Source organism: Cryomorphaceae bacterium 1068, from assembly GCA_027214385.1.
Taxonomy (GTDB): domain Bacteria; phylum Bacteroidota; class Bacteroidia; order Flavobacteriales_D; family Cryomorphaceae; genus JAKVAV01.
The window spans coordinates 230,085-460,770 of sequence record JAPVXR010000002.1 but is presented as its reverse complement, the minus strand read 5'-3'; the positions used below and the strand labels follow the sequence as shown (position 1 = coordinate 460,770).

Sequence of the window (230,686 nt, the reverse complement as noted above, 5' to 3'; positions counted from 1 at the left end):
TAATTCCAGAAGTACTCTGTAGCTCCTTCAGTATAATTAGCAAATTCAAAATCTGCCGGGAAACAACCTTCAACACCGTTAAGCGCGATACTAACATTTGGTAGAGGGAATACTTTGATATTACCACTAGTCGTATCGGTACATCCAAATCCCGACTGAGCTACCAAGGTCACGGTGAAATCGCGAACGGTATCCATCATATTCACAAATGTGTTTGAAGGATTTGTGATGAACGCCTCATTTCCATCTCCAAAGGACCAGTTGTAGGTGGCTCCTCCAAAAGAGGTATTGATAAAACTCACAGCCAATGGAGAACAACCCTCCGTTTCAGGCGCAAACTGAGCAATTACTTCGGGATATACGGTAATCTCGATAAGCGATGTATCAGCACAGCCAAAATCGGTTGAAGCAATCATAGACACTTGGAAATCTTGAGGGGCATTGGAAGTCGAAACGAAGACATGCTGGTGTACTAAATCCAACGTATCAGAAATATTTCCGTCTCCATAATTCCATTGATAATTGGTCGCTATGGAGCTATTGTTTTGAAAATTGACCGGATAAGGCGAACATCCCGCCACACCACTTGGAATCACCGAAGCATTGGGCTTAGGGTGCAAAATAAGTTGACTTCTTGCGGTATCCTCACAACCAAACATAGAAGTGGCTACCAATTGAATATCGAACGTATCAGGCTCAATCCCTATGGTTTGATAACCGCCAAGTGGCTCATCTGCTACACTAACAGTTCCATTGCCCAGATCCCACTGATAGAAGGACGCGTTAACACTTTCGTTTTCAAAAACAAAGGATAGGGGCGAGCATTCCTCTATAGGGTGAGAAAAGGCCGCATCGACGAGAGGATGTACTTCAATATTTCTTATAAACGAGTCCGAACACCCATTTTCGGTATAAGCGATCAGCTCGATTGTATAAGTAATGGTTTGATCTGTTGTATTCTCAAAGGTATATTCATGAATAAAGGCTGATGTATCAGAGGTTACACCATCACCATAACTCCAAATAAGTGAGTCGGCGAGTATACTTTGATTCGTAATACTAATGGTCAGCGGACCACATCCTGACGTTCGATCAACTGAAAATTGAGCGACGGGATCGGGATTTACCGTAACGGTAGCCGATGATGTATCATTACAACCAAATGCGGAAGTGGCAACCAACTCGACATCATAAGTGACAGGAGCTAAGGTTGAATTTCCATAAGTATGTTCCGGATTTGGGGATGTACTGATTGTACCATCACCAAAAGTCCACTGGTTACTAATGGCTCCCGTTATGACCGGAAACTGAACCGAGAAAGGATTACACCCGGTATCTACCGGCAATGTAAAATCGAAATCGGGCTGGGGAAACACTGAAATTACAGTCGAAGTAGTGTCATCACACCCATTTGGTGTGTAAGCGATTAACTGAACTTCAAATTGCTGTATCGAAGCAGTGTTGTTCACAAACTGATGACTGGGGTTCTCAACTACCGTAGTCGTTCCGTCACCAAAATCCCACGCGACAAAATCTGCATTGATAGATGTGTTTATGAAGTTAGCAGGATCAGGGTCACAACCCGGAATATAAAATGCCTGAAATTGGGCTACAGCATTGGCATTGACCTCAACTGTGCTCGTGGCCGTATCTCGACATCCAAAAGCATTTTGGGCGATTAATGTGACTGTATAAAGGGAGTCTTCATCTCCGAAATTATTAAAAGTATGAGTAGGACTTTCGTCACCACTTCCTCCTCCGCCACCGAAGATCCAAGAGTAAGAATCTCCTCCGACAGTGGTATTGATAAAATCAACCTCAAGGGGTGCGCAGCCTTCGGTCACAACATGGGTAAAAGAAGCGTTTGGAGCCGGTTCAACATTTACAACTTGTGTAGTTGAATTCGAACAAGTTGCGGTGGAAACTGTAAGTTCTACAGTAAACGTTCCTGTACCGGAATAAGAATGTGTGGGATTCTGATCTTGTGAGTCATTTCCATCGCCAAAATCCCAATCCCAAGAAACAATCGGATCTCCTGCCTGTGAAGTAGATAAATCCACAAAGCTTCCTTCAGAACCTATACATACATTCTGAACCAAAAAGTTGGAGACGGGTGATTCATAAACTTCTACAATATGCGTGTCGCTATTGGCGCAGCCATTGGGCGAAGTCACTGTTAGGACAACATTGTAGGACCCGGGTGAGTTGTACTCCTGTACCGGTGGCGACTGACCTAAAAAAGTATTTCCATTTCCAAAACTCCAATCCCAATCATTTATAGTACCGGTGGATCCATCGCTAAAATTGACTTGGAGATTGTCGCAAGCCTCATCGTTATCAAAGTTGATTTGAGCAACCGGGGCCGGCAATACTGTGATTTCCACAAATGCTGTATCTGCACACCCGCTTCCCGGTGCCCCGACTGCGGCAATAAGTTGTACATCGAATGTTCCAGTGGAGTTGAAAACATGATCTACCGTGGGAGCACCCGAAATAACCGGAGGCGTTCCATCGTCGAAGTTCCACTGAAACCCTGTCGCATTCGCTGATGAATTGTTTGTAAAAGTTACAGTCTCACCTTGACAAATCGTGGTTGGATTCGCAGAAATAGCAGCGGTAGGTGGGGCCACAATTTCTACTTGAATGGTCACCGCATCAACCCCACATAGGTTACTATCAAGTAAAAGAACATCGTAAGTACCGATTGCCGGATATTCTATAGTTTGTGGAAAAGTAGGAGGCCATGGAGTCCAATCTATAATAGAGTCATATCCCAATCCCCAGTAGTCACCGAAATTCCAATATTCGTAACGCTGGTATATATTCCCTTGAAAAAGGCAATTTCGTTCTGTCGTATTATTAAAAGTAAACTCGTTATCGGGCCAACATAAAACAGTAGCAGACGGTGTAATTCCGGCATCATCGATATCCCAAATTCGGATCGGGTTAAAGGTCGCCGTACTTGGACCACCCTGAACTGAGTTACAATAGTTTTCAGCGGTTAATGTGACAACAGTCTCACAATCGACCGTTCCCACCTCGTAAGTATGTGATACGACTTGGCCCAGATTTGTATAATCATAAGTTTCAATAGGAGAGCCATCACCAAAGTCCCAGGTAAACACAGTCGTTTCTGAGGTATTCGTGCTGGAATTGATGAAATCCATTGTCTGAGGCGCACAAGCTTGAGTCAAACCACCCACAGGCACCTGAATGGATGCGTTACTGGCTTCCTCCATTACTACCACACCGTTCACAGTGCAGCCTGTTGAGGTTTCAGTAAACGTCAATAAGAAAGTATCAACAGTCGCGGTATATGTGTGCGTAATGAAATCCGGAGGAACGAGACTTCCGCCGGTCTGGATAGGCGATCCATCTCCCCAGTTTACTTGCCAAGCCCCGATATTATTCGGCGACTGCAAATTCAAACTGAAGTTATTTCCGTTACAGCTATACCAATAGGGCGTGTCAGTAGGGTTGCCGAAAAAGTCAAACAACTCACACTGGGCCTTAAGCTCGGCTCCTGCAAACAGAAGTAAGGGGAGAATGACTAAAACTACTTTTTTTGCAATCCTCATATCCCGCATTTACGTAATAACCCAAGAAAGGTTAGCGGGTGGGCTTCAGGAAGAAAAATAAAAAAGGAAAAGGACCTCGTTAAACCTGTTAATGAGGGTCCTGAAAATCAGGGTTATTAACGAATTCATCATCCGTTAGGGTTTCCAAGAAAGCGACTAAATCATCAATATCTTGTTCGGACAGACCTAGACCTACCCCTTGAAATTTCATCAATGGGTCGATGGTCATAGATGGGTGTCCCCCTGAATTGTAATGCTCTATAACGTCGTGTAGCGTTTCAAATCGCCCATCGTGCATGTAGGGAGCAGTCAGCGCAATATTTCTTAAAGTGGGTGTCTTGAATTGTGCTTCTGAAAAGGGACTTCCATTAACCTCAGCACGACCCAGATCGGTAAAGACCGAATCAAGACCATTATTGTGAAACTGTTGATCAGTAAATAGTACCAAGGCTCCTCCGTGACAATGAAAACAATCACCACCGTTTTGACCGCCGGGATAAATATTGGGATCACCGCCTTCTGCCAAAAAAAGAAACAATCCGTTTTGCTCACTAATGCTCAACTGACCAGGGCCATATTGAGCTTGATCAAATTCACTATTTGCCGAAACCATAGTGCGAATGAACTGCGCCATAGCATAAGTAATTCTGACAGAGTCAACGCACGGCGTACCAAATGCAGCCGTGAACATATCTTGATAAATTGAGTCGCTTCCGATTCTCTCAACTGCCTCTCTCCAAGTAAGGTCCATTTCGACGGGGTTCTCAACAGGCTCTAAAAGTTGCTCTTCGAGTGTTCGTGATCTACCGTCCCAAAAAAAGCTTGTATTCCATGCCATATTGACCAAAGCCATGCTATTTCGACGAGTCAGATCACCATACAAACCAACACTCTTAGGGACATTATCTGAAAAAGAAGCTGTTGGAAAATGACATGACCCACAGCTAATTGTGTTGTTTCTGGATAGTTTCTTTTCCCAAAAGAGATGTCTACCTAACTCAATTCCCTCTTCTGTAAAAGGATTATCCGATGGAATGATCGGATCAGGAAAAAAGAAAGGTTTTTGAAACTCGTATGGCGTCCCTATACCTGAAACGATTTCGCACAAAAGATTGTCCGCCTCTGAATCAGGCTCGTCTTTTTTGCATGAAGCCAATAATGCCACCAAAGCCAAAAAGATGCTTGTGGCATATAATGAGCGCAAAAACTCGTATGGCTTCAAGAGTCTGATCATTTCAAAACAAACGCTTTGGACATGTTGTTCGCCAATTTAATCCCTGTCTCTATTTGTGCAGGTGATCCGTGAAAAGAAGTCACCTGAGCCAAATCGATAGTGTCTGCGGCTGTTGCAAAAATACTGTCTACATCAACTGCAAAAGAAAGGAGCATAGTCTCTCCAGGGCTAATATCCATCGATTTTTCAAAAAGGCCGAGCTCTCTGAAAAGCGTATCGGTCCCTGTGTGAAATGAAAAAGGCATGGGCAGGAATTCGTCAGTATTAGGTTCAAGATCAAATCGACCATCGAATGAGAAGAAACGGTACCCAGAGGACCATTGCCAATACATTCCCGCAGATGTCACCTCGCTTAGCGGATGTCCCGGAGGATATTGAGATATGGAGAAATCAGGATCATTCGTACCATTCATCATGTAAGGCACTCCTAAGTCGTAACTCACGCCGATGTAGTCACCCGTTGGAACCACATACTCAACGCTTCTTCTATTCTCTTGCATTGCGATTAACTCAATATCTGAAAGCTCTACAAAATCGCCTTCCGACTTGTGTAATCTGATATTTGAGACGTAAAACTTTATCTCCGAAACATTGAATGGATAATCATGAACATTTGTATTTGTCACCCCCATCTGTAAATCTTCTCCCTCAAATCGAGGATCGAAAGTTAGAAAGAGCTTGGAATCAGGATTCGATTCGTCATCGTCACAAGAAACTGCCATAAAAACAATCAAGGTAAATAGTAATAATCTCTTCATTGATGAGGATCTTTTCGTTTTCACACAGTATCTATACAAAAATAGCCTATTTTTCCCTGCCTAAAGGCAACTTCAATCACATTGTACGATATAGACACACCACGCTTTCACATTTATAAGTCCTCAGCGGGATCGGGTAAAACCACGGCACTGATCGGCGTATTTTTAAGGCTGAGCCTCTCGTCATCAAACCCTGACAAGTTTAAAAGTATTCTGGCGATTACGTTCACCAATAAAGCCGCCAACGAACTTAAAGAAAGGTTCGTTTCTTCTTTGAAAAAACTCAAATCCATCCATCCCGAAAAGGACTCAGATTTGGAAGATTTTGAGGTGAAACAGCTACTGGATGAAACCCACTTGAAACCAGAGGAGCTAAAGGAGCGGGCGAGTAAAGTATTTGATATTGCCCTCAGGGATTATGATGAGATTGGTATCGGGACCATAGATGGGTTCAATCATAAGTTGATCCGATCATTCAGTCGTGACTTAAGAATCAAGTCAGACTTTGAGGTAGAGCTGGATGAAACCAATCTTTTTGCAGATGCAGTAGATCTGTTGTTGCAAAAAGTAGGAATTGACAACCATATCACCCACCACCTTCTTAACTACCTCAGGCAATCTATTGATGATGATAAAAAAGCCAATATCACCAAGAGAGTTAATGATCTGAGAAATCTCATTTCTTCGGAAGATTCGGAGAAACCGGTTGCCTCACTCTACGAAATCGATCCTCAGAAATTTGAAGAAACCAAGAGGAAGCTTCAACCCTTGGTCTCGGCTTTTGAAAAAGTGTGCCATAGCATAGGAAACGAAGTGTTTAAGATTTTCGAAGCAGAGGGAATTCAGGTCGACGATCTCAGCTATAAAAATTCAGGGTACTACAGCTATTTTGAAAAGCTGAAGGAGTTCAGTGGTAAATTCGTAAAACTTCACTCTAGCCTCTTGAAAAACCCTGAAAAACAATGGACTAGCGGGTCGGCATCAGCGCAAGCGAAAGAAGCCATAAAGAGGCGACAGTCGGAACTACTAGATTACTACTACGCGGCGGAAAGCCATTTTCAGAAAAACTACAGCGACTATTCCATCGCGAAAGAACTTCAAAAACAAATCGACCTACTGGCTGTGCTCGCAGATTTATCACGCGAGTTAAAAGACTTGGCCGAAGAAAGAAACGTGGTGCCCATTTCGACCTTCAACGGAATTATTTCCAATTCGATGCGAGATGAGCCTGTGGCATTTATCTATGAGAAATTCGGCAATCGCTACAAGCACATTCTGATTGATGAATTTCAAGATACCAGCGAATTGCAATGGAACAATATCACGCCTTTTGTCGCAGAATCACTGGCCTCCGGAAAATTCAATATGGTAGTAGGCGATGCCAAGCAAAGCATCTATCGCTGGCGAGGTGGAAAGGCGGAGCAACTCATTCGACTACCAGAACTGAATCCCGACGACCAAAGCATTGCCTTGGAAATGCGAACGAGCTTTGAACAAAACGCGAAGATCGTTCCGCTGGGAGTGAATTACCGCAGCCTTCCTGAAATAGTCGAGTTCAACAATTCCTTCATTAAGGAGCTCACACCTTTGCTCACTGAATCTGATACACTTTTCCGCAAAGAATACGAAGGCGAAAGCGCGAGTCAGACCTTTCCTAAATCAAAAAAGGGAGGTTATGTAGAGTGGAAACAAATCGAAAAAAATCCTGAGCCCGAATTGATTGCTGATCTGGTTCTAAGATCTGTGCGAGAAGCCCAAATAGATGGCTATTCTTTTGGCGATATCGCTGTATTGGTGCGAAAAAAAGGAAAGGAGGTCAACGAGATCATCAGAAAATTCAGCGAAGAAGTTATCCCCTTCACCACACGCGACAGCTTTGGACTAGACATGAACTCTACCGTAGTCATGTTGACGGAATTCTTGCGTCTCTCCATGGATCAAAACTTGGCGACGGCGCAGATTAAAGTCATGCGTGAAGTATGCCGTTTGCACCATGTGCCATTCGAGCCACATAAGTTTTGGACTAAACCGGGCCATAGAGGCTCTATAGACTTTAAGGCTTTTGTAAAAGGATTTTCACCGGGCTTCTCACTTCATCTCCTTTCAGGCATGAGCGCTTGGGAAATCAGCAAAGAGGTCATAAACAGGTTCGTCCCATTAGAAAAGCGTAGAGACGTTTTTGTGGAATCTTTCCTTAACTGCATTCTCGAAAAAGGTGGACGCTCGGTATCTGCTCAAGAGTTTCTCGAGTGGTGGGATAGTTTGAAAAATAAGCCGGAAGCCAAGGTGGGTGAATCAGGAAATCAAGTGCAATTGATGACCATTCACAAATCAAAGGGCTTGCAGTTTCCCGTTGTGATTCTCCCGAACTTAAACTGGGATTTTTCAAAGAACGGAGAGATCAAATGGCTCCGCGTCAATGAAAAATTAGATATCCCATTTGACTACGTTCCTCTCAAGCTATCTGATTCGCTCGAAAAAATGGGATACCAGGCAGATTTCGATCAATACAAACAAGAGAGTAGGTTTGATAACTTAAACATGATTTACGTAGCGGTAACCCGACCATCTGAAAGGCTCTACATCAATTATGCTGAAGGCACCAAGAATCAAACAGGACCATCTATCAGCATTGCTTTCGAAAATTTAAAGTCTCAATTTAGGCAGGTCTCCAAACTTGAAGAAGGAGTAGAGTCGAGCGTAGTCGTTGGCGAGAAGCAAAAAGCAAAGTCTTCTGAGAAAACGAAAGATTCAGAGAATGTCATGGAACTACTAAACCCAGTGGATATCTCCGTAGAAGACAGATTTACCATTAGCAGCGAGGGCATCTCTCCCAATCGAGAAGCGGGAATTCTCCTTCACGAAATGGCCGCAAAAAGCCAAAGCTATGAGGAAGCTGTCACCAAACTCAACACATGGAGTAAGAACGGCAGAATACCAGTAGAGCAAGAAAAAGAGCTTGGCATGTGGATTGAAAAACTCTATTCGGATAAAAAATACCATGAGTTGATTACCAAAGCCGAACGGCTCGCAGAGAGGACCCTCACGAAAGAAGGTCAAGTTTTTCGACCCGATATGGTTTTCAAAGAATCTGCATCATTTACCGTGATTGATTTTAAAACAGGAGAAGAAAAAGATACGCACTTATCGCAAGTAAGAGAATATTTAAATGCAATCACCAGTGCCGAAAACCAACCGGGAAAAGGCTACGTGGTTTACCTTCCCGAAATGAAATGGGTGGAAGTTAGAATCAAGCGTGCCGAGCAAGGAACGCTATTTTAAGTTGCGACCGCGTGCACGCGAAAATCCCATTCCTTCTAAAACCAAATTTTGCTCAACGACTAGTTTACTTTCAGAAGCCACACTTGGCCCCACGGGCTTTAGTAAGTCTCTGTTGTTGTTTCTCGGATTTTTGATATCCGTACTGATTGGATAAGCATTCATAAAGCCTTGATAGGGCTCCAATAGTTTTGTGATATCCATCAGATGCGCATCAGGATTGATCCATTTGGCTTCATCCTTTCGAGGAAGAATGACAGGTGAACGATGGTGAGGTAACAGTTGCAGCAATGGAGTTGGAGTGGTGGTAATAACAGCATATGACTTTACGATTTCACCAGTTTTTTCATCAACCCATTCATCCCAAATCCCCGCGAAAGCAAATGGCCTTCGGTCTTTTTCCAGATGAACCACATATGGCCTGTCTAGTTTCTCTTTGGTCGTTCCCTCGATAAAACAATCGGCGATTACCAAGCACCTCTTGCTCCTGATCGATTTGCGAAAGGCGGGTTTGGAAATGATCCCCTTTGCTCCATGATAGTTTGGATCATTCTCTTTATTCTGATCTCCCTCGGCTCGCGCATTGAAAAAGTACATTTTCTTCTTTGCCCAGAAGGGCGTCATGCCAAATTGAAAAAACTGAAGGGACTTCGGCTTATCGTCCGTTATCACAGGGCCTAAACTACCCGGACCAAGATTGAAAGTCGGTACAAAAGTTCCATCTGCCGCCACACCGAATCTTTCTTCGATCTCGCTTATCTTTGAAACAATAACGTAACGACCACACATAATTTGGAACCTTTAGCCGAAAATACGGAGAATGAGCGACGATAAAAAACCCGATATCGTTTGGGAAACTAAAGCATTCGATGAATTGACTCTCCTCGAGCTTCACGACCTTTTGAGGGTTCGATTGGACATTTTTGTCGTTGAGCAAAACTGTCCCTATTCAGAAATTGACGGAATGGATCCATTGTGCACTCATGTGATTGGAAAAACGGATGAGGGAAAATTAATTGCGACTGCTAGGATAGCTCCTGCGGGTACCATCTACGATGAATGCAGCATAGGCAGAGTGGTCGTAAAAGAAGAGTACCGCCAATTCAAGATCGGCAAAGAATTGATGGATGTATCGATCCTTTATTGCAAAGAACAAAAGGGAGTAAAGACTATAAAGATCGCGGCACAACTCTACTTGAGGAAATTTTATTCGAGTTTTGGGTTTGAGCAAATCAGCGATGTCTATCCTTGGGATGGAATCGACCACATCGATATGCGGCTTACTTTTCCTGGGTCGAAGTAAAAAAGTCTTTTGCCAAGTCAAAATCCTCAGGAGAACGTCCAACTTTAAGGTTTCCAATTGGAATCTCCAGCGGCCCCATTTTATGGCTAGTTGAGATCATCGCCCCTTCCTTTTCCACCCAATCTTCCCAAGAAGCTTCTACACCACCGACAGGGATAATCGACACCCACATTTTATAAGAAGTAGGAAGATAGTTCTCATCCAGCTTCCACAAGTACGCATCACCTGGTGTCACTCCTCCCGACTCGTATTGAACCAAAAGTTGTTGGCTTCCGTCTTCAACAATTACTATTTTACGGGTAGTTCCTGAGTCTTTGATTTTAGCAGGAGCATTCAGCCAAAAGCTGTCGTTACAAAAATACGCCCAAGCTGTTTGAACGGCCTCATCCAGCTCAGCTCCTTCCAGTGCAACACCTGCTTTTGATGCCCTTCCGGAAATAGTATTCAAATCGATTGCTGCTTCGTAGTCATCCCATTTTACTCGGGCGACATGTTTTTCTTTATCCCAAACGTAATGGTGAGCATCGCGGAAGCTCCAAGCGACAAAGGGTATTTTCTCCCACGCCTCATAGCCAACGGCATCTAGTACTTTTTCTGAAAGAGCCTCAGCGTCGGGACCAGCGTTGCCTTCAGGCAAAGCTTCATCCGCAACAAAAAAGGAAATCGCCCCAACAGCGATTAAGACCAAAACGACAATCAAAAATTTCTTCATGTTCTTAGCGTATCAGACGTACAGAACCGAGATACTCGAAATTTGTTTTACCGTAATCGGTAATGATCACTTTGTAACTGTATGATTGATTCTGGAGGTAGTAGTCTTCTCTGGTTCCCTGACCATTCCACCCTTTAGGGTCTTCGGTAAAAAAGATCTCACTTCCCCACCGATCAAAAATCCACATTTTGAAATCAACTACGCCCAACATTTCAGGGCGGAAAAAATCGTTTATTCCATCGCCATCAGGCGTAAAGGCGTTGGGAATGTAGATCAAGTGATCGGTTAAAAATATTTCAGCTTCTTCCGAATCAGAGCATCCAAATTCATTTTCGACGACCAGCCTGATCGTCTGCGGAACAATACTTTCGAGCGTATGATCAAAGTTGCAATCTTCGAAAATTTGATCATCGAAGTAATACGTACAAGTAATATTTCCTTCGCTTAAATCAATCACCTCCATTTGCGGGTCTAAGACAGAAATGGTGGTCGGCTCAATATCAAAAGAGGCCTGTGGTGATGGCGTAACGGTGATCAGGTCGGTTTGAATGATCTCATCCGTCCCTAAACAGCCGTTTAAGTTTTCCAATCGCAGAGAAACCGAATAGGTACCCGGTACGGTGTACTCATGTGATGCATTAGCAGTATTGGTTGATGATCCATCTCCAAAATTCCAGTCAAATGCTCGCGAGGAACTCTCAGTAATCGACTCATTTAAAAATGAGACAGTCAATGGAACGCATCCCCCTGTAGGAAATGCTTCGAATAAAGCCAAAGGATTTGGATGTAAATCTATGGTAGACTCCGTTGAGCGCTCGCATCCATTTTCAGAAATGGTCAGTAATACCTGTTGTTCGCCTGGTTCGGCGAATGTAATACCCGAAGGAAATTCTTGAGAAGAAGTTGAAGGCGTACCCTCGGGAAAGCTCCATTGAAAAACAGCACTATTTGAATAGCTCCCTCCTGCAGAAAAGCTGATGCTATGGTTGTCAAAGCAAAATACATCTTGTTCCGGAATCTCAGGCGCCAGCAAGGTCTGGAGATCAAAAACCTCGGTTACGGTTATAGGGCAGTTATCAGTAGTGGATGCCGTGAGGGAAACCGTGTACAACCCCGGACTAGGAAAAGTATAAGTGGCAGTAGGTCCTTCTGCAAAATCCCCATCCGTATTCGGATCTCCGAAATCCCAAACGAATTGAGTAGCATTCTCACTTGTTTGGGTAAAGCCGCCGCTCAATCCTTGACAAAATTCCTCTTGAGGGGTAATGACGGCCGTGGGCGGGTCTGCTACCACAAAGTTGATAGTATTCTGCGCTTCGCAAATATTATTTGATGCAAATACTTCAATCGTCTTTGGGCCAGGGCTATCAAACAGGACCCCTGTCACCTCTACACCTTCTAAAAATTGGGGTGTTGCTCCAGGACCAAAATCCCATTCCACTGTCGAAGCTGCTTGATCAAAACTACCTCCCGCGATAAAGGAATAAACAGGATCGCCATCTATGCATTCAAATGAAAAGGACTCAATCTCCACTGTTGTTTCATTGTAAACGGGAAGGATAATTTCAGTTGTATCGGAACAAAATACCCCCGGATTTGAAATCAACGTCACAATATATGTTCCTGTATCGGGATAGGTGTAAAAACCGTTGTAACCTATCGTAATATCGTTTTCCGTGGTTGGGTCTCCATAAGTCCAGACATACTCGAAAGTGGGATCTCCCAAGTTGGTAAAACTGAAACTTAAATCATCGCAAAGCTCAGCCTCTGTGACTTCCTGTATTAGTGCCTCCGAAATAGGATCACAAGGAGCTACATTGAATTGAAAATCTCGCTTATTCGTTCCGATCAAAACACCATCCCTGTATTCTTCCACGCATACCCCCACCACGTATTGACCTTGAACCGTAGGCTCTCCCGTGAGCAAACCGGTTACAGGGTCGATGGAAAGAATCGGATCGGCATCCAAAGGATCTACCGCCGTATATCCCGCGCTCCATAGCACCACATCATAGGGTGGATTGCTGGGAGGTACCGGAGCAGGATCTGCCTGGCTTCCGCCAATATATGGGTCACAAAGCGAGTACACCAACTCATCGCCATCAGGGTCGGTAGCGCTATGATCAAATACCAACGCTTCAAAAGTGCACAGCACAGGTGGCGGAAAACTATTGAATGATGGACTGGAGTTGCACTCAGCAACATTCGTTTGGGGCACCTCGCTGACAATTGTCAATCCTTGCGCTCCCGGATTTTCAAGATTCTGTATGGTTTGATTTCGACAGCACCGCTGATAGACGACTTGATAAGAAGATATATCGGTATCCAGTGAGAGGGTGAATTCGTAAGTCCCTTCTTCCACGCAGATATTGGGAGGAAAATTAAGACAAGGAGAATCAAAGTCGGGATCAATCTCGTCAATAGACTGGACTGACGATGTAATCTGATTGACCAACTGATTGGCATCGTTAAAAACCGCAAAACTGGCAGGATTATCAAATGGGGCCCCGGAGCTATTGCAGTCTCGATAGAGCTTCATGGTAAATGTGTAAGTGCCGTTGGCATTGCAAACGTAGTACATTTCCCCACCTATAATGTGCTCTCCTTTGGCTGTTAAAGCCAAAAAAAGTGGGGCGAATAATCCCAAGTGCAACATTACTTTCAATAAACGGGTCATATGAAACAAACGCTTAAACGTCTCGGTGGTTGTACAATATCAGCATTTCACGCTGAATTTACTGTCATTATTAAACCTCTCCAAATTTGACTTGAACAATAATTGGTTTCTAAAGGTCAACCTGTAGCAGAACATTCGCATATTCTGACTCCTCAATTTTGACCCAACTGGCGGAAGCTGCTATCATATCAGCTATGAAATGACGGTCAGGAAGTATTTTTGCATCTACCTTCGTCAAAAAGTACTTTTTGCCTATGACATGAATCTCTTCGAATGATTCATTTGACAACACTTTGAAGTATGACTTGTTATTAGGGTACTTGCGATATTGCGGAAATGTAGTATTCATCTAAACGGAATATGTCGACCAAATATAAATTTGAAAAGAAAGCCATCGACGCTTACACTGGTAAAGATTTCGAGAATGCCGTGTATTGGTACTCGCGAGCTATCAGCGTAAGCCCTGACGATGCTGAGTTGTATAGCGAGAGAGCAGTTGCCTATTTCCATAGAAAGATGCTGAAAGAATCGTTGGCAGATATGGACAAAGCCCAAGAAATTGAGCCAAAAAAACCCTATCGCTACAGTAGTCGCGCATACATCAAGGATGCAATGGGAGATACGCAAGGTGCTGTTGAAGACTATCGGGTGGCTATCGAACTAGATCCTGAAGATGCAGTGGCACACAATAATTTGGGCTTGCTTGAAGAAAAATTGGGACATATGGCTCAGGCCAAAGCGATGTTTGATTTAGCTGATGCATTGGCAAAAAATGAAAGTGGCTCAGACGATCCGGCCGATTACCGCCCCAAGAATATTCAAAGAGAAATAAATCAAGAGAAGTCTCAAAAATCGATGAGCGCTGAAGTGCTTAATATATTTCGATCCAAGGAGGGCTTTAAGGAATTTCTTAGCTTTATCCGAAACGGATTTAAGTAGATGCAACCTTTTCTTGGATCGCTCGCAGAATGCATCCTGCAGAACGATTTTACTCTTGAAAATCAAGTGATTATTTTGCCGACAAAACGCTCGGCAAATTTTTTAACCCAAATTCTGGCAGATAGAACTGACGGCGCAATATGGCTGCCCGAAATGCTCACGTTTAATGAGTGGGCTTCACAGATATCGGGTCTCGAACCAGCTGAAAACCTTCTTACCTCCTTCGCCCTTTACGAAGCTTACGCTCAAACTATGGGCGCTGAAGCTCAATCGTTGTCAGAGTTTTTATCATGGTCATCCGTCATTCTGTCCGACTTCAACGATATCGATGCTTACCTCATCGACCCCAATGTGCTTTTCAAAGAACTGATAGACTACACAGAGATCGATCAATTCAGCTTTCTTAAATCCCCCCTCTCGGAAAAGCAGGAATCCTACCGCCGATTTTGGCGAACGCTGCCAAATATTTTTAACAAATTCAAAAAGAGACTACTCGAAAATAAAATCGGGACATCGGGTATGATCATGAGAGCGGCCGCTGAGATGGCTGCTACTCACTTTAGTGAAAACCAGTCCCGATTCATCACTGTCGCGGGATTCAATGCCTTGACCAATGCAGAGGTTAAACTCTTGAAAGCTATGGAAGAGGCAGGAATCGGCAAGGTATATTTCGACGCTGATGACTACCTGATGAGTGATCATAAAAATGCGGGGAGATTCATTAAAAAGAATCTCAAGTCAGGATTGGGTGAAATCTTAAAGCCCAAAACCCCTTTTACCGAAAGCAGCACAAAAATTCAGGCCATTTCTGCTGCCTACAAACTTGATCAAGCCAATGCCATTGCAGCGATTTTGGAAAAAACTCCTGAGGAAGATCTGAAAAAAACAGGCTTAATTTTAGCCGATGAGTCAATGCTGATGCCTGTCATTGAGAGACTTCCGGAATCCATTAAAGCAGTGAATGTCACAATGGGTTTAAGCTTGGGGACTTCAAGTTTCCGAAATTGGGTGGAGGCGTGGATGGATGTTCATATCACCGCAAAAAAGACAGACAAGGGATATCAACTAAACACCCGGCGGCTACTTCAATTGCTCAATCACCCTTTCAGTTCGCTCATTGGATTGCCAAGTGGAAAGAACTTTTCCGACTCTTCCATTGAGCTTGATGATTTCGAAGATAAAATCGGTGAAGCCACCTTGCTCTCATCGCTTCAGAGCAATCAAAAGATGTCCTTCGACAATTTAAAGATGGTCTTTCAATGGACCTTGTCGCGAATTAAAGGTTCAGATCTTTCTAAACCTGAAGTAAGGATGGGTCTGCTAGGTTGTGAAAAGGTGCTGGAAACCATTGATCGGCTCATTCATTTTGAAAGATCCGCTGAACTTGATTTGAGTAGCCTGCGACAAATATTTGTTCGGGTGCTATCCTCCACCAAACTTTCCCTTTTAGGTGAACCCATGCAGGGGCTACAAATCATGGGGGTTTTGGAGACTCGAGCCCTCGGGTTCGAAAACCTCATCCTTTGCTCGGTGGATGAAGGAAACTTTCCAAAGAACAATCATACGGAGAGCTTTATTCCATTTGAAGTTCGTCTCTTTCACAAACTTCCCGCTCGCCGTGAAAAAGAGGCGGTTTTTGCCTATCAATTTTATCGCCTGCTGAGTCATTCCAAGTCTTTCTCCGCCATCTATCACACAGACTCGGGAACTTTTAGCGGTGGAGAAATGAGTCGCTACCTCATGCAGGTTCGAGAAGATTTCGAAAACGAAAACAGATTCTCCCACATTAACTTGAAGCCTTCAGAGCTTTTTCATGAGACAGAACCGAAGTCTATTGAAAAGACAGAGGAGGTGATAGAAATCATAAAGAACTCACTTGTGACCGGTGGATTGTCGGCTTCTTCAATCAATCGCTTTTTTGAATCATCACTGGAATGGTACTATTCCAATATCCTTTCATTGGCTGAACCGGAGACCAATGAAATTGACCATTCAACTTTCGGAATCATAGTTCATGATTGTTTGGAGAAGCTCTTCCAACCTTACGAGAAAGAGATTATTTCTAAGGAAATTATTGAACAGATATCAAAAAGGGTAAGGCAACAACTCAGCGACTCATTCCATGAAGGTGCAGGAAGTAAGGATTACAGCTATGGTGTAAATCGGCTACATTTCGAAACCGCCTTGAAAATGATTCAATCTTACCTGAATTACGAAAAAGATGATTTGACCAAGGGTGATGTTGTAGAGTATTTGGAAAGCGAACGCCGAGTAGAAAAAATACTCAAGGTTGAATATCAGGGTGAAATTTTACCTGTGCGCATTAAAGGGTACATAGATAGAATCGAAAGGCGCAACGACATGCTTCACATAATCGACTTCAAAACGGGAAATGTTGAAGCTTCTGATCTCAATCTAAGTCCGGCCAAGAATCAACCAACCACCTATAATTTTCTGGAAGATAAGCTCAAGACCAAAGGGAAAGCCCTACAATTATTGCTTTACGACTGGTTGCTTTACGATGAAAACAAAGATGTAGAAGTGGTGAATCAGATTATCTCGTTGGCCGCTCCCGGAAAAAGAGATCTATACCTGAACGTAGGAGACAGAAGCGAAGTAATGGATCTTTTCGAAGAGTTCTTGAGAAAAACCGTCTTGAAAATGCTCGATAGCTCAGAGCCCATAGAAGCTTCAGAGAAATTCCAGTACGCAGTATTCGAATAAAAAAAGCGCTCCGAAAAGCGCTTTTAAACCTGCAAGGAAAATTTTGAAACCATACAATCTTGCGATTGTGTCATAAAGACGTAGGGATTTTAAAAGGTTGTCGATTAAATCAAAAAAAGCTGAGAACAGTATTAGAAGTGTGTCTCCAATGTCCCAACATGAGGTGCTAAAAAAAGAAAAAGCGTCCCGAAGAACGCTTTTAAAACCTGCAAGAATAATTTGAAACCATGAGCAATCACTGAGATTGCACATTGAAGACGAAAGAAAATAAGGTGGTTGCCTTAATCGGGTCAATTTGTAAACTTATACCCCACACCTCTTACAGAATGGAAGTAGATCGGATTCTTCGAATCAGGTTCAAAATGCTTTCGAAAAGAGAGAATGTAATTGTCAATCGTTCTCGTGGTGGGATAGACGTCATACCCCCAAACAGTGTCCAAGATTTCTTCTCGGGAAACGACCCTTCCCTCATTTTCGATCAAATATTTCAGGAGATGTGTTTCCTTTTTTGAGAGACTTTTTATTTCACCCTCAGCATTTTTAATCTCGAAGTTTTTAAAATCTACTGAGTTACCTCCGAATTCATAGCTGTCAATTTTGGCCTGAACCTCTTGAACAGGAGTGGTCAACCGAAGCAGATTCTTCACCCGCAGGAGTAACTCCTCTAAATTAAATGGCTTGGTGAGGTAGTCGTCTCCTCCTGCTTTGAGTCCCTCTACCCGATCATTTCCTGTAGATTTTGCACTGAGAAAAAGAATGGGAATGCGCTGATTGCGAATCCTTAGTGTCTTGCACACGGTGATTCCATCAACCTTTGGAAGCATGATATCGAGAATACACAGATCAAAGCGAGCCTTATCGGCGATATCCAAAGCTTGTTTACCATCCATAGCTCGTGTCACATTGTAGTCTTCCATCTCCAAATTGAAGCTGATCATCTCAATGAGACTCTCTTCATCTTCAACCAATAGTATTCGCTTCTTTTTCGATTCGTCAATCATGACTGGTTTGTGTAAACTTTCGCAGCTAGCAGCTTGTTCAAAGGACCGATTATATTTGGACAAAAATAAGCTTGTGGATAAGACAGCAATACTAAAGAAGGCCAACGAAATCAACAAAGATACGCTGATGGAAACGCTGGGCATTGTATTTACCGATTTTGGAGAAGATTTCGTAGAAGCTACAATGCCGGTGAACTCGAGGGTACATCAACCTGCAGGCCTGCTACATGGTGGAGCTACGGCAGCTCTTGCCGAATCTTTGGGAAGCTTGGGAAGTTTTATCATGGTTGGCAATTCAGCCGGGGGCGTAGTGGGGATTGAAATCAATGCCAACCACATTCGCAGCATCAAATCCGGTTTAGTAACAGCGAGAGGCACATTGCTCCACAAGGGCAGAAAGACGCATGTATGGGATATAAAAGTCACCGATCAAGATAACAGGTTGATATCGGTGTGCCGCCTCACTAATATGATTTTACCAAAGTGACAAAGACCGAAAGCATTCATACTTCATTTGAGAAAGCAGTCTCGGAAGAAAGGCCATTTATGGTATACCGCATTCCCGGGAAAGAAATTGAACTGGCCGATCTAAATGGTCAAACTAACTTTATTATCAAGCCTTGGCAGGGCGGAGCTTTTTCGCTTCAATCATCAAACTCTTCACAAAAGAGTCGATTTCAGAGACAAACTTCGAAGGAAGGCTACCGAGTGTCATTCGCCAAGTACATGGAAGCATTTCAATCAGGAAATATTCAAAAAGCCATTTTATCCAGTATTATTCAGGAAGAAAAACCAAAGGATTTTGACCCTATTGATTATTTCTTTCGTTTGTGTGAATCCTATCCAAATGCCTTTGCTTACTTACTCTACCACCCCAGTCTAGGAACTTGGTGTGGAGCAAGTCCCGAAATATTACTGGAAGGAAGCGGAGATGAATATTCCACGGTAGCTTTGGCCGGCACCCAACCCACAAACCCTTCACAGGAATATGATTGGGGAGAAAAAGAAGTGGAAGAACATGAGTTGGTGAATGAACATATTCGAGCAATTCTCGAAAAGGGAGGAGCAACGGAGATAAGAGAGACCGCACCCTATACCATTCAAGCGGCCAATGTCGTTCATCTCAAAACAGATTTTCGTTTTAAATACGGCAAAAGTGTCCGATCACTGCTTGACCAATTGCACCCTACTCCTGCGGTAGCAGGCCTTCCAACTGCTGCTTCCATTGAACTAATTCAAGCTGCTGAAAAACACGACCGTGGTCTTTACACTGGTTATCTCGGCATTCTCAGCGAAAGCGAAACACGCGTTTTTGTCAACTTAAGATGCATGCAAATTGGAGAGAGGGATCTAGCGCTTTATGCAGGCGGAGGAATTACAGCGAAAAGCGATATGGAAGCAGAATGGATGGAAACCAGGCTGAAAGCCAAAACACTCTTAAATTTGCTAAAAAGCACGACTTGATACTCTCAGATAAAAAAGGTGTTCAAACTCTTGTAATGGCCGCAAGAGATTTCGGTGTAAAACACGTTGTAATCTCTCCGGGTTCGCGTAATGCGCCCATCACCATTTCATTCAATCGGTCAGAGTTTTTTACCTGCCATAGCATTCCTGATGAACGCTCAGCAGGTTTTTACGGCCTTGGGCTGGCACTGAAAACGGGAGACCCTGTTGCTCTTATTTGCACCAGTGGTTCGGCTGCAGCCAACTACTTACCTGCGATTACCGAAGCTTTTTTTAATCGTGTTCCCTTGGTGGCCATCACAGCTGATCGTCCTCTTAGCTGGACTGACCAGGGAAATGGTCAAACCATCAGACAAGAAGGCATCTATTCTAACCACATTAAAAATTGGTTTTCGCTTATCACTGAGCCAAGAAACGAGGAAGAGGAATGGCAAAACAGGCGTTTGCTCTCAAAAGCGTTTAATACTGCTCTGACCCTCGACCCTGGCCCCATTCATATCAATGTTCCACTTTTTGAACCGCTTTACCAAACGGTAAAGCTCGATGCGCTCACGTCATCGCGCTTTTACAAAAGTGAATTGATCGATGCGCCGATAGAGATGGAGGCGGCAAAAGAACTTGCGGAATCGGTCAGATCAAATCAAAGGGTGATGATCTTGGTGGGACAGCATCGGCACGATAAAGCTTTGCTAAACTTGTTGGAGCAATGGTCTGATTTACCAAACGTGGTTATTCTGACTGAAACCACGGGAAATATCGGTATCCCAAAAGCCATTGATACAATAGATCGAATAGTGATGCCTCTGGAAAAAGCTGGCAAACCTGAAGAATTTATGCCCCAAATTTTGATCACTCTGGGTGGATATGTCATTTCCAAGAAGCTAAAAAATCTCTTGCGCCAATATAAGCCATCCACACACTGGCACATTCATCCGCATGAATCTGGGTTGGATACGTACATGAGTCTAACTCATGAAATTCACGCCGATCCGACCCATTTTCTGTCAGAAGCTTTTGTCTCCATCAATACTCGAGTTGCCAGCGACTATGCTCAAAGATGGATGGAATTGAAAAGCCTCGCCGCCGAGGGTCATCGCCATTATTTAGACGAAGCTCCCTATTCTGATTTTAAAGTTTTTGAAATCATAAATGATGAGCTCACTCAATCGAAAAACCTTACTCTTCACCTCTCAAACAGCACTCCCGTTAGGTACATCCAGCTCCTGGGGCTGAACGAAAATCTGACCTACCATTGCAACCGCGGAACCAGCGGAATAGATGGGTGCACCAGCACTGCCGCAGGATGGGCCAAAGCCGCCCCTGACGAAGATGTTCTACTTATCACGGGTGACATGTCTTTCGTTTATGATTCAAACGGACTTTGGAACAATCGTCTTCCCGAAAATTTTAAGATTATCGTTATCAATAATCAAGGTGGTGGGATTTTCAGAATTATTGAAGGGTCAGATTCGAATGAAGAGCGAGAGAGATTCTTCGAAGCACATCATCCTGTGAATATTGAAAGACTCGCCTCAGCCTTTGATTTGACGCATTTCAAAGCTCACGATGAGGCTAGCCTCAAAAATGTTTTAGGCCGTTTCCTAAATCAAAAAGGTGCAGGAATTTTAGAAGTTGTGACACCTGCTAAAGTGAATGATCAGATTCTAAAAAACTATTTCAAGAAAATCGCTGAACGATTTAAATTGCTTGAAAATCAAGAAGCGCGATAAGGCTATTTTTGCTTTTCCATCCAAGCAAGGGCGTCAAAAACATCGTTGAACACCCTTGTCGCGCGCTGTGGTTTGTAATGTCTTAAATAGAATGTCGTTGAAATTTTATGAGCAAAGGTGCTGATCAGTATAGCGTCAGCCGTCGAAAAACGATTTTTATTATGGGCCATAAACTCATAAACTCCCTCAGCAAGAGAAGATCCGTAACCCAATTCGATCAAAACCGGCTGCCTTTCACCTTCGTTTTTGTCCTTAATAAACAGGACTACCTGAGAAATATCTTCGAGCGAAACTTGCTCCCCTTCTTTTAGCTTCATATAGTAGAAGCCGCGCTGATCGGGATAAAAAGTGAAAGAAGGAGTATGCAGCTTTTCGATCTTGGCCATGGACTAAAGTTAGGATTTCCTTTTCTCTGGTTTCAGAAAGAAATTGGCCAATACTCACATTGCACTCTTCATATCAACATCAAGGGGAAATAAGTGTTGATAATTCTGATGAACAATAAGAAGCAAAAGTCTGCGCGATTCTTACGAACTTTACCAGCTATGACCAAAACAGAAGCGTGGTTTAGGGCATTTAGACTAAGGACGCTACCTCTTTCATTTTCCAGCGTGATTCTGGGAAGCTTGATGGCGCTCTACAAGAACTCCTTTGATGGAGCAATTCTAGTAGGAGCGCTGCTGACTACGCTGTTTTTGCAAATCCTCAGCAATCTTGCCAATGACTATGGCGACTTTGTAAATGGCGTTGACAATTCGGAGCGAACGGGACCCGAAAGGAGCGTTCAAAGCGGAGTCATTTCTGCCAAAGAGATGAAGGCGGCCATTATTATCTTCTCCATTTTGTCCTTCTCATCGGGTATTTGGCTATTGCTAAATGCAGCCGACAATATCGAGTTCGGGGCGATCACGGCATTCTTCGTTGTGGGCTTATTGGCAATCGGGGCAGCCATCAAGTACACTGTTGGAAAAAACCCTTATGGCTATCAAGGCCTTGGTGACGTAGCAGTGTTTCTATTCTTCGGAATCACAGGAGTAGCGGGAACATTTTACCTGCATACGGCAGCACTTTCTTGGATTGACTTACTTCCTGCCGTCTCCATTGGAGCTTTGTCTACAGGGGTTCTCAATCTCAACAATATGCGTGATATTGAAAACGATAAAGCATCTGGAAAAAGGTCGCTGGTTGTTATGATGGGATTTGAATCGGCTCGAATCTATCACGTCATTCTTTTATGTATCGCTCTTGTTTCAGCGCTTACTTATACGCTGATCAACTTTACATCAGGATACCAATTTGTATTCTTGATTACAGTGCCTCTGATTTTTCAAAATGCGAAAGTCGTCTTGACCACTAATCGCTCTTCCGACCTCGATCAAGAACTTCGAAAACTCGCTTTCACCACATTGCTTTTTGCCCTCACCTTTGGGCTTGGACTGGTTTACTAATGAGGAAAGCAGAATTTCTAAAGCATACCTTAAACTTCAAGTCTCCGGGTGGAACAAGCCGTGGTGTTTTGCGCGCAAAGCCCGCTTGGATTGTAAAACTTGAAGAAAATGGTAAGGTTGGATATGGTGAAGTGAGTTTGCTGCCTAAGCTCTCAATTGATGACCGTCCAGACCTGGAAGACTTTTTAACAAAAGTATTGGAGGATTGGGCTCTAGGAAAAGAAATCCGCAGTCTTAAAGACTGGCCATCTATCCGATTTGCCATGGAAATTGCGGAACGTTCAATTCGATCAGAAAACCCTTTCCTATTATTTCCATCCCGCTTTTCTCAGAACGAGGAGGGTGTAGAAATAAATGGCTTGGTATGGATGGGTACTAAGGCTGAAATGAAGACTCGCATCAGAGAAAAACTCGATGAAGGATTTCGATGCATCAAGCTAAAAATAGGCGCGATTAATTTCGACGATGAGATTGAGCTGTTGCGCGCGATCAGAAACGAATATTCACCTGACGAAATTGAGTTAAGAGTAGATGCCAACGGAGCATTTTCACCCGAAGAAGCTTTGGAAAAATTGAAGCGCCTTTCAGATTTTAACCTCCATAGCATTGAACAGCCAATCAGGCAAAAACAATGGGAGGAAATGGCAAGGCTCTGCGAAAGCACACCATTGGATATTGCCCTTGATGAAGAACTTATCGGAGTAACATCGATGACCGAGATGGGCCGCATGCTCGAAACCATTCGACCCCAAGCCATCGTGATTAAACCAGGTCTTGTAGGAGGACTGCAAATGACCGAGAAGTGGATCAAATCAGCGAGTAAGATCGGAGCATATTGGTGGATTACGTCAGCTTTGGAATCGAATATCGGGCTCAATGCCATCGCTCAATTTACTGCCATGTATCAGTCTGAATTACCGCAAGGCCTAGGAACGGGACAACTTTATACAAACAATATTCCATCGCCACTATCTATTCGCGGGCAGTATCTTCACTACCTCCAAAATGAAGAATGGAAGCTTCCACCAAACCTTTGACCCCCTTTTCAAAATATCAAGGAGTTCGTCTCAACGGACGATTCATAGAGAGCAATGAGCTCAATCAGATCGAGGGCCAAGATCAATTCGAGATGGAGATTATTTCTTACTGCATCGACCTCTTTGATGAATCAGAAACCATTTTCATTCAAACATCGGGTTCGACGGGCAATCCTAAGAGTTTGGAATTTCCGAAATCGGCATTGATTCAAAGTGCCTCGGTTACAAATGAATATTTTGGCTTAAATCCTAAAAGTAAGTCGTTACTCTCTCTCCCGCTCAATTATGTAGCTGCAAAACTAATGGTGGTGAGAGCCATTATCGGCGGCTATAATCTCTCAACAGTCGCGCCAAAAGCCAATCCTCTAAAAGACTTAAATGAATTGATTTCATTCGTTCCGATGACTCCCCACCAAGTGAAATCAATTTTGGGAGAATCTCCCGAAGCCTTTGACAAGGTCGAGACAGTCTTGCTTGGTGGTGGAGAAGTTTTAAGTGAGCTTAGGGCTCAACTTCTACAACTGAACCCACATTTTTACGTAGGCTTTGGTATGGCTGAAACATTAACCCATTTTGCCTTGAGCAAAATAAATAGTGAAGACACGACAATCTATAAAGTGCTGCCGGATGCAAGAATTAGCACTGATGAAAGAGGTTGTCTCATCATTAATCGATCAGGAATTACAAAAAACGATCTGGTTACCAATGACTTGATAGAGTTGACCGAAGAAGGGTTCAAATGGCTTGGGCGGATTGACAATCTCATCAACTCCGGTGGCGTAAAAGTCATTCCCGAAGAGGTGGAAAAACTTTTGAGCCCAAAAATCGATTCTCGCTTCTTCGTGAGTGGGATACCCAATTCATTACTAGGTCAAAAAGTAGCCCTATTCATAGAAGGCAAAAAAGAAATCAAGCTGGATGATATTGCCTTTTCGAGTGTTTACCAAAAGCCCAAGGAAATCATCCATTTAGAAAAATTTCTCTATACAGAATCGGGAAAGGTGAGAAGAGCTGAAACGGTAAAAAGCTGGCTCGAATCTAACGGTGACTAATATAGTTTCTCCATCGTTCTAGCACTGCTGATAAGTCTGCAGGAATATCTGATTCGAAGTTCATTCGCTCACCCGTATGAGGATGCGTGAGCTCTAGCTTTCGCGCGTGCAAGGCCTGCCTTGGAAGCAGGTCGAAGTTGTTCATTACAAATTGCTTGTACTTACTGAACTGCGTTCCTTTCAGAATCTTATTTCCGCCATATTCGGGGTCATTGAAGAGAGGATGATTGATGTGCTGGAAATGCGCTCGAATTTGGTGAGTTCGCCCTGTTTCTAGTTTGCACTCTACCAGGGTAACGTAAGTCAATCGCTCCAGTACTTTGTATCTCGTCCTAGCTTCTTTCCCATATTCTCCTTCAGGAAATACGGTCATCACCTTTCGGTTTTTGAGTGAGCGACCAATATGACCTTCTATCATCCCGTCTTCTTCGATGTCACCCCAAGCTAGTGCCACGTAGCGGCGATCGATAGTACGCTCAAAAAACTGAAGCGACAAGTTGGTCAGCGCTCTTTCAGTCTTCGCAATCACCATGACACCGGTCGTATTCTTATCGAGTCTATGCACCAATCCGGGCCTCCCGGGAATCGCACCCTTTGCCTCGGGCAAATTGTCAAAATGATGGATTAAAGCATTTACCATGGTGCCCGTGTAGTTTCCATAGCCGGGATGTACCACCATATTTGCAGCCTTATTGACAATGATCATATGATCATCTTCATACAGAATCTCCAAAGGAATATCCTGCGGAATAAGCTCTATTTCTCTTTTCGGATACGGAAGCACTATGGAGATATCGTCGTCAGGCTTCACCTTGTAGTTCGCCTTCACCTTCTGATCATTCACCCGAATATTACCTTCTATGGCAGCATCCTGAAGCTTCGTTCTCGACGTATTCGGAATCCTGTCCATCAAGAACTTATCTATTCGAAGAGGCTCCTGACCCGGGTCAGCCTGAATGCGGTAGTGCTCAAAAAGCTCTTCATCGCTTTCGGTGTATTCTATTTCGTTATCGCTCAATGGAAAGTTTCTTTACGCTTTGGCGCCCTTGAGAGTCGGCAACTTGCAGCAGGTAAATTCCCGGTAATAGTCCGGAAACATCAAGCGTATTGGTCACTTGGTTTTGATCAATCAATCTTCCGCTTAAATCAAAAATCGAGACATTTAAAATATTCTGCGTTTCAGACTCTATCACTACCCACTGACTTGCCGGATTCGGATAAATGCGTAGACCAGGGATAGCGTTTTGTTGGCTTGTAGAAGCAACGATATCTTTGTAACCTTCAGTAGTAAACATAGGGTGCATCATTGTAGAAGCTTCAGCCGCCGCAAGCGTTAATTCCCAACCGTTTCCGTCATTGAAATAAAGATTGCCTTCATTCCCGCTCGTGTTTAAGTCAAGCCCTGTGCGAAGACCGGATGATTGTGAAGACTGCTGATATCCGATAAAGAAGGTTCCCGAAGGGATAAAAACAGGCTCTTCAAATTGATAAATTATCTGCTCTTGGTACTCATTTTGGCCATAAGTGAACTCATGCTGGGTTGAGGCCAGCTCTGCTCCGGGTACACCTGCGTTGTCTTCCCAAATTTTGATAGTAAACGGAGTGTTTTCGTAGTTAATACCAATAGGCATGGTATAAATTCGAAGCGCCCAAACTGAATCTGACTTAAAGTTTGTGTACTTCAAAGCCAATCTTGACCCACTGCCTGCTACAGCATATCCCGCCTCAGCAGAACCATCATCGTATGAATAGTGGGTGAAGAAGGTTTGCTTAAACTTAAATGAGTTATTGCTAGCCGTTGGGCCAAAATCTGCCGTACCAAGGTCTATGCTCACATCTAAAATCAACTCCTCATCTTCTAGTGAAGTATCGTAAACATACTGGCTCCCATCATCGTCAAGCTGATGGGTGTAATCAGCGGTACTCTGAGCTGCAATAGGCGGCTCATTGAAATTTTGCAATACATCCGTTACCGTACCTTCATGCGAGACAACGATTTCATTTCCTTCCAATGTCCTCGGTCCATCATTCAAATTTCTAAACAGAACCTCAACCTCTTCGAGCATTCTATCGGCCGGACTCTCAGCATAATGCGGTAGAGGCATAGCCGAATAATCCTGAAGGAAAGAAATGGGACCGTTTACAAAAGCGACATCGTTCACAATGGGATCATCGTTGATATTGTTTTGGTCAAGCCAAACGTAATCTACATTCCAAACGCTGTACAGACCTTGGAGAAAGGCTATGTTTCTAAAGCGAAACTTGAAGCCCTCTTTGAGGTAACGTGTATTGGTAATAGGAATATAGACGAAGGTAAATTCATCGGTATTGGAAACATCGATCGTTGACCAAACCCAAAACCATTCATCCAATTCAGGAGCGAAGAACTCCAGTATCAAAGAGTCATTGGAGGCATTGGGAGGAAAAAAAGTTATCCCTTTGGGCTGGTAGTAAAAACTAAGGCCGATCCCATCGTCTATATCGTAGTCCAGATTAATAGGACAAGTCGTGAGTGTATCTGCAGGACCCGATCCCGAATCAAAAGAATAAGGATAACCTACCTCATCGGTCCCATCAAAGCTTACAACACCGACAGTCGGAGCATTAAGCGGTAAGCCATTGTTCAAAGTCGCATATCGATTTTCCCAAAGTATGGGGTTTTCCTCCTCATTGCCGGGAAAATAATCTGTGCTGAAATCATCTACAAAGGGAAGCTCAACCAAGGCATCATCCTTTGCTTCATATTTGGCAACGCGCTTTTTGGCAACAGCCTTTTCTGTAATAATGGTGGCCGGATAGATCATTTCTTGCGCTACCATCCGGAAAGGCAAAAACAAGAGGAAGAGAAAAAATAACTTATTCGAATTCATCAGGAATCGTGTCTATGGCTGTTTTAAAGTCTATCACCATTGAGGTATCAGTAGTCAGATAAAGATCAACAAAAGTACCTAGGTTAATCATTTCATTTCTCTGAGGTCTTTGATTCACAACAAAAGCTGCTGAAGTGTCATTGGCCGTTTCACAACCCGCACAAGACAATATGCTTCCGACATTCAAAGAAGAAGAGATAATCAACTCGTAAGCTTCGGCATACGTGAGCCCAAGCAGATCAGGTGCGGAAGTGGGAACATCTGAGGTTTGCCCAAGTATCAGAACAACACCTTCACCTTTTCGAATTTTATCGCCCGGCTCAACTCTCTTACCCTTGTACTCCAAGCCCACCACACAGTCCGTACATGATTCGTCAGGTCGGTATTTTAGTGAGATCAACTTCAAACCTGATATTTCTAATATCGGTACTGCAATGCGTTTTGACTTCCCAATCAAATCAGGAGCTTCGGCCATCTCGGGCAGAATACTATTGATGGTAAGATATACCGTCCGACCCTTTTTTACTTGCTTGCCTGACTTTGGATTTTGTGAGACTACAGTCCCTCTTGGATATTCGTCGGTGTAAATACTATCGGTCACCTCATAAGTCATATCAATATTGGATAGGAGGGTCTCAATATTTTCAATCGATCTCCCTTTTATATCGGGCACACTCATAGACTCACCATGCATGGTATACATACCAAGCCACTGCATGGTCAAAAAGACCACCAACGAAATAAAAATGGTGATTAGAAGGATATTCATCCAAACCCTTCCACTACTGATAAATCGAATAATTCCTTTCATTAAGGATACAATTGCCGGCAAAGATAGCAAGAACCTACCGGGAATAAACGTTACTGATACAGTCCTATTACTTCCGAGAACGGGTTATGAGAAAAAACATGTTCAAACTTTGAGGAAAAGCCTGTGAGTAAATCCATCCGCGAGTATAACTTCACCCTAAGAATATGAAAAAAACTATTGGCATCGTTTGCGGTGGGTACTCGGGAGAGGCCGTTGTATCCATGAAATCAGCACAAATGCTTCTCAACAATATTGATCGTGAGAAGTACACGCCTTTTCAAATGGTGATTGAAAAGTCAAATTGGTATACTCTTGTCGACGATAGCAGAAAACCGATTGATACCAAAGACTTTTCGTTTGAACTCAATGGCAAACGGATTCGTCCGGAAATCTGTCTGGTAATCGTCCATGGAACTCCCGGTGAAGATGGTCTTCTGCAGGGATACTTCGATATGATCGACATGCCATATACAACCGGAAGCGTACTCAACTTGGCATTAACATTTAATAAGCGCTACACCAATGATGTGCTAAATGAGCGAGGTTTTCATACTGCCAAGGGAATGCTGATCCAAACTCCCGCTAAGTTCGACAGAAACGAAGTTTTGAATCGGCTAAAATTACCAGTCTTCGTTAAGCCAAATCAGGGTGGATCGAGCTTGGGAATCTCAAAAGTCTCCAAAGCCGAAGAACTAGAAGCTTCGGTAGAAAAGGCTTACCGCGAAAATTCGGCGATATTGATCGAAGAGTTTCTGGACGGAAGAGAGTTTACTTGTGGAGTAATTTGTGGCAAAGAAAACTACCAGGCTTTGGCTGTAACAGAGATCACCACGGAAAGAGAGTTCTTTGATTACGAAGCAAAATACAGTCTGGATCAAACCAAGGAAATCACACCCGCACAACTACCAAAAGATCTCTACGAAACTTGTCGATCTACCTCTGAAGATATAGCAAGGTCATTTGAATGCAAAGGGGTGATCAGAATAGACTACAAACTTGTGGAGGGCGTGTTTCATGTCATCGAAATAAACACCGTTCCCGGAATGACCGAAACGAGTTTGGTACCGCAGCAGGCGGCCGCCATAGGGATCGGCAAAGCTGAATTGATCGACCTGATGATCGAGTCAGCAAGTAATCAATAAGTCCCTTTCAGATAATCCGTAAATTTTTTCAGCGCCCTGACGCGGTGATTTTTCTGCTTCTTCTCATCCATCGTCATCTCGGCAAAAGTTCGTGATTCACCTTCGGGTACAAAAACAGGGTCATAGCCAAAGCCGCTATCCCCGCTTTTCGCTTTTGCAATTTGGCCTTGAATTTCTCCTGAAAACAACTTTTTGTCCTCCTCAGTAATGAATGCGATGATTGTTTTAAAAGCAGCCGATCGATCATCATGAAACCGCATCTCGCTCAATAGCTTCTGCATATTGGCATCAGCATCTCGGCTCCCCGAATAATGCGCTGTATCTACTCCCGGCAAGCCATTCAGACAGGCGACTTCCAAACCCGTGTCATCAGCAAAAACGGGAACTTTATAGCGATCGTAGATATAGGTGGCTTTCTGTAGGGCATTTGCCTCGAGGGTTCTTCCCGTTTCAGGAATCTCACCTTCGAAGCCAATATCTTTTAGAGAAACCAACTCAAAATCATCACCTAGAGCGTTTTGAATCTCAGCTAGCTTATTGGGATTGTTTGTTGCGAAAATGATTTTCATGAGAGTCGATATTTTCGAGAATGTCCTCCTCGATTCGGTTCAGATAGCGGTACAAATCTTTGTTTTTCCAACGAATAAAAGTCATTCGCCAAAAGGTAAGGCAATAACGGTAGGGCAACCGAAGCTCTCGGATGATAAAAACGCTCAGCGGAAAGAACAACAAAACCGACGGTATTACTAACAGCGGCTTTCCATAGCAAATGCCAAAGACAATTGAAAAAATAAGACCAAAAAGAGGGAACAGTATCAGCATGCCCACAAGCTTAATCGAACTGTGAAACTGACGATCCTTTACATACTTTCCCAATAGCGCCTTCACGGTAAAATAAGACGGAGCGTGTAAAACCCAAGAGAGTAAAAATAAAGGGAGAGCGATTAACAAAAAGATATTTTGAATGACCCAATAACCCGCATCTCTTCTATTGATATAGAAGAATGGCGCCTGCAATTTTCGCTTACCCATTTCTGAATCGTAAATGAATATTCGGCGAAAATAGCTACTGTCAGCAGCTGTTTGCTGTAATGCTGCCTCTCGCGATTTGTAAAATGGATTGCCCGACTTACGGCTGCTGTAGCCCGTCCTGGAATCAGCATAAAAGGGAAGGATACGCTCGAGCTCCACATCGAAAGCCTTCATGGCATTTTTACCTTCAATGTGGATAATTTCTTCTGCCAGTTCCTCAAATACTTTCTCTCTCAGCGCATTCATAGCGCGCGCCTCATTCTCTGCAATCTGAGCCTTGTAGTCTTGCACGGAAATAGGCTTGCCGTAACTTATCAAGACTCTCGACTGAGAATCACTATAATTGCTGTAATTCAAGCCCGTGGGAACCACCTTGATATCCAAATCCTCATGACCATCTTGCAAAGCGCCAAATAGTATTCTCGTGAAGCCTTTACTGAGTGGTCTCAGTTTACGAACGCCTTCGTGCGTAGCTTCCGGAAAAAGCAACAACACTTCCCCTCGACGCAGAATTTCGTGACACTGACGGAAGGTCTCCTCATTCTTGGCCAAATTTTGAACACCATCTCGCTGACGGTAAACAGGCATCATTTGGATCGAGTTAAAAAACTTCCTTGCCAGGTTAGATTTAAAGACATCAGCTCTCACTAAGAAATGAATGGTGCGCGGAAAAAGTGTTGCCGGCAACAGTGCATCTATGAATGCATTCTGATGGTTTGGTGCCAAAAGAACAGGGCCTTCTTCAGGAATATTCTCTATTCCTTGAATCTCTATCCGCCGATAGAAGAGCTTAATGGCAAGTCTTACTACAAAACGCAGACTGTGATAATAAATCTTGTGGATCATCTTAACTCCGCTCCCAATGCTGTTTCCAGTTCGCTCTGAATTTGAGCCATGGTTTGTTCTATTTTCTTGTCGGTCAGCGTTTTCTTTTCATCCCTCAAGGTGAATGAAATGGCATAACTCTTCTTGCCTTCCGGCAAATTTTTTCCTTCGTAAACATCAAACAGACCAACTTCTTTCAGCATATTTCCGGCTTTCGCAAAAGCCAATTTCTCAATTTCAGCAAAAGGAATATTCTTGTTGAGCAGAAGCGATAAGTCGCGCCGAACGGTGGGAAATTTCGGTAAGTCGTCCACCGTTTTGGTGGCGTGTTTCATCTTGCGCAAGGAAGCGGTGAGGTCAATCTCTGCAAAAAGAACAGGTTTTTTGATCCCGTAGGTTTTCAATGCCCTAGGGCTCACCACACCAAAAGAAGCAAAAGGTTTCTCTCCCTTTTTCAGCACAGTGACATCCGTCATAAAGGAATGCGTTCCTGATTCTGCTTTTAAATCGGTAATTCCCATGATTTCAAAAACGCCTTTTACCTCACCCGAAAGGTCCGAGTATGAAAAAGGTTGACCTTGGTTGTTCCAGCTTTCGCGAAAGCGATCACCAACCAAAGCAATGGAAAGGGTCAACGTCTCCTTGTAGGCTTTTTCTGCTTTTTGATAGGCCGTACCAATTTCGTAAAACATCAATCGTTCGGCTTGCCGATTCAGGTTATAAGAAATGGATTCCAATGAGCTGATGGCCAAGGTCGGTCTTAGCACATCCAATTCCATACTCAAGGGATTTAGCATGGCTACCAAATCTTTGGCCAGCTCTTCTCCTACCACTTTTTGAATCTTGGCCGATTCAGTCAATCCGTTTGACATGATCTCAGAAAACCCTCTTGCAGAAAGGGAATTTGCCAATGACTGCATCACCTGGTTGGGCTCGGGTTTTTGTGGAATACTCACCGAAATCGACATCCTTTCGGGTAAAGCAATGGCATTGTAGCCATAGATTCTCAGCACCTCTTCTACCACGTCTGCCTCGCGTGTCACATCCACACGATAGGATGGTACTTTAAGCTGATACCACTCTCCCGACTTTTCAAATTCAAAATCAAGAGAAGACAGAATATTCTCCAACTCTTCGGCGGATATATTTGCACCGCAGAGGTCGTTGATTCTTTTGAGTGTAATGCTGATTTCGCTTTGCTCAGGTAGCTTGGTCAACTCATGGTTGATGGGTCCGCGAACTGTTCCACCTGCTAATTCTTGAATAAGCTGAGCCGCTCGTTTCAATGCGAAAAGAGTCATCTCATGGTCAACTCCCCGCTCGTAGCGAAAAGAGGCATCGGTATTCAAAGCGTGACGCTTGGCCGTTTTTCTCACTCGAGACGGATTAAACCAAGCACTCTCTAAAAAGACATTCGTGGTTTCTTCGCTGACTCCTGACCCTATGCCTCCAAAAACCCCGGCGATACAAAGTCCGCCTTTGGCATCGCAAATCATCAGGTCTTCAGAAGAGAGATTTCGCTCTAACTCGTCGAGAGTTTTAAATTTAGTTCCTTCAGGAAGCGTTTTCACGAAGACAGTATTTCCGTCAATCTTATCGGCATCAAAAGCATGGAGCGGATGACCCAATTCGTGAAGCACGTAGTTCGTCACATCTACCACTGTGTTAATGGGTTGAAGTCCGATGGCTCTCAACCGGTTTTGCAACCACCCGGGAGATGGCTCCACTTTCACGCTTTCAATATAAAGACCCGCATATTGACCGCAGCCATCGGCATCTTCGATTTTCACGATTATGGGATTTCCATCAGCAATGTCGACTTTGACTTCGGGAAGGGTCGCTCTTACTTTGTTTTTCAAACTCAGGCGCGCCGCCAAGTCTCGTGCTACCCCGTAGTGACCAAATGCATCAGTTCTGTTTGGCGTTAAGCCAATTTCAAAAACATAGTCATTTTCTACCTCAAGAATATCAGCTGCTGCTTCTCCAACAGATGTATCTTCAGGCAGCACCATGATTCCATCGTGGCTTTCGCCAATGCCCAGCTCATCTTCAGCGCAAATCATCCCAAAACTTTCCTCCCCTCGAATCTTTGCCTTCTTTATCTTAAAAGGCTTGTCTGGTTCGGGCATCAAGGTTGTGCCAACAGTAGCTACAAGTACTTTTTGGCCTTGAGCCACATTTGGCGCCCCACAAACGATGTTGAGCAACTGTCCTGTTCCCACATCCACTTTGGTCACCTTTAGCTTATCGGCATTGGGATGCTGAACCGCTTCGGTAACATGACCAACGACCACACCTTTCAGTCCTCCAGGCACCGATTCGAAGGGCTCGAGTTTCTCAATTTCCAAACCTGTATCCGTTAGAATTTCAGAGACTTCTTCAGGAGATAAATCGAAGGAAAGGTAGTTCTTGAGCCAATTATATGAGACTTTCATTCACGCAAAAGTTTAACCGACAAAACTAAAAATTTAACCCTAGGAAATCCTGCTCCAATTGGGCTTATTAAAGATGACCTCTTTCGCTCGACGAAGGATGTTTACGTTCTTTTCGAGTTTGAGCTCGGGATCTTCATCAAGCAAGTCGATTGCTACATTTCTGGCAAAAGCCAAAATCTTTCCATCGGTCGCAAGATTGGCTAAGTTTAGATCCAGATCACCACTCTGCCGTGTACCCATCAAGTCGCCGGGCCCGCGCAATTCGAGATCCACTTCAGAAATCCGAAAGCCATCGTTCGTCTCCACCATCGTTCGCATTCGCTTGCGAGCTTCGTTGCTAACTTTCTTATCCGTAACGAGAATGCAATAAGACTTCTCCGCTCCTCTTCCCACACGGCCTCTGAGCTGATGAAGCTGCGAAAGCCCAAATCGCTGGGCACTTTCAATCACCATAACGGAGGCATTGGGTACGTTGACTCCCACTTCAATCACCGTAGTAGCGACCATTATTTGGGTTTTACCTTCAGCAAAGCGGTTCATTTCGAAATCCTTGTCCTTAGGCTTCATCCTTCCATGCACCACACTGATCTGGTAATCGGGTTTGGGGAAGCGTCGCTCGATACTTTCGTACCCATCCATCAAATCTTTTAGGTCAAGTGTGGAGGATTCTTCGATCAGTGGATAGACCACATAAATCTGCCTTCCACGGCGTATCTGATCTTCCATAAAGCCGAAAATCTTGATTCGAGCATTGTCAAAAACATGGCTTGTATCAACGGGTTTTCGTCCGGGCGGGAGCTCATCGATAACGCTCACCTCCAAATCACCATAAAGCGTCATTGCCAAAGTTCTGGGAATTGGCGTAGCCGTCATTACCAAGATGTGAGGTGGCTGGGTATTTTTTCGCCAAAGCTTGGCCCGTTGGGCTACACCGAATCGGTGTTGCTCATCAATGACAGCTAGGCCAATATTCTTGAATTGCACTTTGTCTTCGAGTAGGGCATGTGTACCCACCAAAAGGTGAACCTGTCCCGACATGAGTCCGGCGTGGATTTCTCGGCGCTTGGCTGTTTTGGTAGAACCCGTTAGAATTTCAACCCGCAATCCCAAGGGATTGAGCATTTCCGAAAAAGTCTCGAAATGTTGGTTGGCCAAAATCTCCGTCGGCGCCATCACCGAAGCTTGGAATCCATTGTCAATGGCCATCAAGGCCGCGAGGGCTGATACCATGGTCTTGCCGCTTCCAACATCACCTTGGAGGAGCCGATTCATTTGACGACCTGAGCCAAAATCCCTTCTAATTTCTTTCAGCACTCGCTTTTGTGCTCCAGTCAATTCGAAGGGTAGGTACTTTTCGTAAAAGGTATTGAAGTAGTCGCCTACCGATTCGAAAATGAAACCGCGAATTTGCTTAGCGTGAACATCCTTTTTAAGCAGAAGCTCCAGTTGAATAAAAAACAGTTCCTCAAACTTTAACCGTCTACGGGCGTGAGTCGTGTCATTCGAGTTTCGCGGAAGATGAATAAGTTGAATTGCCTGCTTCTTGGTGACGAGTTTTAATTCTTCACGAATTCCTTCGGAGAGTGTTTCGGGCCAACCGAAATCAGGTCTGGTTAAAACACTTCGGATGGCTTTCTCAAAGCCTTTGGAGCTCATGCCGCGCTTGGTTAATTTCTCAGTCGAGCTATAAATGGGCTGGAGGTAGCCATCGGATATCTTTACCTCATCAGATAACTCCAATTCGGGGTGTGGCATGGAAGGCCTGCCCTTGTAAAGTGCGACTTTTCCAAAAGCCACGTACTGTTTACCAGGCTTTAGATTTTCCTTAATCCACTTCAATCCTTTAAACCAGATGAACTCGACCAGCCCTGTCTCATCTCTAAGCGATGACCGGAGTCTTTTGGCTTTGCCCACTCCCTCTTCTGTTAGCGTTCCCAAAACTCCTTTGATTTGGACAAAGTCGATCGTTTCGCGCAGTTGACCGATCGGGTAAACCTTCGATCGATCTACATACCGAAAAGGGTAATGCTGAAGCAAATCCTCAACAGTGCGTATGTTAAGCTCTGTTGCCAACAATTCGGCTTTGGCGGGGCCAATTCCCTTGACGTAATTGAGCGGTGTGTGAAGGAAGGAGTTCAATCGAGTGTAAAAATAGGAAGCCCCACCAAATTGGCGGGGCTTTCTCAAAAATATCTGATTTGATTTGACTTATTCTGCCAACATCAAAACGGGGTTTTCCATATATTTCTTGAACGTTTGCAAGAATGCTGAGCCTACCGCTCCATCAACCACACGGTGATCGCAAGAGAGCGTCACTTTCATGGTATGGCCCACTACAATCTGACCGTTCTTAACAACGGGCTTTTCTACAATCGTCCCTACAGCCATAATGCAAGCATCAGGTGGATTGATGATCGCTGTAAACTCTTCGATACCAAACATCCCTAAGTTTGAGATGGTAAAAGTGTTGCCTTCCATCTCGCTTGGCTGAAGCTTTTTGTTTCTGGCTTTACCGGCCATCTCTTTCACTTCTTCGTTGATCGCCGCCATTGGCTTCGAGTCAGCAAACTTGATTACGGGAACCAAGAGACCTTCGTCTACAGCCACTGCGACACCTACGTGCACATGATCGTTATATCGAATCTTATCTCCCAACCAAGATGCATTCACCTTAGGGTTTTTCTTCAAGGCTGCCGCAGATGCTTTGATCACCATATCATTGAAAGAAATCTTTGCAGGCTCGATAGCTGCATTGATTGCCTTACGAGAAGCCATGGCATTTTCCATGTCGATCTCCATGGTAAGATAGAAATGCGGAGCGCCAAATTTGCTCTCGGAAAGTCTTCGAGCGATGGCCTTGCGCATTTGAGAGACTTTCTCCTCGCTGTAGCTCTCTTGGCCTGTAGCGGCGACAGAGCTTGAAGAAGCCTTAGCAGCTGAAGGTGTGTAATCTTCGATATCGCGCTTTACAATTCTCCCCCCATCTCCTGTGCCACTCACAGCACTGAGATCTATTCCTTTCTCATCCGCCATGCTACGCGCCAGTGGAGACGCTTTGATTCTTCCGTCGGCATTTGAGGTGGCAGCAGGTGCTCTCTCCTCTGGTTTTTCCTCCTTCGCTTCGGACTTATCTTCTGCTTTGGGTTCGGGCTTATCCTCTTCTTTTGATTCTTCTTCTTTGGAATCGGAGTCAGACTTTTCTGCACCATTCTCTGAAGCTTCTTTCAAAAGGTCATCGATGTTTTCTCCTTTCTCTCCAAGCACTGCCAGGATAGAATCTACGGGAGCAGCATCGCCCGTTTCCACACCAATATGCAATAACACACCGTCCTGAAATGATTCAAATTCCATGGTGGCCTTATCGGTTTCAATCTCGGCCAAGACATCACCTGTCTTTACTTCATCACCCACCTTCTTGTGCCATTCTGCTACAACACCTTCTTCCATGGTGTCGCTGAGCTTCGGCATGCGTACTATTTCAGCCATAATATTTTGTTATTCTTTTACGTAAGGGTAATCATCCTGAATATAAACATCCTCGTAAAGCTCTTCCGGCTTTGGGTCCGGAGATTCCTCAGCAAACTTCACACATTCTTCAACTTCTGCTTTTGTCTTTTTATCAAGGTCAGCCAATTGCGCGTCAGTCATCCACTTTTTCTTTCGAATAACCTCTTTTACAATGGTTAATGGATCGCGACCTTTATATTCTTCAACTTCTTCCTTGGTTCTGTACTTCTGAGGATCAGACATTGAATGCCCTTTGTAGCGATACGTTCTCATTTCCAGAAGGAAAGGACCGTCACCTTTTCTCGAATGCTCAGCTGCCGCAGCAAACGCCTCATGGACAGCCTCACAGCTCATACCATCAACAGATAGTGCAGGCATGTCGTAAGATTCTCCGAGCTCGCTAAGGTTGGTTACGTTGGACGTTCTTTCTACAGAAGTACCCATTGCGTAATTGTTGTTCTCTATCACGAATACAACAGGAATCTTCCACGTCATTGCCATGTTGAATGTCTCGTGAAGAATTCCTTGGCGAACAGCTCCGTCCCCCATAAAACAATAGGTAACCTGCTTTTTCCCTAAATATTGATCAGCGAAAGCTATCCCAGCTCCCAAAGCGATCTGTGCACCAACGATACCATGTCCACCGAAAAGGTGTCTCTCCTTGTCGAACATGTGCATAGAACCTCCTTTACCTTTACTAAGACCTGTGGTTTTTCCATAAAGCTCGGCCATAACGTATTTAGGGTCAGTCCCCAATGCAATGGGGTGAGCGTGGTCCCTGTAGGCAGTGATCACTCTGTCATCCTTATCCATAGCTGAGACCATTCCCGCAAGAACGGCTTCTTGTCCGATGTAAAGGTGACAGAATCCTCCAAATTTTTGCTGCACATAAAGATGACCGCACTTTTCTTCGAATCGACGCATCATCAGTATACTCTCGTACCACTTCAAATAGGTATCTTTCGAAAATCCTGTCTTTTTTGCCGCAGTCTTCTTCGCAGGGGCTTTCTTGGTAGTTCCGTTTGTTTTTGTTGCCATTCTAATTTGACTTAAAGGCGACAAATATACAACTCAGTAGTTAGACTTTTTAGGGGTCTTGGTTTTATCCAATATCTTTTCCCAATCCTGCATCGAAAAAAGCCATAGGCAAAAGAGAACGAGCATTTTCAATGATAGAAATGGGTCCGTTTGGTGCTCCTGTAATAATTCGAATATCCTGACTTAGGATACGCTCGTATTCGAGCATGACCTGTCTGCACGATCCGCAGGGAGTAACTTCTGTATCTTGGCCAGAAGAGATGGGTTGAGCCATAATAGCCAAGGCCTTAAAAGGAATATTGGGAAAGTTTGAGGCCGCGGCAAACAAGGCTACCCGTTCGGCGCATAGACCACTAGGGTAGGCCATATTCTCTTGGTTGCTTCCTTTGACAACCTCACCGTTTTCCAATAAAACTGCTGCTCCAACGGAGAACTTACTATAAGGTGCATAAGCACTTTTTGATGCTTCAATGGCTTGATTGAAAAGTAAACGATCATCGGCTGAGAGTTCATCAGCAGATGCATAACGTTCGTATCTAATGTGAATTTCTTTGTTCTCCATGGATTCCGAAAGTAGGAAAGAAAGCTTAAACCGATTGAATCAGGCAAGTGCAATAAGCACTTATTCCTTCTTCTCTACCTACAAAACCAAGTTTTTCGGTGGTGGTAGCTTTTATGGAAATGTCATCGATATCGATCTCAAGTAATTCTGCAATTCCCTCTTTCATTTCAGGAATAAAAGGATTAATCTTAGGCTGTTGAAGGCAAATCGTGCAATCGATATTGGAGAGCATGTATCCTTTTTCCTTTACCAAACGGTAGCTCTCGCGGAGAAGAATTTTGCTATCTATTCCTTTGTATTTAGGATCTGTATCGGGAAAGTTAAATCCGATATCTCTCAAATTTGCGGCTCCAAGAAGCGCATCGCAAATAACATGGAGTAGTACATCGGCGTCTGAATGCCCGTAAGCACCCTTGGAATAGTCAATCTTGATACCACCCAGAACGAAAGGATGTCCTTCCACCAATTGATGGACGTCGTATCCGAAACCGACTCTAATTTTCATGAATTAGTTGGTAGTATCTGCGGGAGCGGGCCCTGAGCTGTCAAAGGCCACGCGCAGCGTAAAGCGTAAGGTGTTTGCCAATGGATTCCTTTGTTCTGTCGGAATCAGGTAAGAAAGGTCAAGACCGAATACATTGTAACGGAAACCTGCTCCGATGGTGAAGTACTGGCGGTTACCTTTAGTAGGATGCTCATAAAAGTACCCCCCACGAACGGCGAATTGATTCGCATACCAATACTCAAAACCTATAGAGTGGTTGATTTCTCTCAATTCTTCTTGAAAAACACTTCCGCTTTCTATTTCTGCTAATCCTTCATCATTCAATACTACAGCTCCGTCTTCGTCTCGAATCGGACGACCGGGAGCATCGCTAAACGAGCCAAAAATTGCTTCAGCAACACCCACATCAGGATCTCTTCCCGCGATTATCTTGGTAGGATCATTTTGATCGTATAGGGCTGGTGATGGTACAAGCAATTTATTCGCATCATATGCAAACGTGATTGAATTGAATTGATCGAGATCAATTGTAAATGCACCACCCAACCTCAAGTTCATCGGAAGGAAATCTCTTTGAGCGGTGTTGGTGTATGAAATCTTATTACCGATATTCGAAATAGCGATACCGAAGGCCAAGGCAGCATCTTTATCCCCAAGAGAAATATCATCGTCTTTGTAGTATCCTGAAAGATCTACAGCAAATGCATTGGCAGCTTTTGAATCTGCACCACCGACATTTACACCACCTGTCAAATTTGAGTTAATCCAACGGGCGGTAATACCACCTGAGAATTTACTCGAAAGCTGGAGTGAATAGCTCACATCCAAAGCAAATTCAGCTGGTCGAAATGGTCTGATTTCAGTACCATTTTGATCAGTAAATATGATATCACCTAAGGTAAAGTATCGAAGACTTCCGCCAATTGCTGAAGTCTTGCTGATTTTCTTGTACCCAGAGAGATAAGCTAAGTTCATGTCATCTACAAGTTGTCTAAGCCAAGGACTATAAGAAAGAGAAAACTCCATTTCTTCTTCAGCGAAAGCCAATTTTGAAGCATTCCAGTGCTGGGCGTTTGCATCAGAAGATATTGCAACTCCTACTTCTCCCATTGCTCCACTTCTTGAATCGGGACCAATAAGCAGAAAAGGAACGGCTGTAGTAATGGCGCGCAGTTCATCGCAATTACTTCCGTTTACAGCTCCGGCACAATCTACCGGATTTTGGGCCTTTACTGATAGAACCGTTAGGCCTGTTATTACAAAAAGAAGAATCTTATTTTTCATGTGCAAAAATCTTGCGGATGCAAATATAGTTAAATGAGTAGCTCAATCGAACTAATTGAGAATTACGAGTTTTTCGAATTTCATGTCTTTATCCCCTGAAGGGTTCTTAACTGACACCTTATATACGTATGTTCCTGTAGCTAGACGATCGCCAAAATCATCTCGACCATCCCAAGGAATAGGTACGTTACGAAATCCTTCGGTATTGGATACAGTATTAATGGTTTTTACCAATTTTCCCGTAACAGTATAGATTTCGATTAGAACATTTAGAAATTCCGTGCTCTGGTTGTGTTCGAAATAAAATTCAGTGTGTGTAGTGAATGGATTGGGGTAATTCAACACCCTCTCAATCGCCAGGCCTTCAGATTCGGCAACGATAAATTCAATATTGGATTTACTCGAATTGTTATGTACATCCCAAACGGTTAGTTCCACCGAGTGGTTTCCGGGAGATAATTCGTCAAATGGGAACTTCACGGAACCTCTTTGATAAGTACTCAAATCTGAGCTATAGTAATCGTTTAATATAAAGGTGTTGGCTACATCTCCATCCAAAACAGCGCTGATATCATGCCCTATCCCTGTGCCTACCGTATTGACTCCGTTGGGGTCAAAAATCTTGGCAAGAAGGATCGGTTCGTTATCCGTATACCCGCCAAAAACGAAATTCTCATCATTCATGAATAGGTCAATCTCAGGCCCCTGCCCATCATTCACTGCATTTTCATCTCGATCTCCTATACTCAATCCGTCCTCAAATCCTGTTGCATCTTCTGTCTGGGAGTATGCGTAAAAACTTATCCTAGCAGTTGTATCAACCGCAAAAGAAATATCCTTGGGTAAAACAAAGTCAAATTCAAACTGACCATTATTGACTTCAGCCAATCCTTTATAGACAACATCTTCTTGAGTTGGGTAGGTGAAAACTGAGCCTCCGTCATTACTCAAAGTATTACGCTGCTTTACTCGATCGTAAACCGTAGCCTCAATCAAACCGTTGAAATTTGAATTGACCTGACCCGATGCTGTAGTGACAGTGCCAGCCACCCGCGCCACACCGAGCGCTTTTAAAGTATCTACCGGGTTTCCAAGCGTATCGGTAATACTGGCAGCGAAAATATCATATTTAGGTATCGCCATTGGCAGCGCAGGATCACCGATCAAACTGAAGTTTCTATGATTAGGAGAACTTGAAGCTGAGATATTCTTGGTATCTCGATAAACATCCCCCAACCGCGTTACAACTTCATCCTCGGGACGAGTAAATAATGCGTCATAAAAGGCTGTATTCAACTGAAAATTCGGACCTGCATATACCAAGCGGGTTGTGGTCAATAGCGCAACACCACCACCTCCGGCATTTAAGAGAACATACTCACCCGCAGAAGTTCTTATCGGATCATCAAATCTCGTAAATTCGCATGTCGCGGTCATAAAGATCGGCATCTGATAGGTGTTATCCCAATCGAGAATAGTGGGTATATCCAATATTCTTTCTTGCGCCCAACCTGTTTCCCCACCGTGACCAATGTAATTAATGATAAAGGCTCCGTTTCTCACGCGCCTATCGATTGCCTCGTTTACATCAGGATATCTATCCCCCCCTGGAGTCGCCACTTGCTGAAAGGCATCCGTAAATATTCTCTCAAGATTAAATACCTTGGTGTATCCTTCAATCTGTGAACTAATTGTTCGTGAATTTTGCATGTGATTGTTCAAATCCTCGTCATCTGCTACCAAGGCAATGATGTTTCTCCAAGAACCAAATGAGCTATTAGCGTCATTGCAGGTGAGACAATCTGAAGAAGAGGTTTCAATATACCGGCTTATTTTATTGACTACCGATGATGCTTCCGCTGAATTCTTTATCACTAAACGGCCTACGCTGATATCCATTAAGTCTGCATTCCCATCGCCGTCATCGTCTGATAGTAGGCCATAGTAATCATCACTAACGAAAGAACTGGTCGGACTCAATGAATTTTCTGATTGATAGGTCGGAATCAAATTTGAATTATTGGCCGAGAAATTGATATTGTCGTAAGACCCATCCCCAAATAAAAGTAGATATTTCGGGGCCAAATCATCATTGCCTCCCGTCCGATCATAGAGCATTTTCATCAGCCATTTGATGGCCGTAACGTCGCGCATTCCTGAGGAGAATTCATTGTAAACTCTATTCAAAGCCACAACTTCCACACTTAATGGATCTTCTGGATGATTTCTATGAATTTCAGCAAGTTGTTCTGCCTGACTCACCAAAAATGAAGGACTTACGATGACCATATCAATACCTCCCTGGGCTCCAAGGGCATGTAGATTTTGATTTCCTACGGGTCCAAAAATTGCGGGCTCTTTAAAAGATGAGCCTGTAAAGGCGACGAATTCTCTTATCGTCTCAGTTGTCAAGGTGAAGGTAGCCACACCTCCAGTATTGTTGTATTGTATTCGTTTTATATCCGCAGGACTTGTCACTTCCCAAATTTCTTGTATAGAGTTGGCATTGGCTACATTAAATCGCCCGATCTGCCCCTGCCCCACGGATTCAACATCTCTAAATATCATTTGAGATCGCGCCATAGTCAGCTCTCGTCTAATGTTGACATTAAACCAATCCAACCAACCCGAGGCCGAAGGAATACCACGTTTATCATAGGCAAAACTGATGTTTAAGGCTGAAGATGGAGTACTAGTGATGAGGGTTAAATCACGTGTTCTGGCAAAAGCCGATACCACTCCAGTACCTACAGAGCTTATGCTCGTAGTCTGCGTTTCACCGTTAACACCAATTTGAAAAGTTGAAGAGCCCGCCGTATTACGAGAAATCACAGAAGCTCTGAGTGTGACGGGAGAATCTGCAATGTGATTGGGAAAAGTAAATCGCTCACCACTGTATGTGTAGACCGTTTGAACGTCAAACTTCTCTCCATACCAGGTTCTGCCGCTTTTCAAAACATTCTCTCGATCTACTTCTTGAAAAGCGTAGTCATTAAAAGAGTTGATTTCTACGGTGGGTGAACTTCCCGAAGATGAAAGGTTCTGGATTCGCTTTGGTGGGAGGCCTGTATTGATTCCTATGAAGTAGTACGAAGTATCGCTGTACTCATGCTTCTCATGATCAAAAAGACCAGACTCGGAATCATAATTCCATTTATGAGGTCCCTTCGCATAAAAGAGAATATAGTCTTCCTCATCAAATAACTCGTCGGCTTCCCCTTCGATGTAAATGGCGTTTTGTAAAAGATCATCAGGTCTTTCAACGCTATTATCATAAGGCAGCTGACCATATCCGTTACCAAAAATATTCAGAGCCTGCGGATTCAAAACATCCGTTTCAATTCCCAATGCTTCAAGTTCGCCCAGTGTCAGTTTGTACACTCCATCTTCGACAACGCCAATCTTGTACCAGTCACCGGTGGCCATCACACTATTGTCGGCGTAGTCATTGGTTTTTGGTCGCCCAAAATCCTGAGCGGTGACGTAACGTATTTCAAATTTTTCAATCGGAGCACCGTCAGCTTGACTAAATGGAAGATATTCAACCATTAATTGAGGAATTCCCCTTTCATCTTTTACAACCCAAATCAGATTGTCTTCCCTATCTGTATTTGAAACTAAATTTCGGTCAAACTTGAAATTTTGTTTCGTTGCCAAAGGATTAACAGAAACCGAAGTGACACGTTGACCTTTATTCAATGGAATTTTCACCAGAGCTCTCGGAGTGTATCCGTAACTAAGAATGTGCAAGGCACCGTCAAACGTGGGAACGACTACAGGCCCTTCATCACTTTCAAAGGTGGCGGGGACTGTTTGCCAATTCAACTCAACAACTTGAGTTTGTTGAGCTGATAGATAAATTGAAGACACTATAAACAGCGTCAATAAAAAATAATTCTTACTCATCAGGTAGCGAGATTCTTTTTTACAATACAATCTTAGCGTGAATTTACACCACTCAAGACGTAACAATAATAAGAGAATGCAGTAATTTTATCCGTAAACATGGCCTAAACGCCAGCTACTTCCGAATTATTGCATATCCTTATGATTAACGGGAAAACCGCGAATAAAAAAATTCGTATACTTGGAGCTTTGAAAAAAACTGCATTTTCACCCCCATTTATGGTGCGTAGACTGACCTTTGTAACTCTTGCGATCTTTGTACTCTGCGGCGTTTTGACAACGCCCGAGGCAAAGGCTCAAGACCCTACTTTCACGCAATTTTATGCGAATCCGCTCTATCTGAACCCCGCTTTGGCTGGAACTGCTACCTGTCCCAGGGTGGTTTTCAACCATCGGAATCAATGGCCTGCTTTATCAGGAAACTTTGTGACGAACAGCGTTTCTTACGATCAATATGTAGATGCTGTGAGCGGAGGACTAGGACTTTACGTCCTGAGCGACAATGCGGGTAGAGGGACCTTGACCCAATTTTCAATAAATGGTATCTATTCTTATCAATTAGCCTTGACAGATAAGATTTCTATGGTAGCAGGATTCCAAGCCAGCTACTTTCAGAGAAATCTGGATTGGGGTAGCCTGACCTTTGGAGATCAGATTGACCCCAGACGTGGATTTATATACGAGACACAAGATACTCCTCGGGGTGGAAAAGTCGATAATGTTGATTTTAGCACAGGCTTTGTCATATTTAGTGAAACCTTCTTTGGGGGTGTAGCCGTACACCACCTATTCGAACCGAATGAATCACTAATTGTGCAAGAAGCACCACTAGAAAGAAAGTATACCGTCCATGCAGGAGCTAAATTGCCTCTTGGCAAAGACATTAAAGGGACTACTGATACCTATATCTCCCCTAACATTCTTTACCAACAGCAATATGATTTCCAGCAAATCAATTTAGGTCTTTATATTCAAAAAGGGCCACTAATTGGTGGGGTGTGGTATAGATTCGAAGATTCATTTATCATCTTGTTAGGAATCGAAACAGATCGATTCAAAACAGGATATAGTTATGACCTAACCACCAGTCGCTTGACTACAGAGACGGCTGGCTCACACGAGATTTCTTTTGCTTTCAACTTTAACTGTAGGCCGAAGAAAAAGAAATTCAGGGCAATAAAATGCCCCGCTTTTTAGTTTTTCAGTCTCAATTTGAATACCTGCATACTAGAAACCATAATTCCCATGAAAGTCTTTTCAGGAAAATTTTTAATAGTAGCCTTGATGGGCGGAGTAATTGTCTCTACCTCTTCTTGCAGCTACGAAAGCTCAAGCGCCACTGGTTGGAATTACAACGACCCTGCAAATGGTGGATTTGAAAAAGTTCTCTACACTGAACAAGAAACAGGTCCAGGTCTGATTCTGATCGAAGGAGGAACATTCACTATGGGTGCTACAGAAGAAATGGTGATGAAGGATTGGAATAATATTCCGCGAAGAGTTACCGTGTCTTCCTTCTACATGGACGAAACTGAGGTGACCAACGTTTACTGGTTGGAATATCTTTATTGGTTGCGTCGAGTATATGGAGCAGATTACCCCGAGATTTATAGGAAAGCCCTTCCTGATACATTGGTGTGGCGTTCTCGCTTGGCCTATAATGAACCTTATGTCGAATATTACCTGCGCCATCCAGCTTACAATGACTACCCTGTGGTAGGCGTAAACTGGCTACAAGCCAATGACTTTTGTGCTTGGAGATCTGACCGTGTGAATGAGGCGATCTTAATCCGTGAAGGTTTATTTGAGCATTTTCCTCAACAAATTAACGAAGACCATTTTGATACAGATGCCTATTTGGCAGGTCAATACGAAAGCGGAAAGCGAGTAGACGGTCTGTCTGATTTAGATCCTGATCAAGAGTTCAGGAATGTGCGTATGGAAGATGGAATTCTCTTACCGAGATACCGCCTACCAACTGAAGCTGAATGGGAATTTGCAGCGTATGGATTAGTAGGAAACTCTTTCCAAGAATTGGTGACAGAAAGAAAAGTATACCCATGGAACGGTCACTACGTTCGTGAAGGAGACAACAACAGTCGTTTTTACGGTGAGTTGGTTGCAAACTTCGTAAGAGGAAAAGGTGACTACATGGGTGTGGCCGGAAGTCTTAATGACAATGCAGACGTCACAGCCCCTGTATATGCGTATCAGCCAAATGACTATGGTCTTTACAATATGGCAGGAAACGTGAGTGAGTGGGTAATGGACGTCTATCGCCCGTTAAGTCCTGAAGACATGGATGAATTTCGTCCATTCAGAGGTAATGTCTACAAAACTAAAGTTCTCGATAGTGAAGGGTCCATTGATGACAAACTTACTGTTGTGACCTACGATGTAGAAGGTGTAAACCAATACATCAAGGACTTTGACGAAGAAACTCAAGGAAAATTAAATCCTGAAGAAGCTCAACTCATGGAAAACCTTAATTCTTTCAGCGAACAAGCTTTGGAAAGAATGAATGAAGGTAAAGCAGACGAAGCATACACATTGGTTCGCGATGCTATTCAAGCTATCCGCACCAGCGGCGTGAGAATAGCTCCTGAACTTCTTAGTGGTGTTGGAAATTTTGTTGAGGACACTCCGGGTAATGTGAGAATGAGAAAAGTTCGACCGGAAGAAAACATTGACAGAGACAATTATCGCTTGGCAGATAACATTGACTACAAAGATGGAGACTTCAATTCAAGCATCAACTACACTTCTCCAAATGCGGATGAGGCCTCTATGTATGATTACGGAAACACTACCTTGATAAGCAATAGAGCACGAGTTTATAAAGGTGGTAGCTGGAGAGATCGAGCTTATTACTTAAGCCCTGGTACCAGACGCTTTATGGACGAAAGAAAAGCAACTGCAACTATTGGTTTCAGATGTGCCATGGATCGAGTAGGAAGCCCGGTTGGTTTCAACCAGTCCAGATAAAAACTCTGTTAAATAAAATTTTTAAACACCCGATCGTCTTGGTCGGGTGTTTTTATTTTTGGGCCTATGGAAATCCAAGATCTCTACAAGATTTATCTGAGTAAGCCTCGAGTGACTACCGACACCCGCAAAGAGGTAAAAAACACTATCTTCTTCTGTCTAAAGGGGCCTAATTTCGACGCTAACACTTTTGCGCTCACTGCGCTTGAAAGAGGTGCTGCACACGTTGTGGCCGATGACCCTCAGCTTAAAGACAATCCAAACATTACCCTTGTATATGATGTGCTGACTACTTTGCAAAAACTCGCTCGTCATCACAGAGATCAGTTCAAGTTTCCTGTTATTGGTTTGACAGGTAGCAATGGAAAAACCACGAACAAGGAGCTTATTGCCGCTGTCCTATCGCGGAAGTACCGTACCTATTTCACTCAAGGTAATTTAAACAACCACATTGGTGTCCCTCTCACCTTGCTCTCCATTCCTCTTGATGCTGAAATGGCAGTCATCGAAATGGGAGCCAATGCTCAGGGTGAGATCAGAGATCTCAGCAATATCTCCGACCCGGATTATGGAATGATCACTAACATTGGTAAAGCCCATCTCGAAGGGTTTGGAGGAATAGAAGGGGTTAAAAAAGGAAAATCAGAACTCTACAAACACATCAAAGCGAAGAGTGCCAAGCTCTTCGTGAATGGGGACGACGAAGTATTGATGGAGCTGTCAGAGGGGATAGAAAAAACACTATTTGGTTCAAGCCAAAAATTCTCCTGCAATGGTTCGATTCAAAAACGGAAACCCTTTATTTCTTTTGATTTTGAACACCAAGGAGAAGCATCAGGAGAAATTCAAACACAGTTGGTAGGTACTTACAATTTTTCAAACTTAATGGCGGCCGCTTGCATCGGATGCTATTTTGACGTTTCAGTCAATGAGATTGCTGCGGCTCTAAAGGCATACAGGCCGAATAACAATCGATCTGAAATGGTTGACACAGGCAAGAACAAGCTAATACTCGATGCCTACAACGCCAACCCCAGCAGCATGGAGTTGGCGATGAGCAATTTCGCCGAAATGGATCATGAACCAAAGTTGGCACTGATTGGACACATGCTCGAATTAGGTGAGGAGTCCAAAGTTGAGCACCAAAAACTCGTTGACCATTTGTCTAACCTCAAACTAAGAGCTGTTTTAGTCGGAAGCAACTTCAATGAAGTGAACAAAAAAGGGTTTCACTACTGTGAAACCCCGAAAGAGTTGAAAAAATGGCTTCAAGCCCATTCAATAGAAAACCATCTGATTATTGTAAAAGGAAGCAGAATGGTGGCTATGGAAAATGCAAAAGAGTTCCTCTAGTCTTTTAGTATCGTTCTGGAAATGACAACCTTCTGAATTTCAGAGGTTCCTTCGTAAATCTGGGTGATCTTGGCATCACGCATCAATCGTTCAACGTGGTATTCCTTCACAAACCCGTATCCTCCATGCACTTGAACAGCTTCCACAGTTACGTCCATTGCAACTTTCGAAGCAAACAACTTGGCCATTGAACTAGCATAGTCAAAGTTCTCGCCATTGTCCTTTTGCTGTGCTGCCTTCAGACAAAGCAATCGAGCAGCTTCAATTTCGGTAGCCATATCGGCTAACTTGAAGGCGATAGCTTGATGCTGGTGAATCGGTTTACCGAATGCCTGTCTTTCCTTGCTGTATGCCAAAGCCAATTCATAGGCGCCACTAGCAATTCCGAGAGCCTGCGCGGCAATCCCAATTCGTCCCCCAGAAAGTGTTTTCATGGCAAACTTAAATCCAAAACCATCCTCTCCCACTCTATTTTCTTTGGGAACCTTCACGTCTTGAAACATCAAAGTATGGGTATCGCTTCCGCGAATTCCCAATTTGTCTTCTTTGGCTCCGAGTTGAAATCCTTCCATCTCTCTTTCTACGATCAGACAGTTAATTCCTCTGTGGCCCTTGTCCGCATCTGTCTGTGCGATTACTAAATAAATGGAAGCAGTTCCACCATTGGTGATCCAGTTCTTCGTTCCGTTTACCAGGTAGTGGTCTCCTTTGTCAATGGCAGTTGTTCTCTGAGAAGTAGCATCAGATCCTGCTTCGGGCTCACTTAAGCAAAAAGCACCGATTTTCTCCCCCTTAGCCAATGGCACCAAGTATTTCTCCTTTTGCTCTTCAGTGCCATACTTTTCCAAACCCCAGCAAACCAGGCTATTATTTACCGACATACAAACAGAAGTAGAAGCGTCGACTTTAGAAAGTTCTTCCATCGCGAGGACGTAAGAAACAGTGTCCATCCCACTTCCACCATATTTTGGATCTGTCATCATTCCCATAAAACCTAGCTCAGCTAATTGTTTTACTTCATCTTTGGGAAACCTTTGTTCGTTATCGCGCTCAATCACGCCGGGCTTCAAAACATTTTGAGCAAAATCCCGCGCCGCGTCTCTTACTGCAATTTGCTCTTCAGTCAATTGAAAATTCATAATTTATCGTGGTTTAATTTTCAGCGTCGCAAATTTACAGTTTAATTGAAAACAGAATTTATGCAGTCAAATTCACCCTACTCTACTGACTATCAATTCGGAATCGGCTCAATGACCGGAACATCCCTCGACGGTTTGGACTTGGCTTTGTGCAAATTCGATGAGAAAGGATACGAAATTCTCGATTTCAACTGCTTTGAACTCCCTGCTCAATTGCGAAAAAACCTGAATGATGCTTACACAAAAAATGGCCGTGAGTTTTTTCAAATCGAAAATGACTATTCTAGATTCATCGCTGAATGCATTAACAGTTTTCAAAATAAGACAGGAAGTCTTGCCCGATTTATAGGGATACACGGACAAACAATTTTCCATGAACCGAATTCTCAGCTCACGGTTCAGATGCTAAACGGAGGACTTATCGCTGCGGAAACAGGGCTAACAACGGTCTGCGATTTTCGTCGTGCGGACATGGCACTTGACGGCCAAGGTGCACCCTTGGTTCCCATTGGGGACAGGGATCTCTTTGGCGAATACAACGCTTGCCTAAACCTAGGTGGATTTGCGAATTTGAGTGCTAAGGTAGATGGAGAGAGAGTCGCTTTTGATATCTGCGCGGTCAATATCGTTCTTAACCTCTTGGCAAAAAAAATAGGAAAAGATTACGATGACAGAGGCCAAATCGCCGCTTCGGGAAAATTAAACAGAGAACTTTTAAATCAACTGAACTCCTTAGCCTTTTACAAGGAGAGGCCACCAAAATCCTTGGGAAGAGAATGGATGGAACAGCAAATCCTACCTCTTCTTGCGGGAATTGAGAATAATACGGCCTTGCGCACTTTTACCGAACATGCTGCTCAACAAATTGCTGCATGTCTGCCTAGAGAAGGAAAAGTCTTGTTGACAGGAGGTGGTGCTTACAACGATTTTCTGATTTCTTTGATCAGAGAGCGGCTCCCCGAACTTCAAATTACCATTCCTGAAAAAAAACTCCTCGAAGGAAAAGAGGCGTTGATATTTGCATACTTAGCAAAATTGAGATTAGAAGGCGAAACAAATGTTTTGGCGTCTGCAACAGGTGCTTTTCGAAATTCTTCTTCAGGTGCGGTATATATCCCCTGAACCATAGACATAATTTAAGACAAGATTAAGGGAGAACATTCTTGAGGCAAGATCGCTTTTGATATATTTGCGCGTCATTAAAAACACCCTCATGAGAGACCTGCTGAAAAAATTTGAAGAACGCTCCCCGGAAATAGTTTTTGAATGGAGTGATCCCGAAACAGAAGCAGTCGGCTGGGTAGTAATCAACAGCCTCAGAGGAGGTGCCGCCGGAGGTGGGACAAGGATGAGAGTCGGCCTAGACCGCAGAGAAGTTGAATCTTTAGCAAAGACAATGGAGGTAAAATTTACCGTTTCGGGGCCACCGATAGGTGGAGCCAAAAGTGGAATCAACTTCGACCCACAAGATCCTCGAAAGCACGGTGTTTTGCAGAGATGGTACAAAGCAGTGACACCACTTCTCAAAAATTATTATGGTACAGGTGGTGACCTCAATGTAGATGAGATCCACGAGGTCATTCCAATTACTGAAGACTATGGACTTTGGCACCCTCAAGAAGGTGTGGTAAACGGCCATTTCAACCCGAGAGAAAATGAAAAAATTCACCAAATCGGTCAATTGCGCTTTGGAGTTTCCAAAGTAGTTGAAGACGCTCATTATTCTCCTGACCCTTCTCGGAAATTTGTTGTTGCTGATTTGATCACAGGTTATGGCGTAGCGGTGAGTGTAATGCATCATTACGCCCTAAGAGGCGAGGACTATAAAGGAAAAAGGGCCATCATTCAAGGCTGGGGAAACGTTGGGGCCTCAGCTGCGTATTATTTGGCGCAAGCCGGTATTTCCGTGGTAGGAATTATCGATAGACAAGGAGGATTGATCAAGCAAGAAGGAATGGCATTTGATGAGGTAAAAAATCTTTTCTTAGAGAAAGAAGGCAATGCCCTAACAGGTGAGAATTTATTGTCATTCGATGATGTCAATTCAAAAATCTGGGATACAGAAGCAGAAATATTCCTCCCTTGCGCAGCATCGAGATTGATCACCAAAGACCAAGTAGACCGAATGAGTGATGCAGGCCTCGAAGTAATTGCAAGCGGAGCGAATGTTCCATTTGCCGATTCAGAAATTTTCTTCGGGCCGATTATGGAGTACACGGATAAAAAAGTAAGTATCATTCCCGACTTTATTTCAAACTGCGGAATGGCCAGAGTATTTGCCTATTGCATGGGTAAGGATGTTGAAATGAGTGATGACGCTATTTTCTCTGATACCTCAGACATCATCAAAAACGCAATACAGGCTGTTATAGATAAGCACCACAATAAAACTAATATCGCGGAGACAGCTTTTGAGATAGCTCTTTCGCAACTCGTTTAAGATGGAAATAGCAATTATAGTAGTTTTTGTCCTCGGCTATTTAGCCATTGCATTGGAGCATCCTTTGCACATTGATAAAGCCGCTTCGGCTTTGATTTTGGGAGTGGTATGTTGGGCGCTTTTTGTTCTCGGAGTAGATGCGATCCCGTCTTTTCTAGAACACGATTATTCTGTCTTTCAAGACGAAAATGCAATGTTGGCAGCTAATGAAGTCAAGCCGATGTTCTTGGAGCACCGCTTGCTGCATCACCTCAGTGAAATTGCTAGCATTCTCTTTTTCTTGATGGGAGCCATGGCCATAGTTGAAACGGTTGATGCCCATGAAGGATTTAGAGTGATCACAGATAAAATCAAGACAACCAACAAGGTCAAATTGCTCTGGATTTTAAGTATCCTGACCTTCTTTTTTAGTGCCGTTTTGGACAACTTGACTACCACCATTGTAATGGTTTCCCTATTGCGGAAATTGATTGAAGATAAAAAAACACGTTGGTTCTTTGTTGGATTTTTGGTAATCGCTGCAAACGCAGGTGGCGCATGGTCTCCTATTGGAGACGTTACTACTACGATGTTATGGATTAAGAAACAATTGCCTTCTACCCCTTACATCATTCAACACTTGATATTACCAAGTTTAACTACAGTTTTGGTGCCATTACTCTTTTTAACTTTTAGGATGAAAGGGAATGTGACCCGTCCTGCAGGCCGAGGCGCTCACGACGAAGAAAATCCGGCCTCCGCTAAAGAGCGGATGATCATTTTCATTTTAGGAGTATCAGGACTTCTTTTTGTTCCGGTTTTCAAAACGGTTACTCACTTGCCACCTTTTATGGGAATGATGCTTAGTTTGGGGGTGATATGGATCGTTACCGAAGTTATGCACAAGCGCAAGAATATGGCAGCCAAAAAGCAACTAACCGTACTGTGGGTACTTCGCAAAATCGACACGGGCTCGGTGCTCTTCTTCCTTGGAATTCTCTTGGGTGTTGCAGCCATGCAAGAAGCAGGTCTCCTTCGTCAAGCCGCAGGTTGGCTAGATACCACTGTTGGAAATATTTATGCGATCAATTTAGCAATCGGCCTACTCTCAGCGATTGTTGATAATGTGCCACTCGTAGCTGCAGCTCAGGGAATGTATCCTATTGCTGTGGAAGGTGTATTCGCTGCCAATGGAGACTTTTGGTTATTTTTAGCTTATTGTGCAGGTACCGGAGGAAGTGCTTTGATCATCGGATCAGCTGCAGGAGTAGCAGCTATGGGTCTCGAACGAATCGATTTCATTTGGTACATGAAGAAGCTTTCACTGCTCGCAATACTAGGCTATTTGGCAGGAGCCGGAGTATTCATACTCTTTAGTGCATAATTTGTTTGCCACCCCGTCGTTTATACCCCATATCTAAACTATCCTTGTTTGCATGAATACACCCTTCATTTTGCAAATCAATCCTAGTGCGGCGGCTGACAGCCTCGCTACTGGTGAAGTAACAGAAGAAACGCTCTCTATCCTGGAATTGCTCCAAGGCGGTGGCTGGTACATTATGATACCGCTTGCCATTCTTTCGGTATTGGCTATATATATCTTCGCCGAAAGGTGGATGGCCATATCCAAAGCACAGAAAGAGGACAAAGACTTCATGAATCGAATCAAAGACTACGTAAGTGACGGAAAACTAGAAGCGGCACGTAGCTTTTGCCAATCAAGTAATACTCCGATTGGCAGAATGCTGGACAAAGGTATAGCTCGTGTAGGCAAGCCAATGGACGATGTAAGCGCATCTATCGAAAATGTCGGGAAACTTGAGGTGTATAAACTGGAAAAAGGATTGGCTCTTCTCGCGACCGTAGCCGGTGCAGCTCCAATGATCGGATTCCTCGGTACTGTAATAGGAATGATCTCTACGTTTCATGCCATGAAGATTTCTGATGCAGGAGTTGAAATTTCGGCATTATCAGGAGGTATCATGCAAGCCATGATCACTACTGTTGCGGGTTTGATCATCGGTATCATTGCATACATCGCCTACAATACTTTAGTAGTTAAAGTCGACAAGGTTGTTCACCGAATGGAAGCCAGATCAATCGAGTTTATCGATTTACTTGAAGAACCAGGAAAATAAGCGATATGGATCTGAGATCTCGAAATAAAGTCGATCCAAGTTTTTCCATGTCGTCCATGACGGATTTGGTATTCTTGCTATTGATTTTCTTCATCATACTATCAACACTGGTTAGTCCGTATGCCCTTCCGGTTGATTTGCCCGTGAGCAAAAACAGGGCGAAGGACAAACAGACCATTGCCTTAAGAATAGATGAGGACTTGATTTACTCTGTTGACAATGAAATTATTGATCCGATGGCCCTCGAAACCACTTTGGCCGCGCAATTGCAAGGGGTAGAAAAACCCGGAATAATTTGTTTCGTTGATCAACAAGTACCAACAGGTAGAACCGTAGAAGTTTTGGATATTGCCAAAAGAAATCAGTGGAAAATAGTATTGGCTACAAAGCCTGAATAAATGCAGACTCAAGAAGAGAAGAAGAGAAAGACCAAAGCGGTCATCGTAACCATCGCATTTCATGCTTTGGCTTTGATCTTATTTATCTTTTTTGGATTGAAACAGCCCAATCCTCTTCCCGAAGATGCGGGCGCATCGGTAGAGTTCGGCTGGGATACCGATGCAGGTGGTCCTGACATTATCAGTCCTACTCAGCAAGTGCAACAACCAGAAACGGTGCAGGAAAGCCAACCCGAGGTAGTAGAAGACCCTGTGGATGAAGTAGCAGAAGAAGCGGAAAGCGAAATCGCGGTTCCAAAGCCGAAAGAAGAGAAACCAAAACCAGCAGAGGAAAAGAAGCCCGAGAAACCGGTTGAAAAACCAAAGCCGAAACCTACCATCAGCGATCAGCTTAATGATGCACTTCAGTCTTTAAACGAAACGAATAATCCAGGTACAGGCCAAGGTGAAACAACAGGTGATGGCGATCAGGGAAATCCCGACGGCACGGATGGCGATGGAATGATCGGTAGCGGAAGTGGAAGCTGGCAATTGGATGGCCGAAGCATGCTTCCCGGTTACGGAACCAAAATATCTACTACCAAAGAAGAAGGTATTGTCGTTATAAATATTTGGGTAGATAAAAATGGGAAAGTCACTAAGGTGCAACCCAATCTGCGCGAATCGAATACTACTTCTCAATACTTGATCAATCTGGCCAAAAATGATGTCTTGAATAACTTCAAGTTCAATGGCGATCCTGATGCTGCCATTTCGCAGCGCGGAAAAGTGCGATATGTCTTTCAACTCAAGTGATGACGTACTCCGAAACGGTTGATTATTTGTTTAGTCAACTCCCCATGTTTCAGCGGGTGGGAGCAGCGGCTTACAAAGCCGATTTATCCAATACTCTTGCTATTTGCGAAATCTACGACAACCCCCAACACAAGTTCAAATCTGTGCATGTGGCGGGAACCAACGGCAAAGGATCGGTGGCACATGCTCTAGCTTCAATTTTTCAAGCTTGTGGATACAAAACAGGATTATTCACTTCACCTCATCTCAAAGATTACCGAGAACGCGTCAAGATCAACGGAGAGATGATCTCTGAAGATTACGTCGTCAACTTTGTGGAGAAATTCAAAAACGGCAACCATGATTTAAAGCCATCCTTTTTCGAACTGACCTGCGCGATGGGCTTCTCCTACTTTGCCGATGAAGAAGTCGATATCGCGATTCTGGAAGTCGGGATGGGTGGACGCTTGGACTCAACCAATGTGGTGATGCCCGAAGTATCTGTGATCACACATATTAGCAAAGACCATCAGCAGTTTTTAGGCGATACCATAGAACTGATTGCCTCAGAGAAAGGCGGAATTATTAAAAAAGGAGTACCCGTTGTTATTGGCGAGAATACATATTCCGTTAGGGAAGTGTTGGAGAATATAGCCGCAAAAAAAGGCGCTCCTCATTATGACGTATTTGCCAATTCACCTATGCTTGATACTGATCTTCAAGGGTCGTATCAGCGGGAAAATATGCGCACGGTAGCGATGGCAGTCCGAGCCATGCGCGAAAAAGCTTGGGAGCTTCCACAAGAAAAAGTCGAGGGAGGCGCAAATTCAGTTGTTTTGCAAACAGGATTGAGAGGCCGATGGGAAGTGATTGGTGAAATGCCTACGGTAATTACAGATGTGGGACACAACGAAGCAGGCGTTCAACAGGTGGTTGATCATTTGCGCAAGCAGACTTACGTTCGATTGCATGTTGTCTGGGGAATGGTCGGTGACAAGGATTCTAAGACCATTTTATCCCTCCTGCCCAAATCGGCTACCTACTATTGGTGCAAAGCTGATGTGCCTCGCGGAAAAGACGCTGAAGAACTCGCTAATGAAGGAAGCAAACAAGCTCTGGTCGGAAAGGTATACCCTTCAGTTTCCATAGCATTGGAAACCGCTAAAAAAGAAGCGCAGCTCAACGATCTCATTTTTGTTGGAGGAAGTGTTTTTGTTGTTGCAGAAGTAATTTGAGTCCTCAGCCAATTTTTTTTTCTTCTACAGTTTGCTACGATAAAAAATCATCTATATTTGCACTCCCGAAAACAAAAAGGGCGATTAGCTCAGTTGGTTCAGAGCACCTGCCTTACAAGCAGGGGGTCGTAGGTTCGAATCCTACATCGCCCACAAGAAAAACTACCCCGACCACAGTCGGGGTTTTTTGTGCCCAAACTTTTTGCTGAGCTCGCTCAGAGCAAAATTTTCGGACGCAAAAAAGTAAACCTCAGCGAAGCAGAGGTTTTGTTTTCCATGAGCACCAGGGCCTCCGATGAATAGGATCAATGAGATTAATCCTTCGGTCAGTTTACTACCAATCATCCACTAAACCTTTTTCCCACCCGATCATCCCACTCCGTTTCCGAATAGAGGAATTCAGTTCTAGATAACGTCTAAACAACCTACTTTCGCAATATGCGTATGGCTAAGGCATATCTGAACTACCGTCTCAAAGCGAAAAAACGCCACGGAGTACATTCGCCTTTTGTGTACAATCTGAGTGAAGAGGTCTTTTATAAAAGCTCCACAAAGAAAGCTGAGGAAATAGAGGCAGTTCGAAAAGAATTGCTTCGAGATCAGACCTTGATTGAATTGGTTGACTACGGGGCAGGTTCACGAATATACAAAGGCTACGAACGATCGATTTCCGAGATAGCGAAAACAAGCTCCTCCCCCACTGCCATGGCTCAACTAATGCAGCGTCTGATCTCTTTTTTGAACTTGAATAATGTATTGGAGTTAGGGACAAATCTCGGGATCACCACAGCATATTTGACTGCCGCCAACCCAAACGCAAGAGTAATAAGTCTTGAAGGAGATCCATCATTGGCCTCTATCGCCGTTAAAAATTTGCAAAAGATTGGCTTGGAGGCTGAAATAATTGAAGGAAGATTCGAGGATACATTAGATTTGGCATTGGCCAAAATGCCAACGGTAGATTTCGCTTACATTGATGGAAATCACAGGAAACAACCTACCTTGAACTACTTTCAAACAGTATTGGAAAAAACCACAGAGAATTCTGTTTTAGCCTTTGGCGATATCCATTGGTCTCAGGAAATGGAAGGAGCTTGGAATACAATTAAGCAGAACAAAACCGTGACTTTGACTATTGATTTATTTGATCTTGGCTTAGTGTTTTTCCGAAAGGACAGAACAGAAGCAGAACACTTTATTATACGATTATGAGCACACCCATTATAAAAGTAGAAGACCTTGCGAAGATTTACCAAGTAGGTTCGCAGGAGGTTCACGCCCTTCGAACAGTAGATCTGGAAATCGACAAGAGCGAATTTGTGGCCTTGATGGGCCCTTCGGGTAGCGGGAAATCCACTCTAATGAACATCTTGGGCTGTCTTGACACACCCAGCCGAGGAAAGTATTTGCTCAATCAAAACGATGTAAGCCACATGGATGATGACGAATTGGCAGACATTCGAAACCGCGAAATTGGCTTTGTCTTTCAAACGTTTAATCTCTTGCCACGTTATTCCGCTCTGGAAAATGTAGCCTTGCCCCTGATTTACAAAGGTGTTGGAAAAACACAGCGCACGGAACGTGCAGAGGAAGTATTGGAACAGGTTGGACTACAAGACCGAATGGACCACAAACCGAATGAGCTTTCAGGGGGACAGCGCCAAAGAGTAGCCGTTGCCAGAGCTTTGGTAAATAATCCTTCGATCATTTTAGCCGATGAGCCGACCGGAAATCTAGATACGAAAACGTCTTATGAAATCATGGGGCTCCTCGATGATATCCATAAAGCAGGAAACACCATCATTTTGGTAACGCATGAAGAGGACATCGCCGAACACGCTAAGCGAATCGTCAGACTTCGTGATGGGGTGATTGAAACCGATACTAAAGTCGCCATTGCGTAATGCCTCTGCTCATTTCGTAGAACAAGTTTGCGGTTTTGCCGTTAAGCCCTTAAACCATTTTTACATGAAGATTTATACCAAAACCGGTGACGAGGGCAAAACCTCTCTACTCGGTGGATCCAGAGTTGCAAAATATCATCTCAGAATTGAGTCGTACGGGACCGTTGATGAACTAAATACGGCCGTGGGAATGCTGCGATCAATGGAATTACCTACAGGAATAGCTGAGGTATTGATCGAAATTCAGAATAAGCTGTTCATCGTCGGCTCGCAGTTGGCCTCTGAGCCAGGCGAACCGAAATTCAAAATTCCGAAACTTTCAGAAGAAGACACCGTTTATCTCGAAACAAAGATTGACAACATGGAAGATGATCTACCTCCCATGAGAAATTTTGTTCTTCCTGGTGGACATCCTTCGGTGGCTCAGGCACACGTAGCTAGATGCATTTGTCGAAGAGCAGAAAGAATCGTTCTCCACTTGAAGGACGAAAGCGATGTCCCCCCTGAGATTCCGGTCTATTTAAATAGGTTATCCGACTTTTTCTTTGTATTAAGTAGGAAGTTGGCAAAAGACCTTGGAGCCGAAGAGATTCCTTGGAAGAGTAGCTGAATATTAAATATTGATTAACAGCTTTTTAGAAAACAGTAAAAACACTTGATTGTGAAAGTAAAAAAACTACTTTTGCAAAAATCGAAAATACCGTCAAAACGACTTCACTATGTACTGGACATTAGAATTAGCATCTTACCTCGAAGACGCACCGTGGCCTGCCACGAAAGACGAATTAATTGATTTTGCCATGAGAACCGGTGCTCCTATGGAAGTTGTGGAGAACCTTCAAGAAATCGAAGAAATCGGCGAGAGCTACGAAACTATCGAAGACATTTGGCCCGATTATCCAACTAAAGAGGACTTCTTCTTTAATGAAGATGAATATTAAAGAATTTCAAATCATCCTTGATTTAAACCCACGCCAAGTCGTGGGTTTTTGTTTTCCGCCATTTTGGCACGTTGATATTATTCGGTATGCTTTGTGAGTATGGCTGAACAGTTGAAACTAAGATTTCATAAAGAGGAATTGGGTACCTTTAGGCTCCCGATGAAAAATCGAAATTAAGATTACACCTATGCTAGGTTCTGTTACTAAAACACTCAAGAAATTATTCGGAGATAAATCCGAAAAAGACGTCAAAGCGGCGAAACCTTTGGTTGACAAAACCAAAGAGTTTTACGAACAATTCGACTCTTTGACGCACGATCAGTTGAGAGCAAAAACAAATGAGCTCAAGGCCAAGATCAAAGCAGCTACGAACGATCTGGAAAAAGAAAAAGGCGCACTCCAAAAACAAGTGGACGACGATCCGGAAATGGAGATTGAAAAGAAAGAAGAGTTCTTCAAACAAATCGATGATATCGTAGCCAAAACGGATGATAAAATTGAAGAAGTACTCTTAGACATTCTCCCTGAGGCGTTTGCTGTCGTAAAACAAACAGCAAAGAGATTCAAGGAAAACGAACGAATAGAAGTTACAGCTACAGATTTTGATCGTGACTTAGCCGCCTCAAAAGGAAGCATTCTTATTGACGGCGAAAAAGCCATTTGGAAAAACTCATGGCTAGCAGCAGGAAGCGAGATCAAGTGGGACATGGTACACTACGATGTACAACTGATCGGTGGTATAGCACTACACGAAGGAAAAGTAGCCGAGATGCAAACAGGAGAAGGTAAAACCCTTGTGGCCACCCTACCTGTTTATTTAAATGCCTTGACCGGGAAGGGAGTTCACCTTGTAACAGTGAATGATTACCTCGCCCGACGTGACTCAGAGTGGATGGGTCCGATTTACGAATTTCATGGTCTTTCGGTAGACTGTATCGATAAGCATCAGCCCAATAGCGATGAGAGACGCAAGGCGTACAAATCTGATATTACGTTTGGAACAAATAACGAGTTTGGATTTGACTACTTGCGTGATAACATGGCCAGTAGTCCTGACCGATTGGTTCAGCGCAAACACCACTATGCTATCGTCGATGAGGTCGATTCGGTGTTGATTGACGATGCTCGAACACCACTGATCATTTCAGGGCCTACTCCAAAAGGAGATGAGCACCTCTTTAATGACCTCAAACCAAAGGTTGAAAAGCTCTACAATGCTCAGAAGAAATTGGTCACGGGCCTTTTGGCAGAAGCCAAAAAGAAAATCGGAAACCCCGATGAGAAAAGCGCATCAAAAGAAGAGCTCAACGAAGGGAGTCTATCGCTTTTTAGAGCTTTCAGAGGTTTGCCTAAAAACAAGGCGCTCATCAAGTACTTGAGTCAGCCGGGTATCAAGCAGTTGCTACTCAAGACTGAAGGCTACTACCTACAGGACAACGAGAAGGAGATGCCCAAGGCAGACGCTGAGCTATACTTCACCATTGACGAGAAGAGTAATGGTATCGAGCTCACCGAAAAAGGTACTGATCTGATTTCTTCGAATACGGAAGACGCGGACTTCTTTATTCTTCCTGACATGGGTACTCTCATGATGAATATTGACAATGCAGAAGTTTCGGATGAGGAGAAAGTGAAGCAGAAGGATGAGCTGATGCGAAATTACTCTGTAAAGGCAGAGCGAATTCACACCATCAACCAATTGCTCAAATCTTACAGTCTATTTGAGAAAGATGTAGACTATGTAGTGATGGACAATAAGGTGAAAATCGTTGATGAGCAGACCGGTCGTATCATGGAGGGTCGCCGATATAGCGATGGGCTTCACCAGGCAATCGAATCAAAAGAGAATGTAAAAATTGAAGATGCCACGCAGACCTATGCGACCGTAACTCTTCAAAACTACTTTAGGATGTACCACAAATTGTCAGGGATGACGGGTACAGCCGAAACGGAAGCGGGCGAACTTTGGGATATCTACAAACTGGATGTGATGATCATCCCGACCAATCGACCTATCGCAAGAGAAGATAGAGAAGATAAGGTTTACAAAACGAAGCGAGAAAAATACAATGCTTCTATTGACGAGATAGTAGAGCTATCGAAAGCAGGAAGACCGGTACTGGTCGGAACAACATCGGTAGAAGTATCGGAATTTTTGAGTCGATCTTTGAAGATGCGCGGAATTGAACACAACGTGCTTAACGCGAAACTCCATGCTCGAGAAGCAGATGTAGTGGCTGAAGCGGGTCGCCCCAGCGCGGTAACAATAGCCACCAATATGGCTGGTCGTGGTACTGACATTAAATTACGCGAAGGAGTAAAAGAAGCAGGAGGACTAGCGATAGTCGGTACGGAAAAGCATGACTCTCGTCGTGTAGACCGTCAGCTACGAGGTCGAGCTGGTCGACAAGGAGATCCCGGATCGTCACAGTTCTACATTTCACTGGAAGATGATTTGATGCGTCTTTTCGGTTCTGACCGAATTGCCAAAATGATGGACCGATTGGGACTTGAGGAAGGTGAGGTGATCCAGCATTCTATGATCACCAAATCAATAGAGCGAGCACAACGCAAGGTTGAAGAAAACAACTTTGGAATTCGAAAGCGCCTTTTGGAATACGACGATGTGATGAACTCACAACGCGAAGTAATCTACAAAAGACGCAAGCATGCCCTCTTTGGAGATCGATTGGAGCTGGACATCCAGAATATGTTCCGTGACTTGGCTGAACAGGTTGTAATAAACAACCAAGAGGCCAAGGATTATGAAGGCTTCAAAATGGATTTACTGCAATATTTTGGAATGGACTCACCTATCTCTGAGGATGATTTCGTTGGAGCAAAAGCACCTGAACTTACCGAGACGATTTACAAGCAAGCTCGTGAGGGATACAAGCGCCGCATGGAAGCGGTAACTACTTCGGCTATGCCTGTGATCAAGCAGGTACATCAAAAGGAGAATAATTTCGAGAACATTGCAATTCCATTTTCAGATGGTAAACGATCACTACAAATTGTCGCCAACATTGAAAAATGTCTGGAGAGCGAGGGGAAAATCCTTCGAAACTCTTTGGAGAAGAGCGTTACACTTTCCATCATAGACAACGAATGGAAGGAGCACCTACGTGAAATGGATGACTTGCGTCAATCGGTTCAAAATGCCCGATTCGAGCAAAAAGATCCACTTCTAATTTACAAATTCGAGTCATTTGAATTATTCAAAAAGATGATCGGAAGAGTGAGCAAGGAAGTTGTTTCATTCCTTTCTAAGGCTGCATTACCGGGAAGGACAGATCAGGTTCAAACGACAAATCGGACAACAACAGCCAAGGACGACTCGAGCAGATTGCAAACGAGCCGCCCCAGAGTTGAGCAAGCAGCTCCATCAAATGGGAGACAAGGTGGTCCAACGAGACAAGCACCACCTCCTCCGGTTAAAACTGAACCTGTAAGAGCTGAAAAGAAAATAGGTCGAAACGATCCTTGTCCGTGTGGTAGTGGAAAAAAATACAAGCAATGCCACGGCAAGGCAGTTAGCCAAGTCTAGTCGCTCAAAAAAAAGATAGAATCTAAAAAGCCCCGACGGAAATCCGTCGGGGCTTTTTAGTATCAGTGAAGAAACTGCTTACTTCATTTCAGCAATCATCTTCTCGTTCATTTTAATGTATGGCTCATACTCAGCAGCCTGGGAAAGCTCTAAAGATTTCTTAGCAGTGGCCAAAGCCATTTTCTTGTCTCCAACGGCTTTGTATGCCTTAGCTAGCGTGTGTGTATTCCAGAATACCTCTTTCATCTCTACAGATTTCTTAGCCCACTCAAGTGCCATCTGAGGATCTTTATCATTAGCTAAGTAGTAACTGGCTGCGTCCTCGTAGAATCCAAATTCACCTTCGATTTCTTTCATCTTTTTTTCCATGCTTTTTTGAGTCAGCATGTCGGTGTCAACAGAAATGGGAATAGAGAACATCATATTGCTCCACTCAAAAATCAAGTCCACCTTACTATCTTCTACATTCTCGAAAGAGAAACGCATACGCTCAACCGTCTGAGAACCTTTCTTGAAAGGCACTTCAGTAGTAGCCACGTTTAAGCTTTCGTCATAGTTACCCGTTCCGCCTTGATCAGCGTTAGAGTTAAGCATCACCATAATCTTATCTTTCATAGGAATGGTAAAGATGGCATATGTACCAGCCTCTACTACTGTGCCGTTAAAGCTCACATCATTGCTGAAAGTGATTTTTGTTGCTTTGTTTGCACCTGTTCTCCAGATCTTATCAAAAGGAACAAGCTCACCGAAGATCACACGGTCTTTTACCCCCGGGCGGCTGTATTCAACTTCCATTTCAGTAAGGCCTACCATCTGATACTCACGAGCCAAAGGGCTGGGAGAAGGAAAGTATTGTGCACTTGAAAATAATGTAGCGATGGCAAAAGCCAATACTAATACTGTTTTTTTCATGGGTTAATTGGGATTGATTTATAAGAATTTAGGCAGCTTTCAGCTGTGATATTTTCGATTTGCTAAACTTCTCTTTAGCGTATTTAGCAGTTATTTTGAAGCTCTTGATATCATTAGAACCTGGAATTTCATACATCAAGTCGGTCATGATTGCCTCACAAATGGAGCGAAGACCTCTGGCACCTAGTTTATACTCCATTGCTTTATCAACAATGAAATCCAGCGCTTCCTTTTCAAAAGAAAGCTTCACGTCATCCATTTCAAATAGCTTCACATACTGCTTAACCAAAGCATTTCTAGGCTCAGTTAGTATTCTTCTGAGTGTCTCGCGGTCCAACGGATTGAGGTAAGTCAATACCGGGAATCTTCCGATAAGTTCGGGAATTAGTCCAAAGCTTTTTAAATCTACAGGTGATACATACTGAAGAATATGGTCGGGATCAAAATCTGCATTCTCAGTACTAGAGCTGTATCCAATGGTGGAAGTCTTCACTCTGCGCTCGATGAGCTTTTTAATTCCGTCAAAGGCTCCTCCACAAATAAAGAGAACATTCTTCGTATTGATTTGAATCAACTTCTGTTCAGGGTGCTTTCTACCACCTTGGGGTGGCACATTTACTTCTGAACCTTCGAGTAGCTTCAGAAGAGCTTGTTGAACTCCTTCTCCGCTTACATCGCGTGTGATACTGGCATTGTCACTCTTACGAGCAATCTTATCAATTTCATCGATAAATACAATTCCTCTCTCAGCTGTGGGCACATCGTAATCTGCCGCTTGAAGAAGTCGAGAAAGTATGCTCTCTACATCTTCTCCTACATAGCCTGCTTCGGTAAGAATCGTAGCATCAGCAATACAAAAAGGAACATTCAACATGCGGGCAATGGTCTTAGCCATCAAGGTTTTACCCGTACCCGTTTCACCTACGAAAACAATATTGGATTTTTCAATCTCAACTTCATCTTCGTCTTCATCTTCGGTTTTCTGAAGCAGTCGCTTATAATGGTTGTAAACCGCTACTGACAGCGTTCTTTTGGCATCATCTTGACCGATGACAAAATTGTCTAAGTAGGCTTTTATCTCAGCCGGCTTTTGTAAAACCAAGCTAGACTCAAGCTGAGTATGTGCTTTTTGCGAAAGCTCTTCTTTTATGATACTCTGAGCTTGAGTAATGCAATTGTCACAAATATGACCCGTAACTCCGGCTATAAGAACATTTACATCACTCTTATTTCTCCCGCAGAAAGAACACTTCACTTCTCGTTTTTCACTACCAGCCATTGCGTGTATTTTTTAGTGCTTTGGATTCTTCACCAATACTTCGTCGAGCATACCGTACTCCTTGGCCTCGTCAGCAGTCATCCAGAAATCTCGATCGCTGTCCTCACTTACCTTTTCGAAAGTTTGGCCACTGTGATTTGCGATGATATCGTAGAGTTCTTTGCGAAGCTTGATAATTTCTTTAGCAGTGATCTCGATATCAGAAGCCTGACCTTGAGCGCCTCCAAGTGGTTGGTGAATCATTACCCGTGAATGCTTCAATGCCGTTCTTTTCCCATTCTCTCCTGCGCAAAGCAATACGGCACCCATGGATGCAGCCATACCTGTGCAGATAGTAGCAACATTCGGTGAGATATACTGCATTGTGTCATAAATCCCCAAACCTGCGTAAACAGATCCTCCCGGAGAATTAAGGTAGATTTGAATATCCTTCTTAGGATCCACACTCTCAAGAAAAAGGAGTTGGGCCTGAATGATATTGGCCACCTGATCATCGATTCCTGTACCTAGGAAAATGATGCGGTCCATCATCAGACGTGAAAAAACGTCCATTTGGGCCACATTCATTTGTCTCTCCTCGATAATGTAAGGCGTAAGTGCCTTCGCATAATCGTGGTAGTACATACTGTTGATGTTGTGGTGGTTCTTAGCGTATTTTTCGAATTCTTTATGTTCTGACATGTGCTCTTGCTATGTGATTGAAACGTGAAAGTTACCGAAAGGTTGATTAAGCTTCAGACGCCAATTCGACAAACTTATCAAACGACACTTCTTTATCACTCACACTAGCGTTTTCCTTCACGTAAGTGATTAGCTTCTCATCATAAAGCATATCGTAAATTTTACGTGCTTCTTCCTGATTTCCAAGTACTCTTTTAGCAGACTCTTCGAGCTCCTTATCTTCAGGAGCAGGCATACCATACTGAGCGTAGTTTCCTACCAAAAGCTCTTTGGTCTTCTCAACAACATCATCTTGACTCACTTTAATCGCATCTTGACTTACGAGCTCGTTGAAAATCAATTGCCACTGCAAACTTTTGCGGTATTCAGCGTAGTCTCTTTCCACTTCTTCTGCCGAGATCGGATTCTCATTAGTCAATCTAATCCATCTCTTCAAGAATTCATCCGGTAGATCGGGATTGTACTTCGCAATCATCTCTTTGCTGATGTCTCTTTTGAAGAGTCGGTCGCTATCGCTAACGAAGTGTTTTCCCAGATCAGAAGATACTTTTTCGCGAAAATCTTTCTCCGTCTTCACTTCGCCGTCTTCGCCAAAAGTCTTTTTGAAAAATTCTTCGTTTAGCTCCGCAGCTTCCATATGCTTCACCTCACGAACGATAAATTTGTAATTGTCTCCTGAGCTAGCTAGTGCATCTCCTGTAAGACCAAGCATTCTCCCTAAGTCATCGTTATCCTTGGCTAGCAACGAGGGCTGCACGTTTAACTCGTCACCTATTTTCAAACCAAAGAACTTTTTAGCCTGATCCTTGTCAATGAATTCCAGAGAAACGGTACTCTGATTCATTACACCACCCGGCACAACTTCTCCGTTATTATCAAGTTCCACGAAATCTCCTACGAGCATATCGTTATCTCCTGCCTTTTCTACGTCTTCTACTTTGCCGTAGCGACGAGCAATTCGGTTCACCTCGTCATCAACAAGTTTCTTGTCGATCTTGATGGTATAGTAGTTTAGCTTGGTCTTATTGGAAATTTCGACATCCAATTTTGGAGCTAGTCCTAATTCATAAACAAATTCAAAATCTCCAGGATTATCCCAATTTCCATTGTCAACATGATCTTCTTTCGGCATTGGGCTGCCCAAAATTTTCAAGTCTTGCTCAGCTATATAAGATTGAATGCTCTGGTTGAGCATTTCGTTCATCTCTTCAGCAAGCAATGACTTACCGTAGCGGCTTTTAATAACCCCCATTGGGATTTTCCCCGGACGGAAACCTGGCATTTGAACTTGCTTGCGAGCGCGCTTCAGTGCTTCACTGTATCTATCGTTATAATCCGTTGGCTCTACTTTAATTTTTAGAAGAGCATTTTTTTCGTCTATTTTCTCTTGTGTAATCTGCATAAAAACAAGGCATTAAATATGATCATCCCTTTGAAAATCGGGGTGCAAATATACTGTAAATCTTAGAAATGACGGTCGATTGGCCGCCATTTCAACTCAAATAAAAAGGGAGTCCGTATGGACTCCCGAAGTGTTGTGCGGATGAAGGGACTCGAACCCCCAAGCCTCGCGGCACTAGATCCTAAGTCTAGCGTGTCTACCAATTTCACCACATCCGCTTTTTGCGCTTTGGCGACCGCAAAGATAGTTAGAAAGAATTATTCACAAAGCGTTCCGACAAACTCTCTAAGGAATTAAAGTTTTTACTTTTGCAAAAAACGGATTATGCGCAGTTTTATTCCTTCCGAATTAAGTGTTGCCAAGCTACACGGAATCCTTCTGGGATCAATCGGTCCGCGGCCCATCGCGTTTGCCAGTACGGTAAATAAGGATGGGGTTGTTAACCTTTCTCCATTTAGCTATTTCAACATTTTTAGTGCGAATCCTCCTATTCTTATTTTTTCGCCAGCTCGTAGAGGTCGAGACAATACCACAAAACATAGCTACGAGAACGCGAAAGTTCACCCGGAAGTGGTTATAAATATTGTGGATTATTCCATCGTGGAGCAAATGTCCCTTTCCAGCACAGAATATCCGGAGGGTGTGAACGAATTCGCGAAAGCAGGACTTACGACGATTTCTTCTGACATAGTCAAACCTCCGCGAGTAAAAGAAAGCCCTGTGCAGTATGAGTGCAAGGTGAATGAAATCGTGGAGCTTGGGAAAGAAGGAGGAGCTGGAAACCTGATCATCTGTGAGGTGGTGAAAATTCACGTGCGTGAAGACTTAATTAATGAGGAGCTTCAGATAGATCAAACAAAAATCGATACAGTGGGCCGTATGGGAGGAGACTACTACACCCGCGCACATGGCGAAGCCTTATTTGAAGTTGAAAAACCACTTAGAACAATGGGAATTGGAGTGGATCAAATACCATCTGAAATCAGAAATAGTGCTATCTTAACAGGCAATGACCTCGGCCGTCTAGGCAATGTTGAAGAGCTACCCAACGAGACAGATGTCAATGACTATAGATTAATCGAACTAAGCGATCTTTTCGTAGAGCTGGAAGATTCTCCACACGAGCTGGAGCGACGGCTTCACGAGAAGGCTCATGATTTATTAAGAGAGGGAAAAGTCAAAGAAGCATGGATGACCCTCATGAGTTTTAACAATTAAAAAATTACAAGTTATGTTTTCAATCAACGGAAAATTAGTAGTAAAAAACGGTACTGAACAGGTAACCGATAAATTCAAAAAACGCGAATTCGTCATTGCTGATGAAGGAAGTCAGTACCCCCAAGAAATTATTTTTCAGCTTACTCAGGATCGAGTGGATTTACTAGACCCTTACAATGAAGGGGATATGTTGAAGGTGAATTTCAATATCCGTGGAAGAAGATGGCAAAATCCGAAAACCGGAGAAACGCGTTTTTTCAATTCTCTCGATGCTTGGAGATTGGAAAAGGCAGAAACGGAGAAAATCGGTTCCGACCTTCCACCACTTCCACAAAGCGAGCCGGCTAATTTGGATGATGGCACCGATGACCTTCCTTTCTAGGTAATGTCTGTCGCCGGTCGTTTCGAACGCGCATTTCACAATCTGCTGCCATCGCCATTTACGCTGGCAGTAATATTGACATTTGCTGTATTTGGCACGGCTGTGTTTTTCTTTAAGCCATCAGGCGAAAACTTCTTAAATCATGGTATAGAAGTAGTCGGGTACTGGTATGACGGCATTTGGAACGCTCCGCTTTTGGTGTTTGCCTACCAAATGATGCTCATTTTGGTTTTGGGGCATGTCCTGGCACTGGCTCCACCGATAGATGATTTCATCAAGCGCGCAACAAAGTATTGCGATACCACTCCAAAGGCTGCTGCTATTATTACTGCAGCTTGTGTCATTCTTGGTCTAATTAATTGGGGACTAGCCCTGATTTTTGGGGCCATATTCGCCAGAAAAGTCGGTGAATATGCAGTTCAGAAGGGAAACAAAATCAACTACCCTCTGATCGGAGCTTGTGGCTACACAGGCTTACTGGTTTGGCACGGGGGAATATCAGGTAGTTCAACGATTAAAGCTGCTGAGGAAGGTCATTTGGCCTCCCTACTGGAGGGGAGCAGTTCAATAGATGTCAGCACACTTCCCACAGTCGTCGGATTTAGTGAAACGGTTTTTTCACCGATGAATCTATCCGTTTCGCTTGCGCTGATTTTGATTTTGCCGTTTTGCGCCTATGCCATCGGGAAAAACAGTATTTCAACCCACTACATACTTCATCATTTCAGGAAAAAGGAGCAGAAATCAGAGGCAAGAGGCTTCGCTGAAAAACTCGATTTCCATCCCGCTCTGTCGATGGTATTGGGACTTTCTACTCTTATAACAGCGGCCGCCATAGCAACCCATTCTATCCAATCAGGCAATGGGAATTTCGTAAATCCGAATTTCATCAATACCACCTTCCTAGGACTTGGGTTAATTGCTCATGGGAATTTGAGCAGCTTTGCCGAAGCTGTCGAAGACGCCATTGGCGGGGCATCGGGAATTCTAATCCAATTCCCGCTATACTTCGGAATTCTCGGGATCATGAAGGGTGCAGGAATTGTGGGTGATATCTCAGCTTTTTTCGTTTCGATTTCAAATCAAAACACCTACCCCATCTTTTCTTTCATCTCTGCCGGATTTGTGAATATCCTCGTGCCTAGCGGCGGCGGACAATGGATGGTACAAGGGCCCATTTTAATCGAAGCTTCGCAAAAAATGGGACTGGACATTGGCAAAAGCATCATGTCGATGGCTTACGGAGATCAGCTAACCAATATGCTTCAACCATTTTGGGCACTTCCTCTACTCTCTATCACAGGCCTCAAAGCGAGAGACATTTTGCCTTTCACTGTTTACTTTATGCTGATAGCAGCGGTGATCTATATCGCCGGATTGCTGGTTTTTTAAACGGATCGCTTGTCGAAGCTTTCGCGGAGCCCATTGCCAACGAGCATAAAAGCCAAAACCAAAACGACAATGCAGAGTCCAGGAAGAATCGCGAGATAGGCCAAATCGGTGGTGATGTATGGGTAGTGATCTTTTATCATTCGTCCCCAGGAGGCCATGGGGATTTGTGCCCCGATTCCCAAAAAGCTCAAGCCTGCCTCAAGCAAAATGGCTGATGCAAAATTAGCAGCTGAAATCACAATGACGGGTCCCATGACGTTGGGAACAATGTGGTTGAAAATTATTCGAGGATTGGAGTAGCCCAAGACTTTTGCAGCTTCAACAAATTCGAGATTCTTCACTGAAAGAACCTGTCCACGCACTACCCTGGCTACTTCTACCCACATTGTGAGGCCCACAGCGATGAAGACCTGTACAAAACCTTTTCCTAAGGCAAACGTGATGGCTATTACGAGCAGAAGTGTTGGAATCGACCAGACGACATTGATCAACCACATGATTAAATCATCCGTTCTGCCACCAAAATAACCCGCAATTGCGCCGAGAGTGACGCCGAGAAGTAAAGAAATCAAAACAGAAATGAGACCGACTGAAAGCGAAATAATAGTGCCCGCCATCAATCTACTGAGCAAATCTCTTCCGAATTTATCAGTCCCCAAAATAAACGTCTTCGTTCCAATATTCTCGTTGACCTTTTTTAGAAGTTGAGACCTCTCAATTTGGATGGACTCTCCCTGAATCGTTTCAAACTCATAGAATCCCACGTCCGTAACTTCGCCTTTTAAGGGGTAAACCACATCGGCCAGGTGGTATTTGAATGGCTGACCTACTACATCTGCAGCACCACCATATGTGAACCCGACTATGGAGTCACGTCGTATTTCTGCAGAATAAATAGGAATGGTTTGTTCTGAAGATTCTTTTCCTCCAAAGAACAGGGAGGATAACCAAGAGGACTGCTCGATAGACTTGTTCTTGCGCACTTCCAAAACATCTACGGTGAAACCAATACCTTTCTTTGCCAGGCTCACATTTTGACTATTGGCATCGGGTGAGGAATCGGGGCGAATGGTAGCTCCGAATATCGAAATGAAAGCTGCAATAAGAATGACCAGAAGCCCGAAAACAGCCGTCTTATTCCGCTTGAATTGCTTCCAGTTTCTCCTAAAAGGTGATTCCGACTTATCCTGCTGCATTGAGCTGTGATTTCTTGAATTGGAGCTTTCGATAGACTCCCAAAGCGATTAGGGCAAATGTATAGATAGGATATAGTAATTGAGACAAAGGCAGATATAAAAGTAAGTCTCTGCGTTGATAGTTTTTTGATACGATCCAGAAGAATATCCACTCTCCCAACCATTTTATAAAAAGTATGGCTAGGGCATCAGGCCATCTCAATCCAAGTAGCAGCGCGATCAACACAAACAAAGGGGTTAAATGAATAATGCCCATGAGAAAAGCAAGAAATTTATACTTCACATCGGGAACATCTAATGTTTTAGAAATCCATCTGGATCTTTGGCTGAGAAGTTCAATTAACTTTTCAGGAAAGGAGACCGTCACCAATGGCTCGACTGAAGCGACTTTCACTGCTTCTTTTCCAAACACCTCGGCGATGGCGAACATTCCAAAAATATCGTCTCCCGAAGGAATGTGGTAATCTTGCCTTTTCGTGTTTGCTTTCGAGAACGCATCTTTCAAAAAAAGCAGGCATGCTCCGTTGGAAAGAATCGGATTCCCTTTCTGAGCCATCCCAATACCAATGGCCTGAAGGGCGATAAACTCCAAGTCAAAAAAGGCGGCGACCATTCTTCCACGACGAGTAGGTGATAAGGAAAACAAGAACATCTTGCCTTGACGCACATCCAAGACGTCAAGAGCCCTAGAAAGTTCAGGAGTGATTTTCACATCCGCATCAAGCGTTAGGACCCAAGGATAACTGGCGCTTTCAACGCCCTTCTGAATGGCAAATTTCTTTCCTTCCCGATCCGATGAAATAATTCGAGCTCCCTCAAATTTTTCAACAATCGAAACCGACTCATCTTGTGAGTGGTCATTGATGAATAGAAATTGGACAGGGAAGGAAAAATTGACAGCTTTAAGCGATTCTAATAATTGAGGCAAGTTATTGGCCTCGTCGCGGAATGGAATCAAAATTGAAAGGCCCTCAATCTCTTTTGGCACTTGACTAGTCTCCATATCCGGGGCGGGCGCCAGGCTATAAAGCAGAAAAATAAAATAAAGACTGAGTAGAAATACCAGCATGTACATGGCTACGCTTCGAGCTTTTTAAATCCCGAATACACTGACCAGCTTAGAATCGGAAGGCCAATATTCAGCACCCACAGGCAAAATGCGGCCAAAGGTGCTCCGATTGGGTTTTCGAAAAACGATGCAAAAAACAGGACGGACAGGACTTCACGCACGCCAAGTTCGGACAGGAATGACCCGGGAATGTAAGACTGTATGGCGTAGAGTAGAAACACCCCTGAAAATGCTTCAAGTAATGTACCGCTAAAACCAAAGGCGAATAGCAAGATGACAAACTGAGTTGAAAAAATAGCATATCGGAGAGTCGCCCAATTGAATGCCACCAACAATTCAGTTCCTTTGACTTCATAATGCTTCTTACGCAAACGAGCAATTGGCCCTTTTCGAAAAATCAGCGCCACAGCCAAAGCGAAAAGCATTGCACCTGCCAAGACCATGTTCAAATTAACCGGCATCTCCATATTGAATTCAAACAACATGAGGCCAACACAACCAAAGAGAACGGTCACCCCACCTTGAAGAAAGGAGCCGGTTACCGTTGCTCCCATCGATCTTTTCTTTTCACCATAGGGAGCATACCTGAGTCGCCCCACAAATTCCCCTACCCGATTTGGTGTCCAGATTCCCACACTCATCCCTGCGAGCACGGAGCGAAAGGAATTCATGAAATCAATTCGATCTTTCCCAAACAGGCTCTGATATTTTGCGGATTCGGTGGATAAATTAAAGGCTGAGAGAAGCGCAGCAACCAAAAGAGGATAAAGCAAACTAACCTGAATCCAACCACTTGCGAACTCCAGTCCTTTGAATTTGAACCATGCCAAAGAACCCAGAAGTGTCAACGTGGCCAAACGAAGAGTAATGGAAACCTTGGGGTTCCGAAGGGCTATGGAAACTCTTTTATACATTTAGCCTTTAAAGGTAATGTTTTGAAGAAGGAGCGCATCATCTTGGGCATGGATCCGGGGACAACGATCATGGGGTACGGCATCATTAAGGTGGAAGGGAAGCGCTTTGAAATGTTAGGTTATGGAGTGATCAAACTCGGGAAATATCCTGACCATGCCGTCCGAATGAAGAAAATCTTTGATCGTGTTGTATCGTTGATTGACGAGTTTCATCCCGATGAACTTTCTATCGAAGCCCCTTTTTTCGGAAAAAACGTGCAGTCTATGCTGAAGCTTGGCAGAGCTCAAGGAGTGGCTATCGCTGCTGCATTGAGTCGGGACATGCCATACTGTGAATATGCTCCGCGAAAAATAAAGCAATCCGTTACCGGTAATGGTAACGCGTCAAAAGAACAAGTTGCGAAAATGCTTCAAACGGTCCTCCGGCTAAAAGAGTTACCCGATAGTCTTGATGCATCAGATGCACTGGCTGCGGCAGTCTGTCATGGATTTCAAGGAGGCAGCAAAGAAAAAGAGTCCTTCTCATCATGGAAGGCCTATTTATCAGCTAATCCTGGAAGAAAAAGAGGGTAAATTAAGCTTGACGAATTTTTTCTGCTAAATCGGACATGAAATCCGAATCCAATTCGAGTTTTGGCTTAGCAAAGTTCATATCAGAAACTGAATTCATCGGAATAAGATGAACGTGAGCATGAGGTACTTCCAGACCAATTACCGAAACACCGATTCTCTCGCATTCCACGACTGATTCTATTTTCCGCGCAACTTCCTTTGAGAAAACAAGAATCTCACTCAACAGCCCATCAGGCATGTCGAAAATGTAATCGATCTCTTCTTTAGGCACGATCAAAGTGTGACCCGCTTTAAGCGGATTAATGTCAAGAAAAGCAATAAACTTATCGCTCTCATGAACCTTATGAGATGGAATCTCACCACTTATAATTTTGGTAAAAATTGAAGCCATTATCGAGATATTTCCAATACTTCAAACTTGGCGAGTCCAGAAGGGATTTGAATTTCTGCAATATCTCCTACTGCCTTTCCAAGTAAACCCTTTCCGATTGGCGATTCAATGGAAATTTTTCTCAGCTTCAAATCAGCCTCATTTTCGGCTACCAGCGTATATGACATTTCCGCATTGTTGGCGATGTTTCTGATCTTAACTGTACTCAAAATGAATGCTTTCGAATTATCTATTTGAGATTCGTCAATGATCCTAGCGTTGGCAACAACATCTTCGAGTTTAGCAATTTTGGCCTCGAGATGACCTTGTGCCTCTTTTGCAGCGTCATACTCTGCATTTTCAGAAAGATCTCCTTTATCTCTTGCTTCTCCGATTTGCCTGGAGATGTCGGGCCTCTCGACTCTTTTCAGATGATCAAGCTCATCCTTGAGTTTTTGGAGACCTTCCTTAGTATAATAGCTTAATTGTGACATGTCAGTGTGGTATATATCAAAAAAGAGAAAACCCATTACAGGGCTTTCTCATTAATGCAAAGATAAAAAGTTATTCTGTAATCTACTCAGGCCGACCCAAGTGGATTCTAGCACCTATTGAATGAGAACCATCGAATGGCATGGTAGCACGGTAGGCATAATCTACGCTAATACGTGATCTCTTTTCACCGAATTCAAACTCAAGTCCGGCACCGGCTGAAAGACCAGTATAAACAACTCGACGATCGGCATCATTGAAAATATTCTCTTCGTAGTGGTAACCACCGCGCAAATAGAACTTTCTCAAGAAGCTATATTCAAGACCGAACAAGTAGTTGTCATTGTTAAAGGAATTCGCGATGAACGTTCCATGAGCTGTCAAATAGTGATTTTCGGGCAATAAGAAGTCATAGCTGAAACCTATCGATACAAGAGATGGAAGTTCATATTCAGCACTTCTCAACTCAGCTGTGAAAGCATATAAATCGTCGGGAGCTTCTGTTTCAAAACTCAACCCGTCTCCTTCAAAAGAAAGCGCAGGACCAACATTCTTCAACGTTATACCAAATTTAACTTGGTCTCTCTCCCCTGTTACGTACTTAATCCCTGCGTCTATAGCAACACCGGAAGCACTAAGGTCAGCTACACTTTCTGAAAGAATCTTAAGTGTAATTCCTCCATAAATGCTATTTGAGAAGGCTTTGGCAAAAGACAGTCCTAAATTCACCATGTTCACATTGAAGAAGGTTCCGTCTCCGTCCGGAGTCTCTGTCGTTGTACGTCTGATATCACCAAAATCCATTGCGCTAATCGAAATCCCCAATACACTTGTCTCACCTACTCTTTGGGCAATTCCTACGGAGTTTATCGCAACATCTGCCCCTGAAAGGTAGTTGGTATGTGTAAATGAAACTTCTGTTTGTTCGACAAAAGCTAGGCCTGCCACGTTTAAAAACATTGACTCAACCGGCGTTGCGTCAGCCATATTGGCACCAGAGAAGGCTCCACTGCGCGCCCAAGGATTGATCAATAACTGCAGTCCTCCCGCAGAGCCAGCGCGATCAGGGTTCCCTGCAAATACAGATGATGTAAATAAAACTCCTGAAAGAACCGCTAAGGTCAGGATTGCATTTTTATATCGATTCATCATAATCGTTTGATTGTAGGAAATAGATTCTTAGAGGTTTCTTAAGTCAGCAGGTCGAGTCGCCATGAAAAACTTCAGTACTCGCTCTCCAACGCCGGGAACTGACACGTGGATTAAGTAAATACCTCCTGCTACCGGAATGAACGCTTCGTTTCTAAGATCCCATTCCAAGAAAGTATTTGGATTGTCTTTTTCGAGAATTCGAATCAAAGTACCGTTAACTGTAAATACTTGAATTTTACACTCAGGAGGTAAGTTGATAAACTTCACCCTGTTGTCCACTCTACTTTGCTCATATGAGCTGTAAGCATAGTAAGGATTTGGTACAATGTCTATCAAATTTAATGATTCCTCGGCTACTACTTCTTGATTCACGAATACTTCTGAACCTTTGGTGCTGAATTCATACATGGGATACCACTGGTTATCACTTAATTCGAGTGATTCACCCGTTGGGATGTAAGGAAGTGATCCGTCTCCTAATTCATCCGCTGCCGTAGCATAAGGCTCATAAGGTCTGGCAACACTGGCTGAAATAATCACTTCACCAGGTACCAATCCATCTTGAGGACTTCGATACTCAAACCCTTGAGCTAAGAGCGGGAAACCTACCCATTCCAATCCTGCAAAAGTTCTACGTCGATCACTGGCACTTCCATCTGTAAAGGCATCAAACGCATACTTTCCGCCATCATACATCGGGAATTCGCCATCATCGTCTTTGTATAGAGCATTATTGTCGAATACGTAGAAGTAATGCTCGCCTCCTAAGAACAATTGCTGTCCGAGAGGAGAAGATATACGTGCCGATGGATTCCAGAGCATATCTCTACCATTATCAGCTCCAAAGAATGAATTCTCTGCGAAGCCCATGTTCAATCTTTCGCCAGTTTCAACATTGATCGCATAACCTGGAAAGTAACCCATTCCGAATGAGAGACCGACCAATCGGTATGGGAAGAATTCAGTATCTGATCCAACGCCCTCTACGATATTCAATGAAGGGTATTCACTATCAACAGCAATCAAGTAGGCATTGAGCTCATCTTCATCTAAGTCATCGATTAACTCATCTACATATTCTGTTGTGTAGACTTGTTCGCCAAAGTAGGTTGCTTCTTCCTCATTTACTCCATCCTGAGATTGGTTCAGACCATTCTTATCGACGGAGAGCGCTCCTCTCAATAGCATTTTTTCAACTCCTAATTGAGAGAAAGCGGGATCATGTTGCATCTCAAATACAGGAACACGAGTCCAAAGGGACTTGTCCGGAGTAATGACTACCTGCATTGAACTCAAATCAGTCATATCCCGATTTGAAGTATTTGTTCGAGATTGAGACTCAGCGATGGTATTGAATGCACCTAATCCACAGTTGTTCTGATTTACCAAGTGAGCAGGTGCAAAAGTTCCTCCTACTACATCTTCATAAACTTGTCTGTCATCAATACCCAACTTATCATCCCAGAAGGCATCCAGTGGAAGCGGATTCGGATCCTCGGGTGTCGGTTCCGGCAAATAACAAGGTTCATCCCCTTCAGGGTCTTCTGTTACGACAGTTCCCGCTCTAACCCAGTTGAGGTAAGTGAATCCTTCTTGGTCTGCAACACCTGACAACCATTCTCCACCTTCAGTGCTATATGAAACAGAAGAGTTTAGAAGTGCTGGCATAAACTTGGTGTTTTCAGCCTGTGGATTCGAGATTTCAAAATCATATTGGCCTATCTCTACGCTTATTCCATATTCAGGAACGATTTGTTCATTCGCTACACGTATGGTGTTCTCACTGAAAATTGTATCATTTGGGTTTGCTTTGTCGATCAAAAACCACCGAGCATCATCAAAATCGCCAGTATAGTTGCCTTCCTCATCCACATCGTTATAGAATTTCAAAACAAAATCGGCAGCTCTTACATTAAGAGGATCAACAACTTTGGCATTCAACGGTCCGAAACCAGTCTCGTATACAAGAGTATCAGCCTTATAAGGTGCACCAGCCATTATATTATTAATTGTACCCTGTGTCAACCTCAACTCATTTCCTCCATTACCCGTTCCTTCAATTCTGGTAATTGGTAAACCGTCTCCATAGCTGGAATTAGCAACCGTACCAAAAGTTCTAGGCGCTGGCTTAGATGGAATGGCCACGACCGGATTGATAGCACCGGTAGCGGAAGAGCGTCCGACCAAGTATGGAGAAGCCTGTCCCGTTGGATTATCAGGATCCGGATTGTAAGGCTCATACATGTTGTACCCATAGGCAACAGCCATGTAATAGTATTTTTTGAAATTAATGAGTCTATTGTCTCCTTGCGCAAAAAGATCATCAGTTACCTCAAACGAGTGAGAGATACCAACATTCTGACCGTTCACCTTCTCCCTTGGAACAGAAAGACCTATTTGCTCATCAAACTCATAATTTATGATTTGAGCGATAGGCTCTCCATTCTCATTAAAATCTTCAATATCAACTTGGAATAATAGTCTTGCCAATGAAGTTTCTTCCAAATCACCTGCCGACACTTCAGAGTCACGCAATTGATAAACTTGATACCCTTGGAAATTATAAGTGCGATCGTAAGGGTTTCCTTCAGTGTCAAACTCGGGAATCGTAGGATCGATCTCGAAATAAGCTTCGCCCAAGTTGTTACTTAATGCGTTGGTGTTCCTCAAATAGAAGATCAACGTTCTGTCAAGTTCTTGAACAGTCAAATCAGGAGCATCAGGACCACTCAATAGCCTGAAGCAGTTTTCAAACAAAGCCTGCGCCTTATCATCTGCAACAAACACACTGTTTACAGATGCGAAGGGCCCCCCTGAAGTTGCTCTTGCATAAACCGCTCCGACTGTAATGTTATTAAACTCTCCCGGATCGAGTGTAAAAGGACCCGCAGACTGAAGGAATCTTCTATCAGAAGCAGGGTTTCCCTCATTCTCTTCTGTCCATCCTCCTGCGGTGGAGTAGTTCGGATCTACGCCTCCTGTACCCCAATGAAGCGGGTCTGAGTCTCCCGGGAACATGAAGTCGGACCTAAGAGCGTTGGGGTTGGTTGGGGCATAACCCTGACCACCAAATGACATGGGAGTGTTATCTCTCCAAATTCCTTGCATCATTTGATAATACTCTACTGCTACTTGAGGACCTTGAGTAGCAACGGGTGGTTCAGAATTTTGGTGATACAAAAATCGCCTCATTCCAAAACGCTCATTATCAATAATAGAGTCTGGAAATGCATCGGCTTCATTTCTGTAACCTAATCCATTCAGAGCCTCGCCTTCTCCGATTCCGTAGAGGTTATTGATACCGTCAGGATCTTGGTAAGGTCCTTCAAAGAAATCAATTCCAATTGCAGGTGGTTGAGTTCCATAACCAGGACCACTCCCTGAGCTTCCGTCAAAGTTGGACCCGTTGTATGAATAACCTAAACCTCTTCCAACATCGCATCCTACATAATCGTCTTCAGCATTTCCCAAATCAGTATCTACCCATTGAGCAAAGAAAGTTTCTTCCAACGTCAATGAGCCCCTATTGATAAGGACATAGTTGCAAAAAGTCATGTTATTGATCTCGTCATTGGTGTTGAAGGCAAACATCTGTGCTTGGATTTCCATACCAATAGGGTCACCTTGAGATTCAGTGTGAATATTTCCTTTGTCATTAAATATCCAATACATCGAGAAGTCACCAAAAAGTGGAACAGGATCAGTAACCAACCTCGTCCTACAATCAATTTCAGAGTCCAAATCGTATAATGGATAATCTCCCTGTTGAGGTTCATATAGACCTGGTGTGGTTAGGATATCACCCGTTACAGGATCTCTCAAATCAGCAAAGGGTGCCAAATTGAAGCTTTGACCTAATCCCGTATTACCATGAGCAGGCCATTCAAGAATTTCAGTAGGAATTGAGTACCCATCCTCAAACAAAGGATCTGTGCTCGGGTCTATTCCTTGGTTAACCAGCGTGTAGAAGTAACGGTGTGTTTCCACTGCCTGACGAGACATATTGAAAAACGTGTCGTAAGCTTCACAAGTCGCATCGTCAATAGTTGCAGCACCATCATCCGTTAGGGGACCAGGCCAGAAGTCATTTCCGTTTTGACGGAATCGAACTGCTGCTAACTTCAAGTTACCCGCAGGATCAGTTCCTCCCATCCATAATGCACCCGCAAAAATCGCGTGATTTCCACCACCCGCAGGAACTTCGTAAAATGGCAAGCCATTCCCTCGGTCATACCAAGTATTTCCTCCGGTCTCAGCTGCAGTTCGCACATTATTGACGAAAAACTCATTCTGCGTTTGCGCAGGTGAACAAGTAGCTGCCTTGGCCTTCACATTGGCTTGGGATGAATTCGATTTAGGACCTAAATATTCTCGCGCTGATACGCTGGTAGTTAAGCCCAAGAGCAGAGCTGTAAAAATCAAGACGATTTTGGACACTCTCATAGTATTAGATTTAATGTTCATTCTTAATTAAAAGTCAAGTCTCACTCCCAACTGGATAGTTCTGGGAACAGAAAAATTAAATGGATTATTCACCTTCAAAGCATACATCTGACGGAAAGCTTCCGGATCAATTTGCGCCTCGATGTTAGGCTGGAACCTAGGTGATTCTAAATACCCGTCATTGTCAGGGTTTCCTGTGAATCGGTAAACATTGATAATGTTCATTGTATTCAAAACATTATTTACAAGTAGATAAGCATTAAGGAAAGCTGTTTTCTTCTCTTCACCTTTTCCAAATTTCAACTCCCATGATTTATCTATTTGAGCGTTCACATTAAACTGCCACGGTAGCCTAGAACCGTTTACCAATCCTTCTAGCTGTGGAGTACCTCCCCCGCTTTGAAGTTGAGTACCCGTAACTAATCTCTGCTGAGAGTATGGCGTTCCTGAGCCTAGAGTCCCCACAATGTTTAAGCCTGCATTTGCAAGTATTTGTTTACCTCCAATGGTAGGTCCATTGTAATCTGCTCCTGAACCATATCGATAGTCAAAAGTGGTAATCAATAAGTGTCTTTGGTCTCTACTTGTTGGGAAGATCACACGTAAGTTAGGTTCACCTGAATTAACTAAGTTGATAGCTGAACCTGCATTGGAACCCGTAGCAGAAGCGAACTGCAAGGTATAAGCAACACGCAGTGTTACATTACCTGTTCTTCTCAAATCATATGTTAACGTAAGTCCTTTTACTGTTCCGAAGTCAAAATTGTCGAAAGAGTTATAAGTCACAGGATATGCCTCTAATAAGTTACGCACTTGAATCTCATCACGCGTTTCACGATAGAAAGCTGCAATCTTTAGCGATGAAGTTCTAGACAATACTTGTTGGAAACCCAACTCGTAGTCAATGGTTCTAGTAGGGCGCAAGTTTGGATTCGCGATAGCTGTTTGACCAATATTCTGAATAAAAAGGTAATTGATCGGGTTATTTATATTCTGCCCTGTAGGTCTCTGCGTCAACACGTCATAGTGAGCAAAGAAAACCGCCTCATCCGAAATAGGGAATGAGAAAGAGATACGTGGCATTATATTCCACTGCGGGTCGTAATCTTCAAAAGCACCTGAATTCAGGTTTTCTCCAACTGCGTCAGGATCAGCTAAAAGAGGAGCGATACCAGAGTTCGTTCTAATAGCACGTGGATCAGGAATCTCAACACCTTGAGCATTGTACCAAGTGTTACCATCGCGGTATCCGTTAATGGCCGTTGGATTTTGAAGATCGTTCACATAAACAACCCAATCGTCTCCAACAACTGATGGATGCTGACGGATCTCATCAGGAAGCAATCTTCCACCCTCACCACTATTTCTTGTGTCTTGCACCGTCAAAGCTTCTCCGATCACAAACTGATCTTTCAACACAGACTGGTTGGCATCATAACGGTCCACACGAAGCCCAACATTGAAGATGATGTCATCGAAGGTGAACTTATCCATGATATAACCCGCGATATATATCGGCTCAAAAGCACCTATTGGTCGAGTGAAATCACCGTTCTCATCTCTTTCAGTGAAGAAGTCATCAATGGTAGGTCTTCCACCCGTTAGCCGGTCACCTTTGTAGTCATAACCGTAGTACGAAACCAAATTATTTCCTTGATTCAATAATTCGTCGGCACTGAACATGTCGAGTTCGAAAAGCTCAGGGTCAAGAGCATCAACGTAGATGATATCATCTCCGTTCGGATTGAGTCCAAGAGATGTTCTCAGATTTCTATCAAAAGTCTGTTGATTATCTAAACTGATAATTCTGTCATAAGTAAAGAAAGGATCGACACCCAAACCTGTAAGTGTATCAGAAGGTACGCTCGTATCAAACTGCTCCAAATGGGCATTGGTGTATTGACGCGCTAAATTCCATAGTCCGATAGGCGCAACACTGAAGTTCCTTTCTGTGTATTGCTCGAATTCAAATCCAAGCGTAATGGCGTGGTTTCCGATATCGGCCGAACCGGAACCGGTAATCCTAAATTGATTGATGTCAAACGTTTGATAAGTCCCAAAAGGTGAACCTATTGGGTTATACAAGTTGAATATAGAACCAGGAGTTCTTCCGTTTCTTAAACCACCGGAAGCATCAATTTGATTTTCCGTAACCACAGGGATACCGTTTGCGTCAAAAAATTGAAACAAATCGGAAGTGTAAGAAGCCAAATCAGAATTCACGTCGCTTGGAGTGAAAATAATCTCTCTGGGAACGAACCCATTTTGATAAAACCCTGAAGTAGTTAGGGAATCGTTTGCTTGGATGTACTGAAAGAAAGGCTCCTCAATTGTCTCAAACTTCCCTACGTATCCATAGTTAAAAAGATTATCCTCATGTCTCGGATCTTGAGTACGCCCGTTAATCTGGCTATAATCTACCATGAGCGAGTAGAAAGCATTCTTTATCAATCCACCCTCTTCTTCTTGGCTATTAGCAAATCGCTGAGTGAATCTTCCAAAAATTCTAAAGGTCTGATTGATGGATTCACCGTTATTCGCTGAATTGAACAAACTATTGTTGTAGCTCCAGTTTTTATTCGTAGAATAATCATAAGTACCCCCAAATGATAAATCAATATTCGGAGTCGTTGCAACATCTAGTTTCGTTGTCAGAGATACAGCTTGAAGTCTACCGTTTTGACGAGCAGGAATCTCCTCCCAATCACTAGATCGCAAGAACTCAGCGTTATTGTTTGCTTGTACTTGGTCTAAGAATTGGCTGGCGTCCGCAGGGTTTCCATCTTCGTCTATAAATACACCACCCTGTCCTACGGCTGTTCCACCGTCTTGCAAAGTGAAGTTCAAAGGGTCAGCGACCAAACGATTTCGAACATCCTCTTTAATACGGAATGACCCTGTGGCTAGTGGACGTGTGTCCATAAAGTTTCGGTAGTTGGCAGAGAGGAAGAAACCCAGCATTGGACGTTCCTTTTCTCCCGCAGCATTCTTTTTCCAAAGAAGTGGCCCGGAGAGAACTCCTTCGATTTGTGTTTGAGAGTAGCGGTCAAGACCTACACCGCCACCATCTTGATTGGCAAAACCTGAGGTTAAAATATCAATACCTCCAAACCACTGACTGCTTGCACCACGAGTAGTAATTGCGATAATACCTCCAGTTGCATCTCCGTAGCTGGCTGGAATACCACCCGTCATTACTTGCACTTCTTCAATAGCGGCTTTCGGTAAGTTGGTGTTACCTCGAATCTTGATTCCGTCGATGTAGTAAAAGGTGTTTCCTTCACGCGCACCACGTATGGATGTTCCGTTACCATTCTGCTGAACTCCTCCAACCGTAGCGGCGATAGAGTTTGCACTTCGACCGGGCATCTTCTGGATATCCTCACGACTAACGGTACCTCCTGAAGAACCACCATCCTTATCAATAAGTGGAACACTATATTCAACAACTTCAAACTCTTTCAGCTTAATACCTTGTTCAAGAGGTATATTCACGAAAGTGATTTTATCGTTATTAATTTTTACCCCTTCGATTTTCTTGGCATTGTATCCAACGTAGGAAACGAGGACATCATAAGTCCCTGGAGGAATTGGTTTAATGGTATAGTTTCCGTCAAAATCCGTGGCACTTCCGGTAACCTGTCGGTCTCCTTTTTGAAGTACAATATTTACGAAAGGGAGGGGTTCTCCCGTCTCTGAATCTGTTAGTGTCCCCTTCAAGGTACCCGATCCAACCTGGGCAAACAGTGAAGTAGAGAATACAAAGAATACAAATCCCAGTAGGTAGAGGTTACGCACCATAAATCTCGGTTTACAATTTTTAACTTTTTCGCAACAAGGCCGTAAATATATAGAATTTTGATTCACTTCAGCAAAGCGCCAACTGCGGCTCAAAAATCATAAAACATTTAACAAACCAAGCTTCTGACGGCTAACGATTAAGGGTCGAAATGAACCCCAAGCAGAGTGTAATTTTTCTCTTTCGAGACTCCAAAGATAAGGTGAGAAATTCGTTCTCAACAAGAAAAACCCCTAAACGAATTCACAAATCTTTACATCTCAGGGGAATCCTAAATAGAATTAGCGAGGCTTTTTGGTGAATAGCCGAGTGAAAAATCCGTCCTCGTTTCTATCCCTTTTCACGCGTCTCATTCGGCGCTCATTCTTTTTCATTCGCTTCTTAGTCTGCTTGGTCTGAAGCTTTTCGTGCTTCTCACGTCCTTTTTCTATAGCTTCAGCATCTTGCTCCTCTCTATCGTCTTGAAGCTTTTTAAACTCCTTGTATTGCTTCTTCGTTTTGACTCTCTTTTCTTTTTTTTGTGCTGAGGCACTTATTGAGATCAACAACCCTGAAATGACAATAATTAAAATGCGAAGGCTATTTTTGCGTTTACTCATGATGACTCGAAGATATACAAGATTGAAACGTCTCCTAACTATTGGAAGTCTTCCGCTGATATTCATATTTATCATAACGACAGGCTGTCGCGATGACGACGATGAAAATGAAAGAGTCCCTATTATTCAAACTGATATTACCCTAAACTTAAATCTGCCCGAATATAACATTCTCCTCAACCCGGGAGGTTGGCTTTACTTAACGGGAGGATCCAGGGGGATTATTGTGTATAGGGTAAGTAATGATGAATTTTCAGCCTTTGACCGACATTGCACATTTAATGTGCCCGAAGCATGTAGGGTTTATGTAGACGAAAACTCAGGCCTTACTGCAAAAGATACGGTATGTTGTGGCTCTGTTTTTGAAATCATTACGGGGAACGTGGTAGAAGGTCCTGCCCAATTTCAATTGCAACCATTTCAGACTCAGTTTAACCAGAACTCAGATCAACTTAGGATATTCAATTAAAGCTTAGAGATGAGAATACTTTTTGATTCGATAAGCCGAATACTGAACATGCTGACTTTTAATAAAAAGAAAGTACAAGAAAAAAGGCCGCTTCGATTGAAGCGGCCTTTTACTTTTATACGGAATACTATCTTTTAGTATCGGTACTCGTCTGTTTTGAATGGACCTTCGACTGTTACACCGATATAGTCAGCTTGCTCTTTGCTAAGCGTTTCAAGTTCAACTCCGATTTTACTCAAGTGAAGCATGGCCACCTTCTCATCCAAATGCTTTGGCAAAGTGTATACTTTGTTCTCGTACTGATCGGTGTTGTTCCACAATTCCATTTGAGCCAAAGTTTGGTTCGTGAAGGAATTTGACATCACAAATGAAGGGTGTCCTGTGGCGCAACCCAAGTTTACCAATCGACCCTCAGCCAACAGGATCAAGTCTTTTCCGCCCAATGTGAACATATCTACTTGAGGCTTAATATTGGTATGCTCCCAATTTTTCTTCAGGTAAGCTACGTCAATTTCATTGTCAAAATGACCAATGTTGCAGACAATCGCTTTGTCCTTCATTGCTTTGAAGTGCTTCTCGCTGATGATGTCCTTATTACCTGTGGCAGTAACAACGATGTCAGATTCAGCTACAGCATCTATCATTTTCTTTACCTCAAAACCATCCATAGCAGCTTGAAGCGCACAGATCGGATCAATCTCGGTAACAATAACGCGAGCACCAGCACCTCTCAATGAAGCAGCAGAACCTTTACCCACATCTCCGTATCCGGCAACCACGGCAACTTTTCCGGCCATCATCACATCAGTAGCACGACGGATCGCATCTACCAATGATTCTTTACATCCGTACTTGTTGTCAAACTTAGACTTGGTTACAGAGTCGTTCACATTGATTGCAGGCATCGTAAGTGTTCCGTTACGCATGCGCTCATACAGACGGTGAACACCTGTAGTCGTTTCTTCTGAAAGACCTTTGATAGCATCTACCAGCTCAGGGTAGTTGTCCAATACCATATTAGTAAGGTCACCGCCATCGTCCAGAATCATGTTCAACGGCTGCCCGTCAGGGAAGATGATCGTCTGCTCGATACACCAGTCAAATTCTTCGTCGGTCATACCTTTCCAAGCATATACAGGAACGCCCGTTTCAGCGATAGCCGCGGCAGCGTGGTCTTGAGTAGAGAAAATGTTACAGCTGGACCAAGTCACATCTGCTCCCAATTCCACCAAGGTCTCAATTAGTACTGCAGTTTGCACAGTCATGTGAAGACAACCCGCGATGCGAGCGCCTTTCAATGGCTTCTCCTTTCCGTACTCTTCTCTCAATGCCATCAATCCGGGCATTTCAGCTTCTGCAAGCTGAATTTCTTTTCTTCCCCAGTCGGCTAGGGTGATGTCCTTAACTTTATAAGGTAACTTTTGTGTTTCGGCAGAATTGCTCATTCTTTTGTAATCTTTTTGATTTCGAGGCGCAAAGATACGAAGAACCTTGAAGTCTTCAATCGACACCTTAATAATTAGATATTTGCACGATGCCACTCCACTATCACAGGTCTCATTCAGATTGCGAAGTCACCCTTTGGAAAATCACGGAAGAGGCATCTTATTTTAGAAACAAACTAATTGACGAAGGGTTCCCGACAGAAGTGGGAGATAGGATAAAAAGACCCGAGAAGGCACTGCAGTGGTATGCTTCGAGATTTCTGCTTATCACTTCTCACCCCGCAGCGATCGACTTTTACAAGGAGCGTAAACCCCATCTTTATAACGGACCACAAATTTCATTTTCACATTCAGATAATGTGGTGGGTCTTATGCTTTCGCAAAAAAATGCGGGGCTTGATGTACAGGTTTTCAATGATAAGTTGAAAAAAATTCAAGACAAATTCACGAATTCTGAGGAGTTGAAGCAGATAAAAGCCCCTTCAGAATTGGCTGCACTTTCTCTCACTTGGTCCATAAAAGAAGCCGTTTTTAAATATTATGGTACAGGAGTTCCTTTCAAAGCGGTGATTATTGAAAACCACGACCCCGTTACCAACACGGTAAATGTCAGCTTGCCACGCCAAGACAGAACGGCCGTTCATACTCTTTTTGGCGATTTTCTCGATGACCTGAGTTTGGCGTATGTGCTCGAATAGATACTTTTGGGCTAAATGATGAAAATCCTCGACTCTATAATTCATGCAAAAGCAGAAGGCAAGAAATTGCTAGCTCTTTTAATTGACCCTGACTCAATTCAAAACTCAGATCAGGTGATGGATGTGGTGAGAAAAGCCGAAAATGCTTCCATTGACTTTATCCTCTTTGGCGGAAGCCTCATTACGAAAAATGAGGAATTTGATTCCTTAAAGATGATCAAAGAGATTACAACCATTCCTGTGATCTTGTTCCCATCGAGTCCTGCTCAAATTCGCACAGAGGCAGATGCCATTCTTTTTTTAAGTCTATTGAGCGGAAGAAATTCCGAATACTTGATTGGGCATCACGTGGCGGCAGCACCTTTGTTGAAAAACGCGTCATTGGAAATTCTTCCCACTGGATACCTATTAATAGGTTGCGGAAGACCAACCACCGCTGAATATGTCAGCGGCACCCAACCGATACCCTATCACAAACCTGGCATAGCCGCAGCGACAGCCATGGCTGGAGAAATGCTCGGACTGAAACTCATGTATCTCGATGGTGGCAGCGGAGCCGACAAGGCTGTGAGTCCCAAGATGATTTCTGAAGTAAGGAAATCCATAGACCTCCCGTTAATCGTAGGAGGCGGAATCAGAAGTGGTGCAGCGGCCGCAAAAGCATTTGAAGCAGGAGCAGATATGATCGTTGTTGGCAACGGAGCAGAAGAGAATCCCCATTTGATTCAAGAATTGGGTTTATTAAAAACCCAGTCGACATGAAAATCGTTGTCGTATCCAGTCCAAAAGATCAGCCCGATGAAATCGTCGAGGTGATCAGAATGTTTGAGGCAGGATTGGAGCATTTTCACATCAGAAAACCAAGGTTGAACCGTAAAGAATTGACGGAGTATATTAAGTTGTTTCCAGAAAAATACCGAAAGCGTTTGGTCATACATAGCTACCACGGTCTAGCTGCCAGTTTAAAACTGGGAGGAATTCACTTGAGTAGAAAACACAGAAAGCGCGGGAAATTTTACGGGTTCCGCCTTTACTTAAAAAGGAAATTCGATAAAAACCTTTTGGTGACGCGAACCTTTCACAAGCTTACAGACATCACCAACGAAAAGCGCAAATACTCTTACACTTTTTTGAGTCCTGTTTTCGATAGCATTACGCACAGCACCTTGTCAGGAGGATTCAGCAAAAGAGCGCTGCTCATCATGATTCCACAAGCCAGACAGCCCGTTTTTGCCTTGGGTGGTGTAGATGCTGAGAGAATTCCCGAAATAGCCGATTTAGGATTTGAAGGAGCGGTGCTCCTCGGTTCGGTTTGGAACTCGGAAGAAGCACCGCATATCGTTTTCAAAAAGGCCTTGGAAGCTGCTGATGCTTTCTAAAATCGCATTGTCAGCGTTGCAAATACATTTCGCGGTGGCTGAACAAAAAATCCAGGACTGAAGGTGCCCTCAAAATTATCAATAGGAGCACCATTGGTATAGTAGAGGTTGTCAAAAACGTTGTTCAAGTCTACTTTGATTTCATACTTTTTCAGGATAGTATACCTCACGCCTACGTCGGCCACGAATGATTCAGGGATGATCAATTCAGAATTGTTGGTCAACTCCAAATAGCTTTCGCTCAAATAGCGCGCTGAGAAATAGACAAAGAGATCCTCGATAACTTCTACTTCGAGGCTGGCACGAACATTCCATTCAGGACTCAATATTGGGGTGATGTCGGTAAAGGTTTCATCACTGTCGGTGGGAATATATTCAGAAATACGGCTCTGCATATAGGTCGCATTTCCAAATAACCTTAGTATCGGAAGTATACGGCACGAATAGTCCAGTTCAATACCGGTTCGGTAGCTGGATTCTTGATTTTCATAAACTTGAACGAACCCTTCCGGAATAAAAGCTCCAATAGGAGCAATCTCATTTTCAAATTGCATAAAGAAGAAATTCGCGTTCACGGCGAAACTCTGACCTTGAAGCTTGGCTCCTACCTCCAGATCATTCACATATTCGGGCTTTACCGAATTTTCATTTTGAGCAATACCGATGTTCCCCGCGTTTATTTGTGTTGAACCAAGAATATCGAACCTCGTTGGTTCGCGACCCGTCCGTCCAATCGAGGCGTATCCGCTGATCCGATCGGTGAACGCATACGTTACTCCAGCTCGCGGGTTTACAAACAACCACTCACGATCAGGAATGGCAGTGTCAGACCCAAGAAATTCGCTATCAGGTGTTAACGCCAATTGCACTGCACGAATCTGTACATCTCCAAATACCGTTAACGATCCAAATGAGTGGCGGGCTTTCGCAAAGGCAGCGAATTCGTTTTTCCGCGACTCATCTTCATAATAAGGATTGTCGTAATCGGGAATAATCTGCTCGATGTTCTCACGGCCGAATGTATATCCATGCAGGCCAAAATTCATTCGAGTTTTATTGTCATCCGACCGGACATTGAGCTGCGACATAGCTCCAATGTGCTGGTTGTATAGCGGATAATTGATTTGTGTAAACGCACCAGCCTCATCCTCAAATCCAAAAGGGAAATCGCCACCAGCTCCGTTAACATAAACTGTGCTGACTAGAGATATTCGCTTGTTGATTTCGTAATTGTGCTGAAACTGCGCCATCCATTGCCCGAAGTCATCCACATCGTTTGGCGAGATATAGTTGGTTCTGGGATTATTCCGGATGTCCTCAATGGAAACGGGGGAATAGCCGAGTTCATTCTGAGATCGACCAACGAAACCCGTAAATTTCAGAGTATGCTTTTTGGCAAAATAAGCTCCTGAAAAGAAAAACGATCTCGAATCTGTACCCGTGTTATCTCGGTACCCATCTGAAGTCATTCCAGCATATCGAGCGTAGAAAGCCAAATTGTTTTCCATTCTGCCTGTTTGCACTTCGGCGCTGGCGCGAAAGGTGTTGAAGGATCCGCCAGTGAGCTGCACCTGAGCCGAAGGAACGGTATCGTATACATTGATCGATTCAAAGTTGATAGAACCCGCATACGACGATGTTCCGTTGGAGCTCGTTCCAGCACCTCGCTGGATTTGAACCGATTGAATACTATTTCCAAAATCTGTGAAGTTTGAAAAGAATACTCCTTGGTCAATCATGTCGTTCAATGGAACTCCATTGAGGGTCATATTGACCCGAGTTTGATCCATTCCGCGCAAACGGAATCCCGCATAATTCGAGAAATTCGTTCCACTTTCAGAATAGGTAACGATGGATGGAGATAATTTTTCCAATAAAAACCCCGCGTCCTGCCCTTGAAAATTTGACTCGATGGTCTTGAGGCCACGTGTCACTTGCGAGACGGGCTCATCCGCCTCGGCGCGCACCGCTGTAATGGTGACGCCTTCAGAAACATAGGTACTGGATTGCATCACAACATCCACAACCGCAACGCCCGAAAGCGTGACCTCTTTCTTCACAGGCTCCATACCTAAATATGAAAACAAGAGGGTATAATCTCCAGACTTCAAATTGGAGAATTTGTAGGCTCCCTTAGCATTGGAATAAGTGCCAAGCGATTTACCATAAATTTGAACAGTAGCCGCTACCAGCGGATTACCGTCCGCATCCATCACCGTTCCTTGGATCAGATCTTGTCCATTTGCTCCTGCAAACAGGAACATCACAGCCGCTATGGCTGAACTTAATTTTTGAATCATTTCAATTAATTTTTTAGTTGAGGTCTCGTGCTTGGGGGCAGTCGATAACCAAAACAATTAGCTCCCTACGCCGGCATTATCCGGATCAGGTATATGTCCTCTACGATTTGAGGACATAGGGTATGATCTCAGCCTTTATGAATGGTCTCGTTTGACCGTTTCGTGTAAGGCACCCCTGTGAGATGGGTCAAATGTAATCGGTTGAAATTTCAAATCAAGGATTTTGACATAGAAAAGTGGTCGATTGTTTTTTTAAGACTATTCTGCATGTTTAAACCAACTTCAGCCTTTCTAAGGCGCTGACTGCTGAATGAAGTCGTTCATTCTCCTCACCTTCTACGATGGAATAAGAGCAGCGACCGCTTTCCAATTCATTTCGGTAAAAAGTGAATAAAACATTCCGCTCTGCGTCAGATGGACTTTCGCGAAGAGGGTCTAATGACCACGGTAGATCGGGCTTGCAAAGCAAATAGTGATCGTATTTTCTTTCGCTCATGGCTTGTTCGATGACATTAGAAACTCGGCCGAAGCGAAATTTCGACCAGATTTTTAGAACCAACATATCGGTATCGAAGAAGCAGATTCTTTTGGCCGCAGCCAAGGCCTTTTGTTCCTGGGCTATTTGACCTCGACAAATCTCATCCAAGTCTTGGTAGGCATATTCGGGCCCGTTCTTTTCCAAATATATGCGGGCATACTCGGGGGCATGCGTCGTATCGAAATGTTGTGCTAAGGCTTTCGCCAAATCAGACTTCCCGCTGCTTTCAGGACCTGTGATAGCAATGCGAATCATGAGGTGAGGGTTTGTTTTTCAAAATCTTTTCGCCAAGCGAAATAACCGTAAACGGCCAAAACAGTGTAGACCACTGAAAGCATTGCATAGACATTGAGATCGCGAGAATAATAAAGATAAATGGTTAAGGCATTGATGCAAATCCAGTAAAGCCAATTTTCGATGATTCTCTTGGCGACCATCCAGGTGGCAATGAAGCTAAAGATGGTGGTGAAGGAATCAAGCAGTGGCATCTCAGCATCCGTGAATGTCTTCAGAAGAAAAAAAAGCCCAACGGTAGCGGCATATCCTCCAAGCAGAATACCCAAGTGAATCGGAATAGTCAAGGTTCTGATTTCAAATTTGCCGGAATCGCTTTTTCCTCGATTCCAAGCCCTCCAGCCGTAAAACCCCATGATAACGTAATATGTGAATAGCACCGACTCGGCATAGATTTTCGAATCGATAAAAAGCCAAATGCTCAATGCAGATCCGATAATTCCCAATGGCCAACACCAAATATTCTCACGCGCAGCCAATATCACGTATCCGATGTTGAAAGCCACGGCGGTATATTCAAGCGTTTCAGGCGTCATAACTATAGCCCAAATCGAGATCTGCCTGCAAAACCTTCATCACGAATGAGGCTTTCACTCCGTTTTTATAAACCTCCTTGGTCGCATTCTTCAATGTCTCGAACACCAAATCATAATCGCCTTTCACCTGAGTGCTCATAGCATTTACACGAATCACCAATTCTGATTCTCTGTGAAGCAAAGCGAGAAAAGCTAGAATCTGCTCTTCGTAATCTTCGCGCAATGGATACATGGATACTTCTACTGTAGCGGTCATATTATTTGCAATTGCAAGGTGATGAAAAGAATATTTTTACTTGCGGGTATTGATTTCGAATAGCCTTCTGATCCGACTTATTGATTTTGGTAAAGCGCAGGTCGATCTTCTCCAAATGATCCAGGCCTTCCGGTAGAGAATTGATCTCCGTTCCGCGCAAATCGAGCCGTCGTAATGACTTGAGTTGATTGATTTCTTCTGGAAGAAAAGGAAGTGCTGTGTGCTTGAAAGAGAGCTCTTCCAACCTCTTTAAGCTCAGTATTCCGTCAGGGAGTTTGACCAATGGTGCATTCTCAATTTTGAGAGAAGTCAAATCCATACTTCTTACACAAGCGGGAAGATTAACCAATGAAGCCCTCTTGATTTGGAGCTTCTCAAATGAGCAATCGCAGAAATGATCCAATTCGGCTGCTTGCTGACCTTTCAAGGAAAGAAGCCCGTTTTTAACACCGGTGCAGGGAGAAACCCTAGTAAATGATATCGTGGTCAGAAAGATCGTCGAGGTGACGACCAGCCACAGTAGCATCCTTTTGAAGCTGGGCACGAAGTTGTTCAAGGCTTTCAAATTTGATCTCATCGCGAATTCGATCCACGAAGGTAACCTTGATTTCCTTTTCGTAAAGGTCTCCGTCAAATTCAAATAGATTGACTTCTAAAATTCGATCTTCAGAATCACTCACAGTAGGGCGATTCCCGAGATTAGCCATTCCGCGATAGATTCTCCCATCATAATCAACAGCCACAGAGTATACTCCGTTACCGGGAATCAATTTGTAGGATTCATCAGGTTCTAAGTTGGCCGTGGGAAAACCAATACTGCGGCCAATTTCCTGTCCTTTTATAACCTTACCGGAAACGGAGTACCGATACCCCAAAAACTCATTGGCCTTAGCCAAATCTCCATCCAATAACGCATTTCTAATTTTTGTAGAGCTCACATTGACGTCGTCAATTTCTTGTGCTGAGATCTCCTCTACTTCAAAACCGTAATCAGGGGCTACACTCTTAAGCTCCTCCAAATTACCCTCACGGTTCCTACCGAAATGATGGTCATAGCCTATGACTAATTTGGAGACGTTGAGGTCTCTCACCAAAATATCGCGAACGTATTCCACCGCAGTGATCCGACTAAAATCGACTGAAAAGGGATGGATGATCAAATGATCAATTCCTGATTCCCTCAAGAGCTCAATTCTTTCTCTAAGGGTGGAAAGAAGCTTCAGTTCGTTATCATCTGGAAAGAGCACCAACCTAGGGTGTGGCCAAAAAGTCAAAAGAACGGATTCGCCGTTTTGATTTTTTGCCAATTCATTGATGCGATTGATAATGGTTTTATGCCCGATGTGAACTCCATCAAATGTTCCCACCGTAACGATGGTACCAGAGGTAGGATGAAAATCGGCAACATCGTGGTATACTTCCAAGTTAGTCTCCTTTGTTTAATAGGATTAGCGCTGCAAAGCGGCTTCAAAATTATGAAAAATTAAATGCGCTAAACGGGTTGGTAATAACCAAGTTAAATTTTAGCTTTGCACCGCAATTTAGCGACCCTAAAAGTCAAATCTTAACACAACAAAAATGGCGAAAAATACCGGTAAAGTAGTCCAGGTCATCGGACCGGTAATTGACGTAAGTTTTGCGGATGAGCAAAATTTGCCGAACATTTATGACTCTTTGGAAATCACAAGAGCTGATGGCTCTAAATTGGTTCTTGAGTGTCAACAACACGTAGGTGAAGATACCGTGCGTACCATCGCAATGGAAGCTACCGACGGAATCGCAAGAGGAACCGAAGTGGTAAACACGGGAAATCCGATTGTAATGCCAATCGGCGAGCAAGTGAAAGGACGCCTCTTCAATGTAACCGGCGATGCCATTGATGGTATTGGCGATGTTTCAAAAGAAGGTGGTTCACCGATTCACCGTGCAGCTCCGAAATTCGAAAATCTTTCGACAGCGAACGAAATTCTATACACCGGTATTAAAGTAATTGACCTTATCGAGCCTTATTCGAAAGGAGGAAAGATTGGTCTCTTCGGTGGTGCGGGAGTTGGTAAAACCGTATTGATTCAGGAGTTGATCAACAATATTGCAAAAGGTTACTCCGGCCTTTCAGTATTCGCAGGAGTAGGTGAAAGAACCCGTGAAGGAAACGACCTTCTTCGCGAGATGCTTGAGTCAGGGATTATCACCTATGGTGATGATTTCATGGAAAGCATGGAAAGCGGTGGATGGGACTTGTCAAAAGTTGACAAGGAGAAAATGAAGACTTCACAAGCCACTTTCGTATTCGGTCAGATGAACGAACCCCCGGGGGCACGTGCACGTGTTGCGCTATCAGGATTGACTATGGCGGAATATTTCCGTGACGGAGAAGAAGACGGACAAGGAAAAGACATCCTTTTCTTCATCGATAACATTTTCCGATTTACCCAAGCAGGTTCTGAGGTATCAGCACTTCTAGGTCGTATGCCATCAGCGGTAGGTTATCAACCTACACTCGCTACTGAGATGGGTGCCATGCAAGAGCGAATTACTTCTACCAAGCGTGGATCGATCACATCTGTACAAGCGGTTTACGTGCCTGCGGATGACTTGACTGACCCTGCACCCGCGACGACATTCTCTCACTTGGATGCAACTACGGTACTTTCGAGAAAGATTGCTGAGCTGGGAATTTATCCTGCGGTGGATCCATTGGATTCAACGTCTCGAATTCTTTCTAGAGAAATCGTAGGAAACGAGCACTATGACTGTGCACAACGGGTGAAAGAAACACTTCAACGCTACAAGGAACTTCAAGACATCATCGCCATTTTGGGTATGGATGAATTGAGTGAAGAGGATAAGCAAATTGTGCACAGAGCACGTCGTGTACAGCGATTCCTTTCGCAACCCTTCCACGTAGCAGAGCAGTTTACAGGTCTTGAAGGTGTATTGGTTCCGATTGAAGAATGTATCAAAGGATTCAACATGATTCTCGATGGAGAGCTAGATCAGTATCCTGAAGCAGCTTTCAACTTGAAAGGAAACATTGACGACGTAATCGAAGCGGGAGAGAAAATGCTCGCTGATAACAAATAAGACATGAACGTTGACATCATTACACCCGATGAGAGTCTATATTCAGGCGACGCCACTTCTGTGACGGTTCCCGGTATCGACGGAAGTCTGGGTATTCTCGACCGTCACGCTCCGCTTATCTCTGCCCTCAAAAAAGGACAGGTGAAAGTAACCGATGCTTCAGGAAAGGAAACAACCTTTGACATCGACGGTGGCGTGGCTGAAGTGAAAGACAACAAAGTGATCATCTTGGCCGAATAGCCACTAAGGTCTCAGAATATTAAAAGCCGCTCCATAAAGAGCGGCTTTTTCATACAATAAAAAAAAGCGCCGATTCATTAAAGAATCAGCGCTGCTGTTGAGGATTAAACTTGTTTTTAAAGGGGAACGAATCATATGATTCTGTCTCCTTTTACGCGTCGAATCTATTTTAGTTTCACAATTTTTTACTCCTTCAACTTAGGGTTATCGAAATGTCTTTTGTTGTCTCGCCCAGTCTTCTTTTCAAAGTTTTTCTGAACGGCTTTTTCCAAGTCTATCCCTGTTTGATTTGCCAGACAGGTCAGCACCCAAAGCACATCAGCCATCTCATCTCCCAAGTCTTTGTTCTTGTCGCTTTCTTTCTCTGACTGTTCGCCGTAGCGTCGAGATATGATACGTGCTAACTCCCCTACTTCTTCCGTAAGGATGGCCATATTGGTCAGCTCATTGAAGTAGCGCACTCCATATTGTTTTATCCACGCATCGACTTGCTCCTGCAATTCTTTTATCTCCATCAGTCTTTGTTTTTTGTATCGATGAGAATAGTCACGGGCCCATCGTTTTCAATCATTACTTTCATATCAGCACCGAAAATCCCTGACTCTACTCTACCAAACACTTCATGCTGGAGCACTTTCAAAAAATGCTCGTAAAGCGGCACGGCAAGATCGGGCTTAGCTGCTCGAATGTATGAAGGTCTTGTACCCTTCTTGGTTTTGGCATGCAAGGTGAATTGGCTTATCGCCAATACATCTCCTCTTACTTCATTCACCGAGAGGTTCATCAGGCCGTCTTTGTCATTGAAAATTCTCAAAGTCGCGATTTTGGCTGCCAGCCAATTAGCATCCTCCTCGGTATCATCTTGCCCCACTCCTACCAGGACATTAAGTCCGGTGCCTATTTCACCTTTGACTTCATCGTCAATTTCTACTTTGGATTTTCGCACCCGCTGAATAACCGCTTTCATGTTCTGAAGGTTTGTTCATCCGTTTCTTGGAGCATATTTAAATAACTGTTGTAGCGGGTTCGCGCCACTTCTCCAGTATCCAAAGCTGCCTTCACAGCGCAGCCCGGTTCATTGTCGTGAATACAATTGTAGTATTTGCAGTCAGGTAATAGGCGACGCATTTCGGGGAAATATCCTGCCAATTCTTCTTTTTCAAAATGCACCAATCCGAAACCGCGAATCCCAGGTGTATCCACAATGTACCCTCCAAAACTGAGGTGATGCATTTGTGCAAAGGTCGTCGTATGCTTTCCCATTTGATGGAAATCAGAAATCTCGCCAACCTTTGCATTGAGGTTTGGATCAATGGCATTGACCAATCTGGATTTTCCAACGCCAGAATGTCCGGTCAATAAAACGGTTTTGTTTTCGAGGAGGTTTTTGAATTCCTCAAGTCCTTGTGCCGCTTCTGCCGAAGTGATTAAGGTCTGATAACCTAAGCTCGCATAGACACTTAAAAAATGATTAGCCATCTCAAGCTCTTCTCGATCCAGCAGGTCAGCTTTGTTGATGACCACCGCTACAGGAATGTGGTACGCCTCAGCCGCTACACAGAATCGATCGATGAAAGTCGGGAAGGTCGTCGGATTTTTTAACGTAACAACGATCGCCGCTAAATCTAAGTTGGCCGCTATAATGTGACTTTGCTTAGAAAGATTGACCGATTTACGAACGATGTAGTTTTTACGCTCGTGAATATTTAAAATGACATAGCTATCAGCCCCGCCATCTATATCCACCACATCACCAACGGCAACAGGATTAGTGGAACGAATGCCTTTAATGCGTAGCTTTCCTCTAACGCGACAATCTATAATTTCTCCTTGCGTTGTTTCAACAGTATACCAACTGCCTGTGCTTTTTATTACGAGCCCTTCCTGCATTGCGGAAGCTAAAGTAGCATAGATCAAAGAAAGTTGTATAATTTCGTCAGCCTATGTCGATCAAAGTCGAAAATGTATCAAAGTATTACGGAAGCCAGGCGGCCTTAAAAGGAGTATCTTTTGAAGTAAAGAAAGGTGAAGTAGTAGGATTCTTAGGACCTAATGGTGCAGGTAAGTCAACGATGATGAAAATCATCACCACCTACTTGCCTGCGGATGAAGGCAGCGTTGACGTCTCAGGGTTTGACGTGAATGAAAAGCCTATTGACGTAAGAAAAAGAGTAGGCTACCTCCCTGAGAGCAATCCGCTTTACCACGAAATGTACATTCGCGAATACTTGTCCTTTGTAGGAGGAATGTATGGGTTGAAAAACAAGAAACAGAGTGTGGAGGAAATGATCGAAGCGGTGGGCCTCAGCCCTGAGAGTCATAAAAAGATCGGTGAACTCTCAAAAGGATACAAGCAACGTGTAGGTTTGGCTCAGGCAATGCTTCACGACCCGGAAGTTCTCATACTGGATGAGCCCACATCAGGGCTCGACCCCAATCAATTGGAAGACATTCGATCCTTGATTCGGAAAATCGGAAAGGAGAAATCAGTTTTGCTCAGCACGCACATTATGCAAGAGGTGGAGGCCATTTGTGATCGAGTGATTATCATTAAGAAAGGTGAAATTGTAGCCGATGATAGCATGACTCACCTGAAGGAAGAGGCCGTATCAGACGTTGTGTTTTTCCATGTAAATGGTAAGCTCAATACAGAATTGATTCAAGCCCTTCCCGGAGTGACGAAGGTGAAGGGATTGGGTTCGGGTCAATATTTGGTTTCCGCAGAAAAAGGAAACGGACTAACCGGAGAACTCTCGAAATTGGCTTCACGCGAAGGTCTCGATATTGAAGAGTTACGAAAGGAAGAACGTCGATTGGAAGATGTTTTCAAGTCCTTGACGAAATAGAGGTTTTCAACGTCTCTTTTTTTCTATTTTTGTGCCACTTCCGTGGAAAGATTTGGCCTATTGCAACCACAGTAAAAAATGCTAAAAAATGCATTTTCTATTGGCCTTTCCGAACGGGACACTAACAAAAAACTTAAAATATTTCATGCCTTACTCCTTCACTTCCGAGTCGGTGTCTGAAGGGCACCCGGACAAAATTGCCGATCAGATTTCCGATTCAATTTTGGACAATTTCCTAGCTTTTGACCCAACGTCAAAAGTAGCCTGCGAAACATTAGTTACAACTGGCCAAGTAGTGATCGCCGGAGAGGTGCGATCGGATACGTATGTGGACATTCAGAATATTGCAAGAGATGTCATTACGCGAATTGGTTATACCAAGAGCGAATACATGTTCGAGGCCAATAGCTGTGGTGTATTGAGTGCTCTTCACGAGCAATCACCCGATATCTACCAAGGTGTAGACCGTGGAAACCCTGAGGATCAAGGAGCTGGCGACCAAGGAATGATGTTCGGTTATGCGACTAATGAGACAGATAATTACATGCCGTTGGCATTGGATTTATCACATCGAATTTTGCGCGTACTTGCCGAACTAAGAAGAGAAGGAAAGGAAATTCCATATTTACGTCCTGACGCGAAGTCGCAGGTAACTATTGAGTACAATGACGATCACCAACCTCAGAAAATTTTGTCTATCGTAGTTTCTACCCAGCACGATGAGTTCGTTATGGCTGAATCAAACGATCACGCTACAAAGAAAAAAGCCGAGGCTGATATGTGCGGTGAAATTCGAAAGGATTTGATCAATATATTGATGCCACGAGTGGTAGCACAGCTTCCTCATCACATTCAGGATTTATTCACAGATGACATCGTTTACCACATCAACCCAACAGGTAAATTCGTTATCGGTGGACCACACGGTGATGCAGGATTGACGGGAAGAAAAATAATCGTGGATACTTACGGAGGAAAAGGTGCTCATGGTGGTGGTGCTTTCAGTGGAAAAGACCCTAGTAAAGTAGATCGTTCGGCAGCTTATGCCTCTCGACACATTGCTAAAAACTTAGTAGCAGCAGGAGTGGCCGATCAAGTATTGGTTCAGGTCTCTTATGCCATCGGAGTTGTTGAGCCGACAGGAGTGTATATCGATACTTACGGAACATCAAACGTGAACTTGTCCAATGGTGAAATCGCTAAAAAGGTAACCGATCTATTCGACCTTCGACCCGGAATGATTGAACGCGACCTGAAACTAAGACAACCTATTTACGGAGAGTCTGCAGCTTATGGCCACATGGGAAGAACTCCTGAGTTGGTAACAAAAACATTCACCCGCTCCAACGGAAATGCAACCGTCTCCAAGGAAGTCGAGGTAGAGCTATTCACATGGGAGAAGCTTGACCGTGTGGATGATATCAAAAAAGCTTTTGGCCTTTAATATTTTCGACAATAACAAAGCAGTAATCAAAAATCCCACTCGAGAGTGGGATTTTTTATGGGGTTAAATTTTGTGTCTTTTGTGACTACTTCTTTCTAAAGAAAATCATTATGGGAATTCCTTCTAAGTTGAAATTTTCCCTGAATTGATTTTCTAAAAACCTACGATACGGTTCCTTAATATACTGAGGGAGATTGCAGTAAAAGGCAAAAGCCACTTTAGAAGTTGGCAATTGCATCAGGTATTTTATGCGAATGTACTTCCCTTTGTACGCAGGCGGTTGTCTAAACTCAAAAATTGGTTGAAATACTTCGTTGAGTTTCGAAGTGGGAATTCGTGTTTTCAATCGATCATAAACGCTCAAAGCTTCTTCAATCGCTTTGTGAATTCGCTGCTTAGTAAGCGCTGAAGTGAATACTATCGGCACGTCATTGAACGGAGCAATGCGATCGCGAATTTTGTCCTCATAGACTTTTGTGGAGTTGGTATCCTTTTCCACCAAATCCCACTTATTCACAAGAATCACAACACCTTTCCCGTTCTTCTCAATCATATTGAAGATGTTGAGGTCCTGCTTTTGAATTCCTTCAGTAGCATCAAGAATTAGGATACATACATCGCTGTTTTCAATGCTCCTTACTGAGCGCAGTACGGAGTAAAACTCGATGTCCTCATGTACCTTACTTCGCTTCCGGATACCAGCTGTATCGACCAAGTTAAAATCAAATCCGTACGCATTATAGCGAGTGAATACCGAATCGCGCGTGGTACCGGCTTGATCAGTAACAATGTTTCTTTCCTTTCCAAGAAGAGCATTGATGAATGAAGACTTCCCTACGTTCGGTTTTCCAACTACCGAAATCTTTGGAATATCATCTTCGGGCTCCTGAATCTTCTCAGGAAAGGTAGCAACCAGAGCATCAAGAAGATCGCCTGTTCCTCCACCATTTGCAGCTGAAACGCAATAAACTTCCCCTAAACCATAAGAGTAAAACTCAGAGGCTTGTACGATACGATCGTTGGTATCTACCTTGTTGGCAACGGTTAGAATAGGCTTATCAGATTTTCTCAATAAAGCGGCAATTGCCTCATCATGATCCGTGATACCTGTAGTAACGTCATTCAAAAAGATAATGGAACTGCACTCCTCAATGGCCAACTCTACTTGCTTCTTTATCTCCTCCTCGAAGACATCTTCGCTATTGACGGTATATCCTCCCGTATCAATCACAGAAAATTCCCATCCCGTCCATTCAGCTTTACCGTAGTGACGATCTCGGGTTACCCCGCTGGTAGGATCTACTACCGCATCTCTCGTCTCGGTTAGGCGATTGAAAAGAGTGGATTTGCCCACATTGGGTCTTCCTACTATTGCAACTATATTGGGCATGATTATCCTTTGTATCCGTAATTCTTCAGTTTGTTCTCTTTGTTTCTCCAGTCTTCATCAACCTTCACATATAGTTGAAGAAAGACTTTCTTATCGAGAAACTTTTCCAGGTCCTTTCTGGCCTCAGTACCTACTCGTTTTAGCCCAGCCCCTTGGTGGCCGATCAGAATCCCTTTTTGACTCTTTCGCATTACATAGATCACAGCGGAGATCCTGACAATATTTTCTTCGTCTTTGTATTCCTCCACTTGGATTTCCACTGAATAGGGAATTTCCTTTTTATAGTGAGTTAAAATCTTCTCACGAATTCTCTCTTCTACAAAAAAGCGCATAGGTCGATCTGTTAACGCATCCTTCTCATAATAAGGCGGAGACTCAGGGATCAGTTCTTTCACTCTTCGCTCTAGTACATCCACACCAAAATCGTGCAAGGCAGAAACAGGGATGACCTCTTTTAGACCAAATTTTTCCTTTAGAATATCAGACATCTCTTCCACCTTACTTTGGTCTGATAGATCTATTTTATTTAAAACTCCAATAATGGGAATGTCCAAGTTCTTTAATGGTGTTTCAAGGCCAAAAAAGTCAGCATTTTTGTCGTAGATATCTACCAGTAAAAGTAGAACGTCAGCGTCTGAAATAGCTTCCTTAACGAAAGACATCATGCTATTTTGCAGAGCATACTTGGGTTCAAGGATTCCAGGAGTATCACTGTAGACAATCTGATACTCTTCCGTATTGACAATTCCCGTTATTCGGTGCCTGGTAGTCTGCACCTTTCGATTGATAATGGAGATATGCTCTCCTACCAAGCGATTCATCAGCGTTGACTTGCCTGCATTGGGTCTACCGATAATGTTGACAAAGCCCGCTTTATGCGCCATGGAAAATAAATTTTGCCAACAAAGAAACAAAATATATATTTGCACCCCCGTTAAAGAAAAGAATCAATTAGCGAATTGACTTCTAACGGAACATAAAGACCAAAATAACCCAAGAGATATTGCGGGGTGGAGCAGTTGGTAGCTCGTCGGGCTCATAACCCGAAGGTCGTCAGTTCGAGTCTGGCCCCCGCTACTACGAGAAAAGCCGTTCAGAAATGAGCGGCTTTTTTATTTAGATATTTAAGCTAGTTTGAAGAATTTACCCTGATCAACCCTCTAGTTTGGTAGTCACTTCCTCCCACTCCGTCATTTTCTTTTCCAGTTTTTTCTGAGCTGTCTCGAGCATTGAACTATGGGCCTGGATTTTTTCGGGATCGGTGTGATCCAAGTTCACTCCTTCCATTTCGAGTTTAGATATCTGATCTTCTACTTTTTCTATCTCCTTCTCAAGAGCCGACAACCTCTTGTTCAGCTTCCACTTATCTTTCTCCGATACACCCGTCGATTTTTTGACCTTTTCTTTCGGGGAGTTTTTGATGTATTCGTACTGCTTAATACTCTCAGCTCGTTTTCTTTGAAGAAACTCAGAAATCGTTCCCGGAAAGGTAGTTATCGCAGAGTCGTGCATTTCAATTACCGGATTAGCCAAGCCTTGCAGAAAATCCCTATCGTGCGAAACAACTAACAATGTCCCATCATAGGCCATAATGGCCTGCTTGAGAACTTCTTTTGACCTCATATCCAAGTGATTTGTGGGCTCATCAAGGATCAAGAAGTTATACTGATGCAGCATAAGCTTACAAAGGGCCAATCTGGCCTTTTCACCCCCTGAAAGAACCTTCACTTTCTTGAATACATCATCGCCACTGAACATGAACGCCCCCAATAGAGACCGCACTTTTTTTCGGTATTCTCCCGTGGCCTCGTTCTCAATCACTTCGAGAGCTGTTAGATTTGGGGGAAGTTCGTCACTTTGGTTTTGTGTGTAGTATCCAACATCTACGTTGTAGCCCAATTCGCAATCGCCTTCGTAGCTGGTCTCTCCCGCTATCACCTTAGTCATCGTGGTTTTACCTACTCCATTCTTCCCAATGAGTGCTACTTTCTGGCCTCTCAAAATCTCAAAATCCAATCCCTTAAAAATCTGTTTAGACCCGTAGGATTTTGACAAACCTTGTCCTTTTACAACGACTTTCCCTGCTCGAGGTGCAGGCTGGAAACGAAAATCCATAGCAGAGTCATCCTCTTCATCTACTTCAATTCGCTCCATCTTGTCCAGCTTCTTAATCAAACTCTGAGCAAATGCAGCCTTGTTGGCCTTAGCCCTGAATTTATTAATCAGGTCTTCGGTCTGTTTGATTTCTTTCTCCTGGTTCTTCTTCGCTTCAATTTGTTTTTCAATGACGTCTTTTCGAAGCTCTACGAATCTTGAATAGGCGGCATTATAATCGAAAATAGACCCGTTCAACAATTCAGCTGTGCGATTGGTCACATTGTCCAGGAACAAACGGTCGTGTGAAATAAGAACGACAGCTCCTGAATAATTCTTTAGATAGTCCTCCAACCATTGAATGGACTCAATATCCAAGTGGTTTGTAGGCTCATCGAGAAGCAACAAGTTGGGTTTTTGAAGAAGAATCTTGGCCAAAGCTACTCTCATCTGCCATCCACCACTAAATGCTGAAAGAGGCTTTTTGAATTCTTCCTTGAGGAATCCCAGTCCAAGAAGAACGAGCTCTATCTGCTGATCTTGGGAGTCGACATCATATATTCCAAGTTGAGTAGAGATTCGATTCAGTTCCTCAGCGAGGTCCATGTACTCTTCACTTTCGTAGTCCTCCCTCTCGCCCAACTCCTTTGAAATCGATTCGATTTTTCTTTCCAGATGCTGAGTAACCTCAAAAGCCTTTGAGACTTCCTCCTTAACCGAAAGATCAGAATTGAAAGCCAACTCTTGCGGCAGGTAACCAATTCCATACTCCTTGGGCTTGGAAATATGACCTTCATCAACGCCTTGATCCCCGATAATCACCTTGAACAAAGTTGTCTTACCAGCACCATTCTTTCCAACCAGGCCTATTTTATCATTTTCACCTATAAACAGATCTATCCCATCAAAGATGGGACGTTGGGCAAAATTCAAACGGATATTCTCTAGTCTAAACATAAAGCAAAAAAGCACCATGCGCTAGCATGATGCTTTTGAATTCAATTTGTAAAAGCAATTAAAAGCTCCAAAGGTCATGTTCCATAATAAACAACTTCTCCTTTACCTCTTCAGCTTTAAGTAGCCTGTCGATTCCAGAGTAAACGTCATCTAACTTACGGTCATAAACGTTGGATTCTTTAACTATCGTTGAGTTAAACATTCTTTTCTGAAACAGGTCATCAAAAGAACGTCTTTCTGAATCGTTAAATCGGTTAAACGAATCCCAGTTGGCAAATACATATCTACACTCAGGAAAGTACAACCAAAATAACGTCTCATAGGCTCCCGTAGCTTCGCCATTCTCATCTCTACGCTCTTTTAGCGGAGCTATACCGATGATTCGAACATAACGTTCAGAGCGCTGCTTATCAAAAAACCAATCTTCTTTGACTCTGTATCTTTTGATGTCTTGAGAGGTCGTTTTGATCACCTGATAAACAGGGACCAACTCACCTGTATCAGGATCCTCAGTAAACGTAGTATCAGGCTTTTCGAGCATGTTTTGAACATCACTTCTTAAAAGTGGTGTACGGAAATCATCCTCACGCCCCGTAACTCCCGTGCTGTAGGCGGTAATTGATCCTTCAACCAATAAGGCATCCTTGATCACGTCGAAGAGACTCTTCATTCCGTTGGATTCCTCCAAAGGATAATAAAGAGGCATATTCATCTTCTCACGGAGATCGATATCCTGCCATATCCGTTTAGCAAACATCACATCTGCTTCACGAATAAAAGGATACTGAATAACCTTTTTCGTTTTGTTGTGCTCTTTGATCCAGGCACCGTCCAATACGGTTTGCGCTTGGAGTTCAGACCCGCTTGTGAAAGCGAATGAACCAATCAAGAGAGCGAGTACAAGATGAAATTTCCTCTTCATAATGATCGAATTTATAGTATACGTAGGGTAATACCCGCCAGCTTTCTGATGGTACCATCAGGTGCAGTAGCCTTGATATTCTCAACACTTACTGTTTGATTCCTTCTGGTTTCTCTAAGCAATTCTTTCTGCTGTGCCGTCAATCTGTTACTTGTTGAAGAAAGAATCTTCACATCAGCTCCATTAGTCACCGCAATGTCAAAAGATCGTATTGGATAATTCAAATCGAATACAAAATCTTTCAAATCGGCAATAACACCCAAAGCAGCAGTCAACTCAGCTTTCTTCACAGTATTATCTACCGCAGTTTTACCTGCGAACTTTGCAACAGGATCAGGAACAGATTTAAGACGGAACTTAAACTCTCCCATGCTCTTCTTCTTCCCTTGCACTTCAGCAGAAACTCTAACGATTGCTTCAGATCCTTTCTTCACCTTAGCAATGTAAGATCCATCAGGCTTTTTGGATAGAGTTCCATTAGAGATCGTAGCAGTCAAAGCATCTTGAGGAATTCCGGGAACTGAAATCTCTACAGGATTATCAATACCCCTGTATAGTACATTCATTTTTGTTGGAGAAACAACCAAGCTAGGCTTCGCCACTTCATAGTCAACAATAAATTTGTAGGGCTCCTCTGCTTTTGTAGCAGGATTTCGGAATTTAATAATTCCTTCCCAATGCTTATCACCAATACCTCTTGCCGGTAGCGATACTCGACCGAAGCCATCTGCACCAACTTTAACCGGCGAACCCTGGCCTTCAGGAAGGCTTAAACTAGCACTATCAAGTTCAAGCCCTTCAGGACCTAAATCAATTGCAGGTAAATTTGTGTTGTCATAAGCTGCCAAGAAAACTTTAGCTCTGAACGAGTCGCCTTCAAGGATGTATGTTTTCTCAGGGATAACTACCGGAGCCAGCTGAGTGAACTTATAAGAAGCGGCCTCAACATCAGCAAAAAGGTGTCCCAAAACATCAGACTCAGCATTCCGCACATCGGCTTGTAGCTTACTCAATAGAGTAGTCGTAGCCGCTAGTGGAACGTGAAAGAAATTCAAAGATTCCCAATTCGTAGTAGTTCCTGAAGCGTCTTTGACCTTTTCGGGATATGTAAAAAGACTGTCAAGAGAATTAACCAGCGTAGGATTTCCCTTAGCCATCTGCTTTAACTCGTTTCCAAAGTCAATGAGCTCTTGCTTCAAAACTACTGCACGGTAGTTATTACCGTCAGGATTATCCGTGTCTAGTGGCTTATCAGGCTCAGCACCAATCATAATGTTGGTATTCACGTCATAGTTATCCTTACTACTCACGTATTTGAGGTCTAAGACGGTATCTTTGCCTGTAGATTCGTTTTTAGCCAACACATCCTCTATGGTCAAACCTTCAGTCTCAGCAATCGTTTTTGCTTTGATAAGATCGATATGACTCACTATCTCGTTGGCTTTGGTACGGAGTTCCTGCGCCTGAGCCCAAGCTGCACCGTACTTTTCTTTATTCTCGTTATAGGAAGCATTAAAGGCACCATATTGTCCGCCGAGCTTTCCATCAAAAGTAACCATGGTGGTTTCCAGACCATTGTTGATCGTGATAAACGCATCCAAGATTTCTTTCGAAACGTTAAGGGCCAGAAGAGCGGTCAGTACGAGGTACATCATACCGATCATCTTCTGCCTTGGGGTTTCTTTTCCTCCTGCCATGTCTTAAGACTTTGTTTTAAGAGTGATTAGACGTTAACAGAGGCAGGTGCACTCATAGCAGAGAGCATATTGCCGTAAACTGTATTCAGTCGAGAAAGATTCGATGCCAATTCAGAGATGTTCTCCTTATACTTCTTCGTATCCTCAACTGACTCGTTAAGATTCTTCATCAATTCAGTGATGCCACTGTACAATTGAGAAGAAGTTTGAAGTTCTTGCAGTTGAGTTTCATACATATTGTTCAGCTCAGCTAAATTGGAGCTCATTTTCTTCAGGTGCTCACCTGTTGAGGCTCCTTCTGCCTGACCTTCAGTAAGACCTGTAAGGGCTTCAGAAGCTCTTGCATAAGAGTCTGATAATTCACCAACCTTAGCAGAAGCTCCTTTTAAGGATTCAGTGTATTCGTTCGTAGCTACAGAAGCATCCGAAATTTCGTTAAGCTTTTCAGCTTGACTACTTAGACTCCTCAAGCCATTACCAAGACTGGCTATCAGCTCGGGCTCAATCTTGGCCTCTTCGAGCATATTATCCAATTGTTCGGTAATCGACTCGTCATCACCACGTGAAAGTGATTCTTTCGCAGGTTCACCCGATCTCAATTCAGGATAAACAAGTGACCAATCCAACTCTTCGTGAACAGGCTCGAAAGCCGAAAAGAAGAAAATAACGGCCTCAGTAGTCAAACCAACTACTAATAGCGCACCCGCAAACGGCCAATGCTGAATTTTAAATAGTGCTCCAATAATTACTACAGCCGCTCCGATTCCGTAGAGTTTGGCCATAAACTTTTTCCATGATTTACTTCCTGGTTTCATTTTCCTTGCTTTTACAAATAGTTAATAATTCTTGCTGGTTTCAATAAGAAGAATTTGGGGTGATTTAAGAGAAGGTCTTTAATTCCAATCCTCAGGATTACCAGTCTTACCTCTTCCGAGATAACTCATGACTGAGCGGAATCCTATATAGCATTTGGCAGTATCTTGATATTCGTATGAGCGTGTTCCGTTTTGCAGGTAATAGAACACATCTTTCCAAGATCCACCGCGAATAACCTTACGTTTCAAGGCAGGTGGATCATCAGCCAATGCATCATACTGATATTCCGGATTGAGATCATGTGCAAATTCGTAAACAGATTCGTCATATGCCGTACTTGTCCACTCTGCAACATTTCCTGACATACAGTATAATCCGTAGCCATTCGGCTCATAAGAGCGAACATCAACTGTTGTACATCCATCATCATCCACATAATCACCTCTCTGTGGCTTAAAGTTGGCCAAAGGACAACCCAAGATGTTTCTGATGTATGGGCCGCCCCACGGGTATGGGTTTTTATCTAAACCCCCGCGAGCAGCATATTCCCATTCCGCCTCTGTAGGCAACCTAAATCTTTGCACGTATGTTTCACCGTTTCTTTGTTGCCAAGAACTCAGGAGTTGTGATCTCCACACGTTGAATGCTTTGGCTTGCTGCCAAGTCACACCAACTACAGGATAATTATCATATGCAGGATGCCAGAAATAAGTTTCGGTCATTGGTTCATTAAAACCATATGTAAAATCATGCACCCACGCGAGGGTATCGGGATATACGTTAATGATCTCTCTAATGATAAACTTACTTCTATCCGTGTGCCCTTTAATGGCGTTGTTCTGACCTTTGATGTTGGTGTAGGATAAGTCTAAGTCTCGACCCGATTTGCTCGCCGCTGCTTTCAGGTCTACCCAGAAATACTCGAATTTAAGCTTCCGTGTATCTACCTCTTTCCTTCTGTAGAATCGCTCATATTCAGGCAAAAATAAATCCGCAAGCTCTTCACGTTCATCTTCTCCATTCCACTCGATCTCTTCATCCCAGTTAATGATAGGCGGATCAATGATTTCACCATACTCATCTTCTTCGATCACGTGCTCGCCAATACCAGCCTCGCCCAAATATCTGTGAGCAATAGAATCTCTCACCCAATAAACGAACTGTCGATATTCGTTATTAGAAATTTCGGTATCGTCCATATAAAAAGCCGAAACGGTCACACGCTTGTTATTATTCACTTGAGCGTATGGCACATCCTGATCATCAGAACCCATTACATAACTCCCGAAATGAATATAATTCATTCCATAAGGATTGTACTGAATCCAATCCTCTCTCGGTGCTACACCGACAAGTTCGCCTCGGTTTCCACCGACACAACTAGCCAAGGTCGCGGCAACTAACAGAAATAATATGATTCTTTTCATGCCTTGCAGGTTATTAATCCTCTAAAAAACGATTTTACAGCAACTTCTTTACGAGAGTCAGGGGTTAATGGTTTCAAACAATTTCGTTATAAGAAGCGTGGGTTTTTATAAACTCGCTTGGGTAAAGGTTTTTGCAACTTATAGCAATAGCCCAACATTATTTCATGGCTACCGCTGCTGTAGTTATTTAATTCCGAAGTTGTCAAGTCGTATGAATATCCTATTCTTAAGTTACTTTTTCCATCAGGAAATTGATAATTATAGCCAGCCATTGGCGCTATCGCATCTTCGAGTCGGTAACTAACGCCCAACCAAAAAGTATTATTGTAGGTAGCCGTTGCATTAACATCTACTTGAGTCGAAGCAAGGTCTGTTTTCACCAATGTTTGCGGAGTCAGTGTCAACATTGGCGTCAATTCAAAATCATATCCCGCCATGAAGTAAAGATGTCGCGCTACCTTAATATTAAGATCAGACAAATCACCTTCGTTCAAGTGAACTGCCGAAACGCCAACATAATATTTCGAATTATAGAGGTAGGCCCCAAAAGAAGCATCAAAGGTGGACGCTTGTTGACTCTGTTGTGGAATAGAAGGGTCTCCCGCACCTATACCAAGTCCTCCTCCCGTCAAATTTCCATCGCTGTCATAGTCATATGCTCTCCAGTCATTACTTAATGAACTACTAATTAGTCCCAAGCCAACACCTAGGGCAAGCTTGGTGGAACCGGAAATCTTGATGTGGTAGGCATATGAAAGCCTGAAGGCCGTTGTTGATTGAGGGCCTATTTCATCTAAATATACTGTAGCACCAATTCCACTTTTTATCGAATTAATAGGACCAGATACATTTAGTAAGCCTGTAGAAGGCTGACCGGAAAGACCGGACCACTGCTGCCTCCCAATTAAAGTAGCACAGATAGCATCTTTACTTCCTGCAAAAGCAGGATTGACAGAAAGCCTATCGTACATGAATTGTGAAAATTGAGGGTCTTGTTGACCCCAAACCAAGGTGCTGCCAATGAGTATGGAAGCAATTGAAAGGCTAAGTTTTTTCATTCGGTTCAATTGGTTTTCTAACGAAAACAACCCCTTTGAGAGGGGTCATTAGCCGCTAAGAACGTGGCTAAAATAACTAAATAAGCTTACTGACAAAAATTTTTAACGTCACCCGCGCTCGTTATATTAAGATAAAGAGGAATCCTATAATTGATAAATCAACCAAGTTTGCGATAAGTTTTCCACCATAGGTCAGGCATCTCTCCTTGACTTGCTCTCTTGTAGTCATCATAACCACAAGGCATAAGATGGTGTCTATCAGAAAACTTAGAGCCATTTACAGCGTAAGGAATTTTCATCCACCATCGATCTGTCCTCTTACTTTTGAAAAAAACAAGGTCCTCTTTGTATTCAGGTAACTGCACCTTGTACTCCAAAAAGTTCTGTTTTTTAACCAGAGGAAATTCTTTGACCCTACCGAGTAATCCCTCTAAGAAATACCATATCATCTGTGCAATTAAGTTAGCCTGTTGCCCATAGGAATCACTTTCCACATTGTAATTAAATACGCCAAATGTGGAAACCTTGTCACTCATTCCCGAATATCTCGCTATTCTACAGATCGACTCTCCGTCAAATCCATTCGGCTCAAAGGTTCCTGGTGCTGATTCATTTTTAACGCTCATCATGTCAATGGAAACAGTATCCGAATTGCGAATCAGGGGCTCAGTGATTGTGGGATCAGATTTGATTTGACCAATTCTGATAGATTCGAAGTACATCTTTTCCATTAATTCCATCACCTGAGGGTCTGCATAGTACGTGTGATATCCCAGAACGGTAAGATTGAATAGATAGGATGGATCGTGAAGCACAATCTTACTCAAGTAATTCTCAATAGACAATTGATCGCGAAATTCTCCCAGATCAATGCGGTTATCGACAATAGTATGATTGACAGGAACCTCAAGTGCCTCATATCCCTGATGGATTGCAAAGGTGAGCTCTTGCGTGCCTCCTAAAACGATCACAGGAATTCGACGAGTGGTCAAATTGGCAACGACCTGCTTCAAGGCAGCATCTGTGTCTTCGGGTGTTTCTCCAGGTTCAATATTACCCAAATCTGCACCAACTAAACTCTCTGAGGGAACGAAGAGCTCATAGAGCTTTAATCGTACTGCATCGGGAGCATGTGACTGATGTTCATAATGAGATCTTCGAGACTCCTTAACGCCGACAATGGCAAACTTCACTCCTTCCAGATCGGGAAAGGATGTAGTGCTGTGGATTCTAAGTGTATTACCAACCTTCGCCCCCTCTTCTGCCGAATAGCCAGAGAGAGCATTTTTTAAAGGAGTAAAGAAATAGGAGATGTCGTCAACCCAAGACATGTATCGAAAAATTTACTTCGATTTCTTCTTAGACTTTGAAGCGGCCTTCTTCTTAGGAGCAGCTTTTTTGGCCTTCGGTGCGCCTCCTCTTCCTTTTTTCTCAGGTGCTTCTTCAATAAGCTTTTGGCAATCTGCAAAAGTGAGTGACTCAGGCTCTACATCTTTCGGGATTTTGATGTTCTTTTTTCCCGCTTTCAAATAAGGACCCCATCGACCTTTAAGTATCTGAACGGTTTCGTCCTCTTCGTAAGTCTTGATAATCCTTTCCAGATCAGCTTTTCTTTTGGCTTCAATCAATTCAATAGAACGATCGATTTCAATACTCAACGGATCATCTCCGTCTGCTTCCTTTATGGAAACAAAAATTCCCTTATGCCTCAAGTATGGACCAAAGCGACCAATTGCAGCTGTCACTTTCTCACCTTCAAACTCTCCAACTTCTCTCGGTAGTTTGAATAGCTCCAATGCATCTTCTAGGTTGATGGTAGTCATACTTTGTTCATGACGCAGCGACGCAAATCGAGGTTTTTCTTCATCCTCTGCGTCTCCTATCTGAACCATGGGACCGTAACGACCGATCTTGGCATAAACCGGCTTTCCCGTTTTGGGGTCTTTTCCTAGCTCTCTTCCAGTCGGCCGATCGCCGTGCTCGAGAGTTTCTTCCACGTTTTCATGGAATGGTTTGTAGAAAGTTCTGATCATATCAGTCCATTTCAACATACCATCTGCTATATCATCGAACTGTTTCTCAACGTTGGCAGTAAAGTCATAGCTCAATATTTTTTCAAAGTGCTCTACCAAGAAATCGTTCACGACAATACCTATATCCGTGGGAAATAGCTTTTGTTTTTCAGCTCCCGTCGTCTCAGTCTTGGACTTTTCCTCAAGGGCATTCCCCTCAAGTTCGATTACTGTATATTCTCTCGGATGACCTTCGCGATCTTCTTTGACCACGTAGCCACGCTTCTGAACGGTTGAAATAGTTGGCGCATAAGTACTCGGCCTTCCTATACCCAATTCTTCCAATTTCTTCACCAAACTGGCTTCGGTATAGCGTGGCGGGTGATTCGAAAACCTTTGGGTGGCGGTGATTATTTTTCTCTCTAAAGAATCGCCGACTTTCATGTTCGGGAGCAATCCTTCTTCTTCCTTTTCATTGTCTTCGTCGTCGGTCCCTTCTAAATAAACTTTCAGGAAACCTTCGAACTTAATCACCTCTCCTCTAGCTACGAATTGTAGGTTATCTGCAGGGGCGTTCGATCCTTCTACTTTAATTCTTACCGTAGTCTTTTCCAACTCTGCATCCGCCATCTGCGAAGCGAGTGTTCTCTTATATATAAGGTCGTAAAGTCTTTGTCCCGCAGGATCGCCATCAACATATGTTACCGACATATCAGCAGGGCGAATGGCCTCGTGAGCCTCTTGCGCACCTTTTGATTTGGTAGAAAATGTTCGCGGCTTGGAAAACTCCGCACCATAACTGGAGGTGATTTGTTTCTTAGCTCCGTCTCTAGCCGTATCAGACAGGTTGAGACTGTCCGTTCTCATGTAGGTAATCTTTCCTTCTTCGTAAAGTTTCTGTGCTACAGACATGGTTCTGGCAACACTAAAACTCAACTTCCTGCTCGCCTCCTGCTGAAGTGTAGAGGTAGTAAATGGCGCAGCCGGACTTTTCTTTGCCGGTTTTACCTGGAGGTCATCTACCTTGTAGGACGAACCATTACACGCATTTACAAAGTCTCGGGCCTCCCCTACGGTATCGAATCGCTTGTTCAACTCAGCCTTGAAGGATTTTCCATTCGCTGAAAAAACAGCCGTAACTCGGTAAGCAAACTTCTCCTCGAAATTATTTATTTCACGTTCTCTTTCTACGATAAGACGGACGGTGACTGATTGAACACGCCCCGCACTTAGCGATGGCTTTACCTTACGCCACAACACCGGAGACAATTCGAAACCAACCAATCGATCCAGTACCCTTCTGGCCTGCTGAGCATCAACCAATCGGTAGTCCAGTTTTCGAGGATTTTCAATGGCTTTGGTAATCGCCACCTTAGTTATCTCGTGAAAAACGATTCTACTCACATCTTTTTTAGACAGGTCGAGTACCTGTTCCAAGTGCCAACTGATGGCTTCTCCCTCACGGTCCTCGTCCGTCGCCAGCCAAACCTTATCCGATTTCGCGACCAATTTCTTGAGTTCATCTATGACTTTTTTCTTGTCCGGCGATATCTCGTATTCCGGTTCAAAGCTATTCTCCACATCTACAGATAACCCCTTCTTTTTGAGGTCTCTAACATGTCCATAACTCGATTTTACAACAAAGTCTTTTCCCAAAAAACCCTCTATGGTTTTTGCTTTTGCAGGAGACTCAACAATGACTAGATTCTTTGACATTCCTTCTTGTTTTGGGCACCGTGCCGTCGGATGCAAAGTAAAGCAATGAATTCTTAATTGACTTCAGAGACGAATAAATTCAAGTTTTCCCTACGTTTGGATAGCATGTCATTTTGGCAGAAACCTTTATTTTTTCAATAACTTTGCACCCGTTTCAAAAAAGCGGGAATCAAATGAAATCACAGAGTATGCTAGAGGAAGAACGACAAGGCGAAGCAACTTTGCTAGAAAGTAAAAGCACCAAGAAGGGAAGAAAACTCTATTTGGAGAGTTATGGTTGTGCTATGAATTTTGCGGATAGCGAAATAGTAGCTTCCATCATGCAAGAAAATGGCTTTGAAACCACTCGTGATAGCGAAGAAGCGGATTTGATTCTGATCAATACTTGCTCAATTCGCGATAAAGCTGAACAACGGATTCGCAAGCGATTGATGCAGTTTAATACCCAGAAGAAAAAAAAGCGATCGGATATGATGATCGGTATCCTTGGCTGCATGGCTGAGCGCCTTAAAGAAAAACTACTGGAGGAGGAAAAACTCGTAGACCTTGTAGTCGGACCGGACGCCTATCGTGAACTACCCTCATTAGTTGAAGAAGTAACTGATGGTCGAAAAGCAGTGAATGTATTGCTTTCGCGAGAAGAAACTTACGCGGAAATAAATCCCGTGCGTCTGGATAGCGGAGGTGTGACCAGCTTCATATCGATTATGCGAGGCTGTGACAACATGTGTTCTTTTTGTGTTGTGCCGTTTACTCGTGGCCGCGAAAGAAGCCGTGATCCAGAAACAATCGTCCATGAAGCCAAATACCTCTTTGAACAAGGGTACCGAGAAGTGACCTTGCTGGGCCAGAACGTAGATTCGTACCGATGGAATATTTCCAAAAAAGGTGAAATAATTGATCCCGAAAAGGAAACGGTAAACTTTGCGCAATTGATGGAAAAAGTGGCTTTGGTGCACCCTGACCTTCGAATACGTTTTTCTACCTCTCACCCGAAGGATATGACCGATGACGTGTTGCATACTATGGCCAAATACGAGAATATTTGCAAGTACATTCACCTTCCTGTGCAAAGTGGAAACAGCGATGTTCTTAAAAGAATGAATCGAGGCTATACGCGTGAGTGGTATATGAATCGAATCGAAGCGATAAGACGCATCATGCCGATGGCAGCGATCAGCACTGATATCATTACGGGGTTTTGTGGTGAGACAGATGAAGAACACGCAGATACACTGTCGATTATTAAAGAGGTGATGTACGAATATGCCTACACTTTTAAATATTCAGAGAGACCAAAAACATTGGCGGAGAGAAAATACGAAGACGATGTTCCTGAAGAGGTAAAGCAAAAACGGTTAGAAGAAATTATCACGATTCAACGCGCAGGAAGTACAGTTCGAAACAAAGCTTCGGTTGGAAAAACATTTAAAGTCTTGGTGGAAGGTGTTTCAAAAAAATCTGATCAAATGCTATACGGACGTAACAGCCAGAATGCTGTGATTGTATTTGACCGAGGAGAAATTGAGCTCAAAACATATGTGGATGTGAGAGTTACGGATTACACATCTGCTACCTTAATAGGTGAAGTAGTCAATCAATAAATGGATATACAACAAGTAAAACAACGTTTTGGAATTATCGGTAATTCCCGTTTGCTCAATCGGGCACTCGATATTGCAGTACAGGTAGCTCCGACTGATATTTCTGTTTTGATCACAGGTGAAAGTGGAACGGGAAAAGAGACCATGCCCCAGATTATCCATGCCCTGAGCGCCAGAAAGCACGGACAGTACATCGCTGTAAACTGCGGAGCAATTCCGGAAGGAACTATTGACTCTGAACTATTTGGTCACGAAAAAGGAGCATTTACCGGCGCACACGATTCTCGCAAAGGGTATTTCGAAGTGGCCAATGGAGGAACAATCTTTCTGGACGAGGTAGCAGAACTGCCGCTACAAACTCAAGTGCGACTACTACGGGTGTTAGAAACCGGTGAATTCCTTCGTGTAGGATCGTCCAAAAACATTAAGACAGACGTACGGATCATCGCTGCTACCAATGTCAATATGGATAAGGCCATTTCAAAAGGAACTTTCCGAGAAGACCTTTTTTACCGATTGAATTCAGTTCCGATATACCTTCCTCCCTTGCGGGATCGCAAAGAAGATATCCATTTGCTGTTTCGGAAATTCGCGGTTGACTTTGCTGAAAAGTACAAGATGCCTGCAATCCGTCTGAATGAAGACGCAATTACTCTTTTAGAAAATTACAACTGGCCCGGAAACATTAGGCAACTCAAAAATATTACCGAACAGCTTTCGGTAATAGAGGAAGAGCGGAATATTACCGCCGAAATTATGCGTCAATACCTTCCTGAAGTTGGTAACTCCAATTTACCAGCTATCATCAGCCAAAAAGATGGCTCAAGTGGAGGCAATGACTTCAGCGAAAGAGAAATACTGTACAAGGTTCTTTTCGAAATGCGTCAAGACGTAAGCGATCTTAAGTCGATCGTACTTGAGCTCATGCAAAACCGCACGAATGAAGACAGCCTGAGAACCAAAAACCCTTCGGCGATCAAGCGTCTGTTTCAAGACAATCAGGAGTTTGAACGAAATGAGGAGACAGATGTAGATCACAATTTTACTCCGGCGGACTACAATATCTCGAAACCATCACCAGCACAATATATAGATGAGCACGAAGAAGTAGAAGAGACACTATCTCTGGAGCAAACGGAAAGAGATTTGATTGAAAGAGCGCTTAAGAAGCATAACAACCGCAGGAAGTGGGCCGCTAAAGAATTGGGTATTTCGGAACGAACCTTGTATCGCAAAATCAAGGAATACAACCTTAACTAAGCTTTGACACAAAAACTCCGAATATCACTTGTACTCTTTGTGGTCGCCATTTCAGGATGCACGGTAAATTACTCTTTTACCGGGGCAGATATTCCTGCTGACGCCGACACTTTTTCGATTCAGCAATTTCAGATTGCCACGCCGCAGGCTGCACCCGAATACGGATTGGTATTGTCTGAGTCTCTCAAAGACCTTATGCTCGCTCAGACTCGATTGGATTTGGCCGAAAAACGAGGAGATCTTCAATTCGAAGGTGTGGTAACGGGGTATCAGATTGGTAATGCCGCCATTTCCAGCGAAGAATTTACGAGTCTCAACAGGCTCACCATTACGGTAAAGGTGAAATACACCAACACAATTGAAAAGGATAAAAGCTTCGAGAAAAACTTTTCGCGATTTGTCGATTACGACTCGCAACAGAACTTCTCTGATATAGAAACTGAACTCGTAGAAGACGTGAACAGCCAGCTAATCCAAGATATTTTTGACGCTTCACTCGGAGCCTGGTAGGTATGGAAAGAGCGAAAGTCATAGAAATGATTGATTCAGGTCTGATTCCCGATGGGTCAGATTTCAATGAAGTTCGAAATCTTTCACTGAAATATCCGTATTGCTCGTCATTCAAAGTGCTTCTGGCTATGGGGGCAAAAGAAAATGACGATCTGGAGCTGAAGGAATTCATAAACATGGCGTCCATCTATGTTCAAGATCGGTCAAAGCTCTACGACCGAGTGGTCAGAGATGGCCTTCTAAGAAAAATCGAGGAAGGTGAAACCGCTTCGAAAGTAATTGATGATCGTGTTCCGGATGAATCCGTGACCATTCCGGAAGAGAAACCAGTAGGGCAATCTCAGCAAAAACAAGCTAATCAAACTACCGAGGAACCAATTGATTCCATTGTCTCCAAGGACCCACTTGAAGAGCAAATCATGGCTGCAGCAGTTATGCAGTTGGGAGAGCTTGAGATGGAAAATAAACTTGACGAAACCAAAGATTCTGACTCCACAGAATCAAGCCACAAAGAGGCTGAAATAAAGACTGAAGAAGAACGGACAGCCGGTGGCTCGGCTTTTAGTCGATTCTTATTAAATATTGATCGGGGCACCAATCAGTCGCAACCTGAGCGAGAAATAATCGAAAAATTCATTTCGGAAGACCGAAAAATCACTCCGGCCAAAAAGGCATTCTTCTCTCCAACCCAAATGGGCAAGATGAGTTTGATGGAAGACGAATCCTTTATAACCGAAACATTGGCGAAGATTTACGAACGTCAAGGAGACTTTAAAAAGGCTGCTAGAGCGTATAAAAATCTGAGTTTGAAATATCCGGAAAAAAGACGTTATTTTGCCGCTCTTCAAAAACGGGCTGAAGAACAATCTTAAAAAAAAATCACGAAGACATGCAGGTGTTTATTTTCGTACTCATTATTCTAGTTTGCGTTTTCTTAGCGCTTATCGTATTAATTCAAAACCCAAAAGGTGGAGGACTTGACTCAAGCTTCTCTTCTGCAAACCAAATAGGAGGCGTTCAGCGTACTGCAGATTTCCTTGAAAAAGGAACTTGGAGTTTAGCGATTGTCTTATTTGTACTATGCTTGGCATCAGCCGGACTTCAAGACAATGCAGCAGTAGCTCAACCAGGTCAATTCGAAGAAGTTGTACCACAACAACAAGCTCCACCGACTGAAGAAGCACCCGCTTCTACAGGATCTGAAGAAGTTCCTGCAGAGCCAGAGCAATAAGATCATTCAATAAAACTGTAAAAATGTCAGTGTGTCACAGATGCACTGACATTTTTTTTGTCCAAATCGGACTTCTTTTCAGGTTCTATCCTCCGGCACATTTTGTGACTGAGGGCTTTTCACAAATCTTAAATAGAAATCAATGTCAGTAAATCTTACACCATTAGCAGATCGAGTGCTTGTAGAAGCAGCTCCTGCTGAAGAAAAAACCGCAAGTGGGATTATCATCCCTGATACGGCCAAAGAAAAACCACAAAAAGGAACAGTTGTAGCCGTTGGCGGTGGAAAAAAAGACGAACCCGTGACGGTAAAAGTTGGCGACAACGTCATTTACGGACAGTACGCCGGCACCGAAATTAAGATTGAAGGAAAAGACTACCTCATCATGAGAGAGTCAGACATTTTCGGTGTCATCAGCAACAACTAATAATTAACCTGAAAAAACAAGAATAATGGCAAAAGATATCACATTTGATGTAGAAGCTCGCGACAAGTTAAAACGCGGCGTAGATGCATTAGCCGATGCAGTAAAAGTAACATTGGGACCTAAAGGCCGCAACGTTATCATCGACAAAAAATTTGGTGCACCTACCGTAACAAAAGATGGTGTGAGTGTGGCAAAAGAAATTGAACTTAAAGACCCCATCGAAAATATGGGTGCTCAAATGGTAAAAGAAGTGGCTTCAAAAACTGCTGACATGGCAGGAGACGGAACTACAACCGCTACCGTATTGGCACAAGCTATGGTAACTGCAGGTTTAAAAAACGTAGCCGCAGGAGCCAATCCGATGGACCTCAAAAGAGGAATCGATAAAGCAGTAGCAGCTATTACGGCAGAGTTGAAAAAAATCTCACGAGAAGTGGGAGATGACAATTCAAAAATCGAACAAGTAGCTACCATCTCTGCTAACAACGATAGCACGATTGGAAAGTTGATCGCTCAGGCTATGGCCAAAGTGAAAAAAGAGGGTGTAATCACAGTTGAAGAAGCAAAAGGAACTGACACTTACGTAGACGTAGTGGAAGGGATGCAATTCGACCGCGGATACCTATCTCCATACTTCGTGACCAACTCTGAAAAGATGGTTGCCGACTTGGAAAACCCGTATATCCTAATCTACGATAAGAAGATTTCGAATATGAAAGACCTTCTTCCTGTATTGGAAAAAGCGGCACAAACAGGAAAGCCCCTTTTGATCATCGCTGAGGACGTAGAAGGCGAAGCTCTTGCTACTTTGGTGGTAAACAAAATCCGCGGATCATTGAAAATCGCAGCTGTTAAGGCTCCCGGTTTCGGAGATCGTCGCAAAGCTATGTTGGAAGACATCGCCATCCTTACAGGTGGTACTGTGATTTCTGAAGAACAAGGTCGCAAATTGGAAGACGCTACTTTGGAAGACCTAGGTACTTGCGAGAAAATCACCATCGACAAAGACAACTCAACCATCGTAAATGGTGCAGGTGAGAAAAGTGCGATAGAATCTCGTGTGAATCAAATCAAGGCGCAGATCGAAACTACGACCAGCGATTACGACAAAGAGAAATTGCAGGAGCGATTGGCCAAATTGGCCGGTGGTGTTGCCGTTCTCTACGTAGGTGCTGCAACCGAAGTGGAGATGAAAGAGAAGAAGGATCGCGTAGACGATGCACTTCACGCAACGCGCGCTGCAGTAGAAGAAGGAATCGTAGCCGGTGGTGGTGTCGCTTACCTTCGTGCATTGGAAACTATCGCAACGATGGAAGGAATAAACAATGACGAAACCACAGGTATAGCCATTGTAAAAAGAGCAGTAGAAGAACCTCTTCGTCAGATCGTACAAAATGCAGGTGGGGAAGGGTCCATCATTGTTCAAAAAGTACGTGAAGGCAAGGATGACTTCGGATACAATGCACGCACTGAGACTTTCGAAAACCTATTCGAAGCAGGTGTAATCGATCCAACTAAAGTGACTCGTATCGCTTTGGAGAATGCAGGATCAATCGCAGGAATGCTACTTACGACTGAGTGCGTAATTAGCGACATCGAAGAAGAGGGAGACTCTATGCCGGCAATGCCGGGTGGAGGCGGAATGCCGGGCATGATGTAATAATACTGCGTCACTATAAAATCAAAAGGCCATTCACTTTATCGTGGATGGCCTTCTTTGTTTGAAATAAATCAAAACTCATAAATCGATAAAAAATTGAGGAAAGTCAGGCTATTGATGTGGGGAGAGTAGGCACCGATATTGTACATGATTCAAAGAGAGTGAAACCTTTCACCTCCTAAAACCGAAAAACAACGAGGACCAAAGTCTTCTTCAGAATGAAAGATATAAACGCATCTGGGCTAAAGCAAGCCGATCTTCAGCATTTACTTTCGACTCCCGAGGCCGATCTTCTGGGGGAGATTATCAGACTCAATCATACGATTTACTCGAACACCCTTGATGTCATCAAGGTCTGCTCCATCATTCGGAAAAAACGCAAGCGCGTAGCATAACGAACACTTGTCGGTAGCTCTTATAGTGACTGGCATTCGTTAGCAATCTGTTAAACTCTTTAGGACAGCTCCGCTGAGTCATTAACTTAGCGTTATGAGCCGCAAGCTAATCGGTATCCTTATTTTACTGGCCATAGTCAGTGTAGCGGGAATTATCGCCACGCAAATTTATTGGCTCGATAAGGCATTTGAGGTTCAAAGAACACAAATAGACCTTCGCAAAGATCAGGAAGCGGCCGAGGCCAAACAGTTCAATGACCGAGTGACTATTGCGCTCACTAACGTAGCCGATGAGATTCTCACCATCAACGATGATCCCGCCGAACTCTTTCAAGCCGTCAAGCAAATTCGCCCAAACTACTTCACCGTAGCCATTAACGATACGGTACACCCTTACCTTCTCGAACGCCTTCTGCGAAACGAATTCGAAAGAAGAAACATCCAGGAAAACTTTGAATACGGTGTCTACGACTGCTTTACCGATAGCATCGTTTTTGGCGATTACATTGCCCTGAACGAAGAAGCTGCTCAGCCAAGTAATTCAGAAGCACCACAAATCAAATGGGAGAAAGACGGCCATTACTTCGGAGTTTTCTTTCCACACAAGGAACCATTTACCATTGAAACCCCTTCCACTAAAATTTCCACATGGGCATTCTCTGCCCTGATTTCATTAATCGTTTTTGTATTCTTCGCCTATGCAGTGTACATCGTGCTCCGTCAAAAGCGGCTCTCAGAAATGAAAACGGACTTCATTAATAATATGACCCATGAACTGAAAACACCAATCAGTTCCATAAGCCTCTCCAGCGAAGTATTGCTCAAACCCGACATCGCTCAACAGCCGGAGCGACTTCACCGATATGCCGAATTAATTTTCAGTGAGGTACGCAGACTTCGGCTTCAGGTTGATAAGGTATTACAGCTGGCCACGCTAGAGCGAAAAAACGTAGAACTTAAGCGCGAGACACTCGACCTTCACTCCATGCTTCGAAGTACCGTAAACACCCTTCAGGTGGCCAACGAGCAAGATGGGCTGAACATCAATCTAAACCTTAACGCCATCGACTATAGTATCCAAGGTGACGAAGTGCATATTTCAAACGTGATTTTCAATTTGCTCGACAATGCCGTTAAGTACAGTCACGAAAACCCGCTAATAAAAATCACCACAAGTTCAAATGGGGATTCGATCGAAATTACCATTAGCGATAAGGGTATCGGTATTCCAAAAAAGTCAATCTCGCTCGTTTTCGATAAATTCTACCGAGTACCAAAAGGGAATTTACACGACGTGAAAGGTTTTGGTTTGGGTCTTTACTATGTGAAACAGATGGTAGAAGCCCACGGCGGAAAAATTAAGGCCGAAAGTGAAGAAGGAAAAGGGACGAGTATTACGTTTACACTTCCGTTAGAAAAATGAGCGAGCCTATCAAAATACTCCTAGTCGAAGACGACCCCTCCTTGGGCTTTGTGATTCAAGACACGCTATCGGTGGCAGGATACAAAGTTCACCTGAGCAGAGATGGCAAAGAGGGACTGCAGCAGTTTAATGCCCACTCTTACGACTTGTGTATTCTGGATGTGATGATGCCGAAAAAAGATGGATTTGAGTTGGCTCGTGATATTCGTAAAGTTGATAAGCAAGTGCCCATCGTTTTCCTTACGGCAAAAAGCATGACCGAAGACAAGGTAGAGGGCTTTCGTTCGGGAGGAGACGATTATATCACGAAGCCATTCAGCAACGAAGAATTTTTACTTCGCCTGGAGGCAATCTTGAGACGTAATAACCTCACAGATGGAAACACTAAAACCGAGGAATTCGAAATCGGGACTTACTCCTTCAATCCGGAGAACTACGAACTGCGGTCAGGTGACTTCCTTAAAGTACTGACGAAAAAAGAAGCGGGAATCCTAAAGATTCTCTGCGAACAGAAAAACCAAGTCATCGAGCGAGAATTAATCACCAACTTAGTTTGGGGCGACGACAGTTACTTCGTAGGGAGAAGTTTAGACGTATTTATCACCAAGCTCAGAAAGTACCTCCGGCACGATGAGAACGTAAGCATTAAAAATGTGCACGGAGTGGGGTTTAAGTTGGAGACTAGTAACTCTTAGGCTGTCGATTTCTTTCTTTGAGGTGACCAAAAGGTGAGACTCACTAAAAAATTCAAACACAAAAAAAGGGGCTCAACACCCCTTTTTCTTTTCCAACTCTTAAAGGCTCTAAGAACCCAATTTGACTTTAACGATTTTAGCAACGAGGCTTCCATCGGCTTTTCCAGCCATGGCAGCATTGGCTTGACCCATTACCTTTCCCATATCCTTCATTCCTTCAGCACCCGTATCGGCTATGATCTGAGCGACTTTGGCTTCGATTTCAGTTTCGGATAACTGCGCGGGTAGAAACTCCTCGATCACCGTTGCTTGAAACTCTTCTTCTTTTGCCAGGTCTTCTCTGCCTTGCTCGTTATAAAGCGCACCCGCTTCTTTTCTTTGCTTGTGCAGCTTCGTGAGGATTCTCATCTCCTCTGCTTCGGTGATACTTCCATCGCCACCTTTCGTGGCATGAAGAAGCAATTCAGACTTTACCGCGCGCAAAACCGCCAACTTATCCTTGTCCTTATTCTTCATGGCCGTCTTCAGGCCATCGTTTATTTTATCTGCTAATGACATTCTCTTGATTTTCCTGCAAAGGTATCAATCTACATTGTCGTGGAGAAAAGGATTATTGGGTCGTAAACCGGAACGCTTGTTTCCATCTTCATCCTCTTCAGGAGCCAACGTGTACTTTGACACTTCGGAGTCGCTACTGTGCGGAATATTGTCCAACCGAACGTTTCGGCGCTTGTATGCCGGTTCTTTCTCCAATTGAGTCAATCCTTCAGGAGTTTTCAAACGATCGGCCATCTCGCGCAAGTTTCGAAGACGCTCCCTATTGACTTGATTTACCACTTCGGCATTTACCCTGTTTCCGAGATTTTCCTCCTCTTCTTCGTTTGTTGATTCGTCCAGTGTGTAGTACTTCTTTTCTTCCTGTGGTTCTTCAACGCTTTCAACAGTTGGAGTCTCTTCTACCTCCTTCTCTTCGTTCTGAGACTCCTCAATTGGCTCATCTTCGAAAAGATTAAATTTCTGAACTTCTTCCGCAGGCTTTTCTTCCATCATCGGTTCCGATTCAGAAGTTTTTACCTCTTTTAAGTAGGGCTCCACATCGTCAGAAGATCCCATAGGATCATCCATTTGTTTGGCCACAGGGGTATCCTTTTTCTCATCCGTCGTCAAAATATGGCGAACAGGTTCGTCCATCTCGAAGCCGGTGTCAGGCGTAATCTTAAATCCGGTAGCAATAATCGTTACACTCACCTCATCTTCAGCAAGGCTATCGTCATTTCCGTGCCCCCAGATTACATCGGCCGTTGAGCCTGCAGCTTGCTGGATATAATCCGTAATATCAGAGATCTCGTCCATCATTATCTCATTCTCACCATAAGTGATATTGAGAAGGATGTATTTAGCTCCTTCAATATTGTTATCATTGAGTAGTGGCGACTCCAAAGCCTCTTTGGCGGCCTTGAGCGCACGATTTTCCTCTCGAGCAGTTCCCTGTCCCATGATGGCTACCCCACTGTCTTTCATCACAGTATTTACATCGTTCATGTCCACATTGATCGCTCCCGTTACCGAAATGATCTCGGCGATTCCCTTAGCAGCTACAGAGAGGACTCCATCCGCTTGAGAGAAAGCATTTTTAAGCGAGAGGTTTCCATAGATCTCACGGAGCTTATCGTTGGTAATCACTAGCAGAGTATCCACAGAGGCCCGCATTTCACGCAAACCTTCTTCCGCTTGAAGCATTCTCTTCTTGCCTTCAAAGGTGAAGGGAATAGTCACGATTCCAACAGTAAGGATACCGAGGTCTTTTGCTGCTTTGGCAATAACGGGAGCAGCTCCCGTACCCGTTCCACCACCCATTCCGGCAGTTACAAATACCATATGAGTATTGTGAGAGAGAATTTCCTGTATATCATCCAAATTCTCGATGGCAGCATTTCGCCCCACGTCGGGAATAGATCCTGCACCACGACCTTCAGTCAGGCTTTGGCCAAGTTGAACTTTGATGGGCACAGGGCTGATGTCGAGCGCTTGAGAGTCGGTGTTGCAGACGATGAAGTCGACCCCTTTGATTCCCGCCTCGTACATGTGGTTTACCGCGTTGCTACCGCCTCCTCCTACACCAATGACTTTGATGATAGAGGATTGGTTTTTTGGCATATCGAATTCCATAAATAAGAGAGTTTTAGAGTTGGTTTTTTAAATATCGTCGTCGTCAAAAAAAGCCTGTCCTTTAGAGAGGATTTTATCGAATAAGTTCATTTTATCTTTGCCGCCCAAGCGAATCGGAGAGCGCTTTCCAGCGGTTCTTTTCTTGTTCTTTTGCAGCAAGTGGTAGCCTTTCAATACAAGACCAATACCCGTTGCGTACATCGGACTTGAAAGGTCAGCTTTGTTATCTTTTCCAAGGTGTTCCGTGGGATATCCCATTCTGGTTTCCAAACCGGTGAGGTACTCCACCAATTGTGGCAAGTGCTTGAGTTGAGATCCACCACCTGTGAGCACAATACCGGCAATAAGTCGTTTTTCGTAGCCCGAACTTTTTATTTCGTAAACGATCTGTTCGACAATCTCCTCGGTCCGCGCTTGGATGATATTCGCCAAGTTGCGGATAGAGATTTCTTTGGGCTCGCGTCCGCTGAATCCGGGAATACATACAATCTGATTCTCCATGCTCTCTGAGCTGAGGGCCGAACCAAACTTAACTTTGAGCTGCTCGGCATGCTTTCTTAAAATGCTGCAACCGGAAGCGATATCATCGGTAATGATGTTTCCACCGAAAGGAATTACAGCCGTGTGGCGAATGATTCCATCTTGAAAAATCGCAATGTCAGTAGTACCACCTCCGATGTCTACCAATACTACTCCTGCTTCTTTCTCTTCGAGGCTAAGCACCGATTCAGCAGAAGCCAATGGCTCCAACACCAAGTCGCCTACTTCGAGATCGGCCTTGCTCACGCTTTTGTAAATGTTTTTCACGGCATTCACCTTACCGGTAATGATGTGGAAATTGGCCTCTAGCCTAATTCCCGCCATCCCGATGGGGTCTTTGATACCCTGCTCATTATCTACGATGTATTCCTGCGGGAGCACGTGGATAATCTCTTCACCGGGGTTCATTACCAGCTGGTGCATGTCTTCTACAAGATTGTCGATATCGATTTGTGAGATTTCCTCATCCGAATCTTTGGCCTTTCGGGTTAAGATTCCACGATGCTGTAGACTGCGAATATGCTGTCCGGCTATGCCGACGATTACTTCTCCAACCTCTTCTCCGGTCTGCTCAACGGCCATATCTACGGCACGCTGAATGGATTCTACCGTTCGGTTAATATTACTTACCACTCCGCTTCTTACACCGAGTGATTCAGACTTACCCAAAGCGATGATCTCCACCTTGCCGAACTCGTTGATTCGGCCCACGATGCAGGCGATTTTAGTAGTCCCAATGTCTAGTCCGACGATGATTTCAGGTTCCTCCATAGGGGTATTTTTTGGTGCAAACAATTTGATCCTTGTATTTCAGGTTTATTGACTTGTATTTATTCCAGGCTTCTTGGCTCATTCCTTCTCGATAAAAAATGCGAAGGACTTCGAGCTTCTCTTCGAGACGGTCTGAACCGAATATTATCGTGTGATTGCCCACCTGGGGAAAAGCAATCAAATCTCCGTTGCTTTCAAATGAAAGATGCTGAAACTGCGCCCTCCAAAGGCTATCTCCATAAATCAGAGTTCCCATTACGTACGATTCAGCCAACCTGGGTTCTACCAACGAATCAGAAGTATGCAGATTACTTTCCACCATGGTTTTCTCCAAATGAAAACTTCCTGTTATCACAGGCAATCGCAAGGGAGAAACTTCGGAAAGAGGCATCAAGTAACCATTTGCATCAATCAAAGCCGAAGTGCCATTTTCGTCGATAAGGCGTACGATGGGTGTGCGTTCCGTCACCTGAACTTTTAGATGATTATCGATGGTGGTATAAACCACGGCATGATTCAAATAGGGAATCTCGCTGAGCGCATCTTCCAATCGATCAAAATTGACCTGACGAAGATTTTGACCGACAATTTGATCGGAGACATCCAAAAGCGTTTGACGAACGAAGTCTTCCGTTATCAAAGGCTCCGCTGCATTTCGAATAAAATCTACCTCTATTCCTTCGCATACCGAGCCTGACTTGGAACTTTCTATAAAGCCAAGCATGCCAATGGTACCGCATATGGCAATGCAGTAGCCCAACCAACGTAAAGCTCTATTCGTCTTTTTCATCGAGAGCGTTTTTTAAAGGTTCGATCATTCGGTCTATATCTCCTGCACCCATAGTGAGGAGTATTTCAGGGCTCAATCTCAGAACTTCTTCCACTAGGTTTTCGCGGTCTACCAACTTTTTATTCACCAAGCGTACTTTATTCAGCAGCATTTGTGAGTCTACTCCTTCAATGGGTTCTTCTCGAGCGGGATAAATATCCATCAGCAAAAGGTCATTCAACTCAGAAAGACTCTCGGCAAATTCATCAGCAAAGTCGCGTGTGCGGCTATATAGGTGAGGCTGGAAGACTCCTGTTATTCTCTTTTCGGGATACAATTCCTTAGCAGAATTCACACAAGCCGTGATCTCAGTAGGATGATGCGCGTAGTCATCAATGTATACGCGATTTTCTCGCCTTATTTGGTATTCAAAGCGTCGCTTTACGCCCAAAAAGGTTTTAAGCCCTTCGGCAATTTCGTTCCAGTCTACTCCGGCATGTAATGCCATACCGATGGCGGCCAGTGCATTTTCAGCATTGTGCCTTCCCGGATAATGCATCACGATTTCTCCCAGCTTCTCTCCTTTGAGCCACACTTCAAAACAGTATGCTCCATCTTCCACCCGTAAGTTCTTGGTGGTAAGGTCGGCAGTCTCACTTTCTACTGCGTAGGACCAAACGGGTGCTTCCACATTCATTTCGATTCCCTCACAAAGGAGGAGTAATCCATCTTTCGGCACGAGTTGAGCGAATTGCTCAAAACTTGAACGCAGACTTTCGGCATTTCCATAAATGTCCAAATGATCCGCATCGACGGAAGTAATAGCTGCTACAGAAGGTCTCAGTCTCAAAAATGAACGATCGTATTCATCAGCTTCCACTATGGTCCTAGTAGAGTCTTTGGCTACCACTAAATTCGATTTGAAGTTTGTGGCTATGCCTCCCAGAAAGGCCGTCGCGTTGTGATTTCCTTGATTAAGAAGGTGAGCGACCATGGAAGAAGTAGTCGTTTTTCCATGTGTCCCGGCCACGGCATACGTGTCTTTTTCGGCAACGATCGCCTCCAAGGCTTGAGAGCGCTTGATTACGTTAAATCCGCGGCTCTTACAAAAACCCAATCCCTCATGTCTCGCTGGTATGGCTGGGGTGTAAATAAACAACACCCGGTCAAGTGGTGAGTCTATGAATCTAGAAGGAACCGCCTCGGGCGATGCGTTAAAATTCACTTCAATTCCCTCTTTTTCCAACTCACTGATGAGCGGTGAGGACGTTCGGTCATAACCGGCAACATCCAATCCCATTTGATTGAAATACCGAGCGATAGCACTCATGCCGATGCCCCCGATTCCAAAAAAATAGACCTTATGTAAGCCGTTTAAATTCAATTCTTTTCTATCAGTTTTAATACTTCTTCTGCAATCTTTTTTGCCGCATGCGGCTTTCCCATGTCCTTAGCGTTCTTGGCCAGCAACGCTCGAGCTTCTGTATTCAGTAGTAGCTGACTCACCGTTGGCCACATATCTCCTCGGGCGTTTGCATCGCTCACCATCATCGCCGCCTCATTCTTAACTAGCGCTAATGCATTCTTTGTTTGATGATCCTCTGCTACATTTGGCGAAGGCACCAACACCGAAGGCTTGCCAATCAAGCAAAGCTCTGAAAGCGCCATGGCCCCTGCACGCGATACAATCAGATCGGCGGCGGCATAGGCCAAATCCATCTCTTCGATAAAGGCCGTTACATGTACATTCGTAGCTCCTTTTTCTTTTACCAGAGCTTCAGCTTTGTCGATATAGAGTTTTCCCGTTTGCCAAATAACTTGGTAGTTCGATTGGGCAATCTCCTCCAACACTCCGGCAATGCTTTCATTGATCGTTCTGGCCCCAAGGCTCCCTCCAACGATTAATAAGGTTGGCTTTTCAGAATCGAGGCCAAATGCTTTCAATCCGGCTTCTTTCTTCCCTTCGATATCCACAACAGCGCTCCGAATGGGATTGCCCGTCATGATCATTTTCGCCTGTGGAAACCACTTCTCCATTCCGTCATAGGAGACACATATTTTATTCACCTTTTTTGCCAAAAGGCGATTGGTAATTCCCGGAAAGGAATTCTGCTCCTGAATCAAAGCAGGGATCTTCTTCCGGCTTGCCACTTGCAATAAAGGACCGGAAGCATAGCCTCCAACACCTACAGCCACATCGGGCTTGAACTCCTTGATAATTTTTCGAGAATCCCTCAAGCTTTTTAACACCTTGATCGGGAAGCTCAGATTCTTTGCCGAAAGGCTACGCTGAAAACCACTGATCTCGAGACCCCTAATTTCATATCCTGCTTTAGGCACTCGCTCCATCTCCATACGGCCATTTGCTCCCACAAAGAGAAACTTTGCATCGGGGCGCAATGCCTTGATCGCATCGGCAATAGCGATGGCGGGGAAGACATGTCCTCCCGTACCTCCTCCGCTTATGATGACCCTAGGCGACTGCATAGCTCTTTCTTTTAACTCGTTTCTTTCCTTTAACGGTCTCTCCTTCAATGTTTGTACGGCTTACGCTCAAGATCATCCCGACGGCAAGACATGTGAACCAAATAGAAGTTCCACCCATACTAACCAAAGGCAGGGGCTGACCTGTAACGGGCAATATGCTCACCGCCACGCCCATATTGATGAAAGCCTGAAAGGCCAATAGGAAACTCAGTCCAATGACTAGCAGGGTACCGAAATCACGCTCACAGGCATTACTCACCTTGATACTTCGGTAGAGGAATATCAGGTAGAGCAGAAGCATTCCAAAACCTCCGATGATGGCACCATACTCTTCGATGATGAAGGCGTAGATCATATCGGAATATGGGTGAGGTAAATAATTCCGGGAATCGCCGGAGCCTGGCCCTGCCGGCAAAAGCCCTCCCGAGTGGATGGCCATCATGGCATGTTCGACTTGATAATTGGCCTCGCTATCTCCCGACTCGAAGCTCATTAGCCTGGTTTTCCATGTCTCCACTCGCGGAAGTAGATCGGGAGCCACAGATGAAAGACTGAGTAACAAGACAAAACCCGCTGCCGCAATTCCCACCACCGCCAAAAGGTGCTTGAAGGGAATTCCTCCTACGAAAAGAAGGGTAAAACAAACGAAGAATAAAAGGGCTGCCGTCGAGAAATTGGCAGGCAAGATTAAACCACAAATTAAGCCAATCGGAACAAGAATAGGGAGAAGTCCATCTTTAAAGCTGTGTAGATTGTTCCGATTAACGACCAGCATTCGAGACACGTAGGCTACAAGTGCGATCTTGGCAAAATCTGAGGTTTGAAAGTTTTGATTTATAATGGGAATCTTCAGCCAGCGGCTGGCATCGTTGATGTTTACACCGAGCAATAGCGTTAGCAAAAGAAGAACGGCAGCCACCCAAACCGCTATTTGCGACAAGCGGGAGAAGTACCGGTAATTTACTTTGTGAATGAGGACCATGATAAAGAAGCCCGAAGCGAGCATAATACCATGCTTGAAGAGATAGTAGAGCGTATTGCCCTGGGTGTACTTGTATGCTAAGGACGAAATACTGGAATATACAGCTAGGAGCGATACCATTCCAAGTATGAGGCAGACCATCCAAATAACCCGATCTCCTTTAAGATATGTCGTCCAGATTTTATTCACTGCTTCCTAATTCTTTCACGTATTTCTCATAAGCTTGGCCACGATCTACAAAATTGAGGTAGCCGTCTGTAACGACACAACTAGGTGAGTATATCACCACATCGTTTGGTTCGGCGAGGTCGTAACTAGCGTTTACCGCTTCTTTCAAGTCTGCAACAGTTAAGAATACATCGACCATTTTTTCCAATTGCGACCGCATGTCGATCGCCTCAGTCCCATACACGACAATGGCCTTGATTTTCTTTCGGATGTATCTCTCAATCAATGCAAAATCGCGCTCATGAGGCGTAGTGGTAGTAAGCCAAACAGCAGGCGACTTCAAGCACTTAAAACTGTCTCTTGTAGAAAGCAGGTCAACCGCACGACTGTCATTGAGAAACTGAATATCATCTATCAGCCCAACCGAATCCATTCTGTAGGCCGTCCCCTCTAAGTTTTGACGCATTCTTTCGAGCGCTGTCATAGAGGTCTTCAACTGACTTTTCTTTCCCTTATGAATCGTATATGACTTGCCCTCTCCCATCTCCTATCCTTTTGCGTTGGATTTAATCTTGAGCAGCTGATTGAAATAAGCTCCTCTTTCCTGAAAATTTGAAAAGGGCTCAGAAGCACGGCATCCTGGCGAGAAGATCACCGAATCATTGGCCTTGGCTATTTCCAAACTCAAATCAATGGTCTCATCCCAAGTATCCGCTTTGACGAAAAAGCCCAAGTAGTCCCAAAGCGCCTCGTGCCATGCTGCAGTAAGTTCGCCGTACACGACAACGGCTTTCACTTTATCCCGCAGGATCTCGACATAGTCTTCGAATTCAAACCCGGGATCATTTGCTTCGGTAATCCACACTACGGGTTCCTCAAAATGACTTAATGATTCAATAACCGCCATGACAGTGGTAGCTGCTGAATCATTGACGAAAGTCACTCCTTTGATCATTCCGGCAGGCTCAAGCGAAAAGGGTCTCTCCGTTTGGAGTGCCTTCATTCGCGATCGAATCAATGGATTCTCCGAGAGGTCTTTTGATGTCTTTTTAGGATCCATAGTTTAAGGTGTGTTAGGTTTATCAGAGCATTTTCACCGAGTGCTTGAACTGCTGACCCCGATCTTCGTAATTGTCGAATAGGTCAAAGCTCGCACAGCAAGGAGAGAGTAGCACCGTGTCTCCTTTTTCGGCAAATTGATAGCCAAGTCCCACAGCTTCCCTTGCAGAAGAAGCTTCAGCGATTTGGTCTACCTTATCGCTAAATGCTTCGAGTAGTTTCTTGTTGTCTTTGCCCAAGCAAATAATGGCTTTTACTTTCTCCTTTACCAAGTCAAATAGCATGGAGTAATCATTGCCCTTATCTACTCCACCTACAATCCAAACAGTCGGCTCTCGCATGCTTTCGAGGGCATACCAAGTGGAGTTGACGTTGGTGGCTTTTGAGTCGTTGATAAATTGGATTCCGTGAATGGTAGCAACGAACTCGAGTCGATGCTCCACATTCTGGAAATCGGCAAGGCTCTCTCGAACCACCTCTTTTCGTATCTCGAGGATACGAGCGGCAACTCCTGCGGCCATGGAGTTCTTTGCATTGTGTTTACCCAAAAGGGCTAAGTCGTGTATGGACATTTCAAATGGTTTATCAGTGATATTTATAATCAGTTTTTCATTCAATAATTCAGCTCCGTTTTCAACGGATCGGGTAATGGAAATGGGGTGTAAATTTGGCTTGAGCATTCGTTTTTCTATTTCGGCGATTAGGATTTCATCATCTGCCGAATAGATAAAGTGATCGATTTCATCTTGAGCTTGGGTGATCCTGAACTTCGCATCCACGTATCGACTCATTTCATAGCCATAGCGATCGAGGTGATCAGGGGTAATGTTCGTGATCACTGAGATGTACGGCTTGAAATCGTAAGCATCATCCAACTGGAAACTACTCACTTCCAATACAAAATATTCGCGATCTCCTTCCGCCAATTCTGCACAAAAGCTATTTCCTACATTACCCGCCATTCCCACGTCCAACCCTGCTTTTTGCAGAATGTGGTAGGTGAGCAGAGTGGTAGTAGTCTTGCCGTTGGTACCCGTAATTGCGATGATTTTCGCATCGGAATTTCGTGCGCCAAACTCAATCTCAGAAATCACTTCAGCACTTGTCTCCTTCAGATTCTTGATTAAAGCAATATCGCTCGGTATTCCCGGGCTCTTCACCACGATTTCTGCCCCTGCAAGAAACTCAGCGCTGTGGCCTCCTTCTTCCCATTTAATTCCCGACTTGTTAAGAACGTTTTGGTATTTGTCCGCTACTTTTCCCGAATCAGAAACCAAGACATAGTATCCCAATTTCTTTCCGAGCAAAGCCGCGCCCACACCACTCTCCCCTGCTCCAAGCACCAATAGCTTTTTCACCTGAGCTTAAGCGTTACGATAGACAATACCGCCAGGATAATTCCAATAATCCAAAACCGCGACACGATCTTAGATTCGTGGTATCCCACTTTTTGGTAATGATGATGCAAGGGCGCCATGAGGAAAATCCTCTTTCCTTCTCCGTACTTCTTTTTGGTGTACTTGAAGTAGCTGACTTGCAGCATCACTGAAATATTCTCAATAAGAAACACTCCGCAGAAGAGCGGAATGAGCAGTTCTTTTCTGATGGAAATCGCAAAAACAGCGATGATTCCTCCCAAGGCCAAACTTCCCGTATCACCCATAAAAACTTGAGCCGGAAATGAGTTGTACCAAAGGAAACCAATGCACGCTCCCACAAATGCCGAGATGAATACAGTCAGTTCACCTGACTCGGGAATGAACATAATATTGAGGTAGTCGGAGAAAACCAAGTTCCCCGAAACGAAGGCAAATATGGCCAGTACAACGCCAATAATAGCAGATGTGCCCGTAGCCAAACCATCCAACCCATCTGTAATATTAGCACCATTTGAAACCGCAGTCACCACAAAAATCACAAGCGGAATAAAAATCAACCACGCCCAATCTTGTGCCTTTTCTTTTCCGAAAAAGCCGAGAAGCCAAGCATAATCAAATTCATTGTTCTTGATAAATGGAATCGTCGTCTTTACCGATTTTTCCTGAAACCATTCAGATGTGATTTCTCCAGTTTGTTCGCTCTGAAAGTAGACTTTTCGCTTGCTTACCACATCCTGATTGAAAAACAGAACGGCTCCAACCAAAATACCTACGGCTACTTGACCAACTACTTTAAACTTACCCGCAAGACCTTTTTTATTCTTCTTGAATACTTTGATGTAGTCGTCCAAAAATCCGATACCACCAAGAATGACGGTGGTAATGATCATGATGATCACGTAAATATTATCCAATTCGCAAAAGAGAAGTGTCGGAATAAGAATTGCAGCAATGATGATAAGTCCGCCCATTGTCGGGGTCCCTTGTTTCTCTATCTGACCTTTCAATCCCAAGTCGCGCACGGTTTCTCCCACCTGTTTTCGGTGCAGCATGGAAATAAGCGACTTCCCGAACACCAAAGAAATAATCAAAGAGGTGATGACGGCCATGGCCGCCCTGAAGGAGATGAATTGAAATACACCTGCTCCCGGGAGGCCATATGCTTCATCCAAATATTCGAAAAGGTAGTATAGCATTAGCTCTTCAACTCTTTAAAGGATTCCATAACAGTGGCGAGATCATCAAATGGAAACCTCTCACCTTTAATTTCCTGGTACTTCTCATGGCCTTTTCCGGCAATGAGAACTATATCGTTTGCTTGAGCGAGTCCGCAAGCCATACGAATGGCTTCAGCTCGATCAAGAATGGTATTGGTCTTTTTGAAATCAACCGGATCTACTCCGACCTTCATATCATTTACAATGCTTTGTGGATCCTCATCTCGCGGATTGTCAGAAGTAAGGATAACGCGGTCACTGTATTTGCAAGCGATGGAGGCCATCTCAGGCCGCTTTCCCTTGTCACGATTTCCACCGCAGCCAACCACTGTGATGACTTGCTCATTGTGGGTACGAATCTCAGTGACCGTTGCAAGTATATTCTCCAAGGCATCAGGCGTATGGGCATAATCTACTATGGCACTCACGCCTTCGGTGCTTTTAATCAATTCAAATCGACCGGCCACCGGATTGATATTGCTCAATGCCGTAAGAACGTCCATCTTGTCTTCTCCGAGCAAACGAGCTGCGCCATACACACAAAGAATATTGTACGCATTGAATCGACCTACCAATTTGGAGTACAGATCCATGCCATCCAAATTGACGTGTAAGCCTGAAAAGAGATTTTCAATGACCTTGGCCTTAAAATCGGCCATTGCCTTCAAAGCATAGGTTTTTTGATCTCCTGCTTTGCAGTTTTGCAGCATGATTTCTCCCTGACGATCGTCGAGATTGACCAAAGCGAAGGCAGGGGAAGGAAGCATATCAAAGAGCAGCTTTTTTGCGGCAATGTATTCGTCGAAAGTCTTGTGGTAATCCAAATGGTCTCGCGAAATATTCGTGAAGACTCCACCAGCAAATTCAATTCCTGCCACACGGTGCTGATGCAAAGCGTGAGAGCTCACTTCCATAAAGCAGTAACCGCATTTGGCATCTACCATTCTTCGCAGAAGCTCATTGAGCTGAACAGGGTCGGGCGTGGTATGAGTCGCACCGATCACCTCGTTTTGGATTCGATTTTCGACTGTCGATATCAAACCCACTTTCTTGCCCAAAAGCTTGAAAAGACGATAAAGCATAGTGGCCGTGGTCGTCTTACCGTTGGTTCCGGTAATACCAACCAGCTTCAATTCACCGGAAGGATTGTCAAAGAAATTGGCGGCCAAGTGCCCCAATGCTTCTCGGCTATTCTCTACCTGAACGTAAGTGATCTCTTCACGTAATTCTTCGGGGAGTTCTTCACAAACGATGGCCACAGCTCCCAGCTCAATAGCCTTATCGATAAATAGATGGCCATCGGCCTGATCGCCTCTCACAGCTACGAAGAGCGAGAAACCCACAACCTTCCGAGAATCAAACACCACGGCTTCCACCGCCACGTTGGTTGTGCCTTTAACGTGCTTGATTCGCGACTGATACAATATGTCTTTCAGCAACTTCATATCAGGACAATTCAATTTCTATGGATTCGTATCTGCTGAGATTGGTTCCGGGAGGAATACTCTGTTTCGAAATCATTCCTTTGCCTTTCACCTTTACGTCGAGTCCAGCTTTTTCCAACAGGAAAAGACCATCGCGCAGTCCCATTCCTACTACATTGGGCACACGGTCTTCAGGGATGGTTCTACGTTCTACGGTAACCGTGTCAGCACCCGTATGAGTAGTTACCCAGGCATACCCGTTTGCCTCATCATTCACGGGCACGTGAAACTCATTAAAGATGAAATCCAAATCTTCTTTTTGACCGCTCTTGGAAACGGGTATTTTTACCGTCGTCAGGGCGGGCTCTTGCTCATCCAAGTCATGGAGGTCGAGCCTTCCGGCAAAGACTTTATCAGCAATCTCTTTAAAAACAGGGCCTGCAACTTGATTTCCGTAGTACACATTATTGGAGGGGCCATTTACCACAACGATACACGTATACTCAGGCTCATCGGCAGGAAAGTACCCCACAAAAGACGCCTGGTAGCTCACTGCTTCTTTGTATTTGTAGCCATATTGAGCATTGGCAATTTGAGCTGTTCCCGTTTTACCGGCAATGGAATACGCACCAAATCTCAAATTGGACGCAGTCCCCTCAGCGCTTACCACCGTCTCCAACATGCGTCGAGCCTCTGTTAAAGTCTCGTGCGATGCGATGGCCGAATTAATTACGACAGGATCAAAAGTCTTGAGCACCTTGCCATTTCTTCTCAATTCTTTTACAAAAGCAGGCTTCACCATTTTGCCATCATTGGCAACAGCATTATAGAATGTCAAAATCTGCAGCGGGGTCATCAGCGTTTCATACCCGATGCTCATCCACGGAAGTGTGGTTCCCGACCAAGATGGATCAGACGGATCCTTGATTTTAGGTTCTCCCTCTCCTGTAATTTCAACTCCAATCGGTCGGCCTAAACCCATCTTGTAAAGTCGATCCACAAATTCTCTCGGATTGTCTTTGTATCGGTCGAAGATCAAACGAGAAATGCCGACGTTGGATGATTTTTGGAAAGCCGTCACCACATCTATCTTACCGAAGCCCTTATCATTACTATCCTTCATAGTTCGGTCGTAGAACTGATGCTTTCCTCTCTTGGTATCCACCGTATCAGTTAATTCCAACAACCCGTCTTCCAGGGCAGCCATTAAGGCAGGCAACTTAAAAGTTGATCCCGGCTCTGTAGCTTCACCAACGGCGTAATTGTATACTTCTCTATAGGTACTATCCTTGCTCAATGTCAAATTCGCAATGGCCTTGATCCGCCCGGTTTTAACTTCCATTAAGACAGCGCAGCCATGGCGTGCCCTGTGTTTCCTCAGTTGCTTTCGCAAAGCACTCTCAGCAACGTCTTGAATATTTATATCGATTGTGGTATACACATCGTAACCGTCTTGCGGCTCCACTTCATTGGTATTGTCAATAGGCATCCATGTGCCTCCGGCCAATCGTTTTTCATAGCGACTTCCCGGCACTCCGCGAAGCTCCACATCATAAGCACCTTCGAGCCCTACCGGCCGAACACCGTCACGCTCGTACCCCACGGTCCGTGCTGCGAGGCTCCCGAAGGGATGCTTACGCACTGTTTTCTTTTCATAAATAACTCCACTTTTAAAACGACCTCTTCTGAAAAAGGGGAAATTTTCAGCTTCGAGTAATTGGTCATGCTCTACTTTACCTTTTACTCGGTAATAGCGATTCCCATCTTTCCTCGCAGCAAGGAGGTCGCGCTTGTACTCAGCCGCTGTTTTATTTTCAAAGAGCTCGCTTAATCTGTAGGAAAGAGAATCAATTTCCTGAGCGAAAGCTTCTTCATCAAAGCCTTCGCACTTCATGTCCATTCGGATCTCATAGATGGGCACGGAGGTAGCCAGCATATTGCCGTCAGCAGTGTAGAGGTTTCCACGCACGGGAGTAATCTCACGAAGATCAGTGGTTAGTTTTTCCACTTTCGCTTCCCACTTTTCGCCCTCCATAAATTGGATCATGATGATCTTTCCCAGCACGAAAAGGGAAAAGAGGCAGATGCCAAGGAAAACCAAATATGCCTTGTTGATTATATTTTTACGTTCCGCCATCTCTTACTCTTCTTCTGATTTGGGAATGCGAATAACCTTAGGCGGATCGGTGGACTCTTTAAGTCCTAGGTCGCTGATGGATCTAGCCACCTGCGATTGCTGTTTCAATTTTTCCAGTCTGGCATTAATCGAAAGATTGGCAGCCTTCACCTCTCTCAATTGAGTTTCGGCTTGCACCAAATCTTTGGCATTTTTTTCAGCAAAGTAGCCGTACCCGATGTAGCAAATCATCATCACAACCAGGAAGAAAATAAAAGGCATGTTGGCTTGAACCAAACTGCGCGTCAGGAAATTACCGCTCAGCAGGGAACTCAACCCCTTAGCGAGGCCGCGCTTTTTTGCTTTTTTGGTTTCTCCTGCTTTACTCATTTCGTTTTGCTACTCTCAGTTTTGCACTTCGTGCTCTGCTATTTTTTTCAATCTCTTCTTTCGAAGGGGTAATGGGTTTTCCAGGTTGCGGCGTAAAAGGTCTTTCCGGATTTCCGAAAAAGTCTTTTTTCACTTCTCCATCCAAATCTCCGGCTCGCATAAATCGCTTCACCGGGCGGTCTTCCAAGCTGTGGTATGAAATCACCACCAAATTTCCTTTTGGCTTCAGCACTTCTACCGACTGCTTGAGCAGTGCTTCAAGCGAACCCATCTCATCGTTCACCTCAATGCGAATGCCTTGAAAAACCTTCGCCAAATTCTGCATCCGCTTTTGGGGCGGAAAAACCTTTTCGATGGCTTGCACCAAATCCTCGGTGGTTTCAAATTTTCGCTCGTTGCGCCTCGCCACAATAATCGAAGCCAATTGCCGAGCGTTGGACAACTCACCATAATTCTTCAGCACCCGCATCAGCTCGGCTTCGTCGTACTTGTTGACCACCTTGGCGGCCGTCAACTCCGTAGTCTTGCCCATCCGCATATCGAGCTTCCCTTCCGTGCGAATGGAAAAACCACGCTCGGGCACATCAAACTGATGAGATGAAACACCCAAATCTGCCAGGATGCCGTCCACCTTTCTGTATCCAGCGAAGCGGAGGTGATTTTGCATAAAGCGAAAATCCGAGGGCACCAGAGTGAATCTCGGATCATTAATCACATTGCTTTGCGCATCTTCATCGCGATCAAACGCGATCAATTTGCCTTTATCCCCTAACCTTGAAAGAACTTCGCGGGAATGTCCTCCCCCGCCAAAGGTGACGTCCACATAGACGCCATTCATATCTTCAATCAGCGCATCCACGCTCTCCCGCAAAAGAACGGGCTCGTGGTAGCCCGAACTACTCATCTTTGGTATCACGATCGCCCATCACCTCTTCCGAGAGAGCGCCCATGTCAATATCCTCGTTCAACATCTCATCGTAACGAGACTTGCTCCATATTTCAATCCGATCACCGTTCCCCATCAGCTTAACCTCTTTGGTCAAATCGGCATACTTGGCCAACGCTCCCGGAACCAACAAACGACCTGTCCCGTCAAGAGTCACAGGCGTAGCGCCATTATTAAATCTTCTGATAAATCGAACGTTCTTCTCAATGAAACGATTGAGCTTCCCCAACTGACCCGAAACCTCGGCCCATTGCTGAGCAGGGTAAAGAACGAGGCAAGTTGCAAAGAGATCGCGATTGATCACAAACCCCTCATGCAGCACATCTTCGAGCTGTCGCTTCAATGGCGCAGGGAACATTAAGCGCCCTTTCGCGTCCATTTTGCAATCGTATTCTCCGAGTAGATTCAGCATGAGATGTAGCTATATTACAGCTAAAGTAGAAAATGTTTACCACAATTTCCCACGATCTACCATTTTTTACCACCATGTTGAAAAGTTTAACAAAATAGCCTTGGAAACGGCCATTGAGGTGGGTTGATCAGAAGAGGTTAATTTCCCTATAAAAAGACCCTCGGACTTAAAGAAAGGCAAAAGCTTTTCACAAGATTTTGTTGACTTCATCCACGCATGGCTTTCGGGCAGTCGTATTCAAAAAAGTCTATATTTGGGAGCTTAGACGCGTTATGGAATTAAACATAAAAGAAGAAGGCAAGTACAAATTCATCGACGAAGGTGAAGGACAGCCGCTACTGGTTTTGCACGGATTGTTCGGTGCATTGAGCAATTTCAACGGAGTTATTTCTCACTTCAAAAAGACGCATCGGGTCATCGTCCCCATGATGCCACTATACGATCTACCCTTGGTTAAAACCGGGGTGGGAAGTCTGGCAGATTTCGTGATTGGATTTATGGAGTTCAAGGGGCTGAAGGACGTATTACTTTTGGGAAACTCACTCGGTGGTCACGTTGGTTTGGTTTTGACCAAAAGGCGCCCCGAATTGATCAAAGCCATGATCTTGACGGGTAGTTCCGGCCTCTATGAAAATGCCTTCGGTGGCTCTTTTCCCAGAAGGGAAGACAAGGACTACATCCGCAAGAAAATCGCGGTGACGTTTTACGATCCCGAAATGGTAACAGATGAATTGGTAGACGTGACTTTCGACTTGGTTCAAGACCGAACAAAGTTGATCAAGGTTTTGGCTATGGCCAAATCTGCCATCCGTCACAACATGCGCAATGACCTGAAGAATTACACCATGCCCGTGTGCTTGATTTGGGGAAAAGATGATACCATCACTCCACCTGACGTGGCAGAGGAGTTTCACGAAAAAATTCCTGATTCAGAGTTATTTTGGATTGACAAATGCGGCCATGCCCCGATGATGGAGCACCCTGATGAATTCAATGAAATTCTGGATGGCTGGTTGGCCAAGAAGTTCTGAATTGTTCTTTTCCCGTAGAAGAAAAGAACCAAAATTCGTTTGTCTTCCAAGGTGCGTCTTCGGTCACTTTTGAAAATGTAAGTGACCCTTCGACTCGCTCGATCAAATTATTCGCTCCCTATGGTCGTCTGCATAATTTGCTCTGAGCTGCACTCTGGAAGACCCTGAAAATTTATCGGGCATCGAGCCCAATAAATTTTCTCCAAAGCATGGCGTGATAAGAAAAGCTTGAAAACCAGGACTAAAACATTTCAGTTTATCTTTATGCCCTCTTCAAATGTTTATTTTAAAGTGGTTTGCAAACAGATAATCCTAAAAGATTTTGATACCATCCCATGATTGACGTCAAGGCCGAATTTCTAAAGAGCAGTACCGTTGCCACTCAACTACCTCCAAGCGATATGCCCGAATACGCTTTTGTAGGGCGCAGTAACGTGGGCAAGTCGTCATTGATTAACCTTTTGACGGGAAGAAAAAATCTAGCGAAGACTTCTGGAAAACCTGGAAAGACTCGTCTGATCAATCACTTTACGATTTCTTATCCGGGCAGCGATGAAGCTTGGTACCTAGTCGATTTGCCAGGCTATGGCTACGCCAAAGTGTCGCGCACCATTCGCGATGAATTTCAGCGATTGATCTACCCGTACATCAAGAAGCGGGAAAACCTGATGTGCTTGTTTGTTTTGCTGGACATTCGTCACGAGCCTCAGCCCATCGACTTGGATTTTATGGCCTACCTCGGTCAGCACGGCGTGCCCTTCGCGATGGTTTTCACCAAATGCGACAAGATGAAGCCCGGAGGACTGACCAAAAAGGTCGAGGCCTACAATGAGCGCATGCTCCAAGACTGGGAAGATCTTCCTAATCAATTTATTACCTCATCCTCTAAGTTCCTGGGGCGGGAAGAAATTTTGTCGTTTATCGCAGATACCAATCAGCTTTTTAAGGAAGAGCGATTGGGTGACTAAGACATAATCTTTGTCTTCTCCGCAAATTCAGTGGCGAAGGTTCTGATCTCCGGTGCCGCGAGATTTAATTTGGATGCAAGTGCGCCTGATGGTATTCAGAAAACGAACAAATTATTCGTTGAGAATAAACCTTGGCTTAACACAGAAATAATAGCGGAATTTTACAACTGAATATCAAGGAATTACCCCCCCCCCTGAAAGAATTATCGAATGAGTTTTCTTTTATTACTCGTTTCTTTTCGCAAACTTTAGACGACAGATTCAGAAAAGAGCTAGCCAAAACGAGATGATGCCCGACCCCAAATAGAAATAAAAAAAGCCCGAGGTGTGGAGACCCCGGGTCGATCAAATACACCTAATCCAACGCAAATTAGAAAGGAGGTATATATGAAGTAGCAAAAGTACAACAATCAAACCATCAGATTCAAGGAGTCTCGTGCTATACGCTTTTTCTATGCGTGGTTTGAAAATGGAAGCGCTAGCCCATGCGCAGTTGGGTATTTTAATAATAGTAAACCTTCATTCTGTCAAATGTTCAAATCCGGTATAGAAATAAGCTGCGGTAAAACTCTGTTTGTCTATGTGTTCAATTTATTATTAATCAATAGTGTAGTTGGACAAAATCTCATACCCAATGAGAGTTTTGAACTCTATGAAGATTGTCCCACAAGCTCCACAGAACTTCATACTCAGGTAATCGATTGGATAAGTTTTTCGGGTACTGGTGATTACTTTAACGCTTGCAACAATTCAGGTACAGGAATCGCAGGGATTCCATCGAATTATTTGGGTTTTGAATCAGCCTTTGACGGACAAGCCTACACAGGTCTGATAACGTATGTTCACACCGAGCCTGACTACAGGGAATTTGCAGCTTGTCAGCTTTTGACACCTTTAGAAATTGGAAATACTTATTCTTTCAGTGCTCATATTTCTGAGTTCGATTCAGGTGATTTTGCAGATTGGCGCTGTAGGACAAATCGCTTTGGTGTAAGTTTTTTTGTTGACCCAGTGATTTTTGATCCTCCTACTCCCACGGTATTCCCTACTAATAATCCACAAATTGATCTGGATATTAGTGACGCGGATACGATGGGCTGGACTCATGTACAAGGTTCTTTTGTAGCAGACCAAAATTACAATTGGCTTGCCATTGGTAACTTTTACGATGGTTTAAATACAGATACGGTTCAACTTGCTGATTCCGGAAAGTGCGCAGCATATCTTTACATAGATCAAGTCTGTTTGAGTGGCGAAAATGATTTCTGTCTGCTTAGCAATAAAGCTTCTTTGGAAATAGAGTTGGTATCTGTTTACCCTAATCCTGCCAGTGAATTCTTTGTATTACAGACGGGGCGTTCCAAGCTTAAACAGATAAGAGTCTTTAACATTGGTGGAAGAACGGTTTTATCCAAAGCTTATGAAACTCCTGAACCAAGTGTGATTATTGATTGCTCTGACTGGAAGAGTGGAATATATCTTATCACCAGTCAACTTGGAGATGGCCAGGTTTACACGACTAAACTTATCATATTATGAATTTCTATAAACCATTATCCCTCTTCATATTATTCCTTCTCCTAAATTGTTCTTCCTTTTCTCAGTCAACTACTGACTCGAATGTACCCTTTAATAATGCCTTTTTAGGTTGGAATGACAGCGGAAATACTGATCTTGACTTCCTGCAGAACAACACAAATCGAATCCGCATGACCAGCACCACATGGGGTGGCTACGGTGGTGCACCATTGCTTCCAAATGCAAGTAGAATGTACTTTGGAGTAAATGGAAATACATTCGAAACCACAACACTTCCCGTTGTTGAACAAGTGCCGTTTAGTATTATCCAAATGGGATATGATATTACTCCCGGCCTTCGCAGAGATTGGATGAATGTAGGAACCACTTATGGTGCGGGGCAAGATATTTTCTACACGGGAATTCTTCAAAGTCCGGGCACTGCTAATAATAGTGATATTACTGATGCGGTGATTGCATGGGGGTGCAATATTCCCGGATCGACTGTAGGGCCTGATAATATTAGATTCTTGTTTATCTCACCTACCACTGATCTCATCCAAACCGAAAGCTCAACAGAAGAAGGTAGGGAAACCATGCGTATAACTCCTTATGGTAATGTTGGTCTCGGAAACTTCAGTACAATGACTGGTGGAATTGGTCTAACTTATGGACAGCCCCAAGCCAGGCTTGATGTGCAGCTACGAGGTACACTTTCTGAAAACTCGGAGAATGTGGCTGCCATATTCCTAAATGATTGTGAAGAAATTGTGCCTAGCGGAACCAGCATAAATATAAAAAGAGGTATAGTTAGTACAATTGAAAATAGTCAAGGACCTTTTCTTGAACTGGGTGTTGCAGGCGATTTTTATACCAACAGAGTTCGAGTAGCGGTAGGTGTAAGGGGAAACGCAATAGCTTTCGATGATGGACGGGCATATGGTGTAAGGGGATTTTCGAATACAACTGACGGAGCTATTGTGCATTATGGCGTTACGGGACTTGCCAGGGAAGGATTTAACAATATTGGTGTTGAAGGGTTGGCATATGTGAATGAAGATTTAGGTGGAGGCAATTTCAATGCAGGTGTACTTGGTCGAATTACTCCATCAACGGCCGATCCTGCCAATAATGATTGGGCTGGTTATTTCTCAGGCTTAGTTTTCGCATCACAAGGTTATCAGCAAAGTGATGAAAATCTAAAAATGAACATCGAGCCAATTGCTAATGCAACTGAAATCTTGAGTCAATTGCAGCCAAAAGTATATGAGTATGCAAATGTTGATGGAATTTATTTGCCTTCAGGAGTAGAGTACGGAATTCTCGCACAGGAATTAGAAGAGGTTCTTCCTGAATTAGTAAAAGACGTTACGACTCCGCCTGCTTTCGATGCTGAAAGTAATACAGACTCAGAAGTGGTCGAGTTTAAGGCGGTGAGGTACAACGACCTCATATCAATTCTAATAGCCGGCTTCCAAGAGCAAAACGCCGTAATGGCTGCACAAGTGCAGGAAAACGAAGCCCTCGAAGCTCAAGTGGCCGAGCTATCAGAACAACTGGCGGCACAGGCCACGCAAATCGAAGAAATGCAAACCCAAATGACGGCCGTCATGTCATCATTTCAATCTACCCAAAGCAAGATGAACAACTGCTGCGGTACCACCCCTACCGAAAAAGGCAGTACAGAGACGGGCGGCATTGAGTTGGAGCAAAACTTCCCCAATCCCTTTGATGAAGTGACGACCATCAACTTCACCATTAATGAGCCTGCGCAAATACGCTTGGAGATAAGCGATAGCCAAGGAAGAGTGCTCGAAGTATTGGTAAACCAAACCCTGACCGAAGGCCGCTACACCGAGCGTTGGGATGCATCGGCATTTGCACCCGGCACCTATTATTACTCGCTTTATGCCAATACAGAATTGCTTACCAAAAAGATGATCAAACGGTAATTTACTTACCTTAAAGAAGGTTGAGCCGCGCCGAAAAATTTCGGGGCGGTTTTTTATGTCCACCCCCGTCTTCATTTCCGCAGGCTCCAATGAAGCCGCCCCCGCCAGCGGGGGACAAAACCCCGATCTACCGACCAAAATCGATCAACTAGCTACCGACTACTAATCAAGACATAATCTTCGTCTTCTCCGCAAATTCAGTGGCAAAGGTTCTGATCTCTTTGGCAATATCTTCTTGGCCCGTAGCTCTTGAATAGGTATCGGCCATGGTGAGCAGGGACTGGTGGAAAAACCGCTGCATATCAAAGACATTCATCTCTTTGTTCCAGAGGTCAATACGGATGGTGTTGTCGTCCTTCTCGTCCCACATGGTGAGCATCATGGCTTTTACGTCGCCGCCTTCGTTGCTATCGTCGGCATGCCATTTCATTTTTAGCGGCACGTGATTTTCGTCCAGCCCCACTTGAATATTGATATTTGACTTCTTTTTGATTTCGTCGCTCATCTTCCCGGTTTGTAGGTTTCTAAAATTTGTCGGTCGCCCGCCCCCAGCAAGTCTTGCAAGGTAAGGTTCTCATTTTCATTCATATAAGCCTCCACCATTTGGAGTCCCAGCCAATTGCCCACTCCTCCGGGAGATTCGGCCGGCATTCCGGGGGTGAAAGGCCCGTCGTTCATCATCTTGTTGATTTGACGGAAGTCGGTGGAGAATACTAAATCGTTTTCCAGTAAATAGGTCCAAATGGCGTACTCTGAATCCTCGGCCCACTCTAGCTGAGCAGGAGAATAATTCAATAAGTCCGCATCGGTCACTTCCATCAAGGCTCGCGTGATGTAAAGCATCTTTCCGTTAAACACCATCGAAGACAGCATGTCTTCTCCTGTCAAATCTTGATTTTTGAAAAATAGCCAACCCTTCAAGGCATTCACCGCGAGGTATTGTGGCTTCATTTTGTCGCGTTTGTATTGCGGGAAAAGATCGGGCGGCAATTGTTTTACCACTTCATTCTCAGGGCTCAGATACCACTCCAAACCGACACCGAGCCATTCTGAAGATGGAAATATCCCGACATTAAATCCGGAATTATAGGCTACCAACTGAGGCAGGTCTTTATTTCCAAAGTGGATGGAATATGCCCGAAGGGCTTCCGCCAAAACTTCTTCCTGAGCAGAAAGATCAGGATAAATTTGATCAACGGATGCTTGAAGTTTTTGCCAGGTCAGATCGCCGGTAAATCGACTTAAAAACTCAGGAAGCATCGGGTTATCCGGGGGCGGCATCTGCATGATGTCTACCATATACACCTCTAAAAAAGAGCCGTACTGACTCGTCAAAGACGTGAGCTCTTCTTGAGTCAGCTTGCTCTGCTCGTCAAAAATAGCTCGGTCGAGTCGAAGAAATTCAGGTTGGTAATCTACTTTAGACGTATCGACGCTAAAGCGATCACTTGAACAGGACAAGAGAAAGAAAAACAGACTATAGAGGGCGACCGAGAGGATGCACTTCATCTTAAAAATTAGTTACTTTTGGCGGGAATTAAAGAATGCAAAAATAATGAAAAAGATAGGTCTATTTATTCTCGCTTCCTTCTGCTCTGTGCTGGCGTTTTCGCAGGCCACAACCACTCCGGCTCCAATGCCTCAAACGGCTCCGGTCAACCAACAAGTAAGGTTGGGACTTTCTTTTTCTCCACTTCTATCATGGTTCAGCACTTCGGGTGATGCAGGTGCAGTGCAGCCCGACGGAACTCGATTCAACATTGCGTTTGGTTTGAATACCGATTTCAGAATCGCACAGAATAGCAACTATTACTTTAGTACAGGTCTGTTTTTATTAAATACAGGGGGAACTCTTCGCCATGATTACTTTGCCGAAAACGATAATGGCGAATATTTCAAAACGGAACGCACCTCCGACTTTCGGATCAATTATGTAAACATCCCTGTTACCATGATGCTTCGCACCAATGAGATAGGATACATTCGCTACTTCGGTCGTGTTGGGTTTGATGCTGCTTTCAATACCAAAAGTACTTTTGATTATACTGACGTAAATCTTGACAACCCAACTGCAGCAGATCTAACGGTAGAGGATGAAGACGCCTCTGATCTAACTTCTCTTGTGCGTTTTGGACTTCGTATTGAAGCAGGTTTCGAGATGCAAATCGGAGGTACAACTAACCTCTATTTCACCGCGGCTTATAACAGTGGTTTGAACAATGTTTTTAGCGACGATTACAAGCTCCCAAAAACAAATAGCATAGGTGAACTGATCCCCGGTGATAATGGTGAGCCCCAGACCGAGAGAAGGGTAAAAGCCTCCACTAATTTATTCATGATCACTGCCGGGGTCTACTTCTAAACAAGAGCTCTTTCTCTTCGTTAAGAATAAAAAGGTTTTATGCAGACAGAGGCAGTTGTTCAGCACATTGTTCATTGGTTGAAAACGTATGCAGACCAAGCCCATTCCAATGGCTTCGTGGTAGGCGTTTCGGGTGGAATCGACTCTGCCGTTACTTCATCACTATGTGCTTTAACAGGTCTTCCCACGCTTTGCGTGGAAATGCCAATCCATCAAGCTGCCAACCAAGTCTCCCGAGCAGCTACTCATATAGCCAAGCTCAAAACGCACCATAAAAACGTTTCTTCGCATTGGGTCGAGCTCACTGAGATTTTTGACAATTTCGTTCATGCCTTGCCGCCTTCCGGCAATAAGGACAAGCACGAATTCAGCTTGGTCAATACACGAGCCCGTTTTCGGATGTCGACGCTTTATTATTTCGCGGGATTGAATAACTACTTGGTAGCCGGAACGGGAAACAAAGTAGAAGATTTCGGTGTAGGGTTTTACACCAAATACGGCGATGGCGGAGTAGACCTCAGCCCGATCGCCGACTTGAACAAAACCGAAGTTTATGCCCTCGGAAAGGAATTGGGTGTGATAGACGAAATCATGCAAGCACCGCCCACCGACGGTCTGTGGGGAGACGACCGCACCGATGAAGATCAAATAGGAGCCACCTACCCCGAATTGGAATGGGCCATGGATTTTTCAGGCGATCCGAATTCGCTGGAAGGCAGAAAAAAAGAAGTCTTTGAGATTTATCAAGGCTACCACAACCGCAATAAGCACAAGATGGTGCCAATTCCCGTTTGTGAGATTCCGCAAGAGTTAAAAGGATAGTTTCGAAACAGCCTGCGTGGGTTGAGTGTTCGAAAGTTGCACAGAGTGCACAGAGAAAAGTTGATTAGCAGGGTGTTTTTAGGTGAGTACACCGAGGATCGCAGTCGCGATCGATGAGGTATCAGAGACTCTTTTTCTATTGGTGATTCTCGAAGTGCATTGTGGTTCCCGTTTGGCTGATTACTCGATTTCCCAAGTGTTGGTTCCTCTAAGCAGGGCTTCTAGATCGCCATTTCCTTTGGTCTCAATACTCGATTTGATTTGAGCGTGAAGCATTTCTTCGTAGCAGGTTTTGTCTTCCTGATAGAAAACACCGAATGGACGTGGGAGGCTTTCAAGATCCTTTGTAGGCGTCTCGAAACAACGCATCAAAAGCCCTGCCTTCGAGCGATCAGTCTTGTCGTGTTTCCACAGGTCGTCCTTTGAGAAATCTCCTGATTCAAGATCGACTACCACCGGGGTGGCTCCATCCAACCGAACTCCTTTGTTTTCGTGTTCACCAAAAACCAATGGTTGACCGTGTTCTACAAAAACCGTCGTATCAGCTTTAGTGCCCTTGTCGGTAAAGACCCCAAAAGCACCATCGTTGAAGACATTGCAGTTTTGGTAGATCTCTATAAGCGAAGTTCCCTTGTGGTCGTCGGCTTCTTTTAAAATCTGTCGCAGATGTTTTGGATCTCTGTCCATCGTACGGGCGATAAAGGTTCCGTCTGCCCCTGCCGCCAAGGCCAAAGGATTGAACGGGTGATCCACACTGCCCATCGGCGTGCTCTTGGTCACCTTTCCTTCAGGCGAAGTGGGTGAATACTGGCCCTTGGTCAATCCGTAAATCTCGTTATTGAAGAGAAGTACGTTCATGTCGAAGTTCCTTCTCAACAAGTGAATGAGGTGGTTTCCTCCGATCGAAAGCGCATCTCCGTCACCGGTAATGACCCAAACACTCAAATCGGGATTGGAAATCTTTAATCCACTCGCAATGGCCGGAGCTCTACCGTGGATGCTGTGCATCCCGTATGTATTGAGATAGTATGGAAAGCGAGAAGAACAACCAATTCCCGAAATGAAAACGATGTCTTCTTTGGCCACGCCAATGTCGGGAAGTACACTTTGTACTTGCTTCAAGATGGAGTAGTCGCCACATCCCGGGCACCACCTTACTTCCTGATCACTGGAAAAATCTTTCGCTGTGTATGTCGTTTGCTCTTGGGTCATGATTCAAGGTGTTTAAGGGCCGCTTCTTTTATTTCAGTTGCGGAGAAGGGCAATCCCTTCACTTTGCTCAATGGCTTGGCATCGATCAGGAATTCACTTCTGATGATTTTTACCAATTGCCCTTTATTCAACTCAGGTACAATGACCTGATCAAATCCTTTGAGCAGTTCTCCCAGATTTTTTGGAAATGGAAAAAGGTATTTTACATGTACTTGAGAGACCGAATGCCCTTCGGCCAAAAGTTCTTTGACGGCAGTCTTAATTGCACCATAAGTGGAACCCCAACCAAGGATACACAGCTTCGCTTTTTCAGCTCCCTGATCTACCTTTTGCAAGGGAATAAAATCAGCAATTTTCGCAATTTTTTCTGCCCGAAGCCCCACCATTTTCTCATGGTTTTCGGGATCGTAAGAAACGTTTCCGGTTTCGTCTTGCTTCTCCAATCCACCGATCCGATGCTCCAGTCCTTTTATGCCGGGAACAGCCCACTGTCGCACTCCTTTCTCATCGCGTCGGTATGGTAAAAACTCTTCATCAGTCGCCTCCTTAACTACCGGCGGGTTGATCGCTTTCAATTGATCTGCCGATGGAAATCTCCACGGCTCCGCTCCATTGGCGATGTATCCGTCACTTAAGAGAAATACCGGAGTCATGTGTTCGATGGCAATACGCACTGCCTCGAAAGCCTGATTGAAACAATCGCGTGGCGAACTGGCAGCAATAACCGGAATAGGTGCCTCTCCGTTTCTACCGTAGATGGCTTGGAGCAAGTCAGCTTGTTCCGTCTTGGTGGGCAATCCTGTAGATGGACCGCCACGCTGTACATTCACAATCACGAGTGGTATTTCGAGAATGCAAGCCAATCCCAGAGCTTCTCCTTTCAAAGCAATTCCAGGGCCACTCGAGGCGGTGATTCCGATATTTCCTCCAAAGGATGCTCCAATAGCCGACGTAATGGCGGCAATCTCATCTTCTGCTTGGAAAGAGCGGACGTTAAAATTCTTGTGTTTGGACAGTTCGTGAAGAATATCGGAAGCAGGAGTAATCGGATAACTACCATAAAAAAGTGGCAATCCTGCTTTTTGCGAAGCCGCGATCAAACCAATGGCAACCCCTTGATTTCCCATGATGTTTCGGTATACACCTTTGGGAAGAGGAGCAGGCTTCACCTCATATCGAGTAGTGAAGGTCTCGCTGGTATCGCCGTAATTGTATCCCGCTTTGAGCACAGCCATGTTGGCTTCGATCAAATCGGGTTTGCTTTTAAACTTCTCGTGAAGAAACTTTTCGGTTGGGGCCAACTCTCGATTGTACATCCAGTAGAGGAATCCCAGAACAAACATGTTCTTGCTTCTGTCCTTCTCTTTGATACCAAGTGCCGACTCTTTTAGCGATTCACGGGTAAGCTTTGTCACATCTATTTCTATGATACGGTACTTACCAAGGCTATTGTCCTCCAGCGGGTTTCGCATATCCACGTATCCTGAAAGTTTCAGATTCTTTTTGTCGAATCCGTCGGTGTTGGCGATGATGGTACCGCCAATTTTGAGTTTGCCCAAATTGGCTTTAAGCGCCGCCGCATTCATTACCACAAGCACATCGCAGAGATCACCGGGAGTGAAAATCTCGATGCTCCCAAAGTTGAGTTGAAAGCCTGAAACTCCTGCTATTGTGCCTTGAGGAGCACGAATCTCAGCCGGATAATCAGGAAATGTACTGACGTCGTTACCAAAGAGGGCACTGGTATTGGAAAATTGACTTCCCGTCAATTGAATTCCGTCACCTGAGTCTCCCGCAAAAAGGATAGCGACATCCTGTTTGCTTTCTTTATTGTGTTTTATCGTTTTGAGATCTTCCAAGAGAATCTAGAATTGAATGTTAAGAGAACGGTAGCAGAATCTATTTTGTTTGCAGGAGATTGATTGCCTCTACCGCTTTAATTTCAGGAGCTGCTTTTTTAATGCTCTCCTCCACTCCAGCTTTAAGTGTCATAAAACTCATAGAACATTCTTTACAGGCTCCATGTAGCTCAACGCGTGCAATTAAATCATCCGTGACTTCCACCAAAGTGATATCACCGCGATCGGCTTCCAAAAAAGGTCTGATCTGAAGGAGGGCTCCCTCTACTCGTTCTATCAAATTATCCATAGTCAGCGGCGTAATATTTTGAATTACAAAGTTTTGAGTCAAATTTTTCGCTTTGATAATTCGCCCACAAAATTACGAATTATTTGGCGAAAAGCGTCTCCTGAAGGAGTCTCCTCCTGAAGCACTGCAGGCCGTCCTGCATCGCCTGATTCACGTATTGACTGTATGATTGGCAGCTCTCCCAAAAAGGGCACTTGAAGCTCTTCAGCCAAACCTTTGGCTCCTTCGCGTCCGAAGATGTAGTATTTTCTATCGGGCAATTCACCGGGAGTGAAGTAAGCCATGTTCTCAACGATTCCCAAAACGGGAACATTGATCACATCCAGATTGAACATTCCCACGGCTTTTTTCGCATCAGCCAAAGCGATGTTCTGAGGGGTACTCACGATCACGGCTCCTGTAAGCGGCACTACCTGTACCAAGCTCAGGTGAATATCACCGGTTCCGGGAGGCAGATCTACAATCATATAATCAAGCGGCCCCCAATAGGCGTCAGTAAACATTTGATTCAATGCCTTACTCGCCATCGGACCTCTCCAGACAATGGCTTGAGAAGTGTCAGCAAAAAACCCGATCGACAACATCTTCACGCCGTAATTCTCAACGGGCAAAATGTAAGTCTTTCCATCAATCTCCTTGGTCTTCGGTTTCTCGTCTTCCACATTGAACATAATGGGCATGGAAGGCCCGTATATATCGGCATCAATCAAACCAACCGAATAACCTTCTCTTGCCAATCCGGCTGCAAGATTGGCTGCTACCGTAGATTTTCCTACCCCGCCTTTCCCAGATGCTACAGCGATGATATTTTTTACTCCGGGCAGTATTTTACGCTGATCTGGTGTGCGGTCTTCTTTGCTCAAGACTTTCGTCGAAATATTGACTTGCAGTTCCTTGCCGAAATTTCTCTCGAGCGCAAAACGACAAGCATCTTCCATCCGCTTTCGGCTGTGCATCGCAGGACTCAATACGTGGAGATCGAAAGAAACAGTGCCTTCACTTACTTCGACATTGCGAACAAGGTTTTCGGTTACAATGTCTTTTTTTAACTCGGGCTCCATCACATTGCCCAGTATCTCTAGTACTTTTTCTTTGGTCAATTCCATTTTAATCTAAGCTCAATTCTTTAGCAGGATCCCAGAGGTGTTTTTCGAAATCCAGGATTTGATCATTTTCAATTTTTATTCCCTCCGCCTCAAGCCTTCTCTGCATTTCAGTTTCATCTCCGAAATGGTGTTTTCCGGTAAGGAGACCCGAGCGATTGACCACTCTATGAGCGGGAACAGGCTCGGGAAGCGTGTGCGAAGCATTCATCGCCCAGCCCACCATCCTAGATGAACGAGCCATACCTAAATACTTGGCTATCGCTCCATAGCTCGTAACGCGCCCAAAGGGTATTTGTTTGACCACTTCGAAAACCATATCGAAGAAGTCCTTATTTTTTTCAGATATCTTGGTAGTAGCTGTCATTTAATCTGAATCTGAGGTATTTGATTTTCTTTCCTATCGCGAGCCACTTCATCTCATAAAATGTCTTTACCACAAGTATCTCCTGCTCTTCTTTATTGAAATCATTCCATCCCTTCTCGTAAATGTCATCACTCGATTTCAGGAGGTGATGCTCACCCTCTTCGATGGTCTCAAGTGTAGAGTTATAGAAAATTTGACTGTCTGTTTTTACGTGAATCAAACCGTCCTTTGTCAAAAGTCTGCCATAGCGCTTCAGAAAAGCCCACCCTGAAAGACGCTTAGTGCCTTTCTTGTCCTTTGGCTGAGGATCGGAAAAGGTGAGCCAAATTTCGCTGACCTCGCTAAAATCAAAGACAAAATTGATAAACTCAATTTTCGTTCTCACAAAAGCTACGTTTGATAAACCCTCTTCTTCAGCCGTTTTGGAGCCAAGCCAGATGCGCGCACCCTTTACGTCCATGCCTATAAAGTTTCTCTCAGGGTATTTTCGGGCTAAGGCCAAGGTATACTCTCCCTTTCCACAACCTAGCTCTATGGTAATGGGGTTGTCGTTTCCGAAAAAGGAGGCCCACTTTCCTTTCATGTCAAAACGATTTTCGAGCAAAGTTTCCTTATCCGGCTCAAATACGCATGACTGCTTTTTCATTTCGGCAAACCGGCGCAGCTTGTTTTTTCCCATCTTGAATTGAAAGGTGCAAAAGTAGCCATTGCACTCGGTTTCGCATGTATCTTTGGTCGATGGAAAAACGAGTGCTTTACGCAGTATTGAATTGGGGCTTGGGCCATGCCACGCGCTCCGTGCCAATCATCGAATCGCTACAGCACTTTGGGGCAGAAGTAGAAATCACTTCATCGGGATTGGCGCTCAGCTACTTGAAAAAGAGATTTCCGGCATTCGTTTTCTACGATTTGCCCGACAGGGAAATACTGTACTCTAAAAAAGGGGCAAAGTCAGGGATGATCAAAAGGGCACTTGTCCAGTCGAATATAAACTCCGAGCAACATCGTTTTATATCAAAGCTTGTGGAAGCAAAGAAGTTCACTCATATTGTCTCTGACAATGTATATGGAGCCTATAACGACGGCGTTCCATCGGCACTTATCAGCCATCAGCTTTCGCTTAAGGCGCCTTTTGGCGAAAGCTTGATAAACGCCAAACTGGCGAATTGGATCAACCAATTTTCGGAAGTATGGATTCCGGACGGGCCCAACCATCTGGTATCAGGTGATTTGGCTTCAAGCCAAAAAGTGATGATTCCCAAAAAGCACCTGGGAATTCCTTCGCGCTTTATGAAGGATAACATCGCTGAAAAAAAATACCGTATCGGTGTAGTTCTGGGCGGCCCTGAGCCCCAACGGAGTATCCTGGAAAAACATCTCTTAAAAATTCTAAAGTCCATTGAAGGGAAAAAAATTCTTTTTCGAGGAAGTGAATCTATAGATGAACTTGGTGACGACAGTATTGAAAACACCCCTCTTGGAGATGGCGAAGAGATGGCCTCAAAGCTTGCTGCTTGCGAATTGGTCATTGGCCGTTCGGGATACTCTACGATCTGCGATTTGATGGTGATCGGATCCAAGGCACTTTTGATCCCTACTCCGGGGCAATCAGAACAAGAGTATCTGGCCGGCAGGATGAGGATACAACCGCAGTTTTCAACCTGCAGTCAGGAAAAACTAGATGTGGAACGAATAAAGAGAGGCTTGAATAAAGAGTTTCAGACCAAAGAGAGATTTGGCTTTTTTAAATCAGATAGCAAGGTTGTTGAAGCGTTCTTGAAGCAATAGTCAGGCCTTAGCCAGGGTAAACGAAAAGACGGATCCTTTCCCGACTTCGCTTCTCACATTGAGCGATTGCTCATGACCCTCGATAATGTGCTTACAGATAGCAAGCCCCAGCCCCGTGCCACCTTGATGGCGAGATCGACTTTTATCGACACGATAAAAACGCTCAAAAAGTCTGGGGATGTGCTCCTTGTCAATACCCGGCCCATCATCTTCAACTTCAATGAGAATTCGCTCATCCAAATCAAAGAATCTCACTGTAGTTTTCCCTCCAATCTTTCCGTAATTGATGGAGTTTGTAATGAGGTTAATGAGCACTTGACTCACTCTGAATGAGTCAGCTTCGACATATATCGGCTTGTCATAGTTCTTATTGAACCCAATGGTGATTTCTTTCTGCTTTGCTTCTTCTTCTCTTTGTTCTATGACTTCTTTCACCAATTCTACGATATCAATCTTCTCGATATCCAGCTTTAAGCTACCAGACTCAAATTGGGTAATGGTGTCAAGATCTTCCACCAGCATGGTCATTCGATCCACAGACTTGGCGGCTTTCATGAGAAATTTTCGGTTGAAATTGGGATCTTCCAGCGCTCCTTCCAAGAGGGTCAAGATGTAGCCCTGAATACTGAAAATCGGTGTCTTGAGCTCATGAGCCACGTTGCCAACAAATTCTTTTCTAAAGTTCTCTTTCTCTCGAAGATCTTCGATTTCGGCCATACGGTCTTCGGCCCAATCGACAACTTCTTTATTTACATCTCCCAGTACATCTTTAGACATGTCGAGCCTGAAAGCAGATCGCCCCACTTTGAGGGAGTGCATATTTCGAAAGATGAGCTTGATCTTGGCGTAAATGAAGCGCTGTAGTGATTTGTAGATCACCAACCAAGAAGAAAGAAATGCCAATGAGGTAAAAACGACAACCTGAAGCCAGTCGATTTTTTCACCAAAAAGAAGAAGCGTGCCGATTAGCAGGAAGAAAATGGCCAAGGCCACGATAACAGCTGTAAAAACAGCTACTTTGAAAGGACTTCGTCCTGTCATTTAGCTTCGAATTTGTAACCGACTCCTTTGATGGTTTTGATGAATTTGCTCCCGATTTTCTCTCGAAGTTTTCGGATGTGCACATCAATGGTTCGATCGCCGACCACCACGTCATTTCCCCAAATTGTATTGAGAATGATCTCGCGAGTGAATACGCGACCGGGCTTGCTAATGAGCAGTGCAAGCAACTCAAATTCTTTTTTGGGTAAGTTGAGCTCTTTCCCATCTTGGACCACCAAATACTTTTCTTTGTCGATGACGATGCCGCCAACAGGAGCGCCAGTCCTTGCGTCAGAGGCTGATCGTTTTCGACGGAGAAGTGCTTGAATTCTGGAAAGTAAAACTCTAGGCTTTATCGGTTTTGAAATGTAATCATCCGCGCCCGCATCAAATCCCGCAATTTGCGAATAATCTTCACCTCTGGCAGTCAAAAATGCGATGATACTGGGCTTTAGAGAATCGATTTCTCTCATTTCTACGCACGTCTCGATACCGTCCATTTCGGGCATCATTACATCCAAAAGAATTAAGTCAGGCAGGAATTCCTTGGCCGTTTCTATCGCGTCGCGCCCATTCAGAGCAGACTTAACTTGATAGTTCTCCTTTTCTAAATTGTAGCTGATCAAGTCAATAATGTCTTGTTCATCATCGACCAAAAGGATCTTTTCTTTTTTCACGCTGTGGTAGCTTTAGTAGAAAACGGTGGCAAAATTAGGTGTTGAATTCTCCCGCCTTGTTATTCGGTTGTTAAACCTAAATTAAGTTCAAATATAAGAATCACAAAAGGCAAGACCACCTCTTAACATTGAGACAACAATAGAATAACTCAGAGGTAAGTTAGAATTCATCTTACGCTAATTCACTCCCCCTTTCTTTGTGGCATCAAAAAACGAAATACCTAACGACAAACATTTCACCAAATGAATAACTTTAGAAAACTTAGAAACATGGCTGCCATCTTGATGATGGGGTCATTGCTATTGACTTCTTGCGACGATGATGACGACGAAGAAGATACTCCTCCAACAAACACTGTGAGAATTATCACAGGTACTGAAACATGGCCTGCGAATGAAATTACATCTCTCAACGGTAGAGTAGTAGTTGATAACGGTGCTACACTCATTATAGAAGGTGGAGCGATCATCAAAGCCGCTTCAGGTCAAGGTACTGCTGCATCGGCTCTTATCGTTGCCAGAGGTGGCCGAATTGAAACCAGCGGATCATCGGCAGCAGCGCCAATCATCTTCACTTCTTCTGCGGATAATATCCAGGTAGGTGAAACAGCAGGTACTAACTTGGACCGAACTGACAACCAGCTTTGGGGTGGTGTAATCATCTTGGGTAGCGCTCCGATTAGCGCTGAAGATGGTGACACTGAAACCAATATCGAAGGACTACCTGCTGAAGCAGGATACGGTCTCTACGGTGGTGATGAGCCAGGTGATGACTCAGGAGTTTTCGAATACGTTTCTATCCGTCACGGTGGTATCTCCATCGGAGAAGGGAACGAAATCAACGGTTTGACTCTAGGTGGAGTTGGAACAGGTACGACAATCAACAACGTAGAAGTTTACGCTACACTTGATGACGGAATTGAGTGTTTCGGTGGAACTGTTGACATCGATAATGCATTGGTATACTACCAAGGTGACGACGGAATTGACCTAGACATGAACTATTCAGGAACCATCTCAAACTTCGCAGTTATTCACGGAGACGGAATTGGCACCGATGAAAGTCTTGAAATTGACGGACCGGAGAATGACACTTACACTGACGGTCTTTTCACATTGAACAACGGTATTTGCAGAATCGAAGGCGCTGATGGTTCAGCTGCTGACTTCAAATCAGGTGCTCAAGGAAACGTGAATAACGTGACTTTTGAATCAGGTGATAAAGAGGTGAAATTCAGAACTCGATTCACTGATGCTTGTGAGTACCGATCTGATGCTTTCGGAAACCTTACTGATGCTAACCCAACTTTGATCTTTACTGAAGATGAAATTAGTGGTGGTGTTGAAGTATATGACGGCGACGAAGACGAAGAGAACCCAACTTCTTGTCCGAATGAATTAGCAGCTGCTCAGACACTGGCAGAAGGTGCCATAGAGCCGATGGGTGCAGGTGCAACCTTAGATCTAAATACTGTTTTCGGCTGGACTCTAGCCGGAGAAAAGGGAGAGCTCTAATCGAGTAATCAAAATAAAAAATCAGCCCATTAAAGCCCCAAGACGATGAGTCTTGGGGCTTACATATTAAAAAAGAATATTGATGATTCAAGTGAGGTATTACATGTTTCTGCTTCTGGTTTTCGTTGGAAGTTTGGCTCAAGCCCAGGAAAAAGGTTTTCTACGTGGAAACGTGGCAGATGGAGAAATAGGTGGGCCAATGATTGGTGCCACGGTTATTTTGGCTAATCAGCCTGGAGTAGGTACGATCACTGATTTTGACGGGAACTACTCTCTGCCTTTAGCCCCGGGAACTTATGACATCAAGATCTCTTTCATTTCATTCGTAAGCCAAACCTTCACAGGGATTACTATAGAAGCGGGTGAAGTTACGGTACTAGACACTGAGTTGAAGCCTGCTGTGGACGAACTCGCGGCGGTAGAAATCGTGGCAGAGGCGAGAAGAAATACAGAGACCGCAGTTCTGATGGATATGAAAAATGCGACTGCTGTAACGGACGGTCTTTCTGTTCAGTCCATCCGAAAAATCGGTGACTCTGACCTTTCAGGAGCTATCAAGCGTGTTACCGGTGTAACGGTACAAGGAGGTAAGTACGTTTATGTGCGTGGTCTTGGAGATCGATACACGAAGACCACCCTTAACGGGATGTCAATTCCCGGCTTGGATCCTGATGTGAATGCAGTGGCCATCGACATCTTCCCAACGTCAGTTCTCGAAAATGTCGCCGTTTTTAAATCATTTACGCCTGACCAGTATGGAGACTTCACAGGAGGTTTGGTCAATATTGTAACCAAAAATTTTCCAGACATTAAAGAAACTCAGATTTCTTTGGGAGTAGGTTACACCATCGATCAGACGTTCAACAGCGACTTTATTCTATACGACAGAGGGAGTTTGGATTTCTTAGGCTTTGACGACGGTACGAGAGAATTGCCCATTAATAAGAATACCGAAATCCCGGTAGAGCCTTTGAATGATCCCGCGTTGGAAAGCATCACGCGTTCATTTAACCCAACTCTTGCAGCTTCAAAGGCAAACGCATTTTTGAACACTTCTTTGTCTGTGCGGCACGGTAATCAGATCAACAAGGAAAACGGTGGTACTTGGGGGTACAACTTTGTTTTGAACTATCGGAACAACAATACTTACTACGAAGATTTCGAGGCCAATACTTTTCTCAAGCCGGCAGGAGACAGTGAAGGTGAAACTGAACTCTTCAAAGATGAAGAGCGAATTGGAGTAGTGGGTAGAAACGAAGTGCAATGGAGTGCCTTGGGCGCCGCTGCCTACAAAAAAGGAAATTCAGACTTTACCGCGATGTTGCTTCACAGCCAAAGTGGAGAAACTTCAGCATCGCAGCGAAAATCGAGGAACTTGAACCAAACTCAAGCCAGATTGGTCGAAGACATTCTCACCTATACGCAGAGATCACTCACGACATTTATGGTGGGAGGGCGTCACAATTTCGATAAGCTGAATATTGAATGGCGAAATGCCTTCACTCGTTCTCGTGTTTATGATCCCGACTTCAGGTCAACGGCTTTCTCTGTAACCACGGGCGATACTACCTTGAACACAGGTGACGGAGCAGGTATAGACCGCTTTTGGAGAGATCTGAATGAAATCAATGAGAATGTACGAGTAGATGCAACCTATGAAATCAACAACACATTTAAAGTTTCTGCGGGAGCAAACGCTTTATTGAAGTGGAGAGATTTTGAAACGCTCGCATACGGACACGATCGAGTGAATAAGTCTGATATCGTCGGTGATCCCGACTGGTTCCTCAGAGAGGAAAATGTGTGGACTCCCACTGACAATTCAGGAACTTTCACCATCGGAAACTTTGAACCCATCAATACATTTGAAGCGAGACAGAATGTTTTTGCCGGTTATGTAATGGGAGAGAATAGTCTACTTGAAAAAATTCGCGTGATCTATGGTTTGCGTGTTGAACAAGGTTCGATGTTTTATACCGGAGTTACCGGTGAGGAAAGCCAAGACCTGAACGATGAAAAGACGCTCGACGAATTGAACTTCTTACCCTCTTTGAACCTTGTGTACAAGGCCACCAAGGATATGAACATTCGTGCATCGTACACGCAGACTTTAGCAAGACCAAGCTTTAAAGAGAAATCAAACGCTCAAATCTTTGACCCGATTACTAAGAGAACTTTCGTGGGTAATATTGATCTGCAGCAAACGGAAATCCAGAATTACGACTTGAGATGGGAGTGGTTCCTTGGTCCTCGCGAATTGATTTCGATAGCCGGTTTCTACAAGCAGTTCGACGGCCACATTGAATTGGTGGCTTTTGAAACGGCCCCGGACAACCTCAAACCACGAAACTCGGGATCTGCCGATGTATTGGGAGTGGAAATGGAGGTGAAAAAGAGTCTTGGCTTTTTGGCCAATGAAACCAGTAAGATATTAAACCGCTTCTTCATCGGTGGAAACCTGACTTTGGTTCAATCGGCAGTAGATATGCGCGAAGTGAATACAGGCAACGAAGGACAGACGGAATACGAACTCCGATTAGAGAATCTGAGACCCGGAGAGACTATTGACTTTGAGCGTGACATGGCTGGCCAATCACCTTATTCGATCAATGCCAATTTGAGTTATGAGATTATCGAGAAGCAAATGAATTTCTCTCTTGCTTATAATGTGCAAGGTGAGCAACTCACCATTATTGCTTCAGGAAGAAGACCTGATGTGTACACAATACCTTTCCAGAGTTTGGACTTCAATGCTTATTACAGCTTTGGCGAAAAGCTGAACTCCAGAATTACATTGGGGGCTAACAACCTTCTTGATGATGACAGAACATTGGTCTACCGATCATTCGGAGCAAGCGATCAAGTATTTCAGTCCTTCAAGCCGGGAACAACCATCCGACTTTCTTATCGATACACATTCTGATGAAAGAATAGAGCACAAAAAAAGGGGCGCAAATGCGCCCCTTTTTTTGTGCTGTGTATTTTTTAATCGTACGTCTTTTCGTTGATAAGCTCTCCGTTCTCGTCATAGAACTTCCAGGTTCCGACTCTTTTTCCTTCGTCGTACTGCATGGTCATTCTTAAATTACCATTTCCATCCCAGACGCTCCAAACATCGTCTTTCTTACCTTCTTTGAAGGTGGCAGAAGCAACAACTTTTCCTTCTGAATTGTACTTCAGCCATTTTCCGGTCTTGGCTCCTTTGCTCAAAACTCCAACTTCTTCGATGCTACCATCTTCAAAGTAGGCGGCAATATTTCCACTATATGAACCATCTGGTTCGATGTTGTAATTCTGGTTGTACGTGTAATAGGCTTTACTGCTTTGATCATCTACACTCACCAATTCACCTTCTTGGGCAAATACTGCTGAGGCTGTAAATAATCCTAAAACTGCTATGAATACTGACTTTTTCATGACTCTCGTTTAATGTGTTCCTTCTCTCGTTAATACGAAGGTAAGCTTTTCTTAACAATTTGGTAACATTAAACGTCGAAACGAAAAAAAATGTTGCAGCTTAACTCTGCAACATTCACCCTGAAAATCGGATTACAACAGGAATCTCTTGGACTTCGCGCCTTCCTCTATGGTGAAATCTTGAACCACTTTGGTATCGTAGCTCACAAAACTGATCTCAAGCGTGTACGTTCCTGCGGGGATATTTTCGAAAATAAACTCTCCGTCGAAATCGGCATAAACCTCTTGGTCTATCTCAACTAACTTAACAGTGGCACCTGTCAGCGCTTCGGCATTTTCAGCGTCCAGCACTTTACCTGAATAAGAGCAAGTAGCCTTTTCAGATTTTGTCTTTTTATCCGAGTTTCCGGCCGTAGCCGAAAAGCAGAATAAAACAAAGGCGAATAGAATCAAGTAATTTTTCACGAAGCAAAAGTAGGCTCATAGCTTCAGCAATTCTTTAAGCCTGTGTTAAACATGGCTGTGTTTTATTAATTAATTGTTAAGACGAGCAAGGCACGGTCTTAGCTATATTCGTCGAAAAATAACACTGTGCGAATCCTTTCCATTTTTCTTATAGCCCTGTCTGCAAATGCGTTTGGGCAATTTCCATCCAACCATACTCCCACTTATTCAGAAGCAATCGCATTCTACGAGCGAATTGCAGCTGATCACCCCAATACTGCTCAGCTCAATACCATCGGTAAAACGGACAATGGAAAACCACTTCACTATTTGGTTATCGACCCGAAAGGTGAATTCTCTCCCAAGTCAGCTCTGACGAATGAGCAAACAGTGACGTTAATTATCAACGGAATTCATCCGGGTGAGGCTTGCGGAATCAATGCTTCCATCGCCTTCGCCATGCAAAAGGCGGCCGAGCCAACTCCGGGGTTGATCTATGTCATCATTCCCATTTACAATGTAGGTGGAGCATTAAATCGCAACAGCCACACACGGGCCAATCAAGAAGGACCTGAAGAATACGGCTTTCGTGGAAACGCCAAGAACCTTGACCTCAATCGGGATTTCATCAAGGCCGATTCTGAAAATGCCTTAGCCTTTTCCAGATTATTTCACCTCTGGACCCCACACATTCTTATAGATACCCACACTTCAAATGGGGCAGATTATCAACCCAGCTTAACTCTCTTATCGACTTTTCCTGAAAAGCTTGACCCGATGCAAGCTACGTTCCTGAAAAGAGAATTGGAGCCCGCTCTCTATCAAAGCATGAAATCACTCAATGATGAAATGATCCCATATATAAACTTCAAGGGCAAAACTCCCGAAGAAGGCATCTATGCCTTCTTGGACTATCCGCGATACAGCACGGGATATGCAGCTCTGTTCAATACGCTTGGCTTCACTACCGAGGCTCATATGCTGAAATCTTTCGATCGGAGAGTGGAGGCTACGAGCCACTTTTTAGAAAGCATGGATTCTTTTCTTGCCGAAAAAGGATCGATTGTGAGAAAACTAAAAAGCATAGCGGATCAGAATACGAGAGGGGCAGAAGGGTTCTACACCAAATGGCAAATAGGAAAGGGTGTTGACAGCTTAGCTTTTCCCGGATACGAAGCGAAAAACTCAACGAGTGTGCTCTCGGGAGAGGCCTTCGTAGAATACGATCGTAAAAAGCCCTACAGGAGAAAGGTGCCTTATTACAACGAAGTGAAGGGATATTACAGAGTGGTGTTGCCCGAGTTCTATTTGATTCCGCAAGCTTGGAGTGAGGTGATCGAAAGGCTCGAGGCCAATAATGTGGAAATGTACCAACTCCCCGAAGACACCTTAATGGATGTCACTTCCAGGTATGCCACCTACTACGAAACTTCTGAAAGGCCCTATGAGGGTCATTACCCGCATAAAAACGTCGGTACGGCGGAAAGGGAAGAAACCATTCAGTTTTTCGAAGGTGATTACCTCATTCCAACCAATCAAAATGCCCGACGCTATTTGGCCACAGCCCTCGATCCCCAGAGTGAGGACAGCTTCTTCAGTTGGAATTTTTTCGATTCTGTCTTGAACCAAAAGGAGTACTTCTCTTCCTACCTGTTTGAAAAAACAGCAGCCGAAATCTTGGAAAGAGATGTCACTTTGCGCCGATCGTTTGACTCAAAAAAACAAAAAGATCCCGCCTTCGCGAAAGATGCCCGAGCGCAGCTCAAATACATTTACGAAAATTCGATCCACTACGAAAAAGGGCACTTGAGAATACCCGTGTTTGAGCTTCGCTAATTTGATAAGGACGTATCGAAGGAATACCCGACTCCTTTGTAGGTCTTAATATAACGACGTCCGATTTTGACCCGAAGGTTTCGGATATGAACATCGATGGTTCTATTCCGAACCAAGTGATTCGGCTCGCCCCAGACCAACTCCTTGATCTCATCCCGACTGAAAACCTTTTTTGGCTTGGAAGCCAAAAGGGATATGATCTCGAACTCCTTTCGCTGCAGCAGATACTCTTCGCCCTTCGTAATCAGCGTATATCTATCTCTGTCTAAGACAATCTCCTCGCCGTTCTTGGCAATACTGATCGCCCCTCGCAGTGTAGCGTGACTTCTCATCCAAGCTCTCAGTCGGCTTACAAAAACACGCTTATTGACTGGTTTAACCAAAAAATCATCCGCTCCCGAATTGAGGGCAGTGATTTCTACATAATTCTCCCTTCGGTCGCTCAATATCACCACGGAACAAAACCGCCTCAACCCTTTTAGCTCCATTTCCTTCAATAGGTCTATGGCGTCTTTTCCTTCGAGCAGAAGATCCATCATTACCAAGGCGGGTTTTCGTTGCTGAATGATCGAAATGACTTCATCAGAATTGTCGATACAATGCACTTTCAAATGCTCAGACTCGATGAGCTTTGACAATTGGGAAAACTGACTATTCTTCCCCATCACACATACTACTTCAGCAAAAGACGACATGGCTACTTTATCGGTTCGAAAGTAGTGCGAGCGAATTAAGCCTACCTTAATTGGTCGTTAACAATAGCTTATAAGAATTGCCCAATGTGAACTCAAGTTTTAAGGAAGATTAATTCCCACAAAACCATGAACAACCGCTGAATCCGGTGATTTTTTGAAGCCTCTCCGAATTAACATAAAATTAACCCCACTATGGACCTTGAAGCATTGGTTCAGAATACCTTTGCGCGCTGTGGTAAAATCACGTTTTCTCATATCTCTTTTGTTGCTCTTGTCGTCTATCTCGCTATGGGCGCAGGCAGACTTTACCCCTGAGGTATATGGAGCTTACGTAGCCGAAGATGAGATCAGCATCAGCTGGAAGGTGGATTGCACGGCAGAAAACTCTCCCACTGCAGTCGTTGTGCGGTACAATCGATCAGCCGTACTGGCAAATGAGGGAGAAGTATGGCTCTACACTGATACGATGGCTTACACCGAAGGCTCCATTAAGCTCACAGATATGTATTCTGCTACGGGATACATCTATCAAGTAGGTTTTATTTCAACCAATGCGCCCTCTCCCGAGGCTGTTTGGACCACGCGTGATCGATTCGAAACGAAAATGGCTTGGGGGATTACTCGGTTTCTCCTAATGATAGGCTCGCTTTGCCTCTTCATCTATGGAATGAAAACCATGAGTGAAGGGATCCAAGCAAGCGCCGGAAGCAAACTCAGAAGCATTCTGGGCTCTATGACCAAGAATCGATTTACGGCGGTCCTAACCGGATTTACACTCACGGGATTGCTCCAGTCTTCTAGTGCTACAACGGTGATGACCGTGAGCTTCGTAAATGCAGGATTGATCAGCCTTACCGAGTCTGCGGGAATTATGATGGGGGCAAACATTGGGACCACGATCACCGGCTGGTTGGTTTCCTTCTTAGGCTTTCGGGTAAACATTACCACTTATGCACTCATCATTTTCGCCTTCGTTGTACCCTTATTGCTCGTAAAAAGGCCAGGAGTGCGAAACTGGATTACAGCACTCATTGGCTTCGCTCTGATCCTTTTTGGCTTGGGATTTCTGGTCGATACGGTGCCTACGTTTACCGAGGATTCAGCCTTCGTCCAATTCTTTATCGAATACTCCACTCAACCCGTTTTGGGGACGCTGATGTTTATCGCATTGGGTATCATCGTTACGGTGATTGTTCAAAGCTCCTCTTCGGCCATCACGCTTACCATGGCGCTTTGTGCCAGCGGCGTCATTCCATTTGATGTAGCTGCAGCGATGGTACTCGGCGAAAACATCGGAACAACTGCTACCGCCGAAATCTCAGCACTGGTAGGAAATGTCTACGCCAAACGAAGTGCCCGAATTCACACGCTCTTCAATGTGATAGGGGTAGCTTGGATGGTACTCGCCTTGCCTTTCGTCTTGAAAATAATCGGCAGCTACATGCCTGCCGATCCTTACGAGCAAACGGAGGCGGGTCATCAAGCAGCCACTATAGCCCTGGCGGCTTTTCACTCCGTGTTTAACCTGGCCAATTTGCTCCTGCTGATTTGGTTTACTCCCCTTTTGGTAAAGCTTGCCACTAAAACGGTCAGATCGAGAGGTGGAGAGGACGAGGAGTTCCGCTTGGAATACATTGACTCCTCGATTCAGCTTTCAGAAATCTCTGTTTTGGAAGCAAAGAATCAGGTGATTCGATTTGGGGAAATCGTGGCGCGGATGTCCAATTTCGTGAAGAGTCTGCTCACAGAAACGGATGAGATACACCAGGAAAAACTACTCACTCGGATAAAGAAATACGAGAAGATTACCGATAGAATGGAGATAGAGATCTCCCAATACTGCAGCCGTTTGGCTGCTACCGAACTATCTCCGACATCAAGTGAAAAAGTGAGAGCCTTCTTGAGCATAGGCAGTGACTTGGAGCGTATCGGCGACATCTTTTATCAGATGGCAAATACCATCGAAAGGAAAACTGCTTCGAAAATTTGGTTTACACCTGATCAAAGAGAGAAGCTGCTGCGCATGTTTGGCATCATTGATATGGCGCTGGACCTGATGCTGGAAAACCTTGAAAAGGAGGAGGAGAAAGACATCAACTTGGAAAAAGCCAAAACCTTGGAAAAGGAGATCAACCAACTTCGCAACAAGCTAAGAAGAGAGTACATTTCTCGAATCGAATCGGGCAATTACAATCTGAGGAGCGGAACGATCTACAGCGATCTGTTCTCTTCCTTGGAAAAAGTGGGAGATCATATTGAGAATGTGAGCGAGGCTTTGACAGGGAAGATCTAAAAAAAGCCCCTGCGATTCGCAAGGGCTTTAGAAACATTTGATTTCCCAAGTAAAGCACTTATTTGGTCACTACCAACTTCTCCGAAAACACTTCACCCCCGCAATCGACTCTTACGATGTAAGTGCCGGGAGCTATGCCCGATAGGTTGATTTGAGTTTCTCTGGAATGGGCTTGAAGGGTTTCTTGCTTGATCGGTCTGCCCGATAAGTCGTGGATGGTGATGGATGACATATCGTGATTTTGGTTATTCGATCCTCGTTCCTGAAAATCTGGTTATTTCCAAGGTGGAACTACCTTCAGGATAGCGTTCAAAATAAAGTTCCACTCGATCAGGTCCATTGGAAGATGTAATTATTTCTTGATCCCACACTTGTATACCATCCGTTCCAATCCACCATTCATTAAAGCTTTCTTCCCATTTCCTCCTTTTGAAAGATGCCAGAGTCTCAAAATTGATAAAATATGCTCCGTAAATTCTCATCGTATCTTCGGAAAACCCGATAAGGTCAGTGAAATATTGCAGTGGTTCAATCGGGGCAGTTAAGTCTTCACCGTCCTGCCATAAAATCACTTCTCGATCAAAATCTTCTCCTTCCACCCTTCCAATAAAAATACCCCTCGGGAGGAATTTTCTGGTAAACACAAGTTGTGAGGTGCTTGTTAAAATTGTATCATCCGCACTTACGCATGCCCCTATGCTATTTCTGACAATTAATGTGACATCCAACGGCAGATAATAATCGGGAGTATCGGGGTTTAAGTTTTGCAAAGTGTCTTCGATATAATCACCGAAATCTAGTTTAAACGATCGACCGAAACGTGGTTCAGTTTCCGTTCCGATATACCATTCGTAGACTTCCGCATCTTCCATGTCAGCCATAAATTCTACACCTGCTCTGCGAATGGTATCGCACCACTCAGCCACTAGATTTTCAGATACGGGGAAACCTACAGAAGTGCCACGCATCTTAAATTCCGCCGTGGGTTCGTTTCCAAAACACGGATCATAATTCGCACATTCCGGATTGGTCGGGTCGCAACATTGGTCTTCATCGTCTTCCTTGCAGCCTGTTACTGCCACAAAGAGAAATAGAAGGGAATAGAAAAGTGAGTTTTTCATAGCTTATAGAGTTAAACGGTCAATGGGTTTGATTTCCGCAGGGTTGCAAACCCAGCGGAGCGGGGGCCGAGGGTGTAGCTCCGTTGTTGAAGGGATTGTCCATGGTGAAATTATCAGTCGTATAGTCAGGTACAAGCCATCCTGCGTTAGGGTTTAATCGAATGTCATTATATCCGCTCGCATTACTCGTCCCGATATTAAATTGATTCAGCCACAAATTATTCGTTCCTACATTGAATGGATATGGACTTGAAGGATTATCGGGATTGGTGCTGATTCCGTTCACACATTCCTGAGCATATAATATTTGAGTAGAAATAATTACTGCCAAGAAGATGGTTGAAAATTTAAGCACGACACGTGGTTTTCTTTTCACTTTCATAGTGCCTAGAGTTTAATTCCATTAAATTTTTCTGTCTCACCCTCCAAAGAATAGGATATTTCTATGAGGCCTGTCTCTATGACTAATACAGCTTCTCCCGTATTATCAGATGTATTATTTTCCAAATGAAATGAATACCGAGTATTTGTTGCCCCATTGCCTTCCAGTCGAATGGTGTCATTTTCACCTAATAAATTAAGACCAAAAACGTAACCAATAGGAGATTGAGGATTACAGGGTTGAATAGTGTTAGGTGAAGAAGAAACCAATAGCCGGATATTCAAGCTATCGTTTATATTGCTCTCCAAAATCCCACGGTATTCACCCCAAATAGCTGCATCGCATCCGTTAATCTTTGTAAAGAATTTCGTCTTCTCATCCATTCCATCATCCAAAGGAAAACAGAGGGAGTCAGGATCTTTAGTGACTTGTAGTGAGACAGGATATGATCCTTCAGGCAAACTAAATGTTGATCGAGTCACTTCAATTTCATCATAGATCGTATCAACCCCTAAAATCCAACGGTAAGAATCAGCGGCAGTGTCTTTCGCTACGAACCGCATCGTAGCTCCAAAAGTGACAGAATCTTCAAAGAAAGTCCCCGCATTAGGCCCAACCTGTGCATAGGGTTGAAGAATTGCAAAATCAGCGGTCGTCTCCATCTTCCCTAAGCATGGATCATAATTCGCACACTCGGGATTGGTCGGGTCGCAGCATTGGTCTTCATCGTCTTCTTTGCAGCTTGTCACCGCCAGAAAAAGAAAAATCATTGAATAAAAAAAGTACTTTCTCATAGCCTTAGTCTTTGATTTCTTCTCTTAAGGTATCGATTTCCTTTTTCAGCTCGAGGATGTAAAGCGTCAGTTCTTCGACTTTTATCGTGAGCAAACGTTCTGTTTCTCCCAAGGCAAGGCCATCTTTTTCCACCTCTACAGCACTCGGGAAATCAGGTAAATGCTTGTTTTCCTCTAAGTAGTCTTCCAGCTGGTCCAACGAAATCAGATCGTTACTTATAATGGTATTCTTAGTTTATATAATTGCCCTGATCAATAACTCGAATAAAAGTCATTTTACGCATAGGAAAAACCCTATTTTTTTAGGGGGTAATTTTCCTGAAAACAATAGGGGGATTTACCCCCTTCGAGGCTTAAAATTCGTCGAAGAACAGATCAGATACGCGATAAATGCGGTTTGTTTAGACCAAAGCTTTAGCAAGAAAATTTCAGAAAAAAGACGGATGGTAGAAGCCTATCTAGCGATCCCTTCAAATCCGCAACGAAAAGCTTAATTGAGAGTGGAAGTTTTAAAGAGAGCGTTTGCCGTAGAACCGAGGAGCTATTCCCTCAGAATATGTCCTTCGGACACAACGGTGTTGCTGATATTCAAATCTCTGTCAATGATGGTGACATTGAATTTCAATGTATCACCATATTCCAGCACTCCCACGTCGGCAAAGTCTGCCAAGTCGATCAGATTGTAAGTGGCGGTTACTTTCAGTTGTTTATTCTGACCTGCAGGAGTGAGAAATGGAATGCGAAAATCGAAGCCGTAAGGGTTAGGTGTTTCCAGTAATTGGAAAGTCCCCGATTCCTTTACGTAGACATCAAGCCAGAGATTGTTGTGATTCTTGTTGATGATGCCATCAGCCGAATCTTCCCAAGCTTGAAAAGGAGGGTCAATCATATCGGCAGGCAAACCAAAGTTTCCATCGCCATCGGTGAAATTGATGACCAAATCTTTCTCGGCCTCCAGATACTCCACTGAATTGATCACCGGTTCATCGGGTAAATCATCATCATTGTTGCAAGCAGCTACCACAAAAAGTACTGCCAAAAGAAGTGCTGATCTGAATCGAAAGAGGTTCATGAAATGGAGACTATCTTTGTAAAATTACAATTATCAAAATCCTTACCCTAATTTGACTGCTCCTTCTGTAGAGAAGATTTTCGAGATTAATTCCGAACAAGCGTTTAACGAAAGATGTCTTGAAGTATTTCAATTCCAAGCGCGAGAGAATGCCGTTTACCGCCAATACATGGCACTTTTGGGGGTAAACGCGGAGGAGGTCAATCGTGTAGAGGATATTCCCTTTTTGCCGATTGAACTGTTCAAGTCACACAAAATCACAAGTGGTGAATCAGACGGGGAGGCGCTCATTTTTAGCAGCAGCGGAACCACGGGCACAGCTACCTCAAAGCATTACGTCTACCGACCTGAAACTTATGAGCAAAGCTTCTTACAGGCATTTCAGCAGTTTTACGGTTCGCCTTCTGAATACAGAATTTTAGCGCTGCTCCCGTCCTATCTGGAGCGCACAGGGTCTTCACTCATTTACATGGTCGATCGATTAATTAGGGATTCGCAGCATGCCGATAGCGGTTTCTTCTTGGCCGACTTTGATCGACTTCGGGCTATCTTGGCGACAGAAAGTGAGCGGAAAACATTACTTATTGGCGTAAGCTTTGGCCTGCTCGATTTTATCGAAGAGGAAGGCACAGCGCTTCAGAATACAATCGTGATGGAAACGGGCGGAATGAAGGGACGGCGCAAAGAGATGACGAGAGAAGAGCTGCATGCAGAACTAAAAGCAGGCTTCAGCGTCGACACCATCCACAGCGAATACGGTATGACTGAATTGTTGAGTCAAGCCTATTCGAAAGGAAACGGAATTTTTAATTGCCCACCTTGGATGAAAGTGCTGGTACGCGACACCAATGACCCTTTGACTATTTTGCCCGCAGGCAGTTCAGGAGGCGTAAATGTGATCGATCTGGCCAATCTGTACTCCTGCTCCTTCATCGCCACTTCAGACTTGGGCAAGACCCATCCCGATGGAAGCTTCGAAATTCTGGGTCGCTTCGATTACAGCGACTTGCGCGGCTGCAACCTGATGGTGGCGATGGATTAAAATCTTACTAATTACAATTTACCTCAAAGGACTTCTCGATACAATCCGCCCGAGGCGGATCACTCGAAGTGACACAAACATGAAATCGTTACGAGTTACAACAAGATTGTCAGTTCGAGTGGAACGCTGACGAAGGAAGCGGATTGTATCGAGAACCGTTTCGAAGACCATTTTACCTCAAAGGACTTCTAAATAACCTTGGCAATAAAGTAATTCTTCTTTCCTCTTTGGAGTAAAATGTAGCGATCTTGAATCAAATCCGATTCAGAAATCGAATAATCGTCTTTGACTTTCTCTTTGTTTACACTGATGGAATTTTCGTTCAAGGCCCTTCTGGCCTCGCCCTTCGATTTTAGAAATCCTGTGGTTTCAGACAGAAAATCGATAATACCTGTTCCTTCAGTCACTGCACTTCGGCTTACTTCAGCTTGTTCAACTCCTGAAAAAACGTCTAGAAAATCTCTTTCCGAAAGGGCTTGAAGATTCTCGGCCGTACTTTTCCCGAAAAGGATATTACTGGCCTCTATGGCTCCGTCAAGTGCTTGCTTTCCGTGAATGCGCTCTGTCAATTCAGCGGCCAGGTCTTTTTGCAGAATACGGCGGTGAGGCTCCTCGCGGTGTTCGGCAATAAGGCCTTCGACTTCTTCTTTTGTCTTGAGCGAAAATATTCTGACGAAGTTCTCAATGTCCTCATCTGTGGCATTGAACCAAAACTGGTAGAACTGGTAAGGACTCGTCTTTTCGGCATCTAGCCAAACATTGCCGCCTTCCGATTTTCCGAATTTGGTTCCGTCAGCCTTTTTAACCAAAGGTGCTGTGAGAGCAAATACATCGCTCCCACCCATTCTTCTGGTGAGTTCCGTTCCGGTGGTAATGTTTCCCCACTGGTCGCTCCCTCCCATTTGCAGCTTTACGTCCATCTCCTTATTGAGGTGGTAAAAATCGTAGCCTTGGATGAGCTGGTAGGTAAACTCGGTAAACGACATACCCGTTTCCAGCCTCGTTTTTACAGAGTCCTTTGCCAACATGTAGTTGATGGAAATATGCTTCCCGGCATCGCGAATGAAATCCAGAAATGAAATATCCTTAAACCAGTCGTAATTATTGACCATGATGGCATCCGTTGGGCCATCACCAAAATCGAGAAACCTTTCCAATTGAGCCTTCTGGGCCGAGAGGTTGTACTCAATATCCTCCACACTCAGAAGCTTTCTTTCTTGGGTTTTCCCGGAAGGATCTCCCACTCGACCGGTAGCGCCACCCACCAAAACAACGGGCTTGTGACCTGATCTTTGCAAATGGGTAAGCAACATGATAGGCACCAAGTTTCCGATGTGAAGAGAATCGGCGGTAGGGTCGAAACCTACATAGCCTCTGGTGATTTCCTTGTTCAGTTGTTCCTCCGTTCCCGGAGTTACATCGTGGATGAGTCCTCTCCACTTCAGCTCTTCGATCAATGCAGACATTCGCGTAAAATTTGGCGCAAAGATAATATTGTTGACGGGGTCGAGCTTAAAAGCTAAATCCGATTCTCATATCGAGGAAATCGGCGACGTGCCCGTGAGCTTTCAGATTCACTCCAACCAATAGTAATGGGTTTATGCGGTAATTGAGCCCGTAGCGCTGGTACAAATCCTCAGGGCGAGAAGATGGTTTTAAAAAGTAGACACCAATCTGCTGACTGAAAAGAAACTTTCCCAGAATGAACTCGTGTCCAACCGCAGCTCCCAAATGGTGACCTGTTTCGGGCGATTTTCCTTCTGACAGCTTAGCTTGATTCGTGTCGTACATCCACTCGCCTCCCAATGAAAGATTGCTCAATCGACCGATTCGTCTTGCATGTTTATACTCAAGTCCGCCACTCACGAGTTAGATTCCATCGGTTGGTTCTTGGTAAGTGACGAAAGCGCTAATATCGTTTCTGGTTCGATCGGTAGCATCAAGGCGCCAGTCGGTTTTGACCCTTTCGGGAAATGATATAGGACGCAGATAGCGGCTGATGGCAATACCGGCAGTAGGCCAATTGATGCCTTTGTTGGGCTGTCGCAAACCACCGTTTGAGATATGCTTGTACATCAGTCTGGCTTCAACTTGCCAGAGATCTCCTAACTTGTAATGAAAGCCAAGACCTAACTCGAGCGGAAATGCCACGGATGTGCTGTAGCTCTGATTGTCCGGATTAGAAATAGGATCATGCGGATTGGTCTTGTATGACAATCCAATTCCACCCCTAACCGAAAAGCTGAATTTTTTATCTGCTCGAAAAACCGGTTGGAGGTAGTAGACACCCGATAAGCCATAACCCAACACATCGGGATTGTCGAAATCCCAAAAAGTCAGCGAAACTCCTGTTCTTGGATAGCAGTTGCAGGCATTCCAAACTTTCTCAGAAGTATTATGCTTGCCGAAATCGAGCTGAAACCCTTGTGGATAGGAATCTTCTACCGCTCGTACTGCGCGACTATGAACGATAACGAAGCCTTTGTGATAAGCGCCACTGATGTAAGGAACCGAGTTTTGACCTTGGGATACAAGGCAAAAAACAAAAGCCAAAAAAATGAGACTACCACGCATACTCTTCCTTGAGGGTTCAAGATAAAATGCATTCTTGAATTATGGGATTTGCATGTGGCAATATTTCCAAGACAAGAGCACACGTTCCTAGAAAAGAAAAAAGCTAAAAAAATGAACTAAACTAGCTTTAAACCAAAAACATAGATTACTTTTGCGCCGAAATTCGAGGTGGTCGAAAAAAAGATTTTGGCAAAAACACTGAATTGGTAAGGGTTTTAAAGATCAGTCAATGTATTTCGCTGATTTAACGATAAGTTAACATAGTGTTATATCGACACTATGAAATAAATTCCCTTACATTTGTACCGCAACAAGTTATATCAATATACAAGTCATGATTAAAAAGCAGTTTCTAAAATCGAAACCTGTTTGTAAGGTTACATTCAGCATGCCTGCAGAAGCAGCAGCTGAAGCAAAAGAAGTGAAATTGGTCGGTGAATTTAGCGAATGGACTAAGTCTCCGATTGACATGAAGAAGCTTAAAGATGGCTCTTTCAAGACAGTTGTTAATTTGGAAACAGGTAAGGAATACGAATTCCGTTACGTTATTGATGGCGATCGCTGGGAAAATGATTGGGAAGCTGATGCTTACCGTCCTAACGCGGTTACTTTCGAAGAAAACTCAGTAGTGAGTCTATAATCTCACTCAGGTTGAGCATTAAAGGAGGGCCTCTCGGCCCTCCTTTTTTTATGCCTTAACTTTTTTGAATTGATTCGTTTCGATATTGATCTGCTCGGCAAATTTGAAGAGCTCATCCCTCACTTCGGGACTGATGTCATCAGAAAAGTGCTGTATGTAATGGAATACAACATCTTGAATTTGATTCAACTCCGGGTAGATTCCAACCGTCGCTAAAATTTGCAGTACCTCCCGCATATTCGTAACTAAGCTACCAAACTGGCTTGCGCTGCTTTGACCGGGCTCTCCATGAAGCTCGAGCATTCTATTCAGCTTATTGGCACAAATAAAGTCCAACTCAGCATGATCAATCGTAAAATTCCAACTCTTTATCTCCGCAACCACTCGCTTCAAATCTCTCACGGAGATTCGCAGCTCACCGTTATCAAATAGCTCACGCAACTCATTGTTGAGTACCATCTCCAAATTACGCACGAGCATTCGTGGTGGATTCAAATGAGAATGATGCATCACGTTGATCACATTGTAATTTCGATTATTGATTTTGCGGTAAGAGCTTGCGGCTAAAGCAAGACCTTCTTCCAAAACATCATTGACCATTTTGATTTGCTCATCCTTGAACATATCAAAGAAAGAGAAACTACGCTGCTCAGGATAAGTCCTTAAGATTTCAATTACCTCTGCCAAATTAGACGCTTGGAATGCCTGCGTCACTTTATCTGAAAAAGTTTGGAATTCCCCCAAGGGAATATTCTCAAATGCTTTACCAACCAAGTGGTGCTGTCCAAGATAGAGTACAACAAAACTGAAGTCCTTTTCGCTAAGTGTCACCTTTGAATGGACGTGAGTCCGACCCAAGGCAAGTCGTTGCGATCCTTGAACAATCAACTTAAACTCGGTTGATTTACAATCGTAATTGAAGACAGTGAGGTTATTCGGGTCTTCGGCAAATAGGGAAGACACCGCATACTGCATCCCTATTTGGGTAAGCGTAAGTTGAGATGGCTCCACAAACTTCTTGTAAACATCGGCGCCATTGCCGTACTCAACAAGGTTGGATTGTGCTTTGGCAATTCGCTTCTTGAACTCTGCATCGAGCTTGACATTTGACTCACTCTCGGCCAGCTGAATGGCGCGGCAAGCATACTGCAACACTTGCACGGTTTCCAGACCCGAAATTTCATCAAAGAACCATGCGCAACTCGTGTACATGAGCAGCTCATGCCGCTGCATTTCGAGCAGGCGCATCACATGTGTGCGCTCCCTCGGCTTTTGGTTGCCAAAATGGGTCAGTAGAAACTTGTCTACCTTATCTCTTCTTCGCTCCAGCAGGATGTCAATGTATTCATTGCGCAGCGCCCAAGGGTCGCTGTGTAGCTTACCCATGCGCTTCACGTAAACTTTCTCAAGTTCATCACGCAGCCAATCCAGGCTTTCTCGCAAAGGTTTTCTCCACTCTTGATTCCAGTCGCCTCTGCCACCCGTATTGCAGCCGCAATTTGATCTCCATCGCTCTACTCCGTGTACACAACTCCACGAGGAATTGTCGTGAATTTCAGCTTCATGCTCAGGTGGATTTACTTCCAAATACTGTCCGTAATTGATAATCTGCGCCAGATCGTTGTCTTCGATGTATCGGAGACAGTAGGCCAATGCCATATCGCCGTAGCGGTGATGGTGACCGTAGCTCTCGCCATCAGTAGCTATGTGCAACAATTGATTCTCGCTGCGATCATCATAAGCTCCCGTTAGGTATTCGGCAAAGCCTTTGCCATCAGCTAAAAGACCCTTAAAGGCTACTGCTTGAGAGCGGTCTCCGTCGTAAAAGAAGAGGCATATCTTTTTGCCGGAAGGCAAGTTGCAGACATAAGGCACCTTAGAGTCTACTCCATCATCCCAAGTCGAGCTTCCGAATTTTCTGTAGCGCTTCCCTTGGCGCGGAGCCAGAATGGTGTACTTGATCCCTTGTTCTGCCAGAACTTCCAGCGTTTCCGTGTCGACGGCAGTCTCGGCCAGCCACATCCCTTCGGGCTTTCGCTTAAAGCGATGCTCAAAATCCTTTATCCCCCAAATCACCTGCGTTTCCTTGTCGCGCCTATTGGCAAGTGGCATAATGATGTGGTTGTACACCTGAGCCAAGGCCGACCCGTGACCATCAAAGTACTCCATACTCTGCTCGTCGGCCCTGAGAATCTGCTTGTAGATTTGAGGTCGGTGTATTTCGAGCCAACTCAAAAGAGTAGGCCCAAAGTTGAAGCTGATCTTGGCGTAGTTGTTTACAATATCTACGATTCTATGCTCGTCACTCAGTATTCTGGAAGACCCGTTCGGACCATAGCATTCCTGCGAAATCCGCTCATTCCAGTCGTGAAAAGGCTCTGCAGAGTCTTGATACTCCACCTTTTCCAACCACGCATTTTCTCTCGGGGGCTGATAAAAATGCCCGTGAACACAAATGAAATTTTTCTGACTCATTAATTACTTATTTGGTTGGCTTCAAGACAATGAAGCCCATCGGAGGGATACGCAATGTCACGCTGTTTTCGCGTCCATGCAATACTTCCTTTTTGGTTTTAATTGCGCCTTTATTCAGGAAATCGCTTCCCCCGAAACGGGCACTGTCTGAATTAAATATTTCTTTGAAAGAGCCTTTTTCATCGACTCCGATTTTGTACTCTTCGTGTGCATTTGGGGTAAAATTACCCACTACCATGAGCTTTTGCTTAGCACCCTTAGACTTTCTGTAAAAAGAGAGTATACAGTTCTTGTTATCGCTGTAATCGATCCATTCAAATCCTTCTGCATCGAAATTGAGTTCATGCATCGCCTTCTCTGTGCGGTAGAGCTCATTCATGGCTTTCACTATTTCAGAAATTCCGTTATGAAAGTCGAACTTCAGTAAATTCCATAGCAAGGTCTCATCATGCTTCCACTCTGAAAACTGTCCAAACTCACTTCCCATAAACAGGAGCTTAGCTCCGGGATGGGTGAACATCCAAGCGTAAAGGGCGCGCAAATTGGCAAAGCGCTGCCACTCGTCGCCAGGCATTCTACTCAAAAGTGAGCCTTTGCCATGTACCACCTCATCGTGCGATAATGGCAACATGAAATTCTCAGTAAAAGCATAGACCAAACTAAAAGTAACTTGATTCTGGTGGTAGCTGCGGTAGAGTGGGTTTTTCTTGATGTACTCCAACATGTCGTTCATCCAACCCATCATCCACTTCATACCAAAGCCAAGTCCATCAGCACTTACCGGTCTTGAAACACTCGGCCAGTTCGTACTTTCTTCAGCGATGGTTTGCACATCGGGGAAGTTGGAATAAACAGCCTCATTCATCTCTTTTAAAAGCGAAATGGCTTCAAGGTTTTCTCGACCACCAAACTTATTTGGAATCCACTCACCTTCATTTCGACTGTAGTCGAGGTAAAGCATGGATGCTACTGCATCTACTCGAATTCCATCAATATGGTACTTATCAAGCCAATACAAGGCATTGCTAATCAAAAACGAACGCACTTCATGACGGCCGTAATTGAAGATGTAGCTCTTCCAGTCGGGGTGATAACCCAGGCGAGGGTCTTCGTGCTCGTAAAGGGATGTACCATCAAACTGATACAATCCGTGAGCATCATTCGGGAAGTGACTAGGCACCCAGTCCAGGATGACACCGATTCCTGCTTTGTGGAACGCATTAACCAAAAACGCAAAATCTTCCGGAGTTCCGAATCGCGAAGACGGGGCAAAATACCCCGTAATCTGATAGCCCCATGAGCCAAAGAATGGATGCTCCATTACGGGCATCATCTCCACATGTGTAAAGCCCATCTCCTTGACGTATGACACGAGGTCGTCTGCCATTTCGCGGTATGTGAGGCTTCGGTTTTGCTCGTCGAATTTTCTTTTCCAAGAGCCGATGTGCACCTCGTAAACGGAGAAGGGCGCATCAAGAGCATTCTTTTTCTTACGGTTCTTCATCCAAGTTCCGTCCGACCATTTGGGATCAAAAGAGCGGATGATAGAAGCGGTAGATGGTGGTACTTCCCACATCTCTGCAAAAGGGTCTCCTTTTTCAATGATTCCTCCACCACGCACTTTGATGGCGTATTTGTATAGCTCGTTAGCCCCGAGGCCAGGTATAAAACCTTCCCAGATTCCGCTGCTATCCCAGCGAGCATTGAGGTGGTGAGCTTGAGTATCCCATTCATTGAAGTTCCCAATCACAGAAACCGCCTCGGCATTTGGAGCCCAAACTGCAAAATAAGTTCCTGCTACTCCTTCGACTTCCATCGGAGTGCTTCCTAGCTTTTCGTAAAGCTTAAAATGCCGCCCTGAAGCAAAAAGTGAAATATCAAATTCTGTCAGCAGGCTGTGCGCGATGACATTCGACGTTTTTTCCATGGTTAATCGTTCTTAAGGATTTGGATGATGCCCTTGAGTGGAATGATGACCCAATCAGGACGAGAATTCAATTCGTAGCCAATTTCGTAAATGGCCTTTTCAAATATATGGTAGCGCAATAAAAAGTCAATTTCTTTGGAGTAGCCTATGTTCAATCCATTTTCCATGGCCGTCTCCACGTATCGCTCCAAGCTAAGCCCTGTAATAATTCGGTAGAGCCTTCCACCCAATTCTGTAGCGACTTCTCGATCAATATTTTCAGGAAGGGCATTGAAGACCGTAGAGAAAACTGCGTAATGATAAGAGCGGCATAAGCCTGCCAAGTCTTTGACGGGCGGTTGCTTTACTTTTCGGTCGCGTATGGTGCTCTCAGGCTCACCTTCGAAGTCGAGGATGCAAAAATCATCGCCTGTGATCAATATTTGTCCCAAGTGGTAATCCCCGTGAATTCGTATTCTCGCTGAGTTCAAATTCAGCTCATCAAATTTGAGGATGTGATTTTTGATGTCCTCTTTATTGTCGAGTACAAACTCCGCATACTCGCGGGCTCGGCCCTGCAGTTGATCTACTTTCTGCTCGAGCAAATTAAAGCGACCGTCGAGCATGTACATCAAACGGTTCAAAAGCCAAACGGTGTAATCCCCTCTAAAAGGCTCAGGTGTGAAATACCTATCCGTTTTATCTGAAAATAAAGCGATATGCATCTCTGCCGTTCGGACAGCCAACTTTTGGACTCTCTCCAAAAACTCCTTTCCGATCAAGCTTTGAATTTTCTCAGGAAGATCGGCAATATTCAAAGGTTTGTAAAGATCAACTTTGGGAAAATCAGCCAAACTCAAATCGCTGTCGGCAAATCGCTGGAAAAACCCCTCCATCTGTCGAAGCGTGTAATTCCAAGCCTCGCCTTGGTTTTCTACGCGCTCTTGCATCAAGCCGATCGATACGCGGTAGTATCCCTCGCGCACCCACTCAATCCCTCCCGCAAACTTAGGGGAATGGGAAAAATTACCCTTGTCGGATAAAAAATGGGTTAACTCCAGATCGGGATTGTTGTCTCGAAAGAGCTTCCGGTAAATCTTTAGGAAATACTCACCGTTGTAGACGATTGTGGAATTGCTTTGCTCAAGCTTCAACAACTCTGAGCTCAGATTTTCTTCACTAAATGAATCCCCCAGCACATTCCCTTTGGTGAATCGGAATTCTCCGATGGAAAGTCCCAACTGTTTCTCGGAAATAATATTGAAGAAGAGGTCGTTTCGAAATGCTGAGTCGTAGAGCGCATCGATCAAAAAGCCTTGACGTTCTCCTGCTTCATTGTGAATTTCGCAAATCACATCTGCATCATCTTCCATTTCGTCTACCGCGATTACGGGAAGGAGGTAGTTTTCTGTGTTAGATGTCTGAAAGACGATCTCCACCAAAAGAATAAAAGCCAGGCTACCGTTTTGGAGTTGGTAAGTCAGCGCATTCTCTATGGTATATTGCTTTATGTTTCCCGTCTTTGCGCCAAACCATCTCATTTGATGCAAATAATCGGGAAGGATTTTTTCAAACTCCTCCGATGCTTGACCATCGGCGAAAATTTCTTTCCAAGACTGCGATATGGTTAAGGTATGATTACTCATCCTTTTATGATTTTAAAGAAATGGAAAGGCAGTCCGTGTGGATTTAGCTCAACAAAATTGAACTCACCTCTCCAGGTGTAAGACACTTCGGTGATCAAGTCTTGAACCACATAGGCCTCGCCATCAGCTATTCCTAAATCGGCTAAGGGTACTTGAACCCAGCCCGCTTGAGTATAGTAGGTGTCCATATTCACAATGCACAAGAAGTGATCATTCGCAGCTTCATCGCCCTTGTAATAGGCCATAAGGCGCTCGTTATCTACCGCACACTTCTTATAATTAAACGTGTCCTGTAAAGCGGGATGCGACTTCCGCGCCGCGTTCACCATCTTGATCACCTGTTTCAGCTTTCCTCGGGTATCCCATACATGACGTTTAATTTCGTACTTCTCCGAATCCCAGTATTCTTCCTTTCCGGGAACGGCTTGGTAATGCATGTTTTCGTATACCGGACCGTACATTCCGTAGTTGCTGCTCAGCGTGGCAGCTAAGAAATACCGCTGAATGAAAGCGGCTTCGTTGGGCTGTTGAAGCTCGCTGGGAAGAATGTCAGGCGTATTGGGCCAAAAGTTCGGGCGGAAATACTCACGGGACTTGGTGTTGACCAATTCATCCATATATTCTTCCAGCTCGTATTTCGTGTTTCGCCAAGTGAAATAGGTATAGCTGTGAGTAAATCCGACTTTTGCCAATTGATGCATCACCTTCGGACGGGTAAATGCTTCTGAGAGAAAAATCACCTCGGGGTATTTCTCGTGGACATTGGCAATCAGCCAGCGCCAAAAACGGTAAGGCTTGGTGTGCGGATTATCCACGCGGAAGATGCGCACTCCCGCATCGATCCAATGGAAAACGATGCTTTGCAGTTCATTCCAGAGGTTCTCCCAATCCTCGCATTCGAAATTAATGGGAATAATATCCTGGTATTTCTTTGGCGGATTTTCGGCGTATTGAACCGTGCCGTCAGGGCGCCACTTAAACCACTGCGGATTCTCCTTGACGTATGGATGGTCAGGAGCGCATTGCAGGGCAAAGTCCAAGGCTATCTCAATGCCAAGACCATCGGCAGCTTTTACCAAGGCCTTGAAGTCTTTCATCGTTCCCAACTCGGGATGAATGTCCTTGTGGCCGCCCAACTTTGAGCCAATGGCCCACGGCGAACCCACATCACCTTTCTCAGCTTCGGTGGTGTTGTTTTTTCCTTTTCTGTTTTTCTCTCCTATCGGATGTATGGGTGGGAAATACAAAACGTCAAATCCCATTTGAGCAACGTGTGGCAACCGCTTGATGCAGTCTTTGAATGTTCCGTGTTTGTGCACCGATTCGCCTGCACTGCGCGGGAAAAACTCATACCACGTGCTGAAACCTGCTCGCTCACGATCCACTTTCACGCGAAAATCTCGTGAAGTGGTTACAAATGTTTGGTAAGGGTATTCTTCGAAAATTTTCTTCAGCTCATCTGATTGAGCTACCTCAATCGCCTTTTTGTATGAACGCTTGTTCCCAAAACCCTTTTTGGCAGCAGCCAAAAACTTTTGGTGCTTTTTTGCCTTCACGGCATCGAGGTATTTCACCCCATCGTGCAATTCTGACGACACGTGTTGGTCATCTTGAATCTTTCGCTTGATTTCGTGTTGCCAATTGAGGGCGTAATCTACCCAAGCTTCGAGTTTGTATGTGTAAAACCCTAATTTCTTCACCTCAAACTCTACTTCCCAAAGATCATTCACCAATGAGGTCATAGCTACTTTTTTCCACGTCTTCTCTGAATCGTGTTTGTAGACCAACTGTGCGTTCACGATGTCATGTCCGTCACCAAATATATCAGCGGTGAGCTTTACCTTCTCACCAACGACTCTTTTGATTGCAAACTCACCACCATTAATTGCCGGCTTAACATCTTCTATTACTGCACGATACCGTAATTCTTCCATAGTAATTGTAGTTCTTACACTTAGGCTGAGCAAAAATAGCAAAAAGGCTGACTTAGAGAGCGTCAAAGCATATGTCAACAAAGGAACCTTCTGACCGTTTAGAATCTTAAATTCGCAGCATGAATTTGGTCACTGGTGCCACTGGAATTGTAGGTATTCGCATAGTCTACGATCTCCTGAAGAGAAATGAAAAGGTCAGAGCCCTAAAGCGCTCTAGTAGCGATATGGCTTTCGCCGAAAAGGTGCTTCGATTCTACGGTGCTCTCGACGACGATCTCGATAATATCAATTGGGTTGAAGGTGATTTACTCGACATCTTCTCCCTTGAGACCGCCCTCGAAGGAGTCAAGACGGTTTATCACTGTGCAGCTCTGGTTTCTTACAATCCGAAGGACGAGAAGACGCTCTTTCAAATGAACGAGGGCGGAACCAAGAACTTGGTCAATATCTGCCTCACTTTGGGAGTTGAAAAAATATGTCACATCAGTTCGGTAGCTGCTCTGGGCGTGGAGAAGGAAGGCCCCACTACGGAAGAATCGCATTGGCAACGAGACGAGAATCGATCCGTTTACGGTTTGACCAAGTTTCTGGCCGAACGTGAGGTCTGGCGAGCTGGCGCCGAAGGACTGAAAGTAGTAGCTATGAATCCCTCAATAATCTTGGGCCCGTCAAAAGCTGATCAAAGCAGCGGTATGTTAATGAGTATGTTGCGGAAAGGCTCGAAGTACTATCCTTCCGGAGGTGTAGGATTGGTAGACGTGAGGGATGTTTCCCTAGCGTGCATCACCGCAGTGCAAGAAGCCAAGTTTGGCGAGCGCTATTTGCTCAACTCCGAAAATCTATCTTTTCAGGATCTCCTAATCAAAGCAGCGCAGAGTTTCGGTAACGAGGAGCCAAAAACCAAACTCCCCGATTTTTTCCTTGACATGGCTTGGCGGTTTGGCTTGATCGCTCGATTGTTTGGTATAAAGTCCATTTCAAAAGAAACTGCCCAAAGCGCTCAGCGGCACTCAAATTACGGAAACTCGAAAGCCAAAAATGAGTTGGATTTGGCATTTATTCCAGTCGGTAAATCTTTGGAGTGGATTAAGGCGTTTTGATACAACACTTCTAGCTGCTCACTTCAGCGGCTGCAACTTCCTTTTTGAAGCCGCGCTTGTAATCGAATCAAGATTCAAAGAATCTCTCATGTTCTTCGGGGTATTGTAGATTTTCTTCACCTCCACATCGAGCTTGGAAAGGCTGTCCAGTACTTGCTCGTAGATCAGTTCCATCTCATCGGGGCGCGACTTGTAGTAGTCGTAAGTAGCGTCAAAATCTTTTTGTTCGATCTCGTGCTTTGCGAAGATATTACCGTACATCGCCTCCATATCGGGGCTTCTCTCCCGCTTCGGACCTAGCTTGTGCACTTTCATTCCTTCAACCAGCTGCACATCTACCATCACTTCGGTAAACTTGTCCTTATCCAAAAGGCCTTCGGGAACCACTTCAACTTCGGGCTCTCCACACCCCGTGAAAATCAGGATGATCACCAAAATAGTCAGGGATCGGAACAGCATCACTTAAACCGCATTTTCAGCACTCCGAAAAATGCCTCGGTAAAAATATTCATGCTCATCTTGCTCTGTCCTACTTGCCGGTCAATAAAGGTGATAGGTACCTCTACAATCTTGAATCCTCTTCTTAGGGCAGCGTATTTCATTTCGATTTGGAAGGCATAACCCACAAATTCGATATCATCCAAGTTGATGGTCTTGAGCACTTCGTCGCGGTAGCAAACAAATCCCGCCGTAGCGTCCTTCACGCCAATCCATAAAACCATCCGTACATAGAGCGAGGCGAAATAAGAAATGAAAATTCTGAAGAGCGGCCAATTGTCAACCTTTCCGCCTTTGGTATAACGAGAGCCAACGCTCATATCGGCTCCATCTGCGCAAGCTTGGTGCAGCCTAATCAAGTCTTTGGGATTGTGAGAAAAGTCGGCATCCATCTCGAAGATGTACTTGTAGCCCTCCTTAAGCGCCCAACGGAAACCAGTGATATAGGCCGTTCCCAAGCCCGTCTTCTCTTTTCGCTCGAGCAAGTGCACCAGCATCGGGTACTGCTCTTGCTTTTTTCTCACCAAATCGGCTGTGCCATCAGGACTGCCGTCATCAACCACCAACACATGGAAGTCTTCGTTGAGATTCATCACTGCATCCAGAATGTTCTCAATATTTCCGTACTCATTGTACGTCGGTATAATGACCAGCTTTTGGCTCAAGGCAAAAAAATTTCGGGCTAAGATAAATTAAGTTTGGTATAGGGTCTAGTGTATTGGGTATTGAGATAGTCGGGTAGCTGTTAAAAGTCGAGAAATTGAATTTTTATCAGAATAGTAAGACATCAGTTTTAAGGTTAGACACTGCATCGGATCTCAAACGGTCTAAATACTTTGTACTTCCCAATCAAATACTACCTGATTACCATCACCTTCCCATTGTAAAACCGTTCCTCAAGATTAAAATCAGGCTTTGCCGAGAGGTGCCACTGATAAAGGTCTGAGCGGCCAAAGTATCCTGCATTATTCTCTGATCCATTCCATTTCTCGTTGGGGTCATTTGTTTCAAAGACCACGCGACCATTTCGGTTAGTTATCCAAAAGCGGTACTCGGCAATGTCAATTCTCGAAAGTTGAGGAGCAAAAAGATCGTTCAAACCGTCACCATCTGGTGTAAAAGCGGTGGGGATATAAACAAAAAAGTCATCGGCTACCGTGACGGTTTGACAAGTGCTATCAACACAGCCTTCATTAGAAATTACGTCGAGACAAACTTCATATGCTCCACCAACGTCAGAAGGGAACTCATAAGTGTACCACTCTCCCGAGCCCAAATCAAGGGTGTCGATTCTCCAGAAGTTGAACTCGGCATTTTGGGCGAGACTTGTAAAAGTCACCTTAGGACTGGTAATGGATGGCTTTTCGGGAAAGAAAGAAAAGTCGGCTTCGGTGGTGTATACCGATAGTCCTCCCGGCAATTGAGTCGTTCGGCTACAACCCGCTGCTGATGTCACTTCTAAGGCAATAGTGTATTGTCCGGTCGAAAATTCTTGAGACACATTTGGCGAAGACTCGCCGACTGGCTGGGAATTGAAGCTCCATTGATAAGTTGAGCCGACAGCAGTATCCACTGCGGTAAAATCGACTAGCAGCGGATCGCAGCCGGCGACTGTCGAAGCTACAATTTCTACTTCGGGAATGGGAGCTACTTCGATGTCCCATGAGACTTCAGAAGTACATCCCGCCTCATTCGTTCCCATCAGACTAATTTCCGTGCTCGTGGGAGTGTAGAGTCTGGTCTGAGAACTATCGGGATTAGAAAAAAGTTGAGCAGGAGACCATGACAAGTTCGGCGCACCGTAACCAATTACATCTGTTGAGTCGCCTTGGCAGATGGTGCCGGGCGCAAAAATTTGAAGCTCAGGAAAACTATACACGGTGACCAATACTGTATCCCGATTGGTGCAATTAATGTCGGTAGCCGTTAGAATGAGCTCGTTCTCTTGAGGGAAAAACCCTTCATTCAAAGCAGCAAAAGGAGTGAAAGAAAGCGATGGCTCCAAAACAGATGTATTGAAGGCCCATGAATAAGTCACTCCCGAAATTGGGGAACTCCCGATCAACAGGGTATCTCCCGTACATGCAAGTTCGTCAGAGCCTGCATCGACCAATGGAAGTGGATACTCCACCAATTCAAGCGCGAATGTATCGAGCACGGGGCATAATTGATCGGCATAATTCGTGATACTGTAGCTTCCGCCAATGGTTAATGCCAAAGCCGTATCCCCTGAAATGAGATAGGACTGTTCTCCGAATTCGCCGTTCAAGTCAAATTGGAAAGGAGCTACTCCCACGGTATTGATTTGAAGCAAAGAGGTATCTCCCGTGCAAATTTCCGGATCCCAATCGTAAATCAAATCCGGCTCAGGATGGAATTGGATTTGGCCGACTCCGATTCCATCACCGACGCAATAAGCAGAAAGTGTCGAAAGCGGTTCCACCATCCCTGAATCAGTGAACATCAACTCCAAAGGAGATTCATCCACTTGAAGCGTCGTTTCTATTCCACCGAAGGTATAGGTGAAAGTTTGAGGCAAATTGCCGGCAAATTCAAACAGGACGATAGCCGTATCGGTGGGGCAAATGATCTCGTCATAATTCACCAAAACAGTAGGCTGCGGTAGGAAAATAACCGGTTGACCGACGGAAATGGATACCTGCGGGTGAGTCAAATCAATCTGGTCTCCAAGTGGATTTCCCACTACGGAAGAAACATAATAAGTCGTATTAACTTGCAGGTCCTCATTGTAGGTAAACTCGGGTATGTCAGACCAAGCAAAAATATTTCCAAGTACATTGGTATTGCTGTCGTGCAAGACATACTTCAGAACATCATTTCCATCCAAAACAGGAGGAACCGATTGAGTGACCACAGCGGGCTCCTCTCCGCAAGTTCTCACCGTATCGGAACTCATCTCGCCTGCAGAGGAGGTGACAGGACAGGTAAGGCTTCCCGTAAAATCAGCAGAAGTACAAACGGTATTGTTGCTCAAAGAAAAACTGACGGCCATTCCCGACTCTACAAAATCAGAGAGAAAAGCATTTCCTGAAAATGCCCCTTCCAGACCGGTAACAATAAACCCGCTTCCATAATCGCCGAGTGCATCAAAAGCAACCTGATACGTCGCGTCAATACCCGTACAGGACAAGATGGGGTTCACTATTTGCGGAGATGGCTCGAAACTTACCGTAACAGAATCAGTGGTGGCGCATGGACCGTTTTTTTCAAGAATGACTGCGGTTGCTTCGCCAAAGTCAATCACCGAAAAATCGGTAGTAGCACTGCTCGGATTAGAAAAAGTTGAACCCTGAGCTGAACTCTCCCAAAGCAAATCACCCACTGAAGTAGTGGCTTGCACTTGAGCGATAAGTCCGCAAACAGAAAAGTCTCCTTGTGCAGAGACCAATGGCTGCTCGTAAAAACTAAGCGCATAAATGGTGGTGTCGTAACAAACGGCCTGATTGCTTGCCACTAGGCTCACGGTAAAATCACCTTCAGCCAAGGAGGTGGCTATAACTTGTTGATCGGTAGTAGAACTAAGGCTCAAGTCAGGTGATGACCACTCAATAGGAAATCCCGAAATCGGACTGATCAATTCGGTTTCAAATCCGCAAACCGAATCAACGACACTTGGAGGCAAAACGGGCTGCTCCAAAAATGTAAGGTTTAATGTGTCAAAAGCAATGCAGTCAAAGCCATTATCGGCGGTAAGGCGCAATTCGTATGTCCCGGGTGCGGCACCTATTTCTACCGGGTTTGCCGAGTTGTCCGTTATGGACAATCCGATGTCTCCTTCCCAAAGCAAATTGCCCGAGTTAAGAGAAGCTGGAATTTCTGCCGACGGGCCGCAAATTAGTGTGTCCGCGAGGGGCTCAATAACAGGCTGCTCCACAAACCCCACTTCGATGGTATCGGAATCTTGGCAAAAACCTTTATTGGTCTCCCGCCAAATGATGTCGTAAAATCCGTAAACCGTAGCCGTGACCTCAAGACTAGGCCCAACCGGAGTCCCAAAAGGAATAAGCTCATCAGGCAGAATCCATACGCCAATTCCTACTGAAGCCGCCGCAAAGAGGTTGACCTCATCTCCACAAACGATGTCGCCAACTCCCGCATCTGAAACAGGCTGATCAATGAATTCTACGGAAGCAGTATCGGCCGCAACACATGGCCCATTGACACTTTGGTAAATAATCAGTTCCAAACCTTCTATATCCGCGACAGCGATGACAGGATCAGAGAGCGGATCAACGAGAGTGACATTTGTACTTAAGTCCCAATTCGGAATTCCATTCGATCCGAAAACAGTCAACTCTACTTCTGACCCGCACACCGAATCAACAGCAGAGATCATAGCGGTGGGTTGATCAAAAAACTCGATCTGTATGGTATCCCTGTCGATACATCCATTGATTGGGTCTCCATCTTCTTCCGTCCAAACCAGCTCATAAACCCCGATTGAACTTGCTGTGACAATAGAATTCGGGGAAGTAGGATCTAAGATTGAAATTTCAGGATCACTTGATGTCCAAAGGGATTCGCCAAAGCTCGGAATGGCCTCTAGTTGGTATTCTGTGCCACAAGCAAAATCATCGCCGCCTGCATTGGCATCGGGTGAAATGAGATTTTCTACAATGAAGGTTCGGGAGGTAGAACAACTATATATCTCGTCGGTGATGGTCACGTTATAAGTTCCTTCATTGAGATCGGCTCTTACCAAAGTGATAGTTGGATCGTCACCCCAAACCACGGTATAGCTTCCCGAGCCATTTAAAACAGCAATTTCAATGACCCCGTCATTTTCGAAACAAGTTTCGGGAATCACCTCTATTTCCAAACTCAAGGGAACATCTACCACTACGGTATCGGTAGCAGCGCAAACACCATCGATAAACTCACCTTGCACGATGTAGACACTCGATGTGTCAGGTGTTGCAACGGGATTTGCACAGGGATTGCATGAAAAATCGGGCCCAACCGGAATCTGATTACCATCCAAATCAGACCAAGTATAGCTGATATCATTTTCAGCAAAAAGTTGCACACTCTCTCCGGCACAGATAGTCGTATCAGGTCCCGCAAACATGGGTTCGCGCAAAACGAATTGAACGGCATAAAAGGCTTGACCATATATGGAACAGAAATCGTCAATCGCCGAAATAACAAAATCACCTCCTATGAAATCGGAAGGAATAGTTCCGCAAAATTCAATGGTAGCAGGATTTACACCTGTCTGAGTGAATGTGGCGCCGGGAATTGCTTCAGCAATATCTGCCGAGAGGGTCAGTTCCAGCAATGGATCAGTTGAAACAAAGTCAAGTTCCAAACAAAAATCATCACCCGCGCAAATGCCGATTTGATTGTCGCTAATCGGATAGCCGCCGCCACTAATCTGCTCGAGAGAGCCCGGCAGCGGTGTGGGCGGTGGAACGGCGCAGGGGATAACGATAACATTAAAATCAAGGTAAACGACTCCGATCAATACGCCATCTCGGTATTCTCGTACTTCTACCACAATGGTGTATTTCCCCTCTGTGGTAGGGGTCATGTCCATTTGGCCCGTTTCGGGATTAAATGTCAGGTTATCAATAGGTGCCGCAGGGGAATAGCCCGGTTCGTATGGCATATCCAGCGGCATATCGGCCTCGTCAGAGGTAATGGCAGGTGTGAGCGCGTATACCAAACTATCGCCATCGGGGTCATTGAAAGAAAGATTGTAGAAAAAATCACTGTTTACGCAGACAAAAGGGAGATTGAATAATCCCAATTGTGGCGAGGTATTGCACTCTCCCGAGGCATTGTTCAAAAAAGCCTCCACGTGGATGCGGCTAGTGCCATCATCGACGAGATTTAGAACAGAAGCGCGGTTTTGCTCTGCCACGATAATTTGCCAATCGGCGCAAGGCGGCAAGTTAACCACCCCACTGTAAACACTCAAATTGACTCCTGGAAGTGCCCCTCCATTGCAACTGCTGGAAGGCAGTGAATCGGGACATAGTTGTGATACTTCCAGGCTTTCCTGTAAATCAATTTCTACAAATCCGATGGCACCACAGGAAGAAGTAAAGAAAACATCAAGAAAATCAGGTGTATCAGTAAATTCTGCGCAATCTCTAAAAAGGTGAACGCTGACTAAGTAATCATTACCCCCTAAACATTCATATTGCACATTTATCCCCTCGTTTCTACCCGCAAAAACATCTTCTGGCAATGCAAGAAAAAGAAAGAATAGAAAACAGAATGATACGCACAAAAGACCCTTCACAGCCGCAAATATAGGGCGAATAAAAACCTCTGTTTTGAATAATTTTGGAGAAATCACCACTTCAATGTTGACGAAAGAATCAAACGATGAACATTAAGTTTAGATTAAATCTTATCCACAACTCACCACCAATTCAATCTAGAGCCTGGCAAATAGTTACTTTTGTTCCACGAAATCTTATAACAAAACACATGAGAACACTTCTACTTTCAGCAGCAGTAATTGCGGCTTCTTTATCTGCCTCGGCGCAGTGCGACAGAATTTTTATTTCTGAATACGTTGTTGGAACGGGCAACAACAAAGCTTATGAGCTTTACAATCCAACTTCAGAGCCCATTGACTTGAACGGATACATTCTCGAGAGATGGTCGAATGGTCAAGGTAGTGTAACGGACCAAACTGATTTATCAGGCACCATAGAGCCTTATGGAACTTGGGTAGTTGCTAATGGACAAACGGAAGATATTGATTTGGGTGGATTTATATCTCCAGCCTGCGATCCTGAATTGCAAGCACTGGCAGATCAATTGGACAACCCATATCCCGCACCGACTTTCATGAACGGAAACGATGCCTTGGTTTTAGTAAAATACGATGAAACCCCTCCGGTTTTTGATGTTTTTGGTAGACCAGGAGAAGATCCTGGAATTGCATGGTCTGCTCCTGACGGAACATTTATTACCGATAATCAAACCATGGTGAGAAAATTTGATATAACCGGAGGTATTACCACTATTCCGACACAGTTTATACCTCTTGCGGATTGGGATACTTTGGGAACCGATGTATGGAGCAATCTTGGAATTCACGACTGTGCTTGTTTCCCACTTAGCAGCGGTTCACAAGAATCAGTAGATGTTCAGATATTCCCTAACCCTTTAGTAGGAAACGCTCCATTGACGCTGACTACCAATAAGAACATCAAAAGCATAGAAGTATTTGACATGACCGGTCGCTTGATTGCTACTGAAGTAAAAATCGTCAATGCTGAACAAGCCGAAATTACTTTCGATAACCTTCCTGCAGGAACTTACATTGTTAATGTAAATATGGAAGGCGCCGTAGGATTTTCGACGCGATTCATAAAGCAGTAAATCACCAACTAATTTATCCCACTGCCCAAACGGCAGTGGGATTTTTCTTTCCAAAAACACCCGTTGTGAAAAGAGGATTAATCAGTGCCATCCTGTTCATTCTTTCATGGACTTTAATGGCTCAGGATTCAGGAGTTATTCGTGGAACATTAAAGGATAAAGGAACCGGTGAAACCCTGATCGGTGCAGCGGTGGTATATGCCGATGGCAAAGGAGTTACTACAGATATCGATGGAAAATATGAGCTCACCCTCTCTTACGGTACGTATACATTGAAGGCAAGCTATGTGGGCTATGAATCTATCGAGAAAAAAGTAACTGTAGATAGCAAGTTCAAGCAGGTCGATTTTGCTCTGGGAACAACTACCCTTCGTGAGGTCGAAGTCGTTGCTGACCTTGCGATCGCTGAGGAAACACCCGTTGCCTTTTCAAACATCACTCCAAAACAAATAAAGCAAGAACTCGGTGCGAATGATCTGCCGCTTCTGCTCAATACTACACCAGGAGTTTATGTATCTCCAACGGGAGGTCCAGACGGCGGTGCCAGAGTAGCAATCAGGGGTTTTCAAGATCGGAATATCACCGTAATGATTGATGGTATTCCCATCAACAATATGGATAATGGAAACGTGTTTTGGGCAAACACTTTTGGAATAGACGGAGTACTTGCCAATATGCAAGTGCAAAGAGGTATGACTTCCTCGAGGTTGGCAATACCTGCGATTGGTGGAACCATCAACTTTATTACCAAGAGTATTGAAAACGAAGAGAGTGTCTACCTAAGACAAGATTACGGCTCATTCAATACCCTGAGAACTTCGTTTGGATATAACTCAGGGCGATTGAATAAAGGGTGGGGGTTCTCTTTGGCAGGTTCATTTAGAAAAGGAGACGGGTTTTCTGAGCAACAGTACAGAGAAGAGTACTTTTATTACGGTAAGGTTCAAAAAGAATTGGGCAATCACATTGTTTCTGTGAGCGCTTTGGGTTCTCCTGTCGAATACGGTGTAAGGCAGGATCGACAGAAAATTGCGACATATGACAAAGACTATGCAGCTGGATTATTCCAAGGAAACAACGATTTGTACAACCGTTTATCTTCATACAATGTGGTTTATCAAAGTCTGCAATACGCTAGTGTTGCTGAAAGACCAGTCCTTCAGGAACAACTTTCTAATCTAAATGAGCAGTACGGTTGGTCAGAAGGTGAATTCTTCGATATTGCTGCCGACAATAACTTTATCGATACTGCTGGAGTCATTTCAAGAGGTTTTCGATACAACAACCATTGGGGGACACTTAACGGGGACATCCAGAATGAAAGAGTTAGAAATTACCATAAGCCAGTTTTTTCTGTCCGAGACTTTTGGACAATAAATGAAAATCTCTATCTGTCCAACGTGGTTTATTACAGCTACGGAAGGGGTGGACAGACAAGTAGAGTGCCTACTCTAGGATATGGAGATTATGATGAGAATCTTCAAGTTGATTTTCAAACCGACTACAATACCAATACTCAGCCCAATATTTTTGGTCAACTGCCCCTTGATACTGCTATTTCTTTAACTGATTTGAAGAGTTCAATCATATTGAGAAAAACTTTTGACAACCATTATTGGTGGGGCTGGCTGTCCACCGTTGATTGGACGATTAGTGAAAGAATGACTTTTGCCGGTGGTCTCGATTTTAGGACTTACCAATCTGAGCAATATCGAGAAGTGGATAACCTACTTGGTGGCGATTACTATGTACCACCAGCAGACGAATTTCCCTTCGACAGACCATTTACTTCCGTTAGCAATGCCTCGAGAGAAGGTGATAGGATACAATATTACAACGATAACCTCATCCGCTGGGGAGCATTTTTTACTGAACTCAAGTACAATGACAACGAAAATTGGAGAGCTTTTGTCAATCTATCGGGGGTTGTTACTGGTTATAAGCGGATTGACTACTTCAATAGACGTGATATCATAGTAGATGGAGAGAGGTTTCCAAATGCCCTTGCATATGACGATGTAGGATTTTGGAATGGTAGTGAGCTTATAGTAGCTGCCAATAGTGCTGCGGGCGCGACGTCTTCATTTAACACTGTAGGAGATACTACTTTTGTAACGAATCCTTCTAATAATGAAAATGAATATGGGCCAGCCGGTACTTCCAGTATCGTTGGTGCAAGAGAAATTAGGTATTTTGATTCTGAATCTCAGGTATCTGAAGTTCCTTGGAAAAACATTCCGGGGTTCACAGTAAAGGCTGGTGTCAGTCGAAGTATAGAAGAGAGACACACCGTATTCATCAATGCGGGTTACATCAGCAGAACACCAAGATTTCGAAACGTTGTAGAATTAGGACGATTCAATCAGTTCTTTATCAATGTAGAAAATGAGAATATTAGCTCGGCGGAATTAGGCTACGGATATCGTACGTACAATTTTTCCGTGAATGTAAACGGTTATTATACATATTGGGAGAATCGACCGGTTGATGGAGGGTTTGGAGTTTTCCTTCCAGATAGAGGAATTTTCGTCCAGTCGAATCTAAACGAGATGGACGCTATTCATATGGGTTTAGAGTTAAGTTTTAAATATGTCATAAGCGAAAAGCTTAATCTTGATGGTTTTGCATCAATAGGAGATTGGAGATGGAACAGTGCAAAAACAGTTAACTTTTTTGATCCCCAAGGAAGACCCATATTTGAAGTAGGTCCAAATAACCGCCCAACAGATGAATTGGTCGAAGTCTCTTTCGATGCCAAAGGAGTTTTTGTTGGTGATGCACCTCAGACGCAGATAGGATTAGCCCTTCAGTATGATTTCATGAAGAATGCTTATTTGAAAGGTAGATACGTCTATTTCGATAAGCATTATTCAAACTTTGACCCGCTTTTTCTTAGTGATGGAAATGAAGGCCGACAATCATGGAAAATACCAGGATATGGATTGACATCAATCTTCGCAGGCTACAGATTCGACTTTAGCAAGGTTTCACTGGATCTGAATCTGATTGTTGAAAATGTATTCAATGTAAGGTATATTTCAGATGCCTCGAATAATGAAGGAGATGCCTTGGTTACAGCAAATTATCTCAGTGGGGAGGCAACGCAAGCTGCAACTCAAGCTTTTGATGCTAACTCAGCTTCGGTATACTTCGGCCTTCCCAGAACTTTCAGCATTTCCCTTAAGGCAACACTTTAAAAAATTTTTAATGCGAATTCTAAAATCCACCTTTTCCGCATCTCTTGTAGCTCTTTCTGCTTTGGCCTTTGGCCAGGAAAACATTGCAGATATGCGAGAAAACTACAATGTAGGACAAACGGCAACCGTGACGGGAATCGTCACCAATGGCCCTGAACTTGGAAGCATCCGTTATATCCAAGATGAGACGGCAGGTGTTGCCATTTATCCCGGGTTTGATTGGGATAATCTAGATTTCGTGCCACAACCTGGTGATGAGATTACCGTAACGGGAGAAATTACCGAATTTGCAAACCTACTCGAAATCGGACCTGACATCTCATCAATGGTATTGGAAAGCAGCGGAAACCAGCTTCCACAGCCATTTGAGGTAACACCAAATGAACTCGACGAAACCTTTGAGGGAATGCTTGTGCAAATCTCGGGTGCGGTTTTCGCTGCTGGTGGTAGCACTTTCTCTAGCTCAACTTTCAACTATGAGGCCTCAGAAGAAACAGGAATCATTTACGTTCCTTCCAGCTCCCCTTTACAAGGTGAATTAATCCCACTTGGAGAAATTGAATTGATCGGAATTCTTTCACAATTCAGTTTTGCTGATCCTTTCAGTGGATATCAACTCCTACCCAGAACTGCGGAAGACTTCATCTCTGATAGCAATATCAACTTCGGTTCGGAGGTAGAGCAGACCAATCTTTCAACGACAAGCTTCACACTAAGCTGGAGCACGGATGTAGCATCAAGCAGCGGGGTGGAATACGGCCCCACTCCCGATTATGGTACTATTGTGACATTGGAGGAAGCCGTAGCAGATCACGTGGTGAATTTGGTGGACTTGGAGCCGGGAACGCCATACTTCTGTCGCGTTTTCTCCGTAAATGGAGAGGACACTGCCAGTGCAACAGGGACCTTTAGCACCGTTTCTGAATCTTCGGGAGATATTGCGGTGTACTTCAATCGCTCGGTTGACACTTCAGTTTCAACCGGAGTAGACGCTATTAGCCTTTTTAATGCTACCGATGACACCATCATTGCACAAATTGATCGGGCAATGACAACCCTTGATATGGCGGGATACAATATCAATAGCGGTACAATTGTGCAGGCTTTAAACAATGCCTTGGATCGAGGAGTAGCTATTCGCTACATCGCAGAAGGGCAAACGGCCAATACTGCTCTCGCCAACTTGGATGACGCCATTCCCGTGCTCGAAAGACAGAATTCTACGAGTAGTGGAATGCACAACAAGTTCATCATTGTTGATCGAAACAATGTGGATAGCGCGCTAGTGCTGACAGGATCAACTAATTTTACAACAGGAAATCTTTTTACGGATCCCAACAATCTGATCATTATTAAAGATCAATCCTTGGCCAGAGCCTACACCATCGAATTCGAAGAAATGTGGGGTGGATCAGGTCAGATGCCCGATCCTGGAAACTCGCGTTTCGGAGAGTTGAAGTTCAAGAACACGCCGGAGAAATTTATCATCGGAGGAAAGAATATTGAACTCTACTTCTCGCCCAGCGACAATACTACCACGGCCATTGCCGAAGCGATTGAAACCACCGAATACGATCTTGAATTTGCCTTACTATTGATTACTAATAATATCCTTGCCGATGCAATAGTGGACGCGGCAAATCTTTTTGTGCAACCAAGAGGATTGGTCAATGATGTAAACGGAACGGGGTCTGACTTCCAATACCTACTAGACGAAGGAATCAACGTGATTTCTCACGAAGGTTTCGGGCAGCTTCACCACAAGTATGGTATCATCGACCATAGCCAGCCCGATGCAGATCCTATCGTCATCACGGGTTCTCACAACTGGACATCTTCGGCCGAATCGGTTAATGATGAAAACACGTTGATCATCCACGATGCGACCATCGCCAATTTGTTTCACCAAGAGTTTACCGCTCGTTACAACGAAGTGACATTAAGTACCAACGAGGTAGCTCAAACTGAACTCAAGCTATTCCCTAACCCAACGTCAGATCGGGTAACTCTCCAATTTGAGGGTGGTGGAAGTGCAGCAACCGTTTCCATTTTCTCATTGGACGGAAAGATGATCAAGCAGTTGAACATTACTGCCTTTAATGGATCAAACGGATTAGTTCTCGACGTTTCCAGTCTACCTGCTGGACTATACATTTTGCAATACAACGAAGGGAACAGAATGGGAACTCAGCGATTGGCTATTTCGAAATAGATCATTCAAAAAGATACCAAAATAAGAAAGGGCTCAACTTGCGTTGAGCCCTTTCTACCTTAATCACCAATTAAACCTTATTAATGAAATCCTGCACCTATTACGGCAGGACTTTTCACTTGGTTACAAATTTTTTTACCTCGGTATAAAATTCTTTGGGCTTTTCGGCGTGAAGCCAGTGCCCAGCTTGCAAATCAGCAAATTGAGCATTTGGAAATATCGTTCTGATTTGATCAAAATCCGCATCGGGAACGTAGTTTGATTTCACTCCGCGAATAAAAAGTGCATCGACTTCAGATGGTTCTGAGGGCAATGCCTCAAGAATTCGATCCATCTTTTCCTCCATTACTTGAAAGTTTACACGAAGCCCATAGCCACCTTCTTTCTTGCGGTAAAGATTCTTGAGTAAAAACTGACGCACCCCGAATTCAGGAATAATCGACTCTATTCGCTCTTCGGCCTCCGATCGGGAGTGCAAGGTGTCGGGATTGATGGCTTGAAAGGCGCGCAATACATCGTGGTGATGAGGCTTGTAGGCTTTGACTCCCATATCAGCTACCACCAGTTTTTTTACCCTTTCGGGAAAGATCTGAGCAAAACGCATGACGGTCTTGCCACCCATACTATGACCAATCAATGTCGACTGATCAATCTCTTGGTCTTCCATGAACTTATTTAGATCTGCGGCCAGAAGGTCGTAATTGAAATCATCGCTATGGGGAGATCTCCCGTGGTTTCGTTGATCGACCAAGTAAACGGAAAAGTCCTCAGCAAACTGTTTCCCCAAGGTTTGCCAATTATCAGACGACCCAAAAAGACCATGCAGAATGATCAAGGGCTCACCCGAACCCATTTGTCGGAAAGCTAATTTCATCTCAATTCTTTTAAATAAAGTCTGATGGAGTTTTCCAATCCCAAGTAAAGGGCATCACATACGAGCGCATGACCAATGGACACCTCAGACAAGGATGGAATATTGAGGTGGAAATACCGTAGATTTTCCAGATCAAGGTCATGACCTGCATTGATTTCCAGACCCGCTTCGTGTGCTGCATTCGCTGCTTCTATATATGGCTTAATGGCCTCCTCGCGATTCTTCTTATACCCTCGAGCATAGTCTTCGGTATAAAGCTCAATCCTATCAGCACCGGCTTCTTTGGCGGCAGCTGCCAACTCAGGATCGGGATCGACGAAAATGCTCACCCGAGATCCGCTTTCTTTGAGCTGACCAATAGCGTCTTGAAGAAGCTGCTTCTCCTTTTTCGTATTCCAGCCTGCATTGGAAGTCAAGACATCGGGCGGATCGGGAACAAGTGTGGCTTGCTCGGGCCGTGCATCAGCCACTAGCTTTATATATCTCTCATCGGGATACCCTTCGATGTTATACTCCGTAGTGATAATCGGTTTTAGATTGTATACATCTTGAGTTGTGATGTGGCGCTCATCAGGTCTTGGATGAATGGTAATTCCTTCAGCCCCGAAAGACTGGCAGTCGATTGCTACTTTTACCAAATCGGGATTATTACCGCCCCGTGCATTTCTTAGGGTGGCAAACTTGTTGATATTGACGCTTAGTTTTGTCATCTTTCGCATATATTGCAAAATTCGGTGCACAAAGGTAAGCGTTTAAAGAACCGTAAAGTTTTAACTCATGAGAGCAGCAGATTTAATAAGTGATGAGATTCCTACCCTTGACGGTAGTGACAATGCGCTTTTTGCCATGCAACTCTTGGATGAGTTTAAGATGAAACAGTTACCCGTAGTGGATGGAAATGAATTCTTGGGATTGATTTCAGACAGTGCAGTGATGGAAATTGAAGACCCTGAAGCGCACCTAAAGGATTGCCATAGAAACTTGCAAATGATCTACGTACAAAAGGATCAGCACGTTTATGATATGATTCGAGTGGCTTCAGAGTTTCAGCTCAGTGCCATTCCGATTCTCGACAATGAGAACAAGTACATGGGTGTAGTGAGCATCTACTGTTTGGTTCGGGAACTCTCTCATATGGCTTCTGTAATGCAGCCCGGAGGTATTGTTGTTTTGGAATTGAATCAAACCGACTATTCCCTCATGGAAATTTCTCAAATTGTAGAGGGAAACGACGCAAAGATTTTAAGCGCTAATGTTACCTCAGTTCCCGATTCGCAAAAGATCGAGCTCACCCTTAAGCTCAACCTGACGAATATCGATGCGATTATCCAAACATTTAATCGCTACGACTACATTATCTCGGCTTCCTTTCATAAGTCAGACTTTGACGAAATGATCAAAGACCGCTACGAAGAATTAATGCGCTACATAAACTTCTAGCTGTTGTCAATTAAGTTTCGCTTTCTTGCCTTCATACTGGGATTCTTTGCGCTGTTTTCGGCTCAAGGCCAATTGGTCGAATCCATTCAACTTGACACAACGGGTAAAAAAATCATTACCGATTTTATCATAGAAGGAAATAAGCTCACCAAAGAGCGGATCATCCTGCGCGAAGTAACGCTGGCCATCGGCGATACCTTGTATTGGTCTAATCTGAAAGCAGGAATGGAGCAATCAGAGAACAACGTGATGAATCTGCGCCTGTTCAACTTTGTAGAAATAGAACCCATCCAGATTGATAATAAGCGGGTGATCGTGCTGATTACGGTTCAAGAGCGTTGGTACATCTATCCCGTTCCGATATTTGAGATCGCTCAAACAAATTTCAATACCTGGTGGGAGACCAAAGAATTGCGCTGGTTGAATTATGGGGTTGCAGTTTCTCACAATAATTTTCGAGGGCTAAATCAAGACCTCCAACTCACATTGAGGTTTGGTTATACCAAAAAATATAGCGCGAGCTGGTCTATTCCCAATCTCAATAAGAAGCAGACGCTAGGCTTAAACTTGAGCGCAGGCTTTTTTGAAAACAACGAAATCGTGTACACCACGGAAGGGAATGAGCGCTTGTTTTACAACAATCCCGAAGATAAAGCACGTCAGTATTTTCAATACAAAGCAGGGCTGAGCTATCGTGAAGATATATACCTGAGGCACTACTTCGAGATCAGCTACTTCGATGCGAGAGTCAATGATACGGTCCCGATATTGCAGCCTGACTATTTCACAGGAGGTGGCGCCAACTCAAAATTCCTGCGAGCCTCTTACTCTATTCGCTATGACACGAGAGATTACCGCCGCTATCCTCTAAAGGGAATTCTACTTTACGGCACCTTGTCTCAAGACGGGCTGGGTATTGTTAATCGCGAGGGGCTTGGGCTTTTCACCACATTCGCCGGTTACCGACATCACTTCAAGCTATCAGATAAATGGTATGTAGCTCACAACTTAGAAGGGAAGATCAATTGGGACGATCCACCATATTATCTTTTACGCGGACTTGGATACAGCGATTACGTTCGTGGCTATCAACTCTATGTGATTGATGGAACTTCCTACGGTCTTTTCCAATCCAATTTGAAGTATGAAATCCTCAAACCAAAATCGATCAATATTCCTTTTGTCCCTTCCGAAAAGTTTAGCAAAACATTTGTGGCGCTTTACGCCAATCTTTTCTTCGACGTGGGTTATGTAAGTGGAGATCAATTTGCACCGAACAATTCGCTCGTGAATGAATACCTTTATAGCGTGGGCGTCGGCCTTGATTTAGTTACATATTACGACAAAGTGGTACGGGTAGAAGGCTCCTTAAATGCGGTGGGAGATCAGTCTATCTTCGTACACTTCAAACAAGCATTTTGATGAAAATCGCCATATACGGTAAACCATTTCAGAACGAACTCAATAATGAGATTGCAGGGATTCTCGACATCATAGACAAACGCGGGTTTGAGCCGGTGATCTACGAGAGATACGCTCGTTTTTTGAATCAAGAAGGCTATCTGAAATCGGGTTACCAGACATTCAACAGGGAAGATGTCGAAATCAAAGATTACTGCTGTCTGGTGAGCATAGGAGGCGATGGTACACTGCTGGATACAGTTACGCTAGTGAGAGATTCAAACGTCCCAATCGTAGGACTTAATGCAGGTAGGCTTGGATTTATATCAAGCCTGTCGGTAGATGAATTGACTGAAGTGCTAACCTGCTTGGAAAACGGAGACTACGAAGTAGACAAACGAAATCTGCTTCAAGTCGAAACGTCAAGAAACGTTTTTGGAAAACTGAATTTCGGATTAAATGAGGTTACCCTTCACAAGAAGGATACGGCCTCAATGATTAAAATCGAGACATACGTAAACAATGAATTCCTGAATACCTACTGGGCAGACGGACTAATTATCAGCACGCCCACAGGTTCGACAGCTTACAGTCTGAGTTGTGGTGGCCCCATTATTGTTCCCGGCTCCGAAAATTTTGTAATTACTCCCATTGCTCCTCACAACCTTAATGTGAGACCCGTGGTGGTTTCCAACAACGTCACCCTAAAATTACGAGCCGATGGAAGAACCGACAATTTACTACTAGCCATCGATAGCCGCCCTGAAACGATCTTCCCAAACGAGGAAATAAAAGTTTCAAAATCACCCTTCACCATCAGTCTTCTCAAACCCAAAGGGCACACTTTTCTCAATACTATGAGAAATAAACTGGCCTGGGGCTTTGATAAAAGAAACTAATCCACTGCATTTCCTACTTTTGCAGCGACTCAGAACACAATAAAACCAGCTTAAAGGCGATAGTAGCTTACGTGAAGAAATTTTTGATCATAGCATCCATTCTATTATCGGTTGCGGCCAAAGCCCAATACCACGAAGTAGGATTTATGGTCGGCACGAGCTATTACGTAGGTGACATCAACCCTCGGTTTCACTTAAATCCCGGCTTAAACGTGGGCGGTGGCTTGATCTATCGCTACAATTTTAATGACAGGGTGGCCTTCAAAGGCTCCATTCTTTACAATAGGCTTTATGCCAATGACGCCGACTCCAAAGACTCCTGGCAAGAGAATCGAAACTTAAATTTTAGAAACGACATTTTCGAATTCTCAGGTCAAATAGAGATCAACTTTTTGACCTATGAGATCGGTGATCGTCGCCGGCCTTCTTCGCCCTATTTATTTATTGGTCTGGCCCTTTTTCGCCACAATCCGGAGGCCGAATTTGATGACCGATGGATCGACCTCCAACCTCTGGGAACAGAGGGACAGGGAATTGAAGGTTTTGAAGATCGATATTCGCTCACGCAAATTGCCATACCCTTTGGTGTTGGATTTAAATTCAACATAGCTGGCAATTTTGCAGGTTCTTTGGAATGGGGTATGCGCCGAACCTTTACCGATTATCTGGATGATGTAAGCACCGTGTATGTCGACGAGGGAGTATTAATTGAGGAGAACGGACCTCTATCTGCAGAGCTGGCAGATAGGAGTATTGTTCCTACGGGACCTGACGGCACGAACACAGGCATGCAAAGAGGTGAATCAAATCGTGAAGATTGGTATATTTTCACGGGACTTATTCTAACTTACAAAATAGGTCAACCGCAAGTTAAGTGCCCTACCGCCTTTGACTAATGACCTTTTAGAATGTCCGAATTTTTAAGACCTTTGCGCACCTTCAAAAAATGAGCTTCAAAGACCAAATAGACCCCAAGAGAATTCCCAAGCACGTCGCCGTGATTATGGATGGCAACGGTCGTTGGGCGCAGACTCAGGGCGAAATGCGGATTTTTGGTCACTTAAACGGCGTGAGCGCAGTAAGGGAAACACTTTCGGCAGCTGGAGATATTGGAGTAAAATACCTGACGCTCTATGCCTTCAGCACTGAGAACTGGGACCGACCCATTGAAGAAGTTTCAGCACTGATGGATTTATTGGTGCAAACCATTGTTAAAGAAATAGATGAGCTTCAGGACAAGGAAGTGAGACTCCAAGCCATTGGAGACTTGAACCTTTTGCCGGAAAATTGCCGAGAGACACTGACACAAGCTATTGATCGAACGAAGGATAACAAAAGAATAACACTTGTTTTAGCCTTGAGCTACAGCTCGAGATGGGAAATAACAAGGGCAATCAAAGCAATAAGCGAAGATGTTAAAAATGATAAATTGAGCCTCGACTCAATCGATCAAGACACCATCCATTCTTATCTTGAAACCCGCGATATTCCTGATCCCGAACTACTCATTAGAACAAGTGGGGAAAAAAGAATAAGCAACTTTTTGCTTTGGCAAATAGCATATAGTGAGTTATACTTCACCTCAGTTTTTTGGCCTGACTTTAAAAAGGAAGATTTCTTCGAGGCAATTGTAGTTTATCAAAATCGTGAAAGAAGATTTGGGAAAATCAGCGAGCAAATTACCTATTAGGTTACTCATTGGCCTTGCTGCCTTTGCTATGCTGATCTCTACATCGCTTAAAGCGCAGGTAGGGTTAGGTGAGCTGGAGATAGACTATCGGATTCCGAAAGAATTTACCGTAGGTGGTATTACGGTTTCAGGAGCGAAAAATCTCGATTCAAAGGCGATCATTCTATTTTCTGGACTCTCCGTCGGAGAAACCATCACCATTCCGGGTGAGGAAATATCCAAAGCCATCAAAAATCTTTGGAAACAAAAGCTCTTTGAGAATATTCGAATTAAGGCCACGGAAGTTCGAGGTAGCGAGATTTTCTTGAACATAGAATTAACCGAAAGAGCTCGTTTATCCCGATTTAAGTTTGACGGTATCTCAAAGGGTGAAGCAGAAACACTTCGTGACAAGATCAACTTGATTCGCGGGACGATAGTAAATGAAAACCTTCTGACGAATACCTCGAACATCATCAAGGGGCACTACAAAGAGAAGGGATACTTGGACGCCTTTGTGGAAATCACGCAAGTGCCCGATACTTTGGTGGCAAACAGCGAGTATTTAGTGATCGCTGTGGATAAAAAGGAGAAGGTCAAAATCGGTGACCTCAATTTAATTGGAGTCGAAAAGCTGAACGAAAGAAAGCTCCTGAGGTCGATGAAGAAGACTAAGGAGAAGAACTTCTTAAGAATCTTCAAAAGGTCAAAATTCATCAGAGAGGAGTACAAAAGCGATCTTAAGAATATCATCAATTCCTACAACAAAGATGGTTATCGAAACGCGAAGATTCTCAGAGATTCCGTCTACAGGAATCCCGACGGAACCGTTCATATTGATGTTTACATCAGAGAGGGCAACCAATTCTATTTTGGTAATGTAGAGTGGGTCGGAAACACAAAATACAGTTCGTCCAAATTATCGGCCATTTTGGCAATAGAACGTGGTGAGATTTACGATCAAGAAAAGTTTGAGGGACGTCTCTTTATGAACCCTAACGGGGGAGACGTGAGCTCCCTCTATTTGGACGACGGTTATCTGGCTTTCCAAGCGATCCCGGTAGAAAAGAACGTAACGAATGATACCATTGACGTGGAAATTCGGATTTATGAAGGGCGTCAATACCGCATCAACAGAGTCATTGTAAAAGGGAATACCAAGACGAGTGATCATGTCATTCGAAGAGAAATCAAAACCAAGCCAGGAGAGCTTTTTAGTCGATCAGACATTATTCGTACCCAGCGCGAGCTTGCTCAATTGGGGTATTTTGATCCGGAGGCATTCAATGTAAACCCGGTCCAGAACGATCAAGCCGGTACGGTGGACGTTATCTACACGGTTGCCGAGCGACCGTCCGATCAGATAGAGCTTTCCGGTGGATGGGGTGCAGGCCGAATTGTTGGAACTTTAGGTGTTTCCCTCACCAATTTTAGTATGCGCAAGCTCTTCCAAAAAGGAGCTTGGAATCCACTTCCGGCAGGGGATGGCCAGCGCCTTTCTCTGCGAGCACAGTCAAATGGACGCTTCTTCCAATCCTACAATATTTCCTTCACCGAGCCATGGCTTGGAGGGAAAAAGGCAAATGCATTTACGGTCGGTTTCCAACGCTCAGTTCAAACCAATGGAGTAACAAAAGAGCAAGAACGCAACGGTGCAGAAAGACAGTCCCTATATATCACAGGGGGTAACGTAAGTTTAGGTAAGCGATTGGGATGGCCCGATGATTACTTCCAACTTCTCGTAGGTGTGAGCTACCTCTACTACGACATTAGAAATTTCCGCAGTGGAGGTGGAACGGGAATCTTTGCTTTCCAAAACGGAACATCAAATAACCTCTCGTTCATCGCGAACATTTCAAGAAACTCGGTTTTTGATCCCATCTTCCCTCGATGGGGATCAAACATTCGATTCAATACGAAGTTCACTCTGCCTTATTCTCTCTGGGATGGCATAGATTACGATGGTGACATAACAGAACAGACCCGCTACAAATGGGCAGAATACTACAAATGGAAATTAACTGCAGAGTGGTACACCGAGTTGGCACCAAAGCTCGTATTGATGACTCGATCAGGATTTGGATTCTTGGGCTACTACAGCCGTGCTAAAGGTATTTCTCCTTTTGAGCGATTCTACCTTGGGGGAGCAGCATTGACGGGTTTTGCCTTGGATGGTCGTGAAATTATTGCCCTTCGTGGTTACGACGACCTAAGTCTCTCTCCCGCCGAAGGAGCCAATATTGTAATGAAACAAACTTTGGAGTTAAGGTACCCGCTATCGCTTAATCCTTCAGCCACCATTTTTGCATTGGGCTTCGTGGAGGCTGGAAATACCTACGATGGCATTGAGAATTTCGACCCATTCAGAATGTATCGATCCACAGGATTGGGGGTGAGGATTTTCCTTCCAATGTTCGGTTTGATGGGACTGGATTACGGTTGGAGATTTGACGATGTGCCCGGCCGACCAGCTATGCCACAAGGACAGTTTCACTTTACCATTGGCATGAATCTTGGAGAACTGTAAAAATATTGTAAATTCGCTGCCCCTCTAAGGGCCTGATCATTAAGACATGAAACAAATTTCAAAAGCATTTTTCTTCCTATCGATAGCCACTCTTTCCAGTTTGACTATTTCAGCTCAGAGATATGCCTATGTCGATACAGATTACATCTTGAAGAATTTGGAATCTTATCAAGATGCTCAAAAAGAGTTGGATCGAATTTCCAGCCAGTGGCAAAAAGAGATCGAGCAGCGCTATGAAGCAATCGATCGACTTTACAAAGCCTACCAAGCTGAGAAGGTGCTTTTAACGGAGGATATGCGCAAGGAGAGAGAGGATGAAATCATTCGTCAAGAAGAAGAGGCAAAAGCACTGCAAAGACAACGGTTCGGTGTGGATGGAGATCTTTTCAGAAGAAGAGAAGAATTGATCCAACCGATTCAAGAAGAAGTTTTTCAGGCGATTAAACAGGTCGCTGACGGCGGAGGATTCTCAGTCATCTTTGACAAAGCCGGCCAATCAAATATCTTATATGCCGATCCTCGTTACGATAAGAGCGATCGGGTTTTAAGTAGACTTGGTGTTAGTGCCAGCGACCGCGATGACAGCGATGACAGCGATCAAGATAGCGGATCAGACACTCGTCAAGAACAAAGCAAAGACGGACAATCACCTCGTCGATAATCACAGAAAACAGACATTTAGTAATCAAAACACAGAAATGAAAAAGCTAATCATTGCAGCATTATTGATCATCGGAGCGACAGTATCTGCCCAAGCACAAAAGCTAGGTCACGCGAACTTTGAAGAAATTGTAACACTCTTACCGGAAAGAGCTGCCGCTGAAAAAGAAATTCAAGAACTACAACTCAAATTGGAAGGCCGTTTGAATAAAATGGTAGAAACGTATCAAGCAAAAGTTACCGAGTTCGAGAGTGACACTTCAATGTCAGAAGCTATGCAGGCCAGCGCTGCCGGTGAGATTCAAGATTTGCAAAAACGAATTCAAGAATTTCAGCAAACAGCTTACACTGAAATTGAAACCAAACAAAACGAGCTAATGGCAGGTATGTTCGAAAAAGTACGTGTTGCTGCCGTAGCCGTAGGTGAGGCTGGTGGTTACACCTATATTTTCGACGCGAGCAACGGCAGCCTGCTATTTGCGGGTGGCGAAGATGTAACAGCAAAAGTGAAGGTTCAGTTAGGACTTTAAGCCAAACAAAATAGTAACCCGAAAAGGGATGTTATCTTAGACATCCCTTTTTTTGTGCAATGAAATCTGATTCTCGCCCTATTGGCATTTTCGATTCCGGTATCGGTGGACTTACCGTGGCTGCAGCCATCAATGAGCTTATGCCTGCTGAACGTCTCATCTATTTTGGTGATACTGCTCATTTGCCTTACGGCGAAAAAACAGGTAAAACGATACAAGGTTACTCTGAAAAAATTACGCGGTTCTTACTCAACAATGATTGCAAGGCAATCGTAATAGCCTGCAACTCAGCTTCGGCTACAGCCTACCCTAATGTTCGAGAAATCGCTCCAGACGATATTCCCGTTATCAACGTGATTGATCCTACCGTGGAGTATGCAGCCAAGAAATACAAGAAAGGTAAAATCGGAGTGATCGGCACAAAAGCCACTGTAAATAGTCGGAGCTATGCCAAGCGCATTCAGAAGAATAACCCCGACCTGAAAGTGTCGATGCTGGCCACGCCCCTCCTCGTATCCATGATTGAAGAGGGCTTTTTCAACAACCGAATCTCTCAAGCCATCATCAACAATTACCTTGAGAAAAGCACGCTAAAAGGGATTCAGGCATTAATCTTGGGATGCACCCATTTCCCTCTGATCAAACCCGAAGTAGAATCTTACTATACAGGAAAAACGGAAGTGATCGACTCCTCCACCATTGTGGCCACAAGCCTTCAAAAAGAATTGAAAAAACGTGGTTTTTCCTCGAAAAAATTGACAGGCGATCATCACTTCTTTGTTTCAGAAAAGACCCACTCATTTGAGCAAAGCACGAGGCTCTTCTTTGGTGAGAAACTCAAGCTCGAGAAAAAGACCCTCAAATGAAAAAGCTAGCAACGTATGTGATTTTAGCTTGCATGGCACTATCGAACATTCAAGCGCAAACCACTAAGAAAGTTCTCTTTATTGGCAATAGCTATACGGCCTACAACACATTACCAGCCATGGTCTCGAACATGGCTACTAATACTGGCGATGAACTCATTTTTGACTCCAATACCCCGGGGGGTGCGCGCTTTTTAAATCACGCCACCAACCCCACTACTTTAAATAAAATTGCCGCTGACAACTGGGATTATGTTGCGCTTCAAGCGCAGAGTCAGGAAACTTCTTTCAGTGCGGAATATAAAGAGGCAGAATTATACCCTTTCGCTGAGATCCTGATTGATAGTATCCGCTCGAACTACGAATGCAGCGAGCCCATGTTTTATATGACTTGGGGGAGAGAAAATGGTGACGTCAATAATTGTGGGTTTATTCCGTGGGTTTGCACCTATGAAGGAATGGATGATTCCATCAGAGCTACATATACGTATATGGCTGATATATACCATACTGAAATAGCCCCGACAGGAGCTGTATGGAGGTACTTACGTGAAAACCATTCCGAGATAGGTCTTTACACCGCAGACGGCTCGCACCCTTCGTTAGCAGGATCTTATGCTGCTGCCTGTGCCTTCTACACCATGATATTCAAAAATGATCCTGCGTTGGTGACTTGGAGCTCCACTTTGCCCGAAACTACGGCAAATACAATAAGACAAGCTGCAAAGCTCATTGTGTTCGATGAACTCGAATCGTGGAATTACACCTTGGTTCAGACTTATCCTGATTTTTCTGAGGAGATCAATCTAGGAGTAGTCACGTTCACCAACACTACTGAAAACTTTGATTCCCTCTCATGGAGTTTTGGCGATGGCAATTCCTCCACGGAAATAGATCCGACCCATATCTATGATGAAAGCGGAGTTTACACGGTTGTGCTGACTACTTTTAAATGCGGCAAATCGGCTACTTTCTCAAAGACTATAAGCATTGAGTTGACGCTAGGAACGCGAGATAGGAACTCAGAAGAGATGGTGATTTTCCCCAACCCCGCCAGTGATAAGATCACTATTCAATTAACCAATCCTTCGGGCAGGAATATGGAGAACATTCGCATCTTTGATATTTGGGGAAGGATCGTAGCCTCTTTCTCTTGGCAGACTCATGAAGGGAAATTTGATGTATCCAACATACCACCCGGGCTATACCTGATTCAATTGATTGGAAACAATAAAGTCCTTAGCGCAGAAAAGCTCGTACTCAAATAGGATTGATCACTTCGTTTTAAACCACTCTTTGTATTTTACATAACCCGCTGCTGTTCCTTGGGTCATCTTCAGAGCATCTTCAATTGTCAATTTCTTAACTGGCTTCGCAGGAACACCTGCCCAAATCCAGCCCGATTCCACACGAGAATTTTCCAAAACAACCGCTCCCGCAGCTACTATGCAGCCTCTTTCGAGATAGGCGTTGTCCATTACTATGGCACCCATTCCGATAAGCACGTCATCCTCGGCCGTACAACCGTGCACAATGGCTCGATGGCCCACCGACACGCGATTTCCTAAAATAACCTGACTCTTTCCAGTGGTGCTATGGAGGACGGATCCATCCTGAATGTTCACGTCATTTCCCAAGACAATTTTGCCGACATCGCCGCGCAAAACAGTTTGGTACCAGATGCTACTTCGCGCACCGATGTGGACCTCTCCTACAATCGTAGCATTTGGCGCCACCCAAACACCTTCTTCCAAGAATGGAGCCATACCATTTACAGCGTGAATGATTGGCTTATTTGTCTCCACAAGCTCCCGGCATCTTGCAGCATCCGTGAAGATTGTCGTAAGCCTCTTTGACGGGTTTAACGTTATCAGCAGCGTAGCCGAGTCCTGCAATAAGACTTTTCACTTCATCTTCATTGAGCTTCTTCTCATTATACTTTACAAAAATGGTGTTAGCTTCTACGTCTACCGCCACACGCTTAATTCCCTTTTCGTAAGCGAGTCCTTCTTCAATCGTAGTCTTGCACATATCGCAGACAATCGAAGATTTTACGGTTAGTTCGCCTGGTTCATTGGCCATACCAATAGTAGCGAAGAAACAGAACACCAGAATTAATTTTATTGCTTTCATTTTTTAGATTGTTTTTCAAGGTTAAATCGCACTCCCAAATATACGGTACGTCCATTTAATGGTCCATATATCATGGTAGCATCAAAAAAGTCGCCAAAAGGATTTTCAGCATCTACTATGGCATCTGCCTGTATAAAGTTACCGAGGTTTTCGGAACCAACATAAACTTCAAAATTTCCGAGGGTTCGCGTCACTTGTGTATTGAAGAGTAAAAAGTTCTCGCTTTCCGCCTCCAATTGCAAATTCTCGGGATTCATCTGCGTATCGGGTAGTCGTGACATCCCGTAATAATTGGTCGTAAAGTCAAGGTACCAATTGCCGTCAGGCGATGTATAACCGACATTTATCAAGGCACGGTGCTCAGGGATCAGGGGTTTTTGCAGTCTTCCTTCTAAGTAATCGGTCTCCACTACTTGATACTTGTACGAGAATTTCATGCCAAGTCCTTTCAGAGGCTCCATTTGAAAATCAGCCTGCAAACTATGAGCTGTTGATTCACCATCCAGGTTATAAAAGAGCAATTGGCGCGCACTAAAATCGCGATCTACCACCAATTGATTTTGGAACCAAGTGTAGTAATAATCCGTGTTGATGACTGCCTGCCGATCAAACAACTCAAATTTGTGCAGAAAGGAGATTCCCGTATTCCAACTTTCCTCCGCTTGAGGAGTGTCCAAAACACGTACTTGTCTTGAGGAAGCGAGTAATCCCAATTGATCTCCAAAGGCATTGGCTGACCGAAAACCTCGACCAAGGGTTGTCCGGATGGTGGTGAGAGGTCGCAGGTTGTACTTCAAATGCAATCGAGGGGAGAACTGCCCGCCGTAAAGGTTATGCGCGTCGTAGCGCGCACCAGCCACCAAAGTAAATCGCGGTCGCTCGTAGGTGTACTCAGCAAAGGCTCCGGGCACCCGCTCGATCCTGTTGAATGCTGAATCAAGATATGATTCGTTGTACTCGTCGTAGAGAAAATGAAGACCCGTCGAGATGGAGTGGTCGCTATACTTCGAAAACTTCTGCTGTAAGGTCACATTCAATCTTCCTGTTGTTTGTACTCCAACGTATGGATTGTTTCCAAAATAGGAATCGACATCCGTGCGCGAAAAGATGGTGTGAATGCCCACGCTGCGGTCTTCGCGCTTTTTGGAAAGAATTCCCGCTTTCGCCATGAAGTCGATCTGATTGACTTCCATCCCGAAACCGTAAACATTCTCGCTACCAAAGTCGTCACTGAAATTGAAATCGCGCTGACCGGATGTGCGGTCTTCATAAGCATATGAAGCCATAAACTGCGAGCGAAAATAATCACCGAAGTATTTCCAGCGGTTCAATAACTTAATTCCTTCGCGGGTCGGCATATCCAAAAATCCGTCGTCGTTGCGATCTACTTTCTGATCTTGAAAATGAAGTCCGGCAAAGAAAGCGGTCGACCATCTTTTGTTCAAAGGCTTTGTCCATACCAAATTACCTTCAAAGCGGCCTTGCTGGTTAGCAAAGACATCGGCGTAGACCCGCTCATTGCCGTCAGGTGGAAGGAAGTTGAGGTTGATCTGACCTGACATGCTTTCATAGCCGTTCAAAACGGAACCGACGCCTTTGGTCAGTTGGATAGAGTTGATCCACGGTCCCGGAATTTGGTCAAAACCCAAGACGTTTCCGAGTCCTCGATTAAAAGGAATTCCCTCAAAAAGCTTTTGAACGTAAACGCCCTCGAGGCCGAGCATCTGAATTTTCTTGGTGCCCGTTACGGCATCGTTAAGAACCACATCTACCGAGGCAGTGGTTTCAAAAGACTCGGAAAGGTTGCAACAAGCTGCCTTTCTTAGCACAGCTCGATTGATGGATTCGACGTTTACCTTATCGGTTGCCGACATACTGAATGCATCTCGCTCTTCGGTGACTTCCACTGTTTGCATTTCCACTGAGGAGCTCAGCGCAACATTTACATTTTGCGCGGGGGTGGTTATTTCTATGGTATCTTTAGAGAAGCCCACATAGCTGAATATTAATAAGGCGGGAAACTCATCGGCAGGCTCGATCGAAAACCTACCGTTCGGGTCTGTGAGTGTACCTTCCGTTGTTCCTAACCAAACAACGCTTGCTCTGGGAAGAGAATTTCCAGATTCGGAATCAGTGACTACGCCTGTAATTTGGGCTGACGTGCTTAAAGCAAAGCACATCAGAAATAAGATGATTGTATTTTTCATATCTAACGAATTTGATGAGTGATGAATCAGAACTGATCATCATCAAAATCAAAGTCGAAAAACAGAGATATACTTAAGAAGTGAGAGACCACTGAGTGGATCAGGAGGCGACTTGAGAGAAGCACTATCAGCTTTCCTCAGGAGAGGAGTAAGGATTTCAACTAGTCCAAACGTTATACTTGGAAAAGAAATTTTCTTCAGCTCAAAAGAATCCTCACCTGTAAAGCCATCAAATACTTTTTGTGTTTGCTCAAAGGCACAGCATTTAGGCGATACGGAAGAAAAATCAAGTGCTTCCACCGCACAGCAAAAATCCTTTTGCAATAAGCTCACCTCACTCCTACCCGAAGTGTAACACTCCATGGTAGTTGCATTCACGTAGCCCGTGTGCACTATAAAGGTGAACGCCAACAGAAGACTGAGGCTTCTGGCGAAAAGGGATTGCTTGTATGTTTTTGATTTGAACAAAAGGTTCGCTCTGCTGTATTAACTTTGCAAAAATACGAATAATCTAAAGGACATGTTTCCAACAAGTATATACGCCGAGCTCACACCCAACCCAAACACCATGAAATTCGTGGCCGACCGGGTCATTTTCAATTCAAAAGATGCCGTTGAATACAAGACCGCAGCAGAAGCGAAAGGCTCATCAGAGCTAGCCGGAAAGCTATTTGACTTCCCTTTTGTAAAGAGTGTTTTTATCGCGAGTAACTTTGTGACCGTTACCAAAACTGCAGATTTGAGTTGGGATCTCATCACTTTCGAGCTGCGCGAGTTCGTGCGAGAATTCCTGCTCAAGCACGAAACGGCCGTTGAAAAAATACCTGAATTCGAAGTAGTGGCCGAGGAAATGAAAGCCCAAGAGCCTGTGGAACCGAGTGAATACGACGATGCCATCCGTCATCTGCTAAATGAATACGTAAAACCTGCAGTAGAAAGTGATGGTGGAGCGATCGACTTTGTATCTTTCAAAGAAGGCGTAGTCAAAGTTCAGCTGCGCGGATCATGTTCTGGCTGCCCATCCTCTACCATGACGCTGAAAGACGGGATTGAGAACCTGCTGAAGACTGAGCTTCCCGAGGTGAAGAGTGTCGAGGCTGAGTCTGTCTAAATATCCAATCCGTACCTTTCACGTAGCACCTTACAATGGTGAAGGTTATGCCCTGGAATAATTAGTCCAATGGTCCTCGCTGAGATGGGGTAACCACTGGCATTTCCGATGAATTCCATGGCACTATCCTCGGCATTTCGGAACAACTCAAGAGTAAAATCACGTCCCACATCCCACTGTCTCACAAGATCTTTCACAGTGTGATTTTTTGCACCCGAAGTCAACACAAAATCATCCTGATCAAACCCGGGAAGCGGAGTACTGTCCTTTCGCAATAGCCGCAAGATTCTTCCTGCAAAAACCCTTTCGGTATCAATGCAGTGTAGCATCAATTCTGCGATCGTCCATTTTCCCTGTTCATAGGTGGTATGAATATCCAAGCCGTTGAGATTTGCCAAATTTTCAAACATATCAATATCGGCAGTGAGCGCTTCGGATATCGTCATGCCTTCCACATTCTTTAAATAATTGGCATAAAATGCTCCGTACTCATTCTGTTCTGGTGTGAATCTATCGTAAATCTCCATAAGCGGTCTTAAAAGTTTCTAATCGGAGTCAATTCCAGCTCCCTCTCGGCTTATCTTTGCCGCGTATAAATATATCTATGAAAAATTTACTGCTTGTACTCCTCACCATTTGTGTTTCCATGGTCTCCGCCAATGATCCCAAAGGGTATACTCTCAAACTCGATCTCAAAAATATTGAAAATGATCAAGTTGAGGTGAAACTGTTTGTACCGACTATACATCGAGACACGGTGATTTACAATATGCCCAAGATTATTCCAGGTACTTATAGTATCAGCGACTTCGGTCGATTCGTTGAGGACATCAAGGCCTATGACTCAACAGGTGTAGAACTTCCCATTGAAAAATTGGACGAAAACAGGTGGCAGATTTCAAACGCGAAAGGTCTGAGCTATCTCAATTATAAAGTGAAAGACAGCTTTGATGAACCGCGCGCTGCGGGGATATTCGAACCAGCAGGCACCAATATCGAAGCCGGCGAAAACGTGGTTCTCAATACTTTTGGCTTCGCAGGTTACCTTGATCATTTAAAAAAATCGCCTTACGAGGTAGAGATTCTTCGTCCGGAGAAATTTTATGGAGAGACCTCTTTACCAAGAGTAAGCACAGGTGATTCACTGGATTTATTTGCAGCCAAAGATTACTTCCAGCTTCACGACTGCCCAATGCTCTACTGCGTGCCTGATACCGCGGCAATGTATGTTGACGATACTCGAATCGTAGTATCCGTATACTCACCAACTGGGGTTGTAAAAGCTGCAGAAGTCTTGGACTTGGTTGATGATCTCTTCCCTGCAGCTTCTGAATACTTAGGCGGCGACTTGCCCACAGATCAATATTCTATTCTCATTTATCTGACTAAAGGGTTTGGCGGCAGCGGCGGATTCGGAGCTTTAGAGCACAACACATCTACTGTATGTGTGCTACCTGAAACTCCCGTGGCTTCATTGGCTCAGACTATAAAAGATGTAGTGGCCCATGAGTTTTTTCACATCGTCACTCCGCTCAATATTCACTCTGAGCAAATCGACGATTACGACTTTATGAATCCCGAAATGAGCAAACATCTTTGGCTTTATGAGGGCTGCACGGAGTATGCCGCTCAACACGTTCAAGTTAAGTATGGCCTGATGAGCGTAGATGAGTTCTTAGACGTCATGAAGACAAAAATGATCGCTGCTTCCTCTTTTGATTCGGGAATAGCATTTACTGAAATGAGTAAAAAAGCTCTGGATGAGCACGAAGATCAATACCTGAATGTATACCAAAAAGGTGCTCTGATCGGCATGGCCATTGATCTGAAATTACTTCATTTAAGCAATGGAGAGTATGGTATTCAGGATTTAATGAGCGACCTCTCTGATGAGTTTGGAGTAGATAGGCCATTTGAGGATGACCGACTATTCTTGGAAATCGGAAAAGTCTCCGGCTATCTGGAAATCACGCCTTTTTTGGAAAAACATGTAGGGGGAACCGAACCACTTCCGTTCACAGAGTTGCTGAATTACGCGGGCATTGAATATGAAGAAGAAATCACCAAAAATGTCGTCTCAGGAGGTGGTGCCGCGGTAGGATTCAACCCAAGAACCGATAGAATGGTAGTAGTCGGTGTGGACCAACTGGATGATTTTGGAAAGGATTTGGGCTTCGAAAAAGGAGATGAAATCATTAACTGGAATGGTGTCAAAGTTGAAAGTGACAACTTCAGATCTCAACTTAATACATTCAAGAAGTCAGTCTCAAAAGGCGATAAGGTAACGGTACTGGTCGCTCGAAAGAAAGAAGATGGTACCTATCAAGAGAAAAAATTGAAGGGTAAAGTAAAAACCGTCGAGCGAACACTCTACAACTACCTTGAAGTAAAAGAAGACATTACAGAAGAGCAGAAGCGTATTCGAGATGCATGGCTTGTAGGCTAATGGAAGAATCACCAAAAAAAACATCATTTATTGCTCCTGCCGAGTTTGAAGCTCTCCGACAGAAGACATTACTACAAATCGAAAAAGATTTTCGTTTGCAGGGCATTGAAATCAAGATAGATGACGAGGCACAGCCTTATAGTGAGCTGGTAAAAGTCATTTCCAAAAGTCTGGAGGACCTTCAGGTACACGATAATTCGAAATTACAGCCATTACTTTATCAATTGGACATCTCAGAGAAATTCGTGCGGGAACAGATTCTATCAAAAAAACAAGAAGAACATTCAGCTTCACTGGCTGATGCAGTTATTAAGCGCTGTTTTGCCAAAGTGGTTTTTCGGAAGAAATACAGTTAAACTTTTTTTCAACGAAAAGTCCTTAAAGGAGGGAACTATTCCCTGTGGTAGCCGTTCATAAAATTGTATTTTTGCAATCACATTCTGAAAATCCTTATGGACAAATTTTCATTCCTCGGCAACGCCTCCATCGATTGGATAGACGAGCAATATGAAAAGTATCGACAAGACCCAGCTTCTATAGAGAAGGACTGGGCCCACTTTTTTGAAGGCTTCGAATTCGCAAGAAAAAACTACGATTCAGACAGCGAAATTCCCGAAAACGTTCACAAAGAGTTCAAAGTCCTCAATCTGATTGAGGGTTACCGCTCACGCGGGCATCTCTTTACCAAAACAAACCCGGTACGAGATAGAAGAAAGTACACCCCAACGCTAGAGTTAAAAAACTTCGATCTCTCCGAAGATGACTTGAACACTGTTTTTCAAGCTGGAGAAGAGATTAGCATGGGTCCTGCACCTCTTAAAGACATTATTTCTCATTTGGAGAAAACATATTGTGAAAGCATCGGGATCGAGTACAATTATATCCGAAAACCAGAGCGCGTCAAATGGATTCGCGAAAACATCGAGCTTGCCAATAGGCCTAAGTTTACCGATGAAGAGAAGCGAATCATATTCAATATGCTAAACCGCGCGACTTCTTTCGAGCAGTTTTTGCAAAAAAAGTTTGTCGGTCAAAAGCGTTTTTCACTGGAAGGAGGAGAGGCCTTAATTCCTGCCCTGCATGCGTTGATTCAAAGAGGGTCACGCTTAGGTGTTAAAGAAGTAATTATTGGGATGGCCCACCGCGGTCGACTCAATGTTTTGGGGAATATTTTTAAAAAACAATTCAAAGAAATCTTCAGTGAATTTGAAGGCAAGGAATACGAAGAGTACGACGCTTCCAAAGAATTTGATGGGGACGTAAAATATCATTTGGGCTATAGCAATGAGGTCATTACCGAAAGCGGCGAGCCAATTCATTTGACGCTTTCGCCAAACCCTTCACACCTGGAGGCGGTAGACCCGGTAGTAGAAGGTATCGCACGAGCGAAAATTGACAATTATCTCAAGGACGAAAAAGCCATCCTTCCCATTTTAATTCATGGAGATGCCGCTATTGCTGCGCAAGGTGTCGTTTACGAGGTAGTACAAATGGCTCAATTAGATGGTTACCGCACGGGGGGTACGATTCACATTGTGGTGAATAATCAAGTTGGATTTACTACCAACTATTTGGATGCTCGATCTTCAACTTACTGCACCGACGTAGGAAAGACGACGTTATGTCCTGTTTTTCACGTAAATGGAGATGATATTGAAGCAATGGTTCAAACCATTCTAATCGCATTTGAATACCGTCAGAAGTTTGGGATGGATGTGTTTATTGACTTGTTGTGCTACCGTAAGTACGGCCACAATGAAGGCGATGAACCAAAATTCACTCAACCAAAACTGTATGATCTCATCGCAAGTCATCCGAATCCGAGAGAGATTTACCTCAAACAAATTATTGAAGAGGGAATCATCAAACAAGAGGAGGCGGACAAAATAATTGATAAGTTCGGGAATACGCTGGAAAAGAATTTCGATGCGTCCAAGAAAATGGATACACTCGAAGTGATGCAATTTCTGAAAAGTACATGGGAAGCCTTAAGTCCCGCCTCAGCAGAAGATTTTGATCAGTCTCCTGAAACCGGTTACAAGAAGGAGGACCTCATCCGTTTGGCCAAGACCTTCAATACTCTTCCTGAAGACAAAAACTTCTTCAGAAAATTGAAAAAGTTGATGAAAGATCGACTTAAAATGGTCGAAGACGATGGACTGGACTGGGCAATGGGCGAGCTATTGGCATATGCCACGCTCCTAGAGGAAGGATACGATGTAAGAATTTCAGGTCAGGATGTAGAAAGAGGAACGTTCTCGCACCGCCATGCTGTGCTGAAAACAGAGGACAGTGAAGAGGAATACGTCCCATTGAACCACCTCGGTAAAGATCAAGGCCACTACTACATTTATAATTCGCTTCTCAGCGAATATGCAGTGCTAGGTTTTGATTATGGGTACGCATTTGCCAGCCCACGAACATTGAGTATTTGGGAAGCGCAATTCGGAGATTTCTTTAATGGTGCTCAAATCTTGATAGACCAGTTTTTAAGTTCCGCCGAAGACAAGTGGCGCACTCAAAATGGATTGGTCATGCTTCTGCCACACGGATATGAAGGAATGGGCTCCGAGCACTCCAGCGGTCGGATGGAGAGATTCCTTCAGCTTTGCGCGGAAAACAATATGCAGGTTTGTAATGCTACAACCCCCGCTAGCTTTTTTCACCTATTGAGACGACAAATGCACCGCCATTTCCGAAAACCACTTATTGTTTTCACTCCAAAAAAATTGCTTCGTTATCCCAAAGCCAAGTCCAAGATGGACGAATTGGCTACAGGTAGATTTATGGAGGTAATGGATGATCCAAATGCGGATGCGAAAGAAATCGATACTGTCGTATTCTGTTCGGGTAAAATCTATTACGAGATCCTGGAAGAGAAGGAGAAAACTGACAGTGGTGAAAATATTGCCGTTGTTCGATTGGAACAGATTTACCCACTGCCCGAGAAGCAAATGGATGCTATCATTGAGAAGTACTCCAATGCCAAAAAGCACCTCTGGGTTCAGGAGGAACCGAAGAATATGGGTGCTTGGTCTTTTATAGCCTTGAACTACGAAACCGTCAAATTGGAATGTATTTCCAGACTAGCAAGCGCCAGCCCCGCAAGTGGATCGCCCGTCACATCGGCAGCCAGACAGCAAGCCATATTAGATTCCTTATTTTCGCACGCCAAACAAACCGTTAAATAACACCACCACACATGTTTGAGATGAAAGTGCCCAGTCCGGGCGAATCCATATCTGAAGTAGAAATTGCCGAATGGCTCGTTGCCGATGGTGATTATGTAGAAAAGGATCAAGTCATTGCCGAAGTAGACTCTGACAAGGCTACTTTGGAGCTTCCTGCTGAAGTAGCAGGAGTGATCACTCTCAAAGCCGAAGAAGGAGATACCGTTGGAGTAGGTGAGGTGGTTTGCTTGATTGACACGGAGGCTGAGGCACCCGTAAAAAAAGAAGAGCCAAAACAAGAAACAAAAAAAGAAGAAGCTCCTGCTGCAGCCAAAGAAGAAAAAAAGGAAGCAGCAGCTGCTGCACCTGACCCTGCCGGCAAAAAGAGTTACGCTGATGGACATGCTTCACCTGCAGCAAAGAAAAAGTTGAGCGAAGAAGGAATCTCTGCGAATCAAATTCAAGGATCGGGGAAAGATGGCCGAATCACAAAGCAGGATGTAATTAAGGCAATGGCAGCCGGATTCACTACTGAATCAGCTGCAGGCTGGGGTGGAACCAGGGATACACAGAGCAAGAAAATGTCATCGCTTCGTCGAAAAGTTGCGGAGAGATTGGTTGGCGTTAAGAATGAGACGGCTATGCTCACCACATTCAACGAAGTGAACATGAAGCCCATCATGGACATGCGCTCGAAGTACAAAGAGGTCTTTAAAGAAAACCATGGCGTCGGTCTTGGATTTATGTCCTTCTTTACCAAAGCGGTGACCGAAGCCCTAAATATGTTCCCGACCGTGAATGCACAGATAGACGGGAACGAAATGGTTACGCATAACTATGCGGACATAGGAATCGCGGTAAGTTCACCAAAGGGACTAATGGTTCCTGTAGTGCGCAATGCCGAGCAGATGAGCCTTGCCGAAATCGAAGCAGAAATCAAGCGCCTGGCTATTAAAGCACGTGATGGAAAAATAACCATCGATGAGATGCAAGGTGGAACTTTTACCATTACTAACGGAGGTGTGTTCGGTTCCATGATGAGCACACCGATCATTAATCCTCCGCAGTCTGCCATCCTAGGAATGCACAACATCGTTGAGCGACCGATGGCAGTAAATGGCGAAGTTCAGATCTTACCGATGATGTATTTGGCACTCTCTTACGATCACCGAATTATCGATGGAAAAGAGTCGGTTAGTTTTTTGGTAAAAGTGAAAGAAATGCTGGAGAATCCAGAGCACATGATCTTCGGGGGAAAATCGCCTGCGGAAGTTTTGTTGGGACTTTAAATTAAAGAGTTGCCTTCAAGTGGTTTACCAAAACCATCAATCCGTTTTGGTAGGAAGAGTTATTGTTGACGATAATATCGCAGTGCTTCTTGTGAGGCTTTAGGTAATTGTGGTAGGAAGGCATCACGTGGTTTTTCCACCTATATCGCACGTCGCTTTCGGGATAGCCACGCTCAGTTAAGTCTCTGATTATTCTGCGTTTTAGCTTGACTTCTTCGAGTGCATCAACATAGACTTTTAAATTCATTTTAGCTGCCAGTTCCATATAGTGGAAAACGAATAACCCTTCAATAATTAAGATGGGGGCCGGTTCTATTGAAACCATTTTGGGGTCAGCAGACGGATTGTTGAAGGTGTACTCCTTCTTGACCACGATCTTTCCATCTATTAAATCTGCAACATCCTGATTAAGGCTTTCCCGATCGATGGCAGTAGGAAGATCAAAGTTAATTTCGCCGTTAACATCTTGAAATTGACGTTCGCGCTCGTAATAATAATTGTCCTGAGAGATCAAAGCAACCTGACTGGGCTCAAAGTGATTCATGAGATCGTTCAAGATGGATGTTTTACCTGAAGCGCTTCCTCCGGCCACTCCAACTACATATGGTGATTTGATCTCCATTCAGGCCGACAAAAATATGTAATTTAAGGCCATGAGAAAGCTGAAGTCAAAAATCGCGCGATGGATAGTTGTAATGCTTGTTTTTACTGGTTTTACAAATGCAGTAAGCGCTCAAAACATTTACACACAAAATAGGAAAGAAGCCTTCCAATACATGCAAAAAGCTGAAATGGCCAAAAGAGGCGGAAACTTCAACAATGCTTATCAAGAATACACAAATGCGATAACAGTCGACCCAAATTATGCGGAGGCCTATATGAAACGTGCACTTATGCTTCAGCAAATGGGGCGTTATCAAGAGTCGCTGGAAGACTACAACAAGGCTATCGACATCAATCCGTACAGCGATGTTTATTACGACAAGCGCGCCAGATTGAGGCTCTTACAAAGCGACTACAAAGAGGCCATCGGTGATTTAGACAAAGCTTTGGAGTTAAGTCCGTATGACGACTATCTGCTTGACTCACGCGCATTGGCAGGGCTCGAGGGTGGCGACTACGATAGGGCCATCGAAGACTTCACATTCATCATTGAACTAAATCCACAAGACACGCTTGCATACCTGAAACGTGCCATCACTTACTTGCGGGTGGGTGATAGACTTTCCGCTGAAGCAGATGTGGAGGAAGCGAAAAAACTGGCTCCACGATCTCCTTTGGTTTATGATATTAAGGGTTTAATCCATCTGAAGTATGACGAAATTGACAGAGCTATAGCCGCTTTTAGCAAGGCCATTGATTTGGAGCCCACGTTCGCCATCGGTTATTACAACAGAAGTGTAGCCAAAAAGAAATTAGGTCAAATTGAAGAGGCAAACAGCGACTTGAACATTGCATTGGCTTTGAATCAGGACTTTCCAAATGCATACTTCAATCGTGCCATTACCAGCAAGAAAATGGGGCGTATCGAAGACGCTATTGATGATTACTCAAAAGCCATTGCGATTGAAGGCGATTTCACGGATGCTCTTTTCAATCGTGGTTTTTCCAAAAGCATGCTGGGGAGTTATGCGGAAAGTTTACCCGACTTTGACCGCGCTGTAGAGTCGAGCCCCAAAGACCCCGAGGTTTATAATATGAGAGGCAACGTGAAGGCCTTTTACGGCAAATACATCTCGGCACTTGAAGATTACGATCAGGCTATTCAACTCGATCCTGAATATGCAGAAGCTTACCACAATAGAGGCATTACCAAGCTTTTGACTTACAAAGATCAAGCAGGCTGTGAAGATTTAGAAATAAGTGCAAAAATGGGGTACGATAAAGCACAAGAGAAACTTCCTTATTTCTGTCGAGGTTTAAAATGAGAAAGAGGCTGACTCTTGCGAGACAGCCTCTTTTATATTTTCGTACCGATCCGCAGTAATTTTACTCAGATCCCGTAGGAGCTTCTTTCTCAGAAGCTACCCCCAAAAATTGGAGGTCTCTGTGAAACAAATTCCTGCTTCCGGTTTCGAATAGTCAGACATCTGAACACCTCCTTTTGTTTAGTTTAACACTACTTGGGATCGTCCTCAATTATCTTATGATTTCGATTCCCAAATCACCAAGCTTTTCTTGGATTTGAGTTCAAGTAACAAAGAAAATTTTGATAATTGAAATCAAAATTTCCAGGTTTATTAACAGAAGTAGTGTCGAAAAAGTTTAGGCGGGGATAACTGAGTTCAAGATGGATTCAAAAATCAATCGCCCGTCTTCATTCCCAAGTAACTCATCTGCAGCTCTTTCGGGGTGAGGCATCATACCGAAAACGTTCTTGTTCTCATTGGCTACACCTGCAATATTCTCAAGCGAACCATTTGGATTGGACTTGCTATTAAAATGACCATCCTTATCGCAATAGCGGAAGATGACCTGCTGATTTTCATTCAGCTTTTTTAAAACCTCATCAGGTGCGTAATACCTTCCTTCTCCATGCGCAATAGGAATTTTTAAAACCTCATCTGAATTTAATCCTGAAGTCACAATCGTGCTACTAGTAGCCGGTTTGATGAAGAGATTCTTGCAAATAAACTTGTGATCTGTATTGTGCAGTAAGGTTCCTGGCAATAAGCCGGCCTCACACAAAATTTGAAACCCATTGCAAATACCCATGGCGTAACCACCGTTATTGCAGTGCTCAATCACACTTTCCATAACTGGGGAAAACCTTGCAATAGCACCTGAACGCAAGTAGTCTCCATAAGAAAAACCGCCTGGAACCATAACGAAATCAACCCCCTTTAGATCGCGGTCTTTATGCCAAAGCTCTACTACTTCATGACCAAGTATGTCTCTAAGAACATAAATCAAATCGTGGTCGCAATTAGACCCAGGGAAGATGATGACTCCAAACTTCATTTTTACGGTTTAAATGAGTCCCAAAGTTAAGAGAATATCATGGATTAATTGGCGAATACCATGAAGGATGCGCAAGCAATAAGCCAAATATAAAAGAGGATTATTTTAATCAGCGGTCGCTTACCTTTTCCGGAAAAGTATACTGACATAAAGACGGAGACAGGTACTGCGAAAATCAGCCAATTACCGGATTGTCGGATATCCAGGAATGAAACGTATAAGTATTCCAGAACCATTAAAAAAAATGCCCAAAGAAAAATGTACTTGGTACTCTTTTTCCGCAAAGTTGACTTGGCAATATCAGTGAAGAATCCTACTAAGCCAAGTATAGACAGCACAAAAAATAATGCAATCATGAATAGCACTCCGACTCTCCCATCCTCTTCAGGTAAGACAAATGAGTTTCCACTGAAGATGAGGTATTCACTCGCATCGAAGGTGTATCCTCCGATGAAATAAAAGCTGAAAGCATAAATTACAGCTGCTGTAATAGCCGTAACAGGGACAAGCCATTCTCTAAGACTGAAGGGGCGAACTTGAAGAAAAACAAGCCAAGTAAGCGGAAGTAAAAAAACTGCAGGTGGAAAAAAGAAAATGGCCAGTGATAGAAAGAGTGTCGAGTCGAAGCCTATGCTCAGAGCAGATTCTGCTCTATAAACCGTAAGCAATCGTCGAAGTGCAAAAAGCATGAACAAGCTTGAAAACAGGATAGGATGCAGGTCAATGTTGCGAAAATCTACGGCTGAAAGACTAACAAATACCAGAGCTGGAAAGTAATTTTCCGATGAAGAAAAATCGTGCTTATTAAAGATGTTGTTTAAAAGTACGGCATTGCTCAAAATCAAAACCATTCCAAGTGATCGGCGCCAAACAGGCATGTCTCTGAATAGATCAAAAAGAAGATCGGTAGCAGGGCCTCCCAAGCCATACTCTCCGGCCGTGACGGAATAAGCAGCTGCAACAACCAAGGCGATTGCAGGAGCTATCAAAAACGATAGAACTATAGGTCTGTTTGATCCAAAAGCGGAGTAAACCATGAATCGCTAAAATAGTGTTTTCAAGATGTTCAATTAATCTTTATTTTTGCAATCGAAAACTAGCAACATGCAGGAAATAGTAGGACCCATAGCAGCACTTATTAAATGGACTTTTGACGAGATACTTGTTCCAATCGGAGAGCTTCCGGATATCATTAACCCCAATTATATCTTTTTAGCAATTGGGTTCGTTGGTCTGTTCTATTGGTTGATACTTCAAAAGAAGTACAATACTCAAGCTGACAACACTCCGGGTCAGATTAAATAAGTAAGTCTTTTCCAATATCTCTTCGGAGATATTTTCCTTGAAAGTGAATTCTGTCAGCCAAGTCGTACGATTTGGTTAGTGCTGATTCAAGGTCATTGCCATATGCGGTACAAGCGAGTACCCGACCACCTGAGGTCGTGAGTTGGTCCCCTTCTGATTTTGTTCCCGCGTGAAACAGAATCTGATCTTGAGCTACTTCGCCATCCATTTTTATAGCCATTCCTTTCTGATAGCTCTCAGGATATCCACCTGAGACCAACATGACCGTCGTAGCAAACCGCTCGTCCTTTTCGAGCTGGTCATACTCCAGACTTCTTTGAGCGGCAGCTTTGAGATGGGACAATAAATCACTTGTTATTCGCGGAAGGACGACTTCTGTCTCCGGATCACCCATTCTTACATTGTACTCAATCACAAAGGGATCTCCATCGACGATCATCAATCCAAAAAATAAAAAGCCTACATATGGAATATTATCTCTTTCCAGCCCGAGAACAGTAGGAGCCACTACTCTTTCTTCAATTTTCTTTAACAGTTCGTCGTCTGCAAATGGCACCGGACTCACGGCGCCCATTCCACCAGTATTCAATCCGGTATCGCCCTCGCCGATTCGCTTATAATCCTTCGCATAAGGCAACATGAGATAATTCTTACCATCGGTTAGGGCAAAAGCCGACATCTCTATTCCGTCCAAAAAGTTCTCGATGACCACTTTGTCCGATGCCGCTCCAAACTTCCCATCATCGAGCATCAGTTTGATCTCGTGTTGTGCTTCCTCCTTGTTTGGCAATATGAGCACTCCTTTTCCTCCTGCCAGACCATCTGCTTTGAGTACGTATGGTGCATTTGTCTTGTCGATGAAATCTTGGGCTTCTTTGACCTCACCTCTTCCAAATGTGGCGTACGGTGCAGTTGGGATAGCGTGCCTCTTCATAAAATCCTTGGCAAAATCCTTACTCCCTTCCAGCATAGCACCTTCTTTTCCGGGACCAATAATCATAAGGTTGCTAAACTCGCCTGATCCTTCAAAGTATTCGCGGATTCCCTCTACCAATGGAGCTTCGGGCCCAACCACCAGCATATGTATTCCGAGATCTGCTACCTTTTCGGCTATCGAATAGAAATCGCTGATATCTATTTTAACATTCTCAGCTACGGCCTGACTTCCGCCATTTCCGGGAGCCACGAAAACCTTTTCGCAGAGCGGACTCTTGGAAATCTTTTTGGCTAATGCGTGTTCGCGGCCACCTGAACCAAGGATTAAGACTTTCATAGTATTTTTGATTTTCACTCTTCAAAAGAACAAAAAAAAGGTATCCAACTCAGTCGGACACCTTTTGCAATTCACTTAATAGAAGAAGTTCTAGGCTTTAACGCGTTTGATACTGCAACCCAACTGCTTGGTACTGTTAGGGTCAACCTTTCCACCAGACACGTGCATTTTGATAGCATTCAACAGATAAGGTTCTTTTACATCTTCAGCGCTATCAACTGAATCATCAATGGCACCTTTGTAAATCAACTTCATGTTTGCATCAAAGAGGAATACATGTGGTGTAGTCAATGCCCCGAAAGCATCTGCCAAAACATGTTTTTTATCGAGAACGTAGCGTCCTTTCAACCCTTGCTCCTTGTAGCGCTGCTTCATATCATCCATGCTATCACCTGCATCTCGCTTTGCCTCATTGCTGTTAACCATTACCATTCCTATCCCAGCAGATGAAGCGGCATCATAAAGACCGGGATATCGTCCTTCCCATCCTTCGCTCTTGCTTCCATTTCCCACTACAAAAGGACATGTATTGCAGCTAAAAATCACCAATAACCCGTTCCTACCGGCAATCTCTTTCAGCGCTACTTTGTCGCCTGAGATATCCATCATCGGCATATCCACTTTCGGTGCCTTGGATCCGATTTCCAAGATTTCTTCTCTCCCTTCAGAAATAGTAAACGCTGTTGTAATGGCAAAAGCAGCCAAGGCAAGTAGTCCCAAAGTCAATTTTAAATTCTTTTTCATTGTTGTGATTTTAGTCAAAATAAAAAGCGGGAGATCAATAATGATTTCCCGCTTCGTTAATAATTTGCAATTAGCAGTATTCCTCGTAAGCCATCTTCAGGTTTTCGGCAATCATTTCAGCCGGACGACCTTCAATATGGTGTCTTTCGATAAAGTGAACCAACTTACCGTCTTTAAAAAGACCGATAGCAGGTGATGATGGCGGGTAAGGCAAAAAGTACTGACGAGCTCGATCGACAGCTTCGCGATCAACCCCTGCAAAAACAGTCGTTAATTTGGATGGCTTTTTGGATCCGTCAAGTGACATTTTGATACCTGGCCGAGCAGCCCCTGCAGCACATCCGCAAACAGAGTTCACTACCACCAAGGTAGTGCCTTCTGCCTCTGAAAGTACTTGATCAACTTCTTCTGCCGTATGTAGTTCAGAAAAACCTGCTTGAGTGAGGTCTTCCTTCATTGGTGCAACTAATTCCGGTGGGTACATATTTTGAAATTTTATTTCTACAAAGGTAAGAAGGGATCGGCTAGATCAAATCGAAAATTCTTCCGAAATGATAGTCTTAGTCTATGACTTTTTTCTTCTCTCTTGAAAAAAGCGACGCAATAGTTCGGCACTGTCATCTCCCATTACACCGCCCTTCACTTCAGTTTTGGGATGAAGCAGATTTTCAGAAAGCTGGCTATAACCCTTTCGTTCGTCATAAGCTCCAAATACCAACCGCTTCAATTGAGCCCAACCCAATGCACCCGCGCACATAGGGCATGGTTCCAAAGAGACATAAAGTGTGCATTGATTGAGGTACTTACCACCCAAGAAATCTGCGGCAGCAGTAATCACTTGCATCTCGGCGTGAGCGGTAACATCGGTCAACCTTTCGGTAAGATTGTGGGCACGCGCAATAATGCGGTCATTGCAAACCACTACAGCCCCTACGGGCACTTCATTTTCTTCATAAGCCGACTGAGCCTCTCTCAACGCTTGCTTCATAAAGAAATCATCACCACTTGTTTGCATTGCCATAAGGCAAATATAAACCAAGCCAACTAGCCCGCCAATGTCGTTGATTCAATCCTTCAAAGTAATACCTTTGCATTCGAAATTTTTGAGCTATGCATAGATCACACACTTGCGGAGAATTACGCATTGAACACGTCGGAGAATCAACTACTCTATCAGGTTGGGTTCAACGATCGAGAGATTTAGGAGGAATGACCTTCGTCGATTTGAGAGACCGATATGGTCTTACTCAAGTGGTATTCAACATTGAGTCCAATGCTGATCTATGCGAACAAGCCAGAAAGCTGGGTCGCGAATTTGTGGTGAAAATCGAAGGAACTGTAAGCGAGCGAAGCAATAAAAATCCCAATATGCTCACCGGCGATATTGAGATTGAAGCTTCAGCATTGACCGTATTAAACTCCAGCAAAACTCCTCCTTTTACCATTGAGGATGAAACCGACGGTGGAGACGAGTTGAGAATGAAGTACCGCTATTTGGACTTACGTCGAAATCCTGTACAGAAAAGCTTGATGCTTCGCCATAAATTAGCCATTGCCACCAGATCTTACTTAGATGGCCAGGGATTTTTAGAAATCGAAACACCCTATTTAATTAAATCTACTCCTGAAGGTGCTAGGGACTTTGTCGTTCCTAGCAGAATGAATCCGGGAGAATTCTATGCACTACCTCAATCACCGCAGACGTTTAAGCAATTGCTGATGGTGAGTGGATACGATCGCTACTTTCAGATTGTGCGCTGCTTCCGCGACGAAGATTTGCGGGCTGATCGTCAACCAGAGTTTACTCAGATTGACTGCGAGATGGCGTTTGTAGAACAAGAAGATATCCTGAACACTTTTGAGGGTCTGACCAAGAATCTTTTCAAAGAAGTTCTGGATGTTACCCTTGGTGATTTTCCTAGAATGGACTATGCGGTTGCCATGGAGAAGTACGGATCGGATAAACCTGATATCCGCTTCGGAATGGAAATCAACAATATTTCAAGGTATGCACAAGGCAAAGGGTTCAACGTATTTGACAGTGCTGAATCCATTCTGGCTATCAATGTAGAAGGTGGGAGCGAGATGAGCCGTAAGCAACTCGATGCCCTCACTGACTGGGTGAAGCGACCACAGATTGGCGCCAAAGGTTTGGTATACGTGAAGTACCAGGAAGAAGGAAGTTTCAAGTCTTCTGTGGATAAATTTTACTCTTCAGAAGACCTCGAAGAATGGTGTAAAGCCTGCGGCGGAAAGGTCGGCGACTTGTTGCTCGTTTTGAGCGGTGATTTGAATAAAACGCAGAAACAAATCGGTGAATTGAGACTCCATATGGCCAATCAACTTGGCCTACGAGACTCCAAGGTTTTCGCTCCGCTTTGGGTAGTTGATTTTCCTTTAATGGAATGGGACGAAGACGAGCAGCGGTATTTTGCCATGCATCACCCGTTTACTTCGCCAAAGCCCGAGGACTTGGACAAACTCAAATCAGCCACGGGTGAAGTGAGAGCCAATGCCTACGACTTGGTGATCAACGGAGTTGAAATCGGAGGAGGTTCGATTAGAATTCACGATAAGGAGGAGCAAGCACAAGTGTTTGATTTGCTAGGGTTTACGAAGGAGGAAGCGCAAGCACAGTTTGGATTTTTGATGAACGCTTTTGAATACGGCGCACCTCCACATGGTGGAATCGCATTCGGTTTTGACCGTCTCTGCTCACTTTTCGGAGGATCGGAATCGATCAGAGATTACATTGCTTTCCCGAAAAACAACTCAGGAAGAGATGTAATGATCGATGCTCCCGCGCAAGTTGATGATGCTCAGTTG

The 230,686-nt window shown here is 44.1% G+C and carries 197 protein-coding genes, 3 tRNA genes, 1 pseudogene and 1 riboswitch (2 of these 202 only partly in view); of the genes and pseudogenes, 85 read left to right on the top strand and 116 right to left on the bottom strand.

What is annotated here, in order from left to right; translation table 11 throughout:
* The 3 genes from O3Q51_04820 to O3Q51_04810 form a co-directional block, all read right to left on the bottom strand.
* Nucleotides 1–3,578, bottom strand: partial view of a PKD domain-containing protein gene (locus O3Q51_04820; protein ID MCZ4408116.1) — the 5' portion only. Its footprint begins 1,465 nt before the window's first position; 3,578 of the gene's 5,043 nt are visible here — the first part of the coding sequence; it begins with the start codon at nt 3,576–3,578; its stop codon lies beyond the left edge, outside the window.
* Nucleotides 3,579–3,666: 88 nt separating this feature from the next.
* Nucleotides 3,667–4,812, bottom strand: coding sequence for a c-type cytochrome (locus tag O3Q51_04815; protein ID MCZ4408115.1), 1,146 nt, complete (start codon nt 4,810–4,812; stop codon nt 3,667–3,669).
* Nucleotides 4,809–5,570 (bottom strand): hypothetical protein, encoded by a 762-nt coding sequence (locus tag O3Q51_04810; GenBank protein ID MCZ4408114.1) that lies wholly within the window; start codon nt 5,568–5,570, stop codon nt 4,809–4,811. Before O3Q51_04810 ends, O3Q51_04815 begins: the two co-directional genes overlap by 4 nt.
* A gap of 81 nt (nt 5,571–5,651) precedes the next feature.
* Between O3Q51_04810 and O3Q51_04805 the strand changes: the two genes are divergently transcribed.
* A complete protein-coding gene (locus O3Q51_04805; GenBank protein MCZ4408113.1) occupies nt 5,652–8,852 on the top strand; it encodes a UvrD-helicase domain-containing protein in 3,201 nt (1,066 codons plus the stop codon).
* Here O3Q51_04805 and O3Q51_04800 read toward each other — a convergent pair.
* Entirely contained in the window at nt 8,844–9,638 is a 795-nt protein-coding gene (locus O3Q51_04800; GenBank protein ID MCZ4408112.1) for an SOS response-associated peptidase, read from the bottom strand. The genes O3Q51_04805 and O3Q51_04800 overlap by 9 nt on opposite strands.
* A gap of 31 nt (nt 9,639–9,669) precedes the next feature.
* Here O3Q51_04800 and O3Q51_04795 point away from each other — a divergent pair, with 31 nt between their 5' ends.
* Entirely contained in the window at nt 9,670–10,152 is a 483-nt protein-coding gene (locus O3Q51_04795) for a GNAT family N-acetyltransferase (protein ID MCZ4408111.1), read from the top strand.
* On the opposite strand, the gene O3Q51_04790 is transcribed toward O3Q51_04795, so the two are convergent.
* The 3 genes from O3Q51_04790 to O3Q51_04780 all read right to left on the bottom strand — a co-directional run bounded on the left by O3Q51_04790 (nt 10,130) and on the right by O3Q51_04780 (nt 13,890).
* On the bottom strand, nt 10,130–10,864 hold the full coding sequence (locus O3Q51_04790; protein MCZ4408110.1) for a hypothetical protein: 735 nt from the start codon (nt 10,862–10,864) through the stop codon (nt 10,130–10,132). The genes O3Q51_04795 and O3Q51_04790 overlap by 23 nt on opposite strands.
* A 4-nt stretch (nt 10,865–10,868) precedes the next feature.
* On the bottom strand, nt 10,869–13,541 hold the full coding sequence (locus O3Q51_04785; GenBank protein MCZ4408109.1) for a PKD domain-containing protein: 2,673 nt from the start codon (nt 13,539–13,541) through the stop codon (nt 10,869–10,871).
* Nucleotides 13,542–13,650: 109 nt separating this feature from the next.
* Nucleotides 13,651–13,890, bottom strand: a complete 240-nt coding sequence (locus O3Q51_04780; GenBank protein MCZ4408108.1) for a hypothetical protein — start codon at nt 13,888–13,890, stop codon at nt 13,651–13,653.
* 11 nt (nt 13,891–13,901) lie between these two features.
* Between O3Q51_04780 and O3Q51_04775 the strand changes: the two genes are divergently transcribed.
* Together O3Q51_04775 and O3Q51_04770 are read left to right on the top strand one after the other, a co-directional pair.
* Entirely contained in the window at nt 13,902–14,480 is a 579-nt protein-coding gene (locus O3Q51_04775; GenBank protein ID MCZ4408107.1) for a tetratricopeptide repeat protein, read from the top strand.
* Complete coding sequence (locus tag O3Q51_04770; protein ID MCZ4408106.1) at nt 14,481–17,204, top strand: PD-(D/E)XK nuclease family protein; 2,724 nt, start codon at nt 14,481–14,483, stop codon at nt 17,202–17,204.
* 290 nt (nt 17,205–17,494) lie between these two features.
* On the opposite strand, the gene O3Q51_04765 is transcribed toward O3Q51_04770, so the two are convergent.
* Nucleotides 17,495–18,205: a response regulator transcription factor gene (locus tag O3Q51_04765; GenBank protein ID MCZ4408105.1), complete on the bottom strand. Its 711-nt coding sequence runs from the start codon at nt 18,203–18,205 to the stop codon at nt 17,495–17,497.
* Between the two features lie 73 nt (nt 18,206–18,278).
* On the opposite strand from O3Q51_04765, the gene O3Q51_04760 reads away from it, so the two are divergent.
* Genes O3Q51_04760 through menD form a run of 3 tightly spaced genes read left to right on the top strand, consistent with a single transcriptional unit; the run spans nt 18,279 to nt 21,399 of the window.
* Complete coding sequence (locus O3Q51_04760; GenBank protein ID MCZ4408104.1) at nt 18,279–18,692, top strand: hotdog fold thioesterase; 414 nt, start codon at nt 18,279–18,281, stop codon at nt 18,690–18,692.
* Nucleotides 18,689–19,669, top strand: a complete 981-nt coding sequence (locus O3Q51_04755) for an isochorismate synthase (GenBank protein MCZ4408103.1) — start codon at nt 18,689–18,691, stop codon at nt 19,667–19,669. Before O3Q51_04760 ends, O3Q51_04755 begins: the two co-directional genes overlap by 4 nt.
* The gene (menD, locus tag O3Q51_04750) at nt 19,609–21,399 is read left to right on the top strand and encodes a 2-succinyl-5-enolpyruvyl-6-hydroxy-3-cyclohexene-1-carboxylic-acid synthase (GenBank protein MCZ4408102.1); all 1,791 of its coding nucleotides are present in this window, start codon (nt 19,609–19,611) and stop codon (nt 21,397–21,399) included. Before O3Q51_04755 ends, menD begins: the two co-directional genes overlap by 61 nt.
* A 2-nt stretch (nt 21,400–21,401) precedes the next feature.
* On the opposite strand, the gene O3Q51_04745 is transcribed toward menD, so the two are convergent.
* The gene (locus O3Q51_04745) at nt 21,402–21,785 is read right to left on the bottom strand and encodes a hypothetical protein (GenBank protein ID MCZ4408101.1); all 384 of its coding nucleotides are present in this window, start codon (nt 21,783–21,785) and stop codon (nt 21,402–21,404) included.
* Between the two features lie 159 nt (nt 21,786–21,944).
* Between O3Q51_04745 and O3Q51_04740 the strand changes: the two genes are divergently transcribed.
* From O3Q51_04740 to O3Q51_04730, 3 genes are read left to right on the top strand one after another with little or no spacing between them, the layout of a single operon-like run.
* Entirely contained in the window at nt 21,945–22,847 is a 903-nt protein-coding gene (locus O3Q51_04740) for a 1,4-dihydroxy-2-naphthoate polyprenyltransferase (protein ID MCZ4408100.1), read from the top strand.
* Complete coding sequence (menC, locus tag O3Q51_04735) at nt 22,847–23,884, top strand: o-succinylbenzoate synthase (protein ID MCZ4408099.1); 1,038 nt, start codon at nt 22,847–22,849, stop codon at nt 23,882–23,884. The genes O3Q51_04740 and menC overlap by 1 nt, the downstream gene beginning before the upstream one ends.
* Nucleotides 23,860–24,936, top strand: coding sequence for an AMP-binding protein (locus tag O3Q51_04730; GenBank protein MCZ4408098.1), 1,077 nt, complete (start codon nt 23,860–23,862; stop codon nt 24,934–24,936). The genes menC and O3Q51_04730 overlap by 25 nt, the downstream gene beginning before the upstream one ends.
* Here the strand turns inward: O3Q51_04730 and O3Q51_04725 are convergent.
* From O3Q51_04725 to O3Q51_04715, 3 genes are read right to left on the bottom strand one after another with little or no spacing between them, the layout of a single operon-like run.
* Complete coding sequence (locus O3Q51_04725) at nt 24,923–25,954, bottom strand: RluA family pseudouridine synthase (GenBank protein ID MCZ4408097.1); 1,032 nt, start codon at nt 25,952–25,954, stop codon at nt 24,923–24,925. The genes O3Q51_04730 and O3Q51_04725 overlap by 14 nt on opposite strands.
* Nucleotides 25,944–27,755, bottom strand: a complete 1,812-nt coding sequence (locus O3Q51_04720; protein ID MCZ4408096.1) for a T9SS type A sorting domain-containing protein — start codon at nt 27,753–27,755, stop codon at nt 25,944–25,946. The genes O3Q51_04725 and O3Q51_04720 overlap by 11 nt, the downstream gene beginning before the upstream one ends.
* A gap of 37 nt (nt 27,756–27,792) precedes the next feature.
* Nucleotides 27,793–28,617 (bottom strand): PASTA domain-containing protein, encoded by an 825-nt coding sequence (locus O3Q51_04715; protein MCZ4408095.1) that lies wholly within the window; start codon nt 28,615–28,617, stop codon nt 27,793–27,795.
* Nucleotides 28,618–28,781: 164 nt separating this feature from the next.
* On the opposite strand from O3Q51_04715, the gene O3Q51_04710 reads away from it, so the two are divergent.
* Complete coding sequence (locus O3Q51_04710; protein MCZ4408094.1) at nt 28,782–29,759, top strand: D-alanine--D-alanine ligase; 978 nt, start codon at nt 28,782–28,784, stop codon at nt 29,757–29,759.
* Here the strand turns inward: O3Q51_04710 and rdgB are convergent.
* The 10 genes from rdgB to porU all read right to left on the bottom strand — a co-directional run bounded on the left by rdgB (nt 29,753) and on the right by porU (nt 44,853).
* The gene (rdgB, locus tag O3Q51_04705) at nt 29,753–30,328 is read right to left on the bottom strand and encodes an RdgB/HAM1 family non-canonical purine NTP pyrophosphatase (GenBank protein MCZ4408093.1); all 576 of its coding nucleotides are present in this window, start codon (nt 30,326–30,328) and stop codon (nt 29,753–29,755) included. The genes O3Q51_04710 and rdgB overlap by 7 nt on opposite strands.
* Entirely contained in the window at nt 30,294–31,637 is a 1,344-nt protein-coding gene (locus tag O3Q51_04700) for a lysophospholipid acyltransferase family protein (protein MCZ4408092.1), read from the bottom strand. The genes rdgB and O3Q51_04700 overlap by 35 nt, the downstream gene beginning before the upstream one ends.
* Nucleotides 31,634–34,051 (bottom strand): phenylalanine--tRNA ligase subunit beta, encoded by a 2,418-nt coding sequence (pheT, locus tag O3Q51_04695; GenBank protein ID MCZ4408091.1) that lies wholly within the window; start codon nt 34,049–34,051, stop codon nt 31,634–31,636. The genes O3Q51_04700 and pheT overlap by 4 nt, the downstream gene beginning before the upstream one ends.
* Before the next feature lie 39 nt (nt 34,052–34,090).
* Complete coding sequence (recG, locus tag O3Q51_04690) at nt 34,091–36,238, bottom strand: ATP-dependent DNA helicase RecG (GenBank protein ID MCZ4408090.1); 2,148 nt, start codon at nt 36,236–36,238, stop codon at nt 34,091–34,093.
* A 21-nt stretch (nt 36,239–36,259) separates the two neighbouring features.
* Nucleotides 36,260–37,537, bottom strand: coding sequence for a pyruvate dehydrogenase complex dihydrolipoamide acetyltransferase (locus O3Q51_04685; protein ID MCZ4408089.1), 1,278 nt, complete (start codon nt 37,535–37,537; stop codon nt 36,260–36,262).
* A gap of 9 nt (nt 37,538–37,546) precedes the next feature.
* Nucleotides 37,547–38,596, bottom strand: coding sequence for a pyruvate dehydrogenase (acetyl-transferring) E1 component subunit alpha (pdhA, locus tag O3Q51_04680; protein MCZ4408088.1), 1,050 nt, complete (start codon nt 38,594–38,596; stop codon nt 37,547–37,549).
* A gap of 64 nt (nt 38,597–38,660) precedes the next feature.
* Nucleotides 38,661–39,158 carry a cytidine deaminase gene (cdd, locus tag O3Q51_04675; GenBank protein ID MCZ4408087.1) on the bottom strand — a complete coding sequence of 166 codons (498 nt, stop codon included), beginning with the start codon at nt 39,156–39,158 and terminating at the stop codon, nt 38,661–38,663.
* Between the two features lie 25 nt (nt 39,159–39,183).
* Nucleotides 39,184–39,663: a 2-C-methyl-D-erythritol 2,4-cyclodiphosphate synthase gene (ispF, locus tag O3Q51_04670; protein ID MCZ4408086.1), complete on the bottom strand. Its 480-nt coding sequence runs from the start codon at nt 39,661–39,663 to the stop codon at nt 39,184–39,186.
* Nucleotides 39,664–39,666: 3 nt separating this feature from the next.
* A complete protein-coding gene (porV, locus tag O3Q51_04665) occupies nt 39,667–40,947 on the bottom strand; it encodes a type IX secretion system outer membrane channel protein PorV (GenBank protein ID MCZ4408085.1) in 1,281 nt (426 codons plus the stop codon).
* A 51-nt stretch (nt 40,948–40,998) separates the two neighbouring features.
* Entirely contained in the window at nt 40,999–44,853 is a 3,855-nt protein-coding gene (gene porU / locus O3Q51_04660; protein ID MCZ4408084.1) for a type IX secretion system sortase PorU, read from the bottom strand.
* Between the two features lie 219 nt (nt 44,854–45,072).
* On the opposite strand from porU, the gene O3Q51_04655 reads away from it, so the two are divergent.
* The 3 genes from O3Q51_04655 (at nt 45,073) to O3Q51_04645 (ending at nt 49,191) form a co-directional block, all read left to right on the top strand.
* Nucleotides 45,073–46,050, top strand: a complete 978-nt coding sequence (locus tag O3Q51_04655; GenBank protein ID MCZ4408083.1) for a type IX secretion system membrane protein PorP/SprF — start codon at nt 45,073–45,075, stop codon at nt 46,048–46,050.
* Nucleotides 46,051–46,098: 48 nt separating this feature from the next.
* Nucleotides 46,099–47,838, top strand: a complete 1,740-nt coding sequence (locus O3Q51_04650; protein ID MCZ4408082.1) for an SUMF1/EgtB/PvdO family nonheme iron enzyme — start codon at nt 46,099–46,101, stop codon at nt 47,836–47,838.
* Between the two features lie 66 nt (nt 47,839–47,904).
* On the top strand, nt 47,905–49,191 hold the full coding sequence (locus tag O3Q51_04645; protein MCZ4408081.1) for a UDP-N-acetylmuramoyl-tripeptide--D-alanyl-D-alanine ligase: 1,287 nt from the start codon (nt 47,905–47,907) through the stop codon (nt 49,189–49,191).
* Here the strand turns inward: O3Q51_04645 and O3Q51_04640 are convergent.
* Nucleotides 49,188–50,330 (bottom strand): acyl-CoA dehydrogenase, encoded by a 1,143-nt coding sequence (locus O3Q51_04640; protein ID MCZ4408080.1) that lies wholly within the window; start codon nt 50,328–50,330, stop codon nt 49,188–49,190. The genes O3Q51_04645 and O3Q51_04640 overlap by 4 nt on opposite strands.
* Before the next feature lie 60 nt (nt 50,331–50,390).
* Here O3Q51_04640 and O3Q51_04635 point away from each other — a divergent pair, with 60 nt between their 5' ends.
* From O3Q51_04635 to secA, 13 genes are all read left to right on the top strand, one after another.
* Nucleotides 50,391–51,452, top strand: a complete 1,062-nt coding sequence (locus tag O3Q51_04635; GenBank protein MCZ4408079.1) for an anhydro-N-acetylmuramic acid kinase — start codon at nt 50,391–50,393, stop codon at nt 51,450–51,452.
* 91 nt (nt 51,453–51,543) lie between these two features.
* A complete protein-coding gene (locus O3Q51_04630; GenBank protein MCZ4408078.1) occupies nt 51,544–52,770 on the top strand; it encodes an amino acid dehydrogenase in 1,227 nt (408 codons plus the stop codon).
* 1 nt (nt 52,771) lies between these two features.
* Nucleotides 52,772–54,133: a sodium:proton antiporter NhaD gene (gene nhaD / locus O3Q51_04625; protein MCZ4408077.1), complete on the top strand. Its 1,362-nt coding sequence runs from the start codon at nt 52,772–52,774 to the stop codon at nt 54,131–54,133.
* A gap of 52 nt (nt 54,134–54,185) precedes the next feature.
* On the top strand, nt 54,186–54,887 hold the full coding sequence (locus tag O3Q51_04620) for a MotA/TolQ/ExbB proton channel family protein (protein MCZ4408076.1): 702 nt from the start codon (nt 54,186–54,188) through the stop codon (nt 54,885–54,887).
* 5 nt (nt 54,888–54,892) lie between these two features.
* Nucleotides 54,893–55,285, top strand: a complete 393-nt coding sequence (locus O3Q51_04615) for a biopolymer transporter ExbD (GenBank protein MCZ4408075.1) — start codon at nt 54,893–54,895, stop codon at nt 55,283–55,285.
* Nucleotides 55,286–56,080: a cell envelope integrity protein TolA gene (locus O3Q51_04610; GenBank protein MCZ4408074.1), complete on the top strand. Its 795-nt coding sequence runs from the start codon at nt 55,286–55,288 to the stop codon at nt 56,078–56,080.
* Complete coding sequence (locus O3Q51_04605; GenBank protein MCZ4408073.1) at nt 56,080–57,294, top strand: bifunctional folylpolyglutamate synthase/dihydrofolate synthase; 1,215 nt, start codon at nt 56,080–56,082, stop codon at nt 57,292–57,294. The genes O3Q51_04610 and O3Q51_04605 overlap by 1 nt, the downstream gene beginning before the upstream one ends.
* Before the next feature lie 78 nt (nt 57,295–57,372).
* Nucleotides 57,373–57,447 (top strand) — tRNA-Val (locus O3Q51_04600).
* 291 nt (nt 57,448–57,738) lie between these two features.
* On the top strand, nt 57,739–58,506 hold the full coding sequence (locus tag O3Q51_04595; GenBank protein MCZ4408072.1) for a class I SAM-dependent methyltransferase: 768 nt from the start codon (nt 57,739–57,741) through the stop codon (nt 58,504–58,506).
* A gap of 8 nt (nt 58,507–58,514) precedes the next feature.
* A complete protein-coding gene (locus O3Q51_04590) occupies nt 58,515–59,198 on the top strand; it encodes an ABC transporter ATP-binding protein (protein MCZ4408071.1) in 684 nt (227 codons plus the stop codon).
* 64 nt (nt 59,199–59,262) lie between these two features.
* Nucleotides 59,263–59,808: a cob(I)yrinic acid a,c-diamide adenosyltransferase gene (locus tag O3Q51_04585; protein MCZ4408070.1), complete on the top strand. Its 546-nt coding sequence runs from the start codon at nt 59,263–59,265 to the stop codon at nt 59,806–59,808.
* Nucleotides 59,809–59,917: 109 nt separating this feature from the next.
* Nucleotides 59,918–60,139 (top strand): DUF2795 domain-containing protein, encoded by a 222-nt coding sequence (locus tag O3Q51_04580; GenBank protein MCZ4408069.1) that lies wholly within the window; start codon nt 59,918–59,920, stop codon nt 60,137–60,139.
* Between the two features lie 187 nt (nt 60,140–60,326).
* A complete protein-coding gene (gene secA, locus O3Q51_04575; GenBank protein ID MCZ4408068.1) occupies nt 60,327–63,686 on the top strand; it encodes a preprotein translocase subunit SecA in 3,360 nt (1,119 codons plus the stop codon).
* A gap of 78 nt (nt 63,687–63,764) precedes the next feature.
* On the opposite strand, the gene O3Q51_04570 is transcribed toward secA, so the two are convergent.
* From O3Q51_04570 to O3Q51_04550, 5 genes are all read right to left on the bottom strand, one after another.
* On the bottom strand, nt 63,765–64,598 hold the full coding sequence (locus O3Q51_04570; protein ID MCZ4408067.1) for a DUF2911 domain-containing protein: 834 nt from the start codon (nt 64,596–64,598) through the stop codon (nt 63,765–63,767).
* Nucleotides 64,599–64,626: 28 nt separating this feature from the next.
* Nucleotides 64,627–65,877: an ATP-dependent Clp protease ATP-binding subunit ClpX gene (gene clpX, locus O3Q51_04565; GenBank protein MCZ4408066.1), complete on the bottom strand. Its 1,251-nt coding sequence runs from the start codon at nt 65,875–65,877 to the stop codon at nt 64,627–64,629.
* Between the two features lie 12 nt (nt 65,878–65,889).
* A complete protein-coding gene (clpP, locus tag O3Q51_04560) occupies nt 65,890–66,558 on the bottom strand; it encodes an ATP-dependent Clp endopeptidase proteolytic subunit ClpP (GenBank protein ID MCZ4408065.1) in 669 nt (222 codons plus the stop codon).
* 46 nt (nt 66,559–66,604) lie between these two features.
* Nucleotides 66,605–67,960 carry a trigger factor gene (gene tig, locus O3Q51_04555; protein ID MCZ4408064.1) on the bottom strand — a complete coding sequence of 452 codons (1,356 nt, stop codon included), beginning with the start codon at nt 67,958–67,960 and terminating at the stop codon, nt 66,605–66,607.
* A 136-nt stretch (nt 67,961–68,096) separates the two neighbouring features.
* Nucleotides 68,097–68,178: transfer RNA gene (locus O3Q51_04550), tRNA-Leu, on the bottom strand.
* Between the two features lie 106 nt (nt 68,179–68,284).
* On the opposite strand from O3Q51_04550, the gene O3Q51_04545 reads away from it, so the two are divergent.
* Genes O3Q51_04545 through O3Q51_04535 form a run of 3 tightly spaced genes read left to right on the top strand, consistent with a single transcriptional unit; the run spans nt 68,285 to nt 70,952 of the window.
* Entirely contained in the window at nt 68,285–69,178 is an 894-nt protein-coding gene (locus O3Q51_04545) for a flavin reductase family protein (protein ID MCZ4408063.1), read from the top strand.
* Between the two features lie 13 nt (nt 69,179–69,191).
* Nucleotides 69,192–69,560 (top strand): DUF3127 domain-containing protein, encoded by a 369-nt coding sequence (locus O3Q51_04540; protein MCZ4408062.1) that lies wholly within the window; start codon nt 69,192–69,194, stop codon nt 69,558–69,560.
* A gap of 3 nt (nt 69,561–69,563) precedes the next feature.
* Nucleotides 69,564–70,952 carry a TIGR00366 family protein gene (locus O3Q51_04535; protein MCZ4408061.1) on the top strand — a complete coding sequence of 463 codons (1,389 nt, stop codon included), beginning with the start codon at nt 69,564–69,566 and terminating at the stop codon, nt 70,950–70,952.
* Here O3Q51_04535 and O3Q51_04530 read toward each other — a convergent pair.
* The 3 genes from O3Q51_04530 to O3Q51_04520 are packed head-to-tail and all read right to left on the bottom strand — an operon-like array spanning nt 70,949 to nt 74,131.
* Entirely contained in the window at nt 70,949–72,148 is a 1,200-nt protein-coding gene (locus O3Q51_04530) for an ABC transporter permease (protein MCZ4408060.1), read from the bottom strand. The genes O3Q51_04535 and O3Q51_04530 overlap by 4 nt on opposite strands.
* The gene (locus O3Q51_04525; protein MCZ4408059.1) at nt 72,135–73,217 is read right to left on the bottom strand and encodes a glycosyltransferase; all 1,083 of its coding nucleotides are present in this window, start codon (nt 73,215–73,217) and stop codon (nt 72,135–72,137) included. The genes O3Q51_04530 and O3Q51_04525 overlap by 14 nt, the downstream gene beginning before the upstream one ends.
* 8 nt (nt 73,218–73,225) lie before the next feature.
* Entirely contained in the window at nt 73,226–74,131 is a 906-nt protein-coding gene (locus O3Q51_04520; GenBank protein ID MCZ4408058.1) for a hypothetical protein, read from the bottom strand.
* A 21-nt stretch (nt 74,132–74,152) separates the two neighbouring features.
* On the opposite strand from O3Q51_04520, the gene ruvC reads away from it, so the two are divergent.
* Entirely contained in the window at nt 74,153–74,704 is a 552-nt protein-coding gene (gene ruvC, locus O3Q51_04515) for a crossover junction endodeoxyribonuclease RuvC (GenBank protein MCZ4408057.1), read from the top strand.
* Nucleotide 74,705: 1 nt separating this feature from the next.
* Here ruvC and O3Q51_04510 read toward each other — a convergent pair whose 3' ends face one another.
* The 6 genes from O3Q51_04510 to O3Q51_04485 all read right to left on the bottom strand — a co-directional run bounded on the left by O3Q51_04510 (nt 74,706) and on the right by O3Q51_04485 (nt 85,559).
* Nucleotides 74,706–75,095 (bottom strand): HIT family protein, encoded by a 390-nt coding sequence (locus O3Q51_04510; protein MCZ4408056.1) that lies wholly within the window; start codon nt 75,093–75,095, stop codon nt 74,706–74,708.
* Nucleotides 75,095–75,568 (bottom strand): transcription elongation factor GreA, encoded by a 474-nt coding sequence (gene greA, locus O3Q51_04505; protein MCZ4408055.1) that lies wholly within the window; start codon nt 75,566–75,568, stop codon nt 75,095–75,097. The genes O3Q51_04510 and greA overlap by 1 nt, the downstream gene beginning before the upstream one ends.
* Nucleotides 75,569–75,650: 82 nt before the next feature.
* The gene (locus tag O3Q51_04500; protein MCZ4408054.1) at nt 75,651–76,715 is read right to left on the bottom strand and encodes a PorV/PorQ family protein; all 1,065 of its coding nucleotides are present in this window, start codon (nt 76,713–76,715) and stop codon (nt 75,651–75,653) included.
* Nucleotides 76,716–76,745: 30 nt separating this feature from the next.
* Nucleotides 76,746–81,161 carry a T9SS C-terminal target domain-containing protein gene (locus O3Q51_04495; protein MCZ4408053.1) on the bottom strand — a complete coding sequence of 1,472 codons (4,416 nt, stop codon included), beginning with the start codon at nt 81,159–81,161 and terminating at the stop codon, nt 76,746–76,748.
* 27 nt (nt 81,162–81,188) lie between these two features.
* Entirely contained in the window at nt 81,189–84,962 is a 3,774-nt protein-coding gene (locus tag O3Q51_04490) for a carboxypeptidase-like regulatory domain-containing protein (protein ID MCZ4408052.1), read from the bottom strand.
* 279 nt (nt 84,963–85,241) lie between these two features.
* Entirely contained in the window at nt 85,242–85,559 is a 318-nt protein-coding gene (locus tag O3Q51_04485; GenBank protein ID MCZ4408051.1) for a hypothetical protein, read from the bottom strand.
* Nucleotides 85,560–85,581: 22 nt separating this feature from the next.
* On the opposite strand from O3Q51_04485, the gene O3Q51_04480 reads away from it, so the two are divergent.
* Nucleotides 85,582–86,028 carry a hypothetical protein gene (locus tag O3Q51_04480; protein MCZ4408050.1) on the top strand — a complete coding sequence of 149 codons (447 nt, stop codon included), beginning with the start codon at nt 85,582–85,584 and terminating at the stop codon, nt 86,026–86,028.
* Nucleotides 86,029–86,162: 134 nt separating this feature from the next.
* On the opposite strand, the gene ahcY is transcribed toward O3Q51_04480, so the two are convergent.
* Nucleotides 86,163–87,473, bottom strand: a complete 1,311-nt coding sequence (gene ahcY / locus O3Q51_04475; protein MCZ4408049.1) for an adenosylhomocysteinase — start codon at nt 87,471–87,473, stop codon at nt 86,163–86,165.
* An 89-nt stretch (nt 87,474–87,562) separates the two neighbouring features.
* On the opposite strand from ahcY, the gene O3Q51_04470 reads away from it, so the two are divergent.
* From O3Q51_04470 to O3Q51_04460, 3 genes are read left to right on the top strand one after another with little or no spacing between them, the layout of a single operon-like run.
* On the top strand, nt 87,563–88,171 hold the full coding sequence (locus O3Q51_04470; GenBank protein ID MCZ4408048.1) for a 4'-phosphopantetheinyl transferase superfamily protein: 609 nt from the start codon (nt 87,563–87,565) through the stop codon (nt 88,169–88,171).
* 15 nt (nt 88,172–88,186) lie between these two features.
* The gene (locus tag O3Q51_04465; GenBank protein ID MCZ4408047.1) at nt 88,187–88,933 is read left to right on the top strand and encodes a geranylgeranylglyceryl/heptaprenylglyceryl phosphate synthase; all 747 of its coding nucleotides are present in this window, start codon (nt 88,187–88,189) and stop codon (nt 88,931–88,933) included.
* Nucleotides 88,930–89,550 carry a thiamine phosphate synthase gene (locus tag O3Q51_04460; GenBank protein ID MCZ4408046.1) on the top strand — a complete coding sequence of 207 codons (621 nt, stop codon included), beginning with the start codon at nt 88,930–88,932 and terminating at the stop codon, nt 89,548–89,550. The genes O3Q51_04465 and O3Q51_04460 overlap by 4 nt, the downstream gene beginning before the upstream one ends.
* Here the strand turns inward: O3Q51_04460 and O3Q51_04455 are convergent.
* The 6 genes from O3Q51_04455 to O3Q51_04430 form a co-directional block, all read right to left on the bottom strand.
* Nucleotides 89,547–91,850, bottom strand: coding sequence for a TonB-dependent receptor (locus O3Q51_04455; protein ID MCZ4408045.1), 2,304 nt, complete (start codon nt 91,848–91,850; stop codon nt 89,547–89,549). The genes O3Q51_04460 and O3Q51_04455 overlap by 4 nt on opposite strands.
* A gap of 45 nt (nt 91,851–91,895) precedes the next feature.
* A riboswitch (TPP riboswitch) is annotated at nt 91,896–92,037 on the bottom strand.
* Nucleotides 92,038–92,121: 84 nt separating this feature from the next.
* On the bottom strand, nt 92,122–92,643 hold the full coding sequence (locus O3Q51_04450) for an AAA family ATPase (GenBank protein ID MCZ4408044.1): 522 nt from the start codon (nt 92,641–92,643) through the stop codon (nt 92,122–92,124).
* The gene (gene pnuC / locus O3Q51_04445; GenBank protein ID MCZ4408043.1) at nt 92,640–93,218 is read right to left on the bottom strand and encodes a nicotinamide riboside transporter PnuC; all 579 of its coding nucleotides are present in this window, start codon (nt 93,216–93,218) and stop codon (nt 92,640–92,642) included. The genes O3Q51_04450 and pnuC overlap by 4 nt, the downstream gene beginning before the upstream one ends.
* On the bottom strand, nt 93,208–93,474 hold the full coding sequence (locus tag O3Q51_04440; GenBank protein MCZ4408042.1) for a YkoF family thiamine/hydroxymethylpyrimidine-binding protein: 267 nt from the start codon (nt 93,472–93,474) through the stop codon (nt 93,208–93,210). Before O3Q51_04440 ends, pnuC begins: the two co-directional genes overlap by 11 nt.
* Before the next feature lies 1 nt (nt 93,475).
* A complete protein-coding gene (locus tag O3Q51_04435; GenBank protein MCZ4408041.1) occupies nt 93,476–93,901 on the bottom strand; it encodes a hypothetical protein in 426 nt (141 codons plus the stop codon).
* Between the two features lie 40 nt (nt 93,902–93,941).
* Nucleotides 93,942–94,898: a bifunctional riboflavin kinase/FAD synthetase gene (locus O3Q51_04430; GenBank protein ID MCZ4408040.1), complete on the bottom strand. Its 957-nt coding sequence runs from the start codon at nt 94,896–94,898 to the stop codon at nt 93,942–93,944.
* A 154-nt stretch (nt 94,899–95,052) separates the two neighbouring features.
* On the opposite strand from O3Q51_04430, the gene atpD reads away from it, so the two are divergent.
* Complete coding sequence (gene atpD, locus O3Q51_04425) at nt 95,053–96,558, top strand: F0F1 ATP synthase subunit beta (protein MCZ4408039.1); 1,506 nt, start codon at nt 95,053–95,055, stop codon at nt 96,556–96,558.
* A gap of 3 nt (nt 96,559–96,561) precedes the next feature.
* On the top strand, nt 96,562–96,798 hold the full coding sequence (atpC, locus tag O3Q51_04420; GenBank protein ID MCZ4408038.1) for an ATP synthase F1 subunit epsilon: 237 nt from the start codon (nt 96,562–96,564) through the stop codon (nt 96,796–96,798).
* Between the two features lie 185 nt (nt 96,799–96,983).
* Here the strand turns inward: atpC and O3Q51_04415 are convergent, their stop codons facing one another.
* Genes O3Q51_04415 through rsgA form a run of 3 tightly spaced genes read right to left on the bottom strand, consistent with a single transcriptional unit; the run spans nt 96,984 to nt 98,688 of the window.
* Nucleotides 96,984–97,313, bottom strand: a complete 330-nt coding sequence (locus O3Q51_04415; GenBank protein ID MCZ4408037.1) for a nucleotide pyrophosphohydrolase — start codon at nt 97,311–97,313, stop codon at nt 96,984–96,986.
* Complete coding sequence (gene dtd / locus O3Q51_04410) at nt 97,313–97,765, bottom strand: D-aminoacyl-tRNA deacylase (protein ID MCZ4408036.1); 453 nt, start codon at nt 97,763–97,765, stop codon at nt 97,313–97,315. Before dtd ends, O3Q51_04415 begins: the two co-directional genes overlap by 1 nt.
* Entirely contained in the window at nt 97,762–98,688 is a 927-nt protein-coding gene (gene rsgA, locus O3Q51_04405; GenBank protein ID MCZ4408035.1) for a ribosome small subunit-dependent GTPase A, read from the bottom strand. The genes dtd and rsgA overlap by 4 nt, the downstream gene beginning before the upstream one ends.
* A 53-nt stretch (nt 98,689–98,741) precedes the next feature.
* On the opposite strand from rsgA, the gene gldA reads away from it, so the two are divergent.
* Nucleotides 98,742–99,644: a gliding motility-associated ABC transporter ATP-binding subunit GldA gene (gldA, locus tag O3Q51_04400; protein MCZ4408034.1), complete on the top strand. Its 903-nt coding sequence runs from the start codon at nt 98,742–98,744 to the stop codon at nt 99,642–99,644.
* A 145-nt stretch (nt 99,645–99,789) separates the two neighbouring features.
* A complete protein-coding gene (metK, locus tag O3Q51_04395; GenBank protein ID MCZ4408033.1) occupies nt 99,790–101,088 on the top strand; it encodes a methionine adenosyltransferase in 1,299 nt (432 codons plus the stop codon).
* Nucleotides 101,089–101,173: 85 nt separating this feature from the next.
* Here the strand turns inward: metK and der are convergent, their stop codons facing one another.
* Together der and era are read right to left on the bottom strand one after the other, a co-directional pair.
* Nucleotides 101,174–102,478, bottom strand: a complete 1,305-nt coding sequence (der, locus tag O3Q51_04390) for a ribosome biogenesis GTPase Der (protein ID MCZ4408032.1) — start codon at nt 102,476–102,478, stop codon at nt 101,174–101,176.
* A 2-nt stretch (nt 102,479–102,480) separates the two neighbouring features.
* Nucleotides 102,481–103,362 carry a GTPase Era gene (gene era, locus O3Q51_04385; protein MCZ4408031.1) on the bottom strand — a complete coding sequence of 294 codons (882 nt, stop codon included), beginning with the start codon at nt 103,360–103,362 and terminating at the stop codon, nt 102,481–102,483.
* A 120-nt stretch (nt 103,363–103,482) separates the two neighbouring features.
* On the opposite strand from era, the gene O3Q51_04380 reads away from it, so the two are divergent.
* A tRNA-Met gene (locus tag O3Q51_04380) sits at nt 103,483–103,555 on the top strand.
* Between the two features lie 75 nt (nt 103,556–103,630).
* On the opposite strand, the gene O3Q51_04375 is transcribed toward O3Q51_04380, so the two are convergent.
* The 8 genes from O3Q51_04375 to topA form a co-directional block, all read right to left on the bottom strand.
* A complete protein-coding gene (locus O3Q51_04375; protein ID MCZ4408030.1) occupies nt 103,631–105,529 on the bottom strand; it encodes an ABC-F family ATP-binding cassette domain-containing protein in 1,899 nt (632 codons plus the stop codon).
* A 58-nt stretch (nt 105,530–105,587) separates the two neighbouring features.
* Nucleotides 105,588–106,451 (bottom strand): gliding motility protein GldN, encoded by an 864-nt coding sequence (gene gldN / locus O3Q51_04370; protein ID MCZ4408029.1) that lies wholly within the window; start codon nt 106,449–106,451, stop codon nt 105,588–105,590.
* Nucleotides 106,452–106,462: 11 nt separating this feature from the next.
* Nucleotides 106,463–108,148, bottom strand: a complete 1,686-nt coding sequence (gldM, locus tag O3Q51_04365) for a gliding motility protein GldM (GenBank protein MCZ4408028.1) — start codon at nt 108,146–108,148, stop codon at nt 106,463–106,465.
* Between the two features lie 26 nt (nt 108,149–108,174).
* Nucleotides 108,175–108,963: a gliding motility protein GldL gene (gldL, locus tag O3Q51_04360; GenBank protein ID MCZ4408027.1), complete on the bottom strand. Its 789-nt coding sequence runs from the start codon at nt 108,961–108,963 to the stop codon at nt 108,175–108,177.
* A gap of 78 nt (nt 108,964–109,041) precedes the next feature.
* A complete protein-coding gene (locus tag O3Q51_04355) occupies nt 109,042–110,391 on the bottom strand; it encodes an SUMF1/EgtB/PvdO family nonheme iron enzyme (protein ID MCZ4408026.1) in 1,350 nt (449 codons plus the stop codon).
* Between the two features lie 86 nt (nt 110,392–110,477).
* The gene (locus O3Q51_04350; protein MCZ4408025.1) at nt 110,478–111,449 is read right to left on the bottom strand and encodes a type IX secretion system membrane protein PorP/SprF; all 972 of its coding nucleotides are present in this window, start codon (nt 111,447–111,449) and stop codon (nt 110,478–110,480) included.
* Nucleotides 111,450–111,607: 158 nt separating this feature from the next.
* On the bottom strand, nt 111,608–112,780 hold the full coding sequence (locus tag O3Q51_04345; protein ID MCZ4408024.1) for a formimidoylglutamase: 1,173 nt from the start codon (nt 112,778–112,780) through the stop codon (nt 111,608–111,610).
* A 12-nt stretch (nt 112,781–112,792) separates the two neighbouring features.
* Nucleotides 112,793–115,177: a type I DNA topoisomerase gene (gene topA / locus O3Q51_04340; protein ID MCZ4408023.1), complete on the bottom strand. Its 2,385-nt coding sequence runs from the start codon at nt 115,175–115,177 to the stop codon at nt 112,793–112,795.
* Nucleotides 115,178–115,350: 173 nt separating this feature from the next.
* Between topA and miaB the strand changes: the two genes are divergently transcribed.
* The 10 genes from miaB (at nt 115,351) to O3Q51_04290 (ending at nt 124,382) form a co-directional block, all read left to right on the top strand.
* A complete protein-coding gene (gene miaB / locus O3Q51_04335) occupies nt 115,351–116,781 on the top strand; it encodes a tRNA (N6-isopentenyl adenosine(37)-C2)-methylthiotransferase MiaB (protein ID MCZ4408022.1) in 1,431 nt (476 codons plus the stop codon).
* Nucleotides 116,782–118,041, top strand: coding sequence for a sigma-54 dependent transcriptional regulator (locus tag O3Q51_04330; protein MCZ4408021.1), 1,260 nt, complete (start codon nt 116,782–116,784; stop codon nt 118,039–118,041).
* Nucleotides 118,042–118,044: 3 nt separating this feature from the next.
* On the top strand, nt 118,045–118,551 hold the full coding sequence (lptE, locus tag O3Q51_04325) for an LPS assembly lipoprotein LptE (GenBank protein ID MCZ4408020.1): 507 nt from the start codon (nt 118,045–118,047) through the stop codon (nt 118,549–118,551).
* A 2-nt stretch (nt 118,552–118,553) separates the two neighbouring features.
* On the top strand, nt 118,554–119,423 hold the full coding sequence (locus O3Q51_04320) for a hypothetical protein (protein MCZ4408019.1): 870 nt from the start codon (nt 118,554–118,556) through the stop codon (nt 119,421–119,423).
* Between the two features lie 17 nt (nt 119,424–119,440).
* Nucleotides 119,441–119,782 (top strand): preprotein translocase subunit SecG, encoded by a 342-nt coding sequence (gene secG / locus O3Q51_04315; GenBank protein ID MCZ4408018.1) that lies wholly within the window; start codon nt 119,441–119,443, stop codon nt 119,780–119,782.
* Nucleotides 119,783–119,924: 142 nt separating this feature from the next.
* Nucleotides 119,925–120,209: a co-chaperone GroES gene (locus tag O3Q51_04310; GenBank protein MCZ4408017.1), complete on the top strand. Its 285-nt coding sequence runs from the start codon at nt 119,925–119,927 to the stop codon at nt 120,207–120,209.
* Nucleotides 120,210–120,234: 25 nt separating this feature from the next.
* Nucleotides 120,235–121,869 carry a chaperonin GroEL gene (groL, locus tag O3Q51_04305; GenBank protein ID MCZ4408016.1) on the top strand — a complete coding sequence of 545 codons (1,635 nt, stop codon included), beginning with the start codon at nt 120,235–120,237 and terminating at the stop codon, nt 121,867–121,869.
* 218 nt (nt 121,870–122,087) lie between these two features.
* Complete coding sequence (locus tag O3Q51_04300; protein MCZ4408015.1) at nt 122,088–122,264, top strand: hypothetical protein; 177 nt, start codon at nt 122,088–122,090, stop codon at nt 122,262–122,264.
* Nucleotides 122,265–122,358: 94 nt separating this feature from the next.
* The gene (locus O3Q51_04295; protein ID MCZ4408014.1) at nt 122,359–123,687 is read left to right on the top strand and encodes a HAMP domain-containing sensor histidine kinase; all 1,329 of its coding nucleotides are present in this window, start codon (nt 122,359–122,361) and stop codon (nt 123,685–123,687) included.
* Nucleotides 123,684–124,382, top strand: coding sequence for a response regulator transcription factor (locus tag O3Q51_04290; GenBank protein ID MCZ4408013.1), 699 nt, complete (start codon nt 123,684–123,686; stop codon nt 124,380–124,382). The genes O3Q51_04295 and O3Q51_04290 overlap by 4 nt, the downstream gene beginning before the upstream one ends.
* A gap of 108 nt (nt 124,383–124,490) precedes the next feature.
* Here O3Q51_04290 and O3Q51_04285 read toward each other — a convergent pair whose 3' ends face one another.
* From O3Q51_04285 to mraZ, 16 genes are all read right to left on the bottom strand, one after another.
* Nucleotides 124,491–124,940 (bottom strand): GatB/YqeY domain-containing protein, encoded by a 450-nt coding sequence (locus tag O3Q51_04285; GenBank protein ID MCZ4408012.1) that lies wholly within the window; start codon nt 124,938–124,940, stop codon nt 124,491–124,493.
* Between the two features lie 24 nt (nt 124,941–124,964).
* On the bottom strand, nt 124,965–126,551 hold the full coding sequence (gene ftsZ / locus O3Q51_04280) for a cell division protein FtsZ (protein ID MCZ4408011.1): 1,587 nt from the start codon (nt 126,549–126,551) through the stop codon (nt 124,965–124,967).
* A 27-nt stretch (nt 126,552–126,578) separates the two neighbouring features.
* Entirely contained in the window at nt 126,579–127,862 is a 1,284-nt protein-coding gene (gene ftsA / locus O3Q51_04275) for a cell division protein FtsA (protein MCZ4408010.1), read from the bottom strand.
* Complete coding sequence (locus O3Q51_04270) at nt 127,849–128,652, bottom strand: hypothetical protein (GenBank protein ID MCZ4408009.1); 804 nt, start codon at nt 128,650–128,652, stop codon at nt 127,849–127,851. The genes ftsA and O3Q51_04270 overlap by 14 nt, the downstream gene beginning before the upstream one ends.
* Nucleotides 128,636–130,015 (bottom strand): UDP-N-acetylmuramate--L-alanine ligase, encoded by a 1,380-nt coding sequence (murC, locus tag O3Q51_04265; protein ID MCZ4408008.1) that lies wholly within the window; start codon nt 130,013–130,015, stop codon nt 128,636–128,638. The genes O3Q51_04270 and murC overlap by 17 nt, the downstream gene beginning before the upstream one ends.
* Entirely contained in the window at nt 130,012–131,118 is a 1,107-nt protein-coding gene (murG, locus tag O3Q51_04260) for an undecaprenyldiphospho-muramoylpentapeptide beta-N-acetylglucosaminyltransferase (protein ID MCZ4408007.1), read from the bottom strand. The genes murC and murG overlap by 4 nt, the downstream gene beginning before the upstream one ends.
* A complete protein-coding gene (locus O3Q51_04255) occupies nt 131,105–132,289 on the bottom strand; it encodes an FtsW/RodA/SpoVE family cell cycle protein (GenBank protein ID MCZ4408006.1) in 1,185 nt (394 codons plus the stop codon). Before O3Q51_04255 ends, murG begins: the two co-directional genes overlap by 14 nt.
* Nucleotides 132,282–132,752, bottom strand: a complete 471-nt coding sequence (locus O3Q51_04250; protein MCZ4408005.1) for a hypothetical protein — start codon at nt 132,750–132,752, stop codon at nt 132,282–132,284. The genes O3Q51_04255 and O3Q51_04250 overlap by 8 nt, the downstream gene beginning before the upstream one ends.
* Before the next feature lie 63 nt (nt 132,753–132,815).
* The gene (locus O3Q51_04245; GenBank protein MCZ4408004.1) at nt 132,816–133,328 is read right to left on the bottom strand and encodes a hypothetical protein; all 513 of its coding nucleotides are present in this window, start codon (nt 133,326–133,328) and stop codon (nt 132,816–132,818) included.
* Nucleotides 133,329–133,350: 22 nt separating this feature from the next.
* A complete protein-coding gene (gene murD, locus O3Q51_04240) occupies nt 133,351–134,685 on the bottom strand; it encodes a UDP-N-acetylmuramoyl-L-alanine--D-glutamate ligase (protein MCZ4408003.1) in 1,335 nt (444 codons plus the stop codon).
* Nucleotides 134,682–135,902: a phospho-N-acetylmuramoyl-pentapeptide-transferase gene (gene mraY / locus O3Q51_04235; GenBank protein ID MCZ4408002.1), complete on the bottom strand. Its 1,221-nt coding sequence runs from the start codon at nt 135,900–135,902 to the stop codon at nt 134,682–134,684. Before mraY ends, murD begins: the two co-directional genes overlap by 4 nt.
* Nucleotides 135,902–137,368, bottom strand: a complete 1,467-nt coding sequence (locus tag O3Q51_04230) for a UDP-N-acetylmuramoyl-L-alanyl-D-glutamate--2,6-diaminopimelate ligase (protein ID MCZ4408001.1) — start codon at nt 137,366–137,368, stop codon at nt 135,902–135,904. The genes mraY and O3Q51_04230 overlap by 1 nt, the downstream gene beginning before the upstream one ends.
* A gap of 1 nt (nt 137,369) precedes the next feature.
* The gene (locus tag O3Q51_04225; protein ID MCZ4408000.1) at nt 137,370–139,484 is read right to left on the bottom strand and encodes a penicillin-binding protein; all 2,115 of its coding nucleotides are present in this window, start codon (nt 139,482–139,484) and stop codon (nt 137,370–137,372) included.
* A 3-nt stretch (nt 139,485–139,487) separates the two neighbouring features.
* On the bottom strand, nt 139,488–139,853 hold the full coding sequence (locus O3Q51_04220; GenBank protein ID MCZ4407999.1) for an FtsL-like putative cell division protein: 366 nt from the start codon (nt 139,851–139,853) through the stop codon (nt 139,488–139,490).
* Entirely contained in the window at nt 139,846–140,757 is a 912-nt protein-coding gene (gene rsmH, locus O3Q51_04215; protein ID MCZ4407998.1) for a 16S rRNA (cytosine(1402)-N(4))-methyltransferase RsmH, read from the bottom strand. The genes O3Q51_04220 and rsmH overlap by 8 nt, the downstream gene beginning before the upstream one ends.
* On the bottom strand, nt 140,750–141,211 hold the full coding sequence (mraZ, locus tag O3Q51_04210; GenBank protein MCZ4407997.1) for a division/cell wall cluster transcriptional repressor MraZ: 462 nt from the start codon (nt 141,209–141,211) through the stop codon (nt 140,750–140,752). The genes rsmH and mraZ overlap by 8 nt, the downstream gene beginning before the upstream one ends.
* Nucleotides 141,212–141,483: 272 nt before the next feature.
* On the opposite strand from mraZ, the gene O3Q51_04205 reads away from it, so the two are divergent.
* From O3Q51_04205 to O3Q51_04190, 4 genes are all read left to right on the top strand, one after another.
* The gene (locus O3Q51_04205) at nt 141,484–142,242 is read left to right on the top strand and encodes an alpha/beta fold hydrolase (GenBank protein MCZ4407996.1); all 759 of its coding nucleotides are present in this window, start codon (nt 141,484–141,486) and stop codon (nt 142,240–142,242) included.
* Between the two features lie 335 nt (nt 142,243–142,577).
* Nucleotides 142,578–143,210: a ribosome biogenesis GTP-binding protein YihA/YsxC gene (yihA, locus tag O3Q51_04200; GenBank protein ID MCZ4407995.1), complete on the top strand. Its 633-nt coding sequence runs from the start codon at nt 142,578–142,580 to the stop codon at nt 143,208–143,210.
* Nucleotides 143,211–143,741: 531 nt separating this feature from the next.
* Nucleotides 143,742–144,749, top strand: a complete 1,008-nt coding sequence (locus tag O3Q51_04195; protein ID MCZ4407994.1) for a T9SS type A sorting domain-containing protein — start codon at nt 143,742–143,744, stop codon at nt 144,747–144,749.
* Nucleotides 144,746–146,680, top strand: coding sequence for a tail fiber domain-containing protein (locus O3Q51_04190; protein MCZ4407993.1), 1,935 nt, complete (start codon nt 144,746–144,748; stop codon nt 146,678–146,680). Before O3Q51_04195 ends, O3Q51_04190 begins: the two co-directional genes overlap by 4 nt.
* Before the next feature lie 166 nt (nt 146,681–146,846).
* Here O3Q51_04190 and gldC read toward each other — a convergent pair whose 3' ends face one another.
* Together gldC and O3Q51_04180 are read right to left on the bottom strand one after the other, a co-directional pair.
* Nucleotides 146,847–147,185: a gliding motility protein GldC gene (gldC, locus tag O3Q51_04185; protein MCZ4407992.1), complete on the bottom strand. Its 339-nt coding sequence runs from the start codon at nt 147,183–147,185 to the stop codon at nt 146,847–146,849.
* Complete coding sequence (locus O3Q51_04180; GenBank protein ID MCZ4407991.1) at nt 147,182–148,189, bottom strand: hypothetical protein; 1,008 nt, start codon at nt 148,187–148,189, stop codon at nt 147,182–147,184. Before O3Q51_04180 ends, gldC begins: the two co-directional genes overlap by 4 nt.
* Before the next feature lie 46 nt (nt 148,190–148,235).
* Here O3Q51_04180 and O3Q51_04175 point away from each other — a divergent pair, with 46 nt between their 5' ends.
* Complete coding sequence (locus O3Q51_04175) at nt 148,236–149,042, top strand: outer membrane beta-barrel protein (GenBank protein ID MCZ4407990.1); 807 nt, start codon at nt 148,236–148,238, stop codon at nt 149,040–149,042.
* 39 nt (nt 149,043–149,081) lie between these two features.
* Nucleotides 149,082–149,864, top strand: coding sequence for an NAD(+) synthase (nadE, locus tag O3Q51_04170; GenBank protein ID MCZ4407989.1), 783 nt, complete (start codon nt 149,082–149,084; stop codon nt 149,862–149,864).
* 180 nt (nt 149,865–150,044) lie between these two features.
* On the opposite strand, the gene O3Q51_04165 is transcribed toward nadE, so the two are convergent.
* From O3Q51_04165 to trmB, 6 genes are read right to left on the bottom strand one after another with little or no spacing between them, the layout of a single operon-like run.
* A complete protein-coding gene (locus O3Q51_04165) occupies nt 150,045–151,076 on the bottom strand; it encodes a 2-oxoacid:ferredoxin oxidoreductase subunit beta (protein MCZ4407988.1) in 1,032 nt (343 codons plus the stop codon).
* Nucleotides 151,073–152,935, bottom strand: a complete 1,863-nt coding sequence (locus O3Q51_04160; protein ID MCZ4407987.1) for a 2-oxoacid:acceptor oxidoreductase subunit alpha — start codon at nt 152,933–152,935, stop codon at nt 151,073–151,075. Before O3Q51_04160 ends, O3Q51_04165 begins: the two co-directional genes overlap by 4 nt.
* Before the next feature lie 40 nt (nt 152,936–152,975).
* Nucleotides 152,976–153,224, bottom strand: a complete 249-nt coding sequence (locus tag O3Q51_04155) for a NifU family protein (GenBank protein MCZ4407986.1) — start codon at nt 153,222–153,224, stop codon at nt 152,976–152,978.
* Nucleotides 153,225–153,262: 38 nt separating this feature from the next.
* Nucleotides 153,263–154,330 carry an Mrp/NBP35 family ATP-binding protein gene (locus O3Q51_04150; protein ID MCZ4407985.1) on the bottom strand — a complete coding sequence of 356 codons (1,068 nt, stop codon included), beginning with the start codon at nt 154,328–154,330 and terminating at the stop codon, nt 153,263–153,265.
* 1 nt (nt 154,331) lies between these two features.
* Complete coding sequence (locus tag O3Q51_04145) at nt 154,332–154,694, bottom strand: MGMT family protein (protein ID MCZ4407984.1); 363 nt, start codon at nt 154,692–154,694, stop codon at nt 154,332–154,334.
* Nucleotides 154,669–155,340, bottom strand: a complete 672-nt coding sequence (gene trmB, locus O3Q51_04140; GenBank protein ID MCZ4407983.1) for a tRNA (guanosine(46)-N7)-methyltransferase TrmB — start codon at nt 155,338–155,340, stop codon at nt 154,669–154,671. The genes O3Q51_04145 and trmB overlap by 26 nt, the downstream gene beginning before the upstream one ends.
* Nucleotides 155,341–155,432: 92 nt before the next feature.
* Between trmB and O3Q51_04135 the strand changes: the two genes are divergently transcribed.
* Nucleotides 155,433–156,482 (top strand): glycosyltransferase, encoded by a 1,050-nt coding sequence (locus O3Q51_04135; GenBank protein MCZ4407982.1) that lies wholly within the window; start codon nt 155,433–155,435, stop codon nt 156,480–156,482.
* Here the strand turns inward: O3Q51_04135 and O3Q51_04130 are convergent, their stop codons facing one another.
* Nucleotides 156,483–157,523: an ATP-binding protein gene (locus O3Q51_04130; GenBank protein ID MCZ4407981.1), complete on the bottom strand. Its 1,041-nt coding sequence runs from the start codon at nt 157,521–157,523 to the stop codon at nt 156,483–156,485.
* Nucleotides 157,520–158,200, bottom strand: coding sequence for a response regulator transcription factor (locus O3Q51_04125; protein MCZ4407980.1), 681 nt, complete (start codon nt 158,198–158,200; stop codon nt 157,520–157,522). The genes O3Q51_04130 and O3Q51_04125 overlap by 4 nt, the downstream gene beginning before the upstream one ends.
* A gap of 243 nt (nt 158,201–158,443) precedes the next feature.
* On the opposite strand from O3Q51_04125, the gene O3Q51_04120 reads away from it, so the two are divergent.
* Both O3Q51_04120 and O3Q51_04115 read left to right on the top strand, forming a co-directional pair.
* A complete protein-coding gene (locus tag O3Q51_04120) occupies nt 158,444–159,715 on the top strand; it encodes a hypothetical protein (protein MCZ4407979.1) in 1,272 nt (423 codons plus the stop codon).
* An 82-nt stretch (nt 159,716–159,797) separates the two neighbouring features.
* A complete protein-coding gene (locus tag O3Q51_04115; GenBank protein ID MCZ4407978.1) occupies nt 159,798–162,638 on the top strand; it encodes a TonB-dependent receptor in 2,841 nt (946 codons plus the stop codon).
* A 62-nt stretch (nt 162,639–162,700) separates the two neighbouring features.
* On the opposite strand, the gene O3Q51_04110 is transcribed toward O3Q51_04115, so the two are convergent.
* Together O3Q51_04110 and O3Q51_04105 are read right to left on the bottom strand one after the other, a co-directional pair.
* Nucleotides 162,701–163,132 (bottom strand): hypothetical protein, encoded by a 432-nt coding sequence (locus O3Q51_04110; protein ID MCZ4407977.1) that lies wholly within the window; start codon nt 163,130–163,132, stop codon nt 162,701–162,703.
* 132 nt (nt 163,133–163,264) lie between these two features.
* A complete protein-coding gene (locus tag O3Q51_04105) occupies nt 163,265–163,597 on the bottom strand; it encodes a carboxypeptidase-like regulatory domain-containing protein (GenBank protein ID MCZ4407976.1) in 333 nt (110 codons plus the stop codon).
* A gap of 126 nt (nt 163,598–163,723) precedes the next feature.
* On the opposite strand from O3Q51_04105, the gene O3Q51_04100 reads away from it, so the two are divergent.
* A complete protein-coding gene (locus O3Q51_04100; GenBank protein ID MCZ4407975.1) occupies nt 163,724–165,412 on the top strand; it encodes a M14 family zinc carboxypeptidase in 1,689 nt (562 codons plus the stop codon).
* Here the strand turns inward: O3Q51_04100 and O3Q51_04095 are convergent.
* Nucleotides 165,409–166,107 (bottom strand): response regulator transcription factor, encoded by a 699-nt coding sequence (locus O3Q51_04095; protein MCZ4407974.1) that lies wholly within the window; start codon nt 166,105–166,107, stop codon nt 165,409–165,411. The two genes, O3Q51_04100 and O3Q51_04095, sit on opposite strands and share 4 nt — an antisense overlap.
* 271 nt (nt 166,108–166,378) lie before the next feature.
* Between O3Q51_04095 and O3Q51_04090 the strand changes: the two genes are divergently transcribed.
* The gene (locus O3Q51_04090; protein MCZ4407973.1) at nt 166,379–168,400 is read left to right on the top strand and encodes a Na/Pi cotransporter family protein; all 2,022 of its coding nucleotides are present in this window, start codon (nt 166,379–166,381) and stop codon (nt 168,398–168,400) included.
* A gap of 58 nt (nt 168,401–168,458) precedes the next feature.
* Here the strand turns inward: O3Q51_04090 and O3Q51_04085 are convergent.
* The 6 genes and pseudogenes from O3Q51_04085 to O3Q51_04060 form a co-directional block, all read right to left on the bottom strand.
* Nucleotides 168,459–168,635: pseudogene (locus tag O3Q51_04085) on the bottom strand (T9SS type A sorting domain-containing protein).
* A gap of 10 nt (nt 168,636–168,645) precedes the next feature.
* Nucleotides 168,646–169,521, bottom strand: a complete 876-nt coding sequence (locus tag O3Q51_04080) for a hypothetical protein (protein MCZ4407972.1) — start codon at nt 169,519–169,521, stop codon at nt 168,646–168,648.
* 19 nt (nt 169,522–169,540) lie between these two features.
* Nucleotides 169,541–169,903: a hypothetical protein gene (locus tag O3Q51_04075; GenBank protein MCZ4407971.1), complete on the bottom strand. Its 363-nt coding sequence runs from the start codon at nt 169,901–169,903 to the stop codon at nt 169,541–169,543.
* A gap of 5 nt (nt 169,904–169,908) precedes the next feature.
* Nucleotides 169,909–170,697 (bottom strand): hypothetical protein, encoded by a 789-nt coding sequence (locus O3Q51_04070; protein ID MCZ4407970.1) that lies wholly within the window; start codon nt 170,695–170,697, stop codon nt 169,909–169,911.
* A gap of 4 nt (nt 170,698–170,701) precedes the next feature.
* A complete protein-coding gene (locus O3Q51_04065) occupies nt 170,702–170,896 on the bottom strand; it encodes a hypothetical protein (protein ID MCZ4407969.1) in 195 nt (64 codons plus the stop codon).
* A gap of 342 nt (nt 170,897–171,238) precedes the next feature.
* Nucleotides 171,239–171,769 carry a hypothetical protein gene (locus tag O3Q51_04060; protein MCZ4407968.1) on the bottom strand — a complete coding sequence of 177 codons (531 nt, stop codon included), beginning with the start codon at nt 171,767–171,769 and terminating at the stop codon, nt 171,239–171,241.
* Between the two features lie 52 nt (nt 171,770–171,821).
* Here O3Q51_04060 and O3Q51_04055 point away from each other — a divergent pair, with 52 nt between their 5' ends.
* A complete protein-coding gene (locus O3Q51_04055; GenBank protein MCZ4407967.1) occupies nt 171,822–172,811 on the top strand; it encodes an acyl transferase in 990 nt (329 codons plus the stop codon).
* A 188-nt stretch (nt 172,812–172,999) separates the two neighbouring features.
* On the opposite strand, the gene tyrS is transcribed toward O3Q51_04055, so the two are convergent.
* The 3 genes from tyrS to O3Q51_04040 are packed head-to-tail and all read right to left on the bottom strand — an operon-like array spanning nt 173,000 to nt 175,385.
* The gene (tyrS, locus tag O3Q51_04050; GenBank protein MCZ4407966.1) at nt 173,000–174,277 is read right to left on the bottom strand and encodes a tyrosine--tRNA ligase; all 1,278 of its coding nucleotides are present in this window, start codon (nt 174,275–174,277) and stop codon (nt 173,000–173,002) included.
* 46 nt (nt 174,278–174,323) lie between these two features.
* Nucleotides 174,324–174,677: a hypothetical protein gene (locus O3Q51_04045; protein ID MCZ4407965.1), complete on the bottom strand. Its 354-nt coding sequence runs from the start codon at nt 174,675–174,677 to the stop codon at nt 174,324–174,326.
* A 3-nt stretch (nt 174,678–174,680) separates the two neighbouring features.
* The gene (locus O3Q51_04040) at nt 174,681–175,385 is read right to left on the bottom strand and encodes an acyloxyacyl hydrolase (GenBank protein ID MCZ4407964.1); all 705 of its coding nucleotides are present in this window, start codon (nt 175,383–175,385) and stop codon (nt 174,681–174,683) included.
* Nucleotides 175,386–175,719: 334 nt separating this feature from the next.
* Between O3Q51_04040 and O3Q51_04035 the strand changes: the two genes are divergently transcribed.
* On the top strand, nt 175,720–176,025 hold the full coding sequence (locus O3Q51_04035) for an isoamylase early set domain-containing protein (protein ID MCZ4407963.1): 306 nt from the start codon (nt 175,720–175,722) through the stop codon (nt 176,023–176,025).
* A 48-nt stretch (nt 176,026–176,073) separates the two neighbouring features.
* On the opposite strand, the gene O3Q51_04030 is transcribed toward O3Q51_04035, so the two are convergent.
* The 4 genes from O3Q51_04030 to O3Q51_04015 are packed head-to-tail and all read right to left on the bottom strand — an operon-like array spanning nt 176,074 to nt 183,986.
* A complete protein-coding gene (locus O3Q51_04030) occupies nt 176,074–178,500 on the bottom strand; it encodes a DUF3536 domain-containing protein (protein MCZ4407962.1) in 2,427 nt (808 codons plus the stop codon).
* Between the two features lie 7 nt (nt 178,501–178,507).
* Nucleotides 178,508–180,427 (bottom strand): 1,4-alpha-glucan branching protein GlgB, encoded by a 1,920-nt coding sequence (glgB, locus tag O3Q51_04025; protein MCZ4407961.1) that lies wholly within the window; start codon nt 180,425–180,427, stop codon nt 178,508–178,510.
* A 2-nt stretch (nt 180,428–180,429) separates the two neighbouring features.
* On the bottom strand, nt 180,430–182,052 hold the full coding sequence (locus tag O3Q51_04020; GenBank protein MCZ4407960.1) for a trehalose synthase: 1,623 nt from the start codon (nt 182,050–182,052) through the stop codon (nt 180,430–180,432).
* Nucleotides 182,049–183,986 (bottom strand): alpha-1,4-glucan--maltose-1-phosphate maltosyltransferase, encoded by a 1,938-nt coding sequence (locus tag O3Q51_04015; GenBank protein ID MCZ4407959.1) that lies wholly within the window; start codon nt 183,984–183,986, stop codon nt 182,049–182,051. Before O3Q51_04015 ends, O3Q51_04020 begins: the two co-directional genes overlap by 4 nt.
* 119 nt (nt 183,987–184,105) lie before the next feature.
* On the opposite strand from O3Q51_04015, the gene O3Q51_04010 reads away from it, so the two are divergent.
* Complete coding sequence (locus O3Q51_04010) at nt 184,106–185,086, top strand: NAD-dependent epimerase/dehydratase family protein (GenBank protein ID MCZ4407958.1); 981 nt, start codon at nt 184,106–184,108, stop codon at nt 185,084–185,086.
* Between the two features lie 18 nt (nt 185,087–185,104).
* Here O3Q51_04010 and O3Q51_04005 read toward each other — a convergent pair whose 3' ends face one another.
* From O3Q51_04005 to O3Q51_03995, 3 genes are all read right to left on the bottom strand, one after another.
* Nucleotides 185,105–185,545 carry a DUF4296 domain-containing protein gene (locus tag O3Q51_04005; GenBank protein MCZ4407957.1) on the bottom strand — a complete coding sequence of 147 codons (441 nt, stop codon included), beginning with the start codon at nt 185,543–185,545 and terminating at the stop codon, nt 185,105–185,107.
* A complete protein-coding gene (locus tag O3Q51_04000) occupies nt 185,545–186,249 on the bottom strand; it encodes a polyprenol monophosphomannose synthase (GenBank protein MCZ4407956.1) in 705 nt (234 codons plus the stop codon). The genes O3Q51_04005 and O3Q51_04000 overlap by 1 nt, the downstream gene beginning before the upstream one ends.
* Nucleotides 186,250–186,440: 191 nt before the next feature.
* Nucleotides 186,441–191,852 (bottom strand): gliding motility-associated C-terminal domain-containing protein, encoded by a 5,412-nt coding sequence (locus tag O3Q51_03995; protein MCZ4407955.1) that lies wholly within the window; start codon nt 191,850–191,852, stop codon nt 186,441–186,443.
* A gap of 191 nt (nt 191,853–192,043) precedes the next feature.
* On the opposite strand from O3Q51_03995, the gene O3Q51_03990 reads away from it, so the two are divergent.
* The 3 genes from O3Q51_03990 (at nt 192,044) to O3Q51_03980 (ending at nt 198,355) form a co-directional block, all read left to right on the top strand.
* On the top strand, nt 192,044–192,946 hold the full coding sequence (locus O3Q51_03990; GenBank protein MCZ4407954.1) for a lamin tail domain-containing protein: 903 nt from the start codon (nt 192,044–192,046) through the stop codon (nt 192,944–192,946).
* A 65-nt stretch (nt 192,947–193,011) separates the two neighbouring features.
* Nucleotides 193,012–196,143, top strand: a complete 3,132-nt coding sequence (locus O3Q51_03985; GenBank protein ID MCZ4407953.1) for a carboxypeptidase-like regulatory domain-containing protein — start codon at nt 193,012–193,014, stop codon at nt 196,141–196,143.
* A gap of 10 nt (nt 196,144–196,153) precedes the next feature.
* Nucleotides 196,154–198,355: a phospholipase D-like domain-containing protein gene (locus O3Q51_03980; protein MCZ4407952.1), complete on the top strand. Its 2,202-nt coding sequence runs from the start codon at nt 196,154–196,156 to the stop codon at nt 198,353–198,355.
* 115 nt (nt 198,356–198,470) lie between these two features.
* On the opposite strand, the gene O3Q51_03975 is transcribed toward O3Q51_03980, so the two are convergent.
* Both O3Q51_03975 and O3Q51_03970 read right to left on the bottom strand, forming a co-directional pair.
* Entirely contained in the window at nt 198,471–199,229 is a 759-nt protein-coding gene (locus O3Q51_03975; protein ID MCZ4407951.1) for an alpha/beta fold hydrolase, read from the bottom strand.
* The gene (locus O3Q51_03970; protein ID MCZ4407950.1) at nt 199,226–199,939 is read right to left on the bottom strand and encodes a pyridoxine 5'-phosphate synthase; all 714 of its coding nucleotides are present in this window, start codon (nt 199,937–199,939) and stop codon (nt 199,226–199,228) included. Before O3Q51_03970 ends, O3Q51_03975 begins: the two co-directional genes overlap by 4 nt.
* Before the next feature lie 67 nt (nt 199,940–200,006).
* Between O3Q51_03970 and O3Q51_03965 the strand changes: the two genes are divergently transcribed.
* The 10 genes from O3Q51_03965 (at nt 200,007) to O3Q51_03920 (ending at nt 210,489) form a co-directional block, all read left to right on the top strand.
* Nucleotides 200,007–200,669, top strand: coding sequence for a CBS domain-containing protein (locus tag O3Q51_03965; GenBank protein ID MCZ4407949.1), 663 nt, complete (start codon nt 200,007–200,009; stop codon nt 200,667–200,669).
* A gap of 3 nt (nt 200,670–200,672) precedes the next feature.
* Nucleotides 200,673–202,091: a hypothetical protein gene (locus O3Q51_03960; GenBank protein MCZ4407948.1), complete on the top strand. Its 1,419-nt coding sequence runs from the start codon at nt 200,673–200,675 to the stop codon at nt 202,089–202,091.
* Nucleotides 202,091–202,969 (top strand): NAD kinase, encoded by an 879-nt coding sequence (locus O3Q51_03955; GenBank protein ID MCZ4407947.1) that lies wholly within the window; start codon nt 202,091–202,093, stop codon nt 202,967–202,969. The genes O3Q51_03960 and O3Q51_03955 overlap by 1 nt, the downstream gene beginning before the upstream one ends.
* A gap of 71 nt (nt 202,970–203,040) precedes the next feature.
* The gene (locus O3Q51_03950; GenBank protein ID MCZ4407946.1) at nt 203,041–203,865 is read left to right on the top strand and encodes a DUF6089 family protein; all 825 of its coding nucleotides are present in this window, start codon (nt 203,041–203,043) and stop codon (nt 203,863–203,865) included.
* Nucleotides 203,866–203,915: 50 nt separating this feature from the next.
* Nucleotides 203,916–204,659, top strand: a complete 744-nt coding sequence (locus O3Q51_03945) for an isoprenyl transferase (protein ID MCZ4407945.1) — start codon at nt 203,916–203,918, stop codon at nt 204,657–204,659.
* Complete coding sequence (gene bamA / locus O3Q51_03940) at nt 204,616–207,165, top strand: outer membrane protein assembly factor BamA (GenBank protein ID MCZ4407944.1); 2,550 nt, start codon at nt 204,616–204,618, stop codon at nt 207,163–207,165. Before O3Q51_03945 ends, bamA begins: the two co-directional genes overlap by 44 nt.
* Before the next feature lie 46 nt (nt 207,166–207,211).
* Nucleotides 207,212–207,826 (top strand): OmpH family outer membrane protein, encoded by a 615-nt coding sequence (locus O3Q51_03935; GenBank protein MCZ4407943.1) that lies wholly within the window; start codon nt 207,212–207,214, stop codon nt 207,824–207,826.
* Nucleotides 207,827–207,863: 37 nt separating this feature from the next.
* Entirely contained in the window at nt 207,864–208,355 is a 492-nt protein-coding gene (locus O3Q51_03930) for an OmpH family outer membrane protein (protein MCZ4407942.1), read from the top strand.
* A gap of 59 nt (nt 208,356–208,414) precedes the next feature.
* Nucleotides 208,415–209,221: a glutamate racemase gene (gene murI, locus O3Q51_03925; protein ID MCZ4407941.1), complete on the top strand. Its 807-nt coding sequence runs from the start codon at nt 208,415–208,417 to the stop codon at nt 209,219–209,221.
* Nucleotides 209,218–210,489: a T9SS type A sorting domain-containing protein gene (locus O3Q51_03920; GenBank protein ID MCZ4407940.1), complete on the top strand. Its 1,272-nt coding sequence runs from the start codon at nt 209,218–209,220 to the stop codon at nt 210,487–210,489. The genes murI and O3Q51_03920 overlap by 4 nt, the downstream gene beginning before the upstream one ends.
* A 6-nt stretch (nt 210,490–210,495) precedes the next feature.
* Here O3Q51_03920 and O3Q51_03915 read toward each other — a convergent pair whose 3' ends face one another.
* The 4 genes from O3Q51_03915 to O3Q51_03900 are packed head-to-tail and all read right to left on the bottom strand — an operon-like array spanning nt 210,496 to nt 214,029.
* Complete coding sequence (locus tag O3Q51_03915) at nt 210,496–211,026, bottom strand: gamma carbonic anhydrase family protein (GenBank protein MCZ4407939.1); 531 nt, start codon at nt 211,024–211,026, stop codon at nt 210,496–210,498.
* Nucleotides 211,013–211,354, bottom strand: a complete 342-nt coding sequence (locus O3Q51_03910; GenBank protein ID MCZ4407938.1) for a heavy metal-associated domain-containing protein — start codon at nt 211,352–211,354, stop codon at nt 211,013–211,015. Before O3Q51_03910 ends, O3Q51_03915 begins: the two co-directional genes overlap by 14 nt.
* On the bottom strand, nt 211,351–213,561 hold the full coding sequence (locus tag O3Q51_03905) for a TonB-dependent receptor (protein MCZ4407937.1): 2,211 nt from the start codon (nt 213,559–213,561) through the stop codon (nt 211,351–211,353). The genes O3Q51_03910 and O3Q51_03905 overlap by 4 nt, the downstream gene beginning before the upstream one ends.
* Nucleotides 213,562–213,609: 48 nt before the next feature.
* A complete protein-coding gene (locus O3Q51_03900) occupies nt 213,610–214,029 on the bottom strand; it encodes a hypothetical protein (protein MCZ4407936.1) in 420 nt (139 codons plus the stop codon).
* A 52-nt stretch (nt 214,030–214,081) separates the two neighbouring features.
* Between O3Q51_03900 and O3Q51_03895 the strand changes: the two genes are divergently transcribed.
* Nucleotides 214,082–214,672 carry a NifU family protein gene (locus tag O3Q51_03895; GenBank protein MCZ4407935.1) on the top strand — a complete coding sequence of 197 codons (591 nt, stop codon included), beginning with the start codon at nt 214,082–214,084 and terminating at the stop codon, nt 214,670–214,672.
* Here the strand turns inward: O3Q51_03895 and O3Q51_03890 are convergent.
* Nucleotides 214,669–215,199, bottom strand: coding sequence for a DinB family protein (locus tag O3Q51_03890; protein MCZ4407934.1), 531 nt, complete (start codon nt 215,197–215,199; stop codon nt 214,669–214,671). The two genes, O3Q51_03895 and O3Q51_03890, sit on opposite strands and share 4 nt — an antisense overlap.
* 77 nt (nt 215,200–215,276) lie before the next feature.
* Between O3Q51_03890 and O3Q51_03885 the strand changes: the two genes are divergently transcribed.
* From O3Q51_03885 to odhB, 4 genes are all read left to right on the top strand, one after another.
* Entirely contained in the window at nt 215,277–217,118 is a 1,842-nt protein-coding gene (locus tag O3Q51_03885; protein MCZ4407933.1) for a hypothetical protein, read from the top strand.
* A complete protein-coding gene (locus tag O3Q51_03880) occupies nt 217,103–217,474 on the top strand; it encodes a hypothetical protein (GenBank protein MCZ4407932.1) in 372 nt (123 codons plus the stop codon). The genes O3Q51_03885 and O3Q51_03880 overlap by 16 nt, the downstream gene beginning before the upstream one ends.
* A gap of 96 nt (nt 217,475–217,570) precedes the next feature.
* The gene (locus tag O3Q51_03875; GenBank protein MCZ4407931.1) at nt 217,571–220,309 is read left to right on the top strand and encodes a 2-oxoglutarate dehydrogenase E1 component; all 2,739 of its coding nucleotides are present in this window, start codon (nt 217,571–217,573) and stop codon (nt 220,307–220,309) included.
* An 11-nt stretch (nt 220,310–220,320) separates the two neighbouring features.
* Nucleotides 220,321–221,577 (top strand): 2-oxoglutarate dehydrogenase complex dihydrolipoyllysine-residue succinyltransferase, encoded by a 1,257-nt coding sequence (gene odhB, locus O3Q51_03870; protein ID MCZ4407930.1) that lies wholly within the window; start codon nt 220,321–220,323, stop codon nt 221,575–221,577.
* Between the two features lies 1 nt (nt 221,578).
* Here odhB and O3Q51_03865 read toward each other — a convergent pair whose 3' ends face one another.
* Nucleotides 221,579–222,199 (bottom strand): uridine kinase, encoded by a 621-nt coding sequence (locus tag O3Q51_03865; protein ID MCZ4407929.1) that lies wholly within the window; start codon nt 222,197–222,199, stop codon nt 221,579–221,581.
* Nucleotides 222,200–222,230: 31 nt separating this feature from the next.
* Here O3Q51_03865 and O3Q51_03860 point away from each other — a divergent pair, with 31 nt between their 5' ends.
* Nucleotides 222,231–223,505 carry a tetratricopeptide repeat protein gene (locus tag O3Q51_03860; protein ID MCZ4407928.1) on the top strand — a complete coding sequence of 425 codons (1,275 nt, stop codon included), beginning with the start codon at nt 222,231–222,233 and terminating at the stop codon, nt 223,503–223,505.
* A 337-nt stretch (nt 223,506–223,842) separates the two neighbouring features.
* On the opposite strand, the gene purQ is transcribed toward O3Q51_03860, so the two are convergent.
* A complete protein-coding gene (gene purQ / locus O3Q51_03855) occupies nt 223,843–224,538 on the bottom strand; it encodes a phosphoribosylformylglycinamidine synthase subunit PurQ (GenBank protein ID MCZ4407927.1) in 696 nt (231 codons plus the stop codon).
* Nucleotides 224,539–224,582: 44 nt separating this feature from the next.
* A complete protein-coding gene (locus O3Q51_03850) occupies nt 224,583–225,575 on the bottom strand; it encodes a DUF6427 family protein (protein MCZ4407926.1) in 993 nt (330 codons plus the stop codon).
* Nucleotides 225,576–225,642: 67 nt separating this feature from the next.
* Here O3Q51_03850 and O3Q51_03845 point away from each other — a divergent pair, with 67 nt between their 5' ends.
* On the top strand, nt 225,643–225,843 hold the full coding sequence (locus O3Q51_03845) for a hypothetical protein (GenBank protein MCZ4407925.1): 201 nt from the start codon (nt 225,643–225,645) through the stop codon (nt 225,841–225,843).
* On the opposite strand, the gene purD is transcribed toward O3Q51_03845, so the two are convergent.
* From purD to O3Q51_03825, 4 genes are all read right to left on the bottom strand, one after another.
* Nucleotides 225,836–227,116 carry a phosphoribosylamine--glycine ligase gene (gene purD, locus O3Q51_03840; protein MCZ4407924.1) on the bottom strand — a complete coding sequence of 427 codons (1,281 nt, stop codon included), beginning with the start codon at nt 227,114–227,116 and terminating at the stop codon, nt 225,836–225,838. The genes O3Q51_03845 and purD overlap by 8 nt on opposite strands.
* Before the next feature lie 90 nt (nt 227,117–227,206).
* Nucleotides 227,207–227,860 carry a redoxin family protein gene (locus tag O3Q51_03835; GenBank protein ID MCZ4407923.1) on the bottom strand — a complete coding sequence of 218 codons (654 nt, stop codon included), beginning with the start codon at nt 227,858–227,860 and terminating at the stop codon, nt 227,207–227,209.
* A gap of 70 nt (nt 227,861–227,930) precedes the next feature.
* Nucleotides 227,931–228,344 carry a BrxA/BrxB family bacilliredoxin gene (locus O3Q51_03830; GenBank protein MCZ4407922.1) on the bottom strand — a complete coding sequence of 138 codons (414 nt, stop codon included), beginning with the start codon at nt 228,342–228,344 and terminating at the stop codon, nt 227,931–227,933.
* Between the two features lie 81 nt (nt 228,345–228,425).
* Entirely contained in the window at nt 228,426–228,875 is a 450-nt protein-coding gene (locus O3Q51_03825) for a nucleoside deaminase (GenBank protein MCZ4407921.1), read from the bottom strand.
* Nucleotides 228,876–228,970: 95 nt separating this feature from the next.
* On the opposite strand from O3Q51_03825, the gene aspS reads away from it, so the two are divergent.
* On the top strand, nt 228,971–230,686 hold the 5' portion of the coding sequence (gene aspS, locus O3Q51_03820) for an aspartate--tRNA ligase (GenBank protein ID MCZ4407920.1). Its footprint extends 36 nt past the window's final position; the window shows 1,716 of its 1,752 coding nt (coding positions 1–1,716); it begins with the start codon at nt 228,971–228,973; its stop codon lies beyond the right edge, outside the window.

Bases quoted from the DNA above. Each gene is read 5' to 3' on its own strand.
- O3Q51_04815 (MCZ4408115.1), bottom strand. From the start codon at position 4,812: ATGATCAGACTCTTGAAGCCATACGAGTTTTTGCGCTCATTATATGCC.
- O3Q51_04810 (MCZ4408114.1), bottom strand. From the start codon at position 5,570: ATGAAGAGATTATTACTATTTACCTTGATTGTTTTTATGGCAGTTTCT.
- O3Q51_04800 (MCZ4408112.1), bottom strand. From the start codon at position 9,638: ATGTGTGGTCGTTACGTTATTGTTTCAAAGATAAGCGAGATCGAAGAA.
- O3Q51_04795 (MCZ4408111.1), top strand. From the start codon at position 9,670: ATGAGCGACGATAAAAAACCCGATATCGTTTGGGAAACTAAAGCATTC.
- O3Q51_04790 (MCZ4408110.1), bottom strand. From the start codon at position 10,864: ATGAAGAAATTTTTGATTGTCGTTTTGGTCTTAATCGCTGTTGGGGCG.
- O3Q51_04785 (MCZ4408109.1), bottom strand. From the start codon at position 13,541: ATGACCCGTTTATTGAAAGTAATGTTGCACTTGGGATTATTCGCCCCA.
- O3Q51_04780 (MCZ4408108.1), bottom strand. From the start codon at position 13,890: ATGAATACTACATTTCCGCAATATCGCAAGTACCCTAATAACAAGTCA.
- O3Q51_04775 (MCZ4408107.1), top strand. From the start codon at position 13,902: ATGTCGACCAAATATAAATTTGAAAAGAAAGCCATCGACGCTTACACT.
- O3Q51_04770 (MCZ4408106.1), top strand. From the start codon at position 14,481: ATGCAACCTTTTCTTGGATCGCTCGCAGAATGCATCCTGCAGAACGAT.
- O3Q51_04765 (MCZ4408105.1), bottom strand. From the start codon at position 18,205: ATGATTGACGAATCGAAAAAGAAGCGAATACTATTGGTTGAAGATGAA.
- menD (MCZ4408102.1), top strand. From the start codon at position 19,609: ATGGATGGAAACCAGGCTGAAAGCCAAAACACTCTTAAATTTGCTAAA.
- O3Q51_04745 (MCZ4408101.1), bottom strand. From the start codon at position 21,785: ATGGCCAAGATCGAAAAGCTGCATACTCCTTCTTTCACTTTTTATCCC.
- O3Q51_04740 (MCZ4408100.1), top strand. From the start codon at position 21,945: ATGACCAAAACAGAAGCGTGGTTTAGGGCATTTAGACTAAGGACGCTA.
- menC (MCZ4408099.1), top strand. From the start codon at position 22,847: ATGAGGAAAGCAGAATTTCTAAAGCATACCTTAAACTTCAAGTCTCCG.
- O3Q51_04730 (MCZ4408098.1), top strand. From the start codon at position 23,860: ATGGAAGCTTCCACCAAACCTTTGACCCCCTTTTCAAAATATCAAGGA.
- O3Q51_04720 (MCZ4408096.1), bottom strand. From the start codon at position 27,755: ATGGTAGCGCAAGAAATGATCTATCCGGCCACCATTATTACAGAAAAG.
- O3Q51_04715 (MCZ4408095.1), bottom strand. From the start codon at position 28,617: ATGAAAGGAATTATTCGATTTATCAGTAGTGGAAGGGTTTGGATGAAT.
- O3Q51_04710 (MCZ4408094.1), top strand. From the start codon at position 28,782: ATGAAAAAAACTATTGGCATCGTTTGCGGTGGGTACTCGGGAGAGGCC.
- rdgB (MCZ4408093.1), bottom strand. From the start codon at position 30,328: ATGAAAATCATTTTCGCAACAAACAATCCCAATAAGCTAGCTGAGATT.
- O3Q51_04700 (MCZ4408092.1), bottom strand. From the start codon at position 31,637: ATGATCCACAAGATTTATTATCACAGTCTGCGTTTTGTAGTAAGACTT.
- pheT (MCZ4408091.1), bottom strand. From the start codon at position 34,051: ATGAAAGTCTCATATAATTGGCTCAAGAACTACCTTTCCTTCGATTTA.
- O3Q51_04685 (MCZ4408089.1), bottom strand. From the start codon at position 37,537: ATGGCTGAAATAGTACGCATGCCGAAGCTCAGCGACACCATGGAAGAA.
- pdhA (MCZ4408088.1), bottom strand. From the start codon at position 38,596: ATGGCAACAAAAACAAACGGAACTACCAAGAAAGCCCCTGCGAAGAAG.
- cdd (MCZ4408087.1), bottom strand. From the start codon at position 39,158: ATGGAGAACAAAGAAATTCACATTAGATACGAACGTTATGCATCTGCT.
- ispF (MCZ4408086.1), bottom strand. From the start codon at position 39,663: ATGAAAATTAGAGTCGGTTTCGGATACGACGTCCATCAATTGGTGGAA.
- porV (MCZ4408085.1), bottom strand. From the start codon at position 40,947: ATGAAAAATAAGATTCTTCTTTTTGTAATAACAGGCCTAACGGTTCTA.
- porU (MCZ4408084.1), bottom strand. From the start codon at position 44,853: ATGAGTAAGAATTATTTTTTATTGACGCTGTTTATAGTGTCTTCAATT.
- O3Q51_04655 (MCZ4408083.1), top strand. From the start codon at position 45,073: ATGGTGCGTAGACTGACCTTTGTAACTCTTGCGATCTTTGTACTCTGC.
- O3Q51_04650 (MCZ4408082.1), top strand. From the start codon at position 46,099: ATGAAAGTCTTTTCAGGAAAATTTTTAATAGTAGCCTTGATGGGCGGA.
- O3Q51_04645 (MCZ4408081.1), top strand. From the start codon at position 47,905: ATGGAAATCCAAGATCTCTACAAGATTTATCTGAGTAAGCCTCGAGTG.
- O3Q51_04640 (MCZ4408080.1), bottom strand. From the start codon at position 50,330: ATGAATTTTCAATTGACTGAAGAGCAAATTGCAGTAAGAGACGCGGCG.
- O3Q51_04635 (MCZ4408079.1), top strand. From the start codon at position 50,391: ATGCAGTCAAATTCACCCTACTCTACTGACTATCAATTCGGAATCGGC.
- O3Q51_04630 (MCZ4408078.1), top strand. From the start codon at position 51,544: ATGAGAGACCTGCTGAAAAAATTTGAAGAACGCTCCCCGGAAATAGTT.
- nhaD (MCZ4408077.1), top strand. From the start codon at position 52,772: ATGGAAATAGCAATTATAGTAGTTTTTGTCCTCGGCTATTTAGCCATT.
- O3Q51_04620 (MCZ4408076.1), top strand. From the start codon at position 54,186: ATGAATACACCCTTCATTTTGCAAATCAATCCTAGTGCGGCGGCTGAC.
- O3Q51_04615 (MCZ4408075.1), top strand. From the start codon at position 54,893: ATGGATCTGAGATCTCGAAATAAAGTCGATCCAAGTTTTTCCATGTCG.
- O3Q51_04610 (MCZ4408074.1), top strand. From the start codon at position 55,286: ATGCAGACTCAAGAAGAGAAGAAGAGAAAGACCAAAGCGGTCATCGTA.
- O3Q51_04605 (MCZ4408073.1), top strand. From the start codon at position 56,080: ATGACGTACTCCGAAACGGTTGATTATTTGTTTAGTCAACTCCCCATG.
- O3Q51_04595 (MCZ4408072.1), top strand. From the start codon at position 57,739: ATGGCTAAGGCATATCTGAACTACCGTCTCAAAGCGAAAAAACGCCAC.
- O3Q51_04585 (MCZ4408070.1), top strand. From the start codon at position 59,263: ATGAAGATTTATACCAAAACCGGTGACGAGGGCAAAACCTCTCTACTC.
- O3Q51_04580 (MCZ4408069.1), top strand. From the start codon at position 59,918: ATGTACTGGACATTAGAATTAGCATCTTACCTCGAAGACGCACCGTGG.
- secA (MCZ4408068.1), top strand. From the start codon at position 60,327: ATGCTAGGTTCTGTTACTAAAACACTCAAGAAATTATTCGGAGATAAA.
- O3Q51_04570 (MCZ4408067.1), bottom strand. From the start codon at position 64,598: ATGAAAAAAACAGTATTAGTATTGGCTTTTGCCATCGCTACATTATTT.
- clpX (MCZ4408066.1), bottom strand. From the start codon at position 65,877: ATGGCTGGTAGTGAAAAACGAGAAGTGAAGTGTTCTTTCTGCGGGAGA.
- clpP (MCZ4408065.1), bottom strand. From the start codon at position 66,558: ATGTCAGAACATAAAGAATTCGAAAAATACGCTAAGAACCACCACAAC.
- tig (MCZ4408064.1), bottom strand. From the start codon at position 67,960: ATGCAGATTACACAAGAGAAAATAGACGAAAAAAATGCTCTTCTAAAA.
- O3Q51_04545 (MCZ4408063.1), top strand. From the start codon at position 68,285: ATGCGCAGTTTTATTCCTTCCGAATTAAGTGTTGCCAAGCTACACGGA.
- O3Q51_04540 (MCZ4408062.1), top strand. From the start codon at position 69,192: ATGTTTTCAATCAACGGAAAATTAGTAGTAAAAAACGGTACTGAACAG.
- O3Q51_04535 (MCZ4408061.1), top strand. From the start codon at position 69,564: ATGTCTGTCGCCGGTCGTTTCGAACGCGCATTTCACAATCTGCTGCCA.
- O3Q51_04530 (MCZ4408060.1), bottom strand. From the start codon at position 72,148: ATGCAGCAGGATAAGTCGGAATCACCTTTTAGGAGAAACTGGAAGCAA.
- O3Q51_04525 (MCZ4408059.1), bottom strand. From the start codon at position 73,217: ATGCTGGTATTTCTACTCAGTCTTTATTTTATTTTTCTGCTTTATAGC.
- O3Q51_04520 (MCZ4408058.1), bottom strand. From the start codon at position 74,131: ATGTATAAAAGAGTTTCCATAGCCCTTCGGAACCCCAAGGTTTCCATT.
- O3Q51_04510 (MCZ4408056.1), bottom strand. From the start codon at position 75,095: ATGGCTTCAATTTTTACCAAAATTATAAGTGGTGAGATTCCATCTCAT.
- greA (MCZ4408055.1), bottom strand. From the start codon at position 75,568: ATGTCACAATTAAGCTATTATACTAAGGAAGGTCTCCAAAAACTCAAG.
- O3Q51_04500 (MCZ4408054.1), bottom strand. From the start codon at position 76,715: ATGAATCGATATAAAAATGCAATCCTGACCTTAGCGGTTCTTTCAGGA.
- O3Q51_04495 (MCZ4408053.1), bottom strand. From the start codon at position 81,161: ATGAGAGTGTCCAAAATCGTCTTGATTTTTACAGCTCTGCTCTTGGGC.
- O3Q51_04490 (MCZ4408052.1), bottom strand. From the start codon at position 84,962: ATGGTGCGTAACCTCTACCTACTGGGATTTGTATTCTTTGTATTCTCT.
- O3Q51_04485 (MCZ4408051.1), bottom strand. From the start codon at position 85,559: ATGAGTAAACGCAAAAATAGCCTTCGCATTTTAATTATTGTCATTTCA.
- ahcY (MCZ4408049.1), bottom strand. From the start codon at position 87,473: ATGAGCAATTCTGCCGAAACACAAAAGTTACCTTATAAAGTTAAGGAC.
- O3Q51_04470 (MCZ4408048.1), top strand. From the start codon at position 87,563: ATGCCACTCCACTATCACAGGTCTCATTCAGATTGCGAAGTCACCCTT.
- O3Q51_04465 (MCZ4408047.1), top strand. From the start codon at position 88,187: ATGATGAAAATCCTCGACTCTATAATTCATGCAAAAGCAGAAGGCAAG.
- O3Q51_04460 (MCZ4408046.1), top strand. From the start codon at position 88,930: ATGAAAATCGTTGTCGTATCCAGTCCAAAAGATCAGCCCGATGAAATC.
- O3Q51_04455 (MCZ4408045.1), bottom strand. From the start codon at position 91,850: ATGATTCAAAAATTAAGTTCAGCCATAGCGGCTGTGATGTTCCTGTTT.
- O3Q51_04450 (MCZ4408044.1), bottom strand. From the start codon at position 92,643: ATGATTCGCATTGCTATCACAGGTCCTGAAAGCAGCGGGAAGTCTGAT.
- pnuC (MCZ4408043.1), bottom strand. From the start codon at position 93,218: ATGACGCCTGAAACGCTTGAATATACCGCCGTGGCTTTCAACATCGGA.
- O3Q51_04440 (MCZ4408042.1), bottom strand. From the start codon at position 93,474: ATGACCGCTACAGTAGAAGTATCCATGTATCCATTGCGCGAAGATTAC.
- atpD (MCZ4408039.1), top strand. From the start codon at position 95,053: ATGGCGAAAAATACCGGTAAAGTAGTCCAGGTCATCGGACCGGTAATT.
- atpC (MCZ4408038.1), top strand. From the start codon at position 96,562: ATGAACGTTGACATCATTACACCCGATGAGAGTCTATATTCAGGCGAC.
- O3Q51_04415 (MCZ4408037.1), bottom strand. From the start codon at position 97,313: ATGGAGATAAAAGAATTGCAGGAGCAAGTCGATGCGTGGATAAAACAA.
- dtd (MCZ4408036.1), bottom strand. From the start codon at position 97,765: ATGAAAGCGGTTATTCAGCGGGTGCGAAAATCCAAAGTAGAAATTGAC.
- rsgA (MCZ4408035.1), bottom strand. From the start codon at position 98,688: ATGCAGGAAGGGCTCGTAATAAAAAGCACAGGCAGTTGGTATACTGTT.
- gldA (MCZ4408034.1), top strand. From the start codon at position 98,742: ATGTCGATCAAAGTCGAAAATGTATCAAAGTATTACGGAAGCCAGGCG.
- metK (MCZ4408033.1), top strand. From the start codon at position 99,790: ATGCCTTACTCCTTCACTTCCGAGTCGGTGTCTGAAGGGCACCCGGAC.
- der (MCZ4408032.1), bottom strand. From the start codon at position 102,478: ATGCCCAATATAGTTGCAATAGTAGGAAGACCCAATGTGGGCAAATCC.
- era (MCZ4408031.1), bottom strand. From the start codon at position 103,362: ATGGCGCATAAAGCGGGCTTTGTCAACATTATCGGTAGACCCAATGCA.
- O3Q51_04375 (MCZ4408030.1), bottom strand. From the start codon at position 105,529: ATGTTTAGACTAGAGAATATCCGTTTGAATTTTGCCCAACGTCCCATC.
- gldN (MCZ4408029.1), bottom strand. From the start codon at position 106,451: ATGAAGAGGAAATTTCATCTTGTACTCGCTCTCTTGATTGGTTCATTC.
- gldM (MCZ4408028.1), bottom strand. From the start codon at position 108,148: ATGGCAGGAGGAAAAGAAACCCCAAGGCAGAAGATGATCGGTATGATG.
- gldL (MCZ4408027.1), bottom strand. From the start codon at position 108,963: ATGAAACCAGGAAGTAAATCATGGAAAAAGTTTATGGCCAAACTCTAC.
- O3Q51_04355 (MCZ4408026.1), bottom strand. From the start codon at position 110,391: ATGAAAAGAATCATATTATTTCTGTTAGTTGCCGCGACCTTGGCTAGT.
- O3Q51_04350 (MCZ4408025.1), bottom strand. From the start codon at position 111,449: ATGAAAAAACTTAGCCTTTCAATTGCTTCCATACTCATTGGCAGCACC.
- O3Q51_04345 (MCZ4408024.1), bottom strand. From the start codon at position 112,780: ATGTCTTGGGTTGACGACATCTCCTATTTCTTTACTCCTTTAAAAAAT.
- topA (MCZ4408023.1), bottom strand. From the start codon at position 115,177: ATGTCAAAGAATCTAGTCATTGTTGAGTCTCCTGCAAAAGCAAAAACC.
- miaB (MCZ4408022.1), top strand. From the start codon at position 115,351: ATGAAATCACAGAGTATGCTAGAGGAAGAACGACAAGGCGAAGCAACT.
- O3Q51_04330 (MCZ4408021.1), top strand. From the start codon at position 116,782: ATGGATATACAACAAGTAAAACAACGTTTTGGAATTATCGGTAATTCC.
- O3Q51_04320 (MCZ4408019.1), top strand. From the start codon at position 118,554: ATGGAAAGAGCGAAAGTCATAGAAATGATTGATTCAGGTCTGATTCCC.
- secG (MCZ4408018.1), top strand. From the start codon at position 119,441: ATGCAGGTGTTTATTTTCGTACTCATTATTCTAGTTTGCGTTTTCTTA.
- O3Q51_04310 (MCZ4408017.1), top strand. From the start codon at position 119,925: ATGTCAGTAAATCTTACACCATTAGCAGATCGAGTGCTTGTAGAAGCA.
- groL (MCZ4408016.1), top strand. From the start codon at position 120,235: ATGGCAAAAGATATCACATTTGATGTAGAAGCTCGCGACAAGTTAAAA.
- O3Q51_04300 (MCZ4408015.1), top strand. From the start codon at position 122,088: ATGAAAGATATAAACGCATCTGGGCTAAAGCAAGCCGATCTTCAGCAT.
- O3Q51_04295 (MCZ4408014.1), top strand. From the start codon at position 122,359: ATGAGCCGCAAGCTAATCGGTATCCTTATTTTACTGGCCATAGTCAGT.
- O3Q51_04290 (MCZ4408013.1), top strand. From the start codon at position 123,684: ATGAGCGAGCCTATCAAAATACTCCTAGTCGAAGACGACCCCTCCTTG.
- O3Q51_04285 (MCZ4408012.1), bottom strand. From the start codon at position 124,940: ATGTCATTAGCAGATAAAATAAACGATGGCCTGAAGACGGCCATGAAG.
- ftsZ (MCZ4408011.1), bottom strand. From the start codon at position 126,551: ATGGAATTCGATATGCCAAAAAACCAATCCTCTATCATCAAAGTCATT.
- ftsA (MCZ4408010.1), bottom strand. From the start codon at position 127,862: ATGGAGGAACCTGAAATCATCGTCGGACTAGACATTGGGACTACTAAA.
- O3Q51_04270 (MCZ4408009.1), bottom strand. From the start codon at position 128,652: ATGAAAAAGACGAATAGAGCTTTACGTTGGTTGGGCTACTGCATTGCC.
- murG (MCZ4408007.1), bottom strand. From the start codon at position 131,118: ATGCAGTCGCCTAGGGTCATCATAAGCGGAGGAGGTACGGGAGGACAT.
- O3Q51_04250 (MCZ4408005.1), bottom strand. From the start codon at position 132,752: ATGACAGCGCTCGAAAGAATGCGTCAAAACTTAGAGGGGACGGCCTAC.
- O3Q51_04245 (MCZ4408004.1), bottom strand. From the start codon at position 133,328: ATGGATCCTAAAAAGACATCAAAAGACCTCTCGGAGAATCCATTGATT.
- mraY (MCZ4408002.1), bottom strand. From the start codon at position 135,902: ATGCTATACTACCTTTTCGAATATTTGGATGAAGCATATGGCCTCCCG.
- O3Q51_04230 (MCZ4408001.1), bottom strand. From the start codon at position 137,368: ATGAAGTTGCTGAAAGACATATTGTATCAGTCGCGAATCAAGCACGTT.
- O3Q51_04225 (MCZ4408000.1), bottom strand. From the start codon at position 139,484: ATGGCGGAACGTAAAAATATAATCAACAAGGCATATTTGGTTTTCCTT.
- O3Q51_04220 (MCZ4407999.1), bottom strand. From the start codon at position 139,853: ATGAGTAAAGCAGGAGAAACCAAAAAAGCAAAAAAGCGCGGCCTCGCT.
- rsmH (MCZ4407998.1), bottom strand. From the start codon at position 140,757: ATGAGTAGTTCGGGCTACCACGAGCCCGTTCTTTTGCGGGAGAGCGTG.
- mraZ (MCZ4407997.1), bottom strand. From the start codon at position 141,211: ATGCTGAATCTACTCGGAGAATACGATTGCAAAATGGACGCGAAAGGG.
- O3Q51_04205 (MCZ4407996.1), top strand. From the start codon at position 141,484: ATGGAATTAAACATAAAAGAAGAAGGCAAGTACAAATTCATCGACGAA.
- yihA (MCZ4407995.1), top strand. From the start codon at position 142,578: ATGATTGACGTCAAGGCCGAATTTCTAAAGAGCAGTACCGTTGCCACT.
- O3Q51_04195 (MCZ4407994.1), top strand. From the start codon at position 143,742: ATGTTCAAATCCGGTATAGAAATAAGCTGCGGTAAAACTCTGTTTGTC.
- O3Q51_04190 (MCZ4407993.1), top strand. From the start codon at position 144,746: ATGAATTTCTATAAACCATTATCCCTCTTCATATTATTCCTTCTCCTA.
- gldC (MCZ4407992.1), bottom strand. From the start codon at position 147,185: ATGAGCGACGAAATCAAAAAGAAGTCAAATATCAATATTCAAGTGGGG.
- O3Q51_04180 (MCZ4407991.1), bottom strand. From the start codon at position 148,189: ATGAAGTGCATCCTCTCGGTCGCCCTCTATAGTCTGTTTTTCTTTCTC.
- O3Q51_04175 (MCZ4407990.1), top strand. From the start codon at position 148,236: ATGAAAAAGATAGGTCTATTTATTCTCGCTTCCTTCTGCTCTGTGCTG.
- nadE (MCZ4407989.1), top strand. From the start codon at position 149,082: ATGCAGACAGAGGCAGTTGTTCAGCACATTGTTCATTGGTTGAAAACG.
- O3Q51_04165 (MCZ4407988.1), bottom strand. From the start codon at position 151,076: ATGACCCAAGAGCAAACGACATACACAGCGAAAGATTTTTCCAGTGAT.
- O3Q51_04155 (MCZ4407986.1), bottom strand. From the start codon at position 153,224: ATGGATAATTTGATAGAACGAGTAGAGGGAGCCCTCCTTCAGATCAGA.
- O3Q51_04150 (MCZ4407985.1), bottom strand. From the start codon at position 154,330: ATGGAATTGACCAAAGAAAAAGTACTAGAGATACTGGGCAATGTGATG.
- O3Q51_04145 (MCZ4407984.1), bottom strand. From the start codon at position 154,694: ATGACAGCTACTACCAAGATATCTGAAAAAAATAAGGACTTCTTCGAT.
- trmB (MCZ4407983.1), bottom strand. From the start codon at position 155,340: ATGAAAAAGCAGTCATGCGTATTTGAGCCGGATAAGGAAACTTTGCTC.
- O3Q51_04135 (MCZ4407982.1), top strand. From the start codon at position 155,433: ATGGAAAAACGAGTGCTTTACGCAGTATTGAATTGGGGCTTGGGCCAT.
- O3Q51_04130 (MCZ4407981.1), bottom strand. From the start codon at position 157,523: ATGACAGGACGAAGTCCTTTCAAAGTAGCTGTTTTTACAGCTGTTATC.
- O3Q51_04120 (MCZ4407979.1), top strand. From the start codon at position 158,444: ATGAATAACTTTAGAAAACTTAGAAACATGGCTGCCATCTTGATGATG.
- O3Q51_04115 (MCZ4407978.1), top strand. From the start codon at position 159,798: ATGATTCAAGTGAGGTATTACATGTTTCTGCTTCTGGTTTTCGTTGGA.
- O3Q51_04110 (MCZ4407977.1), bottom strand. From the start codon at position 163,132: ATGAAAAAGTCAGTATTCATAGCAGTTTTAGGATTATTTACAGCCTCA.
- O3Q51_04095 (MCZ4407974.1), bottom strand. From the start codon at position 166,107: ATGTCGTCTTTTGCTGAAGTAGTATGTGTGATGGGGAAGAATAGTCAG.
- O3Q51_04080 (MCZ4407972.1), bottom strand. From the start codon at position 169,521: ATGAAAAACTCACTTTTCTATTCCCTTCTATTTCTCTTTGTGGCAGTA.
- O3Q51_04075 (MCZ4407971.1), bottom strand. From the start codon at position 169,903: ATGAAAGTGAAAAGAAAACCACGTGTCGTGCTTAAATTTTCAACCATC.
- O3Q51_04070 (MCZ4407970.1), bottom strand. From the start codon at position 170,697: ATGAGAAAGTACTTTTTTTATTCAATGATTTTTCTTTTTCTGGCGGTG.
- O3Q51_04060 (MCZ4407968.1), bottom strand. From the start codon at position 171,769: ATGAACCTCTTTCGATTCAGATCAGCACTTCTTTTGGCAGTACTTTTT.
- tyrS (MCZ4407966.1), bottom strand. From the start codon at position 174,277: ATGTCTGCATTGATCGAAGAGCTGAAGTGGAGAGGACTCATCCACGAT.
- O3Q51_04040 (MCZ4407964.1), bottom strand. From the start codon at position 175,385: ATGCGTGGTAGTCTCATTTTTTTGGCTTTTGTTTTTTGCCTTGTATCC.
- O3Q51_04035 (MCZ4407963.1), top strand. From the start codon at position 175,720: ATGATTAAAAAGCAGTTTCTAAAATCGAAACCTGTTTGTAAGGTTACA.
- O3Q51_04030 (MCZ4407962.1), bottom strand. From the start codon at position 178,500: ATGAGTCAGAAAAATTTCATTTGTGTTCACGGGCATTTTTATCAGCCC.
- glgB (MCZ4407961.1), bottom strand. From the start codon at position 180,427: ATGGAAAAAACGTCGAATGTCATCGCGCACAGCCTGCTGACAGAATTT.
- O3Q51_04020 (MCZ4407960.1), bottom strand. From the start codon at position 182,052: ATGAGTAATCATACCTTAACCATATCGCAGTCTTGGAAAGAAATTTTC.
- O3Q51_04015 (MCZ4407959.1), bottom strand. From the start codon at position 183,986: ATGGAAGAATTACGGTATCGTGCAGTAATAGAAGATGTTAAGCCGGCA.
- O3Q51_04010 (MCZ4407958.1), top strand. From the start codon at position 184,106: ATGAATTTGGTCACTGGTGCCACTGGAATTGTAGGTATTCGCATAGTC.
- O3Q51_04005 (MCZ4407957.1), bottom strand. From the start codon at position 185,545: ATGCTGTTCCGATCCCTGACTATTTTGGTGATCATCCTGATTTTCACG.
- O3Q51_03990 (MCZ4407954.1), top strand. From the start codon at position 192,044: ATGAGAACACTTCTACTTTCAGCAGCAGTAATTGCGGCTTCTTTATCT.
- O3Q51_03980 (MCZ4407952.1), top strand. From the start codon at position 196,154: ATGCGAATTCTAAAATCCACCTTTTCCGCATCTCTTGTAGCTCTTTCT.
- O3Q51_03975 (MCZ4407951.1), bottom strand. From the start codon at position 199,229: ATGAAATTAGCTTTCCGACAAATGGGTTCGGGTGAGCCCTTGATCATT.
- O3Q51_03970 (MCZ4407950.1), bottom strand. From the start codon at position 199,939: ATGACAAAACTAAGCGTCAATATCAACAAGTTTGCCACCCTAAGAAAT.
- O3Q51_03965 (MCZ4407949.1), top strand. From the start codon at position 200,007: ATGAGAGCAGCAGATTTAATAAGTGATGAGATTCCTACCCTTGACGGT.
- O3Q51_03955 (MCZ4407947.1), top strand. From the start codon at position 202,091: ATGAAAATCGCCATATACGGTAAACCATTTCAGAACGAACTCAATAAT.
- O3Q51_03945 (MCZ4407945.1), top strand. From the start codon at position 203,916: ATGAGCTTCAAAGACCAAATAGACCCCAAGAGAATTCCCAAGCACGTC.
- O3Q51_03935 (MCZ4407943.1), top strand. From the start codon at position 207,212: ATGAAACAAATTTCAAAAGCATTTTTCTTCCTATCGATAGCCACTCTT.
- O3Q51_03930 (MCZ4407942.1), top strand. From the start codon at position 207,864: ATGAAAAAGCTAATCATTGCAGCATTATTGATCATCGGAGCGACAGTA.
- murI (MCZ4407941.1), top strand. From the start codon at position 208,415: ATGAAATCTGATTCTCGCCCTATTGGCATTTTCGATTCCGGTATCGGT.
- O3Q51_03920 (MCZ4407940.1), top strand. From the start codon at position 209,218: ATGAAAAAGCTAGCAACGTATGTGATTTTAGCTTGCATGGCACTATCG.
- O3Q51_03910 (MCZ4407938.1), bottom strand. From the start codon at position 211,354: ATGAAAGCAATAAAATTAATTCTGGTGTTCTGTTTCTTCGCTACTATT.
- O3Q51_03905 (MCZ4407937.1), bottom strand. From the start codon at position 213,561: ATGAAAAATACAATCATCTTATTTCTGATGTGCTTTGCTTTAAGCACG.
- O3Q51_03895 (MCZ4407935.1), top strand. From the start codon at position 214,082: ATGTTTCCAACAAGTATATACGCCGAGCTCACACCCAACCCAAACACC.
- O3Q51_03890 (MCZ4407934.1), bottom strand. From the start codon at position 215,199: ATGGAGATTTACGATAGATTCACACCAGAACAGAATGAGTACGGAGCA.
- O3Q51_03885 (MCZ4407933.1), top strand. From the start codon at position 215,277: ATGAAAAATTTACTGCTTGTACTCCTCACCATTTGTGTTTCCATGGTC.
- O3Q51_03880 (MCZ4407932.1), top strand. From the start codon at position 217,103: ATGGCTTGTAGGCTAATGGAAGAATCACCAAAAAAAACATCATTTATT.
- O3Q51_03875 (MCZ4407931.1), top strand. From the start codon at position 217,571: ATGGACAAATTTTCATTCCTCGGCAACGCCTCCATCGATTGGATAGAC.
- odhB (MCZ4407930.1), top strand. From the start codon at position 220,321: ATGTTTGAGATGAAAGTGCCCAGTCCGGGCGAATCCATATCTGAAGTA.
- O3Q51_03865 (MCZ4407929.1), bottom strand. From the start codon at position 222,199: ATGGAGATCAAATCACCATATGTAGTTGGAGTGGCCGGAGGAAGCGCT.
- O3Q51_03860 (MCZ4407928.1), top strand. From the start codon at position 222,231: ATGAGAAAGCTGAAGTCAAAAATCGCGCGATGGATAGTTGTAATGCTT.
- purQ (MCZ4407927.1), bottom strand. From the start codon at position 224,538: ATGAAGTTTGGAGTCATCATCTTCCCTGGGTCTAATTGCGACCACGAT.
- O3Q51_03850 (MCZ4407926.1), bottom strand. From the start codon at position 225,575: ATGGTTTACTCCGCTTTTGGATCAAACAGACCTATAGTTCTATCGTTT.
- O3Q51_03845 (MCZ4407925.1), top strand. From the start codon at position 225,643: ATGCAGGAAATAGTAGGACCCATAGCAGCACTTATTAAATGGACTTTT.
- purD (MCZ4407924.1), bottom strand. From the start codon at position 227,116: ATGAAAGTCTTAATCCTTGGTTCAGGTGGCCGCGAACACGCATTAGCC.
- O3Q51_03835 (MCZ4407923.1), bottom strand. From the start codon at position 227,860: ATGAAAAAGAATTTAAAATTGACTTTGGGACTACTTGCCTTGGCTGCT.
- O3Q51_03830 (MCZ4407922.1), bottom strand. From the start codon at position 228,344: ATGTACCCACCGGAATTAGTTGCACCAATGAAGGAAGACCTCACTCAA.
- O3Q51_03825 (MCZ4407921.1), bottom strand. From the start codon at position 228,875: ATGCAAACAAGTGGTGATGATTTCTTTATGAAGCAAGCGTTGAGAGAG.